The sequence below is a fragment of the Stenotrophomonas sp. TWI809 genome, assembly GCF_039673205.1.
Classification (GTDB): Bacteria; Pseudomonadota; Gammaproteobacteria; order Xanthomonadales; family Xanthomonadaceae; genus Stenotrophomonas.
The window spans coordinates 1-230,686 of record NZ_JBDJLE010000005.1; the positions used below are offsets into that span (position 1 = coordinate 1).

The window sequence follows — 230,686 nt, forward strand, 5'->3', positions numbered from 1 at the left end:
ACCCCCGCGCGTTTGCCCCGGCGGGGGGCGGGCATCGGGGGGCCGCTCGGCCCCGGGGCCGCCGCCCCGCCCCCGCCACTACACCGCGAGCAGTTCCCCGGCACCGGCATCCAGCAGGCCACGCGCCACGCGCTGGCCCAGCGTCTCCGGATCACTGGCCGGGCCCCGCGCTTCCGCGCGCACGATGCGGCCATCGGCGACCCCGCCGACCAGGCCCTGCAGGAACAGGTTCTCGCCTTCCCATTGCGCGAACCCGGCCACCGGCACGTGGCAACTTCCGTGCAGTGCACGGTTCATGGCGCGCTCGGCTTCCACGCAGGCACGTGTGTCGGCATCGTCCAGCGCTGCGAACAGGCCCATCACCGCCGCGTCCTCACCGTTGCATTCCACCGTCACCGCGCCCTGTGCCGGGGCCGGCAACCAGTCCGGTGCCGCCAGGCGCGCCACGATGCGGTGGCCCAGGCCGAGCCGCTCCAGCCCCGCCACGGCCAGCACGATCGCGTCGTAGCCGCCGTTGTCCAGCTTGGCCAGGCGCGTGTTGACGTTGCCGCGCAGGTCCTGCAGCTCCAGGTCCGGGCGCAGCGCGCGCAGCTGGGCCTGGCGGCGCAGCGACGAGGTGCCTACCCGCGCGCCGATCGGCAGCGCGTCCAGCGAGGCGTACAGATTGGAGATGAAACCATCGGCCGCGTCATGACGGGTCAGCATCGCCGGCAGCGCGAACGGCGCGTCCAGCTCCATCGGCACGTCCTTGAGCGAGTGCACGGCACAGTCCGCTTCGCCACGCAGCATGGCCAGTTCCAGTTCCTTCAGGAACAGGCCCTTGCCGCCGATCGCGGCGAGCGAACGATCCAGCACCTCGTCGCCGCGCGTGCTCATCGGGACCAGCACCACGTCCAGACCGGGATGCGCCTGGCGCAGGCGGTCGGCAACATATTCGCTCTGCCACAGGGCAAGCGGGCTCTTTCGGGTGGCGATGCGCAGGGTCTTCATGGCGCCATTATCGACGCACAGGGGCGTATCGACCAACGGTCGGGCGCACCCGCACTTAGAGGTACTTGAGATCCTGCTTGAGGCTGGCCACGCAACGGCGGCTGACTTCCAGCGGCCCGTGGCCATGCCGCAATACCGCCTGGACCTGGCCTGCGCCATTTCGTCGCAGCTCGACCAGTTCGTGCCGGGCAACCAGGCAATTGCGGTGGATGCGCACGAAGCGGTTGCCGAATTCCTCTTCCAGCGACTTCAGCGACTCTTCCAGCAGGTCTTCGCCGCGGGCGTGGTGCACCACGACGTATTTTTCTTCGGCCTGCAGGTAGTGGATGTCCTCGACCGGGATCAGCCGCAGGCTGCCGCGCAGGCGCGCGCACAGCAGGGTACGCGCCTGCTGGCTGGCGGCGGTCGCCGGGCCACTGCGGCCGGCGAGGAAGGTGCGCGCACGCTCCAGCGCGGCCGCCAGGCGCTCGGGGCGCACCGGTTTCATCAGGTAGTCGATGGCGGCCGCCTCGAACGCGGACAGCGCATGCGCGTCGTATGCGGTGCAGAACACCACCGCCGGGCGTGGCTCGAAGGTGGCCAGATGGCGCGCGGCTTCCAGCCCGTCCAGGCCGGGCATGGCGATGTCGAGCAGGACCAGGTCCGGTTGCAGCTCGGCGCAGGCGTGCAGCGCCTGTTCGCCGTTCTCGGCCTCGGCCACCACCTCGATGCCGGCCTGGTCAGCGAGCAGGGAGCGCAGGCGCTCGCGGGCCAGCGGTTCGTCGTCGGCGATCACCACCTTCAAGACAGTTTCCTCACTGGACCGGGACCGTGATTTCGCAAGCATAGTAGCCGTCGGCCCACGCCCCCGTCATCCGGGCGGCCGGGCCGAAGCGCCAGGCCAGGCGATGGGCAATGTTGCGTTGTGCATGCCCGGCCCCCTGCAGGAGCGGCAGCCCGCGCGTGGCCGGATCCGGCGCCGGGTTGCGCACGCGGATGCGCAGATTCGTGCCGTCACTGGACAGTGCAAGCACGATCGTGCCGCCCGCGGGCACCCGCGAGATGCCATGAAGTACGGCATTTTCGACCAGCGGCTGCAGTACCAGCCGCGGCATCGGCAACGACCAAGGCAGCGGCTCGTCGCGCAGCCAGATCACTTTCAGGCGTTCGCCCAGCCGTAGCGATTCGATCGAGAGATAGCGCTCGGCCAGTTCGCACTCGGCCTGCAGGGTGGAATCGCCATCGCCGGCACCGAGCGCGGCGCGGAAAAGATCGGACAGATCCAGCACCGCGCGCTCGGCCACCTCCGGATCACGCCGCAGCAGGCTGGCGATCAGGTTCATGCTGTTGAACAGGAAGTGCGGCCGGATCCGCGCCTGCAATGCATCGGCCTGGGCCCGTGCGTTGGCCAGCATCTGCGCGCTGCCGCGGTCGCTGACGTAGAAGTAGCGCAGCGCCAGGGCAGTGATCAGCGCGGTGATCGCCGCACTGCCCAACGTGAACCGCCAGAAGCCGACCGCCTGGGCAAAGCTGCTGCCGCCGAGCACGCCGTACAGCGCATGCACGATCGCCGCGCACGCACCGGCGATCAGCCCGGTCATCAGCACCACCAGCACCATGCCCGGCACTTCGGGCAGGCGCGAGAGCACCGCGCGCACGCTGCACAGGCTGACCGTCACTGCCAGCGCCAGCCACAACGCGAAGCCGCTGGCGGACAGGAAGTCCGGCAGCGTCCAGTGGCGACTGCCATCGGGGGCCAGCGCCACTACGACAACCACCAGCTCGGCCAACCCCAGCATTGCCGCCAGGCGCGGCAGGCGGCACAGCTCGGGCAACCAGGACTGCTGGCGCGGGTCGCTCATGGCGTCAGGCGGCGAAGCGCGCCTCGAGCCAGTCGCCCAGCGCCTGCAGCTCCTCGGCGCAGACCTGGTGGGCCATCGTGTAGGTGTGCCACTGCACCGGCAGGCCGAGCGCGCTCAGCGTCTGCGCGGTGTGCTCGGCGATCGCTACCGGGATCACCGGATCCTGGGTGCCATGGGCCATGAACACCGGCACGCTGATGGCATCGGCCACGCGCGCGGCAGCCGCCTTGGCCGGATCCGGCAGATAGGTCGACAGTGCGATCAGCCCGGCCAGCGGACGGGTGCGACGCAGCAGCGCGCTGAGGATCACCGCCCCGCCCTGCGAGAAGCCGGCCAGCAGGATCCGTTCGGCCGGAATGCCGCGGGCGACCTCGCGCTCGATCAGCAGTTCCAGTTCCACGATCGAGGCGTCCACCCCGGCGCTGTCCGCGCGCGAACGGAAATCCATGCTGACGATGTCATACCAGGCGCGCATCGGCACGCCGTTGTTGATCGTGATCGGCTGCACCGGCGCATGCGGGAACACGAAGCGGATCGCCGGCCAGTGCGGGCGCACCAGTTCGGGCACGATCGGGGCGAAGTCATGGCCATCGGCACCCAGGCCATGCAGCCACAGCACCGACCACTGCGGGTCGGCGCCGGTTTCGTTTTCCACGGTATCCAGCATCAGGCGGCTCCAGTACGTTCAAGCCGCATTATGACCGCGGCCCACCGCAATGGGGGCGATGCCTGGATGGCCGTGATCAGCCGGCGGGATGTGCCTCGGCCGCAGCACGGCGCAGCTCGGCCGCGCGCACCAGCACCTTCGGCGGGGCCGATTCTTCCGGGATTTCCATCAGGCCCAACCGGTGCATCCAGACGCCAGCGGTGCGCGAGGAGGTGAAGCCCACCACCGGAATCGCCAGCACCATGCCGATCACCACCGGTGCCATCCATGCGGCCAGCGAGGGCGAGACCGCATAGGCCAGCGCGCCCATGAACAGGCCGAACACACTCAGCCCGCCGTAGCCACGCGTCAGCGCCAACCAGGACACGCCGCCATCGTCGCGCTGCTGCGCGTCCCAGCCCGAGTCCTTGCCGGCCAGCACTTCGGCCACACCGCGCGACTGCACGTACATCACCACCGGCGCCATCAGCGCGGCGAGGATGGTTTCCAGCAGCATCGAGATGAACGCGCGGATCGTGCCACCGCAGCCACGGCGTTCAACCGGCTCCAGCAGCATCGCCAGATAGCCGAGCACCTTGGGCGAAAGCAGCACCACCATGGTGATGGCGAACATGCGGATCACCTGGGTCTCGTCCTGGTGGCGCCAGTACACGCCGGGCGAGAGATGCAGCACTTCATTGAGGTCGATGCCGCCCTGGAACAGCGGGATCGCAATGCCGATCAACATCAGCATCGCCCACATCGGCGCGGTGAAGTAGTGCCCGATGCCGACCAGCATGTGCATGCGGCTGACCCAATGCAGGCCCTTGGAACCGACCACCTTGGCGTGCTGCAGGTTGCCCTGGCACCAGCGGCGATCGCGCACCAGCAGGTCGGTCAGGGTGGGCGGGCCTTCCTCGTAGCTGCCCTTCAGGTACGGCACCATGTGGGTGGCCCAGCCACCGCGGCGCATCAGGGCGGCCTCGACGAAATCGTGGCTGAGCACATGCCCACCAAACGGCTCCTTGCCCGGCAGCGACGGCAGGCCGGCCTGCTCGGCGAAGGCCTGGGTGCGGATGATGGCGTTGTGGCCCCAGTAGTTGCTCTCCGCGCCATGCCACCAGGCCACGCCGCGGCCGATCACCGGGCCGTACACGCGGCCACCGAACTGCTGCATGCGGGCAAACAGCGTGCGCCCGCCGACCACCGCCGGCAGGGTCTGGATCAGCCCCACATCCGGGTTGTGCTCCATGCCGGCGACCAGGCGCACGATGGTGTCGCCCGTCATCAGGCTGTCGGCATCCAGGATCAGCATCTGCGGATAGGCGCCACCGAAACGGCGGACCCAGTCGGCGATGTTGCCGGCCTTGCGGCCACCGTTGTCGCCGCGGCGACGATAGAAGATGCGGTCATGGCCGCCCACCGCGTCGCACAGGGCGTGGAAGGCCGCTTCCTCGGCCTGGCCGATGTCATCGCGCCGGGTATCGCTGAGCACGTAGAAATCGAAATTCGCCAGCTGGCCGGTCTCGGCCACCGACTCGTAGATCGCCTGCAACCCGGCCAGCAACCGGCGCGGATCTTCGTTGTAGGTCGGCATCAGCAGCGCGGTGCGCGTATGCACGGTCGGCAGCGGCGCATCCGGGTCGATGCCGAGCTTGTAGCCCCGATCGAATACCGCGGTCAGGAAGCCGGCCACGGCCCCGGCGAAGGACAACGCGATCCAGGCGAACAGGCCCACGAACAGCACCAGCAGGCAGGCTTCCAGCACACTGATGCCATCAACGGCGAGCACCTTCCACATCATCCGGCTGGCGGCGATGGTCATGGCCGCGGTACCGCCCAGGATGTAGAAACGGCGCAGCCCGATCATCCGCGGCGAGGTGCGCTGGCGCGGAACCTGCAGCTGCCCTTCGCGCAGGGACTGCTCGGGCATCGGCAACGGCGACTCGGCCGGCAACGTCGCCCGGCCGGCGTCCAGCAGGGCGTTCAGGGTCTGGGTACTCATGCGCGGTGTCCCTGTGCAGGGCGTGCCAGGCCGGGGGTGCCAAGTGTGGAAAGGGGCATCCTGAGCCCGGCGTACACGATGGCACGCATTCGTCCTGTCGGCGCAGGCCGGAGACCGGCACGCAGCGTATGTCTGTGACTACCGGAACCCACGAACTCTCCAAACCGCTTGAGACGAAAAATGCGGCTCAGTCTATGGCGCGAAATGTAAGGTGCGCGCGAAGGGCGGACCGGGGATTTCTCCGCATTCAGCTTTTGGATCGAGACAAGTGGAGGCCCTCTCGCGGCCAAGGGCGCGCAGGCCCTGTGCCATGGGCTTCTGCCCATTCATCTTGCGGGCGGCGGCGATCAGCCCCCTGCCGCAACGCGACCGGTCCCCATGGCCTCGGCAGGAGGAAGCGCCGCCAGTGGTGCGCAGTTTTTCGCCCTGGAGGGGGCGGGCCGGCAGCGTTGACGGGGTGCGGCAGCGGCTCAGGCGACGGTAGCGGCGATGGCCAGGTCGGTGTCTACCGGCAGGCGCGACAGCGCGCGGGCGCTCACCTGCGAAAACTGCAGCTGGGCAAGCAGGTGTTGTGCCTGGGTGGCAACCGGGCACGGGGTGATCTGCGGCCCTGCTTGCGGGCGATCGGGGGTCATCACATCAATGGACATGGTCTGGCATCTCGTTGACTTCTCATTACCCGCGGGGCTTCCGGCCGCGCGGATTGCGCACCCTATCGGAAAACCGGGACGAATGTGTGACGGTGCGCGCAGTCCCTGATAGGGGGCGTGCAAAGCGTCGAAAAATTGGCGCTAATCAAGAGCTTGCGGCTATCATGTAATCGTTTTCAACATACGATTCGGATATGGATTCCAACACTGCTTCCCCCTACAGCCCCAAGTGGCAGTTCCGCTTCAACTTCTTCGAACAGCACGGCGCCCCCAATTCGCCGACCTTCAAGGCCGCGTACAAGACGCTGCCGTTCGGCCAGAAGATCAAGGTCAACTTCAACTTGTTCGCCCTGTTCTTCAGCTGGATCTACCTGCTGATCCTGGGCATGTGGCGCAAGGCGCTGACGATCCTGGGCATCACCCTGGTGCTGATGGTCGTCGTGGCCTTCCTGCCGGACGTGGTCGGCCGTGCGATCGGTGTGGCCTGGTCGGTGCTGATCGCGCTGACCACCAACTATTCGTACTACCTTGAAAAGGTAAAGGGCGATACCAGCTGGAACCCCTTCGCCGGCATGCGCTGGTAAGCAGCGCGCAGGCGTGGATGAAGAGCCCGGTCATTGACCGGGCTTTTTTGTGGAGCGTCGGCCGCGGTGTTGAGACACCCATCGATCTGCTGAACGAACCGGAGGCGCGCGGCCATCGGGAGGGCTGAGTCGATCCCGTTGGGCTCACGCCAGGTGTAGATCACCCTGGTACAGACCCCACGCCGCCCAGCCGGCAACGACGATCACGCCCGCCACGATCACCTGCTCCGCCCGGGTGAATATCCGCTGCCCATGCTGGTGCTTGGCGGCCGCGAACATGGCGATGCCCGGTGCGTACAGCAACACCGACAGCAGCACCTGTGACAGACCACCGGCATAGACCAGCCACAGCGCGTATACCGTGGCCAGACCGGCCACCAGCAGATCGCGGACCCGCAGCCCGGGTTGCCCGCCATAGGTTTCCCCGCGTAGCGCCAGCAATGCACCGTAACCGGCCGAGAACAGATAGGGCACCAGGCTCATCGATGCGCCCAGCAGCACCAGGCTGGTATAGGTGCCGGCACTGAACAGGGTGATGATCAGAAACAACTGGATCAGCCCGTTGGTGAGCCACAGCGCGTTGGCGGGAACCTGTCGTGCGTTCTCGCGCCCGAGGAAGGCCGGCATCGTGCCATCCCCCGCCGCCGCATACAGCACTTCGGCGCACAGCAGCACCCATGCCAGCAATGCCCCCAGCACCGAGACGATCATGCCGATGATGATCAACGTGGCGCCCCAGGGCCCGACGATGGCCTCCAGCACGAAGGCCATCGAGGGATTGCGCGCCTGTGCCAGCGCTTCCTGGCGCAGCACGCCCATCGACAGCAGGTTGACCAGCATCAGCAGCGCGAGCACGCACACAAACCCGATGATCGTCGCGCGCCCGACATCCGAACGCCTGGCCGCGCGCCGCGAGTAGATGCTGGCACCCTCGATGCCGATGAACACCCAGACCGTGATCAGCATCATGCCCCGCAGCTGCTCACCCAGGCTGCCCAGTTCGGCCGTGCCCCAGAACTCGCCGGTGAAAATATCGGCCTTGAAGCCCACGGCGGCGATGATCAGAAACACCACGATCGGCACGATCTTGGCGACGGTGACGACCGCATTCACCAAGGCGGCCTGGCGGATGCCACGCAGGATCATTGCGTGCATCGCCCACAGCAGCACGGAGGCGCATGCCACCGCCTGCCAGGTATTGCCCTCGCCGAAGGCCGGCACGAAATAGCCCAGGCCGCTGAAGATCAGCACGAAGTAGCTGACGTTGCCGAGCAGCGAGCAGACCCAGTAGCCCCACGCCGCGGAAAAGCCGATGTAATCGCCGAACCCGGCGCGCGCGTACGCGTAGATACCGGTATCCAGCTCGGGCTTGCGGTTGGCCAGATTCTGGAACACGAAGGCCAGCATCAACATGCCCAGGCCACTGATCATCCAGCCGATCAAGGCAACACCCGGGCCGGCGCTGCGCGCGATGTTCTGTGGCAGTGAGAAGATGCCGGCGCCGATCATCGATCCGACCACCAGGGCAGTCAACGCGGTCAGGCCGAGCCGGTCGGAACGAGAGGTCATGTGCTCACCATCGGCAAACAGAATAGCGCCGATTACCAATGTCCGGCGGTGAGCACCGGGTGAACCGGCCCTGCCGGCGCGCCGTTGGCACCGGCGCGCCGGTCCGGATCAGAAGGTCTGCCAGTCCTCGCCGACCACTGCTGCTGCGGGCACGCGCGCAGCGGTCCGCGCGGGCGTGGCACGACGCGCCGGTGTGCCCGCCGCCGCACTGGCCTGCAGGCGGAAGATCGCCACCGCCGTGCCCAGCTGCTGCGCCTGCTCTTCCATCGCACGCGCGGCCGCCGTCGCTTCCTCCACCAGCGCGGCATTCTGCTGGGTGGTCTCGTCCATCTGGGTGATGGTCTGGTTGACCTGTTCGATACCGGCGGACTGCTCCTTCGAAGCTGCCGAGATCTCGGCCATGATGTCGTTGACCCGGCGCACGCCGGTGACGATCTCTTCCATCGTGCGGCCGGCGGTCTGCACCAGGGCCGAGCCCGCGCTGACCTGAGTGACCGAGTCGTCGATCAAGGTCTTGATTTCCTTGGCCGCCCCGGCGGAGCGCTGCGCCAGTGCGCGGACTTCCGTGGCCACCACCGCGAAACCGCGGCCCTGTTCGCCGGCACGCGCGGCTTCCACCGCAGCGTTCAGCGCCAGGATGTTGGTCTGGAACGCGATGCCGTCGATCACCGAGATGATCTCGGCGATGCGCTTGGACGAGGCCTCGATGCCCGCCATGGTGGTCACCACCTGGCCGACCACCACACCGCCCTGCGAAGCCACCTCGGCAGCGCCGGCGGCGAGCTGGTTGGCCTGCACCGCGTGGTCGGCATTCTGGCGAACCGTGGAGGTGAGTTCTTCCATCGATGCGGCGGTCTCTTCCAGGCTGGCAGCCTGCTGCTCGGTGCGGCGCGACAGGTCGCTGTTGCCCGCGGCGATCTCGCCGGCGGCGAGGTTGATACTGCCGGTGGCCTGCTGGATCCGGCCGACGATGTCGGTCAACTGCGCCACCGTGGTATCGGCATCGTCACGCATCCGGGCGAACACGCCATGGAACTCACCACGCATGCGTGCGGTGAGATCACCCGCGGCGATGGCGCGCAGCAGCGCGGAAATCTGCTGCAGGTTGTCATCGCTGACCTGCATCATGGTGTTGAGGTTTTCCACCATCGCGCGGAAGTCGTGGTCGAAGCGCACCACATCGCCACGCTGGCTGAAATCACCCACCGCCGCCGCCCCGGCCAGATCCCCGATCTGGGTATTGATGGCACGCAGGTTGGCCTTGGTGGTATCCATTGCAGCCGTGAAAGCGGCCTGCTCGCCGGGCAGGCGGTCCATGTCCTGGCTCAGGTCACCGACCGCGTAGCGCTGCATCACCTCGACCAGACGGCGGGTGACTGCGATGTTGGCGCCCACCAGCTGGTTGGTGTCTTCCACCATCTTGCCGTACTCGCCGGGGAAGGTCTGCGCGTCCATGCGGTAACTCAGCTCGCCCGCCTCATGTCGCTGGGCCATCTCACCCTGCGCGGCCATCACTGCGCGCAGCTGGCTGCGCATGCGCTGCATCGATTCGAGCAGGCGGCCGACTTCGTCATTGCGCGCGGGCGGCAGCGGTGTATCCAGACGCCCCTCGGCCACGTCTGCGGACAGGCGGACGGCATCGGCCAACGGACGGATCGCCTGACGGCGCAGCAGCACGTACACGCTGCCGCTGAGCACCAGTGCCGCGCCCAGGCCAACGGCCAGGATGATCCACAGCAGCGCACGTGCCTGCGCGGTGATCAGCGCATGCGGCACGATCACACCCAGCGCGAAATGCTCTTCGCTGCCGCCGATGCGCAGCGGCACGTAGGTCTTCACGTTGCCTGCCGCATCCGGCTCGAAGGCATCAAAGGTCTTGTCTGCCTTGACCGCCGCCAGTACCTGCGTGGTCAGCGCATCCTGGCGACGCTTGCCGATCTCGTTGGCGTCCTTCGCGGCCAGGACGATGCCGCCGGGCGAGATCAGTTCCACATGGCCTTCGCCCATCGGGCGCAGCGCGGCGAGGTGCTTCTGCAATGCGGCCAGGGCGAAGTCCACCGTCACGACCCCGAGGAAGCTGCCGTCATCGATCACCGGGGTGGACAGCGTGGTCATCAGCACCTTCTGACCGCCGATCTCGTAGGTGTAGGGCTCGGCGACGGTCTGCCGCTTGAGCGCCTTCGGCTTGAGATACCAGTCGCCATCGCCGGGCACGTCATAGCCGGTCAGCGCATCCTGCATCGGCGCGCCGTCGTGCCAGGCCCAGTAGCTCATGAACCGGCCGGTATCATCGTGTGCCTCGGCGCCGACGAACTCGGCATCCTTGCCATCGAAGGCGTCGGGTTCCCACAACGTGCCGAAGCCCACCCATTCCGGGTGCACCTGCACCTGCTGGTGGATCACCGCAGACACCGTCGCCCGCGACAGCGTTCCCGCAGCGCGCTGCACCAGCAGGTTCTGCGCCAGCGCCTGGCTGGTGGCGAAAGCACTGGAGAGATCACCACTCACCCGCAGCGCTTCGGCCTGGGCCTCGCTCTGCATGGTGTGGCGGGAGGCATCCACCAGCGACGCGCTGGCTTCGCGATAGCTGATGGCAGCGGTGACACCGAAGCAGAGCATGGCGATCAACGCCGTACCCAGCATCAGTCGGTTGGCGATGCTGCCAGGGCGCTTGGAAGCAGTGGGGCGGGACACGGGCATGGGGGCGGTTCCGGAAAAAGGGCATACCGGCGGGCGCACGCATGCGCCGCCACGGAAACACGCAGTCCGTTGCGGGCCGGCACGCGCGCGGTGCAATCACGGCGCGGCCAGCGGGGATCGATGCCACTGCCCTGCCCTGTGCAGATATCGCCTGCCGGCACCGCGACGGCACCGGCCCAGAGAAGGGACTCAGCTGGATAACGGCGTCATGCCAGCGATATTGAGTGCCAAATCCTGACCGTGTTCAGTGAACGCCCGTGCTGCGGTCGCCGTGTCCCAGGCGCTCCACCAGTGTCTGGCTGGCCGCATTGAGTCCAATCACCTCCACCTGCGCCCCGCGTGCGCGCAGTTTGCCGGTCACCCGTTCCAGCGCGCCCACTGCGCTGAGGTCCCAGAAGTGCGCGCCGCTCAGATCGATGGTCACGCGCTCAGGCACATGCAGCAGGTCGAAGGCCGCCGCGAACTGCCCGGCCGAGGCGAAGAACACCTGCCCGCTGACCGTGTAGACCCGGGTGCCGTCGGCCGTCTCGGCCTCGGCGATGTCCAGCATCCGGCCCACCTTGCGGGCGAAGAACAGCGCCGACAGCAGCACCCCGGTCAGCACCCCCTTGGCCAGATCGTGCGTGGCCACGGTGACGACCACCGTGCCCAGCATCACCACCGAGGAGCTTTTCGGATGCAGCCGGAACTCGGCGAACGAGCGCCAGTGGAAGGTGCCGATGCTGACCATGATCATCACCGCGACCAGCGCGGCCATCGGAATCTGCCGGACCCACTCCGCGCCGTAGACCACCAGCAGCAGCAACAGCACGCCCGCCACCAGGCAGGACAACCGGCCACGGCCGCCGGAGGACACATTGATCACCGACTGCCCGATCATCGCGCAGCCGCCCATGCCGCCGAACAGCCCGGCGGTGATGTTGGCCAGGCCCTGTCCAGCGCACTCACGGTTGCGCTGGCTGGGGGTGTCGGTCATGTCTTCCACGATCTGCGCGGTCATCATCGACTCCAGCAGCCCCACCACCGCCAGCGTGGCCGAGACCGGCAGCAGGATGCGCAGGGTCTCCCAGGTGAGCGGCACATCGGGGAGCAGGAAGGTCGGCAGGCTGTCCGGCAGCGCGCCCATGTCGCCGACGGTGCGGATGTCCAGGCCCAGCCAGATCGACAGCCCGGTGAGCACCACGATCGCCACCAGCGGCGAAGGCACCGCCCGGGTCAGCAGCGGCAGCAGGTAGATGATCGCCAGACCGGCCGCGCACACGGCGTACACCGTCCATGGCATCCCGATCAGCTCGGGCAACTGCGCAAGGAAGATCAGGATGGCCAACGCGTTGACGAAGCCGGTGATCACCGAGCGCGAGACGAAGCGCATCAGGGCACCCAGCTTGAGCGCGCCGGCGACGATCTGCAGCAGCCCGGCCAGGATCGTCGCGGCCAGCATATACTGCAGGCCGTGGTCGCGGACCAGATCGACCATCACCAGCGCCATCGCGCCGGTGGCCGCGGAGATCATGCCCGGCCGGCCGCCGGCGATGGCGGTGACCACCGCGATGCAGAACGAAGCGTACAGACCGACCTTGGGGTCGACCCCGGCAATGATGGAAAACGCGATCGCTTCGGGAATCAGCGCGAGGGCGACCACGGCGCCGGACAGCAGATCACCGCGGATGTTGCCGAGCCATTGCTGGCGCAGCGGATAGGACACAAACATGGACAGACTCCACGCACCGGCGATGCGCACGGCGCGTTGTGTGATGAAGACAAAGCACTCCCTGAGCCAGCGCAAGGGCCGGCGCGTCGTCAACGCGGTATCAGGGTGGCGTCATCACAAGGGTCCTGCCGGGGCAGCGAAAGCGGCGCGCAGGATAGCGCAGTCCTCCGATGGCCTCAAACATGGCCAGCCAGTTCACCTCGCGCGTTGCCTGCCCAGCGCGACGGTGCCTGCCCGGTCACCCGCCGGAACGCCGCGGCGAATTTGCCGGGGTTGGCATAGCCCATCGCCAGGGCGACCTCGGTGACGCTGCGGCCGGCCAGCAGCATCGGCTTGGCCGCTTCCATCCGGCGCCAGGTGAGGTACGCGTAGGGCGTCATGCCGGTCGCCAGCCGGAAGCCACGACTGAAGCCACTGGCTTCCTGCCCGACTTCCTGCGCCATGCGGGCAACGCCCATGTCATCGCCGAGATGGGCATCGATCAGTTCCTGCACGCGCTTGACGTGCGCTGGCGACAACGCGCGTCGCGTCGGGGGCGACGCAACCGGAAGTCCCGCCAACCGCTTCAGCACCAGATCGACACCGTGCTCGAAGAACGCGGCTGAGCCTGCATGCGCTTCAGCGCAGTGCCATAGCGCCCCCATCACCGAGGCGATCACCGGGTCCCCATGCAGCGCCGATGCTGCGCGATGCAGCTGCTCCAAGCGCACGTCGTGCCCCTGCAGATGCCGCGCGTCGATGGCCAGGCCCAGCAGCGCCAGCGCTGGGCTGCGGAATTCGCCCGGGCAGTCCGGCAACACCAGATTGAACGCGCCTGGGCGCCAAGGCTGCGCGATGCGTCCGAGCGCCGTGCGCTGATACAGGGTGCCGCCGCCCGCCGTGAGCAGCCCGATGCGCAACGCACCGCCCTCACCCATCGTGCCCTGCGCCGCGGCGAACGTGTGGCGAAGCATCAGCACCGAGCCGTCGGCGCTGCCGACGCAGGCGTCCAGCGGACGGCCGGCTTCGGCCGCCACACGGGCGGCCACCGCTGTCGCTGGCGTGGCAGTGGCGCAGGTCATCAGGTGTCCAGTTCTGGATCCGCCCTGCCGGGAATGGAGCGGCAGCACCTCATTGTTACACAATAACATTCACGACTCCTCCCCATCACCGTGGTGCGCGCCACCACCCCCAGAGGCTCCTCGTGAAACACGCTGTACTTGCCGGCGCCGTGCTCGCCGCGCTTCAGTTGCTGCCCAGTGCGCCCGCCCAGGCCCAGTCCACCCCGGCCGCCAAGGCCACCGAACTGGACGGCATCGTAGTAACCGGCAGCAAACGCGCTACCCCGTACCTCAAGAGCGACATGTCGGTCACCGTGCTCAACCGCGAAGCCCTCAAAGAAGCGCACGTCACCGAGTTCCGCGACCTGGACAAGCTGGCCCCCAACGTGAAGTTCAACGTGATGGGTCAGCTCAGCGACATGTTCATCTCCATCCGCGGCATCGAGTCCAACCCGTTTCTGGTCAACCGGGCCTCGGTCTATATCGATGGCATTCCGTTCCGCGAGTTGAGCAACGCGGTGTTGAACCATGTGGAGTCGGTGGAGATCCTGCGCGGGCCACAGGGCACGCTGTACGGTGCCAACAGCGAATCCGGCCTGGTGCTGGTGCGCACGCGCGCACCGTCGGCCACCACCGAGGGCGAGGTCAATGTCGGCGTCACCTCGTTCGGCAACGGCCACGGCAGCAGCGTGGATGGTTTCCTCGGCGGCGCGCTGGGCAAGAGCGACCGGTTGTTCGGCTCGGTGGCGTTCATGGCCTCGGACGAAGACAGCCACCTCAAGAACCTCACGCCGTTCAATGGCGTAAAAGGCAAGGTCAAGGAGACCTATCTGCAGGGCAAACTGCGCTGGGAACCGACCGATACGCTGGCCATCAATGCGATCGCCTATCACCTGGGCACGCGTGCACCCGGGATGTTCGAGTACGAATATCTGCCGCTGGATGTCGGTCTGTATAACCGCACCTATGGCGATCTCTACAACGGCCGCCGTGGTACCGGTGACTTCACCTACATCAACGATGCGCCCAAGCGCACCACCAAGAATGAAACCGTCGCCGGCACCAGCGCGCAATGGCAATTGTCCGGCGGCACTCTGGATGCGGCCCTGTCCTACCGCCAAGAGGAGGACACCTCCGCCGGCTACGACTTCGACATGACCGCCACACCCGCGCTGGCCGGCCGCATCTACGACAAACAGCACAGCTGGAACGGCGAGCTGCGCTTCAGCTCCCCCAGCGATCAGGCCCTGACCTACATCGCCGGCATCTCCACCTACCGGCACCACAAGGACTCCATCCTGGGCACGCTGGTCGGCCCGCCGTTGCGCGGCCTGGGCAGCTATGACCTCGCTCCGCTGCAGGGCTCGGATGGCCAGGACTACAGCGTGTTCGGCACGGCCAGCTACACCCCACCCTCGCTGCCGAAACTGACCGCCAGCGTTGGCCTGCGCCATGAGCAGGCCAAGCGCTCCACCCGCCAGCGCGAAGGCACGCTCGATCTGGGCCCGGGCGGCCTGGTGTTCTATCGCGATGCCGAGCTCGCACACACCTTCACTGCCACGCTGCCACGCGTGTCACTGCGCTACGACGCCAGCGACACGCTCTCGTTCTACGCCGCATCCGCCAAGGGCTACATTCCGGGCGGCTTCAATCTGGCGGCCGCGCAGAGCGACGTCGTCAACGACAAAGTGCTGCGCTACGAATCGGAAATGATGTGGAGCCACGAGCTCGGCTTCAAGATGAACGTGCTCGGCGGGCGCGGGCATATCGGTGGCGCGGTGTTCCACATCACCTCGGACAACTGGCAGGAAATCCAGCTGGCCACCGATGCCAACGGCCGGCCGATCTCCTCCGACTACGTAGGCTCGGATGCGTCCATCCGCTCGCGTGGTGTGGAGCTGGAAGGCGCGCTGGAGGTGCTGCCAGGCCTGACGCTGACCGCCAACGTGGGCTACGTGGACGCCGAGTACCGCAAGCTGTTCGTCGGCGCCAATGAAAGCCTGGCCGGCAACGACGTCAAACTCACTCCGAAGTACACGGCGTATCTTGCCGCACGCTACCAGCACCGCTCCGGGCTGTTCGCGCGCGTGGAGTCATCGTTCAATGGCCGCATGGCGCTGGACGAACGCAATCGCGCCTACCAGCCGGCTGTGGCCATCCTCGGCGTGCAGCTCGGCTATGAAACCGGGCCGTGGAGCACGCGCGTGTACGTCGACAATCTGACCAACAAGCGGCGCATCAACGGGTTGATCTTCGACAACCTGGCGTTCGGCCGTGACGGCAACTACTACGGTCCCATCGACCGCCCGCGCATCGTCGGTGCGGAAGTCGGCTATCGGTTCTGAGGCAGCGTGGAGGGTGCTGCGGTGCCCTCCTACTCCTTGAGAACGTCCTGTGCCTCCACGATATCCACCCCCGAGACCTGCCCCAGCCAACCATCAAACCAGGGCTTGTGCGAAGCGCCGACGATGGACAGGACGCGGGAACCGGGGTGGTCACGCACAACCTCGAGAATGTTGGCGACCATGCGCAGATTGCGGATTTCCCAGCCCTGCACCCAGATCTGGGGGTAGTGCTGCGGTGACACGGCGGCCAGTGTCGGGCGCACGTTGGACTCGGCGAGCACCTGCAGCGCCGCGGGATCGTTGACGCTGCGATACAGCGAGAGCAGATCGTTGGACGCGATGAAGGCCGCTTCGCGTTCCGTCATGGCATCGAACGTGGGGCCATACCCACTCCACGCCTGCTGGAGCGCCGCGCTGAACGCCTTGCGGTCGGCGATCTGGTGATTGTCACCGGTATGGTCGTCGACGGCGTACACGCGCTGCAGACCGAGCCGCGCGGCCAGGACCGCAGCGATCTGGTAGCTCTCGTTCTTGCGCGTTTGAATCTGCTTGAGCAGCTCGACGAGGCTGCCGTCCAGGCCGTCGCCCGCGCGTCGCTCGGCCACGGGCAGCTGCAGCCACTGCACGTAGGCAGACGCCCGTTCGCCAGCGGCAAGGAACAGGGCGGCCAGTTGGCGACGCTGCGCGGCGGTGGGGGCAGCCGGCCAGGCCGCCAACGTCCTGTTGACCTGTACGATCGCCGCCGGCACCTCCAATCCCGTGGCCGTCTTCGCGGTGTCCGTGCTGGCGCAGTAGTCATCGCCGTAGACCGCCGCATGGCGCTTGGCCAGATCGCACTGCTCGCCGCTGATGGCTTCGATGGTGATGTAGCCGGGCTTGAAGGCCGCCAGCCTGTCCAGCAGCGGATCCAGCGCCTTGGGATCGAAGGCCTCGTGCTCGCTGAGGTGCACGCTGCCCAGCACGAGGACCTCGGTGCGTGGGCCGACCATGTCCTTGTCCAGCGCCGCAAGGTCCACAGCCGCGTACGTAACCGCGGGGAGCAGCGTTACCAGGCAGCCGCACAGCATTGAGTAGCGTCGCTTCATCATCCATGGCCTGAGAGGTGGTTGACGGATGTTTTAGCAAGGCGCCGGCACCGCGACACCTGCCGAATGACACGGGGACCAAAGGCGCCGTGCGGGAGTTCGTTCCGGCTTATGGGCGCCAGCACCCAGTTCCCGATGCCGCCTACTGACAAGATAGTAGGATTGAAGCAACCAACGGAAGGTCTTACGCATGGGCAGTTTCAGTATCTACCATTGGATCATCATCGTCGGCTTGATGCTCATCCCGGTCGCTATCGCAGCGGTGATCGCCATCGTCGTCCTCAGCCTGCGAAAGAAGCCACCCAACCGCTGACGAGCGCCCCCTGCCGGGTCAGAATGGCCGGCTCCCCGCGTGTTGCGGGTGTCTCAAGGGATCCGGCATGGCGACAAGGAACACCAAGGTCGAGTGGCTCAAGGGGATGATGCTGCTCATCTTCTTTGCCATGCTGTTCGGTATCCCCAACAGCTCACCCTGGTTTGGGCTGGTGTTCGTGTACCTGCTGGCCGCCGGGCTGTTCATCGTGGGCAGCATGCTGTGGATTGCCTTGCGCAGCCGTCGCGCAGCGCTGGCCTTGAGCCGCACGCCCCCCAAGCGCGCCCTTCACACCCGCGAGGTGAAGGCGCTGGAGTGGTTCGGCCAACCCGAGCGGATCGTCTGGCGCATGCCGCGCGGCAACGTGATCGACCTGATCAAGGCGGCACGGGCCGCAGGCAGCCGTCCGGTGGTGCGCACACTGTGCGGGCCGTATCGGGAGATGGTCCGCGCCCGACATCACGAGCGGCATGCGTTCATCGGCGAGATGGAGGTACTCATGCTGCCGGGGGCGGATCGCTCCCTGCGCGAGAACAACGAGGCCGACGTGTTGCTGTGCGGAACGTTCGCGGTGGTGCTTGCGTTGAATGGTTCGTGGCGGATCGACCAGGCGCCATCGCTGTTGCGATGACGCGCGTGCGCATCGCGTTGTCGTTCAATCAGTAGCGCGGCTTGATCGGCTCACTGGAATCCAGGTACCCGGCAGCGAGAGCCTTCTCGCAGGCGATATAGCCTGCGTTGACCACGCGCCCCTGCGCGTTGAAGGCCACATAGTAGGGCGAGCTGTTGCCGCGGTTGCGCAGGAGATAGTTGTAACAGACGCCGTTGATGCCGGGGAGCACCATTGCGTCCAGCGGCCGTCCCGCGGCGCTCAGGACCGACTCGCGGCTCGCCCCCTGCTGCAGCGAACTCATCACGACCGGATTGCCGCGGTCATATTGAAGAACGCTGGGCATGCATGCGGACAGACTCGCGCAGACACCACACGCCAGCAGGATCGCCTGGGTCATGGGGGCGGCGCTCACTGCCGGCGCGCACGTGCTGCCGCCGCGTTGGCATCGCGGAGGCGCTGGTTGCGCGCCTGCTTGTCATAGTCATCCTTTGCCTGCATCACGCCACCGGCCGCCTGGATCCAGCTGCTGGTTGTGCAACCGGACACAAGCAATGTCACGGCAAGGGCTGCGGGGATAATGAGAAACTTCATGAATCAACCTCTCTGAAAGCCATCGACACAAGGCCGATGGAAAACTGCGCTTCACTATCGCCACGCGCACAGGAAGCGATGCGAAAAACCACATCGCGAAATCGGCAAAGCCATTACTGGCGCCGCAAACCGGGGCGGAACGATAGTTGACACACACTTAACAATAACGAAATGTCCTGTGCTTCTATTTTTGTATATTCCTATTCCATGCGATTTCATATGCAGTGCGGGACGTCGCGGCAGAAGTTTCCGGTGAAACCTTCAATGCCGCACTGCCCACGGGCTCATGGCTGTTGGCATCCGATCCTGGCCGCAGCATGCTGAGAGCAGCAGATGCCTTATGAATCTACGCTCAGCCGACGCTGGGTTTTCAGGGGACCGGATACACGATGAAACGCAAGGTAGTTGTAGTGGCGTCTGTCATGGTTGTCGCGTTGTCAGGAACCGCTGGACTATCGCTTATCCGGCAAAATTCCACGCCCTTGCCAAACACTGCTGACGAAGTATCTAAAGCCTCTGACCCGGCTGCGCGATCAGATCAGGAAGCATCCGGAACGCCGGGCCTGATGGACCAGGCGACCAGGCCTTCGGCGAAGGCAGGCGACGAGCATCCTGCCGATGCCAGTGCCACGACGACATACGAACTGGTTGAAACAAATCTGCGTTGTCAGATTGATCGCGAGGCCTCCGCCACCACGGGCCACGTCAGGAGTACGACCGACGAGCTCTGCAAGGATCTTTGGCTTGAGCCGCTGAGTCGTGAAGAGGTGTTCACCGCGATCACCCATGCCGCCGAGCATGGAAACATCCGCGCCCAGCTCGATTACGCGCTATACGCTTCGAGGATTTTTGAAGACGAACATAACTCGCTGGATCCGGATCTGATCCGTGACTACAAGCAGAACACCGTCAGATTCCTCGAGTCCGCGGGAGCGGCCGGCGAATCAAACGCATATGTGCGTTTGAGCGACATCTACAAGAACGGCACATTGGCCTCGAAAGACCCGGTCATGGCCTATGCATACGCGGAAGCATACTTCCGCACAGGTTCAAGTCGCTATGGCGCCTCGTTCTTGAACAATGCCGCAGCTGGTCTGGACGGCACCCAATTGCGCCGCGGCAAGCAACTCGCAAATCACCTTCTCGACAAAAGAAGTGCGTCGCCGTGACTATGGAAGAAGCTGCCGCACCTGCGAATCGGCAGTACGGTTGATGCCAGGTGCCTGATTCGATGGTGGGCCCAGAAGGATTCGAACCTTCAACCAAAGGATTATGAGGCCTCTACAGAGCTTCCACGACCTTCCAAGAGTGGCACCGTTTTAAGCTAAGTGGTTGATTTTCTCAGGCTATGCGACCACCTGCGCCCATCATCGTCCACCTCTTTCCACGGACAAACGGTCACCGAGCGGTCACCAATGGGCGCAATGAAGGGAATGCTAACAGCGAAGGGGCTCGCCGCTCTGCCGGCGGGCGAATGGGCCTCCGATCCGGCCCCGCGTGGAGCGGGCTGCCTGGATGTTCGCAAGCTGGCAGGTGGGCAGCTGCGGTTCTACTACCGATACACCAAGGCCAACGGCCAGCGAGACCGCCTGCTGATCGGCACCGGCCTGGCACTGACCGCGGCACGCGAATCAGCGGCGGCGTTGTCCCGCCGATATCAAGCCGGCGAACGGGATCTGCGCGACGCGATCGCGGCCGAGGCAGCTGCAGCGGAACGAGCGAAGGCTAACGCGTTGGCCGAATCGACGCGCCGCTCCGGAGCAACCTTGGGCGCACTGATGATGGCTTACGCCCAGAGCCTGGAGGATGGCGGCAAGGTCTCCGCCGCAGCAACTCGCGCTGCCATTAGGCGCCACATCGAAGAACCGTGGCCGACCCTGTGGGCGCGCCCAGCTTCCGAGCTCGAGTTGGATGATCTGCTCCCAATCCTGTCCCGCATGGTGCGCGGTAAGAAGCTGCGCGAGGGCGGCAAGATCCGTTCGTACCTGCGCGCAGCCTATGCGGCGGCGATCGCGGCAAAGCAGGATGCCGCCGCCCCTGACGCACTGCGCGCGCTCAACGTGTCCAGGAATCCTGCGCGCGACCTTGCGACCCTGGACAGCGGGCAGCCGCGCGACCGGGTGCTTTCGGTGGCGGAGCTTCGCGCGTACTGGCGCAGGATCGAGGCCATACCCGGACGGCAGGGCGCGCTGCTGCGCTTCCACCTGCTGACCGGTGGCCAGCGCATCGCACAGCTGATCCGGTTGCAGTGGTCAGATCACGCTCACGACGCCGACACCGGCACCGGCTCCGTACGCCTGCTCGACATTAAAGGTCGGCGCCGGCTTCCCCGAGTGCACCTGGTGCCCTTGCTCCCAAGGATGGCAATCGATCTCGCAACCTTGCGCGGCGATGGCGACGGGCCAAACCTCTTCTCGCTCACCGCGGGGAAGACGCCCGCCACCTATGACGAGTTGCGAGGAATCATGGATCCGGTCGTGGCAAACATGGTGACCGCAGGTGAGCTGGCATCGCCGTGCACGCCGGGCGACCTGCGCCGCACGGTAGAGACACGGCTCGCCGCGCTGGGAATGTCCGAAGAAGTCCGCGGCCACCTCCAATCCCACGGCCTGAGCGGCGTCCAGAAGAGGCATTACAACTTCTTCGAGTACGCCGCAGAGAAGCGCGCTGCTGTGGAGGCGTTGTTCGAACTGCTCACCGGTGAAGGTGCAACGGTGTTTCCGATGCGAAACGGCCTGGGCCGTTAGAACGGGAGGTCATCCGGTACATCCAACCCCGCCAACCGGTGGGCAGCACGCTGATGCCCGCTGGCCCTCGCTCGAAGTCGTTGCGCGCTCTGCCGACGGCGGGCACGGGCACGCCAGCTGCCTGTCACGTCTCGTTCGAGGTCTATCGCCTGCTGCAGCTGAGCCGCAGCCATAGCCTCCAGTGAGGTCCGATCATTCTGCCAATTTGCCATAGCTACAGGATGCGGAACCGCCGTCGCGCAACCGGCGACTGGCCTCGCGCCCGGCGGGCCAACAACTGGATGCGTTCAGGAATAGGTTGGCTACTATTCACAACCGGCAAATAGTAATTTTACTAATGCCGTCTCATCCCCTGCGACGACCCTCACCGAAAGTGGCCCCTGCCACGCTGTGGGGTCCTACGACTCGAACCGAGAGGGCCTTAGAGGAGGGACGCGCGATGCCACTCCACGCGAGTACCTCCTGCACGTAGTGGCCGCATCCGTGCTCCGAAGTGCGCCAGGTGCATATCGGCACGTCGCAACAGGGCGGAGCGCTGTAGACTGACAGGAAATCATTTTTGACTGACACATCACTGCATACGCTTGACATGCTATGACGAAATCAGTACATATTCAGCAATCAGAGCCCGTAGACATGATCGCCAAATTAGCCAACGACGTAGCCGAATTCTCAGAGGCGGCCATGCAAGCCGACTACACCAAACTTCGACGAGTCGGGCAACGGCTAGCGTCCGCAATAACGGACGAGCACCCCGAAGCAGCAAGGCGAGTGCGTCTTGCAATAAGCAAAAAAGGGGTGCCTCTACAGGCAGCAGGATTCAAGGAAGTCTTACCCATTGACGGCAAGTCACGGCTGCCGCTCGTCGAAGAGCAGACGTGGCCGGCAGTGCCATGCCTGCTGCCTGAAACTGCGAGAGAGGTATTTCAGTCATTCATCGATGACGCCATCCACCATGATCTACTCGCAAAAAAAGGAATTGCATCAAAGTTGTCGATGCTGTTGAGCGGGCCGCCTGGAACGGGCAAGACACTACTTGCGGGCCACATAGCTGCGCGGCTGGGAAAGAGACTTTACGTTGTTCGTCTCGACTCTCTAATTTCCTCAATGCTGGGAGACACCGCCAAGAACGTACGTGCGGTCTTTGACTTTGTCGCCGGCAAGGATGCGGTGCTCTTTCTAGACGAGCTTGATGCAATCGCAAAGGTCCGTGATGATAGGAACGAACTGGGTGAACTGAAGCGCGTGGTAAATACGGTGATTCAAGGGATTGATTCACTTGAAGATAGAACAATAGTGCTTGCCGCAACCAATCACCCTCAAATGCTGGACTCAGCCATCTGGAGACGGTTTTCCTATCACGTGCACCTTGGAAAGCCTGAATACGAGCTTCGCCAAGCCCTTTGGCAGTACTTCCTAGGGGACGACGAAGCACTGGAAGAAGACTCCAAGGTACTTGCAGTGCTTTCATCAAGCTTGACAGGAGCGGACATTCAGCGACTCGCTCTCGCAGCACGGCGAAGGGCAGCAATCCGGGGAGCAGACTTAGACTTCTTGGATCTCGCATGTCAAATCTGTAATCAAAGCGATTCAGAAGCGTTATCGGCTAGCAAAGAAACTGACCTGAGGCGCTATGTCGCCCGGACGCTGGTGCAGGAACATGGCGCAGCGCAATCCGAGGCGGCCCGTTTCCTACGTATTTCTAGACAATCCGTGTCGGCCTACCTGAAGGGATAATCAAGTGCCACAAGACGCTCGCCCAGTATTGAATCCCGTACTCAACCTTAAGCGCGACCCGAGGCGAGCGAGCGTCACGGGCCGTGAGGCGCCCGAGGCCGCCGTAGTCGTTGAACGCCTGGAGGGCCAGCGGGAAGTGCTGGGCTCGCAGTTGAGGGCTATCGCCGGTCGGGTGCAGGGCACGCATGCCGACCGCCGCTTGGTGGCAATTAGCATGTTTGACGACTCATATGCGCCTTCTTGGGAACCCGACTCCCTATTCCACCCAAACTTCGGAACACCTTTAGTCGCACCCCATAGACGAGGTTACGTAGCAGAGCTGGATAGCGCCGCAGCCGAGTCACTTAGTGAGAAGGTATCGACTAGCCAGCGACGTGATGTCCGCATTTCGGTATCGCGGATCAGCGCGATTGAGCCCATTCAAGCGGAAGATATTCTTGGAGGGCGCTCTCCTTCCCGAACTTGGGAGCTGGCAACCGAGGGGAGCGAGGGAAGGCTCTTTAGTGTCTGGCTGTCGCCTTTTTCTAGCGCTGACGCACGGGCCAGTGTGGCTTCGAGCCTCGAACAACTTGTCGTTGCGGAGCGGGTTAGCTCTGTCGCCGACCTTGTATCAATCACGCGTGAAACAGGCTCGGACTCGGATCAATTGCAACTCCAAGAGAGTGCGACGTCTAAAAGTATTGCGCGTGGAACTAGGGAATATCGACAGAACCCGTTCGTCAAACTCCATATTGCAATCAGGGACCAGGATGGCTTACACGCCCTACTGGCTTCCGGCGCTGTGTTCCGCATCGACCCGGTAAGGCCAGTGATTGCGACCCAGACGCGATCGGCACCCGATCCTGAGCGGCCAGTTCCGGACGAGCAATGGCATCCAATTGTTGGGGTAGTGGATGGAGGTCTATTTGCGAAAAGTTACGAGCCGATGGTCGCATGGCGTGCTCCATCGCTGGTCTCCGACGTCGCGGCCAATAGGGTGCATGGAAATACTGTCACCTCCCTAGTGGTCCACGGCAGTTCCTGGAACACGCATTTGAATCTTCCCGAGCTCGTATGTCGGGTGGGAATAGCGCAAGCCATCGCAAACGTTAGCCAAGGCGCCGCATCCCGAATTGAGTTTGAAAGCTATTTGAAGGCCACGATTGAGCGCCATTGTGGCGACACTAAAGTCTGGAACTTATCTTTCAACGAACCCACTGATGCCGACGCGCCAAATGAGATGAGTTCGCTTGGGCATGAAATACACAAGATCGCCAGAAAATATGGAATCCTCCCAATTGTCTCGGTAGGAAACAGCGACCACTGCTCGATGAACCGGACCTGCCCGCCGGCTGACTGTGAGGCAGCTCTGACGATTGGAGGCCGGGTTGCGAGCGGCAGTTCTCCCGGCGACCACTGCCCCGTTTGCCTGGGTGGGCCAGGGCCGGAGGGACTTAAAAAGCCAGAAATTTCATGGTTTTCCACGGTACGGGCGCTTGGCGGCACCGAGCAAACTGGCAGCAGCTTTGCTACAGCCCTTGTATCAAGTGTCGCAGCACATGCGTTCCACAATTTGAAAAATGCTTCCCCTGACTTGGTGAGGGCGCTTCTTCTGAACACTGCGGACCGCGGTGCCTACGACGAACGCTTGGGATGGGGCTCGCCATGTGTCGTGAACGAGGTTCCATGGAAGTGTCCTGACGGCAGCGTAACGTTGCTATGGAACGCCAAACTTCTCGCGCGACAATGGTACTACTGGGAAGACATTCCCATTCCGCCTGAGCTGATCGTGGATGGCAAACTCAAGGGCAAGGTCGCGCTCACTGCAATCCTCTCACCTCGAACGTCAGAATTGGGCTCTGCAAATTACTTTTCGAACCGCCTGCAAGTTGCCCTCCAGTACACGAAGACAGACGGCACGACTGGCAACCTTGCTGGGACGATGAAGGAGGCGACTGCACCCGAGGTTGAGGCTAGGAAGGAATACGCTAAATGGAATCCCGTCAGGCACCATGAGAGGTTGATCCGGCAAGGCATCGCTTTTTCAGGGAACACCTTGCGCGTGTGTGCTCGGATTTTCGACCGCGACCTCTATCAATTCCGCAACGCCGGACTACCAGATGAGCTCCAAAGCGATGTAGCCTTCGTACTGACTCTTACCGCATCGCAAGATGCTTCGGGATCGATTTATGACTCTCTTGCCTCCAGCTTGGGGAACTACGTTGAAAGCGCCGTCAACGACATCGACATCGAATTGGAGATGTGAAGCAGCGCGATATCTACTTATCTAAGTCGGCGCTGTGATGACCGAAGACAGTAGCGGCGTGTCCGCTGACATCCAGGACCGCATGCCGGTTTCGCTGAAGGTCGATCAGATCGATGACTGGATGGCTGCTCCCGGCGCGGGCGACGCCACGACAACGCTGCTGGGGAGCCAAGGACATGCCCACCACCGGAAGGTTTTATCTGCTTGACGTCACTGGACAAGACGATGGGGCCGGAAGGTTGCTCGAGTTGACCTGCGTGCAGTGCCGCTGTCTGGCATGCGACTGGTCCTTTACAGCAACCTCCGCGCGAGGCCTGATTCCGATTGCAGGCGGAACGGTTCTCGCCTGCCCGCACTGTGACAATCGCCAAGCCGTAAGCTTGGCAAGGTTCTCCGAATTCATAGCGCGAGTCGGCAGCAGCTCTCAGACTGCGGCCACGGATGCCGGTCACCGCAGCCGCTAGCAGGCGACCCGGTGGCGGTGCTGGCCAGCGAGCCGCCGGCAATTTTAGCTATCGCGTCTGCTGCGCGGTGAACACGCCGGGCAGCAACAGCGAGAAGCCACTGAAGTCGGTGGTCGGACAGCCCACACGGCGGCTTCATCCGCCGGCTCCTCGGTGGCGCTGAGGCAGTGCAGGCGCCCGTAATAGTGGCAACAGTCACCCAACCTGTGCTCCAGAAGCCAGATTAGGTGGATCAAAGGTCACCTCCAGCTTGTGCGGCAGCGGCGGGATAGTAAAGAGCCCGATGCAATGCACCGGGCTCATCGAATCAGCGCATTTCCAACTGCGCCACGCGTGCTATTGAATCTGAGAAAGAATGTAGACGTGACAGACATCATCGGCGCAAGTGATGCCGATCACTGGTCCCGTACCACCCCCGGGAGACGCCCCACTACCAACGACATTCATCGTCGCACCCAACCGTTCAAGGTGCCCGACCATCGCGTCAAGCGCTCCGCCCTGATAGCCAGTAGAGCCTCCAGTCCAAGTTGAGTGTTTAATATCCGATTTCTCTTCGGGTATTAGCTCCCCCCCGGCAGAACGAGCACTTCCTTTAACATAACGTCCACCCGGCTCAGATGCAGAGACGATGACCATGTAGTAGCTTCCGTCGGCGGCCATCAATTTAAACTGCATGCTCGCCTCACCCTTGAACCCAAAAAATGTGGTTACAAGTGCGTATAGCTCGGAAAAGTAAGACTTAACGGACCCAGTAACGACCTGATTAATGACTTCTTCCTTCGCCACCTGATCAACAATTTGAGCTTGAAGGTTCTTGTTCGTTACCACGTCATAAGCGGTATAGCCACCACCAGGAATACCATACTGCCCCATCGGCACCACGTAGACTGGATTCAGCGTAAACCCCGCCTCTACATTAAGCCGATGGGCGATATCCAACTCTCGAATCGCCTCCTCTGGCACCACTCCGGGCGTGATCCTAAGCCCCCCTAATGCAGATACAGACGCACCCGACCCGATACGCCGCGGCACCTCTGTCTCAGGCCCGGTCTGCTCCACAATCCATCGCTCGACAGAATTAGCGGCTAGATCATAGACCAAATGATCACCAGGACCGTAATTCTCGGCGGCTATCCGCTTATCGAATGGTCCAGAACACCCATCGCATGAAATCGGATCAGCATGGGCGGAACTAGCTCCAAACAGACTGCCTACGAATAACGCCGAGACAATCATCACTTTGAATATCTTCAACTCTAACTCCTGTCGGACTTGAATTTAACCGAAACTTCATCCAGCACCCAGCACCCAGCACCAGCAACAGCAACAGCAACAGCAACACTAACACTTAGTAGAAACTGGCGCGGCCTAACGCAACGACTACTCCCTCTTCTGCGACCTGTTAGACAATTTCACAATCCCGAAGATGATTGCACCGATCACCAGCGCCAAAACTATAAGCACAGGTAGAAATGTTGTAATACTCAGCATCTGCCAGCTCCTGTATTTTTCCTATTCCTAACCATACCCATCAAAGGCTAGCGAAATGTTAAGGCCTGTTGATCTGCGCCATTCAATTGAAAGACATTAGACTGTATCTTCTTCCGGCTCGACTTCTGCGGTGAAGCTGTAGATCCGACCGACCTCCATACCGGCCGCCGCCGCCGGCGACACCGACAACGTCATCTGCGGCACACCCGCATCGAGCGGAACGAAGCTCAGCGTAACGACGCCGCGCTGGTCTGCCGTTTTCATTTCCATCTGCAGCTTTGCACGAAATTTCATAGTTCTCTCCTGGTAGTGCGGCGACTGGGAACGCTGGTCGCCGCGTCAGCGGTTGAAGCAGAGCGGCATGGCCGCCTATGGCTCTTCGGTACTGACCACTGCGATGGTCTGGCTCACGATCTGCGGGATCGCCTGCGTGGTGATCGCGCCCTCGTAAATGAAGTTCTGGAAGGTAGATCCCGGCTCGGTAGCGGTGAAGGAACCGCTGCAGGCGAAGTAGTACTCCTGCTGCCACCCTCCGTTGGGCAATTCCCGGATACCAGCGTCACGATCGTGATAGGTGAGGTTGACCAATACGGCGGACGCGGGGAAAGCCTGCTGGGAAACCAACTCCAGACCAGCGCCCACGTTTCGACGCAGACGTAGAACGGTGCTGGAAGCGATTGCTGGCGGCGGCGGCTCGTTGCTCGAGGATCTTCCGTCATACCAGGTGGTGTAGGTCGGAGAGAACGTGCTGAACGATGCCACCACCACCCGCTGTTTACCGTGCGCCGCGAAAGGACCGACCTCGACGTACGGATTCGCAGCGGTGCTGCTGGTGCGATTGGCGTTCTTCCAGATACCTGCCGACAGCGAACCGCCCCAGTAGGCGTTGCCGTTGACATCCATCCACATCGTGGCATTCATCTTGTTGGCGGCGGCGGCACCCACGTTCGGCCCGAAGTAGTCCATCAGGTCACCGCCGCCAAAGCCGGTGCCGATGATCCGCTGCGAGTTCCCCTTCCATACGCGGATGTAGCCATCGCGCATCTCGATGCCTTCCGGCTGGTTCGGGCTGAGGATCTGGAGGACGTTGGCCAAGATCTTCATGTCGACGACTTTGCCGTCGTTCTTCGTGACCATCCCACCGGTCAAGCCGTCGGCCGTGACGTAGAGGCTATAGCCAGCCAGAGTCTCGCCTCCGCCCGCCGAGTACGGGGACGGGCCCGTCTGCCCCTCACGCATCTCTTCCAGCATCGGCTGGAAGATCCAGAAGTAGTTGCCCTCGTTGTTGCTGAGGCCCAGGCCCCTCAGGTAGTACCCGACCCGCGCATAGACGGCGCTGGCCGGCGCAACCATGGACGCGCTCAAGCGCTTCAGCCTTTCCAGCGTGATGGGCGGTCGGATGTTGGTGGCATCGGCCGGCCCGGAATACTGGTCGCCAACCGTGTTGCCGTTGGCATCCCTGAAGGAAATCAGGAGGGCCAAGCCCACCCGGTGGCAGTTGATGTATGCGGAAAAGCAGTAGCGCTTCCCAGCGACGACAGGCACGGGCTGTTCGTCACCGGCCCAGAACTGGGTGTTCAAGGCAAGATTCGAGGGCGCAAATCCACCGAAATGAGCCAAGCCAGGCGGAGCCCACTCCGGCCCTGCGACCAACCCCAGTTCGTTCCACGTGCCATTGCCAGAGTTCCACCATCCCCACCCACGACGCCCATCCTTGAACAAAGTGTTGGAGAGCAGGTTGCCGCCACCGGCCATCGTGTCTTTCACCATGGCCGTGAGCGTCTGCACCACCTGAGTGTCAGCTTTGCCCGCAACGCTGGCACCGACCTGGTTGACCTGCTGCCCGAGGGCAGTGATCTGGCCGCCCTGCTGGGTGACGGTCGTGGTCAGCGCGGATAGGCCGGTAGCGGCCGCATCGGCCGCCGTCTTGGCGCCGTACGCGTCAGTCACGTCCTGCCAGATGACGTTGTCCAGGAAAATTGCTGCGTTGGCTACGGCGTTGGCGCCTGGGATGCTGAAAAGCAGCTGTGCGGTGTTGGTATTGGCGGGGGCGGTCACATAGCCGCTGATCTTGGTCCACCCAACAAAGGTTGAAATGTTGACGCTACTGCCCGCCCACGTCCAGGAGTTCACCCCGGCGGAGCTGACAGTGCGCATCCCAAAGCGGAACTGTGTGGTGCCAGGAGAAGCTCCAGCGGCATCGAGCTTTGCGTACACCTCGATGTAGAACACACGGCCAGCAGTGGTGCGGATGATCGGACCGATATAGGCATCAGTGTTGCTTGCGTTCGCGGCGGCCGTACGCAGCAACCGCGCAGACCTGACACCCGTCTGCATATCGGCACCGCTTGCGAGACGCGACCCGCCGACGATCCCCGTTGCGATCACCTGGCCGTTTGCAAACCCCTCGAACCCAGCATCAATGACAATGTTAGGGCCGGCAGCCTGCGTAGCGGCAATCGCGGCATTCACGCTCGTGATGGCCTGCCCTTGAGCTGTGGTGGTTCCCTCCAGCGAAGTCACCTTGCCGCTGAGCGTCGTGGTGGCGACTGCATTCGCCTCCGCGGCGAGCTGGTCGGTTGTGTCGTACAGTTCGACGCTATCGACCCTCACCACCGCGTTGTTGGGGTAGTTGTAGACCCACAGGCGCACGGCCCCGATCGTGGCATCCACAGCGTCGAAGTCGACGTTATATGTGGCGAAGCCAGAAGTCAGCGTCAATTGCTTGTCGCTGTAGCCAACAGCGAGGGTTTCGCGATTTTGGCGCTGCAGACGCAGCATCAGGTTCATGGCACCGGACACGCCCATTGCGCGCACGATGGCTCGGTATCGCCTTGCCCCACGGTTGGGAATCCATTGTGCGTCCATCGCACCCAAGGCAGGGTTCGACGACGTGGTACGTGTCATCGTTACGCCAGGGCGGCTGGCCTAAGTCGGGTTCCCGCTGCAACTGCGGTAAGGTTCCTTACCGCAGTCGGACGAATGCGGTAAGTTTCGCGGCGAATGCGGTAATGTTGCTTAACGGCAATCATCTTAGAGCTCGGCACTCCAACGACTGCTTGTGGCCGATGACGGTCGCTCCAAGAATCGCGAACCCAAGCTGTCCCAGCGACCCGAGGAGCAATCGGGTGAGCGTCTCAGGGTGTCGTCCGGTGGCAGCGGAAATCGCCTCAAAGCACACTACAAGCGTTGGAGCGCTGCCTGACGCCAAGTCGGGACGGGCACCTTAGTAGAATTCGCAGAGGCAGAGCTTTACCACGACGAATCCTGTTCGCGGAAGCGTACTGGGCCGGTGATGGGGTCAGGCTCAACACAACGGACCCTGACCTATGCCCTCGGTGCCGCCATGAACTAGTATCTGCCACTAAATCAAATCCACCTTTACGCGGGGCATGGAATGCACATAACTAAGCTAGAGATCTCAAATTTCAGGTCGATATACAGCTTTGAAGGGGATCCGTCACAGTCCGCGATCATTTGCGGGCCGAATAGCTGTGGCAAGTCAAATATTTTACGTGCGCTGAAGTTTGCATTCCTGCCGTCCTTCAGCGCGGACAGGATGGCCTCAAACTTTTGTACTTCCACCGCTGGCCCAAACGCGACTATCTCGGTCACGATCTCTTTTGATCAACCTACCGCAGGAATTTCCGCCGCGCTTGCGATCCCGAACGGCACGCCGTTCACCTATCGGATCAAGGTTAAGAGAAATGGCACGGTGACGTGTCACATTAACGGGCAACTAGCCGACGTTGCGAGGCGCAAGCTGCTTCTTGATGAAGTCGTAATTGTGCACGTCCCGCCAATCCGGGATCTAGCAGCCGGAGGGCTAGACCCATTCCGGGCCACACTGGCCGCCAACATACGGAAGCTTCGCGGCACCAATTCGTTCGTCCAGCTAAGTCAGCGGGTCCGAGAACAAGTTACTCAGAGCGGTCGCCAGGTTCTTTCCGGCTCGCAAGCCACAGCCAGAAATTTGTTACGTATTGATGCGCTCTCAGTGGATGCTGATGCGATCGGAATGGAATCGATCTTGCCGATGGCTACTATCAACGTCAAGGTCGACGGCCGGGAGTTCAGTCTTGAGAAGCTTGGCACTGGGCACCAGAGCTCCGTGATTCTGAGCCTCTACAGGCAATTGGGGACAACTATAGGGAAGTTTGTTCTCTATCTCTTTGAAGAGCCTGATAACCATCTCCACCCCACGTCGCTGATGGCGATTGCTGATGAGCTGAAAGAATGTCTATCTCAGGAATCGCAAGCCTTCATCACGACGCATTCCCCTTACCTGATGAATCAGTTCTTGACCACAGACTGGTTGCCTCTCAAAGCTGACTCGTCTAGGCACACAGTCGCGCGATCGATCCAAATCAAGCGAGGTGATCGAGAGCTTCGGCTCGCCATGGGCAAGTTCGGTCTGCGGCCAGCTGAGTCACTACTATCGAAGCGGATTGTTGTTGTTGAAGGGCCAACGGATGTGACGCTGATCCGGGAATTGGTAGAGCTTCATTCGGGGCGATCACCAGACCATCATGATTTGTTGGTCGTTCCTGCAGGAGGAAAAGAGCAGGTTTCGGAGCTTTGTCTGCTGCTGGAAGAACTAGGTGCGACGTGGATAGGCGTGTTTGACTGGGATGCAACGGAGGACACCAGGAAGCCGTTGATGAAGAAGTACCTCTCTCCTGCGCAGGCGCAAGCCATTACTGATGCGTTAGCAACTATTGCTGGGCACGTCCAGGCAACAACCCAAAAGCAGACAAAGGCTCAGAAGCTCATTGCCGGTCTGCAGAATGAGGTTGCGCGAACCGCAACGCCGTTTGAACCTAGTTTTGATGACTCAATACTAGGAAAGCATCTCGCGCGAAGTGGCGTACTCAGTGGAACTGAGATTGCTACGCTCAAGCAACTTTTTTCGCGGAGCGTCATTCGCGCAGCTCGGCCGATACTTGCGAAGGCCAACCTTTGGCTCTGGTCTGGTGCCCCGGAAGACATACTGCTTTCTTCTGCTGAAGCGCAGACCTTAGTAGAGCAGAAGTTGATCCACCATAAGGTTCTGGCTGGGCCGGTTCAGTCTGCCAATCGAACCCCTACTCTTTCCAATGCCCTACATGGCTTGGCTCACCAGCCTGAGGTCCTGCAGGACGTGGTCAGAGAGTTGCATGCTGCGAATGCACTCAGAAGCGGGGGCTGGAGAGATTTGGTAAAGGCCCTGATTGCATAGTTTCTACGCCCGGCTCAACCCCCTACACCTGCCTCCAAGCTTCTGGATTTCCGCCTCTGGCCGAAAGGGGGAATCGGCTAGATTGGCCTATCAAATGATCCACTCAACTTGCCGCCGCCCTATGTCTCTGCTTCGAAGCGTCACGGGGCGGCATCAGTAAGTATTGGTGGTGTTGATAACCTACCACCACACTCAGTTGAACACCCTGCCGCTGAACTCCTTTCGCCCATCTTCCAGCGCTTGGCGAAGCGTTGCGGCAGCGATCCCATACACGCGCAGGTACTCGCCCTTTCGCATCTTCGCAGCCTTGGCCGCATCCTGTGCAGCGACCTTCCCTTCCGGCCACACCAGGTCGTTCACCGCGTCCTGTAGCACCAGCCTCATGCGCCATCGGTCGGCTGGGCTATCCATGCGAAGCGCAGCCTTGGCGCCGGCGCGTCGCTGCCACTGAATCTGCCGCATCACCCGCCTGGCCAAAGAGCGCCCCAGCGACGACAGAGACACGCCCTGCCCGCGCAGCGCCACCGCCAGCACCGCCTGCTTGGCCACTGAATCACGCATCATGCCGACGGCACCGGCGATGTCGGCGGCCGTCAGCGGTGGCATCGTTGACCTGCCATCCGAGGGCTCGCGGAAGCTACCACCGACCAACATGCGGGCGATCAGCTCGAGCGGATCTCGCTGCAGGGCGGGTTCCGACACCGGCATTCGGCCGCGCACCACTCGGGCCGCCGGCGGCGCTGCCAGCGCGTGGGGCTTGTGCGTCCATGCCCGGGCATGGCCGGCGCGGACCCGCAAGCGCAGGGTGAGCACCACGCGCTGGCCACTGCATTCCTGGAGCAGGCCAACGGTGGCTTCTACGAGGGCGGCGGGCGCGATGCGCGCGACCCGTTCAGCACGATCACCGCCACCGGCAGCCAGCAGCAGCTGGTAACCGCAGACCTGGCCCAGCTGTCGCCGGAGCACCAGGAAGGCGCGCTGCGTGTTGCCGCGTTCCTGGTGAAGTACTACGGCACCGGCGCCAACGTGCCGAGCCTGACCAACCCCGCCGACACCATCACCACGAAAGACCGGCTGGCGCTGGTCACGGTGGTGATCAAGGGCACGCCCTACGTCATCGTGGATATCGGCCTTCGCATGCTGAAGCCGCACGAGCTCTACCGCGCGCAGGGCTTCCCGGTGGGCTACATCATCGATCGCACTGCCAACGGCACGCCGCTGACCACCAGCGCGGCCGTACGCATGGTCGGCAACAGCGTCAGCCCGCCGCCGCTGCGCGCCCTGGCAGAGGCAAACCTGGACCAGGTGGCGCTGCCGCTGGCGGAGGTGGCCTGATGAACCCCATCACCCAAGCCAAGCACACAGCGCGCGTGTTGATCGGAGAGGCGCGTACTCGACGGCAGCTTGGACTCGGCCTGGCACTTGGAGACGTCCCATGAGCCCCGGCCCCAAAGCCGCATCCGTACGCGCCGCCCTGCGCGGCGCCGCCCCCGCGCACGTCACAGTGCGCGACATGATCCGCCGGTACTGCCGCGAGCACGGGAAGCAGTTGTCCTGCCTCGCGCCCGCATGGGACTGCAAAGTACTCAGCGTATGGCGCGTGTTCGGCCGCAGCCGGCCTCTGCTTCCGCGCCAAGTCGAGGGGGTGATCACCCTTCTGCAGCTGGATGAATTCGACGCCAACGATCTGCGCCTCCGCGCCGCGCGCGAGGCCGGCTGGAGTATCGACCCATCGATGCTGCTGCAGGGGGATGTTTGAGCAATCGCAGAAGCACGTGCAGATCCATCGAAATGCATAGGAAGGAGGAATAGCCTTGAAAAATGAGCACATCGCCACGGAGAGCCGATCTCCACTGGCCCACCAGCAGCGCACTGCGATCGCGGTTGCAGCAGCACTTGAAACCGCCCTCACCAGTGCGGAACAGTGCGCCGGCGGCGGATGGTCGCTGACTTTCACGTTCGTGGGAGAGCCGCAGCTGCAGGCCGCCCGCGATGCTTGGCGCGCTTACGCCGTCGCCACGATCGACACGCCGGCTCCGCTGGCGGAAACAGCGAGCCAGAGGCTGACGGCCCAGATCGGCCTGGCCCTATTCAACGACCCAACCCTGGATCTGATGCAGATCGCAAACCAGGTGAACACCGCCCGCGCGGCGTCACAAGCCGCGCTGCTGCCGATATTCCCATCTGAAGAAACGGAGGCTCGTCATGGGCGCAGCTGAAACTATCCCCGAAGTCCTGCTGAAGCTCGAGCAGGTTGAAGCCCAAACCGGGATGAAGAAGAGCTACATCTACCGCGAGATGGAAAAGGGGACGTTCCCACCCAAGCACAAGATCGGTGGCGGAACGCGCTGGTATCAGAGCGATGTTCAGCGGTGGATCCACGCACGCCGTCGCGCCCCTCTGTGGACCCCGGAGAACGCGGTGCAGGTGGCGGCCAACTGTGACGGCAGCGGAGCCTAAACGGTCACCGAGCGGTCACCGGACGGCGCAGGCTTGACGACGAGGGCACTGCGGTTGATCCTAAGTGCCTGATTCGATGGTGGGCCCAGAAGGATTCGAACCTTCAACCAAAGGATTATGAGTCCTCTGCTCTAACCGTTGAGCTATAGGCCCTTGCGGCCGCACAGTGTAGTGGAGGCCCGCAGGCGCTTTCCACTGCAATCCTCACATCAGCCGAAACGCTGCCCCATCGCCTGCACCCGACGCGCATTCTCCGCCGCCAGGTCACGCAGCACGCCCGAGCGCAGCAGCGCCGAACCGGCCACACGTTGCCAGTAGTCCACTGCCAGCGGCGCTGCCCAGTGCAGGTGTGCGAGCTGGCCGCTGCGCTCCGGCGCGATGGAGGCGAGCGGCGCAGCCGCACGCAGCACCCCTGTGCGCGAGGGTGCCAGTGACATCGGCAGCATGTCATACGCGGGCGCCAACGGCAGCGGGCCGCGATCGACCAGGTGGAAACCCAGATTGCCCTGATGCATGTCGCTGTTGCCGATGAGTCGGCCGAACGCATGCAGCCTTCCCATCGCGGCCTGCGCGTCGCGATCGACCCAGCCCTGCGTCAGCAGCGCGTCGGCAGCCGTCCCCCAGTCCACGGTCACGTCACCAGCGAAGGCCGAGGACAGCGCCAGCAGCGAGACGAAGCCACGCCGGCCGAGCACGTCGACAGTGCGGTCGAAGCGCTGCACTTCCAGGAACGTGTGCGTGTCGGTCTGGAGGATCTCGGACGCTGCTGCCGGCACGCCGGCGTCGCGCAGGCACTGCAGGGCGAGGTGCTCGCAGACCAGCAGGTCTGCCCAGCGTTCTGCGGCCTCGCCTGCGGTGGGCTGCGCGAACTTCACCAGCGCCGCATAGCGCCCTCCCTCATGCTCCACCGTGGCAGTGAACTTCGGTTGCTCGCCACCCGGCGACGATCCGACGTCTTCGCCTTCCAGTGCCGCCGCCGCGCGCTCGGGATAACGACGTGCGCGCTGCCCGGCCAGGACATGATCGCCAGGCGCATCGAGCGCGCGCAACGCCATCTGCACGGCATCGCCGCCCAGCAGGAGATCACCGATCTCGGTGCCGCCTGCACGCACCAGCGCCTGCAGGGTGTCACCCAATTGCCATCGATTGAGGTCGTCGGGGACGCCCAGGTCACGCCCGCGACGATGCGCGAACGTACGCCCGAGAAAACCCTGTGGCCGCAGGTCGTCCAGGTACCACGGCAGCCCCGGGAAGTGGCCGTCGACGGTCTCGTCTGGCGAACGGGTCAGATTGGGGCGTGCGGCGGTGGTCGCTACGTGGAAGGTCTCGCCCGTGAGTGCCACGACCGTGCCCAGTTCTTCAAGGGTGGCGTCCGGCCCCAGCCGGAACAGCGGCCACTCGCTGCCCGCGGCGGTCTGCTGGCGGACGGCATAAGCCGTGGTGCGGGTGCGGCCAAGTCGCACCACGCGGTCCCCGGCCTCGGCGACAAGACGACTCAAGGTTGTCCGGGTAACCCCCAGGCGATCGACGAGATCGGCAGCTGATACGACCTCGCCGGCAGGCAGGTTGTCGAACAGCGTCTGGAGCTGGACGGTACGGGGACGGGCCATGGCCTGAGTTTCGGGACGAGTTAAGTTACGAATCTATACGCCAATCTTCGGCGAACCGCAACCCAATTAAACATACAAGCCATTGATTTAAATAACATCACCCCGGAGAACACCGAGAAAAAATCCGTAATTAAGTTACGAAACACGCAACGAAATCACCAAATCAGCCTGGCGATCCCGACCCCTTCGAACACCCCTCCATCCGCTGCGCCGCCGCTAGGCTCGAGTACACCACGCGCCGCCACCCGCCCCAAAAAACAAACCCCGCTTGCGCGGGGTCTGTCGGGTTTCAACGCGGTGCGCCGGTATCGATCAATCGATATCCAGGAAACTGCGCAGCTGCTCGGACCGGCTCGGATGACGCAGCTTGCGCAGCGCCTTCGCTTCGATCTGGCGGATACGCTCGCGGGTGACGTCGAACTGCTTGCCCACTTCCTCGAGGGTGTGGTCGGTGTTCATGTCGATGCCGAAGCGCATGCGCAGCACCTTGGCTTCCCTCGGGGTGAGGCCGGCCAGCACGTCGCGCACGGTTTCAGACAAGTTGATGTTGGTGGTGTTCTCGATCGGGGACTCCACGTTGGTGTCCTCGATGAAGTCGCCCAGATGGGAATCCTCGTCGTCGCCGATCGGGGTTTCCATCGAGATCGGCTCCTTGGCGATCTTCATCACCTTGCGGATCTTGTCTTCCGGCATGTCCATTTCCTTGGCCAGCTCCTCCGGCGTAGCCTCGCGGCCATACTGCTGGAGCATCTGTCGGGAAATGCGGTTCAACTTGTTGATCGTTTCGATCATGTGCACCGGGATACGGATGGTGCGCGCCTGATCGGCGATCGAACGGGTGATGGCCTGGCGGATCCACCAGGTCGCATACGTGGAGAACTTGTAACCACGGCGGTATTCGAACTTGTCCACGGCCTTCATCAGGCCGATGTTGCCTTCCTGGATGAGGTCGAGGAACTGCAGGCCGCGGTTGGTGTACTTCTTGGCGATCGAGATGACCAGGCGCAGGTTGGCTTCGACCATTTCCTTCTTGGCCTTGCGTGCACGCGCTTCACCGTAGGCCATGGCGCGGCTGATTTCCTTCAGCTCGTCCAGTTCCAGCCAGGTGGTCTTCTCGATGTCGATCGTCGCCTGCTGTTCGGCGATGATCTGGTCCTTCACGTCACGCAGGGCCGAGGACCACTTCTGCTTGCGCTTCAGTGCGTCTTCCACCCACTCCAGGTTGGTCTGGTTGCCTTCCCACGAGCGGATGAAGTCCTTGCGCGGCATGCGCGCGGTCACGGTCGCCAGGTTCAGCACGCGGCGTTCGTGGGACTTGATCGAGGCCATGACGTCGCGCAGCTGCTTGACCAGCACATCGGTCAGCGGCAACGGCAGCTTCAGGGTCACGAACACGGCGGCCATGTCGTCGCGCAGCTTGGCCAGCGGCTTGCGGTCGCCCTTGGCAGCGGCCTTCTTGAACGCGGTGTACGCGTCGCTCAAGGCCTGCATGCGGCGTGCGACTTCTTCCGGATCCGGACCGGTCGGGCCGGCTTCTTCTTCAACGTCGTCGCCGTCGTCTTCGTCGTCGGCGTCGTCTTCTGCGTCGTCGCTGGTGTCTTCAGCCACGGCCGGGGCCGGGACTTCTTCGACCAGGTCGTTGAAGCCGACGATCACTTCGGCCAGGCGCTTCTTGCCTTCCTTGTGCGCGTCGTAGTCGGCCAGCAGCGATTCCACCGACACCGGGAAGGTGCCGAGTGCGGCCTGGACCTGGCCCAGGCCTTCTTCGATGCGCTTGGCGATGGCGATTTCGCCTTCGCGGGTCAGCAGCTCGACGGTACCCATTTCGCGCATGTACATGCGCACCGGGTCGGTGGTGCGACCACCTTCGGTGTCGAGCGCGCTCAGCGCGGCGGCAGCTTCTTCGGCCGCGGTGTCATCGACTTCGCGGTTGCCGGTGTTGCCATCGTTGAGCAACAGGGTTTCTGCATCGGGAGCAACTTCATGGACATCGATGCCCATGCCGTTGATCATGCCGATGATGTCTTCAATCTGCTCCGGATCGACGATGTCGTCGGGCAGGTGATCATTGACTTCGGCGTAGGTCAGGTAGCCCTGTTCCAGGCCCTTGCTGATCAGAAGCTTGATGTCGTTTTGCTGGGCAGGACGTTCGTTGGCCATGTAGTGCTCGCGCCACCGGCAGGGAGAGGAATAGGACCTAGCATTATACCAGCCTGGCGCCCCGCCGCCCGGGCGGTGGTCCCGGGGGTCAGGGTCTGAGCAGGAAGGTCACCGGACCATCGTTGACCAGGCTGACAACCATATGGGCACCAAACTGGCCGGTTTCCACCCCCGGGGCGTGTTTTTGTCTGCAGATCTCGACCAGTCGGTTGAATCCGCGTTCAGCCTCCGCCGGCGGCGCGGCGGTACTGAAGCCCGGCCGCATCCCGCTGGATGTGTCGGCCGCCAGGGTGAATTGGCTGACCAGCAGCAATCCGCCGCCGGTATCACGCAGCGACCGGTTCATTTTTCCGGCCTCATCGCCAAACACACGGTAACCAAGCAGGCGATCGGCCATCCGCCCGATCTGGGCCTCGGTGTCACCCGGCTCCATGCCCACCAGGGCCAGCAGACCGTGCCCGATCTGGCCGATCACGGCCCCCTCGACACGGACGCTGGCCTCGCTGACGCGCTGGATCAGAACAAGCATGGGCAGGGCTCCGCAACTGAAGGCGGACTACCTTAACGCGCCCGCGCGCCGACAGGCTGGCCGCCAGCGGCTAGACTTTGCAGTGATGAAACCGCACACCACTGCCCGCCTGGCCTACCGCGCCGCTGCCCTGTTCACCCGCCTGCCCTGGTCCTGGCTGCGTGCCTTCGCCTCCCTGCTGGCCTGGCTGTGGATACGTCTCAATGCCCGTGAGAGCCGCGTCACCCGTCGCAACCTCGAGCTGGCCTACCCCGAGATGGGCGAGGCCGAGCGCACCGTGCTCCACCGCGAGGTGCTGCGCTCGACCGCGCTGCAGGCCATCGAGACCCTGCGCCTGTGGACCCAGCCACGTGATCGCAACCTGGCCCGCCTGACCGAGCGCCACGGCGAGGCGCTGTACGACGCAGCCCTGGCCGCCGGCAAGGGCGTGATCGTGGCGGCCCCGCATTACGGCAACTGGGAGCTGCTCAACCAGTGGCTGGCCTCGCGCGGGCCGATCGCGATCGTCTACAAGGCGCCGGATGAGGAAGTGGGCGATGCCTTCCTGCAGCTGGTCCGCGGCGGCGACAACGTGCAGCAGGTGCGCGCCGAAGGCCCGGCCGTGCGCCAGTTGTTCAAGGTGCTCAAGGACGGCGGCGCCACCGGCATCCTGCCCGACCAGCAGCCCAAGGCCGGCGACGGCGTGTTCGCGCCGTTCTTCGGGGTGGAGGCGCTGACCATGACCCTGGTCAACCGGCTGGCCGAGCGCACCGGCGCGACCGTGCTGTACGGCTGGTGCGAGCGGATCGGCCCGGGCATGGAGTTCGCCCTGCATATTGAAGCCACCTCGCCTGCCGTGGCCGATCCCGACCCGCGCACCGCGGCCACCGCCCTCAATGCCGGCATCGAGCGCATTGCCCGGCGCGATCCGGCGCAGTATCAGTGGACCTACAAGCGCTATACGCTGCGCCCACCGCAGAGCGGCGAGGACGATCCCTATGCCACCGAGGACCATCCGCACTGACTGCGACGCAGCGTCGCGCCCTTGGTGCGATTGAATCGCCGCGATCCGTCCCCACTGTGGAAACCACGATGTCCCCCACGGCCCCTGACATGTCCCCTGCTTCTTCCCTGTTCGGCGACCCGGCCGCGATCCGCTGCGAGCGCGCGGTGGCCGAACTGCGTGCCGGCCGCCCGGTGGTGATCGACGATGGCCACGGCCAGCGCCTGGCGTTCATCGCACTGGACAGCAGCACCCGCACCAGCTTCAGCGCCTTTGCGGCGGCCGCGGAAGATCGCCACTACCTGTTCCTCACCGCCACCCGCGCCCGCGTGCTCGGGGTAAGTGCCGAACGTGGCGCGCGCGTGCCGCTGGCCGGCATCGACTTCGATGCCCTGCCCTCGCTCAGCTACCTGCGCGACCCGGGTGCGATGCCGCCGGGCTGGACCGGTGGCGAAGCGCTGGACGATGGCGCGGTGGAGATCGCCCGCCTCGGCCTGTTGTTGCCGGCGATGGTCGGCGTGCTGCTGACCGCCGATGACCGCCGCTTCGACGACTGCGCGCAGGTCTCGCTGTGCGACCTGAGCCAGGGGGCCGAACAGGCCGCGCATGCGTATGAACTGGTGGCCCGCTCGCCGGTGCCGCTGCGCGAGGTCGGGATGACCGAATTCGCGGTGTTCCGCGGCGGCGTGGCCCAGCGTGACCAGGTCGCGATCATCGTGGGCACCCCGGATCTGTCCGCCGTGGTGCCGGTGCGCGTGCATTCCTCCTGCCTGACCGGCGATCTGTTCGGCTCGCTCAAGTGCGACTGCGGCGACCAGCTGCGGCGCGGCCTGCGCAAGCTCAAAGAGCTTGGCGGCGGCGTGCTGCTGTACCTGGACCAGGAAGGCCGTGGTACCGGCATCGCCGCGAAGATGCGCGCCTACGGGTACCAGCACGACGGCCTGGACACGATCGACGCCGATGCCCAGCTCGGCTTCGGTGCCGATGAGCGCCGCTACGGCAGTGCCGTGGCGATGCTGCAGGGCCTGGGCGTGAGCCGCGTGCAGCTGCTCAGCAACAACCCGACCAAGGCCCAGCGCCTGCGCAATGCCGGCATCGACGTCGTCGACTGCGTGCCGGTCACCGGCGACATCACCGCCGAGAACGAGCAGTACCTGCGCACCAAGGCCGAACGCGCTGGCCATCTGCTCGATGTCGACGCGCTGATCCAGGCCGCGCAATAGCCCACGGCAACCTGCTACCGTCTGCGCCACGGGCGGTTGCACCTGTATGCATGCGCCCGGCCCGTTCCCCAGCCGAGCGCCTTGCCTTGTCCGATCTCCTCGACACTCCCGTGCCGCCGCCCCTGCCGCCGTTGCCGCCTGCCCCCGACTGGCAGGCGATGCCGCTGCGTTCGGCCTCGCTGGCCGCGTTCGGTGGTGCGATCGCTGGCGCACTGATGCTCGGCGGCGTGCTCGGCACGCTCTGGGTGGTCTTTGATCTGCCGGGCCGCTGGTGGGGTGCGGCCGGCATGGTCGTACTCGGCGCGTTGATCGGTGCGGCCCTCGCGTTCCGCCGCCAGCGCCGCACGTATTGGCGGCTGGATGCCCAAGGCCTCGGCCTGCGCCGCGACCTGCTCTGGCAGAACGAAACCCGTGTACCGACCTCGCGCGTGCAGCACCTGGATCTGCGCCGTGGGCCGATCGAACGCAGCGCCGGGTTGAGCACGCTGGTCGTGCATACCGCCGGCAGCCGCTTCAGTGCGGTCACGCTCAGTGGGCTGGACAGCGCCGATGCCGAGCGCCTGCGCGACACCCTGGCGCACCAGCTGGACCAGGACGACGACGCGCTGTGAGTACCCCGCCGCCGCTTGATGCCGCGCCGGAGCAGCGGCTGCATCCCTGGTCGTGGCTGTTCGTGCTGCTGATGCAGTTGCGCCAGGGCTTGGTACCACTGATCGCGCTGGTGGTGTTCGGCCAGCGTGGCGACCGCGATGAGCTGTGGCTGTCACTCGGCCCGGTGATCGCCGTGGTGGCGCTGGTCGCGTACTCGGTGCTGCAGTACCTCACCTATCGCTATCGGATCGGCGCATCGGCCATCACCGTGCGCAGCGGGGTGTTCGCGCGCAATCGGCGCGAGATTCCCTTCGCCCGCATCCACAACGTGGTCGTCCACCAGAACCCGTTGCACCGCTTGTTCGGCGTGGCCGAGCTGAAGCTGGAATCGGCCGGTGGCCATCGCCCCGAAGCGGAAATGCGGGTGCTCAAACTCGATCAGGCGCTCGCACTGGAGCGCCTGGTACGCCAGCGAGGCCAGGCAGTGCCGGCCACTGCCGAGGGCGAAGCCGCTGCGGCCGAACCGGCCGAGGATGTGCTGCTCGCCTTGAGCCCGGGCGAGGTGGTCCGTATCGGCCTGCTCTCCAACCGCGGCTGGGTCGTGGTAGTGGCAGTGCTGGGCGCGATGGTGCAGTTGTTCCCGCGTGGCAGCGTTTCCGATGTGATCGAAGCCGGCGGCCGCCAGGCCTTCGGGTATGCCAGCCACCTGCATCCCGGAATGTGGCTGTGGACCATGGCCGCGGTGGTCGCCGTGGTGGGCTTCTGGGTGATGCTGCGGGTGTTGTCGGTGGGACTCGCGCTGCTGCGCTATTACGGCTTCCGGCTCAGTGAGCACGAGCGCCGGCTGACCGTGGCCAGTGGGCTTCTAACCCGCATGCGCACCAGCGTGGCGCGGCGCCGGATCCAGGCGTGGACATTGCGCGAGAGCGCGCTGCAGCGCTGGTTCCAGCGCCGGCAACTGCGTATCGATATTGCTGCAGGCAACCCCGGCGAAGGCGAGCGCCGCGACCTGCGTGAGCTGGCGCCGCTGGCGACGCCGGCCGTCTGCGATGGGCTGGTCCAGCATCTGCTGCCACACCTGCAGTGGCCGCCGGCGCGCTGGCAGCCGGTGCAGAGGCGCGGCTGGTGGCGGCTGTGCCTGGGCGCGCTGTGCCTGGTTCCGCTGCTGACGGCGGCGGCGATCTGGTACGGCGGGCCGTGGGGGGCGCTGGTGCTGCTATGGCTGCCGTGGTCGGCGTTCCGCGCGTACCGGCAGATGGCGCGCATCGGCTATCACCTGGATGACGACTACGTCGCCGTGCGCGGTGGCTGGTGGCAGCGCTGGTGGCGCTTTGCCGAACTGGACAAGCTGCAGGCGCTGCGCCTGACCCGCTCGCCGCTGGACCGCCGGCTGGGCACCGCCAGCGTATGGCTGGATACCGCGGGTGCAGGCATGGGCACGCCGCTGGTGCTGCAGTACCTGCCGGAAGCGGAGGCGCGTGCGGTGTACGAGCAGTTGGGCCGTGCGTTGGCGAAGCGTCGCCTGCGCTGGTAGGAGCGCATCCACGCATGGCGTGGATCTACCTGGTGACGCTACCGCTTCGCTGGCCCCCAGTACCCGAGATCCTTGCGGATCTGCAGGCCACGCGTCCACGCACCGAACGGTTTGCGCTTGAGCGCGCCGAGTTCACCGGACAGGAAATCCTCGGTGGCAGCGATCACCCGCTCGGAGGAATACCCATCGCGGAACGGATGGATGGTGTCCGCGTACCGGCGGATCTCGGCCATCAGGGCGGGCGCTGGATCCAACGCCTGGGCCAGCATCGCCGGCAGCTGGGTGGCGTCGTCGAAATCGATCATGTGCGGCTGCGGGACCCGGTTGCGGAAGGTCACCACCGGTTTGTGCTGCACGATGAACTCCGAGACGATCGAGGAGGTATCCGAGACCAGCACATCGGCGGCGCGCTGCGCGGCCATCACCTGTTCCGGCTCGATGAAGCGCGCATGTGCACCGGCCAGCGCGCGGAAGCGCTCAAACAGCTCCGGGGCGCACTTGGGGTGCAGGGTCAGCAGCCAGTAGTGCTCGCCGCGGCCGATATCGGCCGCGATCTGCTCGTACAGATGCGGCGCGGCGCTCAGCCGCTCGGTGAAGGTCGAGCCGAACAGGATCACCGGGCGGCCCTGTGCCGGCACGCGCAATCCGGCACTCAAGCCACCGTCATCGCGGAACAGCGGATCGAGCTTGGGCCAGCCGGTCTCGGCCACGGCGAAGTGGCCCTCGCGCGCGGCCAGCTCGCGGAACGGGGTGGTCGTGGCCGGGCCCTGGGTGCAGTACAGATCGAACAGACCGCGCACCCGGAAGTGGCCGCGGGCACTGTCGCGCTTCTGCACGTTGAAGCCGTGGAAGACCTGCACCTTGGCCCCGGCGATGAACGGCGGCACCCAGTTGGCGGCGCTGAACACCGCGCGCGGGCGCAGTGTCAGCGCCTCGTTCAGGGCCACATTGGGCACGCCGGGCAGCGAGGCCCCGGCGGCGCCATCGGCGAACCAGGCCGATACCGATTGACCGGATGCGTGCAACGCCTGCGCCAGAGGGGCGAGAATGGGCAGCGCATAACGCTCCGTCGCAAACAGCAGGTACTCGGCCATCATGTCCTCCTCGACCGCTCCCACTGAACGGCCTCGCATTTCGGCCTGCATTATCGCGTTCAATGAAGCCGACCGCATCGGCGATTGCCTGGCCTCGCTGGCCTTCTGCGACGAGATCGTCGTCGTGGACTCGCAATCCACCGATGCCACCGTGGCGATCGCGACGGCCGCCGGGGCGCGGGTGCTGCAACGCCGGTTCGATGGCTTCCGCAGCCAGAAGGCGTTCTGCGTCGAGCAGGCCGCGCATGACTGGGTGCTGTGCCTAGACGCCGACGAGCGCATCAGCGACACCCTGCGCGAGGCGATCCTGTCCGCCCAGGCCAACGGCTTCGCCGGCCACCATGGCTACCGGTTCGCACGGCTCTCCGCGTACTTCGGCAAGTTCCTGAAGCATGGCAATGCCTACCCGGACCGGGTCCTGCGCCTGTTCGACCGCCGCCATGGCGGCTGGCGCGGCAAGCGTGAGATCCATGAGGCGGCCAGCGTCGATGGTGCGGTGGGTACCCTGCGCGGCGACCTGATCCATTACCCCTATCGCTCGCTGGAGCAGCAGCTGCTCAAGACCCAGCGCTACGCGCGGATGATGGCCGAGCACGAGTTCGCGCGCGGCAAGCGCGCCACCCTGCCCAAACTGATCCTGGCGCCGGCGTGGCGGTTCTGGCGCGGGCTGCTGCTGCGTGGCGGCTTCCGCGATGGCTGGCACGGCCTGGTCTACGCCTACGTACGCGCCAATTACGTGCGCCAGAAGACCATCATGCTGTGGATGCTGCAGAACGGGCAGCCGGTCACCGACCCGCCGCGGGATCAGCCCGGCGCCTGAGTCCCGGCCGACGCCAGCGCCAGGCGCCGCGTGTACCCCTGGACGATCGACAGCCCGGCCAGCAGGCCGACGATGGTGACGTAGAAGCTGGCCGTGATCTGATGCGCGAACATCGACTGGGTGATCCCGCACAGCACATAGGTCACCACCACCATGATCCCGGCGGCCGCCGGACCACGGAAGGTCTGCTCGCCGCTGCGCCGGTGCAGGCCGGTGAACACCCATAGCGGCACGCCGTAGATGGCCAGCAGCAACAGCAGGCCCGGCGCGCCCTGGGTCGCGGCCCACTCGGCCAGATCGTTGTGCGCGTGGCCCAGATGGCAACGCTGCTCACTCGGATCATCCCGGCACACCGGCAGGCGCTGCATGGCGCTGTCGAAATGGCCGATCCCCACGCCGGTCAGCGGGTGATCGAGGAAGGTTTCATAGGCCACCTGCAGCCGCTCCACGCGCGCGCCGGCGGAGGAGTCGCTGTCACCGCGCTCCATCCGCACCACGTCGTGCTTGAGCTCGGTCAGGCGGACCTGCTCGCGCAGGCTCGGGATGGTGAGGGTCAAGGTGCCGGCGATCGCCACCAGCGCCAACAGCACGCCCAGGCGCGCGCGGCCGGTGCGCCAGCGCAGGCTCATCGCCATCACCACCAGCAGTGCCAACAGCGCCAGCCAGACGCCGCGGCTGCCGCTGAGCACGATGGTCACGCAACCGGCGACCATGCCCACGATCACCCAGGTCCAGCGCTGGTGCGGCCGGCAGAACACCAGCAGCACCATCAGCACCAGCACGATGTCGGCCAGCACGATTGCGTTGGTGCTCAGATCAGCGCGTGGCGCGCCGCCGGCCACCTGCAGGATCGACAGCACCATGGTGCCGAGCAGGCCGGCCAGCGCCCCGCCCCACAGCCAGCGGATGTCCGGCCGCAGTGCACACACCCACAGGGCGATCCACGGGATCACCACGAACCGCGAGCGGTTGTCGATGTCGCGCAGGCCCTGCTCGAACAGATAGATCGAGAGCAGCGCAAAGGCAATCGCGGCCACCACCAGCCAGGTCAGGGCCTTCACCGGCTGCCCGGCCAGGCCACGCGCGCGCCACAGGTAATCCGGCGCCAGCAGCGTGCTCAGCAGCAACAGGATGCCGTAGGGCAACAGGTTCTGGGGCAGGGTCAGCACCAGCGCGGGCATGCAGAACAGGCCCACGGTGGCGATCCAATGGGCCACACCGGCACGCCCCTGCAGCGGCGGCAGGGAAACGGGCGTGGCCGGCTCGCATGCAGCGGAGAACGTCATTGCCAACCTCGATTGCCACACGCAGGCATGCACGCCCGTGATTGCACTGGACGCGACCGGCGCCCACGGACCTGCGGTATCCGCCCGAGGAGGCGGCCAGCATTACAGAATTCACTCATCGCCGTCGATCCGGTGCAGCGCGCGTTCGCGCGCCTGTTCTTCGGCACTGGCCACACACGGGCCGTGGATGTCGCCCGGCCTTACCAACCACCAACGGCGACGGTTGGCGACCCCGGCCAGTTCGGCGCTGGTGCGGTCCACGCAGGCCAGCAGCGCGTCCTCCTGGACCAGCAGCCAACGCTGCTGCGGCTGTGCGGCCTGCCAGGCGACTCCGTCGGCGAGTTGCCGGTCCCAACGCCGGTTGAACCCGAAGGTGGCGGCCTCACGGTCGGCCATCAGCAGGTTCTGTTCTTTCCAGGCGACCAGACCCAGTTCGGCCTCCGGGCCGATGCGTTGACCGACCTGCAGCATCAGGCCGCGGGCGGAACTGGAGTCATTGAACAGCGGGTAGCCGATCAGCCCGAACGCTACCCAGGCCATGGTCAGCGTCGCCACCACGGCCAGATGGAAGCGGCGCACGCCGGCGATGCACAGGGTGAGCACCGCCCAGCAGCCCAACGCGACCGCGACCCAGCCCAGGCCGGAGGTCACCGCGGTGTCGATGCCGCGATCCAGAATCAGTTTGCGCTCGAAGCCCGGCTGCCCCAGCAGCATCGAGATGCCGATGCCGAGCAGGCCGGCAGCCAGCAGCGCCACGAAGCCGCCCAGCAGCCACTGGAAGATGCGCTTGCGCAGCAGCCCCGGCAGCAGCGGTGCCAACGCCAGGCAGAACATGGGCAGCGCCGGCAGGATGTAGACGTCACGCTTGCCGTTGGGGATCGAGAAGAACAGCACGATCAACAACCACCACACCAGCGGCAGCAGGTAGCGCGCATCGCGGCGCTGCAGGCGTCGGCGCCAGGCGGGGATGGCCCAGGGAATCGCCAGGAAGGCCGGGATCCACATCGACGGCATCGTGCCCAGGAAATACCACCATGGCTGATGATGATCCCAGGATTGCGCGTAGCGCTTGGCGGTCTGCCGGAACAGGATGTCGTCCAGATAGGCGCGGTACTCGGCCGACCCACTGCCCAGTGCGGTCACCACCATCGGCACCAGCCACAGCGCGATCGCCAGCACGAAGGCCAGCGGCCCGACCCAGAACCGCCAGTCGCGGACATGCAGCTTGACCCGCGGCCAGCCCAGCACGGAGGCCACGGCGGCCGGCACGATCATCAGCAATGCGATGACGCCCACGCCCTTGGTGATTACCCCCAGCCCGGCGGCGAACCAGCCCAGCCACCACCAGCGCCACGCAGGGCCACTGAGCAGATGCCGGAGCAGGCCGTAGTTGGCCAGGGTGATGAAGACCACCACCAGCGGATCGATCTGGGCTTTCTTGGACTGGAAGGTGAAGTGCAGCGCGAACAGCAGCGCCCAGGCGGCGTACAGCCCTACCCGCCGCGTCCACAGGCGACGGCCCAGGTCATAGACGCAGGCCAGTGTGCCCAGCGCGGCCAGCAGCGAGGGCAGCAGGAAGGCCACCCGCCAGTCGCCGATCAGCGAGTACAGCGCGGCCTGCGACCACATCAGCATCGGCGGCTTGTCCGAGTACAACTCGGTGCCCCGATGCGGGAACAGCCAGTCCCCGCTCTCCACCATCTGCTTGGCGACCAGCGCGAACCGGGGCTCGTCGGAGGGCCACGGATCACGCATGCCCAGGCCGGCCCCCAGAACGAGCAGGGCCATCAGGGCAAGCAGCCAGAAATCTCGGGATGCGCGGTTTTTAAGCATGGGGCGGGATTCTAGCCGGGTTCGGTTCAACCCTTCTTTAGCAGACGCGCATAGAAGAAGCCGTCAGCACCGTCCTCACCGGGCAGGCGCTGGCGCCCGGCCCAGGAATCGTGGCCATACGCCTCTCCCAGCGGCAGGAAGCCCGCATCCCGGGTGCGCTGCAGGAAGGCTTCGACCTGGAACTGGTTTTCATCGCGCAGGATCGAGCATGTCGCATACAGCAGGGTTCCGCCCGGGGTAAGCATCGTCCAGCAGGCATCCAGCAGGCGCGCCTGCAAGGCCATCAGCGCCTCGATGTCGGTCGCGCGGCGATGCGCCAGCACATCCGGCTGGCGGCGGATGATGCCGGTGGCCGAACAGGGCGCATCCAGCAGGATGGTGTCGAACAGCTGCCCGTCCCACCAGCTGGCCGGATCGGTTGCATCGCCCGCCAGCACCTTCGCGTTCTGGCCCACGCCGGTGCGTGCGAACGTTTCGCTGATGCGCTTGAGCCGGCGCGCATCGATGTCCAACGCCAGCAGTTGCAGGGTCGGATCGCGCTCCAGCAGATGGGCAGCCTTGCCGCCCGGCGCGGCGCAGGCATCGAGCACCCGCGAACCCGGGCGCGGCGCCAGCGCATCGGCCACCTGCTGGGCAGACAGATCCTGCACCGACAGCGCGCCATCGGCGAACCCGGGCAGCGCGGAGACCGCGACCGGCACCGGCAGGCGGATCGCATCGGCACCCACGCGCGATGCTTCAGCCTCGATACCGGCTGCCGCCAACTGCTGCAGCATCGCCTCACGAGTGCTGTGCTGGCGGTTGACCCGCAGCCACAGCGGCGCGGCCTGCAGGCTCGCGGTGAACACCGCGTCGGCCTCGTCCGGCCAATCCTGTTCGATCTTCTCGGCCATCCACAGCGGGAAGGCATCGCGCGCCGGCAGCGGCGGAATGCCTTCGCGCTGGGCGCGGCGCAGCAGCGCATTGACCATGCCGGCCTGGCGATCACGGCCCATCGCACGCGCAGCGTCGACCGTGGCCGAGAGCGCGGCGTGCGCCGGCAGCTCCAGTGCGTCCAGCTGGGCGAAGCCGACCAGCAGCAGCGCGCGCAGTTCGTCTTCGCGCACGCCCAGCGGCCGCGGCATCCATTGCGCCAGTGCGGCGTCATACGCGGCACGGCGACGCAGCACGGCAAAGCACAGCGCCTCCAGCAGCGCGCGGTCGCGGCTGTCGTCCAGGGTCGGCAAGGCGGTGGCCAGTTCGGCCTTGAGCGAACGGCCGCGGCCGATCACCTGGGCCAGCACGCGCGCGGCCAGCACGCGGGTGGGCACGCCGGGGGCGGTATGGGCGGTGTAGGGGCCTGCAGGCTTGCCGGAACGCGCGTTAGTCATGTCAGGCACCCATGCCGAGATCGCGACGGGCATTGAGGTAGTCGGCGGCGGTGATCGCCTTGCCGCCCTCACGCTGCAGCACACGCAGGCGCAGCGCACCCTGGCCACAGGCGATGTCGATGCCGTCGCGCGAGGCGGCCAGCAGCGTGCCCGGGGCCTTGCCCTGGTTGTCATCCAGCGCGATCGCGCCATGGATGCGGACGCGTTCGCCGGCCAGCATCGCCTCGGCGATCGGCCACGGATTGAACGCACGTACGGTGCGTGCCAGCGCGTGGGCGTCCTGCGCCCAGTCCAGACGGGCTTCGGCCTTGTCCAGCTTGTGCGCATAGGTCACGCCGGCCTCGGGCTGCGGCTGCGCGATCGGCTTGATGCCGGCCCGCAGCAGGCCCAGGCCATCGGACAGCACCTGCTCACCCAAGGCGGCCAAACGATCGTGCAGCTGACCGCCGGTGTCGTTGGCGCCGATCGCGATGTGCTGCTTGAGCAGCACCGGGCCGGTATCCAGCCCGGCGTCCATCTGCATCAGGCAGACACCGGTTTCGGTATCGCCGGCCTGGATCGCACGCTGGATCGGCGCGGCACCGCGCCAACGCGGCAGCAGCGAGGCGTGCACGTTCCAGCAGCCGTGGGTTGGAATGGTCAGCACCGCCTTGGGCAGGATCAGCCCATAGGCCACCACCACCATCAGGTCCGGCGCCAGGTCGCGCAGCTGCTGCTGGGCTTCGGGGGTCTTGAGGCTCTCCGGCTGGAACACCGGGATGCCACGTGCGATCGCTTCCAGCTTGACCGTCGACGGGGCCAGGCCACGGCCACGGCCAGCGGGGCGATCGGGCTGCGTGTACACCGCGACCACTTCATGGTGGCGGGCTGCGGCACGCAGCGAGGACACGGCGAACGCCGGCGTACCGGCAAAGACAATCTTCATGGCGACCCCACTAACAGAACGTAAAACGGCGCCGATGTGCGGCGCCGCGCGACAGGACACGTCGCGCGGTCATCCCGCGCGGCGGTCGCTGCAATCACCTCAGGCAACGTGCTTGCGCTGCTTGGCCAGCTTCTTGCGCACCATCTCGCGCTTGAGCGGCGAGAGGTAATCAATGAACAGCTTGCCGTCCAGGTGGTCCATCTCGTGCTGCACGCAGACAGCGAGCACGCCGTCGGTGGTCAGTTCCTGGGCCACGCCGTGGCGATCCAGGTAACGCACGGTGATCTGGTTGGCGCGGGTGACGTCGGCAAAGATGCCCGGCACCGACAGGCAGCCTTCCTGATAGACCTGGCCGCCTTCGTTGGCGACGATCTCAGGATTGATGAACACCATCGGGGTGTCCTTCTCTTCACTGACGTCGATCACCATGAAGCGCTTGTGCACGTCCACCTGGCTGGCGGCCAGGCCGATGCCCGGAGCGTCGTACATGGTGTGGAACATGTCATCGATCAGGGTCTGGAACGCCGGCGTGGTCACGTCGGCAGCATCGATCAACGCAGCCTTGGTACGCAGGCGCGGATCGGGAAATTCGAGAATGGGCAGGAGGGCCATGGCAAATACCGGTAGGGGGCGCCGGTCGAAGCGGCGTACAGCGAGATTCTATCGCCAACGCTTGCCCCGCGCCCCGGTTTCTGGACTATAGTGCGCGAACCTGTTGGGGAATCAGGCACCACATCTATGTTTGAACGAACTCGTACGGTCGTCGCCGTGGCGATGCTGACCGTCGCTACCTATGCTACCGCCGTGGAAATGAATGGCGGGCACCCGGATACCTATGTCGTGCGCAAAGGGGACACGCTATGGGACATCTCGGCGCGTTTCCTGCAGAAGCCCTGGCTGTGGCCGGAGATCTGGCAGGCCAACCCGCAGGTCAAGAATCCGCACCTGATCTACCCGGGTGACGTGCTCAGCCTGGCCTATCTGGACCGCGTCGTGGCCCAGCCCGGCCCGCGCCAGGAGGCCCCGATCAACGGCGTCCCGCTGGAGCAGGTCGAGCCCTTCCTGAAGCAGCTGAGCGTGGTCGACGAGGTCAAGTCGCTGCCCTACGTGGTCAATCTGGAAGAAAACCGCCTGCGCGCCACCACCGGCCAGACTGCCTATGTGCGCGGCCTGGAGAACGCCCAGGTCGGCCAGCGCTACGCGGTGGTCCGCCCGACGGTGCAGTACGCCCTGCCCAAGCCGACCGAAGACCTCAATGCCCGCGGCGATACCACGCCCGGCAGCGGCAACCTCTGGAAGACGTTCATCGTGCCGAGCAAGCGGCACCAGACGCTGGGCTACGAACTGGCCCAGATCAACGTCGGCACGGTGAGCCGGGTACAGAGCGGCAGTGTCGAGGTGACCTCGCTGGTGCTGCAGGGCCAGGTGGACGGCCGTGAAGTCCGCGCCGGTGACCGCCTGGTTCCGGTCGAGGCCCGCCCGTACGACCTGCAGTTCGTGCCGCATGTGCCCGCGCCGCAGGCCGTCGATCTGGACGTGCGCGTGCTGGCCGTCGCCGACACCTTCACCTCCGGCGGCCCGCGCGATGTGATCGCGATCTCCGCCGGCAGTGCCAACGGGGTCGACAACGGCACCGTGTTCTCGCTGTGGCGCCAGGGCCGCCATGTGGCCCACCGCATGGATTACCCGAACTCGTCGCGGATGGACGATTCGCTGACCAGCGGTGCCGGCCGGGTCACCCTGCCGGACGAGTACGCCGCCCATGCGATGGTCTTCCGCACGTTCGAGAACGTCAGCTACGCGCTGGTGATGGAAGGCGTGAAGCCGGTCAGGGTCGGCTATTCGGCACTGCATCCGGATAAGCAGTAAGCGCGGCGGAGTCCTACCCTGCGATCCGACGGCGCCCTAGGGCGCCGTCGTCATTTCCGGGCCAGGGTATCGGGATGCCCATTCCCTGCCTTGCCGCCTCCACCGCCCTGCTCACCCTGGTCCTGGCCGGGGGCGCGCTGCCGCCTCGCCTGCGCCTGCTGCGCCAGTTCTCCGATGCGGCGGCCGCCCTGCGGGCCGGCCCGACCGCCTGGCGGGCCGCCGGCTGTACTCCAGCGCAACGCGCCCGGCTCGCGTTGCCGGACGAACGCTACCTGGCACAGGCCCTGGCATGGCTGGCCGAGGAGCACCATCACCTGCTCGGCGTGACCGATCCGGACTACCCGGCGCTGCTCAACCAGATCGAGGAACCGCCCGTGGCGTTGTTCGTGGACGGTGACCCGGCGCGGCTCTGGCACCCGGCGGTGGCGGTGGTCGGCAGCCGCTCGCCCACTGCCGGCGGCCGCGAGCACGCGCATGCCTTCGCCACCGCGCTGGCCGGCGAGGGCTGGTCGGTCATCAGCGGGCTGGCGGCCGGGGTCGATGCCCACGCCCATGACGGCGCATTGCAGGTGACCGGGGGCATGACCGTGGCCGTGGTCGCCACCGGCCTGGACCAGACCTATCCGCCCCGGCATGCCGCGCTGCATGAACGGATTGCCGCCACCGGCGCGGTGGTCAGCGAGTACGCCCCAGGCATGCCGGCAACCCAGGCGCACTTCCCCGCACGCAACCGGATCATCGCCGGGCTCAGCCTGGGCACCCTGGTGATCGAGGCCGCCGAGCGCTCCGGCGCCCTGATCACCGCGCGCTGCGCGGCCGAGGCGGGCCGCGAGGTGTTCGCCCTGCCCGGCTCGATCCGCAATCCCCGCGCCCGCGGCTGCCATCGGCTGATCCGGCAGGGCGCAGCGCTGGTGGAGACGCCGGCCGAGGTGACCGCCGGGTTGGCCGCGCTCGCCCAGACCCTGGCCGGGGCCTTGCGAACCCGCTTGGACGCCCCCACTGAACAGGCACGACCGGCGCCCGAGCGCGCCCCTTCCTACACCGACCCGGACTACCAGTGCTTGTGGAAAGCCCTGGATCATGACCCAACGGGTATGGATTCATTGATCCAGCGCAGCGGATTGACGGCGGCCCAGCTGTCGGCCATGCTGCTGGTCATGGAACTGGATGGAAAGGTAATGGCCGCCTATGGTCGCTACTGTCGAAAACCCTAGTTTCTTCACCTCCACAGCGTCGTTGACGCAGGCCGAGGGGCAATGAAAGAGAGCATTCTGGATGTCCTGCTGTACCTGTTCGAACACTATTTCAGCGAAGACGCGGACCTCATCCGCGACCGCGACTCCCTCCAGAACGGCCTGATCCAGGCCGGCTTCAGCCCCACCGAGATCAACAAAGCCTTTGACTGGCTGGACGCGCTCGCCGAGCAGCGCCCGGCCGTGGTGCTGGGCCGCGTCAATGGCCCGGTGCGCATTTTCCATGGGCCCGAGCTGGACAAGCTCGACGTGGAAGGCCGTGGCTTTTTGATGTTCCTGGAGCAGCACGGCATCCTCGATGCCAGCCAGCGTGAGCTGGTGCTCGACCGTGCGATGGCGCTGGACCAGGACGAACTGGACCTGGACGACCTCAAGTGGGTCGTGCTGATGGTGCTGTTCAACCAGCCCGGGGCCGAGGCCGCGTACGCCTGGATGGAAACCCAGATGTTCGTGGACGAGCCGGAACCGCTTCACTGACCTTACACTGAGCGCCTTGCGCATTCAGGAGCGGGCCGGTGGAGCAGTGGTTCTTTGCAGAAGGAAACAGTCAGCAGCGCGGTCCGCTGCCTGCTGACGAGTTGATCGCGCTCTACCATTCCAGCCGCATCGCACTGGATACGCTGGTCTGGCGCGACGGCATGGTCCAGTGGCAGCCGCTGGAAACCGTGGCGGCCGAGATCGGCCTGGACATCGCCCCCGCCGTCGAGGTGGTGGCAGAGCCGGTTCCCGGCCCCGCCGTGCCACCGGCGCTGCCCGCCGCGCCCGGCGTTCCCGTCACCCCCGTGTCCCCCGCCAACCCCGCCGCCGTTCCCCCACCCCGCAAGGGATTGAGCGGGTGCGCGATCGTGGGCATCGTTGCGGCCGTGATCGTGGTGCTGGTGCTGATCGTCGGCGCGGTCCTCGCCTCGTTTGCGCTGCCCGCCTATCGGGACTATGTGGCGCGGGCCAAAACCAGTGAAGCACTGGTGACGCTGGCCCCGGTCAAGCTCGCGGTGGCCGGGTTCCACAGCGCACATGGCCGCTGCCCGGTCAACGATGACGAGGGCTTCCAGCCGGCCGAAGCCTACGCCGACGGCGCGATCAACGCCGTGCGGATCGGCCGCTTCAACAATGGCCACTGCGGCGTGGAAGCCGAGCTCACCGTGCCCGGCAATGCCGCGCTGGACGGCAAGCTGTTGTGGCTGGACTACAACGGTGCCGGGCAGTGGGAATGCAGCGGCGAGCCCGACGATACCTACCTGCCGCTGGAATGCCGCGGCTGATAACGGACACATGTCCATGGATGCACCCAACAGGGGATTGAAGCAATGACTGAGTGGTATTTCGCCGATGGCCAGGAACGTCAGGGGCCGCTGAGCGCAGAGGAGATGCGCCAGCGCTTCCAGCGCGGTGACATCACCCTGGCCACGCTGGTGTGGCGCGAAGGGTTCGCGCAGTGGGCGCCACTGTCCGAGGCCGTCGATGAGCTGCAGCTGCAGCATCTCGCCGCGGCCGCCAGCAATCTCGGCAGCGGCATCGACCTGCGCGGGGATTACACCGCCATCGACAATGGCACCGCGCCACTGCCGGGCACCGGTGGCGGCACCTACTCGCCGTACACCGCGCCTGCCGCGGCCACCGGCTACGCCAACACGGCCGTGGTCCATGGCCAGGACGTGGTCTATGCCGGTTTCTGGAAGCGCTACGCCGCCTACTTCATCGATTACATCCTGCTCACCGTGGTCACCCTGCCGCTGAGCATGATCATCAACGTGATGGGCGCCGGCTCGGGCAACGAAGGCGTACAGGTCGCGCTGACGCTGGTGGTGATGCTGCTCAGCATGGTGATCAGCATTGGCTACTACGCCGGCTTCCACGCCTCGCGCGGTGGCGCCACGCTGGGCAAGATGGCCGTCGGCATCAAGGTCGTGCGCGGCAATGGCGAGCGGATCAGCTTCCTGCGGGCCTTCTGCCGCTACCTGGCAACCATCGTCAGCAGCCTGATCCTGATGATCGGCTTCATCATGGCCGCCTTCACCGAGCGCAAGCAGGCATTGCACGACATGATGTGCGACACCCTGGTGGTGGACAAGTGGGCCTTCACCGAGCACCCCGAGCTGCAGCAGCGCGGCCTGGGCACGGTCACCATCGTGATCCTGGTGATCGCCGCACTGGCCGTGGTCGCCCTGTTCGGCGTGATGATCGCGATGATCGGCGTGATCGCCTCGATGTCCTGATCCGAGCCATCCTCACACCGGGCCGCTTGACATGAGCGGGCCCGGCGTGATTCCACTAATAGGCAGAAAGCTGAACGCCCGGCCCACCCCCGGGCGTTCGGTTTATGTATATCGCCCGCGCCGCTTCACTAATGCGGCCATTTGCTCCACCCTAGCGGCCCTCCCCGGGGCCCTGCCCATAGAATCCTGACGCCATGCCCAAGCACCTGCTCATCGTCGAATCGCCCGCCAAGGCCAAGACGATCAACAAATACCTCGGCAAGGACTTCACTGTCCTGGCCTCGTATGGGCATGTGCGTGACCTGGTGCCCAAGGAAGGCGCGGTCGACCCCGACAACAACTTCGCGATGCGGTACGACCTCATCGAGAAGAACGAAAAGCACGTCGATGCCATCGTCAAGGCCGCCAAGGGCGCCGACGACATCTTCCTGGCGACCGATCCGGATCGCGAGGGTGAAGCGATCAGCTGGCACATCGCCGAGATCCTGAAGGAGCGCGGGCTGGTCAAGGACAAGCCGATGCAGCGCGTGGTCTTCACCGAGATCACCCCGCGCGCCATCAAGGAAGCGATGGGCCACCCGCGCGAAATCGCCGGTGACCTGGTCGATGCCCAGCAGGCGCGCCGCGCGCTGGATTACCTGGTCGGCTTCAACCTGTCCCCGGTGCTGTGGCGCAAGGTGCAGCGCGGCCTGTCCGCCGGCCGTGTGCAGAGCCCGGCACTGCGCATGATCGTCGAGCGCGAAGAAGAGATCGAAGCCTTCATCGCCCGCGAGTACTGGAGCATCGATGCGCTGTGCGCGCATCCCTCGCAGCACTTCAATGCGCGCCTGATCAAGCTGGACGGGCAGAAGTTCGAACAGTTCACCGTGACCGACGGCGATACCGCCGAGGCCGCGCGCCTGCGCATCCAGCAGGCCGCCCAGGGCGCCCTGCACGTCACCGACGTGGTCAGCAAGGAGCGCAAGCGCCGCCCGGCGCCGCCGTTCACCACCTCCACGCTGCAGCAGGAAGCCTCGCGCAAGCTCGGTTTCACCACGCGCAAGACCATGCAGGTCGCGCAGAAGCTGTATGAAGGCATGGCGATCGGTGAGGAAGAAGGCACTGTCGGCCTGATCTCGTACATGCGTACCGACTCGGTGAACCTCTCGCAGGACGCGCTGGCCGAAATCCGCGATGTGATCGCACGCGATTACGGCATCGGCTCGCTGCCGGACCAGCCCAACACCTACCAGACCAAATCCAAGAACGCCCAGGAAGCGCACGAAGCCGTGCGTCCGACCTCGGCGCTGCGCACCCCGGCCCAGGTGGCGCGCTTCCTCACCGATGACGAGCGCAAGCTGTACGAGCTGATCTGGAAGCGCGCCGTCGCCTGCCAGATGATCCCGGCCACGCTCAACACCGTCAGCGTGGACCTGTCGGCCGGCAGCGAGCATGTGTTCCGCGCCAGCGGCACCACCGTGGTCGTGCCCGGCTTCCTGGCCGTGTACGAGGAAGGCAAGGACAACAAGAGTGCCGACGACGACGATGAAGGCCGCAAGCTGCCGGCGATGAAGCCCGGCGACCGCGTGCCGCTCGATCGCATCCTGGCCGAACAGCACTTCACCCAGCCGCCGCCGCGCTTCACCGAAGCGGCGCTGGTCAAGGCGCTCGAGGAGTACGGCATCGGCCGCCCCTCGACCTATGCCTCGATCATCCAGACCCTGCTGTTCCGCAAGTACGTGGAGATGGAGGGCCGCAGCTTCCGCCCGTCCGACGTCGGCCGCGCGGTCTCCAAGTTCCTGTCCAGCCACTTCACCCAGTACGTGGATTACGACTTCACCGCCAAGCTCGAAGACGAGCTCGATGCGGTGTCGCGTGGCGAGGAGGACTGGATCCCGCTGATGGCGCGCTTCTGGGAACCGTTCCACAAGCTGGTCGGCGAAAAGAACGAATCGGTCGATCGCGCCGAGGCCAGTGGCGCGCGCGAGCTCGGCACCGACCCCAAGACCGGCAAGCCGGTCAGCGTGCGGCTGGGCCGCTTCGGGCCGTACGCGGCGATCGGCAGCACCGCCGAGGACGCCGAGGACAAGCCCAAGTTCGCCTCGCTGCGCCCCGGCCAGTCGATGCACACCATCTCCCTGGAAGACGCGCTGGAGCTGTTCCTGATGCCGCGTGCGCTCGGCCAGGACAAGGACGAGGACGTCAGCGTCGGCATCGGCCGGTTCGGTCCGTTCGCCAAGCGTGGCAGCACCTATGCCTCGCTGAAGAAAGAAGACGACCCGTACACCATCGACCTGGCCCGCGCCGTGTTCCTGATCGAAGAGAAGGAAGAGATCGCGCGCAACCGGATCATCAAGGAATTCGACGGCAGCGAGATCCAGGTCCTCAATGGTCGCTTCGGCCCGTACATCAGCGACGGCAAGATGAACGGCAAGATCCCGAAGGATCGCGAGCCCGCCTCGCTGACCTTGGCCGAAGTGCAGACGCTGATGGAAGAAACCGGCAAGCCGGTGCGCAAGGGCTTCGGCAAGAAGGCCGCCAAGAAGGTGGTGGCCAAGAAGGCACCGGCCAAGAAAGCCGCCGCTGGCGAAGCGACCAAGAAGACCGCCACCAAGAAGGCTGCGGTGAAGAAGGTTGCCAAGAAGGCCACGGCGAAGAAGGCCACCAAGAAGGTGGCCAAGAAAGCCGTGAAGAAGGCCGTCAAAAAGGCCTCCTGACCGCCCTGGTTGACCCCTCCCGCCACGGCGGGAGGATAATGCGGGCCATGCACCCGGGTCGCCTGTAATGAACGAACTCACTGTGGACACTGCCCTGCCTGCGCTGCGCGCCGGCGGGGTGATCGCCTATCCCACCGAAGCGGTCTGGGGGCTGGGCTGCGATCCCGCGCACGAAGCGGCGGTGATGAAGCTGCTGCAGCTCAAGCAGCGCCCGGTCGAGAAGGGGATGATCCTGGTTGCCGCCGATCCGGCCCAACTGGATGGCTGGGTGCGGATGGATGCCCTGCCGCTGGATCGCCAAGGCGCGGTCCTGGCCAGCTGGCCCGGTGCCAACACCTGGATCCTGCCCGCTGGCGAACGTGCGCCGCGCTGGATCACCGGCGAACACAGCGGCATCGCGGTGCGCATCAGCGCGCACCCCCTGGTCGCCGCGCTGTGCCGCGCCTGGGGCGGCCCACTGGTCTCCACCAGTGCCAATCTCGCCGGCGAGCCGCCAGCACGCACACGCGCCGAACTGGACCCGCGCCTGCTGGCGTTGCTGGATGGCCTGATCGATGGGCAGACCGGTGGCCTGGCGCAGCCCACGCCGATCCGCGATGCGCTCAGCGGCCAGGTATTGCGCAGCTGAGCCGCCTTTTGCGCGCGGGCGGGCAAAGCCGCACACTGGCCGCATGACCCTGCGCCCTGCTCTGTGGTTGTCCCTGCTCACGTTGCTGAGCCCTGCCGTGCCCGCCGCCGCGCAGAGCGACAACGTGCGCGTCTACCGCTGCGTGGGCAGCAACGGCGCCGTCTCGCTGCAGGACGTGCCATGCCGCGAGGGCCGGCAGGAAGTCCGCGACCTGCAGCGCCCACGCGACCCGGCCCCGCAGGTAGTGCGCAGCGACCGCGCGCCCGACCCGATGCCTGCCCCGCGCGCACCCGAGCGCGAGGTGCGCTACGTGCACGTGCAGCCGCCGCAGCCGATGTACGAGTGCACCACCAGCGAGGGCGACAGCTACGTCAGCGACAGCAACGAGGGCAATCCACGCTGGGTGCCGATCTGGACCGAGGCCTATCTGCCGTATCCACCTGGCCCGAGGCCGCCGTCGGGTGGCTATCGGCCGTCGCGTCCGCTGCCACCGATCGCACCGATGGGCAGCGGTTCGGTGAGCAGCAGTGGCGGTGCGGTCTCGGTGACCGGCACCGGCTCGCGGGTGGGCGGCAGCATCAGCATCGGCGGCGGCAGCTCGCACTGGCAGGGCGGTGGGTATCCGCATCCGGGGTTGGGCAACAGCGTGGTGGTACCGGCCGGCAACGTGCTGGTGCGCGACGAATGCCATGCGCTGCCCGCACAGGAAGTCTGCGCGCGGCTGAAAGACCGGCGCTGGGCGCTGATCCGCCGCTACAACAGTGCGCTGCAGAGCGAACGCGACGCGCTGACCCGCGAGCAGCGCGGGATCGATGCGCGCCTGGACCAGGACTGCGGGGGGGCATGACACGCTGCCTGCTGCTTCTGTTGCTTGTGAGCCTGCCCGCTGCGGCGGACGAGGCGGTGTTCTTCCGCTGCACCGATGCGGGCGGCCAGTTGACCATCCAGAGCGTCGCCTGCCCCGCTGGCAGCGAGCAGCGCATCCAGCGGATCAGCGCGCCGGTGCGTGGCCCGGCAGCCGTGGAGAATGCGCCGGCTGCGCCCACCCCTGACTACCGCATGCCGCCGTTGCCGCAGGACGGCGACGAAGACAGCGGCCTGCTCGACAGCGCAGCGCTGCGCCCGGCAGCCGCGGCGGAGGAGCCCGACGACGCCCGCCCACCCAAACCGCCGCTGCCGGAGATCTACCAGTGCGTTTCTGCCGATGGCGGCCGCTACCTGCACGAGCGCGAGCCGGCCCCGTCACGCTGCGAATCGCTGGCCCTTACCGGCCTGGGGGGCAGCCATGCGCCGAGCAATGCAGCCAGCTGCGAAGTGGTGCGCGATGCCTGCGAGCCGGTAGCGGAGCAACAGCGCTGCAGCAGCTGGCAGCAGCGCTTGCGCGATGCGCGCGGGCGCGAGCGCTTCGCTGCGCCGGAGAACCAGGCCGCGGCGACCGCCGAACGTACGCGGCTGGAAGCCGTGTTGGCCGAGAGCGATTGCCCCGTGCCATGACCGGGTTTAACCCCGCGTCGTGACTGGATTCACCGTGCGTCATGACCGCGTTCTGCCGCGCACCCTGTGACCGGCAGTGCCGGCCGCTGGCCGGCTCAGAACCCGTAGCGCAGGAACCCACCGTCCACCGCGATGCACTCGCCGGTGACATAGCTGGAGGCTGGCAGGCACAGGAAACCGACCGCCGCCGCCACCTCTTCGGGCTCGCCGATACGGCGCATCGGCGTGCGGTCGATCACCTGCTCGTAGTAGTCCGGATCGGACAACGGCCCGGAGGTCCGCCGGGTGCGGATGTACCACGGCGCCACGGCGTTGACGCGGATGCCGTCCTCTGCCCACTCCACCGCCAGATTGCGGGTCATCTGGTGCATCGCGGCCTTGGTCATGCCGTACACCGCGCCGCTGCGCACGTGGGTCAGGCCGGACACGCTGCCGACGTTGACGATCGCCGAGGCCGCGTGCCGCGCCAGCAGCGGGTGCGCGTAGCGCGACAGCTCGAACGCCGAAAACAGGTTGGTCTCGAAGATCCCGCGCCACTCGTCTTCGGTGTATTCGGTGGCCGGCTTGCTGATGTTGCCACCGGCGTTGTTGACCAGGATGTGCAGCCCATCGCTGTGGTCCTCCACCCAGTCCAGGATTTCGCGGCGGTCCTCGTCATCGGAGACGTCGGCAGCCAGCCCGTGGATCTCACGATCCGGGTAGGCATCAGCCAGTTCATCGCGGGCCATCTCCAGCGCATCCGCATCGCGGCCGACGATCAGCAGGTCCGCACCGAAGCCTAGCAGTTCGCGCGCGATCGCCAAGCCGATGCCGGCACTCGCGCCGGTGATCAATGCGGTCTGTCCATCCAGTCGCCAACGTTGCGCGCTCACGTGCTTCTCCTGCGGTGATCCATGGGATGCAGCACCCACGGTGCGGCCCGGATAGGATAACGCGCGATGGCCGGCCTACCGGACGCCATCACGCGCAAGGCGCGAGGCGGTGGGACACTGATGCTCCGCTACCGGCTCACCGAGGGAGGTTGCCATGACGATCCGTATTGCCCTGCCGCTGCTCGCGATGATCGCGCTGAGCGCCTGCAACCGGCCAGTGCCGCCGGCACCGGACACACCACCGGAACCGCAGGCCACTGAACTGCGCGATGCGATCCAGGCACCGATCGACCGCGCCAAGGCGGTCAGTGACACCCTGCAGCAGTCCGCCGATGCCCGCGCCGCCGAAGCCGACCGCGCCAGCGGTGACACGCCACCGCCCAGCCCCTGACACCCATCGGCCGGATGGCAGAACGCCCGGCACAGGCCGGGCGTTCGGGTGTCACACAGTACCGCTGAGGCCGCTTACAGACCGCAGAAGCAGTACACCAGCGTCTTGACCGGCGCGGCGTTGTTGCGCGGGTCGCGTGCGGCGTCCTCGACGAAGCGCAGCTGGGTGTCCAGCTCCGGCATCGAACGGGCCAGCATCAGACGGGCCATGCCCGACTCGCCCAGCATCCAGGCACCGGCATGGCTGCCGGCGAAGCCGCTGAGGAACTGCGCGAACGGCGTGGCCGCCTTCTCGATGTAACGCACGCGGAACTTGCCGGCCTCACCAAGCTTGGCGCGGCTGGCGGCATCCGCCACCGCGGCCTTCAGGCCACCGAAGTCATCGACCAGGCCACGTTCCTTGGCCTGCGCACCGCTCCACACACGACCGCGGGCGACTTCATCAACCGCTTCCACCGGCTTGTTGCGCGCGGCGGCGACCTTGCCGGTGAAATCGGCGTAGCCCTTGTTGATCACCGACTGGATGACCTGGCCCACGGCCGGGTCCATCGGGCGGGTGATGTCGAACGCACCGGCGAAGCGGGTGGTGCCCACGCCATCGGTATGCACGCCGATCTTGTCCAGCGAGCGGGCCACGTTCGGGATCATCCCGAAGATGCCGATCGAACCGGTGATCGTGGAGGGGTCAGCGTAGATGCGATCGGCATTCATGCTGATCCAGTAACCGCCCGAGGCGGCCAGATCGCCCATCGAGACCACCACCGGCTTGCCGGCTTCCTTCAGCGCGACCACTTCACGGCGGATCTGCTCGGAGGCGAACACTTCACCGCCCGGCGAGCTCACGCGCAGCACCACGGCCTTCACGTCCTTGTCGTCGCGCGCTTCGCGCAGCAGGGCCGAGGTCGACTCGCCACCGATGCGGCCGGCCGGCAGATCGCCACCGGAGATTTCACCGGACGCCACGATCACCGCCACCTGCGGACGCGAATCCACCGGCGAACGGCGGCCATCGAGCACGCTCAGGTAGGCATCCAGATTGACGTTGCGGTAGCCACCGTCCGCGTCGTCGTCGGCGATGCCGCGCTCGGTGAGCAGGGTGTCCACTTCCTCGCGCGTCTTCAGGCCGTCCACCAGCTTCTGCTGCAGGGCGAACTTGGCCAGGTCGCCACCAGCGGCGGCGATGCCTTCGGGCATGGTATCGATGCCGGCGGCCAGCTGGGCCGGGTCGAGCTTGCGTGCCTTGGCGATGTCGGCCAGGTAGCGCTGCCACACATCGTTCATCCAGAACAGGTCGGCTTCCTTGGCCTGCGGCGATGCGGCGTCCAGCACGTACGGCTCGGCGGCCGACTTGTACTCACCCACCTTGAACAGGTGCACGTCCACGCCCAGCTTGTCCTGCAGGCCGGTGCGGAAGTACTGGCGATAGCGGCCCAGGCCCTCGAGCACCACGCCGCCCATCGGGTCCAGGTAGACCTCATCGGCCTGCGAGGCCAGCAGGTACTGCGACTGGCTCATGTTCTCGCTGAAGGCCACGACCTGCTTGCCGGCGGCACGCAGTTCCTGCAGCGCTACGGTCACTTCGCGCATCGAGGCGAAGCCGCTCGGCTGCAGCTTGTCCAGCTCCAGCACCACACGCTCGATCTTCTTGTCGGTCTTGGCCGCCTCCAGCGCGCGGATCAGATCACGCAGCTGGATTTCTTCGGCGCCCTTGTCACCGACGGCCTTGCCCAGCGCGCGGCTGACCGGATCGGCGCTGAACTGCTCGACCAGCCGACCTTCCGGCGCGATGACCAGCGTGGTGCGGTCCTGCAGCGACGCCTTCGAGGTCGCGCTCTTGCCCATCGCGACGATGAACAGGATCAGGATCAGGAACAGCAGGCCGAAGAACACCAGGTTGAGGATGAGCCGGCGGGTAAAGTTCATCACATCCCACAGCCCGATGAAGAAGCTGGCGACGGGATTGCGACGCGCGGGTTGGTTCATGGGGGTAACTCCAGAGTGGCTTCTTGCCGTGGTGCCAGAATAGCCGTTGCCGGGCGCGCCGGCATCGGACACAAGTCAGGGGGTCGAGGGGAGGCCGGCACGGGCGCTGCTCACGCGCAGGCGCCAGGCCATGAGGATCGCGGCGGCGGTCAGGCCCAGGATCAGGCCCAGCCACATGCCCTGCGGGCCCATGCCCAAGCCCAGTCCCAGCCCGGCGCCGAGCGGCATGCCCAGGCCCCAGTACGAGAACATGGCGATGAACATCGGCACGCGGGTGTCCTTCAGGCCGCGCAACGCACCGGCCGAAAGCACCTGGATGCCATCCGGGAACTGGAACGCGGCTGCATACAGCAGCAGGGTCGAGGCCAGTGCAGCCACGCCCAGATCGTTCGTGTAGACGCCGACGATGGCGTCATGGCCAAGCAGCAGCACCAGCGCCGACAGCGTCTGGGTGCCCAGGATGATCAGCAGCCCGGCGATCGCCGCGCGGCGCACACCCAGCCCGTTGCCGCTGCCGACCGCATGGCCGACCCGCACCGTGGTGGCTTCGGCCACGCCCATCGGGATCATGAAGCACAGCTGCGCCACATTGATCGCGATCTGGTGCGAGGCCGCTTCGGTGGCGCCGAGGCGGCCGATCAGCAGCGCGGTGACGATGAACAGGCCGCCTTCCATCAGCACGGTGATGCCGATCGGCAGGCCGGTGCGCAGCAGCTCCCAGATCGCGCTCCAGCGCGGCGCGTCGAAGTGCGAGAACAACTGCAGGTGGGCGAAGCGCTTGGTCTTCCACAGGTAACCGGCAAAGCACAGCGCCTGCAGCCACATCATGATCGCCGAGGCCATGCCCAGGCCTTCGGCGCCCAGCTCGGGGAAGCCGAGCTTGCCGTAGCAGAGCACGTAGCCCAGCGGCGCCAGCACCAACAGGCCACCAAAGCCGAGCAGCATGGTCGGCAGCGTCCAGTGCATCCCTTCGCTGAGGTAGCGCATGCAGAAGTACAGCGTCAGCGCTGGGCCGCCCCAGCGCACCGCATGCAGGAACGCGGTCGCGCCGGGCACGATATCCGGCGCGATGCCGAACGCCGGCAGCAGCGGCGGCACCACCGTGAGGAAAGTGAACATGATCAGCCCCAGCCCCAGCGCCAGCCACAGCGCCTGGCGGAACAGCGGACCGATCTCGCGCTCGCGGCCCGCACCGTGCAGCTGCGACACCGAGGCGGTCAGCGAGATCAGGGTGCCGATCGGGATCAGCATCGGCAGCCACAGCAGCGCCGTGCCGATGGTGACGGCCGCGAGGGTGTGGGTGCCGTGGTGACCGGCGATCACGTTGTCGACGAAAGAGATCAGGCCGGTGGAGACATGGCCCAGAACCAACGGCAGCGCGAGCAGACCGGTGGCGCGCACTTCCCGGGAGAGGCGCGGCGTGGAGGAAGCGGTAGACATGGGAGTCACAGACGGCAACTACGGTCGCGCGCGGAGGGCACAGGCACCGGGTTGCGGCCCGCCATCTTACGCGCGCGGCCGGGGAAAAGCCGCGCTTTCAGGTAAACGGGCCGAAGCCGTCAGTGGCCCACGTTCTCGCGCAGCCAGCTGTCCCGTGCGGCCGGCGCCACGCCAAGGAATTCGGCGCGCACGCGGTCGCGGTCCTGCGGTGGAGTGCGCTGGGCGACCAGGGTCAGCTGGGTGAGCTGGGAGGGCGTGAGCTGGCGCAGCACCGCCAGCGCGGTGGGGCGCTGCTCGGCCGGCAGATACCCGAACAGGCCCTGCAGCTTGGTGAACTCATGCCCGAGCTGTGGGCCAAGCAGCCAGCCGTCGCGGAAGCGCTGGTCCTGTTCGGCGAAGCGCTGGCGAAGCGCCTGCTGCTGGGCCGGCGGCAGCGCCGCCACGCGCGCCGCCGCGGCGCGGACACGGGCACGCTCGCTTTCGGTCATGGCCTGCCAGGCGGCATAGCGGCTGCGCAGCTCGCGCAGCTGGGCCGGATCCAGCGCTGCGGGGGTGGTCGGGATCGCCGGTGCAGTGGCACTGGCCGGCGCCGGCACCGCGAGCGGCACCTCCACCCGGTTGGGGGCGGCGATGGCCGCACTGGAAAGCCCGAGGGCGATCAGCAGGAAGACAGGCTTACTCATCGGCGGCAGCCGTCTCCAGGCCGGCGGTAGCGGGTTCGGGGCGGCTCGGCTGGGCCTGGGATTCATCCACGGGCACGGGGCCACCCGCAGCAAACCATGCGTACAGATCGGCATCGCGGGCGGTCGGCAGATCCGGATCGGCCAGCATCGCCGCGTCCGTGGCCGCGTAGGGCGAGGCGGTCGGCGCCACGGTCGGCAGGTCGGCCGCCGGCAACGCTTCGACCGTGACCGGGCCGGCATCGGCGACGGCACCTTCGGGGGTATCGGCCATGGGCTCGCCACCCTGACGGGCGTGTTTCCACCACGCCGCGCCGCCGAGCAGCACGCCGGCAGTGACGGCCACGATCAGCACGCCCTTCCACGGGAAACGACGGCCGCGCTGGCGCTTGAGCGGACGGCGCTGGGTGGGGGCATCGGACTTGACCGGCGTGCGCCAGGAGGCGGTATCGGGTTGCTGGCTGGCCGGGGCCGCCACCGGTTGCTGCAGGCGCTGCAGCCGGCTGGCGGGCAGATCGCGGATACGCAGCTGGACCTGCTCGGCCAGCGCGCGCCAGCCGGCGGCATCCGGGTTGCCATGGGCATCGCGCGGGCAGGCATCGGCCAGTGCGTGCTGGTAGTCGGCCATCGGCAGATCCAGGATCTGCGCGGCCGCGGCTTCATCCAGCCCGCCACCGATCCGTAGCACAAACGCCAACCGTGCCGGCGGGGTCAGCCCGGCCAGGTGCTCCAAGGGGGCAGGCCAACGGCCTGCGGCCGGCTCGCGCAACGGCGCGCGGTGCACCAGCAGCGACCAGAACCGCTCCGGCCACTGGGCCATGGGCAGATCGCTGGCGATGCCGGCGAAGGCACGCATGACGGCGACCAGCGCCTGTTCGGCGACGGTCGGGTCGCCGCACTGCAGCTCGGCCACGACCAGGGCGCGGCGTTCAACGCCACGGAGAAACGCCGACAGCGCGCCGGCTGCGGTAGAAGAAACGGGGGCGGGCGCAGCCGTCATAGCAACTCCATCATTGTGTGGAAATGATAGCGATTGCGTCACTCCAGCGGCGCGCGGATGTTCATTTCCTGTGAGCGGCCACGCTCCGCAAAGCCTTCCGGCGCAAAAGGTTGTGCACAGCACCACGCAAAACCGGGGTAGAACCACACGTGAGCCCCACGTCAAGTCTGTTTCAACTTTGTTTCACAGCTATGTTGTTGTTTTTATTGCTTATTGTTGCTTGGCTATTTTTTGACCAACCTGAGCAGAACGTCGGAAGTTCCTGACGCAAGGCGGTCACATACGCAGTGGCACACAGACTTATCCACAGAAGATGTGGATAAGCCTGAATCTCCAATCAAGTCGGATATTTAGGTGGGATTTATGATTGGGCGCGCACCCGGTTGAGACGGTGAATGGGCGTGATCCGCTCCGCCCCTGCCCGCTACACTGGCCCGATGACCTCCTCGTCTTCGACCCTGCGCGTCGCCCTGCCGGTGCCGCTGCCGCACTTGTTCGACTATGCCCCGCCGCCCGGGCCAGCCCCGGACCCGGGGATGACCGGGCAGCGGGTCCGGGTGCCGTTCGGCTCGCGGGAGCTGATCGGCGTGGTGGCCGGGATCGGCCAGGTCGAGGACCCGGGCAGCCTGCGTGCCGCGATCGAGTGGATCGACACCACGCCGCTGGTGACCGGTGAGCTGTGGCGCTCGCTGCAGTGGCTGGCGCGCTACACCCATGCCCCGCTGGGCGAGGTGATCAGCACGGCCCTGCCCGGTCCGCTGCGGCGGGGTGAGGCCGTGCCGGACACCCATCAGTGGGGCTGGCAGCTGACGGCGGCCGGCCGCGACCCGCAGCCCAAGCTGCGCAGCGGTACCCGCCCGCAACGTCTGGCCGAGTGCCTGGCCGAGGGCGTGGTGAACGAAGACCGCCTGGATACCTTGATGGACGACTGGCGCAGCGCGGCCCGGTCGCTGGCCAAGCGCGAGCTGGTCGAACGGATCGCGCTGGCGCATTCACCGGCCATCGCCTCGCCGGCAAGCGGCCCCGCGCCCAACGCCGAACAGGCCGAGGCGATCGCCGCGATCACCGCCGCCGACGGTTTTGGTGCCTTCCTGCTCGATGGCGTGACCGGCAGCGGCAAGACCGAGGTCTACCTGCAGGCGATCGTCGCCTGCCTGGCACGCGGCAAGCAGGCGCTGGTGCTGGTGCCGGAGATCGGGCTGACCCCGCAGACGCTGTCGCGCTTCCGCAACCGCCTGGGCATTCCGGTGCATGTGCTGCACTCGGGCTTGAACGACAACGAGCGCGCCCGCGTGTGGGCCGCCGCCGCGCGGGGCGAAGCACAGGTCATCGTCGGCACGCGCTCGGCGGTGTTCACGCCACTGCCGCATGCGGGCCTGATCGTGATCGACGAAGAGCACGACGGCAGTTACAAACAGCAGGACGGCATCCGCTATCACGCGCGCGATTTCGCGCTGGTACGCGCCAAGGCACTGGACGTCGCCGTCGTGCTCGGCAGCGCCACGCCGTCGCTGGAATCGCTGCACAACGCGCATGCCGGCCGTTATACCCACCTGCGCCTGAAGCAGCGCGCCGGCGCCGCGCGCCCGCCGGTGGTGCGCGTGCTCGATGTGCGCAAACGACCGTTGCGCGATGGGCTCTCGCCGGAAGTACTGGCCGGCATCACCCAGCATCTGCAGGCCGGGCACCAGGTGCTGGTGTTCAAGAACCGCCGCGGTTATGCGCCCGTGCTGCTCTGCCATGACTGTGGCTGGACCGCGCCGTGCCAGCGCTGCGATGCGCCGATGACCGTGCATGCCGGTGGCCGGCGCCTGCAATGCCACCATTGTGGTGCGCGCCAGTCCGCGCCGCTGGCGTGCCCGGACTGCGGCAGCCTGGCGCTGCAGCCGCAGGGCATCGGTACCGAACGGCTGGAAGAACATCTGGTCGAGGCCTTCCCGGAGTTCCCGGTGATCCGCATCGACCGCGGCACCACCGGCAAGCGCGATGCGCTGGAAACCCAGCTGGCCTTGCTGGGCGATCGCGCGGGGATTCTGGTCGGCACGCAGATCCTGGCCAAGGGTCACGACCTGCCGAAGCTGACCCTGGTGGTAGTGGTCGGCATCGATGAAGGTCTGTTCTCGGCCGACTTCCGCGCCAGTGAAAAGCTCGCCCAGCAGCTGATCCAGGTCGCCGGCCGCGCCGGGCGTGCGGTGGATGCCGGCGAGGTCTGGCTGCAGACCCACCACCCGGGGCATCCCCTGCTGGAGACGCTGGTCAACGGCGGCTACCACGCCTTTGCCGATGCGGAGCTTCAGCAGCGCGAGGCGGCCGGTTTCCCGCCGTTCGCGCACCTGGCGCTGCTGCGTGCCGAAGCGCAGCAGGTGGAGCATGCCAACGCGATGCTCAGTGCGGTGCGCGCGTTGATTCCCGACGATGCCGCGGTGGAACGCTACGGCCCGATGCCGGCATCGATGCCCCGCCGCGCCGGCTACCAGCGCACCCAGCTGCTGCTGTCCTCACCCGCGCGACGCCCACTGCATGGCGTGCTGGACCAGGTGACGCCGCAGATCTCCGCGCTGCCGCAGGCACGCAGGGTGCGCTGGTCGCTGGATGTGGATCCGATGGATCTGTACTAGGCCGGCAGGTGCCGACCGTTTGTCGGCACGAGGTAGTGCCGGCCGCTGGCCGGCACCCCGATCAGGTCAACGCCGTCATGACCCCACGCTGGTACGCCGGCCGCTGCTTCAGCCGTTCGTACCAGGCGGCCAGATGCGGCAGGTCCGGCCGCTGGATCGGCATCTCGAACCAGGCATAGATGAAGGCGCCCAGCGGGATATCGCCCATCGCGAACTGCTCACCGGACAGATACGGCTGCCGCGACAAGGCCTCATCGGCCATGGCCAGCAACTCGCCCGAGCGCACCAGTGCGGCAGCGATGCGCGCCTCATCCCGATCAGCGGGCGCGGTCCGCAACGTGCCCCAGAACAGATCGCGGAACACGCCGGCGAAGGTCGAGGTGGTCCAGTCCATCCACTTCTCCGACTGCGCGCGCGCCACCACGTCCTCCGGGTACAGCGTGCCCAGCGCGTAGCGCGCGCAGAGATAGCGCACGATCGTGTTGGATTCCCACAGCGGCAGGCCCTGGTCCTCGATCACCGGCACCAGCCCGTTCGGATTCATCGCGCGGTACGCCGGCGACTGCGTGCCACCGAATGCACCGCCGACTTCGATCGACTCGTAGGGCGCACCGATCTCCTCGGCACACCACAGCACTTTGCGCACGTTGCTGGAATTGCGACGGCCCCAGATTTTCAGCATGATCGGACTCTCGTATCGGGCGATGCGCGGCACGGGGCGCGCGGTGCGGATACGATACGCCCAACGGCGGGCTGTTACTTCGTCGCCTTCGCCGCACTCTTCTTCGGCAGCGCGCGCACATACGTCGATTTGCCGTCCTTCTTCATCTCGAACAGGCCGGTCGCGGCCAGCAGATCGCTGAGTTTGCCGTACCCGTAATTGCGCGAATCGAAGGAGGCCTGGTTGCCGATCTGGCTGCCGACCGGGCCCAGGTGTGACCAGCCATCCTCGGCTTCGGCCGAGGTCACCGCGCGGCGCAGCATCTGCACCAGGCGGGTGTCGTTGCGCAGCTCCGGGCCGCTCTTGCGCGGGCGGGTTTCCTCGTTGTCCTGCTCCACTTCCTGATCGGCCGCATGCGGCTGACCCAGGGCTTCGATGTAGGTGAACTTCGAGCAGGCGTTGACGAACGGCTCGGGCGTTTTCTTTTCGCCGAAGCCGTACACCTTCACCCCGTCGGTCAGCAGGCGCATCACCAGCGGGGTGAAATCCGCGTCGCTGGAGACGATCGCAAAACCGTCCAGATTGCGGGCGTACAGCATGTCCATCGCGTCGATCACCATGGCCATGTCCGAGGCGTTCTTGCCGCGGCTGTAGGCGAACTGCTGGATCGGGCGGATCGCGTATTCGTGCAGCACCGATTCCCACCCTTTCAAGCGCGGACTCTTCCAGTTGCCGTAGGCGCGGCGGACATTGGCCACGCCATAGCGGGCGACTTCGGCCAGCACCGCATCGATCTTGGACGAGGGCGCGTTGTCGGCATCGATCAACAGGGCGATGCGCTTTTCCGGTTCGGACATCTCGGTCTCCTGGGCGGGATCGGATCGGCCATCGGGCAAGTGCGATGGCCCCTGAACCCAGTATCGGCCATCGACGTGAACATCGCGCTTCACGTGCGACCATGGGCCGCATCACGAGACGACCTGCGCCGCCCCCCGCCGGCGCCCGCCAAGGAGTGAAGCATGACCCGCGATCCCACGCCCCACCTGCTCATCATCGGTGGCGGTTTTGCCGGCCTCTGGGCTACCCGTGCCCTCACCTCGGCGCACGTGCGCATCACCCTGGTGGACCGTCGCAACCACCATCTGTTCCAGCCGCTGCTCTACCAGGTGGCCACCGCCGGCCTGTCCGCGCCGGATATCGCCGCACCGCTGCGCCACATCCTCGGCGACCAGCGCAACGTTGAAGTGCGGCTGGGCGAAGTGACCGACATCGACAAGGCGGCGCGCACCGCGACCCTGGCCGATGGCACGCAGATCGCCTACGACACCCTGATGCTGTGCACCGGTGCCACCCATGCGTATTTCGGCCACGACGAATGGGCGGCTGATGCGCCGGGCCTGAAGACGCTGGACGATGCCATCGCGCTGCGCCGCAAGCTGCTGCTCGCCTTCGAGCGCGCCGAGGCCGAACCCGATCCCGCGCGCAAAGCGGCCTGGCTGAGTTTCGCCGTGGTCGGCGGTGGCCCCACCGGCGTGGAACTGGCCGGTACCCTGGCCGAGATCGCACGGCATACGCTGCGCAATGAGTTCCGCCATATCGATCCTGCCTCGGCCAAGGTCCGCCTGGTCGAGGCCGGCCCGCGCGTGCTGTCGACCTTCCCCGAGGTGCTCTCGCTCAAGGCACGGCGGCAGCTGGAAAAGCTGGGCGTGGAAGTGCTCACCGGCACCCCCGTCAGCGACATCAATGCCGAAGGCTTCCAGCTCGGCGAGCGCTTCGTCGAGGCCCGCACCGTGGTCTGGGCCGCCGGTGTCGCCGCCTCACCGCTGGCGCGCACGCTGGACGTGCCACTGGATCGCGCCGGCCGCGTGCCGGTGCAGCCCGATCTCACCCTGGACGGCCACCCGGAGATCTTCGTCGCTGGTGACCTGGCCGCACTGACCCAGGCTGACGGCAAGCCGGTGCCCGGCGTCGCGCCGGCGGCCAAGCAGATGGGCAAGCACGTGGCCACCACGATCCAGGCGCGCCTGGCCGGCAGGCCCGCACCCGGGCCGTTCAAGTATCAGGACTTCGGCAACCTGGCGACCATCGGCCGCATGGCCGCCATCGTCCACCTCGGCCGGCTGCAGCTCTCCGGGGTGCTGGCCTGGTGGTTCTGGCTGGCCGCGCACGTGTTCTTCCTGATCGGCTTCCGCAACCGCGTGGTGGTGCTGTTGAACTGGGCGGTGGCGTACTGGAGCTACCAGCGCAGCGCCCGGATCATCTTCGGTGATGCACAGGACGATCGCCGGCCGAAACGACCGCCCACGCCCTGATCAGCCCTGCGACAGACATCCCCAGCCATCGACCTGGCCGCTGTAGGAGACCGCCTCGCTGGCGAGCAGACCTTCGAAGCCCGAGATGTTCTGGTGGGTCGGCAGCATCAGCGGATGCACCACCACCTGCCACGGGTAGTCGTCGTTGCCCTCGTACGCCGCGAAGGACACCTTCTGGTCGTTCTTGAGCAGGTGCACGGCGAAGGCGATCGCCACGTCCTGGGTCGGGAAGATCAGCGCGAAATCCACCTCGCGCGGAATCGACAGGTCGTCGCCATCCTGCAGCATGTTCCAGAGCACATCGCCATTCTCATCTTCCGGGTACAACGACAGATCGCGGGACATGGCACTCCAGGGCTTGGGCAAGCGGATCAACGAACGAGGGTCGATGGTATGCCGCCAACGAAGGCCCGAACAACCCGCACGCGGGGCTACGTGGGATCGGGCAGCGCCAGCCACGCCAGCTTGCGCTCGCGCGGTTGCCGCTTGAGCTGCCACTCGGCCTTCGACGCCGTCGCGCGGTCCGGGTAGGCGCGCATCGCCAGCACCTTCACCGGGGGGTTGGCCCGGGTGTACTTCGCCCCTTTGCCGGCGAGATGGGCCTGGAAGCGCGCGTCCACGTCGTTGCTGATGCCGGCGTAATAGCTGCCGTTGCGGCATTCAAGCAGGTACAGGTACCAGAGGGCGGGTTCAGCGGGCATACCGGGATTATCCCCCGGCACGGGCCCGGCGGCTGCTAGAATCCGCCCCGGATGCAGGAGAGAGGCGCCGCGCTGGCGCCCGCCGAAGGCGCAGGCTCCCATAATCGCTCAGGCCGGTGGCTGCACAGCCACCAACCATGCATCCGACACGCCGATCTGGAGAGAGGTCTTCAATGACCCGCCGAAGGGGCACGTGGCCTTGGCCACCGAACTCTCAGGCAAAAGGACAGCGGGAGCGGCAACAGAATCCCACCCCACGACAGTGCAGCGGCGCTGGCGTGATGCGTGTGCGTTTCCGTCCCCGCCTGACGTGCTTCCCGGAGCCACCCCCATGCTGCTCTCCCTGATCTACCTCATCGCCATCTCGGCCGAAGCCATGACCGGCGCGCTGTCGGCCGGCCGCCGCCGCATGGACCTGTTCGGCGTGGTCATCATCGCCTGCGTCACCGCGCTCGGTGGCGGCTCGCTGCGCGACATCGTGCTCGGCCATTACCCACTGGGCTGGGTGAAGCACCCGGAGTACCTGGGCTTCACCATCTGCGCGGCGCTGATCGCGACCTGGGTGGCGCGCTGGATGCACCACTTCCGGCGCACCTTCCTGGTCCTCGATGGCCTGGGCCTGATCGCGTTCACCCTGATCGGCTGCGCAGTCGCGCGCGAAGGCGGGCACACCGTGCCGATCATCCTGATCGCCGGCATGCTGACCGGTGCGTTCGGCGGCGTGCTGCGCGATGTGCTGTGCAACGAGGTGCCGCTGATCTTCCAGAAAGAACTGTATGCCGTGATCACCCTGCTCACCGGCGCGGCCTACCTGACCCTGCTGGAACTCGGTGTATCGCTCAACGCGGCCACGCTGTGGTGCCTGGGCGGTGGCTTCCTGTTCCGCCTGCTGGCCATCCACTTCAACTGGGAAATGCCGAAGTTCGTATACCGCGACGAGGTGCATTGAACGGAACGTTCAATGCACCGGTAGCACCCGACCGTTGGTCGGGTGGCCTGACACACGTTCAATGCACCGGTAGCACCCGACCGTTGGTCGGGTGGCCTGACATACGTTCAATGCACCGGTAGCACCCGACCGTTGGTCGGGTGGCGGCGTGTACCGACGGTATGCATGCGCCGCCCCGTGACCACCTTGGTCGGATGACGCAATGCACCCATCCGCCCGGGCCCTGCCCCGCCCCATGACCAAGGGCATGTGAGTGCAGGCATCCACACGCGGTACCATGACGCCCCCGCCCCTCCCGGGTCGGTATCCAGCCACGCTGCGGCATTCGACCAGCGGCCCCGCCAGACAACCCCACTTCGCCCCGCCTGCCCCCACGGGCCGGTAAACCATGGACGCGTTCGCCGTGTGGCGTGCGCGCAGGATGCCCCATGTCTGCCCCGCTCCCCTCGCGTTCCCGTCGTCTGTTCAAACCGCTGTTGGTCGTGGCCGTACTGGCCGCCGCCGTGATCGCCTGGCGGGTGTTGTCGCCCGCGCCGACCGCCGAGGCCGCGCCTGCGAGCACCGCCACCCCGGTGCGTGTGGCCACCGCGACGCGGGAAGATCTGGTGGTGCGCCTGAAAGCGCTCGGCACGGTGACCCCGTTGCATACGGTGAGCATCCGCAGCCGCGTGGATGGCGAACTGCTGCGGTTGGCATTCTCCGAGGGTCAGCACGTCACCGCCGGCGAGCTGCTGGCCGAGATCGATCCGCGCCCGTTCCAGGTGCAGCTGTCGCGTGCGCTGGGCACCCAGCAGCAGAACCTGGCCGAGCTGGACAATGCCGAAAGCCAACTCAAGCGCTTCGCCGAACTGCAGACCAAGCACTTCGTCTCCGCGCAGGACCTGAGTGATCAGCAGAGCAAGGTGCGCCAGCTGCAGGGCCGCCGCCAGACCGATCAGGCGGCGGTGGATGAAGCACGCCTGCAGCTGCAGTACACCCGCATCACCGCACCGGTGGCCGGGCGCATGGGCCTGCGCAACGTCGATGTCGGCAACCTGGTGCGCAGTGGCGATACCGAGCCGCTGGCCACGATCACCCAGACCACCCCGATCAGCGTGCTGTTCACCGTGCCCGAGCCGGACCTGCCGGCGGTGGTGGCTGCGGCACGCGCCAATCCGCAGTTGACCGTGGAAGCCTGGGACCGCGAGGAGCGCACCGCGCTCGGCGACGGCGTGCTCTCCAGCCTGGACAACCGCATCGATACCGCCACCGGCACGCTCAAATTGCGCGCGCAGTTCGCCAACGCCGATGAGTCGTTGTTCCCCAACCAGTTCGTCAACGTGCGCCTGCAGGTCAGCAGCAGCGATGCGGTGGTGATTCCCAACGCGGCCGTGCAGTTCGGCAGCAAGGGCAGCTACGTCTACGTGATCGCGGCCGATGACACCTCGTCGCTGCGCACCGTGGTGCTCGGCCCGGCCGATGGCGAGCGCGTCTCGGTGCGCGAAGGCCTCAAGCCTGGCGAGCGCGTGGTGGTGGAAGGCATCGACGGCCTGCGCGAAGGCGCCAAGGTCGAGGTGGTGGAGCAGGACCCGCCGCGGACCGGCGCATGAACCTCTCGCGCCCCTTCATCGAGCGCCCGGTCGCGACCACGCTGCTGATGGTGGCGCTGCTGCTGTCCGGCGTGATGGCCTACCGCCTGCTGCCGGTCGCGGCACTGCCGCAGGTCGATTACCCGATCATCCAGATCACCACGCTGTATCCCGGCGCCAGCCCGGATGTCACTACCAGTGCGGTCACCGCGCCGCTGGAACGGCAGCTGGGGCAGATCCCGGGGTTGAAGCAGATGTCCTCGACCAGCTCCGGCGGCGCGTCGGTGATCACCCTGCAGTTCTCGCTGGAGGTCGCGCTCGGCGTGGCCGAGCAGGAAGTGCAGGCCGCGATCAACGCCGCCGACAGCTTCCTGCCCGATGACCTGCCGGTGCCGCCGGTGTACCGCAAGGTCAACCCGGCCGATACCCCGATCCTGACCTTGGCGGTGACCTCGCAGGGGCTGTCGCTGCCGCAGGTGCACGACCTGGTCGATACGCGCATGGCGCAGCGGATCTCGCAGCTGCCCGGCGTCGGCCTGGTCAGCCTGGCCGGCGGGCAGCGCCCGGCAGTCCGCATCCAGGTCAATCCCTCCGCGCTGGCCGCCAACGGCCTGAGCATGGCCAGCATCCGCACCGCGATCGGCACGGCCAACGTCAACCTGCCCAAGGGCAGCTTCGACGGCCCGACCCGCGCGATCATGCTCGATGCCAACGACCAGATGCGCTCGGTGGCCGAGTACCGCGCCCTGATCCTGGCCTGGAAGGACGGCGCACCGCTGCGCCTGGGCGATGTCGCCACCATCGAAGATGGCGCCGAGAACCGCCAGCTGGCCGCGTGGTCGGGCACCACCCCGGCGGTGCTGATCAACATCCAGCGCCAGCCCGGCGCGAACGTCATCGCCGTGGTCGACCAGGTGCGTGCGCTGCTGCCGCAACTGCAATCCTCGCTGCCGGCCGGTGTGGATGTGGCCATCCTCAGCGATCGCACCGAATCGATCCGCGCGTCCATCCGCGGCGTGCAGCACGAGCTGCTGATCGCGATCGCACTGGTGGTGATGGTCACCTTCCTGTTCCTGCGCAACATCCCGGCCACGATCATTCCCAGCATCGCGGTCCCGCTGTCGCTGGTCGGCACGTTCGGGGTGATGCTGCTGGCCGGCTTCTCGCTCAACAATCTCACCCTGATGGCGCTGACCATCGCCACCGGCTTCGTGGTGGACGATGCGATCGTGATGCTGGAGAACATCGCCCGTCATCTGGAGCGCGGTGCCACGCCGATGCAGGCAGCGCTGAAGGGCGCCCGGCAGATCGGCTTCACCCTGATCTCGCTGACCCTGTCGCTGATCGCGGTGCTGATCCCGCTGCTGTTCATGGCCGACGTGGTCGGCAAGCTGTTCCACGAATTCGCGATCACCCTGGCGGTGGCGATCGGCATCTCACTGCTGGTCTCGCTGACGCTGACGCCGATGATGTGCGCGCGCCTGCTCAAGGCCGGTCATGCCACCCGCCGCGATGCGGATGGGCAGGAATCGGCGCAGCAGGGTGACCCGTTCGATCGCGTCGTGGCGGTCTACGATCGTCAGCTGCACTGGGTGCTGCAACGCCAGCCGCTGATGCTGGCCGCCACCGTCGCCACCCTCGTACTGACGGCACTGCTGTACGTGTGGGTGCCCAAAGGCTTCTTCCCGGTGCAGGATGCCGGGCTGATCCAGGGCATCAGCGAGGCGCCACAGTCGATCTCCTTCCAGGCGATGGCGCAGCGCCAGCAGGCGTTGTCGGCGGCGTTGCTGGAGGATGAGGACGTGGCCAGCCTGTCCTCGTTCATCGGCGTGGACGGCAACAACGCCACGCTCAACAGCGGGCGCCTGCTGATCGAATTGAAACCGCACGCACAGCGCGCTGCCGATGCGCAGGCGATCATCGCGCGGCTGCAGCAGCGCGTGGCGCATGTCCCGGGCATCAGGCTGTACCTGCAGCCGGTGCAGGAGCTGGGCATCGAAGACCGGATCAGCCGTACCCAGTACCAGTTCACCCTGACCAGCCCGGATATCGCGCAGCTGGAGACGTGGACGCCGCGCCTGCTCGAGCATCTGCAGCAGGCACCGGCACTGGCCGACGTCGCCAGCGATCTGCAGAACCAAGGGCTGCAGGCACACGTGGTGATCGACCGGGTCGCCGCCGCGCGCCTGGGGATCAGCGTGGAGACCATCGCCGATGCGCTGTACGACGCGTTCGGGCAGCGCCAGATCTCGACCATCTTCACCCAGGCCAACCAGTACCGCGTGGTGCTGGAAGCGCGCCCGGACGTGGCCTTCGGCCCGGATGCGATCGCACGCCTGCACGTCACCGGTCCGGACGGACGGCAGGTGCCGCTGGGCGGCATCGCACGGATCGAACAGCGCCCCGCGCAGCTGCTGATCAACCATGTCGGCCAGTTCCCGGCGGTGACGTTCTCGTTCAACCTCGCCCCGGAGGCATCGCTGGGCGAAGCGGTGGAGGCCATCGAAGGCGCCCGCGCCGCGATCGGCCTGCCGGCCAGCGTCGAACTGCGCCTGCAGGGGGCGGCCGATGCGTTCCGCGCCTCGCTGTCGAGCACGTTGTGGCTGGTGCTGGCGGCGGTGGTGGTGATGTACCTGGTGCTGGGCGTGCTCTATGAGAGCTTCATCCATCCGATCACCATCCTCTCCACCCTGCCCTCGGCCACCGTGGGTGCGTTGCTGGCGTTGCTGGTCAGCGGGCGCAGCCTGGACCTGATCGCGGTGATCGGCATCGTGCTGCTGATCGGGCTGGTCAAGAAGAACGCGATCATGATGATCGACTTCGCGCTGGAGGCCGAGCGCGAGCACGGCATGGCGCCGCGTCAGGCGATCCATCAGGCCGCATTGCTGCGCTTCCGCCCGATCCTGATGACCACGCTGGCCGCGCTGTTCGGCGCGATCCCGCTGATGTTCGCCAGTGGCTCGGGCGCGGAGCTGCGCCAGCCGCTGGGCCTGGTGATGGTGGGCGGGCTGATCGTCAGCCAGGTGCTGACCCTGTTCACCACGCCGGTGATCTACCTGTTCTTCGACCGCTTCCGCCAGCGCCCGGCGCCGGTGGCCGACGGGGCTGACGAGGCGCTGGCGTGAGTCCGCTGTCGCGGGCGATCGGCTGGTTCGTGCAGCATCCCGTCGCCACCGTGCTGCTGGCGGTGGCGGTGGTGCTGGCCGGCCTGCTCGGGCTGCGCCTGCTGCCGGTCGCGCCATTGCCGCAGGTTGATTACCCGGCGATCAACGTCAGTGCCAGCCTGCCGGGCGCGAGTCCGGAATCGATGGCGGCCAACGTCGCCACGCCGCTGGAACGAGCCCTGGGCACCATCCCGGGATTGACCGGGATCGACTCGGCCAGCACCCAGGGCTCGACCCAGGTCGAGCTCAAATTCGCGCTCGGCCGCAACGTGGACGATGCCGCGCGCGACGTGCAGGCGGCGATCAATGCCGCGCGCGCGCAGCTGCCCAGCGGCATGCCGGGCATGCCCCAGTACCGCAAGGTGAATCCCTCGCAGGCGCCGATCATGGCGCTGGCGCTGAGCTCGGACAGCCTCGCGCCGGGCCAGATCTACGACGTGGCCTCCACCGTGATCGCACAGAAGCTGGCGCAGATTCCCGGCGTCGGCGAGGTGCAGGTGGGCGGCAGCTCACTGCCGGCGGTGCGCGTCTCGCTCGATCCCAATGCCCTGAACCATCACCGCATCGCGCTGGACGACATCGCTGCGGCGATCCGCAACGCCAACGCGCTCAAGCCACTGGGCACGGTGGCCAGCCAGGCCCAGCAGTGGCAGCTGGAGGCCACGCTGCAGCTGCGCACCGCGGCTGAGTACCGCCGCCTGATCGTGGCGATGCGCGACGGCCGCCCGGTGTACCTGGAGGATGTGGCCGGGATCAGCGAAGGCGTGGAGGATCGCTATGCCAGCGGCTTCCACAACGAGCGCCCGGCGGTGCTGCTGATCGTCAGCCGCCAGCCGGACGCGAACATCATCGAGACCGTCGATGCCATCCAGGCGCAGATGGACACGCTGCAGGCACTGCTGCCGGCCGCCATCGACATGCAGGTGGTGATGGACCGCTCGCCGGTGATCCGCGCCACCCTGCGCGAGGCCGAGCTGACGCTGCTGCTGGCGATCGCGCTGGTGGTGCTGGTGGTGTTGGCCTTCCTCGGCCACTGGCGCGCGGCGCTGGTGCCGACCGTGGCGATTCCGGTCTCGCTGCTGGGCGCGCTGGCGATCATCGCCCTGCTCGGGTTCTCGCTCAACACGCTTTCGCTGATGGCGCTGATCGTGGCAGCGGTGCTGGTGGTCGACGATGCGATCGTGGTGCTGGAGAACATCGCCCGCCACCGCGAAGAAGGCGCTTCGCCGATGACCGCCGCGCTGCGGGGCGCGGGGGAAGTCGGTGCCACGCTGCTGTCGATGAACATCGCGCTGGCCGTGGTGTTCATCTCGATCCTGTTCCTGGATGACTTCGTCGAGAAGCTGTTCCGCGAGTTCTCGCTGACCCTGGTGGCGGCGATGGGCGTCTCGCTGCTGGTCTCGCTCAGCCTGACCCCGATGCTGTGCGCACGCCTGCTCGGGCAGCCGCGACCCGGCCCGGGCAATGGGCTGCAGCGCGCCGGTACCGCGCTGTTCGAACGCCTGCGCGGCGCCTATGTGGGCAGCCTGCAGACGATGCTGCGCTGGCTAGCGGTGCCGTTGCTGCTGTTCGCCGGCGTGATCGCGTTGAACGTGTGGCTGTTCCAGCAGGTGCCCAAGGGCATCGTGCCCAAGCAGGACACCGCCCAGCTGCGTGGCTTCGCGCGTGGCGACGACGGCCTCTCGTTCCAGGTCATGCAGCCCAAGATCGAGGCGTACCGCAAACTGCTGCTGGCCGACCCGGCGATCAGCGACATCATCGGGTACATCGGCGGGCGCAGCGGGGTCAACAACGCCTTCATCATGATCAAGATGACGCCACTGGCCGAGCGCAAGGTGTCCAGCCAGCAGGTGATCGACCGCCTGCGCAGCAACATGCCGAAGATTCCCGGCGGCGGCATGTTCCTGTGGGTGGACCAGGACATCAAGCTGGAAGGCAGCGGCGACAGTGGCCAATACGAGTTCCAGCTGCTGTCCGGCGAGCTGGAGCCCCTGCGGCAATGGGCCCCCAAGGTGGCCGACGCACTGCGCGCCCTGCCCGAGCTGGTGGACGTGGAATCCAAGGGTGACGAAGGCATGCGCCAGGTGGTGCTGGACATCGACCGCGACGCCGCCGCACGCTTGGGCGTGGACATGCGCATGATCGCCTCCGTGCTCAACAACGCCTTCAGCCAGCGCCAGGTCGCCACGCTGTACGACACCCTCAACCAGTACCGCGTGGTGATGGAACTGGACCCGCGCTATACCCAGGATCCCTCCACGCTGGAGCAGATCCACGTGATCGGCAAGGACGGCCAGCGCCTGCCACTGTCCTCGATTGCCAGCTGGTCCTACGGCATGGCACCGGACCGCATTTACCACAGCCAGCAGTTTGCCTCGGTCTGGATCGAGTTCGCCCTCGCACCCGGCGTCACCCTGGACCAGGCGGTGAAAGCCGTGGACCGCGCGATGGCCGGCATCATGCTGCCCACCCATGTGCAGGCCAGGCTGAGTGGCGAGGCCGGTGGCTTCGAGAAACTGCGTGAGCGTCAGCTGTGGCTGATCGTCGGCGCGATGCTGGCGGTGTACCTGGTGCTGGGCGTGCTGTACGAGAGCTTCGTGCAGCCGCTGGCGATCCTGTCCACCCTGCCCTCGGCCGGCGTGGGCGCACTGTTGGCGCTGATGGCGTTCGGCAACGAATTGAACCTGATTTCGCTGCTGGGATTGTTCCTGCTGGTAGGCGTGGTGATGAAGAACACCATCCTGATGATCGACTTCGCGCTGTCGGCCGAACGCGAGCGCGGGCTGTCGTCGTATGAGGCCATCTGCGAGGCGGCACGGCTGCGCTTCCGCCCGATCCTGATGACCAGTGTGGCTGCGTTGCTGGGTACGTTGCCGTTGATGCTGGCCACTGGCGAAGGCTGGGAGATGCGCCAGCCGTTGGGGATCGCGATTGTGGGTGGGTTGCTGGTGAGCCAGTGGTTGACGTTGTATACGACGCCGGCGATCTATCTGGCGTTGGCGAAGCTGCGGCGCACCCCGTGATCACCGGGCGCGCCGGGCACGGCCGGCATCCGCGGCGCCGTTATGTAACAGGCAACATCACCGTCATCGCATCCATGGGGGATTCAATGAACCCGTGCCTGAGATAGAACGCCTTCGCCATTTCATCCATGGCGTGGCACACCAACGCACGTGCACCGATCTCACGGCACACGTGGAGGGTGCGTTGCACGGCATCCTTAAGCAGCCCCGCACCGATACCCTGCCCGGTCCAATCCGCGTGTACCGCCAACCTGCCCAGTACGATGACCGGGATGGGATGGGGCATATTTCGCCGAATGCTGCCCGGCGCGACCCCGTGTGAAACCGCGCCGGCGGCGAGAGCGTAGTAACCCAACACGTTCTGTTGCGCATCACAGACCACAAAGCAGCGCGATGCCCCGGACACCTGGTTCCGGTGCGCCCGCTCCTGCAGCCAGCGGGTCAACGCCAAAGCGCTGCATCGAAAGTCGTCCACCCGATGCCCGCTGGCGAGCGCACACGGCACACCCAGCTGTACCACTCAGCGCTCCCAGGGTGCAGGCGTGTTCAGCAGCCGCCGGATGGCGGCATTGCTTTCCAGCGGTGCATCCAGCAGTGCGTTGAAGCGCTTCAGTTCTTGAGAAGTTAGCGAGAACTGGGTCTGATCTGCCAGCACCTCCCGCGCCTTGTCGCAGGCAGCGTCCAGGATGAACTCGGTGCGGCTTACGCCACTGATCTTGACCGCGCGGTCGATCAGCGCCTGTTTGTCGGCAGGTGCCCTGAAGTTGATGACTTTGCTGGGGAGAGCCATGGCGGGCGATCCAGGAGGTTGTATATACACTGTACACACACCTTGCGCTGCGCTCAACGTCGTGCTCCCCGTGGGTACCAGAGTGTTCACGCTACGTCGTTGATCCCCCGCGATACATAGGGAACGCCCGCATCAACGCGTAGGTAGACGTGCCACCTACGCCGTCACCGTGGTGTTGAAGCAGCGGCGACACGCCTCCGGTAGAGCCACCCATGGGGTGGCTCTACCGGGAAACGTCATGGCGCGATGGGCGAAGACGCACGGATCAATATGCGCCCGCCCATGCGACGCAGGTGGTTTCCTGCCCCGTCGTGGGCGCACCATCGGCTCACGCCGCTTCGCTGATCCGCACCGCCCGCCGCGCCCGCACCGCTTCAGCCAGACTTTCCAGCACGGCCAGCGAGCTGTCCCAGCCGATGCAGCCGTCAGTGATGCTCTGGCCGTAGGTCAGCGGCTGCCCGTCGACCAGGTCCTGGCGACCGGCCACGAGGTGGCTTTCCACCATGACGCCGACGATGCGCTCTTCGCCGTTGGCCAGCTGCGCGTTGATGTCGGCGATGACCTTGGGCTGGTTTTCCGGGTTCTTGCTGCTGTTGGCGTGGCTGGCATCGATCATGATGCGCGCGGCCAGGTGCGACTTGGCCAGGGTCTGGCTGGTCGCTTCCACATGGGTGGCGTCGTAGTTGGGCGTCTTGCCGCCGCGCAGGATGACGTGGCAATCCGGGTTGCCGGCGGTGGCGACGATGGCGGTGCCGCCTTCCTTGGTCACCGACAGGAAGTGATGCGGGTTGGAGGCCGCACCAATCGCATCGGCGGCGATCTTGATGTTGCCGTCGGTGCCGTTCTTGAACCCGACCGGGCACGACAGGCCCGAGGCGAGCTCGCGGTGTACCTGGCTTTCGGTGGTGCGTGCGCCGATCGCGCCCCAGGCCACCAGGTCGGCGATGTACTGCGGCGAGATCACGTCCAGGAATTCCACGCCGGCCGGCAGGCCGAGCTTGTTGATGTCGCGCAGCAGACCGCGCGCCACGCGCAGACCCTTGTTGATGTTGAAGCTGCCGTCCAGGTCCGGATCGTTGATCAGGCCCTTCCAGCCCACCGTGGTGCGTGGCTTCTCGAAGTACACGCGCATGACGATTTCCAGCTCGTCAGCAAAGGCGTCACGCAGCGGCTTGAGGCGCTGGGCGTACTCGATGGCGGCCACCGGATCGTGGATCGAGCACGGGCCGATCACTACCGCCAGGCGGTCATCGCGGCCGTGCAGGATCTCGTGCAGGGCCGCGCGCGAGGCGCTGACCGTGTCGGAGGCTTCATCGTCGCAGGGCAGCATGGCCAGCAGCTGGGCCGGCGGGGTCAACGGTTCGATCTTGCGGATGCGCAGGTCATCGGTGTGCGGGGGCATGGGGGAAAACTCCTTGGAAGTGGGGGTCCCCAGCGCGGCGGCAACAAAAAAGCCGCCAGGTGCGCTGGCGGCTTTCGGGAATGCGTCTGAAGGTTTCTTCAGGGTGAGCGCATGCCTTCCTCCGCCGGTGGCTTCGGAAAGTAATACCAAAAGTAGGCATTGGCGGGGCGTGCGTTCATTGGGGAGTATTGATAGCACAGCTTTTGTGCGGCGCAAAATGTTTCATTCGCAACTGGGCGGAGGGCGCTTGGGTAGTGGGTCGTTGGTCGGCAACCTCATGATTGCTGTACGAACGTATCGGGTCGAAATTCAGAGTCCAGACCGGACAGGGCTGCCTCCATCGGCGATCCTTTGTTCGTATGCGTCGCCGGGGTACCAGTAGGTAGAGCGCACCCCATCGTCCCCCGTTGCCTGATGCCGCTCCAGCAGTTCAGCATCCACCCAACTGCGCAAATGATCGCGATCTTCTCGGTACTGGAAGTTTGTACAGCGGACGTCGCCCTCCACATCGATTTCGTTCTGGATGGTGGCGATGAAGCGAGCCTCAAGATCTCCACAGACCTTCACGTGGTGTCCCGTCTCAAGGAAGGAGTCCACCTTGAAATGTCCGCCAATTGTCAACCCGCCATCATTGAGCGAGCATGCGTAGACGTGCTCGCATTCCACGTTATCGCGCACCACCACCCAGCCACCGCATATGAAATTCCTAGCCTTGAGGCTACCGAGGATAATGACGCCGGGCCATTCATCGGGCCAGTTCAGAACCAATGTTCCGTCTACGTCTAGATCGCCGTCGACTATCAGGCAATGGACGTCGTCATCGTTTCCCCAGTCCCCCTTTAGATGTGCACCGCATACGAGCTTTATCTTGCGCACGTCCTCCATGGCCTCGTGCGATGAAGGTGCAGCGAGCATTCGCTCCAGCAACGTATCGACGAACTCGGCGGATTCGGCGCCTCCCGAGCTCCGCAGCGAGTGCGAGTACAAGGCGCACGTGGCTGCGTAGTCTTCCAGCAGCGCCGCGCTCAACGGTGAATCCAGTTCCCCGGTCTCTTCAAGGACGGTCACCGCATCCTGCTCGATGACGCCACCGTGCCGGACCACAATCGCTCGGGCCTCTTCGATCGAAATCGACCTGGCAGAAATCCCATATTCGCTGTCGCTGGGAAACACTAGCATCGCCACCTCCCTGCATCTGAGATAACGATGATGATGGACGCAGCGCTTCGAGATCCATACAACTTCTTGAGAACTCGGGACCGACTCAGGCAGCCATCATGCGTCGTGGGCGCCTGATGTTGATTGAGGCCCAGAGCATTAAAGCGAGCGCAGGGCGCGCTTGCGGATGTAGCTGTTGGCCGGGTGGTCGGCATGCTGGTGCTGCCAGCGGCTGCACAGCGCGCGGACCCAGTCGGGCTGGCTCTTGCCGGCATCGTTCAACCAGTTCCCCACCGCGTCCTGGACGTAGCGCGCTTCATCGCAGCACAGTGCGTCCAGCAGGTCCTGTGCATGGTGGGGTTCCTGCTTGAACAAGGTGATATGTGCGGCCCATACCCCGCGCGGGCGCAGTGCCTCACAAGCGAAGCGGCGCACGTTCGGCGACGCGTCCTGGACCCAGGCCTGCAGGTGCACGAGCACCCGCAGCGGCTCGGCGGCGATGTGGGGGCGCACGGCCAGCCACGCCCACTCGCGTACGCCAAAGTGCGGATCGTCGGCCAACGCGCGCAGGGCATCCAGCTTGCGCTCCAAGGTCAGCGCCGGATCGCTGCCGATCAGGTAACAGGCCCAGCCGCGCACGGTGTCGCTGGCGTGCCGTGACCAGTGGGCATGATCGCCATGCCCATGCGCGCGCAGCAGCGTGGCAGCGCCCTGCATGCGCAGGGTGATGCCCAGCTTGGCGGCGTTGCGCATCGGGGCCAGTGCCGAGGCTGGCAAGGTCGGCGCAACATGGGCCATCAGCCGGGCAAAATCGACGGCAAGCACTTCAGCCAGATGGGCCGCTTCGGCCTCGCCCCGATCCAGCTGGCCGCGCCGCTCGCGGGTGATCGGCGTTTTCATGAGGTGCGCCCCGCATCGGTGCGCGACCACACGCGCTGCAGCAGCGTGCCCAGCACTTGGCGTTCGGTGGCGCTGATGTCGGCAAACAGCGAGGCGATCCACTGCGTCTGCTGGTCGAACAGGCGCGCCGACAGTGTCTGCCCCGCCCGGGTCAGGCGCACGTGGATGCGCCGCTTGTCATCGGGGTCGCTGTGGCGGCTCACCAGCTGCTCGCGCTCCAGCCCGTCCAGCAGGCCGGTCACGGTGGCGCGGGTAACGCCGGCGCGCTCGGCCAACTGGTGGGGCGACAAGGCCGTATCCGCACCGCGCAGCAGGAACAGGAGCACGAAACGCCCTTCGCTCAGGCCCAGCGGTGCCAGACGACTCGCGCAGTCCTGGTCGATCGCGCTGGCCAGCGAAAGCACCTGGAAACACAGCGCCAATTCCCCCGTATCCGGCTGGCCACGTCGCGCCAGTTCGGTCAGGAAAGCCTGGTGTTTGATTTCCAGCATGCAGGCGGATCCGGAATAGTACGGCGGCTAATTATATCGTCGTTGCGCTCGGAGAGAAAGGCTCCCGCCTACGTTGCTGCTACTGCGGGCAACTTCAGCCGTACGATCAACCCGCTGCCCGGCCTGTCCAGCAGCGAGAGCTGAACTCCGCGCTGGCGTACCGCGCCCTGGACCACCGCAAGCCCCAGACCGGTCCCGCCGGTGGCGCGGTTGCGCGGTTGCGCGGTTGCGCGAGCCTTCATGCCGCGCTGGAAAGGCTGCATGAGCGCGTCACCGTGCCATGGCAGAGGCCCGGCCAGGCCGCTGAGGAAGTCCACACCGCGCAGGCGCGCGGACTGGATGCATTCGTCCAGCGGGGCCGCCATGTCCAGCGTCTGCATCGACGTAGGCTCCAGTTCGCCACGCGCGTAGTCGAGTACCTGTTCGGTCATCGCGTTCATGCGTTCGATGTCGGCCACCATCCGCGCCGCCTGCGCAGGCGGTGCGAACTCGGCGCGAAGGCGCGGCCCGCGTGCGCAGATGGTGCGCGAGTAGGGGTTTACGCGGGAGCCGTCCCGCGGCAGGATGAAGCCATCACCACCGACGCAAGGACAAGCGGATGGACCGTTCTCAAGCTGAAGCCGTGGCGGATGCCATGCTGCAACCCGAACCCAAGCGCGATGCCGTGCGGGCACGGCATCTTGCCAGCGCCGCACAACTGAAGCGTCAGCGTAAGGCTGCAGGAGCGGGCCTGGTCGGCATGGCCGCCGGCGCTGTGGTGGCCAGCCAGTTTCCGATGGCCTTTTCGCAGGGCATGCTGATCGGCGCGTTGCTGACGTATTTGCCCACCAAGCTATGGCTGGACCGGCGTGCACGCAACGCCGAAGCCGCCATCCGCGGCGACGGGCACGCCCAGCCATAGCGCAGGGATTCCAGCCACCCCCTTTACCAGTGCATACGCGCCGGCAAAGGCCCGTCATGCGAAGGAAACAACGGCAGTACGTACTCGGCCAGTTCCTGCAGCACCTCGCCCGCCGGGCGCTGCGAGAACTGGATGCCCAGCGCAGCATGGTTCACGCCGGCACGCTGCCACTCGCCCAGCAGATCGATCAATCCGTTGCGGCCGGTTCTCAGCGTGTAGCCGCCATTGAGCGGCGTGCGGGGATGGTTCGGGTCCTCGACCAGATCCAGCCATTCGTTGGTGACATGCGGGCGGAAGCCACCGTCGGGGATGAGACGGCGCCATGCCTGGATCTTGTCGGCCAGGCGCTGCGGTCCGCCCGCGTGATGGGTTGCCTCGGGATAGGTCAGCCAGCCATCGGCATGCTGCCCGACCCAGTCCAGTGTCTGGCGCGAGGTGCCGGTCACCAGCAGGGGAATCGCCCCGGCCACCGGCTTGGGCAACAGCTCTACGCCCTGCAGCGCGCCCAGTGGCGAGTCGATATGCAAGGGACCGTGCTGCATCAGCTGCCTGACGTACAGCACCGAATCGGCGAAGCGCTGGCCGCGGTCGGCATGCTCCAGACCGTACGCGGGGAACTCGACCGGACGATCGCCGGAGGCGATGCCCAGCACCAGGCGCCCACCGGACAGCTGGTCGATGGTGGTGGCCGACTTGGCCAGATCGATCGGGTGGCGCAGCGAGAAGATCGCACTGCCCGTGGCCAGCGCCAGCCGCTTCGTGCGTGCCGCCAGGAAGGCCAGATAGGTAAACGGATCGAACACCTGCCCGGCATCGCCGAACAGCGGATCGAACAGCGGCACATCGCGCACCCAGGCCGCAGCGAAGCCGTCACGGTCGAGCTGGCTCACCAGATCCGCCTGCCCGGCCAGCACCTGCATGTCGCCTTGATAGAAGCGCAGGGGCAGGAACACACCCAGCGTCAGCGCCCCCTCGCGGAACATGCGCTGGTAACCGGCATGGCGGGCGAACGTCGGTGCGGATGCGCCGGTCAGTGGCGCCTGCATCGGGGTGATATCAGTCAACAGGGTCATCGTGGTCGTTCCTGTATCAGGGGCCGGTGGCCGGTTCGGGGAGCTGCACGCCGCGCTGCACCGCAGGCCGCTGTGACATGCGCAGGTGCCATGCACTCACGTGCGGGTAAGCGCTGAAATCGAAGCCGATGAGCCGGGCGATATGGGTCCAGCCATAGCCGGCGATATCGGCGATGGAGTACGCCTCGCCTGCCAGCCATGGACCGTCTGCGAGGCGGTGATCCAGCGTGGCGAAGAATTCGGCACTCAGGCGCCGGTAGCGTTCGATCGCAGGCGCATACCGCTCCTGGGCGAACATCTCGAAGTGCACGCGCTGCCCCAGGATCGGCCCGACGCTGGCCGAGTGGAACATCAACCAGGTGATGGCCTCCCAGCGCGCGCGTGGCGCGTCGGGCAACAGCCGTCCGCTCTGCTCGGCCAGATACAGCAGGATGGCGGCGGATTCGAACACGGTGATACCCGTCGCCTCGTCGACCAGCACCGGAATGCGGCCGTGCGGATGCCGTTGCAGGAAATCGGGATGGCGGTGCTCACCTTCGTCGATGCGCACGTGATGCAGTACGTAAGGGAGGCCGAGTTCTTCCAGCGCGATGGTGATCTTGAAGCCGTTGGGCGAGCTGTCGGTGTACAGGTGCAGCGAAACGGGGGACACAGCGGTCTCCTTGGCAGGCGGAACAGCGGGCGGGGTTCGCGTAGCAGGGCTGGATCAATGCAGCTGGACTAAACGACATCGATTCAACATGATCACGATGCTACGCAGGCCAACGCGCTCTGTAGAACGATTCTTCCTGCACTGCCAAGAGAGAAAATCTAAGGTCATGGGCGCCGTCCTTCACCTGCTCGCACTGCGCGCCTTCGTCGAAACCGGTCGTCATGGCAGCCTCAAGGCCGCTGCTGCGGTCATGGGGGTCACCCCGGGGGCGATCAGCCAGCAGCTCAAACTGCTGCAGGCGCGCACCGGCGTTGTGCTGTTCACCCGCACCCCTCACGGGGTCGCACTGACCCCGGCGGGCACACAGGTCCACCCTGCCCTGCTGCGCGCGTTCGATCAGATCCAGGACAGCATGGCTACGCTGGAGGCCATCCATGCCCGGCAGACGCTCACCCTCAGCACCGTGCCCAGCTTCGCCGCGTCCTGGCTGGTGCCGCGGCTGGGGCGTTTCACCGAACGCCACCCGGCGATCGAAGTCCGCGTGGAGGCGTCGTCGGCGCTGGCGGATCTGCGTCGCGACCGCATCGACATCGCCATCCGCCACGGTCTCGGCGAGTATCCCGGCCTGGTCTCACGCCCGCTCGCGTCGCCGGTACTGTTGCCGGTGGCCTGCCCGGCATTGCTTGCCGATGGCCCACCGATCCGGTCGACCGCGGACTGCCTGCAGTACCCGCTACTGCAGGACTCGGACCGCAGCGACTGGTCGCTGTGGTTCAGCGCGCTCGGCCTGCCGCCCGATCCACGCATCGAGCGTGGTCCGGCCTTCGATGATGACGTGCTGCTGATCCGCGCCGCGGAAGCGGGCCAGGGCATCGCACTGGTGCGTGACCTGTATGTGGAAGCCGAAGTGGCCAGCGGGCGGCTGGCGGTCGTGCTGGATCAGCCGTGGCCAACGCGGTTTGCGTACTACGCCGTCACCCTGCCCGGCGCCGAGGAGAATCCGGCCATCGCAGCATTCCTGCGCTGGCTGCAGGAGGAGGTCGAAGCGGCGACCAGCGCGCTGTGAGCCCGTGATACGCGCACAAAAAAACCCCGCCTTCCGGCGGGGTTTTTCGTACTGCGTTGGCGCATGGCGGGTACCGACCAACGGTCGGTACCTACCGGACCGATGTGTGCCGACCGTAGGCCGGCCTCTACATCAGAAGTCCATGCCGCCCATGCCACCCATACCGCCCATGCCGCCGCCAGCTGCGCCAGCGCCGTCATCCTTCTTCGGGGCTTCGGCAACCATCGCTTCGGTGGTGATCATCAGGCCAGCGATCGAGGCAGCGTTCTGCAGCGCCGAACGGGTCACCTTGGTCGGGTCCAGGATGCCGAATTCCAGCATGTCGCCGAATTCGCCGGTGGCGGCGTTGTAGCCGAAGCTGCCGGTGCCTTCCTTGACGCGGTTGACGATGACCGACGGCTCTTCGCCGGCATTGGCCACGATTTCGCGCAGCGGGGCTTCCATCGCGCGCAGGGCGATCTGGATGCCGTGGTTCTGGTCTTCGTTGGCACCCTTCAGGCCGCTCAGCGCGGTGACCGCACGGACCAGCGCAACGCCGCCGCCCGGGACCACGCCTTCTTCAACGGCTGCACGGGTCGCGTGCAGGGCGTCGTCGACGCGATCCTTCTTTTCCTTCATTTCGATTTCGGTCGAGGCACCGACCTTGATCACGGCAACGCCGCCGGCCAGCTTGGCCACGCGTTCCTGCAGCTTCTCGCGGTCGTAATCCGAGGAGGTGTCTTCGATCTGGGTCTTGATCTGGGTGACACGCGCTTCGATGTTGGCCTTCTCGCCGGCGCCATCGATGATCGTGGTGTTTTCCTTGGAGACCTGCACCTTCTTGGCGCGGCCCAGGTCCTTGATCGTCGCCTTTTCCAGCGACAGACCGATTTCCTCGGAGATCACGGTGCCGCCGGTCAGCACGGCCATGTCTTCCAGCATCGCCTTGCGACGGTCGCCGAAGCCCGGTGCCTTGACGGCCACGACCTTCACGATGCCACGGATGGTGTTGACCACCAGGGTGGCCAGCGCTTCGCCTTCGATGTCTTCGGCGATGATCAGCAGCGGCTTGCCGGCCTTGGCGACGCCTTCCAGCACGGGCAGCAGGTCGCGCACGTTGGAGATCTTCTTGTCGTGCAGCAGCACGTACGGATCATCCAGGTCAGCGGTCTGCGACTGCTGGTTGTTGATGAAGTACGGGGACAGGTAGCCACGATCGAACTGCATGCCTTCGACGACGTCCAGCTCGTTGTCCAGGCCCGAGCCTTCTTCAACGGTGATGACGCCTTCCTTGGTCACGCGGCGCATCGCTTCGGCGATGATGTTGCCGATCGACTCGTCCGAGTTGGCCGAGATCGTGCCGACCTGGGCAATCGCCTTGTCGTCAGCGGTCGGCTTGGAGATGTTCTTCAGCTCGGCGACGGCGGCGATCACGGCCTTGTCGATACCGCGCTTGAGGTCCATCGGGTTCATGCCGGCAGCGACGGCCTTGGCGCCTTCGCGGATCAGGGCCTGGGCCAGCACGGTGGCGGTGGTGGTGCCGTCGCCGGCGTCATCGTTGGTGCGCGAAGCGACTTCCTTCACCATCTGCGCGCCCATGTTCTCGAACTTGTCAGCCAGTTCGATTTCCTTAGCGACGGAGACGCCGTCCTTGGTGATGGTCGGCGCGCCGAAGCTCTTTTCGAGCACGACGTTGCGGCCCTTCGGGCCCAGGGTGGCCTTGACGGCATTGGCGAGAACGTTGACGCCGCGAACCATGCGGGCGCGGGCGTCTTCACCGAAACGAATATCTTTGGCAGCCATTGCGATTACCTTTTTATGTAGAGCCGGGCCATGCCCGGCTGCTTGAACGGGAGGAAGTGCGGAAGCGCCGGCACGGGGCCGGCCGCATCACTCAGCCGACGATGGCGAGGATGTCGTCTTCGCGCAGGACCTTGAACTCGACGCCTTCGGACTTGTAGCTGCTGCCGGCGTACTGGCCGTAGATGACCTTGTCACCGACCTTCAGCGACGGCGCGCGCACGCTGCCGTTGTCCAGGGGCTTGCCCGGGCCGACGGCCACGACTTCACCCTTGGTCGACTTTTCCTTGGCGGAATCCGGAATCACGATGCCGCCGGACGAGATTTCGTCGGCTTCGATCGGCTTGACTACGACGCGGTCATGAAGCGGCTTGATGCTCATGTGAGACCCTTTTAAGTTGTTGATTGGTCTAGGAAAGTCTGGCGATGTTAGCACTCGCACAGGGCGACTGCCAGCCACGCTCACGAAAAAACCCGACGGTGCGGGACAGAGCAGAGATGGTGCTGGCCCCATCCCTTTCAAGGGCAGGCGACCGGTTTTTTTTGTCGATCCGGGCCCACGCGTGAATGTTTGACGCAGTTCTCAATGCGAAAGGTCGAATCCGACAGACCAATCGATGTGTCATCTGGATTGCGTAGATTCGAGCGGCACTGACCAATCACAAGGAGCCGTAGATGAGGTTGCTGACGCCGCTGTCCCTGGCCTGCCTGCTGATGCTGGCCACCAGCCCGGCCCGGGCCGATGTATTCATCAATGAACTGCATTACGACGACAGCACCCCGGCCGGAGACGTCGGCGAGGCGATCGAAGTGGTCGCCACCGCCGGTGAAGACCTGTCCGGCTACCGGCTCTATCTCTACAACGGCAGCAACCCTTCAGCCGCCGCGGTCTACGCCAGCGACGCGGTCCCGGCCGGCACCGCCAGCTGCGGCAGCGCCCGGCTGGCCACGGTCAGCTACCCGACCAACGGGATCCAGAACGGTCCCAACGACGGCATCGCCCTGGTCGATCCCAGTGGCAAGGTGGTCCAGTTCCTCAGCTACGAGGGCACCATCACCGCCGCCGGGGGTCCTGCGGCGGGCCTGACCAGCCAGAACCTCCCGGTCAGCGAGACCAACAGCACCGCCCCGGGCACCTCCCTGCAGCTGACCGGCACCGGCAGCCAGTACGCGCATTTCACCTGGGCCGAATCGGCCCCACAGAGCTTCGGCGCCTGCAACCACGGCCAGACCTTCAGCGGCGGCGGCCCGACCGGCCCGAATACCGCGCCCTCGGTCACCGCCACCACCCCCGAGCAGGGCGCCAGCACCTTCCCGGCCGCCGCCGACCTGAGCGTCACCTTCAGTGAGCCGGTCACCCTCGCCAGCGGCGCCTTCGCGCTGAGCTGCGGCCAGTCCGGCACGGTCCTCCTGAGCCACCCGACCACCGGTACCCGCTTCACCCTGGCCACCAACACCGCGCTGGTGGCCGGTGAAGCCTGCCGCTTCGATATCCGCGCCACCCGCGTGAAGGATGCCCAAGGCGCCCGCCCGGCCGCCGATACCCGCATCGCCTTTACCGTGGCCACCGCCACCACGCCCGATCCGGGCAACCCCGGCACGCCCGGCGAGTACTACGCCCGGGTCAACACCTCCACCCCCAGCCAGTTGCGCTGCTCGCTGCACGAGACCATCAAGGGGCACACCGCCTACCCCTACAGCGGCTCGGGCACCAGCACCTGGACCATCCTGGAAATCGCCGACGAAGATCCCAACAACAGCGGCAAGATCCTCGATGCCTACCGCAACCGCAGCTACACCAAGGTCAGCGGGCGCGCAGGCACCGGCAGCGGGCTGACCTACAACCGCGAGCACACCTGGCCCAACTCGCTGGGCTTTGCCAGCACCACCGGCGACAAGGGCCTGCCGTACGCGCCGTATACCGACACCCACATGCTGTACCTGACCGATGCGCAGTGGAATGCGGACCGCGGCAACAAGCCGTTTGCCAAATGCGACAGCAACTGCGGTGAACGCGCGACCGAGGCCAACAATGGTTTCGGCGGCGGCAGCGGCGGCTACCCGGGCACCTCCAACTGGGTGCGCACGCCGGATGGCAATGGCGGCTCGTTCGAAGTGTGGGGCCACCGCAAGGGCGATATGGCGCGTGCGGTGATGTACATGGCGATCCGTTATGAAGGCGGTAAAGATGCCAAAACCGGGCAGTCCGAGCCGGACCTCGAGTTGACCGACGACCGCAGCAAGATCGTCAAAACGTCGGCCTCGCCGGCTTACATGGGCCTGCTCTCGACCCTGATCGACTGGCACCTGTCCGACCCGCCGGACGCGGCAGAACGCGCTCGCAACGAGGTGATCTTCAGTTTCCAGGGCAACCGCAATCCGTTCATCGACCACCCGGAGTGGGCCACCCCGACGCTGTTCACCTCGGCCAAGCCGACCACCTGCCAGCTGGCCAACTGAGCCCGGCCGACCGGCGCCCCCTCGCGGCGCCGGTCGGACCATTGACCTCTGGCGGTCCTATACTCGGCGGTCATGTCGATTGCCGATCCCGTCTTCCTGCTGTTCACCACCTGCCCCGACGTGGCCTGCGCCACGCGGCTGGCACACGCGCTGGTGGACGAACGCCTGGCAGCCTGCGTGACGCGCCTGGACGGGGCGCATTCGACCTACCGCTGGCAGGGCGAGGTCACCGAGGACCACGAGGTCCAGTTGCTGATCAAGACCACCGGCAGCCGCCTGGACGCCGCGATCGCGCGCGTGCAGGCCCTGCATCCGTATGAACTCCCTGAGTGCATCGCGGTCGAAACCCGCGCCGGCCTACCGGCGTACCTGGATTGGATTCGGGCGCAGACCCGTGAGGAAAGTGATTGATGACGCTGTTTCGTCGTGTTGCCGCGCTGTGCGCGTTGCTCGTGGTCTCCCTGCCGGTCTGGGCGGTCAGCGAAAAGGACCTGCTCCCGGTCGATGAAGCCTTCGGGCTGACTGCGCAGGCGCGTGACCGCGATCGCGTGGAGATCAGCTGGAAGATCGCCCCGGGCTATTACCTGTATCGCCACCGCACCACGGTCAAGGCCGATGCCGGTTTCGACGCCGAGGCGTTGCAGCTGCCAGCCGGCAAGAAGCATCACGACGATTTCTTCGGCGAGGTGGAGACCTACCGCGAACGCCTGACCGGCGTGCTGCCGGGCAAGGCTGCCGACGGCACCGACACCGTGACGCTGGAAGTGCGTTACCAGGGCTGCGCCGATGCCGGCGTGTGCTACCCGCCGCAGAAGCGCACGCTGCAGGTGAAGCTGCCGGCCGGTGGCAGCGGCGCTGCCACCGCCCCGACCGCCGCCAGCGCTGCCGCGTCCCCGTTCAACACCCCGTTGGCCGGCAACACCGGCAGTGGTCTGCGCCTGCCCGGCACCAGCAACACCCAGGCGCTGCCGCTGCCGTCCGAGCGCGCCTTCGGCTTCGATGCGATCGTCGGCGATGGCAACACCGTGCTGCTGCGTTTCACCCCGGCACCCGGTTACTACCTGTATCGCGACCGCACTTCGCTGGCACTGGAAGGCGCGCCGGGCATCCGCGCGGACAAGCCGACGTGGCCGGCCGCCAAGTCGCATCGCGATGAGCATTTCGGCGATGTGGCGGTGTATTTCGACCAGATCGACGTGCCGCTGCCACTGCGCCGCAGCACGGCCAACGCCACCGATGCCACGCTGGTGATCACCTTCCAGGGCTGCCAGACCGATGGCATCTGCTACCCGCCGATGACGCGCCGGGTGAAGTTGGCGCTGCCGGCCGGCACGATCAATGCCAAGGCCGATGAGGTCGCGCAGAAGACCGAGGTCATCGCGCCCCTGCCCAATCGCGATAAACGGGCACAGGCCCGCGGTGATGCCGGCACCGGCAGCCAGCCGATGCTGATCCGCCCGAACGAACCCGCGCTGGCCGTGCCGGGCGACACCGCCGCCACCCCGGATGCCAGCGCCGACAACGCGCAGCGCACCCCGCCGCCGGTCGCCCCGGCCGCCGCACCGGGCAACCTGCTGGTGCTGCTGCTGTTCGCCTTGGCCGGTGGCCTGATCCTCAATCTGATGCCCTGCGTGCTGCCGATCCTGTCGCTGAAGGTGCTGGGCGTGGCGCAGAGCGGCGAGAGCCGTCAGCGCGCGCGCAGCCATGCGCTCTGGTACACCGCCGGCGTGCTGGTCGCCTTCGCCGCCATCGGTGCACTGGTGATCGCGCTGCGTGCGGCGGGCCAGGCCGCGGGCTGGGGCTTCCAGCTGCAGCACCCGTGGTTCATCGCCGCGTTGGTGTATCTGATGTTCGCCGTTGGCCTGAGCCTGTCGGGTGTCTTCACCCTGGGCGGCAGCATGGGCGGTGTCGGCCAGTCGCTGGCCTCGCGCAGCGGCCCGGTCGGCGATTTCTTCACCGGCGTGCTCGCCTGCGTAGTGGCCAGCCCGTGCGTGGCCCCGTTCATGGGCCCGGCCCTGGCCTACGCCTTCGCTGCCCCCGGCCTGCAGGCGATGCTGGTATTCCTGGCGCTCGGCCTGGGCCTGGCCCTGCCGTTCCTGCTGATCGGTTTCGTGCCCTCGCTGGCCCGCCGCCTGCCGCGCCCCGGCGCGTGGATGGAAACGCTCAAGCTGGTGCTGGCCTTCCCGATGTACGGCACCGCGATCTGGCTGCTGTGGGTACTGGGCAAGCAGCGCGGCGTGGACGCGATGGCGCTGGTGCTGGGTGGCTTGGTGATCCTGTCGCTGGCGCTGTGGTGGTTCGAGCGCAGCCGCTGGCGCAGTCAGCGTGTGGGCGGCCTGTTGGCCCTGCTGTTGGTCCTCGGCGCGCTGTACCCGATCTGGGGCGTGACCCGCATGGCGCCGCCGGCCAAAGCCGCGCAGGCGGCCAGCGACAACGTGGTGGAGTACTCGCCGCAGATGCTGGACCGGCTGCGCCAGGACAACCGCGTCGTGTTCGTCAACATGACGGCCGACTGGTGCGTGACCTGCAAGGCCAACGAGCGCGCCGTGCTGGGCACCAACGCGTTCCAGGACACCCTGCGCCGGACCAACGCGGTGTACATGCGCGGCGACTACACCAATGTCGACCCGCAGATCACCGCGTTCCTGGATGAGCACAAGGCCGTCGGTGTGCCGCTGTATGTGGTCTATGGCCCGGGCGCACCGCCGACCGTGCTGCCGACGGTACTGACCCAGGCGCTGGTGGAAGAAGCGCTGCTGCGGACCGCGCGATGAGCCTGCGGCCACCACGCCGGACGGTCGTGGTGGTCGTGATCGCGGCCGTGCTCGGGATCGGCGCCGGCGTCTGGTTCGCCGGGCATGACGAGCGCCCGGCCAAGGCCCCGCCACCGCCCCGGCCGGTGGTGGTCGCCGCCCAACCGGGTGATCCGATGCCGGCGATCACCCTGCCGGACCTCCAAGGGGAACCGCAGGACCTGGCCAGCTTCCACGGGCGTCCGCTGCTGATCAACGTCTGGGCCAGCTGGTGCGGCCCGTGCGTGGAGGAAATGCCCGCGCTGACCGCCTTTGCCGATGCCCAGGGCGCGACCGGCGTGCAGGTGCTCGGGCTGGCGCTGGATACGCCCGAGGGCGTGCGCGATTTCCTGACCCGCATCCCGGTCGCCTACCCGATCGTGCTCGATACCCCCGGCCCAGCCGACGCCAGCGTGCGGCTGGGCAATGCACAGGGCCTGCTGCCGTATTCAGTGCTGGTCGATGCGCAGGGGCGCATCGTGAAACAGAAGCTGGGGCCGTTTGCGGCCGGTGAGATCGAGGCCTGGGCACGGCACTGACGCCCGGGGGATCGGTAACGGTTTGATCGGGATGCCGCGCTGGCCCGCGTTGGGCTATTGACCGCCCCTGCCCTGCACCCAACAATGACGAGATCGATTCTCATCTACAGCCGGGCCTGCTTCGCCTTGCCGCCGGAACCGCCCGCATGTTGAAGACCGTTGTTTTCCAGCTGCACTGGCTGTTGGGCATCACTGCCGGCACCGTGCTGGCGGTGATGGGCCTGAGCGGGGCCACGCTGGCCTTTGAAGACGAGATCATGCGCGCGGCCAATCCTGCGCTTGCGCAGGTCGTGCAACGCCATGCGGCCGGCGAGCAGCCGCTGGCGCTCACCGCGCTGTTGCCGCGGTTGCAGCAGGACATGCCACAGCCGTTGCAGCGGCTGCGCGTGGATGCCACCGGGCAGCGCCTGTCGGTGGCGCGTTTCGACGGCGGCCAGGCGAACTGGCGCTACTTCGATCCGTACACGGGTACCGTGCTGACCGAGCTGAAGGGGCTGGATTTCTTCGCCTTCGTCGAAGACCTGCACCGCCACCTGGTCAGTGGCGAACGCGGCAGCCTGATCACCGGCAGCTGCGCGATCGCGCTGGTGTTCTTCTGTCTGTCCGGTCTGTATCTGCGCTGGCCGCGACGCTGGTGGCACTGGCGCACCTGGCTGGCGGTGGAGTGGTCGCGCAACGGGCGCAGTTTCCTGTGGAGCCTGCACTCGGTGGTCGGCACCTGGGTCCTGCTGGTCTACCTGATGATCGCGCTGACCGGGCTGTGGTGGTCGTTCGACTGGTACCGCAAGGGCGCCACCACGCTGCTCGGCGGGGCAGACGCAGAGCAAAGCGAGCGGCGCGCCAGCCGCGGCCCGCTGGATCTGGGCAAGGTGCAGGCGACGCTGTACGGCCTGGAGGGTGTGCGCCGCGGCTACATCGATCTGCGCTTCCCGGCCACACCGGGCCGCCCGCTGACCAGCCGCGTGCAGGGCGGCGATGCCGCCCATGACCGCGCGCAGGATATCGTCCAGCTGGATCCGGCCACCGGTGCCCTGCTCGCCTACGCGCCGTACCGCGCCAGGAATGCCGGCGGCAAGATCATCGTCAGTGTGTTCGCGTTGCACTCGGGCAGCTTCTTCGGGCTGCCGGGGCGGGTCATCGTGATGCTGTCCAGCCTGGGCATGCTGGTGTTCTTCGTCACCGGCTGGATGCTGTATCTGGACCGCCGCCGCAAGAAGCGCGAGGTGCGTGCCTCACGGCTGCCTCTCGCGGCGGCCGTCGGCACCGGGCAGCCGTGGCTGGTGGCGTTTGCCAGCCAGAGTGGTTTTGCCGAACAGCTGGCCTGGCGCACGGCGGCCCAGTTGCAGGCGGCTGGCCTGCCGGTGCACGTCCGGCCGCTCGCGCAAGTGGATGCGGCGTTGCTCGCGGACACGGACAAGGCCTTGTTCGTCATCAGTACGTTCGGCGATGGCGAAGCGCCGGATGCGGCGCGTGCGTTCGAGCGACGGGTAGTGGCGCAGTCCACCTCGCTGCAGGGCCTGGCGTACGCCGTGCTCGGGCTCGGCGACCGCGAATACCCACGCTTCTGCGGTTTCTCGCGACAGGTGGACAGCTGGCTGGTGGCGCAGGGTGCGCAACGACTGTTCGCCAGCATCGAGGTGGACCGCACCGATGCCGTGCCGCTGGCGAACTGGCAGCAGCAGCTGGGTGTGCTGACCGGGGTGGAGGATCACACCCCGCTGCCGGCACCGGTTGAACTGCACCCCTGGGCGTTGGATGCGCGCGCGCAGCTCAATCCGGGCAGCGCCGCCGGGGCGATCTGGCAGGTGTCCCTGCGGCCGCCGGCGCACGCGCACTGGCAGGCCGGCGACATCCTGGAGATGGCGCCGCGCCACGCGCGTGCGCATGTGCTGTCGGTGCTGGCTCGCAGCGGTCTGGATCCGCAGGCGCCGGTGACGGTCGATGGACGCATCACGGCATTGGTCGAGGCCGCTGCCGCGCGTGTGCTGCCTGAGACAGCGGAGGCAGTGGACGCCGCTGCAGCACCCGATGCTGCCCGCTGGCTGGCACGACTGCCTGCGCTGCCGCATCGCGAATACTCGATCGCCTCGGTGCCCGGCGATGGTGCCGTGCAGTTGGTGATCCGCCTGACCGATCTGCCCGACGGCCGCCACGGACTGGGCTCGGGCTGGTTGTGCGTGCATGCCAGGGAGGCAGACAACATTCATGCCCGCGTGCGTCGCAACACCGGCTTCCATCGCCATCCCGAGCACGCCCCGATGCTGCTGATCGGCAACGGCACCGGCATCGCGGGTCTGCGCAGCCTGCTGCGTGAAGCCGACGCGCAGGGCGATCGCGGGCATTGGCTGGTGTTCGGCGAGCGCACCCGCGCGCACGATTTCCTGTACCGCGAGGAGATCGAGGCGTGGCGGGCGCAGGGTCACCTCAGCCGTGTGGACCTGGCGTTCTCGCGCGATCCGGACGGCGGCGGCTATGTGCAGGACCGCCTGCGCGCCGCACCGGAGGCACTGCGGGCGTGGGTGGACCTGGGCGGCAGCCTCTACGTATGCGGCTCGTTGCACGGCATGGCCGAAGGCGTCGATGCCGTGCTGCGCGAGGTGCTCGGCAACGATGCCGTGGATGCCCTGCTCGACGACGGACGCTACCGCCGCGACGTGTACTGAGGTGCACGGCGCCGCTCAGGGAAACCAGCGGCGCAGATAGCGCGCGGTGGCGCCCTGCCTGGCGCGACTGACCTGGGCCGGCGTGCCTTCGGCGACGATCCTGCCGCCCTCCTCGCCCGCGCCCGGCCCCACATCGATCACCCAGTCCGCGTCGGCGACGACACGCAGGTCGTGCTCGACCACCACCACCGTGTTGCCGGCGTCGACCAGGCCGTGCAGCTGCGTCATCAGCTTGTCCACATCGGCCGGATGCAGGCCGGTGGTCGGCTCGTCCAGCACATACAGGCTGTTGCCGTGCTGGCTGCGCTGCAGCTCGGTGGCCAGCTTGATCCGCTGCGCCTCCCCACCGGACAATTCCGTGGCCGGCTGGCCCAGACGCAGATAGCCCAGTCCGATATCCCGCAGCAGTTGCAGCGGCCGCTGCACGGGCGGCTCGTCGGCGAAGAACGCCAACGCCTCCTCCACCGTCATCGCCAGCACCTGCGCGATGTTGCGGCCGTTCCATTGCACCTCCAGGGTCTTGGCGTTGTAGCGCTGACCATGGCAGGTCGAGCACGGCGCATAGACGCTGGGCATGAACAACAACTCGACGTGGACGAAGCCCTCGCCCTCGCAGGTTTCGCAGCGGCCTGCCGCGACGTTGAAGGAGAAGCGGCCGACGGTGTAGCGGCGCGCCTTGGCCGCGCGCGTGCCGGCGAACAGACGGCGCACATGATCGAACAGCCCCGTATACGTGGCCAGGTTGGAGCGCGGCGTGCGCCCGATCGGCTTCTGGTCGACGTTGACCAGGCGCTTGATCGCCTTGGCCCCGTTCAACCGGCCACGGGTCCGTTCGATGCGGCTGGGCTGCGGCAGCTCGCTGTCGAGCTCTTCGATCACCGGCTCCTGCCCCAGGTGCTCGCCGACCAGCTCGACCAGCGCCTGGCTGACCAGACTCGACTTGCCCGAGCCGGAGACACCGGTCACCGCCGTGAACGCCCCAAGCGGAAAACGTGTATCCACGCCATGCAGGTTGTTGCGGTGAACGCCCTGCAGGCCCAGCCAGCCGGACGGCGCGCGCGGCGTGCGGCGCGGGCCGGCACCGCTCTGGAACAGATACGGCGCGGTGACCGAGGCCTTGATCGTGCGCAGGCCCTCGGGTGGTCCGCTGTAGAGCACCTGGCCACCGTGCTGACCGGCACCCGGGCCGACATCCACCAGCCAGTCCGCGCGGCGCAGCATCTCCAGATCATGCTCCACCACGAACAGCGTGTTGCCGCCAGCCTTGAGCTGGGCCAGTGCGTCGTACAGGGCCTCGCCATCGGCGGGATGCAGGCCGGCGGTGGGCTCATCGAGCACGTACACGACGCCGAACAGGCTCGAGCGGATCTGTGTCGCCAGGCGCAGGCGCTGCAGTTCGCCCGGCGACAGCGTCGGGGTCGCGCGGTCCATCGACAGATAGCCCAGCCCCAGCGACTGCAGCGTGCCGATCCGTTCGACCAGATCGTGCGCGATGCGCTGGGCCGCGATGCGTTTCTCCTCCGACAGATCCGGCGTGCGGCGCACATCGCTGCCACCCGCATGCGCGTTGCCACCGGCGGCCACCCGCTTGGCCGTGGCCTGGCGACCGGCGTTACGGCTGCGTGTGGCGGTTGCGGCCGCTACCTCGAAATGCCCCTGCGCCGCCGGACGCAACGCCTGCGCCATGGCACTGAGCGGCAGCCGCGACAACGTGCCGATATCCATGCCGGCGAACGTCACCGACAGCGCTTCGCGCTTCAACCGGCGGCCATCGCAGACCGGACACTCGGCGCCGATCATGTAGCGCGCCACCCGCTTCTTCATCATCGCGCTCTGCGTGGTGGCAAAGGTATGCAGCACATAGCGGCGGGCACCGCTGAAGGTGCCCATGTAGCTCGGCTCCTCCTTGCGCCGCAGCGCGGCACGGGTTTCGGCCGGGGTGAAGCCGGCGTAGACCGGTACCACCGGTTGTTCGTCGGTGAACAGGATCCACTCGCGCTGCTTCTTGGGCAGATCCCGCCAGGGGATATCCACGTCGTAGCCCAGCGTGACCAGGATGTCGCGCTGGTTCTGCCCGTGCCATGCCGGCGGCCACGCAGCGATGGCGCGCTCACGGATGCTCAGCGACGGATCGGGCACCATCGATTGTTCAGTCACCTCATACACGTAGCCCAGGCCGTGGCAGTTCGGGCAGGCGCCCTGCGGCGTGTTCGGCGAGAAGTCTTCGGCGTACAGCATGGGTTGCTTGGCCGGATAGGTACCGGCGCGCGAGTACAACATCCGAAGCAGACTCGACAGCGTGGTCACGCTGCCGACGCTGGAGCGCACGCTGGCGGTGCCGCGCTGCTGCTGCAGGGCCACGGCCGGTGGCAGCCCTTCGATCGCATCCACATCCGGCACGCCGACCTGGTCGATCAGCCGCCGCGCATAGGGCGACAACGACTCCAGGTAGCGCCGCTGTGCTTCGGCATACAGCGTACCGAACGCCAGCGAGGATTTGCCCGAGCCGGAGATGCCGGAGAACACCACCAGCGCATCGCGCGGGATGTCGACATCCACGTTCTTGAGGTTGTGTTCGCGTGCGCCCCGGACGCGCACGAAGGTATCCGGGGCAGTAGAGGGCGACGGCCGGCGCGTGGAGGTCTTCATGGATGAACAATAGCGAACCACAGCGCCGGCTCACTGCCGGTGAAGACCCGTGAGTGCGGTGTTGACGCCGGCCTCAAGCCGTCGCCCGCACGCGCGCGCACGGCGGTGCAGTCATGACGAAGGCATCCACCGCCTCGCCCAGCAGGGAGGCCTGGCGATCCAGCGCGCGCGCCGAGGCCGAGGCCTCCTCCACCAGCGCCGCATTCTGCTGGGTGCTGCCATCCATCTGCAGCAACGTCTGGCTCACCTGCTCGATGCCCGCGGTCTGCTGCTGCGACGCGGCCGAAATGCTGGCCATGATCGATGTCACCCGCTGCACGCTGCCGACGATCTCGCCCATGGTCGCGCCTGCGCTGTCGACCTGCCGGGTACCCGCATCAACGCGCTCGACCGAGGCTTCGATCAGCTGCTTGATCTGGCGCGCGGCGTCGGCACTGCGTTGTGCCAGCAAACGCACTTCGCTGGCTACCACCGCGAAGCTGCGCCCCTGCTCGCCTGCCCGCGCCGCTTCCACGGCGGCGTTCAGGGCCAGGATGTTGGTCTGGAACGCGATTCCGTCGATCACCCCGGTGATCTCCCCGATCCGCCGCGAGGACAGGGCGATATCGGCCATGGTGGTCACCACCTGCGCCACCGATTCGCCGCCGCGGGCCGCAACCTCGGCCGCACGTATCGCCAGCTGGTTGGCCTGCTGCGCCGAATCCGCGTTCTGCCGCACCGTGGCCGCGAGCTCCTCCATCGAGGAAGCGGTTTCTTCCAGATGCGCCGCCTGGCGCTCGGTGCGATCGGAGAGGTCGTGGTTGCCGGCGACGATCTCGCCGGCGGCATGGTTGATCGCCACCGAGGCCTGCTGGATGCGCGCGACGATGTCGGTCAGCTGCATCACCGTGGCATTGGCATCGTCACGCAGGCGCGCGAACACACCGTGGAAATCGCCCTGCATGCGTACGCGCAGATCGCCCTGCGACAACGCCGAGAGCAGCCCCTGCAATCCGGACAGGTTGCTCTGGAAGGTATCGAGCAGGTGGTTGATGCTCAGCGCCAGCGTCTTTACGAAGCCCTGCTTGTCCTCGACCGCGATCCGCCCATGCAGTTCGCCCCGCGCGGCCGCATCGACCAGCGCGGCCACCTCGTTCTCCACGGTGGTTTCCAGCGCGCGGCTGCGCCACTCCACCGCCGCCCCCAGCAGCTGGTCGTGCTCCACGATCGGGGTGATCACCAGCTGGTAGCGGACGCCTGCGTGCTCGATGTCCCGGCTGGCACGCTGGCCGCGCTGCAGCCTCGGCAACAGGCTGGCGAAGGCCGGATGCAGGGCGGCCGCCGGTTGGCCGCTCCAGTCCGCGTGCGTGAGCTGCAGTTCGGTGAGCAGCGCCTGGTTGAGGAAGCCGATCCGCCCCTCGCCGTCGAGCACCATCACGCCGGTCTGCGCACTGTCCAACGCCTGGCGGGCGCGGGTGTTGTCGCGCGCGACGGCGCGCTCGGCCTCGATCCGCTCGCGCAGCCGTTGCTGCATGTGGCGCAGGCGCGCGGCCAGCTGGCCGATCTCATCGTGCGGATTGTGGATGGTCAGCACGGTGTCGAGCCGGTCATCGGCGATGTCCTCGGCAAAGCGCAGCGTGTCGCGGATCGGTTGACGGACCGCGCGCAGCACCAGCAGCAAGGTGGCGATCAGCACCACCGCCACCAGCAGCAGGGTAAACGCGAATACGACCCCCATGGTGCTGGCCCGCGCGGCCTGTCGCTCGCGTGCCGCGGCCAAGGCCCGCGTCTGCGCCTGTTGCAGCGCCTGCAGCCCGGGCCCGATCTGGGCCGCGGTCTCGGCCAGTGACTGCGCCTCCACATCCAGCCCGATGCGGGCGGCGGTGTAGGCCAGCAGCGCCCCTTGATACGCCTCCATCTGCCTTCGCAGCGCTTCCTGCGTTTCTGCATCCAGGCGCGCCTGCGCCAGGGACAGATCGAACGGCAGCTTCTGTTCGCTGGCACGATCGGTGTGCGCCGCATCACCGGTGAGCAGCAGCAGGCTTTCCTCGCGCCGCATCTTCTGCAGCTGGGCGATCACCACCGGGCGCGCGCTGGCCTCGACGCTGGCCTCCAGCGTGGCAGCCGCCGCCTCCAACTGCGCACGCAGGCCAGCATCGCCGCGCCCCATCTCATCCACCCGGGCATTCAATGCGCTGATGCCCTCGGCGAAGTCACCCGCGCGGGAAGCCAGCTCGCGCAGCGCCCCGGCGCTTCCGGCATCGTGGGGATCGCGCTGCAGCTGGCCCAGGGTCGCCTGCAGGCGCTGCTGCGCGGCCTGCAACGCCTCGCGATCGCTGTCATCGAAGGTGCTGGCATACCGTGTCTGCAGGCGCCGCGCATCGGCGATCTCGGTCGCCAGCGTGGCCGCCAGTGCGGCCTCCTGCTGGTGCGCGGCGAAGGTTTCGGCTGCACGCTCGGTATCATGGCGCGTCCAGCCGTAGACGACGGCGACCGCAAACAGGCCCAGACCGCAGATCAGCAGGCTGGCCCTGAGTTTCTGTGCCACGCTGAGGCGGCCGAGCGCGGCCAGCCGGGTCGGCTGGGCGAGACGGAAGCGGAACCGATCGCCCAGACGGGCGACGAACAACGACAGGCGACGGGGGACGACCGACATCACGCACTCCAGGCGGAAGGACGCACCGGTATCGGCGGGACCGCGCTGAACTTGAGGGCCGATCTCACTGAGCGCCCCTGGCGTCGCCAGTGGCTCCCGTTGTAAGGGCGCCAGACGACGACGTGATGACGGTCAGGCGACGAGCGCCGGGCGGCTCGGGGTATCCCTCGCCGGGCGGTGGCATGCGTCGTCTTGAACGGGCGGGTTGCAGCAACACCGGGATCACACCCGCTGAACGTGCGACAGTGAAGGAAGGGACAGCGCCTTCACGGCGATTGCGCTGAACTAGCGCTGGGATCGCGGCCGGGGCCGCTGCAGGATCCGGTGCGCGCCACCGCACCTTGGGCCGATCACGACGCACCAACGCCATACCGCACGGAGAGAGACCGCCATGAATGCCGCCTTCAAGATCTTTCTGCTCGCCGGTGCACTGCTGTACGGCCTGCCGGGGCTGGTGTGGTGGGTGAACCATCGGCGCGCCAAGCGGGCGCGGCTGGCCCAGGGCGTGGTCAGCGTCGAGGCCCGCGCGCCATGAGCGGCGGCACCGGGACGAGCGCGGCAACGCACCTGACCGACGAACAGCGGCAGATCCTGCGCGACATCAACGCCACGCGTCCGGTCAGCGATGAAGCCGCCAACTGCGCGGTCAAGGCCGGCTACGCGGCCCAGGCGGAAGACGGCGACATCGATTTGACCCAGGCTGGCCGCCAGCGGGTGGATTCCAGCACGCTGTAACACGCCGGGGCCATGTGCGTTCTGCCGTGCCCACAGGTCATCGTTCCGAATGACACTTGAAGGACGCCCCGGCCCATGCGAAACCTGGCGCCCGCTCTGGTCCGATTGAAGCAGGCACCCCCGATGACACACTGCCCCACCGCTTTCGCCGCCCTGCTCGTGGCTGCCGGCATGCTCGCGCCCCTGTCAGCGTCCGCTGGCGAGGAGGCCGTGGAGGCAGCCACCCTCACGCGCACCATCACCGCGTTGGATGACCAGGTCTTCGACGCGTACAACCGCTGCGACCTGGAGACCTTTGCCCGCTACTTTTCGCCGACCGTCGAGTTCTATCACGACAGCGGCGGGGCCAGCTTCGATCGCGACACGGTGGTCTCCAACACGCGCAAGTACATTTGCCACAAGGTCCGCCGCGAACGGGTTCCAGGGACGCTCAAGGTCTACCCGATCAAGAACTTCGGCGCGATCGAGGAAGGCGAGCACCGCTTCTGCGAGGTGGCGACCGGTCACTGCGAAGGCAGTGCGAAGTTCGTGATGGTCTGGCAGCACAAGGACGGGCAATGGCAGATGACCCGGGTGCTGAGCTACGGCCATCGCGCGTTGACCGAGGCTGAAAAGGCGGCGCTGCAGACGACGGAAACCAGATAGCGCCGGGGAGGATTCGGGCCACCCTGTCACGGTGCGCGCGAAGGCATGCCGGTGTCCCGCTGCGTCCATTCCATCCGGCGGCCAGCAAGGCACACCACCCCTGCCGCGACCGCGAAGCCACCGGTGAGCCAGAGATTGGCGGTCAGACCGAGCCGATCCAGTGCTTGGCCGCCCACCCACGCCCCGGATGCGATCCCGACATTGAAGGCACCGACATAGAGTGCGGAGGCGATTTCCATCGCCCTGGGCACGGCCTTCATCATCCACGTCATCAAGCCCACCGATACCCCGCCGTAGGCCAGCCCCCACGCCAGCAGCGCGACGGCACCGCCCAGGCGCGACTCCCCGAGGGTCAGGAACAGCGAGGGCGCCAGCACCAGACCCGCCGCGATCAGCGACACCGTCAGCCTGGTACGTCGTGCTGCCGCGATGCCGGCAAGGAAGTTGCCGGCCATGCCCGCGGCGCCGTAGCCGAACAACAACAGCCCCACCCAGCGCGCGTCGAATCCCGAGACCGACATCAGCAGCGGCCGAACGAACGTAAAGGCGATGAAGTGCCCGGCGACCAGCAGGAAGGTCAGCATCAACCCAAGCTGCAGCCCGCGGTTGCCCAGTTGCTGACCAAACTGGCGCACGCTGGTCGTGCCGGACGGCGGCAGCCCGGGCATCACGGCCAGGTGCAGGGCAAGGACGGCGGCCCCCAGCAGTGCCATGCTGCCGAACGCCCAACGCCATCCCAGCAGCTCCCCGATCAGCGCGCCAAGCGGAACGCCCAGCACGGAAGCAGCCGCCACGCCGCCAAAGATGAGCGATGTGGCCAGGCCTACCGATCGCGTTGCCACCAGCCGCACCGCCAGCCCGCCGGCAATGGCCCAGATGCCGCCCATGCACAGCCCGACCAGCACGCGGGCCGCCAGCATCCAGCCCAGCGTGGGGGCGAAAGCCGTACCCAGGTTGGCGATCACCAGCAGACCCAGCAGCCCGCACAGCAGCGAGCGTCGATCCACGCTGCCGGTGCTGATCACCACCAGCGGTGCGAAAAGCGCTGCCAGCAGTGCGGGCAACGAGATCATCAGGCCCGCAGTGCCGGTGGCGGTGTCCAACGCTTCGGCGATCGGGGTCAGCAGGCCGACCGGCAGCATCTCCGTGGTGACGACCGAGAAGGTGGCCAGACTGACCGCGGTGACCGCCCACCACGGGTGGCGCGGTGTGGATTGCGCCTGCATCAGCAGATCCCCAGGTGGCGTGGCTCACGCGGACGCAACACGCCGTGCGCGAACGCCGCCGCCAGCAGCACCGCTCCTCCCGCACACAAGGCAACCAGGTACCCGGCGCGTGGCCCGTGTGCATCCACCCCGTAGCCGGCGATCGCCGCGCCCAGCGCCACGCCCACGTTCAGCGCCGCCAGCAGCCAGGTCATGCCCTCGGTGAGCTGGCGCGGCGGGACCTGTTGCTCGATCAACGACATCGCCACGATCATCGTCGGGGCGAAGAACACACCCGCCGCGAAGACCGTCACGGCGAGTGCGGCGATGCTTCCCACCAGCAGCAGCGGCAATGTGGTCAATGCGGTCGCGATCCCGCCCAGCAGCAACAGGCGGCGCAGTGGCGTCTGCAGCTTGAGCGCACCGAACAGTACCCCGGCCAGGCAGGAGCCGGCGGCATACGCACACAGCACGACGCTGGCGGCGGCGGGCTGCCCCACGTGCGCGGCGAAGGCGACGCTGACGATATCGACGGTGCCCACGATCACGCCCATCGCGACCATCAACACGGCCAGCCACCGCACGCCCGGCAGACGGATGACGGACGCAGCAGGTGTGGCATGGGGTAGTACGGCCTCGATCGGGGGCTCGGTTCGGCGCTGCGCGATCAACGCAAGCGCGCCGATCGGCAGCAGCACGGTAGCGGCGAGGACACCCGCCTGCGGAAACAGCGAGACCGCCAGGCCGATCGATAACGGCGGCCCGACGATGAAGGTGACCTCATCGAACACGGTTTCCAGCGCGTACGCGGTCTGCAGGCGCGACTGTCCGCGATAGATCGCGGTCCAGCGCGCGCGCACCATGGCCGACATGCTGGGCATCGCCCCGGCCAGCAGTGCCCCGAGGAACAGCACGGCCGCCGGCGCTTCCCACCACGAGGCCGCCAGCAGCATCAGCAGGCCGATCACGCTGACGCCGGTGGCCATCGGCACGACACGGCGCTGTCCATGCCGGTCCACCAGACGGGATACCTGCGGCGACAGCAACGCATAGGTCAGCACGAACGTCGCGGCTACCGCGCCGGCCAATGCATAGCTGCCGCGCACCTGGGCCAGCAGCGTGATGAGGCCGATGCCGGTCATCGGCAAGGGCAGCCGCGCCAGCAGCCCCGCCAGCGCAAACCCGGTGGTACCGGGCGCAGCGAACAACTCTCGATAGGGACGGGTCACAGCGCGTTTCACTGGTTTTCCACCTTTTACATACACAACGTATGTTTAAAATCCTATATACATACGCTCCGGATGTAAACAGCGGTCCGCCCCGCAAGCAAGGAGATATCGATGGCCCGTCGCACCCGCGCCGACATGGAGCAGACCCGCGCCACGCTGCTGGCGACGGCCCGCGTGGTCTTCAGCGAGCGTGGCTACGCCGAGACCTCGATGGACGACCTCACCGCGCAGGCCGGGCTCACCCGTGGCGCGCTGTATCACCACTTCGGTGACAAGCAGGGCCTGCTCGCGGCCGTCGTCGATGAGATCGACGCTGAGATGGACGACCGCCTCAAGGCGATCTCCGACGCCGCCGAGGATCCCTGGACGGGCTTTCGTCTTCGCTGCATGGGGTATCTGGAGATGGCCCTGGAGCCGACCATCCAGCGCATCGTCCTGCGCGATGCGCGGGCGGTGCTCGGCGGCGCCTCGCCGGAATCGCAGCGCCACTGCATCGATTCCATGCAGCGCCTGCTCGCGCACCTGATCGATCAGGGCGTGGTCGCCGAGGCCCATCCGCAGGCCTTGGCCTCGCTGGTGTACGGCAGCCTGGCCGAGGCCGCGTTCTGGATCGCCGATGGCGATGATGGCGATGCGCGGCTGGCACAGAGCGTGACGGCGCTCGACCTGCTGCTGCGTGGGCTGCGGGTCACCACACCGCACTGACCGCTCATCCGGTCAGGCCGCCATTGGATCCGGTCCCTGACCGCAGGTCATATATCGCTCCCTGTGGCCGCGAGGCCGACGCGTTCTTCAAGGGCGCGTCCGGCACCGACGCTTCACTCGGTCGCGCAAGGAAGGCGATCAGCGCGAACAGCGACCAACCCAGCACGTGCAGGAGCCAGAACCTGAGGGTCACCGCATCGATGCGCTGGAGGGGAGCCGTACGCCACCCGATCCGGCTGGCACGTCCCGCTCAGCGCCGACGTGACGTCGCGCGCGGCTGCAGCGCGTCCAGGGCGCCGGCATTGCGGCGCGCCCAGTCGTAGATCAGTTCGATCGGTTCGACCAGTTGCCGCCCCAGTGGGGTCAATGTGTACTCCACCGAGGGCGGCACGGTGGGGTACTCGGTGCGCAGCACGATCCCCGCATGCTCCATGTCACGCAGCGTCTGGATCAGCATCTTCTTGGAGACGGCCGGCAGGCTGCGGTGCAGCGCGTTGCTGCGGGCAATGCCGTCATGGCGCACGGCCAGGGTGTGCAGCACCATCGAGGTCCACTTGGTGCTGAACAGCTCCAACACCCGCCGGGGGGCGCAATCCTCTCGCCAATGCGCTTCGGGAGTACCCGTTTTCATGTGTGGTTACCGTTTGGTGCCTTCTTTCGAGGCGTACCTCGATATCCTAAGGTGTGCGCCTATAAAGCAATGAAAGAGGCGACATCGTGAAGCAGAAAGCGTTGGTGGTCGGTGCAACGGGCATCGTGGGCAGTGCACTGATACAACGGCTGCTGCAGGAGGGCTGGGACGTCCACGGCCTGGCCCGTCGGCCCGATTCGCTGCCCGCCGGCGCCCACGGCGTCTGCGCCGACCTGCGCGATGCGCAGGCCACGCGCGCCGCGCTGTCCGGACTGGCCCCCACGCACGTGTTCATCACCACCTGGTCCCGGCAGGCCAACGAGGCCGAGAACATCCGGGTCAACAGCGCGATGGTGCGCCATCTGCTGGATGCACTGCAGCCAGCCGGCAGCGTGCAGCATGTGGCACTGGTCACGGGCCTGAAGCATTACCTGGGACCGTTCGAGGCGTACGCGCAGGGCAACCTGCCGCAGACGCCCTTCCGTGAAGAACAACCGCGCCTGCCCGTGGACAACTTCTACTACGCACAGGAAGACGAGCTGTTTGCCGCCGCCGCCCGCGATGGCTTCCACTGGAGCGTGCATCGCCCGCATACCGTGATCGGCGCAGCGGTGGGCAATGCCATGAACATGGGCACCACGCTGGCCGTGCATGCCACCCTGTGCCGCCACACCGGGCGCCCGTTCCAGTTCCCCGGCTCCCTCGCGCAGTGGGACGGGCTGACCGACATGACCGATGCCGGACAGCTGGCACGGCACCTGTTGTGGGCGACGCAGACCCCGGCCGCCGCCAACCAGGCCTTCAACGTGGTCAATGGCGATGTGTTCCGCTGGCGCTGGATGTGGGGCCGGATCGCCGCGTGGTTCGATATCGAGGCCGTGCCGTTCAGTGGTCAGGTCCGTCCGCTCGCCGAGCAGATGGCCGATGATGCCGCGCTGTGGTCGTCGCTGGCCGCCACCCACGGCCTGGCCGAGTCTGACATTCACCAGCTGATCTCGCCCTGGCACACCGATGCCGATCTCGGGCGCCCGCTGGAAGTGGTGACGGACATGTCCAAGAGCCGCCGGATGGGGTTCCTGGATTACCAGCCCAGTGACGATGCGTTCTTCGCGCTGTTCACGCGGCTGCGGGCGGCGCGGTTGATTCCCTGAGGCGCTGCCGCGCAGCGCTGGGAGGGTTCCACAGCGACACCCCGCAGCGATACGCTAGGGCGGCCGCCCCCCGCTGATCGCAGGTACCGCTTGAGCTCTTCACCTACCACGGGTTCCCACGGCGAACGGGATACCGAGCGCGTCAAACTGGCGCTGGCCGCCGGCGCAATCATCGGCACCTGGTTCTGGGATGTCGCCCGCGACAGTCTGACCATCGACGATGCCCTCGCCGAGGTGCATGGCCTGGACCTCGCACTCGCGCGCAGTGAACTGCGTCTGGAGCAGGTGGTGTCCGCCGTTCACCCCGAGGACCGCCCGGGTCTGGCGGAGGCGATCGCCGACGCCGTGCGCCGTGGCGGTCGCTATGCCCACCAGTACCGCACCCGCGGCGCGGACGGTGCCTATCGCTGGATCGAGGCCATCGGCCGGGTCGATCTGGATGCCAGCGGAAACGCGGTCGGGTTTCCCGGCGTGCTGATCGACATCGATGACCGCAGGCGGGTGGAGGCCGAGCGTGACCAGGCGCAGACCCTGCTGCGTTCGTTCGTGGAGGCCGCGCCGGGTGTGGTGTACGCCAAGGACCGCCAGGGCCGGATCCTGATCGGCAACCGTGGCACCACCGATCTGATCGGTCTGCCACCCGAGGTGTATGTGGGGCGCACCGATGCCGAACTGCTCAGCGACCCGGCCCAGGCCGCCACGGTGATGGCCACCGACGAGCGGGTCATGGCCAGCGGCCAGACCGAGCAGCTCGAAGAAGACGTGAGCTTTGCCGATGGCCGGCGCGCCTGCTGGCTGTCCACCAAATCGCCGTTGCGTGATGCCGACGGAACCGTGGTGGGCTTGGTCGGCACCTCGCTGGACATCACCGACCGCAAGGCGGCCGAAGCCCGTCATGCTGAAGTGGAGGAGCGCTATCGGCTGGCCGCGCAGGCCACCAACGATGCGATCTGGGACTGGCGCATCTCCGATGGTCACGTGATCTGGAACGAGGCACTGACCACGCTGTTCGGCCATGCGCTGAGCGAAACCAGCGCGCAGTGGTGGCTGGACCATATCCACCCCGACGACCGGGCGCGCGTCGATGCGGATATCCATGCCGTGATCGAGGGCGACGGTACCGCGTGGAACAACGAATACCGGTTCCGCCGCGCCGATGGCAGTTTCGCCTCCGTGCTCGACCGCGGCACCGTCCTGCGTGGTGCGGTGGGCGAGCCGCTGCGGATGATCGGCGCGATGCTGGATCTGACCGTGCGTGAAGCCGCCGAGGCCGCCCTGGCCAAAAGCGAGGAGCGCCTGCGGTTTGCCACCGAGGCAGGCGACATGGGCTTCTGGGATGTCGACCTGGTGGCGGACGCCTTGATCTGGCCGCCCCGGACCAAGGCGATGTTCGGCATCTCCGCCGATGTTCCGGTGTCGCTGCGTGATTTCAACGAAGGCATCCACCCCGACGACCGTGCAGCGACCCTCGCCGCCTTTGCCGCCGCGGCTGATCCGGCCCAGCGCGCGCTCTATGACGTGGAGTACCGCACGGTCGGCAAGGAAGACGGGATCGTGCGCTGGGTCGCGGCCAAGGGCCGGGGTCACTTCGAGGGCGACCGCTGCGTGCGCGTGGTGGGGGTGGTGATCGAGATCACCGCGCGCAAGATCGCCGACGCCCGCTTGAAGGAATTGAACGAGCAGCTGGAAAGCCGCGTGCTCGAAGAGGTCGCCGAACGCACCCGCGTGGAAGATGCGCTTCGGCAGAGTCAGAAGATGGAGGCCGTCGGCCAGCTCACCGGCGGTATCGCCCACGACTTCAACAACATGCTGGCGACCGTGATCGGCCCGCTGGATCTGCTGGCGATGCGGCTCGGCGACAACGACCCGCGCACCAAGCGCTACATCGACATGGCCATCGATGGCGCCACCCGGGCGGCACAGCTCACCCAGCGGTTGCTGGCGTTCTCGCGCCAGCAGCCATTGCAGCCGGTGCCACTGGATGTGAACCAGCTGGTGGCGGGCATGTCCGACCTGCTGGTGCATTCGCTGGGCAGCAGCATCCGCCTGCAGACCGTACTGGCCGCCGAGCTGTGGCGGACGTTCGCCGATGCCAATCAGCTGGAGAACGTGATTCTCAACCTGGCCGTCAATGCGCGCGATGCGCTGCCTGGCGGTGGGCGCCTCACGGTGGAAACCGCCAACGGCGAGATCACCGCGGGCGCTGGCTCCGCCCAGGCGGAGGTTCCCGATGGCGAATACGTTCTGATCACCGTGGCCGACAACGGCAGCGGCATGCCGCCGGAGGTGGTCGCCAAGGCATTCGATCCTTTCTTCACCACGAAAAAGGTGGGACAAGGCACTGGGCTTGGCCTGTCGCAGGTGTATGGCTTCGTCAAACAGTCGGCCGGTCACGTGAAGATCCGCTCTGCCGTCGGGCAGGGAACAACGGTGACCCTGTATCTGCCGCGCCTCATGGCCGACATCGCCGCCACGCCTTCGCCGACAACCAGCGGTACCGCTCCGCTGAGTGGGGGCCGCGAGCGGGTGCTGATCGTGGAAGACGAGCCCGGCGTCCGCCAGTTCTCCATCGATGCGTTGAGCGAGCTGGGCTACCCGGTGCTCGCCGCCGAAGGGGCCGCCACCGCGCTTGCCCTGCTCGACAGCCATCCCGATATCGCGCTGCTGTTCACCGATGTGGTGATGCCCGAGGTCAACGGGCGACAGCTGGCCGATGAGGCCCTGAAGCGGCGCCCGGATCTGAAAGTGCTGTTCACCACCGGCTACAGCCGCAATGCGCTGGAGCACGACGGCGTACTGGACCCCAGCGTCCACCTGATCGGCAAACCGTTCACGCTGGAGGAGTTGGCCCTGCGGGTGCGCGCGGTGCTTGCCGAGGTGCGCTGACGCGGGGACTCCGGGAATCGAATCCCGGCGTCCTGGAACGTAGTGCGCGCCCTTGATCCGACTGGGATCAGGCAGCCTGCTGGCGTCACCCCACACGCTGCGCAGGTGAAGCTGACGCTGGACTACCCTGGTTGGGATGGCGAGGATTACCTTGCCCTGCTGAACATCGATGGCAAGTGGATGATCGTGAGCAAATCATGGAGCGGCCAACGCAAGTCGCCGGCGTCATGAGTCTTCATCCTTCACGCTCACGTACAGCGTAGGCACGGCCTTCATGAAATCCCCCAGTCGTCCCATCTGGATCTGCAGATCATCGGGGAGGACGTCGGCCGCAGCGTCGAGCAGTGCCTGGCAGTGCTGCTCGAACGGTGCGACCACGCGACGGCGTGGCTCGAGCATGAAGGAGTAACAGGCCTGGCTCGACCACGGCGGGGGCGCCAGCGCGTAGTGCGAGCTGCCCAAGGCAAACAGCGGCGCGTGGCTCTCGCCTGGCAGCGACAGCGTGATGTCGTTGGCGTTCACCTCGGCCCGGGTGTGGGTGCGCTGGATCGCCCACGCATCGAGTGTGTTGCGGCCCGGCACCGGGCCTACGGTGCCATCCACGGCGCCGGCCAGAAGGGACAGCGCGGCATCCACGCTCACACCGTAGTGGTCCAGCATGTGAGGCTCCAGCGCCATCCACAGCTGTATCGCGCCGGCCACCGGACCATACGCGTGCAGGATGTCTGCAGGTGCCAACGCCGGCAGCAGCGCGGACTGCACCAGCTGCGCGAGTTCCTCCACGCTGCGTGTGGCGCTGCTGACGGTCACGAACAGGTACGGTGCCATCCCCGCCCGCCCCGGCTCCAGCAGCGGCACGGCCGGCTCCCCCTCGACCGCATTGCCACGCGCGCACGAGGGCAACACTGCGGCGCCCGCAAGCGCGGCCAACAGCAGGCGCCGCCGCGCCAGAAATTGAGTGTCATCCATGTGCAGAGAATACACGGGGGTAAAAGCGACCCGCTTGACGGGCCGCGTATTTTCTCAATACTGCGCCAATGCTCAGCCAACACTTTCTCTTCTTCTTCGCGATGCTGGGCGCCTTCAATGGCATCGTCGCGGCGTCGGTATTGTGGTGGCGCGCCAAGGGCGAGCCCACGCAGCGTTGGCTGTCGCTGCTGATCCTGATGGTGGGTGTGCGAACGGGAAAATCCGTGGCCTTCCACTTCTGGCCGGATATTCCGCTGGTCGTTCTCCAGCTCGGGCTGACCGCCTGTTTCCTGATCGGCCCCTGCCTCTACTTTCTGGTGCGCTCCAGCCAACGGGAGACTGCCGGGACGGACACGAACGGCCGGTGGCACCTCGCCGCGCTGCTGGTGCTTGCCGTGGCAGTGAATGTCCTGCTGCCGTACACCCGCAATATCGAGCTGTGGCGGTACGTCATCACGCCGGGCATCAACTATGCCTGGCTGGGCTATCTGCTGCTCACCACCGTGCAGGTGTATCGCCACCGCGCCCGGCTGCTGGCCTCGCCGTCCGCCCCGCTGCTGCTCGGCGCGCTGGCGGGCATCTGGATCATCTGGATCGCGTACTACACGGCCGGATACACGTCCTATATCGTCGGCGCGCTGTCCTTCACGTTCGTTCTCGCGGTAAGCGTTCTGGTCGGGCTCCGCCTGCGCGCGGGGCGGGCAACGATCGAGCCCTATCAGGACCGTCGGATTGCCGCGTCCGACGCCGCCGTTGAACTACAGGCCCTGGCCGAGCTGATGGCGCGCGAGCGGTTGCATCTGGACCCTGCCCTGACCCTGCCCCGCCTCGCCCGTCGCCTTGGCATGCCCCAGACCCGGCTGTCGCAGCTGCTCAACGACAACAACCAGACCTCGTTCAAGCAGTACCTCACCCAGCTGCGGGTGATCGAAGCCAAGGCGATCCTGCAACAGCAGCCTCCCAAACCGCTGGATATCGTGGCGCAGGAAGCGGGCTTCCAGTCCATGTCGACCTTCTACAGCGCGTTCAAGAAGTGCGAGGGCGTCACCCCGGCGGCCTACCGCACGGCCGCCACGCACTCCTAGAATCGATTTCCGCACTCCGGGAAGACGCTGCAATACATTGATTTGAAAGCGATTGGATAGGGTGCTGGCTCCTTCCTGCGAGTCAGCGCCATGCAGACGTTACGTACCATCGCCACCTTCGTATTGCTCCTGCTCAGCGTCTGGCTGGGCGGTACCTGCACCAGCGACGCTGCGCCGCGGACCACCGTTCCCGCGGCCATGGGGCAGCCCGCCAGCGGCCACCAGGACCGCATCCTGTTCATCATCGCCAGCGCCAAGGTGCATGGAACTTCCATGCTCCCGGCCAGCGTCAGCTTTGGCGAGGTGGTACATGCCTGGGATGTTTTCCATGCCGCCGGCTACGCGGTGGACTTCGTGTCACCCGACGGCGGCGGCGTACCGATTCTGGATGACTACGTCAGCGACGACGTGGCGCACCGTCTGGACGATGCCCGGATCATGCGCGGGCTGCGCGGCACCGTCACCCCGGCACAGATCGATCCCACGCAGTACCGCGCGGTGTACTACGTGGGCGGCAGCAATGCCATGTACGGGGTCGCCGAGAACGTGGCGCTGCAACGCATTGCCATGCAGGTCTACGAGGGCAACGGCGGGGTGATCTCGGCGGTCTGCCACGGAACGGCCGGCATCGTGAATCTCCAGCTTGCCGGCGGCCAGTACCTGGTCTCGGGCAAGCGCATCAGCGGCTACCCCGAAGAGCACGAACGCCAGGATGCGCCCTACTTCCACCAGTTCCCGTTCCTGATCCGCCAGACCGTCGTGTCCCGCGGCGGTGCCTTCCGGACGGTGGAAAGCGATGACCCGCATGTCGAAGTCGATGGCCGGCTGGTGACCGGGCAGAACTATGCCTCTGCCACGCCGGTGGCGCAGGCCGTGGTCGAGGCGCTTCGCGTCCACACCGTGCAGGCGTCCAACCAGGCAGCCGCTCAACCCTGATCTCCCACACACCACACCCCTGAGGAAACACCATGAAAGTATCGATTCGATCCGTTGGCCTTGCCGCCAGCCTGTTCCTGCTGCTCCCCACCTCGGCCATGGCGCAGAGCACCGATCGTGAGGCGGTGGACAAGGTCATGCAGACCTTCATGCGCGCCTACATCACTGCCGACAACACGTTGGCCAAGGACGTCTTCCGGGCAGACGGCGTGATGATCGGCTACTCCGAAGCCCGTGGCAGCGCGCTGCAGATGCGGACCGGGGAGCAGTTCGCAGAAGGCTTCAACGGCACGCCGGCGGCCAACGAGGCCCAGCGCAAGCGCCGCTATGAAATCGTGGACATGGCCACCAATCTGGCCGCCGTCCGCGTGATGCTGGATTACCCCGGCTGGGACGGCGTGGACTACGTGGTCCTGCTCAAGACCGATGGCCAGTGGAAGATCATGAGCAAGTCCTGGACCGGCCAGATCAAGCCCTGAGCCGGACCTGGCGGACGTGAAACCATCGCGTCCGGGTGCAGCCCGGACGCGATGGCCGCCCCGCACCCTGCGCCGGTGTCAGTCGGCGCTCAGGTTGCTCCTGAAGAACCGCGTCAGTGTCTCGAACGGAATCAGGTCGGCGCGATCATAAAGATCCACGTGTCCAGCACCGGGAACGATATGCAGCGCTTTGGGCTGCCCGGCCAGCGCGTAGGCCTTCTGGCTGAACTCCAGCGAGTGGGCCTCGCTGCCGGCGATGAACAGCATCGGGCGTGGCGAGATCGTCTCGATGTCATTGAACGGATAGAAGTTCACGAAGCGGACTTCGCTGGTCAGCATGCGGTTCTGCGTGGTCTCCAGCGTGCGGCCCTTGGGAATGGCGATGCCACGCGGGGTACGGTAGAACGCCCAGAACTCGCGGGTCACGGGATCGGCATCGGCGGGCAGCTGGATGGGAAGATAGTCGAGGAAGATTCCCTTGCCGGTGGTGAACTCGGTGTAGCGCTGCTCGGCCGCCTTGGCCAACATCGCCTTGCGCTGTTCCAGCGACACCGACTGGCCCAGACCGTTGCGCGTCACGTCGCCCATGTCATACATGCTGACCGTGGCAATGGCCCGCAGCCGCGGATCCATCTTGGCCGCGCTGATGGCGAAACTGCCGCTGCCACAGATGCCGAGCACACCGATACGCGTGCGGTCGATGAAGTCGCGGGTCCCCAGGTAGTCCACCGCGGCACTGAAAGCTTCGCTGTACATCTCGGGCGCGACCAGATTGCGCGGCTCGCCTTCGCTCTCTCCCCAGAAGGGCAGATCGATCGCCAGGGTCACGAAGCCCTGCTCGGCCAGCTTCTGCGCATACAGCATGGAGCTCTGCTCTTTGACCGCCCCCATCGGGTGGCCGACGATCACCGCGGCCGACGCGGTGGCGTTCGATGTCGCCTTGGGCCGGACGAGATTCCCCACCACCTCCATGTGGTACTGGTTCTTGAAGGTCACCCGTTCAACGGTGACCGTGTCACTTTTGTAGAAATTGTCTGCACCGGTAGGCATCGTGGCTCCCAGGGTCGTGAAGGAACTGGCGGCCAGCGCCAGCAGCAGGGCAAGTCGTTTCATGAGAGGTACTCAGTGAGAAATGCAGGGCGTTGGTAGGCCGGACCCACGGTAGCCCTCCGCAACCACCGTGATTAGCCGGGGGAATGTGGAAGGCGTGCTGAGCTCTGCTCACAATTCGTGGTGTTACTGTGGGCATCGCGCCCGACTCCTGATGCGGAATCAGCAATGGCTGTCCTGAAAACCAACGATCTGCAGGCGTTTCTGGCCGTCGCCAGGGAGCAGAGCTTCACCAGGGCCGCGGCACGGCTCGGGGTCTCTGCATCGGCGCTGAGCCACACCCTGAAACAGCTCGAGGCGCGCCTGGGGGTCCGGCTGCTGGCACGGACCACGCGCAATGTCGCGCCCACCGAAGCGGGCGAGCGGCTGATGCGCTCGATCGGCCCGCATTTCGACGCCATCGGCGAGAGCGTGGATGCGCTCGGCGATCTCCGTGACCGCCCCGCCGGCACCCTTCGCATCACCTGCAGCGACGATGCCATCGAGATGGTGATCCGGCCCAGGCTGGCGACCTTCCTGGCCGCGTACCCGGACATCACGCTGGAGTTCTACGTGGACTACGGATTCACCAACGTGGTCGAGGAACGCTTCGACGCGGGCATCCGCCTGGGCGAGGCGCTGAGCAACGACATGATCGCCGTCCGCATTGGTCCGGACTGGCGGCTGGTGGTAGTGGGCTCGCCTGCGTACTTCCAGCGCCATCCCAAACCCCGTACGCCGTACGAGATCACGGGGTTGCCCTGCGTCAACATCCGTCACCGGCCCGCAGGCAGCATCTATGCATGGGAGTTCGAAAAGGACGGCAAGGAATTCAGCGTCAAGGGAGAGGGGCAGCTGGTGTTCAACAGCATGTTCCATGTCATCAATGCCGCCGTGGATGGCATTGGACTGGCGTATGTGACCGAGGATCTTGCCGCACCCTACCTCGCCAGCGGCCAGCTGGTGCAGGTGCTGGACGAGTGGTGTCCGCTGTTTTCCGGCTACCACCTCTACTACCCCAACCGCCGGCAGGGATCGCCTGCGTTTGCCGCCCTCATCAACGCGCTGCGCCATCCCGCACTATGACGTGCGGGTGCGCGCGGTAAGTGCCGCCAGCAGCGAACCGGCAAGCAGCACCGCCGCGCTGACGATGAAGGTCGCGCGGTAGCCACTGCCGTCGAAAAGCAACCCGCCCACCGTGGAACCCAGCGCGATGGAGAGCTGCACGACCGCCACCATCAGCCCGCCACCGGCCTCGGCATCATCGGGCATGGACCGGGCCAGCCATGCCCACCAGGCGACCGGTGCAGCCGTCGCCACCAGGCCCCAGGCAGCGAGAAGCACGAAGGCCATGCGGCTGGAGTGACCGAAGACGGTAAGCCCCAGCGCGATGACGGCCATGACCAGCGGGATGATCATCAGCGGCAGGTAGACGCTCTTCCGGATGCATCCCCCGATGAGCACGGTGCCGATGAAGCCGGCCACCCCCAGCGCGAGCAGCAGCATCGACAGCATGCCCACGCTCACATGCGTCACCGTTTCAAGGAACGGGCGCAGGTAGGTGAACAGCATGAACTGACCGCTGAAGAACACCCCGACGGCGGCCATCCCGCGCAGCACGAGCGGGCGCCGGAGAACAGCGAAGATGCTGCCGGTCGCCTGGCGAGGCGCCGGCTTCAGGGCAGGAAGACTGATCCATTGCCACACCAGTGCGATCACGGCGATCGGCAACAGGCACAGAAAGGCGCCGCGCCAGCCGATGATGCCGCCGAGGTAGCTGCCCAGCGGGGCTGCCACGACCGTCGCCAGCGCATTGCCGCCATTGAAGACGGCGAGCGCCTTGGGCACGCTCGCGGCCGGTACCACCCGTATCGCGATCGCGGCCGACATCGACCAGAAGCCGCCGATGACCACACCGATCAGCGCGCGCCCGATCATGTAGACCGGATAGCTGGGGGCGAGGCTGACGATGACACCGGAGATGCCCATCAGCACGGTGAGCAGCAGAAGCAGTGTCTTGCGGTCGAGATCACCTGCGATGCGGGCGATGAACAGGCTGGTGATGACGGCGAAGGCACCGGAGATGGCAATCCCATAGCCGGCCCACCCTTCGGTAACGCCGAGCGAGGTGGCGATGGGCGTCAACAGACTGACCGGCATGAATTCCGAGGCGACCAGGCAGAACACGCACAGGGTCATGGCGAAGATGCCGGCCCAGTGCGCCGGCGCGGCGGCAGCGTGATGCGCGTCGCTCTGCGCGGGGAGGGAGGTGGCGACAGGGGGCATGGGGAGCACTCTCTGGAACAGGAATGGCGTTGCCGCCCTGCACAGTGCGCAGGGACGAGACAGGGACGTGGCGTTGGGCAGCGCGGACGACGCGCGACAGAGCCCGGACGTGTTTTCAGTGGGCGCCATGGTGGCCCACGCCGCGGGGACTGATAAGCAGCCCCCGGGTTCATGGACTACTGAGGTTTTCTCAGCAGTGCGTCATCACCACCCCATCGAAGCGCTTCGACCAGCAGCGCGAACGCCGGCGAGTTCTGGCGGCGGCTTGGGTAGTAGAGATGGAAACCGGGAAAGGGCGGGCACCAATCCTGCATCGCCCGCATCAGCCGCTTGTCCGCCAATGCATCGGCCACGATCAGGTCCGGCACGCAGGCCAGGCCGCGGCCCTCCAGTGCCGCCTGGACGATCAGGCGCACACTGCTCAACGTCAGCCGCCCCTCCACCTGCACGTTCACGCTGCGGCCGTCCTTTTCGAACTCCCACGCATACAGCCCACCCTGGGTCAGCAGTCGCATGTTGATGCAGTCATGCACGGTCAGGTCCTGGGGCGTACGCGGCACCCCGCACCGCTTGAAGTAATCCGGGGCACCGACAACGGCCATCCTGAGCGGCGGCGTGACCGGGACCGCGATCATGCCCTTGGCCACCTGCTCGCCCAGGCGTATGCCCGCATCGAACCCCTCCGCGACGATGTCGGCCAGATTGGACTGGTCGGTGATCTCCACCCGGATGTCCGCGTAGGTATCCAGCAGAGGCTGCAGCTTGGGCCAGACCACCTGTTCGCTGGCCGGATCGCTGCTGTTGATGCGCAAGGTGCCACTGGGCCGATCGCGCAGTTCACTCAGGTCGTCGATAGCGCTGTCGATGCTGGCGAAGTGCGGCCCGATCTGCGCCAGCAGCCGTTCACCGGCTTCGGTCGGTGTCACGCTGCGCGTGGTGCGGGTCAGCAAGCGGATCCCCAGCCGCTGCTCCAGCACCCGCACGGTATAGCTCAGCGCAGCCTGCGACACCCCCATCCGCGCGGCGGCGCGGGTGAAGCTGCGCTCCTGGGCCACCGCCATGAGGGCGCGCAGGTCGTTGTAGTGTTCGCGCCGCATGGCCGCCCCATTGATAAACCGCTTTTATAACTCTATTCGTGGCCTGCAGGTTTATCCACATAAAACGGTGCGGCACCATGGGTGCGCCCCACCTTGGGCCATCCCAGCAGGAGCGCGCGATGACCACCCCGCCTTTCCCCACGCTCGCTGTCGCTGCCCGATCGCATCATCGGATGCACGGCCGACACAGCCACCGCCCCACCGTGCGAGCCGCCGCTGCGGCCCGCCCACACCACGGATATCCACATGAACACCCAGTCGGCTCTCTCCGCACGCCAACAGGCCATCCTGCCAATCGCCGCTTTCACGGCGGCCGGCGATCTTCACCGCCTCGAACCGGCCCTGCGCGCCGCGCTGGATGCCGGGCTGACAATCAATGAGATCAAGGAAATCCTGGGTCAGCTCTACGCCTATGCAGGCTTTCCGCGCGCGTTGAATGCACTGGGCACCTTCATGACGGTGGTGGAGGACCGCAAGGCACAGGGCGTCCACGATGCACAGGGCAAGGCACCGGCCACGCTGCCCGCGCCGGACCAGATGCTGGCCGTAGGCACCGCCAACCAGACCCGGTTGTCGGGTCAACCCGTCGCAGGCCCGTTGTTCGCGTTCTCGCCTCAAATCGACCGCTACCTCAAGGAACATCTGTTCGGCGCGATTTTTGCGCGCGACAACCTCGACTGGGGTGATCGCGAGCTCGCCACCGTGGCCGCGCTGTCGGCCATGACAGGGACCGAGTCGCAGGTGCAGGCGCACATGCGCATCAGCCGGAACGTGGCGCTCAGCGAGGCGCAGCTGCAACATGCCGTGGCGGTGCTGCGCGACGTGGTCAGTGCCGAGGCCGCCGATCGCGCGGACCAGGCGCGGCGCGGCACGCTCGCCCACTGAACCCTGCGCAGGAGGAGACCATGACCGGCTGGATAGCATTGATGCTGACGTCCCTGATACTGGGAAGCACCGACGTCGCCGCACAGCCCATCGTGCGCATGTTCGAGCTGCACACCGACCCGGGCCGACAGGAAGCGTTCGACGCGGCCGGCCGGCGCAACATGGACGCCTCCCTGCAGACCGAGCCCGGTGTTCTGGCGATGCACGCCGTCACCGATCGCCAGCGGCCGGGCGTGGCGTACGTCTTCGAAATCTACGCGGATGCGGACGCCTTGAAGACGCATCTTGCGTCCGCGCACTACGCCGATTTTCTACGCGCCACGCAGCCGCTCATCGCCGACAAGACGTTGACGGAAACAACGCCCGTGTTCCTTGCCGAAAAGTCGGCCCCTCTTTCGGTCATGCAGCGCGGCGACACGCCGGAGGTCCGGATCGTCGATGTGACGGTCAAACCCGCGGATATACCGGCATTCACCCGGATCGTCACGGCGGAGATGCGCGAGTCCATGCGGATCGAACCGGGCGTCCTGGCGATGTATGCCGTTACACGGCAGGAGCATCCGGAGCAGTGGATCTTCTTTGAGATCTACGCCGATGCCGCTGCCTATGACACGCACCGGCAAACGCCCCACTTCAAGGACTATCTGCAGCGGACCGCGGAGATGCTGGTGGACAAGGGGCACAGCGAGGTAAGCACCATCGCGTTGAAAAGCCGTGGCGGGGTGTCGTTCGATGCGACCCACGTGCCCTGAGAGGAGGACTTGGATGTCCTGCCATGCGATGAACAGGTGCCACAGGCTGCAACCGCCGTGCCGCCGACGCCAAGCGGCCAACATCCATCTGCCACAACGGTCCCGCACAATTTTCAAACAACCGCTTGAAACACGCGTAACTTCGTCGAACTGGACACGATCCACCAGTTCCGCCAGACTCCGCCCTTTCCTGTTGTTCGGCACCCATGGCGAAACTGCTGGTCCTGCATGGCCCCAACCTCAACCTGCTCGGCACGCGCGAGCCGGGGGTCTATGGGCACACCACGCTGGCGCAGATCGACCAGGCCCTGCTGGCCCAGGCGCAGGCCGCCGGCCATGCCCTGGAGAGCCTGCAGTCCAATGCCGAGCACGTGCTGGTCGATCGGGTGCAGGCCGCCCGCGATGACGGCACCGCCTTCATCCTGATCAATCCGGCCGCGTTCACTCACACGTCCGTGGCCCTGCGCGATGCGCTGGCCGCGGTGGACCTGCCCTTCATCGAGATCCACCTGTCCAATCCGCACGCGCGCGAGCCCTTCCGCCAGCACAGCTATTTCAGCGACAAGGCGGTCGGGGTGATCTGTGGGTTCGGGGCGGACAGCTATCGCTATGCGATGGATGCAGCGCTGACCCGGTTGGCGGCTGCTTCGGCGTGATGACCCTGCCGCGTGTCCTGGCCAGCGTCGCGCTGTGGGGCTGCCTGTGTGGCGCCGCCAGTGCCGCTGATCGCAGCGCGGAAGGCATCGACTGCGCGCAGCCGAGCGGCACCATGGAATCGGATCTGTGCGCCTCGGATGGGGCCAGCGAGGCCGATACCGAATTGAACGCGGTGTACGCCCAGGCGCGCCAGCAGTTGCGCCGCCAGGCGGCCGAAGGCGCCTGCACGCACTGCGCCGATGCCGAAAAGCAGCTGATCCTGGCCCAGCGCGCGTGGATGCAGCTGCGCGACCACGATTGCGACGCGGTCTACGCCTTCAACGCCGATGGCACCTCGCGCAATGGCGCGCAGATGCACTGCCTGACCACCCTCGCGCGCGACCGTACGCGGCAGCTGCGCGATTTCTACGAATTGCTTTGACCCGAGCGCGCCGCGCTTCCCACCACTGACACCACGAGCCAAAGAGGCCCCTATGGATCTCCGCAAAATCAAGAAACTGATCGACCTGCTGGAAGAGTCGAACCTCGCCGAAATCGAAATCAAGGAAGGCGAAGAGTCCGTGCGTCTGTCGCGCGCGCCCGTCTCCGGCTACGGCATGGTCCAGGCCCAGCCGCAGATGATGATGGCCCCCGCACCGGCCCAGGCCGCTGCCCCGGCGATGCCGATGCAGTCGCCGACCGAAGCCTCCACCGGTGGCACCGCCAAGGCCGGCAACGCCCTGCCGGATGGCCACGTGCTGCGCGCGCCGATGGTCGGCACCTTCTATTCGTCGTCCTCGCCGGACAAGCCGGCCTTCGTGTCGGTCGGCCAGGCCGTCAAGGCCGGTGAAACGCTGGCGATCATCGAAGCGATGAAGATGTTCAACCCGATCGAAGCCGATGTTTCCGGCACCATCGTCGCCATCCTGGGCGAAAACGGCCAGCCGGTCGAATTCGACCAGCCGCTGTTCGTGATCGGCTAAGGATTAGTCCATGCTCGACAAAGTCGTTATTGCCAACCGAGGGGAGATCGCGCTGCGCATCCTGCGCGCGTGCCATACCCTGGGCATCCGCACGGTGGCTGTGCATTCCACGGTCGACCGCAACCTCAAGCACGTGGCCATGGCCGACGAGTCGGTCTGCATCGGTCCGGCACCGTCCTCGGAGAGCTACCTCAACATCCCGGCCCTGATCGCCGCGGCGGAAGTCACCGACGCCCAGGCCATCCACCCGGGCTACGGCTTCCTGTCGGAGAACGCCGACTTCGCCGAGCGCGTGGAAGAGTCCGGTTTCATCTTCATCGGCCCCAAGGCCGACACCATCCGCCTGATGGGCGACAAGGTGGAAGCGATCCGCGCGATGAAGGCCGCCGGCGTGCCGTGCGTGCCCGGCTCGGGCGGCCCGCTGACCGACGACATCGTGGCCAACACCAAGATCGCCCGTGAGATCGGCTACCCGGTCATCATCAAGGCCTCCGGTGGCGGTGGCGGCCGTGGCATGCGCGTGGTGCATGCCGAAGCCTCGTTGAAGGCGGCGATCGAGACCACCAAGTCCGAAGCCAAGGCCGCTTTCAGCAACGATCAGGTCTACATGGAGAAGTTCCTGGAGAATCCGCGTCACGTGGAAATCCAGGTGCTTGCCGATGGCCAGGGCAATGCCATCCACCTCGGTGAACGCGACTGCTCCATGCAGCGCCGCCACCAGAAAGTGGTGGAAGAAGCGCCGGCACCGGGCATCACCGCCGAGCTGCGCGATGAGATCGGCAAGGTGTGCGTGGAAGCCTGCATCCGCATCGGCTACCGCGGCGCGGGTACCTTCGAGTTCCTGTTCGAAGACGGCCGCTTCTACTTCATCGAAATGAACACCCGCGTGCAGGTGGAACATCCGGTGACGGAGATGGTGACCGGCATCGACCTGGTCTGCGAGCAGCTGCGCATCGCCGCCGGCCAGAAGCTGACCATCAAGCAGAGCGACGTGGTGCTGACCGGCCACGCGATCGAGTGCCGCATCAACGCCGAAGACGCTGAAACCTTCGTGCCGAGCCCGGGCCAGATCACCGCGTTCCATCCGCCGGGTGGCCCCGGTGTGCGTGTGGATACCCACATCTACAGTGGTTACCGCGTGCCGCCGAACTATGACTCGATGATCGGCAAGCTGATCGTGCACGGCCCGGATCGCGAGACCGCGATCGCGCGCATGCGCGTGGCACTGAGCGAGCTGGTCGTGGACGGCATCAAGACCAACGTCGCGCTGCAGCAGCGCATCATGCGCGACAAGGGCTTCCAGGCCGGTGGGCAGAACATCCACTACCTGGAAAAGCGCCTGGCCGAACGCAAGAACAAGTCGATCGCGTTGACCTGATCGGTTGATTCACGCGTCACGTTGGACAGCAGAAAGGCGGGGATCTCCCCGCCTTTTTGTTTGCGCGAACCGGGCTGCCGGAGGGCACAAACCCGGTAGAGCCAACCCATGGTTGGCTGACGTGCTTACGGCTTGGCGGTATCAGCCGCGGTGACCTGCGAATGCTTCACCGGCTCCACGCCCAGCGAGGAGGTCGGATCCACGATCACCATCGTCTCGGTGGACCCGTCCGGCCACACCACCTGGAAGGTACTGCCGGTGGGCAGCGAAGCGAACGGCATGCCACTCTGCGCGCGATACACCGCAGCGACCTGACTGGCACCGGCACGACGCACTTCGGCATCGGCCTTGACCGAGGTCAACTGCACTTTGGACAGGCTTCGGTAACGATCGTCATAGGTGTCGATCATCACCAGACCCACTGCCCCGGCCGAGTAAGCGACAAACAACGCCACCCAGAACCAGAATTTCGCACCGTGCAGGATTCGACGGTAATTCATCGCCCATTCCTCTGCTTGACCAGCTCTTCAACCAACACGTTCATTTTCCCCGCACCTTGCCGCGATACCGCGGCGTCATACACAAAAGTGGCAAAGTCCTGCCCACCGTCCTGCGAACAGATCCCTCCGTTCGCGCAGAAATTATTCATCAGCACACTGTCGGGCCCGCACGCCATGCCCAACTCGCAGGCCGCCAGCCGCCAGGCGAGTTCGCTGAACTGATCGCCGGCCACCATGCCGCTCATCGCACTGTCGCCGCTGGCGCGCTGGCCCATGCCCGGCGCCAGTGCCATGAAGGCTTCCGGATCCCGCGACTCCATCACCCGCTCGACCAGCCCGCGACGATAGGCCGGAGCGGTTTCCAGTGGATGACCTTCGGCGAACAGCGAGGCCTCGGCCGCCAGGTTGCCGGCCTTGGCGGCCTGCAGGCGCTGGGTCAGGATCAAGGACCGGCCCAGATTGTCGCTGCTGACGAAGCCGGCGCAGCGGCGCGAAACACGCTCGCGCGCGGTCACCATCGACACGGACGCTTTCATGCCCAGCCCGGTCAACACGTCGTTGTCGAGCTGGTAGCCCCCCGGGTCCATGGCGTAGGTGGCGCAGTAGTCGTACACACGGCTGACCATCCACCCGGCCTCCGCATTGCCGTTGGCGGCCTGCAGCTGCAGGCGCTGCGCATACGCAAACAGATCGGTATCGCCTTCGATATCGGCGCGAAGGTCCAACGGCAGGCCGGAGGCCACGGCCGTGCCGCGCTCGCTGCCCAGCAGGCGCCGGGCGAGCTGCCGCGCTTCGGCCGGGACCGCGCTCGGCGCGCTGGCCGCCGTCGGTTCATCGCCCGGCGAGGCCACGTGCTCGGCATGCAGCACCCGATCGCCCGCGCGATAGCCCACCACCCCGAGCAACGCCAGGGCTGGCACGACCAGCAACCAGGTTTTGAGGGTGGGCACGAGCGCCATGGGCGGGACGTCAGAGGCTGTCAGCGATAGACAGCAGAAATGTAAGTTTAGCAAGCAGCCGCAACGCTGTCTGAACCGGTCGTCCGGCCGATCTTACCGGCCGGCGAGACGACCTCCCCACGGTACGCCGGGACCCGCGGGCCGCACTGGTCTAACATGCACGGTTTTCCGCCGGTCCCTGCCCCCATGCCCTTCCTGGAACTCACCCTGCACTGCACCGAAGCCACCCAGCCGCGCTATGAGAATGCGCTGGACGACGTGGGCGCGCTGGCGGTGACCCTGCTCGATGCCGATGCCGACACCAGCAACGAGCGCGCGATCCTGGAACCGGGCGTGGGCGAGACCCCGCTGTGGAACGATCTGGTGCTGACCGCGCTGTTCCCGGGCGATACCAATGCGCTGGCCCTGCTGGCCGCGCTGGATGCCTTCGATCCCGGCCTGGACTGGGCCAATGCCAGCTTCCGCGCCGTGGCCGACGAAGACTGGGAACGCGCCTGGATCGACCAGTTCCAGCCAATGGCCTTCGGTGACCGCACCTGGATCGTGCCGTGGAACCATGAACTTCCAGAAGCCGCGCAGGCCGAGGATGCCGCCGTGGTCCGCCTGGATCCGGGCCTGGCGTTCGGTTCGGGCACCCACCCGACCACGGCCCTGTGCCTGCGTTGGCTGGACGGCCTGGCCGCCGAGGGTGCGCTGGCCGGCAACACCGTGCTCGATTTCGGCTGCGGCTCGGGCATCCTCGCCCTGGCGGCGCTGAAGCTGGGGGCCGCGCGCGCGGTCGGCGTGGACAACGACCCGCAGGCGGTGCTCGCCACCGGTGACAACGCCGAGCGCAATGGGCTGCAGGACCGTGTGCAGGTCTACCTGCCGGACGACGAGCCGCAGGCGACGTATCCGGTCGTGGTGGCGAACATCCTCGCCTCGGCGCTTGATGCACTGGCCGATGTGCTGGCCGCGCGTGTCGCGCCGGGCGGCCGCATCGCGCTGTCGGGCATCCTGCATGGGCAGGAAGGCGAACTGCTGGAGCGCTATGCCCCGGCCTTCGAACAGCTGGCGGTGGCGCAGGACGGTGACTGGATGCGCATCACCGGCGTCCGCCGTGCTTGAATAGCCCGTCTCCTGCCCGGTCCCGTGCCCATGTCCGAGCCTCCGATGCCGCCGCGCCGCCCGATCGCCACGTTCCTGCGTCCGTCGCCGGAGGCGCCGGCCGATCCGGCCGATCCGGCTGACCGCCCGGCCGCGCCGTCTGACGCAGCACCTGCGCCGTCGGCCATGCCTGTGGACGATCGCATCGCACCGCTGGCGGTCGAACAGGTGATCGAAGCACAGCCGGTGCACGCGCCGGAACCCTCCGTCTCGGAATGGGAACGCTCACCCGCGTCCGAGCGGCACCGTGTCGCCGACGATGCGCTGGCGGCCGCGCCACTCGTTGAGACGGCAGCCCCATCGGATGACGTGCGCACCTTCAACGAGGACGCGCGCAGCACGGCCACGGCGGCCCTGCCGCCAGCCGATGCCATCACCACACCGAGCTTCCTCCGCCTGCCCGGTGCGCGCCTGCGAACGCCGGGCTGGCAGTGGGGCATGGTCGCCGGGCTGGCCGCCCTGCTGCTGGTGCAGATCGCCGTGGCCGACCGCGCCCGGCTTGCCGCCGATGCCGGCACCCGCCCGTGGATCGCCGGGCTGTGCGGTGTGCTGGGCTGTTCATTGCCAGCCTGGCGCGAGCCGGCGGCCTTCAGCATGCTCAGCCGCGATGTGCGCCCGGTGCCGGGCCAGGCCGGCGCGCTGCAGGTTCAGGCCAGCATCCGCAACGACGCGCGCTGGGCCCAGGCCTGGCCGTCGCTGCGGCTGTCGCTGTCTGATGCCGATGGCCGCGTGATCGGCACCAATGTGTTCGCGCCGGCCGACTATCTGGACCGCGCCACGGACCCGGCCGCGACGCTGGAACCGGGGCAAAGCGCGCAGATCGCCTTCCGCGTGCGCGAGCCTGCGGCGTCTACCGTCGCATTCACCTTTGAGTTCCTCTGAGGCGTCGCCGGGGCCGCCGCAGCGTGGCAGGCGGCCGACGCACGCGCTAGACTGACCCCATCACCCTTCCGCCGTGGGCTGTTGTCCGCCCCGGCTCTTGCACCGGGAAACTCCTTGAACGCTGTCCTTTCTCGTCCTGACAACAGTCGTGGCGCGCCAAAGCCACCCCTGCGCGAACACGTGGCCCAGTCGGTCAGGCGCTACCTGCGGGACCTGGATGGCTGCGATGCGGACGATGTCTACGAGATCGTATTGCGCGAGATGGAAATCCCGCTGTTCGTGGAGGTGCTCAACCACTGCGAAGGCAACCAGAGCCGCGCCGCGGCGATGCTGGGCATCCACCGCGCCACCCTGCGCAAGAAGCTGAAGGAATACGGCATCACCACCTGATGCCGGTGGGCAGGCGCTTAGTGCCTGGCGGAAAGCAGGCCGGATCGAGCAGCGCTCGGTGCCGGCCTTCGTCGTTTCTGGGGCCATGCCAGCGCCACTGGCCTACAATATGCCCCCGCTCCGCTTCGATCTCCTGCCCCCATGAGTTCCGATCTGCTGCCCGTGCGCCGGGCCCTGCTGTCTGTTTCCGACAAAACCGGTCTGATCGACCTGGCCCGCGCCCTGGCGGCGCGCAACGTGGAGCTGCTGTCCACCGGCGGCACCGCCAAGGCGATCCGCGAGGCGGGCCTGGCCGTCAAGGACGTCGCCGACGTCACCGGCTTCCCGGAAATGATGGACGGCCGGGTCAAGACCCTGCACCCGATGGTGCACGGCGGCCTGCTCGGCCGCGCCGGGCTGGATGACGCGGTGATGGCCGAACACGGCATCGGCGCGATCGACCTGCTGGTGCTGAACCTGTATCCGTTCGAGTCGGTCACCGCCAAGGCGGACTGCGCGCTTGAAGACGCCGTGGAGAACATCGACATCGGTGGCCCGGCGATGCTGCGTTCGGCGGCCAAGAACTTCGCCCGCGTCGCCGTGGCGACCGACCCGTCGCAGTACGCCGAGCTGCTGGCCGAACTGGACGCCAACGACGGCAAGCTCTCGGCCGCCAAGCGCTTCGCCTTCTCGGTGGCCGCGTTCAACCGCGTGGCCCAGTACGACGCGGCGATCAGCAACTACCTTTCTGCGGTGACCACCACCGACACCGCCGTGCCGGTGCGTGCGGAGTTCCCGGCGCAGATGAATTCGAACTTCGTGAAGGTGATGGATCTGCGCTACGGCGAGAACCCGCACCAGAGCGGCGCGTTCTATCGCGACCTGTACCCGGTGCCGGGCACGCTGGCCACGTTCCAGCAGCTGCAGGGCAAGGAACTGAGCTACAACAACCTGGCCGATGCCGATGCGGCGTGGGAATGCGTGCGTCAGTTCGACGTGCCGGCCTGCGTGATCGTCAAGCACGCCAACCCGTGCGGCGTGGCCGTGGGTGCCGGCAACGGCGATGCCTACGAGCTGGCCTACGCGACCGACCCGACCAGCGCCTTCGGCGGCATCATCGCCTTCAACCAGCCGCTGGACCTGGCCACCACGCAGGTGATCCTGGACCGTCAGTTCGTTGAAGTGCTGATCGCCCCGGACTACGCGCCGGCGGCACTGGAGTACGCGACCAAGAAGGCCAACGTGCGCGTGCTGCGCATTCCGCACGGACAGGGCCGCAACAACTACGACACCAAGCGGATCGGCTCGGGCCTGCTGATGCAGAGCGCCGACAACCGCGGCATGAGCCGCGACGAACTGACCGTGGTGAGCAAGCTGGCGCCGACCGACAAGCAGTTCGCCGATCTGCTGTTCGCCTGGAAGGTCGCCAAGTTCGTCAAATCCAACGCCATCGTGTACGCCAAGGACAACCGCACCATCGGTGTCGGCGCCGGCCAGATGAGCCGCGTCTACTCGGCGCGCATCGCGGGCATCAAGGCCGCCGATGCGAACCTGGTGGTGGAAGGCTCGGTGATGGCCTCCGATGCGTTCTTCCCGTTCCGCGATGGCATCGATGCCGCCGCTGCGGCCGGCATCAAGGCGGTGATCCAGCCGGGTGGCTCGATGCGCGACAACGAAGTGATCGCCGCGGCCGACGAACATGGCCTGGCGATGGTCTTCACCGGCGTGCGTCACTTCCGCCACTGATGGTGGCATCGACACGGATGTCGTCCTCGCTCCGCAATCGCCTCGCAGCGGTGGTCATGGCCACTGCTGCGGGGGTGCTGGGCTGCACGCCTGCCAGTGAACCGGGGGCGTCTTCCGAATCGGGCAAACCACACCGCGTGCTCGACACCACGGCGCAGCCGGAAGACACCGTCCGGGTCCGGGGCGATCACACCCAGCGCCTGCTGGCCTTCCTTCGCACGCGCTATGGCGACAAGGCCGTCCTGGATGCGCCGTGGAAGGATGCGTGGGAGGACACCGAGGTCGAGGCACTACGCCCGGTCACCCGCAGCGTGTGCGCGCGTGACACGGTCACGGCCGACGGTCATGAGCAGACCCTGCTGGCGGTGTGCCAGACCCTGGACGACGCAGCCACGGTCGAGCCGGGCCGGGTCGATCTGTATGTGCTGCGCGTGGGCACGGACGACGAAGAGGCCAACCGCGGCGGCATGTTCGCCCCACTGCCTGCCAAGGATCCGCTACTGGTGATGGCCCAGCGCCTGCAGGGCCCATACGGGCGCCACGGCGCACCCGGTACGGTCCAGATCGCGCAGCTTGGCCCGCAGCGCCATGCCTTCCAGATCACCCACGAAGAACACCGGCGCGGCCATCGGCGCGTCTGGCGCAGTTACATCGCCGAACACAATCATCGTCTGCGCGATGTCGCCCGGTACCGCGATCACCTCGACAATCTTGCCCTGCACCGCTGTGACGGCCATCCGGCCGACTGCGGCGAGGGCGTGTTCTCGGTCGACTTCAGCACGACGGTGGGCGACAGCAACGCCGTGGATGGCTACTGGCCGCTGACGGTGCGTGCCAGCGGCCACGACTGCACGGGCCCGGCGACCGCGTTCTACCACCTCATCTTTGATGCCCGGCAGCGCGCGTACCCGGTGCCGGACGACCTCCAGCGCGACGGCTGCGCCGACAGCTGAGGCCGTGGGTTGCCACGGCCACCGTCCGCCCCAATGCACCCGCCGCCCGCACCGCGTAAAATCACGTTCCTGCCCTCTTACGCGAGAACTGCATTGAAGATCTTGGTCATCGGCGCTGGCGGCCGCGAACACGCCCTGGCCTGGAAGCTGGCCCAGTCCGCGAAGGTCCGTGAGGTCATCGTCGCCCCCGGCAATGCAGGCACCGCCACCGAGCCCAAGTGCCGCAACGTGGACGTCAAGGTCACCGATCTGGACGGTCTGTTGGCGCTGGTCGGCACCGAAGGCATCAGCCTGACCGTGGTCGGCCCGGAAGTGCCGCTGGTGGCTGGTGTGGTCGATCGCTTCCGCGCCGCCGGGCACCGCATCTTCGGGCCCACCGCCGCCGCCGCGCAGTTGGAAGGCAGCAAGGCGTACGCGAAGGATTTCCTGGCCCGCCACGGGATCCCGACCGCGTTCTATGCCGTGCATACCGACATCGAACCGGCGCTGGCCTACCTGCGTGAGAAAGGCGCACCGATCGTGGTCAAGGCCGATGGTCTGGCCGCCGGCAAGGGCGTGATCGTGGCGATGACCCTGGCCGAGGCCGAGGACGCGGTGCGCGACATGCTCTCCGGCAATGCCTTCGGCGATGCTGGCGCACGCGTGGTGATCGAAGAATTCCTGGACGGCGAAGAAGCCAGCTTCATCTCGATGGTGGACGGTAAGACGGCGCTGCCGATGGCGACCTCGCAGGACCACAAGCGCGTGGGCGACGGTGACACCGGCCCGAACACCGGCGGCATGGGCGCGTACTCGCCGGCCCCGGTGGTGACCGATGAAGTGCATGCGCGCGTGATGCGCGAGGTGGTCAACCCGACCGTGCAGGGCATGATCGCCGACGGCATTCCGTTCACCGGCTTCCTCTATGCCGGCCTGATGATCGATGCCAGCGGCGCGCCGAAGGTGATCGAGTTCAACGTGCGCTTTGGCGACCCGGAAACCCAGCCGGTGATGCTGCGCCTGCAGTCGGACCTGGTGGATCTGGTCGAAGCGGCGATCGACGAGCGCCTGGACACCGTGGAGGCGCAGTGGGATCCGCGCCCGTCGCTGGGTGTGGTGATGGCGGCCTCGCCCTATCCGGAGACCCCGATCACCGGTGACGTGATCCACGGCCTGGACGCTGTGGCGGCGACGGCCAAGGTATTCCATGCCGGCACCACGCTGGACGCGCAGGGCCAGGTGCTCAGCGCCGGCGGCCGTGTGCTGTGCGTGGCTGCACTGGGCGGCACGGTGGGCGAGGCACAGCGCAACGCCTACGCCGGCGTCGGTGCCATCCACTGGGCCCATGAGTTCCACCGTAGCGATATCGGCTGGCGGGCGATTGCGCGCGAGCAGGGCTGACCTGGCACGGTCGGGGCCACGACCGATCGAAGCACTGCCCTGAACGCCAGAAAGCAAAAAGGCCCGGCATCAGCCGGGCCTTTTTGCGTAACCACGCCAGTCACTGCATCACGCAGTAAACAGCGCCTTCATCTTCTTCAGCGCGTTCGCCTCGACCTGGCGGATGCGTTCGGCCGACACGCCGTACTCATCGGCCAGCTCCTGCAGCGTCACCTTGCTGTCCGCGTCCAACCAGCGACGGCGGATGATGTCGCGCGAACGCGCATCCAGTTCGGCCATGCCTTCGCGCAGCAGCTGCAGCTGATTGTCTTCGCTGTCCATCCGCTCGTACGCCATCGAAGGATCTTCTTCGTTGGCGCGCAGGTAGGCAGCCGGCGACGGCGGCGCATGATCGTCATCGTCATCGCTGGAGAGATCGAAACCGATATCGCGACCCGACAGGCGCGACTCCATCTCGAGCACTTCACGCTCGGACACGTTCAGGTCCTTGGCCACCGCGCTGACTTCGGCCGCGTTCATCCAGCCCAGGCGGGTCTTGGACTTGCGCAGGTTGAAGAACAGCTTGCGCTGCGCCTTGGTCGTGGCGACCTTGACGATGCGCCAGTTCTTGAGGATGAACTCGTGCATTTCCGCACGGATCCAGTGCACCGCGAACGACACCAGGCGAACGCCCATGTCCGGGTCGAAGCGCTTCACCGCCTTCATCAGGCCGATGTTGCCTTCCTGGATCAGGTCGCCCAGCGCCAGGCCATAGCCGTTGTAGCCACGGGCGACGTGCACCACGAAGCGCAGGTGGGAATGGACCAGCTCGCGCGCGGCGTCCAGATCCAGCTCGTCGCGGAAGCGGCGGGCCAGATCCTGCTCGTCATCGACCGACAGCACCGGGATCTGGTGCACGGCACCGATGTAGGCGTCCAGCGAACCGAGCGCACTGGGAATCGGGAGATTGTTTGCCACAAGGGCAGTAGAGGTGTTCTGGCTCATAGCACTCATCTTAGCAGTCCCGGAATTGGACTGCTAAAGGGGAAAGAAGTTCCAGCGTTCTGTTCATGGGACGCTGGCACCGAAGACACCTATAACGTACCGCGAAATGATGACAGTGGCGAGAGGCTGGAAACAAACCATCAAACCCCATGAAATCAACAGGATAGACGGATGAATTGGGCGCTGGCGCGTGTTTTCTGGCTGAACAGGCTGCCGGATGCGCCCATTCAGCCCGGAAAGGTTGTCGGCAGTTCAGCCAGGCATGGCCTGGCTCTACCCCCTGCGCCACCGCTACGCGTGGCAGGCCCAAACCCACCGACGCCTGGTAATAGCCCGCCATGTTCAACCCGCAAGCGGCAGGTGGCGCACTCCATCATCGCGATGCTGGCCGTCCAGATGACGACCGCCAGTGATTACGCCGCCGGCTCCAGCGCGGCACGCGGCGGCAGCGACCAGTCGATGCGCGCGTTGCCGCGGCGCTGCAGGTAGTCATTGGCCATCGAAAAATGACGGCAGCCCAGGAAGCCGCGATGCGCCGACAGCGGCGAAGGGTGCGGTGCCTTGAGCACGCGGTGCCGGCCGGTATCGATGACCTTGCCCTTCTGCTGGGCGTAACTGCCCCACAACAGGAACACCAGGCCCTCGCGCTCGCGGTTGAGCGTGTCCACCACATGGTCGGTGAAGCCCTCCCAGCCACGCCGCTGGTGAGAGCCGGCGTTGCCCGCCTCCACCGTCAACACCGCATTGAGCAGCAGCACCCCACGGTGCGCCCACGGCAGCAGGCAGCCGTGGTCCGGGCGCGGGATGCCCAGATCGGCTTCGATCTCTTTGTAGATGTTCAGCAGCGATGGCGGCACCGGTACGCCCGGCATGACCGAGAAACTCAGGCCGTGGGCCTGGCCATGCCCGTGATACGGATCCTGGCCGAGGATGACCACCTTGACCTGGTCGAAGGGCGTGGCGTCGAACGCGGCGAAGATCTGCGGGCCAGGGGGAAACACCTGGGCACCGGCCGCCTTGCGCTGGCGCAGGAACGCGGAGAGTTCGCGCATGTCCGGGCGCAGCAGGTAATCACCGATACGCGTCTTCCAGCTCGGTTCGAGCTGGATGCTGGGCACTACATCGTCATTCATCGCACTACAGGCTTTTCGTTGAGGCGGGACAGGCGCAGCTGGAACAGCACCTTGGTGATGAGCAGGCGCTCTTCGATCGGCTTCTGGACCAGATCGTTGGCACCGGCCTGGAGCAGGCCGGACTGGTTGTGCGGGTTGCCGTCGCCGGTCATGACCAGCACCGGCAGGCGGCGCTTGCCGTAGCCGAAGTCCACGCGCACGCGCTGCACCACATCACGGCCACTGAGCTCGCCCTTGAGCGTGACATCGGTGAGCACCAGATCGATGCGGTGGCTGCTGCGGCCGAGCGACTCGGCGGTGAGCAGCGCGAAGGCATCTTCGGCAGTGAGCACGTGCAGCACGTTCAGGCCCTGCCGTTCTAGCATGCGCTTGGTCGCCTCGGCGACGACGCGGCTGTCTTCGACATACAGGATCGTGGCGCCCGGAATGGTCTCTGGCTGCACATAGCCACGGATGAAGGTGGCCAGGGCTTCGTGACCGAGCGCCTTGTCGAAATAATCGGTGACGTACTCGGTGAAGCGGCGCTGTTCCAGATGCTGCTGCGCGTCGCCGGAGACCACGATGACCGGCACGTAGGCCTGGCCCGCCGCGTCGCGCACGATGCGCGCCAGGTCCAGCCCGTCGCCATCGCTCAGGGTGAGCGAGGTGGTGACCAGACTGACCGGCCCGGCATCCAGCGCCGCACGCGCCTCGGCGATGCTCGCACAGCCCACCACCTCCACGGCCGGCAGTTCGCGCTGCAGCACATCGGCAATCAACTTGCGGACCAGCCTGGAGCCGTCGACGACCATCACGCGCGGGGCGTCGTCGGCGAGGTGCTTGAGGGCTTGCGGACGCATGCGGGCCTCAGGTTTCGGTCGGACGGGTCTGGCGCAGGAAATGCCCCGTCACCAGCCAGGCGCCCAGCCAGCCCAGCACCACGGTGCCGAGCAGCACGAACGAGGAATGCAGCAGGTCCAGACCATGCAGCACGAAGGGGCTGCCATAACTCTGCGAGAGCGCCGCCAGCGGCGGACGCAGCGCCAGCCCGGCCGCACCGATCAGCGCGAGGGCGACCGCGCCGGCGCCCAGGCCGTACCACGCGCCCAGATACAGGAACGGGCGGCGGATGAAGCCATCGCTGGCGCCGAGCAGCTGCAGCACGCCGATCTCATCGCGGCGCGCCTGGATGTCCAGGCGTACGGTGTTACCGACCACCAGTGCGGCACCGAGGCCGAGCAGCACCGACAGCACCTGCACCAGGCGCGTACCAAAGCCCAGCCAGCCATCCAGGCGTTTGCGCCACAACGCATCGTGCTGGACCAGATCGGCCTGCGGCAGGCCTTCCAGCGACTGCGCCAGGCGCGCATCGTCGGCGCCCTCGCCCGGGGTCACGATCAGCAGGGTCGGCAGCGGATTGTCATGCAGTGCATCGATGGCCTCACCGAGCCCGGCGCTCTCGCGCAGCTCGGCCAGGCCCTGCTCCGGGGTCTGCACGGTGACGTTGGCCACGTCGGCGCGACCGCGCAGGGCCTCGGCCACCTGGCGGGCCGCATCGGCACCGGCGTCGGTCTTCAGAAAGAGGTTGATGTCGCGCGACTGCTGCACGCTGCCGGCGAAGTGCTTGAGGTTGTCCAGCGCGATCGACAGGCCCAGCGGCAGGGCCAGCGCGAGCGCCATGACCATCACCGTGAGCAGCGTCGCCCACGGCTTGCGCCACGCACGGCCGAGGCTGAAGACCACGCTGTGGCCGTGATGGTGCAGCCACACGCCCAAGCGCGAGGGCGCGGCGGTTTCCTTGGTCACCGGAGTATTCATTCGGCCAGGTCCTGCGGCGAGATGTCATCGACCAGGCGGCCGTGATCCAGGATCAGCACGCGCTTGCGCATGCGTCGCAGCAGGGCCAGATCGTGGCTGACCACCAGCACGCTGGTGCCGCGATCGGGCAACTCGGCAAACAACGCCATGATTTCCGCCGCCAACGTGGGATCGAGATTGCCGGTGGGCTCATCGGCGACCAGCAGCGTGGGCTCGCCGACAATCGCACGGGCGATACCGACGCGCTGCTGTTCACCGGCCGACAGCTGCGAGGGCAGGGCTTTTTCGCGATGGCCCAGGCCCATGCGTTCGAGTACCGAGCGCACGCGCTTGCCGATCTCGTTGCGGCGGGTGCCGCGCAGGATCAACGGCAGGGCGACGTTCTCGGCGATGCTGCGGTCCATCAGCAGCCGATGGTCCTGGTACACCGCACCGACCTCGCGCCGATGCCGCGGAATACTTCCGCCGCGCACCTTCAGCAGGTTGCGCTCATTGAAGATCACCGCGCCGCGGCTGGGCCGCTCGTCGAGATGGATCAACTTGAGCAGGGTGCTCTTGCCCGCACCGGAATGGCCGGTGACGAACAGCATTTCCCCGGGGGCGACATCGAAGCTGACGTCCACCAGTGCCTGGTGGCCGCCCGCATATTGTTTGCTGACATTGTCAAAACGCAGGACGCTCATCCCCTGATTATGCAGGACGAGGGTGGCGGCGTGGAGGTCGGGCGTCAGACGGTAGGTGCCGACCGTTGGTCGGGGGAAGCGCCATCGCATTCGCGCTGTCGCCCCACGGTTCGCTGCGCAAACCGTGGGCCCCTCTCATCAGCACCCGATCCCCCGTCGCTTCGCGACCGCCCCCTTACCAAGGGGGCTATACCCCCCAGGCATCGCGGGTCGCGCGTCCGGTCTTACGAACCGGACAGCATCCGGCGGATCTTGCGGCCCAGGCGGGTCAGGAACGAGGCGCCCGGATCGGCGGCGGGCGTGCCGCGCATCGGCTTGGCGGTCACCTGCACCGGGGTCACCGGGCCGGTGGCTGCCGCGCCCTCGGCACCTTCGACCGGACGGCCGTGGCGACGACGACGACGCTTGCGCGGCGCGCGCTCACCTTCCACCGCCGGGCTGCCATCGGCAGACGGCGCGGCGGTCGGGGCCAGCTGCGGCTTGAGCTCGGCCTCGACGGCAGCGACCGGCTGCTCGCCTTCCACGCGCGGCTTGCGCTCGCGACGCGGCTTGCCATCGGCACTGCGCTCGCCCGGTGCGCGGCGCTCGCCACGGCCACCGGCCGGCTTGCCGCCACGGCTGCTGCCACCGCCACGACGCTGCTCTTCGGCGGCACGCGCTTCGCGTGCTTCGCGGAAGATCTGGCCGACGCTTTCGTTCTCGTCGCCCTCGGCATCACCCTCGCCTTCCGGCGACGGTGCACGCGGCGCGCGCGGGATCGGGGTCAGGATTTCGCTGGTGACCGGCTCGACCGGGATCTTCTGCTCGATGTAGGCCTCGATATCCGGCAGGCCCATCGCGTAGCGCTCGCAGGCGAAGCTGATCGCATCGCCTTCTTCGCCCAGGCGCGCGGTACGGCCGATACGGTGCACGTAGTCTTCCGCATCGAACGGCAGATCGTAGTTGTAGACGTACTTGATGCCGTCGATGTGCAGGCCGCGGGCGGCGACATCGGTGGCCACCAGGATTTCCAGCTGGCCCTTCTGGAAGCGGTTGAGCAGGCTCTCACGCTTCTTCTGCGGCACATCGCCGGACAGCACGCCGACGCGGTAGCCGGCCTTTTCCAGCGAACGCGCCACGCGCTCGACGAACACCTTGGTGTTGACGAACACCATGGTGCGGGCACCTTCGCTGCGCGAGAGCAGGCCCAGCAGCAGCGGGATCTTTTCTTCGTCGGCCGGGAAATAGATGCGCTGGCGCACGCGGGCGGCGGTGATAGATTCGCTCTCCACCACCAGCTTCTGCGGCTCGTTCATGTGCTCATAGGCCAGCTCCAGCACGCGATGGCTGAGCGTGGCGCTGAACAGCAGCGTCTGGCGCGTGCTGCGCTCGGGCATGCGGCGCAGCAGGAAGCGGATGTCCTTGATGAAGCCCAGGTCGAACATGCGGTCGGCTTCGTCGAGCACGCAGATCTCGCAGGCGTGCAGCGAAACCACCTTGTGCTGCTTGACGTAGTCGATCAGGCGGCCGGGGGTGGCGATGATCACGTCCACGCCCTGCTGCAGGATTTCGCGCTGCTTGTCGTAATCCACACCGCCGTAGACCAGCGCAAAGCGCAGGCCGAGGTCGGAGCCGAACTTCACAGCATCCTTGTGGATCTGGATCGCCAGTTCGCGGGTCGGGGCCAGGATCAGCGCGCGCGGGTCTTCCGGCTTGCGGTCGGCCAGCGCCGGGCGGGTCAGCAGGCGGTTCACCACGGCGACCAGGAAGGCCAGGGTCTTGCCGGTGCCGGTCTGGGCCTGGCCGGCGACGTCGCCGCCGGGCAGCGCGACCGGCAGGGTCAGCGCCTGGATGGGCGTGCAACGGGTGAATCCGGCTCCTTCAAGGCCGGCCTGCAGGGCCGGATGCAGCTCGAAGGAGGAGAAGGTCAAATCGGTCAGCGGTTTGTCGCTCATGAGTCCGTCTTGGTAAGGCCAGCCGGCAGAGGTGCGGGTGGCTTGCATCATCTTGGGGGGCACCGTCGCAAACGGCCCCTGCGCCGGGATTGGCGGGGCCGGACTCGGGTCCAGGGCGCCGCGCAATGCCCCAGTTTAGCGCAATGTCGGCGGCAAACCGGGATCCCCCGTCGCTAGACCCCGTGAGAATGCCCGTCCAGCGCGCCATTACAGCGCGTTGGCACGGCTGGCGTGCGCTCTGCACCTCGTATTCACCCGCCCTGCCGCCGGTTGAACGGCGCGGCGGGCGGGGCTGGAACCGTCGTGCTGGCCCCCGCATATCAACCGGGATCGTCGCGATAACGCAGGTGGGCGATCACGGGACGCTTCTTTCCAACCAGCGTCTGTCCGGTCACGGCGATAGCGGTACACTGCGCCCCGTGAGCGTCCAGGCATCCGCCGAACGCACCGCTGGCCGCCCGCGGCCACGAGGCACCAGACGAGGGTGACGCCCGGTTGGCGTTGCCCAAATTCAACTTCCTCCGGCCCTGCCGGGTGCATTACCAGACGAGAAACCAAGATGAGCGACAAGGTTGTACATGTCGGCGACGCCGACTTTGATAGCGCAGTGCTGAATTCCAAGGAACCGGTGCTGGTCGATTTCTGGGCCGAATGGTGTGGTCCCTGCAAGATGATCGCCCCGGCGCTGGATGAACTGGCCGACGCCTACAACGGCCGCGCCAAGATCGCCAAGGTCAACGTGGACCAGAACCGCGCCCTGGCCGCCAAGTACCACGTGCGCTCGATCCCGATGCTGCTGGTGTTCAAGGACGGCGAAGTCCAGGCCCAGCAGATCGGTGCCGTCGGCAAGGCCCAGCTGGCCGGCATGCTCGACAAGGCCCTGGCCTGATCGCAGCGGGCAGCCGGCACCGTCCGGCTGCCACGCGGGCCCGTCGCCCGCATGAATGACCCTGCCCCACCCGGCTTGCGCGCCGCCGCGAGCCGGTGTTAGTGTCGGCATATCCGGCCGCATTCGCGCGCCGCATCTTCTGGACGCAGTTTCCTTCCAGATCCTTTCCCAACGTTCGCCGCCCTGCCGGGCGCTCGCACCTTCTAGCGAGGAATCCAGCACTTGTCCGATATCACTACTTCCGAACCCGGGAGCGCCGACGCGCCCGCCGAGAAGCGCGTGCGCAAGCCGCGCGTCGCCAAGGCCGCCGCCAACACCGCTGCCGACGCCGGTTCCCCCCCCTCACAACCCGCTCTGCCTCTGGCTGCCGCGTCTGACGCGCCGGCGCCGGCTGCTGCTCCTTCGGCAGCCCCGCAGGCATCGGCGCCGGCAGCTTCTGCCGGTGGCGACGCATCGCCCTCGCAGGGCGGTGGTCAGCAGGACACCGGCGACGGTGGCCAGCGCAACCAGAATGGCCGGCACCAGAACCCGCAGGGCGGGCAGAACCCGTACCAGCAGGGCCAGGGCCAGAACCAAGGCCAAGGCCAAGGCCAGGGTCAGGGCAACCGCCGCGACCGTTTCCGCAATCGCCGTGACCGCAACCGCGGTGGCGATCGCTACAACGACGACGGCATGCCCCAGGACAACGGCGAACAGCAGCCGTTCGTGCGCAGCCAGCAGGCCAACGTGCCCGAAGGCTTCCCGGTCTATTCGCTGAGTGACCTCAAGCGCATGCCGGCACAGAAGCTGCTGGAAATCGCCGAACAGCTGCAGATCTCCGAAGGCGTGGCCCGTGCCCGCAAGCAGGACGTGATCTTCGCCCTGCTCAAGGTGCTGACCCGTCATGGCGACGGCGTTGCCGCCGACGGCGTGCTGGAAATCCTGCCGGACGGCTTCGGCTTCCTGCGCGCGGCCGAAGCCAGCTACCTGGCCGGCCCGGACGATACCTACATTTCGCCCAGCCAGATCCGCCGCTTCAACCTGCGCACCGGCGACCACCTGTCCGGCCGCATCCGCTTCCCGAAGGACGGCGAGCGCTACTTCGCGCTGTCGATCGTGGACACCATCAACGGTGAGCCGCTGGAAGCGTCCAAGAACAAGGTGCTGTTCGAGAACCTGACCCCGCTGTTCCCGCGCAAGCGCTTCACCCTGGAACGCGGCAACGGTTCGTCCGAAGACATCACCGGCCGCATCCTCGATCTGATGGCACCGCAGGGCAAGGGTCAGCGTTCGCTGATCGTCTCCCAGCCCAAGGCCGGCAAGACGATGATGATGCAGCAGGTGGCCACGGCGATCACCACCAATCATCCGGACGTGCACCTGATCGTGCTGCTGATCGATGAGCGCCCGGAAGAAGTGACGGAAATGCAGCGCACCGTGCGCGGCGAAGTCATCAGCTCCACCTTCGACGAACCGGCTGCGCGCCACGTGCAGGTCGCCGAAATGGTAATCGAGCGGGCCAAGCGCCTGGTCGAGCACAAGAAGGACGTGGTGATCCTGCTCGACTCGATCACCCGCCTGGCGCGTGCCTACAACAACGTGGTGCCCAGCTCCGGCAAGGTGCTCACCGGTGGTGTGGACGCCAACGCCCTGCACCGTCCGAAGCGCTTCTTCGGCGCGGCGCGTAACGTGGAGGAAGGCGGCAGCCTGACCATCATCGCTACCGCGCTGGTCGATACCGGCAGCAAGATGGACGAGGTGATCTACGAAGAGTTCAAGGGCACCGGCAACAGCGAAGTGCACCTGAGCCGTCGCATCTCCGAAAAGCGCGTGTTCCCGGCGATCGACATCAACCGCTCGGGTACCCGCCGCGAAGATCTGCTGATCGAACCGGAACTGCTGCAGAAGATCTGGATCCTGCGCAAGCTGCTGCATCCGATGGATGAAATGGCCGCAATGGAATTCCTGCTCGACAAGATGAAGAACACCAAGTCCAACGACGAGTTCTTCGGTTCGATGAAGCGCTGATCGGCGCAGCATCCGGACAGAAAGAGGCCCCGCATTGCGGGGTCTTTTTCGTTGAGAGGGTGCCCGGGTAGTGCCGGCCGCTGGCCGGCTCCACGCATCCTCCGCCGAACGCCGGCCGGGCAGAGCCCGGCTCTACGGGCAGCGCACCACGCCCGGCGCCTTGTCTGCATTCACCGACACGCGCACCTGGGTAAACGCCGCCGCAAACGGCGTGTCGGCGCTCACCACGAACGGCGCTTCCACCGCGCCCAGGTCCACGCCGCGTTTGGCAAAGCACGCCAGCGGCACGGTCACGGTCTGCTTCTGGCCCGGTGCCAGCGTGGTCAGCAGCGGCGCGATATCCACGCCGCCGTCGCAGCCGGTGCCGCACTGCATGCTCACCGTCACCGGCGATGTCGGGCGCTGCACCAGCTGCAGGTCGAACTGCAGCGCGCCGTGGTTGCGCGCCAGCGCGCCCAGGTTGCGCCGCGAGGTGCTGCGCGCGATCAACTGCGCCGGTGCCAGCCACGTGACTTCCTTCGCGTCCTGCTGGGTGTTGACCTGCACGGTGCGCACCTGCACCACTGGCGCGGCGGCCGGCCAGCGCAGCGTGGCGTTGAGGTCGTTGCCCAGCGGCTGGGTCGCGCCGCCGGCCGCCACATGCAGCGCGAACGGTGGCGTGTCAGCCCGGTTGAAGATCGGCAGGGTGGTCACCTCGCCGCAGTTGTCCGGATTGGCTTCGGGAAGACGCGTCAGCGTGCCGGGCGAGCTGTAGGCCAGGCCGTGACCCAGCGCGAACAGCGGCGGACGCTTCGGGTCCGGCCGGTCGATCGGTGCCGGGCAGGGAACGCCCGGCCACGGGAAGCTCAGGCGCCCGCGGAAATCATGCACGGGCTTGCCATCCTTGCCGGCCACCAGCACATCGGTGATGCCCTTGCCCTCGGTGCCCGGCAGCCACGCCGCCACGAAGGCCTGCGATTGGTTGAGCAGGTCGTTGGTGTACATCGGGCGCCCGGAGAAGTACACGGTCACCACCGGCTTGCCACTGGCCTGGGCCGCGCGCAGCACCGCCAGATCCTGCGGATAGGCGCGGCTGTGGCTGACCGAATCAGAGGCCAGGATGTCGCCGTTGGTCTCGGCGTACGGCGTCTCGCCAATCACCGCCACCACCACATCGAACCGGGTGGGATCCAGCGCGGTGGCATCAGCGCTGTAGGCAACGTTCTGTGTGCCCAGCTCGGCACGCAACGCCCCCAGCACCGAATCAGCGTGGGGGAAATCGGCATTGCGGTTCTCGGTGCCCTGCCAGGTCAGCGACCAGCCGCCGGACTGATCGGACAGGTTGTCGGCACTCTTGCCGACCACCATGACGCGTGCATCGCGGCGCAGCGGCAGAACCTTCGCATCGTTCTTGAGCAGCACCAGCGACTCGCGCACCGCCTGGCGCGCCAGCTCACGGTGCTGCACGGCAGCGACATCACCGGCGTAGCGGCTGTCCGACGGCTTGTGATCGAAAAGGCCTGCACGCAGCTTCACGCGCAGGATGCGGGTGACCGCATCATCGATGCGCGCCATCGGGATCTCCCCGCGCTCCACCTGGGCCATGGTGTTGGCGATGAAGGCCTTCCAGTCGTCGGGCACCATCACCATGTCGATGCCGGCGTTGATCGCCTGCGCGCAGCTGTCGTTGCGGCAGCCCGGCACCTGGGCGATGCCGTTCCAGTCGGACACGACGAAACCGTCGAAGCCCATCTTCTCTTTCAGCGCACCGGTCAGCAAGGCTCTGTTGCCGTGCATCTTGCCGTAGTCGACCCCGCCACTGCGGTCGTTCCAGCTGTTGAACGACGCCATCACCGTCTGCACGCCTTCGCCGAGCGCGCCGTAGTAGCCCTGCCCGTGCACGTTGATCATCGTGGCCTTGTCGACCAGCGCCTCACCCTGGTCGCGGCCGTTGTCGGTCGCGCCATCGCCGATGTAGTGCTTGGCCGTGGCGACCACGTTGCCGTCATCGCCGAAACGTCCCTGCGCGCCCTTGACGTAGGCCTGTGCTAAGGCGCGGATCACATGTGGATCGGAGGAATAGCTTTCGTAGGTACGGCCCCAGCGCGGATCGTGCGCCACCGCCAGGGTCGGCGCGAACACCCAGTCGATGCCGGTCGCGCGCACCGCGTGTGCGGTGGCCTGGCCGATCCGCTCGATCAGGGCGGCGTCGCCCGCCGCGCCCAGGCCGATGTTGTGCGGGAACAGCGTGGCGCCGTAGACGTTGTTGTGACCGTGCACCGCATCGGTGCCCCAGATCACCGGGATCGGCGTGCGTGCATCGGTGGCCAGCGAGGCCGCGCGATAGGCATCGGCCAGCTGCAGCCACTGCGCCACCGTGGCGTGCTTGTCCATGCCCGGCCAGGAGCCGCCACCATTGAGAACCGAGCCGATGTAGTACTGGCGGACCTCATCGGGCGTGATCATCTTGATCTCGGGCTGGGTCATCTGGCCCACCTTCTGCGCCAGCGTCATCTCCGCCACGATTTCCCGCACCCGCGCCTCAAGCGCGGCATCCGGCGCGATCGCGCTGGCCACGTGGGGCCAGTCCTGCAGGCGTTCACCGGTGGCCGGTGCGGCACCGGCCGTCGAGGCCAGCGCGGCCAGCAGGCAGGTGGCGAGAATCGTCTTGTTGGAGCTGGTCACTGGACATCTTCCTCTGATGAAATACGCGCGAACGGGACGGGCGCGACCGCAGCCGGGCACCGCTCGCGCTGCGATGTCGATGGCCGGCGGGGTAGCGATACTGCGTCGGTCAGCGCCCCTGTCTGACAGCGCTGTCATATAAGCCCATGGCAACGCTGTCAACCGCGGTCGGGCAGGGTTGCGGCCGAAGTCCCGCTGCAGCAGGGATCGCCGGCGCAGCGTGTGTCCGCCCCTCCCGTGAACTGCTGCATCGCGGCATGGAAAAACACGAACCCGCCACGCACGTCGCCGGCATGGCAACATCCGCCTGCATCGGCAACATCAATGTGACACACCCGCACTACCATCGGCAGCTGCCCGCCCGCCCCTCCAAGAGGAACCCCCGCACCATGCGTAGTCGTATCGAGGATGTCGCCGCCGTTGCGGGTGTATCGATCAAGACGGTGTCCCGCGTGCTCAACAACGAGCCCAACGTGCGCGTGGAAACCCGCGATCGCGTACTGGCCGCGGTGGCCCGCCTCGGCTACAAACCCAATCTCTCGGCGCGCAGCCTGGCCGGTCAGCGCTCGTATGCGCTGGCGCTGGTCTACAACAACCCCTCGCGCAATTACCTGATGGAAATCCAGAACGGGATGCTGGAGGCGTGCCACGCCAACCACTACAACCTGATCCTGGGCCCGGTCGGCACGGCGCGCCGCACCTTGCCCGATCTGGCCGCGCTGTTCGAGAATTCGCGCCCCGACGGGGTGGTGCTGATCCCGCCACTGACCGACGACGCAGTGGTGCTGGCCTATCTGGAAGAACACGAAATTCCGTATGCGTCCATTGCGCCGCGGCACCCCGAAGGCTGCATCGGCGTGCGCATGGACGAGACCACGGCGGTGGTCGAACTGATCGGCCACCTGGTCGCGCAGGGCCACCGCCGCATCGGCCACATCAAGGGCCCGCGCGCGCATGGCGCCTGCCAGTGGCGCCACGCCGGCTATCGCCAGGCGCTGCGCCAGTACGGGATCGAGTACGACCCGGCGCTGGTGGTCAACGGCCAGTTCTCGTTCGAATCCGGCATCGACGCGGCCAACGCCCTGTTGGATCTGGCAGAGCCACCCACGGCGATCTTCGCCGCCAACGACGACATGGCCGCCGCAGTGTTCCGCGTCGCCGGCCAACGCGGCCTGCGCATCCCCCGGGACCTGTCGGTCTGCGGCTTCGATGACACCCCGATCGCCGGGCATATCTACCCGGCGCTGACCACGGTGCGGCAGCCGACCGCCGCCATGGGGCGGCTGGCCACCGAGCAGTTGATCGATCACATCCGCTCGCCGGACGCCGGCACCATGATCACCGTCGATCACGCGGTGCTGGTGCGCGAATCCACGCACCCACCGCGTCGCCGCTGATCGCCTGCCTCAGCCGCTGTGGCGCGAACCGCGCCACGCGTAGAACGCAATGAACAGGTAGCACAGCATCGGCAGCAGGAAGGACACCTGCAGCCCATGATGGTCGGCCAGCCAACCCATCGCCAGCGGGATCACCGCCCCACCGACGATCGCCATCACCAGCAGGCTCGATGCCTGGCCGGTCAGCGTACCGAGGCGGGCAATCGCCAAGGCGAAGATGGTCGGGAACATGATCGAATTGAACAGGCCGATGCTGACCACACTCCACTTGGCCAGGTTGCCGCTGCCCAGCATCGTCACCGCCAGCAGGGCCATGACGATCAACGCGAAGACCCCCAGCATGCGGCGCGGATCCAGACGGGTCAGCAATGCCGCACCGAGCAGACGCCCGACCAGCGCGCCGCCCCAGTACAAGGACACGTAGCGCGTGGCTTCCTGCTCGGTCAGCCCCTCACCGATACCCGGCATCGAAAGGAAGTTGACCAGCACGCTGCCGATCGAGACTTCCGCACCCACATAGAAGAAGATCGCCAGCACGCCATAGCGCAGGTGGCGGTGGCGCAGCGCATCGCGCAGGCGGCCCCTGCCGGTGGCAGCCTCGCCTTCCACGCCGGGAATGGTCGGCAGGCGGAACATCCAGATCGCCACCGCCAGCACGAACAGCGCCACTGCCAGGCCGAAGTACGGCACCTGCACCGATTGCGCTTCAGCAGCGCGATACGCGAGCGCTTCAGCGTGCGGCAGCAGCGCCAGCTCATCGGCCGTGCGCGGCGCGGCCGAGAGGATCAGCAGGCCACCGAACAGCGGCGCGATGGTGGTGCCCAGCGCATTCATCGATTGCGCCAACGTCAGCCGGCTGGAACTGGTCTGTTCCGGCCCGAGCAGCGCAACGTAGGGATTGGCGGCCACCTGCAGCACGGTGATGCCGGTGGCCAGCACGAACAGCGCGCCGAGGAACAGGCCGTACACATGCGCCTGCGCGGCCGGCCAGAACAGCAACGCGCCCACACCGGCAATGGCCAGCCCGGCCACGATGCCGCGCTTGTAACCCACCGCCGCGACCAGGCGCCCGGCGGGGAGCGACATCAGGAAGTACGCACCGAAGAAGGTGAACTGGACCAGCATCGCCTGCACCCAGGTCAGGGCGAACGCCGCCTTGAGGTGCGGGATCAGGATGTCGTTGAGGCAGGTGAGGAAGCCCCACATGAAGAAGATGGCGGTGACCACGGCCAGTGCAACGCCATTGCTTTGCACATGTTGTCCGCGGACGGCAGCGGGAGTGTCCATTGCATGTCCTTCCAGATTGGGAGCGCCGGCCAGTCGGCGGCCAGACATGGAACCTGCTTGGACCGCGATTGTCCAGCGCTGTCAGCAATCGGATCCGAGGGTCGGCCGATGCTGCAGTGCACGCGCCCGAATGCCTTCGCGCAGTTTCGTTCTGCACTGCACAACAGAACAGCATCGCCATTCCGGCGGCCCACGTCCCCGCAGAATCGAGCTACAACGCCCGTGCTGCAGTGTTTCCGCCGCGCACGCAGCCGTCCCGACTGCAACGCACGACACAGCTCGGTGTCGGCCGCAAGCGCATCGCCACGTGCGTTTGTTGACAACGCTGTCAACCATGGCTCCAATCCGGGCCGTGCGCACTGGACCCCGCGCCGACACAACGCAGAACCGCCACGATCGAATTCCCTGGGGAGGGATCATCATGAAGACGTACAAGGCCGTACCCCGCAAGGCGATGCTCACCTCCGCACTTCTCGCTGTCCTGGCCGGCCCGGCCTGGGCGCAGGATCCTGCGGCCCGAGAGAACACCACGACGGCCCCCGATGGCGTCGATCCCACCACGCTGGATGCGGTGCAGGTCACCGGCATCCGTGGCAGCCTCACCTCGTCGATGAACCTCAAGCGCGACAGCCAGGGGGTGGTCGACGGCATCATTGCCGAGGACATCGGCAAGTTCCCGGATACCAACCTGGCCGAATCGCTGCAGCGCATCAGCGGCGTGTCGATCGACCGCACCTCCAGCGGCGAGGGCTCCAAAGTCACCGTGCGCGGCATCGGCCCGGACTACAACCTGGTGCTCCTGAACGGCCGGCAGATGCCGGCGTCCAACCTCGGCAACGGCGGTGCTGGCCTGAACGGTTCGCGATCGTTCGACTTTGCGAATATCGCCTCCGAATCGATTTCGGCCGTCGAGGTCTACAAGACCACCCGCGCCGACAATCCGACGGGCGGCATCGGCGCCACCATCAACATAAAGACGCTGCGTCCATTGGAGGCGGCGCCGGTCGTCAGCCTGGGCCTGAAGGCGGTGCACGACACCTCCAACGACAACGTGCCGCGCACGCTGCAAGGGTCCAACATCACCGGTGAGCTATCGGGCATCTTCAGCCAGACCTACGCCGACGGACGCTTCGGTGTTGCACTCAGTGCCAGCCATCAGGAACGCGACTCGGGCTTCAACCAGGCGACCGTGGCCGAAGGCTGGGCGACCCTTCGTGGCAGCGACACCACCGACTGGCGGGCGTTGCCACAACCAGGCACGGGCTATGCCGACCGGATCACCAACCGCCCGGGCGCCGATGATATCTATGGCCGCCCGCAGAACTCGGCCTACAACGTCAATGCGGTGCAGCGGCAGCGCACCAACGGGCAGGCCACGTTCCAGTGGAAGCCGCTGGACAACGTGACCACCACGCTGGACTACACCTATGTGGAAAACAAGGTCCAGCAGCAGCGCAGCGAACTGTCGGTGTGGTTCAACTATGGCCCTGGCGACAGCACCTGGACCAACGGCCCGGTTGCCGCGCCTATCGTCTACAGCGAAGACGTGGTCAACGGCGACGTGGCCATGGGCGGCATGAAGCTGGCGACCAAGAACAACATGGAAGCGGTGGGCTTCAACGTCGAGTGGGAGGTCAACGACGCGCTGGACCTGTCCTTCGACTACAACCGCGCCAGTGCCGAATCGCAGCCCGATGGCCCCTACGGCTCGGCGGGCGTGCTGGGCGTCGCCGCTTACGTGCGTGGCAAGACCACGGTGGATTACAGCGGCGACCTCCCCATCATCAACATCGCACTGCCTCCTGGCGGCATCCAGGCGTCGGATGCCCTGGTGACCGGCTCGGTCTTCCAGAACAGCTACAACAAGTCTGAAGTGGAGCAGCTGCAGGCCAAGGGCGTGTTCCGCTTTGCCGACTACTCCGCGCTGGATTTCGGCGTGGGCCACACCAAGGTGGACAATCGCTCGGCCGCGGCCATCATGCAGCGAGACAGCTGGGGTGGCGTCGGTACGCCTGCGGACTACGATGACAGCATCTGGTACGCCGATGACATGGGCAAGTACTTCAAGGCGTTCTCCGGCCACAACGATCCGCGCCTGACGGGCCAGTTCCTGGTCTTCGATTTCGACCGCCTGCGCGATCGTGCCGCCCAGGTGGCCAATGGCGTGGAGCCGGCCTGCCCCACCTGCTATGTCGCCCCGACGGAATACTCCGAGGACATCCGTACCACGGAAACGTCCAAGAGCGCTTACCTGCAATACCGCACTACCTTTGACTGGAACATGCCGCTGCATATCGCCGCGGGTGTGCGCTACGAACAAACCGAGGTGGAATCGCAGGCGCTGGTGCGCGTACCGACCTCCATCAGCTGGAATTCGCTCAACGAATTCAACATCACCTACGCCGAGGAAGGCGCCTTCGTGGGTGGCAAGGGCAAGTACGACTACATCCTGCCCAATCTCGACCTGAAGCTGGACCTGAGCGAATCGTTGGCGCTGCGCGGCAGCTACAGCCGCAGCCTCGGCCGTCCGGGCTGGACGCAGATCGAAAGCGGGCAGCGTCTGGACAACATCGTGCGCACCCAGGGCGGCACCGGCTCGCGTGGCAACCCGGCACTGGAGCCGTTGCTCTCGGACAACGTCGATCTCTCGCTGGAGTGGTACTACGGAGAGGCCAGCTACGCCTCGGTCGGCTTCTTCCGCAAGAACATCAAGAACTTCATCAGCAATACGATCGCGCGTGAGGATGCAGGCAGTCTGCACACCCCGGTGGGCGGCGCCTACTGGAACGAGGCACTGGCATCGGGCTGCGTGGCTACCGATACGGTGTGCCTCCGCAACTACATCTTCACCAACCATGCCGGCGACCCGGGCGTGACCTCCACCGGTGTCAACTCCGCCGGTCAGCTGACCGGCAGCATCGTCGGCCAGCCGGGTGATCCGATCGCCGGGTTTGATGTCACCCTGCCGGCCAACCAGCGTTCGGACCACCTCCAGGGTTGGGAAGTGGCCGTGCAGCACCTGTTCGGCCAGTCCGGCTTTGGCGTGGCGGCGAACTACACCAAGGTGAAATCCGGCCTGACCTTCGACAACCTCAGCCTGGGCGACCAGTATCCGATGATCGGCCTCAGCGATTCTGCCAACGCGGTGCTGTTCTACGACAAGAACGCCTGGCAGGTCCGTGCGGCCTACAACTGGCGCGACAAGTTCCTCAACGGCATCGGCGGCCAGGGGCCCAACCCGAACTACACCGAAGCCTACGGCCAGCTCGATCTCAACATCAGCTACGCGGTCAGCGACCAGCTGACGCTGAGTGTGGAGGCGATCAACCTGACCGACGAGACCATGCGCACCTACGCGCGCCATTCCAACATGCTGCGCTACGCCACCCAGACCGGGCCGCGTTACATGTTCGGCGTTCGCTACAAGTTCTGAGTCGGCTGTACCGACCCGCAGCACCGGAAGGCCGCGCTCACCCCGCGGCCTTTCGCTTCCGCCACCCCCGCGCTACCGTGGGCGCCACCCGCCTCTGCCATCAGGACGCCGATGTCTGCCATGCCCGGCCCGATCGAGGAACTGCATGATCTGGATCCGGCGCAGCTGCACGCGCAGTTGCCCGGCTGGACGACACCGAAAGTGATCCGCGGGCTGGTGGCGCAGTGGCCGCTGGTCAGCGCGGCGACGCAGTCCGCACAGGCGGCGGTCGCCCATCTCAAACAGTTCGACCACGGCACGATGCCGGTCACCGCCACCACGGCGCCGCCGGAGGCCAAGGGGCGTGTGTTCTACAACGCCGACATGAGCGGCTTCAATTTCCGCCGCGAGCAGATTCCGTTGAAGGTCGTGCTCGACACCCTGCTCAAGTACGCCACCGCGCCGACGCCACCCTCGATCTACGTCGCCTCGACCACGCTGGACAGTTTCCTGCCCGGCTTCCGCCGGGCCAATGCACTTGCGCTCGGCGTGGACGATCCGCTGGCCAGTATCTGGATCGGCAACCGCTCGCGTATCGCCGCGCACCAGGACGTGCCGGACAACCTGGCCTGCGTGGCCGCCGGCCGCCGCCGGGTCACCCTGTTCCCGCCGGCGCAGGTGGGCAATCTGTATATCGGGCCACTGGACTTCACGCCGGCCGGGCAGGCCGTCAGCCTGGTCGACTTCGCCGCACCGGACCTGGCACGCTTCCCGCGCTTCAGCGAGGCGCTGGCCCACGCACAGGTGGCCGAACTCGGCCCCGGCGATGCGGTGTTCATCCCCTCGTTGTGGTGGCACCACATGGAGGGGCTGGAGGCGTTCAATGTACTGGTCAATTACTGGTGGCGGCCGGTGCCGGCGTGGCGGGATGCGCCGATGAACGCACTGATGCTATCGCTGCTGGCCATCCGCGATCTGCCACCGGCACAGCGTGCGCATTGGCAGGCGATGTTCCAGCACTATGTCTTCGAGGCCGATGACCACACCGCCGCGCATATTCCCGAAGCGGTGCGCGGCGTGCTCGGGCCGCTCGACCAGGCCGGCGCCGATCATCTGCGCGGCGTGCTGCGCAAGCGCCTGGAGCGCTGAACGGGCCACCACGGCGGCGCCGACTTCACCCACGTGGGGGTGTAATCCGCAATAATCGCCGCCCAACGAGTTGTTGACCGCCCGGGGGCGGGGTCGTGCGCTCCTGACTGTTTCGCTGCTGCCGTTCCATCCGCATGTTCCGGTTGGTGCTGCACCCTGCCGCCCGTGAACCGCATGCGTCCGTTGTCCACCCGTCTGAACCTGGGCAAGTTGATCCTTGCCCTGGCCCTGCTCAGCGCGCTCATCGCGCTGGCCAATACCCTGCATGCCAGCTACCGCGTGCAGCGCGAGCAGCTGATCGGCAATACGCTGGAAGCCAACCGTGTGTATGCCAGCAAGCTGGCGGAGTCGACCCAGAACTTCGTTCTGTCAGCGCAGCAGCAGGTGGCCTACAGCGCCACCCTGCTCGGCCAGCGTGTGCATGATCGCAGCGAACTGGAAGCAGAAGCCGCACGCCTGCAGCTGCAGACCAACAGCTTCAACTCGGTGCTGATCGTGGATGCCGGCGGTACCGTGCTGGCGACCTCCCCACAGAGCCTGGCCCTGCAGGGCGTGCTGCTCAAGAGCGCCGGCAACCGCGATGCCCTGGAGCGCCGGGTCCCCTTCATCAGCGACCCCTACCAGGCCGCGACCGGGCGCCTGCTGGTGGCGATTTCACATCCGATCTTCTCCGCGCAGGGGAGGTACCAGGGCTATGTCAGCGGCACGATCTACCTGCGCCAGCGCAGCATCCTGCAATCGCTGCTGGGCAAGCACTATTACCGCGATGGGTCCTACCTGTACGTCGTCGACCGCAACGGTCGCATCCTGTACCACATCGAACAGGACCGGGTCGGCCAGTTCGCGCTGGAGAACCCGGCCGTGCAGGCGGTGACCCGAGGCCACTCCGGCGCGCAGCAGGTACGCAACAGTCACGGCGTGCAGATGCTGGCCGGGTACGCGCCGGTGCCGAGCGTTGGCTGGGGCGTGGTGGCCCAGCGGCCGACCACCGCCACGCTGGCCTCACTGTCCAAGCTGATGTCGGCGGTGATCTGGAATGCGATTCCGCTGGGCATCCTGTCGCTGCTGATCACCTGGTGGTTCGCGCGGCGCATCTCGCTGCCGCTATGGCAGCTGGCGCGCAACGTGCAGAACCGCGACACCGGCATCGCGATCCGCCACGTCACCGGTATCCGGGCCTGGTACTACGAGGTCGCCCAGCTCAAAGCCGCCCTGCTGTACAGCTTCAACCTGCTGCAGGACCGCATCGGCAAGCTCAACCGCGCCAGCATGACCGATCCCCTTACCGGCCTGCAGAACCGGCGCGGCCTGCAGCAGGGGCTGGAAGACTGGCAGGCACGCGGCCAGCCGTTCGGGATCATCGCGCTGGACATCGACCGCTTCAAAAGCATCAACGACCGCTTCGGTCATGCGGTCGGCGACGCCGTGATCCTGCGCATCGCGCAATTGATGCGCGATGGCTCACGCGACACCGATCTGCTCTGCCGCAACGGCGGCGAGGAGTTCCTGATCCTGTTGCCGGGCATCGATGCCCTCCATGCCGCGCAGGTGGCCGAGCGCCTGCGCATCCAGGTGGCCGCCGAAGTGTTCGAGCAGGTCGGCACGGTCACCGTGTCGCTGGGCGTGGCCCACTACCCGACCTATCACGATGATCCGCAGCAGGCGCTGCGGCTGGCCGACAAGGCCCTGTACATGGCCAAGGAACAGGGCCGCAACCGCACCGTGGTGTACCCGCAGCCTGAAGGCACGGGCACCAGTTGACACCGGGGTCGCGGGCGCAATGCGCCGCGGCCCCTGTCAGGCTCAGCTGCCCAGCGGGGTGCGCAGGCGCGGCGCGTTGGGGTCGCCGGCCAACGTAGCCGAGCCGTCGGTCAGCAGATCCGGCGAGAAGCCGGCGCTCTCCGGGCGTGTGGACCACGGGATGGCGTTGCGTGGTCCTGGAATGTAAGCGCGCCACTGCGCCAGGTCGTCAGGCATGGCGGTGTTGATCGCGAAACTGACCGGCACGCGGTAGGTGCGGAACGGCGCCTCCAGGCTGGCGTCCTCCGCGCTCAGCGGAAAACGCCACTTGCGCGCGGCGTCCAGCGATGCCCTGCTCAGGCGACTGCGGATGAGATCCATCTGGGCTGCCGTCCCCGTGCTTCTCAGATTCACCTGCTCGGCAACCTGGTCGACCACACGCCCTTCCCGGTCAACCTTCAGGGCGAGGTACACGGTGCCCTGCCCACCCACGCGGAACACGTCGGCGGGGTAGCGCGGGGGTGGCGTACGCACCCTGGATTTGATTTCCCGTCCCGAGGCATCCTTCCGGGCGCCATCGAAATGTGCACTGATCAGCCGCACGTTGAAGGTATCGTTCGCACCCGGCTGGGCGACGACACGTACGGTCATCCGCGCATCCATCGGTACCGGGGCGCCGTCACGCACATTCGGCTCGAATTCCCAGTTCTTCACGGTGTCACGCACCAGCGTGGCCACTGCCTCCGGAAGCAGGTCCTGCTTGTCGATCTCCAGCGCAGTGATGCGGCCGTCGTCGCCAATGGCGAGGGTGCCCTCGACCCGCATCCCCATTTCCACCGGCACATCGGCCGACGGCTTGGCCGCGTGCGCTGGCGCTGCTGCCAGCACCAGTGCCACGGCGATTGCCTTGATGATGTCCATCGCGTTGTTTCTCCTTGTGCCATTCATCGTCATCGGTACCGACAGCCTACCCACTGGGGCCGGCATGCAGGGTCAGCCACCCAGCGGCGTCAACAGGGTCGGCCCCTTGCCGGCGGCATCGGCCATGAACACCCCGCCGGACGGCAGCATATCGGCCTTGCCATCGGCCGCCATGTCCATGTCCCTGCGCCACGGCGCCTGCTGGCGCGGGCCGGGAATATAGGCATCCCAGCGACCGTAGCGCTCGGCGTCGTCTCCGAAGGAGAAGCGTACCGGCACCCGGATGGTCCAGCTGGCTTCATTCCTGTACTCGCCGGTGGTCGGAATCCTGAACGTCCATTTGCGCGCAGCACCCATCGCTACCCGCGACAGCTTGTCACGCATCTTCCGCATGTTCGCCTCATTTGCGATCACACGCAGGTTGACCTGCTCGGTCGCCACGTCCAGGGCGTTGCCATCGCGCCCGACCTGGATCAGCAGGATCACGTCACCGCGTCCCCCTGCATTGAACACGTCCTCCGGATACGCCGGCCGCGACATCTTCCTGCCGGTCACGCTGCTGGTATCGGTTGGGTCGTACGTGTCGAAACTCGCCGCCAGCAGGGTGACCTGGCCCGTGCCATCCGGGTTGTTCTTTGCCCCCAGGCGGATGCTGGCCGGCGCACGCGCCTTGACGGCGCGGCCCTGGCGCCGCACCGGCTCGAAGCGCCAGGTGTGCACCGCACGTTCGACGAACCGGACGATTCCCTCGTCCACCTGGTCCGGCTTGTCGAGACGGAACGCTTCGACCTGGCCTTCGGTACCGATATCGATCTCGCCGGTAAGCACCATGCTGGCTTCGGCCTGCTCGCGCACCTCGCGCTTGGTCTGTGCGTCCGCATCGGGGACCACGACCATGCCCACGCCGCTGAAGGCCAATGCCAGGGCAAGAATAGGGGAACAACGCATCGCACTATCTCCTTGTGGATACCTGACAGCGTAGCGCAGCGGCGTTCCTGTGGACAATCAAGCCAGCCGCAGCGCGCCGGCATACGGCGGCGTGTCCGGAAAATCACCGCTGGCAAAACCTGCCTGCAGCTGTTGCCACCACACGGGATCCAACAGATGGCCGAAATGCTCGCGCACGGCCGCCAGCTCGGGCGCCGGCAGCCCCATGAACATCCAGAACCGCTCCGGAAACACGTCACGCGGGCCGATGTCGAACCAGGGTTCATCAGCCAGCGCTTCCTCCTCATTGCGCGGCGTCGGCCATGCACGGAAGTTGCACTCGGTGACCAGGCACAGCTCGTCGTAGTCGTAGAACACCGCGCGCCCGTGGCGGGACACACCAAAGTTCTTCGGCAACATATCGCCAGGAAAAATGTTGTTGCGCGCCATGTCGGTGATCGCCTGCGCGTAATCAAGCGCGGCGACGCGACGTGCCTCGGCGGTCTGCTCACGCAGGTACAGGTTGAGCGGACGGAAACGCCGCTGCACGTAGCACAGCGCGATCACCAGTTCGTCGCCGTCCTCGCGCACACTGCTGGCGCACTGGGTCAGCAGCTCCTCGCGCAGGGCCGAAGAGAAGCGCGCCCGCGGGAACCGCAGGTGCCGATAGGGCTGCGCATCGAGCAGCCGACCCACGCGATCCAGGTTGAACACCAGGGCGTACTTCTCCTCGACCTGGTGCCGGGTCATGGTCTTGGGCCAGGCGAAACGGTCCCGGATCAGCTTGAACACCAGCGGATAGCTGGGCAGGGTGAACACCGCCATGACCATGCCGGGCGTGCCGTCGGCATGCACCAGCTGCTCGCCCGGCTGTTCCTGGAAGTGACGGAAAAAGGTGCGATAGCGTTCGGTCTTGCCCTGCTTGGCACGCCCGAGCACGGTGTAGATCTCATCGACCGGCTTGCCCGGCAGCAGGCTGCGCAGGAACACCACCGCATCGCCTACCGTGGCCAGATCGGCCTGGAAATAGCTGCGCGAGACGCCGAACAGATGCGCGACATCACGGCGCCGGGTCAACACCGCATCCACGCGCAGGCCGCGCTCGTCATGGACCAGCGCGATCACGCAGGGCGAGAAGCGATGCTCACCGAATACGCGCCCCACCAGATAGGCGCGACGCTCGCGATAGAACACGGTGTCGAGCAGTTCAATGCTGCGCACCGGGTAGTCGCCCCAGTGCGCCAGATCGTCCTGCAGGCGCACCGCGATCGCAGCGGCGCAGCGCAGCTGGTGCGCGTACGGCACATCGAAGCGATAGTCTCCCAGTACGCGCATGAAGGCATCGGCCGGGCGCGTGGGCGACAAGGTGTAGCTGTGCCGCGCGACCGGATGGGTAATGGCATCGGAGGGCTCCACGTCCATCGCCATGAACTCGATCGCCCCGTCCACACCGCGGGTGGCGAACAGCCGGCGCGCCAGCGTGTTGTAGAACGTCTTGTACAGCTCGGCGTCGATCAGCCCCGCCAGCAACGCCGCATAGGCCGTGCGCACCTGCAGCCACAGCGCGCGCTCGCCGATGCGCTCACCGACTGCACGGCGCAATTCATCCACGGTCTCGGCGATACACCGGTCGTACAGCCCGATGCGCTCCACGGCGTCCTGCCGTGCACCGGCCCAGTCGCGCCGTTCGAAGCGCAGCCGCGCACGCCGCGAGATCGCCGCGAAGCGCGCGTGGTAATCCTCGAACCCATCGCGGATCAACCGCGCAAGCGCCTCCGCTGACGCAGTCATGCGGTGCCACCGATGAGGCATGGAACGTTCTGGCAGGAACAGCGACCGTGCATGCATCCACTTCCACAGGACCTGCTGCCACCATACGGCAGCGACTGGGCGCTTGCCCAGCGGGCGCCCACAAAAAAACCCGCGCCGAAGCGCGGGTTCTTCATCGATCACCGCTGGGGCGGGACCGCTTCGTTACAGCGCAGACAGCGCGCTGTTGAAGGTGGTGCTCGGACGCATCGCGGCGCTGGCCTTGGCCACGTCCGGACGGTAGTAACCGCCGATATCGACCGGCTTGCCCTGCACCGCGGCCAGCTCGCCGACGATGGCCTGCTCGTTGTCGGCCAGGGCCTTGGCCAGCGGAGCGAAACGGGCCTTCAGCGCGGCATCGTCGTCCTGCGCGGCCAGGGCCTGGGCCCAGTACAGCGCGATGTAGAAGTGGCTGCCGCGGTTGTCGATGCCACCGAGCTTGCGTGACGGCGACTTGTCGTTGTCCAGGAACTGGCCGTTGGCCTGGTCCAGCGTCTTGGCCAGCACGGTCGCACCGGCGTTGTCGTAACGGTTGCCCAGGTGCTCCAGCGAGGCCGCCAGCGCGAGGAACTCGCCCAGCGAATCCCAGCGCAGGTAGTCCTCTTCCACGAACTGCTGCACGTGCTTGGGCGCCGAACCACCGGCACCGGTCTCGAACAGGCCGCCACCGGCCATCAGCGGCACGATGGAGAGCATCTTGGCGCTGGTGCCCAGCTCCATGATCGGGAACAGGTCGGTCAGGTAGTCGCGCAGCACGTTGCCGGTCACCGAGATGGTGTCCTCACCCTTGCGGATGCGGTCCAGCGAGAAGGCGGTCGCTTCCACCGGGGCCAGGATGCGGATGTCCAGGCCGTTGGTGTCGTGGTCCTTCAGGTAGGTCTCGACCTTGGCGATCACCTGCGCATCGTGCGCGCGGGCTGCATCGAGCCAGAACACCGCCGGGGTGCCGCTCAGGCGGGCGCGGTTCACGGCCAGCTTCACCCAATCCTGGATCGGGGCGTCCTTGGTCTGGCACATGCGCCAGATGTCGCCGGTCTGCACGGCGTGCTCGAACACCACGGCGCCTGCCTCATCGGAGACGCGCACGGTGCCGTCGGCCGGGATCTGGAAGGTCTTGTCGTGCGAGCCGTATTCCTCGGCCTTCTGTGCCATCAGGCCGACGTTCGGCACCGAGCCCATGGTGGCCGGGTCGAACGCACCGTGGGTGCGGCAGTCGTCGATCACGGCCTGGTACACACCGGCATAGCAACGGTCGGGGATGACGGCCTTGGTGTCCTGCAGCTTGCCATCGGCATTCCACATGCCGCCGGAGTCGCGGATCATCGCCGGCATCGAGGCATCGACGATCACGTCGCTCGGCACGTGCAGGTTGGTGATGCCCTTGTCCGAATTGACCATGGCCAGGCCCGGGCGCTTGCCGTACTCGGCGGCCAGGTCGGCCTTGATCGCTTCCTGGGTCGCTTCGGGCAGCTGCGGCAGGCGCGCGAACAGATCGCCGATACCGTTGTTCGGATCGAACCCGGCCTGCTTGAGCACCTCGGCATGCTTGGCCAGCACGTCCTTGTAGAACTCTTCGACGACCACACCGAACATGATCGGGTCGGAGACCTTCATCATGGTGGCCTTCAGGTGCAGCGAGAACAGCACGCCCTTGGCCTTCGCATCGGCGATCTGCGCCTGCACGAACGAGGCCAGCGCATTGCGGCTCATCACGGCGGCGTCGACGATCTCACCGGCCTTGACTGCGGTCTTTTCCTTGAGCACGACGCTGCTGCCGTCGGCCTTGAACAGTTCGATCTTCAGGCTGCCGGCAGTGGCCAGCGTCGCCGACTTTTCGCTGCCGTAGAAGTCACCGCCATCCATGTGCGCGACATGCGACTTGCAGTCCTTGGACCACTTGCCCATGCGATGCGGGTGCTTGCGGGCGTAGTTCTTGACCGACAGCGGCGCGCGGCGATCGGAGTTGCCTTCGCGCAGCACCGGGTTCACCGCGCTGCCCTTGACCTTGTCGTAGCGCGCCTTGATGTCGCGCGAGACGTCGTCGGTCGGCACGTCCGGGTAGTTCGGCAGTGCGAAGCCCTGGTCCTGCAGTTCCTTGATCGCGGCCTTCAGCTGCGGCACCGAGGCGCTGATGTTGGGCAGCTTGATGATGTTCGCGTCCGGGGTGGTCGCCAGCTGGCCCAGTTCGGCCAGGTGATCGGCTTCTTTCTGGTCGTCTTTCAGGTAATCCGGGAACAGGGCCAGGATGCGGCCGGACAGCGAAATGTCGCGGGTTTCCACGGCAATGCCGGCGGTGGCGGTGTAGGCCTCGACGATCGGCAGCAGCGACTGCGTGGCCAGGAACGGGGCTTCATCGGTGAGCGTGTAGAGAATCTTGGGCGTGTTCGACATGGGGGATCAGGGCTCTCTTGCAGATCTCGTGAATGATGGCCGACGGCAATGCCGGGCCGCGTGCAACCGTGTCGCGTGCAGGGCCTCGCACAGCCTGGCCCGCACTTTCCCCGGGGACCGCGCCAACCAACGGCGCGCACGGCGGGAAACCCCTGCATTGTCGCGTTTTCAGCCCCCCGGAGCAAAGCCATCCCATACGCAAACGTACTGGAACGCTGTGGTCCGGCAAACGCCCATAAAAAAGACGCAGCCTCGCGGCTGCGTCCATCGTGAGCCTGTTGCCGGGAGAGAGTCGGCGTCTGGGCTTACTTGACCTCAAACTCCTGCGGCGATCCAGCCGCCTTACCATCTACCATGACTTCCGCGCGGTACTTGCCCGCCGGCCAGCCATTGGCATTCTTGAAGGAAATATTGGTGGTCTCGGCACCGGTGGTATTCACCACCTGGTTCTGCTCACCGGCCACCTGGCCGTTCTGGAAGGTCAGCTTGGCCGCCACGTTGGCGTTGTTCGCGCTGCCATCGGTGCGGATCGACACGATGATGTCGTCCTTCGGCGCGAACAGCGCGACGGAAGTAACGGTCTTGTCGGCTGCGGCGGTCTTGCCAACGGTAACGGCCGAAACGTTCACCCCTGCTGCAGCGGTCATCGGCTGCGGCGCGGCTTCCGTCATCGGGGCCGGGGCGGCAGGCGTCATCGCAGCGGGCTGCGCGTTGTTGTCAGCAGTGTCTTCTTTCTTCTTGCAGCCGGCCAGGGCCACGGTGGCCAGAAGCGCGGCGAGAACGGCAGTACTGATGGACGACTTCTTCATGTGAGGTTGCTCCCTTGTAGATGGTGGGCAGTACAGCGGATCAGGCTTTGGGCGGCAGTTTCAGGGTCTGGCCCGGTTGGATCTTGTCCGGGTCGTCCAGTACATCGCGGTTGGCCTCGAAGATGCGCTTCCACGCATTGGCATCACCCAGTTCCTGCTTGGCGATCTTGGAGAGCGAATCGCCCTTCTGCACCGTGTAGGTGCCCCCGACCTTTTCCGCAGTGGTATCCACCGAGGAGGTCACGCCCGAGAAATCGACCTGATCGACTTTCTGCGCGGTGGTATCAACGCTGGCGCTGACACCGGAAAAGTCGACTTTCTTATCGGTACTCATCCATACACTCCCGTCTTGATTGACGACATGGGAGGCACGGTGTCACAGCCCTTGTTAATGGGGCATGGCGTGGGTGTGAAGACGTGCGGAACGGCTACCGGCGGCCACGTTGCCCGGGGGTAGAGCCACCCCATGGGTGGCTGCGCGTGGTGCCGGGTTCCAGGGCAGCGACCCGTGGGGTCGCTCTACTGGCGCAGGTCGCGGACGGTGCGGGCCGGCAGTTCGATGCCCGGGCTGGCCCGCCACGGGTTGATGTCCAGCCCGCCGCGGCGGGTGTAGCGCGCTTCCACTTCCAGCCACTGCGGCTGGCAGCGTTGGGTGATCTCGCTGAAGATCCGCTCCACGCACTGCTCGTGGAACTCGGCGTGTTCGCGGTAGCTGACCAGGTATTTCAGCAGGCCGTCGCGGTCGATCTTCGGGCCGTGGTAACGCACGCTGACGCTGGCCCAGTCCGGCTGGCCGGTGACCGGGCAGTTGGACTTGAGCAGGGCCGAACTCAACGTTTCGGTGACCACCTCATCGGCATCGGCGAACAGGAACTCCGGGGCCGGCGGGCCGTAGCGCTCAATGGTCACCTCGCGCTCGTCCAGCGACTCGCCCTCGGGCTCTTCCACCAGCGGCGGCACCCCGAGCACCACCGTCACCACCGCCCCGGCACACGCCGACAGATCGCGGGTGATGCACAGGCGCGCGGCCGCGTCATCATCGAAACGCGTGCTGTTGAGCGAGTTGAGATACAGCTTGAACGACTTGGATTCGATCAGGTTCGGCGAGGTGCACGGCACGCTGACCGTGGCCACGGCCACACGCGGCTTGCCGCGACCGTCCAGCCAGCTCAATTCATAGGCCTGCCAGCGGTCATGGCCGACAAACGGCAGCGCCGCCTCGTCCAGGCCGATCTCCTCGCGGGCGCCACGGCGCGGGATGGGGAAGAGCAGGCCGGGATCGTACTGCGACGGGTAAGCAACCTCGCGACCGAGGCTGGAGTCCTGGGGGGTATTCATGCCGCCATTTTACGCCGGTAGGCGCGCGGCGTCCGGCGCTGAAAACAAAAGGCCCCGGCCAGCGGCCGGGACCTACCGTCTACCAGCCGTCGTCTGACGTCAGCCTGCGCCAGGCGCCGCAGCCGGCGTCCCGTTGAGGTAATCCAGGCTCACCTGCAGCAACGCGCGCAGGCCCACATCCAGCGCCTTCTCATCGAGCAGGAACTTCGGCGAGTGGTTGGCCGGCGCGGTCGCCGGATCGATCCCCTCGCTGGTGGAGCCCACGAAGAAGAACATGCCCGGCACCTGCTGGGCGTACAGCGAGAAGTCCTCGGCCCCCATCTGCAGCGGCGGCTCGTACACATTGCCCTCGCCGACCACGGCCTGCAGGCTCGGCAGCATCCGCGCGGTCAGTGCCGGATCGTTGACCGTGGCCGGGTTGCCCTCGGACTCATAGATCTCGGTTTCGGCCTTGGCCCCGTGCGCGGCCGCGGTGTGCTCGGCCACGTTGCGCAGGTCGGCGAAGATCTGCTGGCGCATGCCCTCGTCGAAGGTGCGGATGGTGCCGACCATCTCCACTTCATCGGGAATGATGTTGTAGCGGATGCCGCCCTTGATCGCGCCGAAGGTCACCACCGCCGGCTGCTTGGAGAGGTTGGCACGGCGGCTGACGATGGTCTGCGCGGTGCCGACCAGGTCGGCGGTGGCCACGATCGGGTCCACCCCGTTCCACGGCGCCGAGCCATGGGTCTGGCGGCCGATCACCTTGATCCCGAAACGATCCGACGCCGCCATCAGCGGGCCGCCACGCACCGCGATCTGGCCGGCCGGCACGCTGGAGAACACATGCAGGCCGAACACGGCTTCGGGCTTGAAGTCCTTGAACAGCCCTTCCTTGAGCATCAGCGCCGCACCGCCCTCTTCCGGCGGCGGCGCACCCTCTTCGGCGGGCTGGAAGATCAGCATGACCTCGCCGGGCAGGTTCGCGCGCATCTTCACCAGCGCATCGGCCACGCCCAGCAGGGTGGCGGTGTGGGCGTCGTGGCCGCAGGCGTGCATCACCCCGACCGTCTCGCCGCGGTAGGTGCTGGTGGCCTTGGAGGCGAACGGCAGGCCGGTCTGTTCGGTCACCGGCAGCGCGTCCATGTCCGCGCGCAAGGCGATCCGGGGGCCGGGCTTGCCGCCCTTGATGATGGCCACCACGCCGTGGTGGGCGATGCCGGTCTGCGGCTTCAGGCCCATCGCGCGCAGGCGTTCGGCCACCTTGGCCGAGGTGCGTTCTTCGCGGTTGGACAGCTCCGGGTGCTGGTGGAAGTCGCGGCGCCAGTCGATCACCTGGGCCTTGAGGCGGGTCGCGGCGGCGGCCACTTCCGGGCGTTCGGCGGGGGCGGCGGCCGCCAGGCCGGGGGCGGCGAGCAGCAGGGCGGACATCAACAGCGACAGACGGGGCATTGAAGGTCTCCACGGGTCAGAACGGCGGTCGAACCTGAATGTAGGGCATCGGGGCCGGACGCGCTGTAACTTTCTGCCCCGGCAAACGTTCATGGAGGGAACCTCACCCGTCACATCCGGTCTGATCGCCCGTCCCATCCGTCATGCATGAAAGGCCACGGGCGACGAGTATGCTTTGCGCCTAGCCAACCGGCCCCCCCGCCCTCCGCCAGCCCCCTCAGGAGTTATTGAATGTCGCGTTTCTGGAAGATCGTGCTGCTGGTGGTCGCAGTGCTGGTGGTTGCCGTGGTCGGAATGCGCCTGATGGGCGGCAAGAAGGGGGATGCAGGCGGTCCGGCAGCCGAAGGGCGCCAGGGCGGTGATCCGGCCAATGCCGGCCCGGTGCCGGTCACGGTGATCGATGCAGTCCGCCAGGACGTGCCGGTGTATGCCAGCGCGCTTGGCACGGTCGCGGCGATGAATACCGTTACCGTCAGCCCGCAGGTCGGTGGCCAGCTGATCAGCCTGAACTTCAAGGAGGGCCAGGAAGTGAAAAAGGGCGACCTGCTCGCGCAGATCGATCCGCGCACCCTGCAGGCCAGTTACGACGAAGCTGCGGCCGCCAAGCGCCAGAACCAGGCCCAGCTCGCCACCGCCCGCTCCAACTACCAGCGCTCCAATTCGGCCGAATATCGCCAGTACGTGGCCAAGACCGACCTGGATACCCAGCGCAACCAGGTGGCCCAGTTCGAAAGTGCCGTGGCCGCCAACGAGGCCAGCATGCGCGCCGCCCAGGTGCAGCTGCAGTACACCCGCGTGACCGCCCCGATCTCCGGCATCGCCGGTATCCGCGCGGTCGACGCCGGCAACATTGTCAGCGCCGGCACGGCGTTGGTGACGCTGACCCAGATTCATCCGATCCATGTCGTGTTCAACCTGCCCGAGCGCCAGCTGCCGGCCGTGCGCCAGGCCCAGGCCGCCGGCCCGGTAGACATCGCCGCACTGGACCGCAACGACGCGCACGTCCTTACCGACGGCGGAAAGCTGGATGTGGTGGACAACCAGATCAGCAGCGACAGCGGCACCTTCCGCGCGCGCGCCCTGTTCGACAACGAAGACAACTCGCTGTGGCCGGGCCAGTTCGTCAATGTCCGCATGCAGCTGCGCACCATCGCCGGCGGCGTGGTGATCCCGACCCAGGCCGTGATGCGCGGGCCGGACGGCGAATACGTCTACATCGTCAAGCCGGACAGCACCGTGGCCATGCAGACGGTGAAGAGCGGCGTGGAAGTCGGCGACAGCCAGGTGCAGATCACCGAGGGCCTGAAAGGCGGCGAGCGTGTCGTGAGCGAAGGCCAGTTCCGGCTCAAGCCGGGTGCGAAGGTGACCGCGCTCAAGCCGGGCGAAACCCCGGCCGCACCGACCGAAGCCGAACTCAAGGCCGCCCAGCAGCAGGGTGGCGGTGGACGCCGCGGTGGCGGTCCGCGCTGATCGCGCCCGCCCTACGTTCCTGACGCCGGCCTACGCGCCGGCGTTCGCCTGATCCAACGCAGCACGACGCACCAGCAAGGACCCGCCCGTGGGCTTTTCGACGATTTTCATCCGCCGCCCGATCGCCACCTCGCTGCTGATGGCGGGCCTGCTGCTGCTCGGCATCCTCGGCTACCGCCAGCTGCCGGTGTCGGCGCTGCCCGAGATCGATGCGCCCAGCCTGGTGGTGACCACCCAGTATCCCGGTGCCAATGCGGTCACTATGGCCTCGCTGGTGACCACGCCGCTGGAGCGCCAGTTCGGGCAGATTTCCGGGCTGGAGATCATGACCTCCGATTCGTCGGCAGGGCTGTCCACGATCATCCTGCAGTTCTCGATGGACCGCGACATCGACATCGCCGCACAGGATGTGCAGGCCGCGATCCGCCAGGCCACCCTGCCCTCCTCGCTGCCCTACCAGCCGGTCTACAACCGGGTGAACCCGGCCGACGCGGCGATCGTCACCCTCAAGCTCACCTCCGACACGCGCCCGCTGCGCGACGTCAACAATTACGCCGACTCCATCCTCGCCCAGCGCCTGTCGCAGGTGCAGGGCGTGGGCCTGGTCTCCATCGCCGGCAACGTGCGCCCGGCCGTGCGCATCCAGGTCAACCCGGCGCAGCTGTCCAACATGGGCTTGACCCTGGAAGAGCTGCGCAGTTCGCTCACCCAGGCCAACGTCAACGCGCCCAAGGGCTCGCTCAACGGCAAGACCCAGTCCTACTCGATCGGCACCAACGACCAGCTGACCAGTGCCGCCGAGTATCGCGACACCATCATCAGCTACAAGAACGGCCGCCCGGTGCGCCTGTCGGACGTGGCCAACGTGATCGACGGCGTGGAGAACGACCAGCTGGCCGCGTGGGCCGATGGCAAGCCGGCGGTGCTGCTGGAAGTGCGGCGCCAGCCGGGCGCGAACATCGTGCAGACCGTCGAGCGCATCCGCGCGTTGCTGCCGCAGCTGCAGAACGTGTTGCCGGCCGACGTGCATCTGGACATCTTCAACGACCGCACCGAGACCATCCGCGCCTCGGTGCATGAAGTGCAGTTCACCCTGATCCTGACCATCGGCCTGGTGGTCGCGGTGATCTTCGTGTTCCTGCGCCGCCTGTGGGCGACCATCATTCCCTCGGTGGCGGTGCCGCTGTCGCTGGCCGGCACCTTCGGTGTGATGGCGTTCGCCGGGATGTCGCTGGACAACCTCTCGCTGATGGCGCTGGTGGTGGCCACCGGCTTCGTGGTCGACGATGCGATCGTGATGATCGAGAACATCGTGCGTTACATCGAACAGGGCAAGAGCGGGCCGGAAGCGGCCGAGATCGGCGCGCAGCAGATCGGCTTCACCGTGCTCTCGCTGACGATTTCGCTGGTGGCGGTGTTCCTGCCGCTGCTGCTGATGCCCGGCGTCACCGGCCGCCTGTTCCACGAATTCGCCTGGGTGCTGAGCATCGCGGTGACGCTGTCGATGCTGATCTCGCTGACGCTCACCCCGATGATGTGCGCCTACCTGCTCAAGCCCGATGCGCTGCCCGAGGGCGAAGACGCGCATGAGCGCGCCGCCGCAGCGGGCAAGACCACCGTGTGGTCGCGTACCGTGGGCCTGTATGAGCGCAGCCTGGACTGGGTGCTGGATCACCAGCCGCTGACCCTGGCCGTCGCCGCCGGCGCACTGGTGCTGACCGTGGTGCTGTACATCGTGATCCCCAAGGGCCTGCTGCCCGAGCAGGACACCGGCCTGATCACCGGTGTGGTGCAGGCCGACCAGAACATCGCCTTCCCGCAGATGGAGCAGCGCACCAAGGCCGTGGCCGAAGCGCTGCGCAGCGATCCGGCAGTGACCGGTGTCTCGGCCTTCATCGGCGCCGGGACCATGAACCCGACGCTCAACCAGGGCCAGCTGTCGATCGTGCTCAAGGAGCGCGGCGACCGCGATGGGCTCGACAAGATCCTGCCGCGCCTGCAGAAGGCCGTGGCCGGCATTCCCGGCGTGGCGCTGTACCTCAAGCCGGTGCAGGACGTCACCCTGGACACCCGCGTGGCCGCGACCGAGTACCAGTACTCGCTGTCGGACGTGGACAGCGCGCAGGTCGCGCTGCAGGCCACGCGCCTGACCGAGGCGCTGCGCCAGCGCCCGGAGCTGGCCGACGTGGACAACAACCTGTCCAACCAGGGCCGCGCGCTCGAGCTGACCATCGACCGCGACAAGGCCAGCGTGCTCGGCGTGCCGATGCAGACCATCGACGACACCCTGTACGACGCCTTTGGCCAGCGCCAGATCTCGACCATCTTCACCGAGCTCAACCAGTACCGCGTAGTGCTGGAAGTGGCCCCGGAGTTCCGCACCAGCACCGCGCTGATGAACCAGCTGGCGGTAGCCTCCAATGGCGCGGGCGCGCTGACCGGCAGCAATGCCACCAACTTCGGCCAGGTCACCTCGTCCAACTCGTCCACCGCCACCGGTATCGGCGCGCAGAACACCGGCATTCCGGTCGGCGCCGGCAACATCATTCCGCTGGCGGCGCTGGCCGAGGGCAAGGTCACCAGCACCCCGCTGGTGGTCAGCCACCAGCAGCAGCTGCCGGCGGTCACGGTGTCGTTCAACATCGCGCCGGGCTATTCCTTGTCCGATGCGGTCAAGGCGATTGAAGAGACCAAGGCCGGCCTGGACATGCCCTCGCAGGTGCATGCGCAGTTCATCGGCAAGGCCGCCGAGTTCACCGGCAGCCAGACCGATGTGGTGTGGCTGCTGCTGGCCTCGCTGGTGCTGATCTACATCGTGCTGGGCGTGCTGTATGAGAGTTACATCCATCCCTTCACCATCATCTCCACCCTGCCCCCGGCCGGCGTCGGCGCCCTGCTGGCGCTGATGGTGTGCGGGCTGCCGTTGTCGGTGGACGGCATCGTCGGCATCGTGCTGCTGATCGGCATCGTGAAGAAAAACGGCATCATGATGGTCGACTTCGCGATCGAAGCCCGGCGCACCGGCGCCAACGCGCACGAGGCGATCCGTCGTGCCTGCCTGCTGCGCTTCCGCCCGATCATGATGACCACCGCTGCCGCGATGCTGGGTGCATTGCCGCTGGCGCTGGGCACCGGCATCGGCTCGGAACTGCGCCGCCCGCTGGGTATCGCCATCGTCGGCGGCCTGCTGCTTTCCCAGCTGGTGACGCTGTACACCACGCCGGTGATCTACCTGTACATGGAGCGCTTCTCCGAGCGCCTGCGCCAGCGCCGCGAACAGCGTGCGCTGCGTCATGGCCATGGCCCGGTGCAGGAGCCGCAGGCGTGATGATGAGCACCGCAGGCCGTTGCGGAGGCGTTCGATGAACATCTCCGGTCCGTTCATCCGCCGCCCGATCGGCACTGCCCTGCTGGCCATTGGCCTGTTCGTGGTCGGCGTGATCTGCTACCTGCAGCTGGGCGTGTCGGCACTGCCGAACATCCAGATCCCGGTGATCTTCGTGCACGCCAACCAGGCCGGCGCGGATGCCACGACCATGGCCTCCACGGTGACCGCGCCGCTGGAACGCCACCTCGGCCAGCTGCCGGGCATCGACCGCATGCGTTCGTCCAGCTCCGAGGGAAGTTCGCTGGTCTTCATGATCTTCCAGAGCGACCGCGACATCGATTCGGCCGCACTGGACGTGCAGACCGCGATCAACTCGGCCCAGGCCGACCTGCCCGCCGGGCTGGGCACGCCGATGTTCCAGAAGGCGAACCCGAACGATGACCCGGTCATCGCGATCGCGCTGACCTCGGAAACGCAGTCGGCCGACGACCTCTACAACGTCGCCGACTCGCTGCTGGCCCAGCGCCTGCGCCAGATCACCGGCGTGTCCTCGGTGGATATTGCCGGTGCTTCGACGCCGGCCGTGCGCGTGGACGTCAACCTGCGCCTGATGAACGCCCTCGGTCTGACCGCCGATGACCTGCGCAATGCCGTGCGCGCCGCCAACGTGACCTCGCCGACCGGCTTCCTCACCGATGGCAACACCACCACCGCGATCATCGCCAACGACTCGGTGGCGCGCGCGGCCGACTTCGCCCAGCTCGTCATCAAGACCGCCGACAACGGCCGCGTGATCCGCCTGCAGGACATCGCCAACGTCTACGACGGGCAGCAGGATGCCTACCAGGCCGCGTGGTTCAACCACAAACCGGCGGTGGTGATGTACGTGTTCACCCGCGCCGGCGCCAACATCGTGGAAACCGTGGACCGGGTAAAGGCGCAGATTCCCACCCTGCGCGACTACCTGGAACCGGGCACCACGCTCACCCCCTATTTCGACCGCACCCCGACCATCCGCTCCTCGCTGCATGAAGTGCAGATCACCCTGCTGATCGCGCTGGCGATGGTGGTGCTGACCATGGCGCTGTTCCTGCGCCGGCTCGCCCCGACCCTGATCGCGGCGGTGACCGTGCCGCTGTCGCTGGCCGGTGCGGCGCTGGTGATGTACGTGCTGGGCTTCACCTTGAACAACCTGAGCCTGCTGGCGCTGGTGATCGCGATCGGCTTCGTGGTCGACGATGCGATCGTGGTGATCGAGAACATCATGCGCCACCTCGACGAGGGCATGACGCGCATGCAGGCGGCCCTCACCGGTGCGCGCGAGATCGGCTTCACCATCGTCTCGATCACCGCCTCGCTGGTGGCGGTGTTCATCCCGCTGCTGTTCGCCAAGGGCATGATGGGCGCGTTCTTCCGCGAGTTCACCGTCACCCTGGTGGCGGCGATCGTGGTGTCGATGATCATCTCGCTGACCCTCACCCCGGCGCTGTGCAGCCGCTTCCTGAGCGCGCATGCCGACGCCGGTGCACCCAGCCGCTTCGGCCGCCTGCTCGACGCCGGCCACGACCGCATGCTGCGGATCTACGTGACGCTGCTCGACTTCTCGCTGCGTCATGCACTGCTGCTGTCGCTGACCCCGCTGCTGCTGATCGGCGCGACGGTGTTCCTGTTCGGTGCGGTGAAGAAGGGCGCGTTCCCGCCCCAGGACACCGGCCTGATCTGGGGCCGCGCGAACTCCAGCGCCACGGTCTCCTTCGACGACATGGTCAACCGCCAGCGGCGCATCACCGACATGCTGATGGCCGACCCGGCGGTGAAGACCGTGGGCGTGCGCCTGGGCAGTGGCCGGCAGGGCTCCAGCGCGCAGTTCAACGTTGAACTGAAATCACGCAAGGACGGCCGCCGCGAAACCACCGCGCAGGCCCTGGCGCGCCTGAGCGCCAAGGCCGACCGCTATCCCGACCTGCAGCTGCGCCTGCGCGCGATCCAGGATCTGCCCAGCAATGACGGCGGGGGGGCCAGCCAGGGCGCGCAGTACCGCGTCTCGCTGCAGGGCAACGACCTGGCCCAGCTGCAGGAGTGGCTGCCCAAACTGCAGGCCGCGCTGAAGAAGAACCCGAAGCTGGCCGACGTCGGCACCGACGTGGACAGCGCCGGCCTGCGCCAGAACATCGTGATCGACCGCGCCAAGGCCGCGCGCCTGGGGGTGTCGGTCGGTGCCATCGACGGCGCGCTGTACGGCGCCTTCGGCCAGCGCCAGATCTCCACGATCTACTCGGACATCAACCAGTACAGCGTGGTGGTCAACGCCCTGCCCGAGCAGACCGCGACACCGGGTGCGCTGGACCAGATCTACGTGCGGGCCGGCAATGGCGAGATGGTGCCGATCACGGCGGTCGCCGAGCAGGCGCCGGGGTTGGCGCCCTCGCAGATCACCCACGAAAACCAGTACACGACGATGGACCTGAGCTACAACCTCGCCCCCGGCACCAGCATGGGCGAGGCCAAGGCCATCATCGACAGCACGGTCAATGGCATGCGCATGCCCGGCGACATCCGCCTGGCCGAGGACGCCGGGTTCGGGTTCGATTCGGACCCGATGGCGATGCTGATCCTGGTGATGGCGGCGATCATCACCGTCTACCTGGTGCTGGGCATGCTGTATGAAAGCCTGATCCACCCGGTCACCATCCTGTCCACGCTGCCGGCGGCGGGCGTGGGCGCGCTGCTGGCGCTGTATGGCACCAACACCGAGCTGTCGGTGATCTCGATGATCGCGCTGGTGCTGCTGATCGGCATCGTCAAGAAGAACGCGATCATGATGATCGACTTCGCGGTGGTAGCGCAGCGCGAGCATGGGAAGACACCGCTGGAAGCCGCACGCGAAGCCAGCATCGTGCGTTTCCGTCCGATCATGATGACCAGCATGGTGGCGATCCTGGCCGCGGTGCCCCTGGCGATCGGGCTGGGCGAAGGTTCCGAACTGCGCCGCCCGCTGGGCATCGCGATGATCGGCGGCCTGCTGTTCTCGCAGAGCCTGACCCTGCTCAGCACCCCGGCGCTGTACGTGATCTTCTCGTGCCTGCGCGAGCGCTGGGCGGCCCGGCGGGCCCGCCGTCGTGAAAAGCGTGCGTTGAAGCGCGCCGCGGCCGCACGGTGACGGCGGCACGGCTGCACTGAACGTGGTTCATGCAGCCAGGTGCCGACCGTGGGTCGGCACGCCGCCGGATTGACGCTTCCGGCCCAAAAGAGAACAATTCGCATCAGCCACGGTCCTGCACTGCCCCCCCGCGATGCCCCGCTGCCGCTGACGCGGCACGCCTGACGACTCAGCCACCCCCTCTTTTCCGCCTTCTTCTGATCGCGGACGGTGTGCTGCCGCCCGCGGAGGACCCCCACAACATGCGCCAGTCTGTGTCTTCGCTCCCGGCCGTGGTGCCGGGCCGCCGTGCCCTGCGCCCGGCCCTGCTCGCCCTTTCCCTGGCCGCGGCCTGCACCGCCCACGCCCAGTCCGCCCCGGATGGCGGCGTCCGGGCGCGCTCGGCCACCGACCTGGATGCGATCAAAGTCATCGCCGAACGCACCCATACCGACACCGGCGCGCTGGGCGACCGTGCCGTGCGCGATACCCCCTTCGCGATCTCGGTGGTGGGCCGCGAGGACATCGAGAAGCGCCAGGTGGTCTCGCTTGGCGAGGCCTTCCTCACCGATCCGTCCGTGGTCACCCAGGTCAGCGCCTACGCCAGCGGCTGGAGCTCGCCGATCCGCAACCGCGGTATCGACCTCAGCTACGACAGCTACCGCGTCAACGGCCTGCAGGTTTCTTCGTGGGGCACCGAGTGGCCGCTGGAAGTGATGGAGCAGGTGGAACTGCTGAAGGGTCCCGGTGGCTTCATGTATGGCTTCGGCCAGCCCGGCGGCATCGTCAACTACGTGACCAGGAAGCCGACCGAGGTCACCACGCTGTCGGCGCAGCTCGGCTGGCGCGAGGCGGGTATCGTCAGCGGCCAGGTCGATGTGGGCGGGCGCTTCGGCAACGAAGACATGTTCGGCTACCGCTTCAATGCGTACCAGGAGAAGGGCGAGACCTTCAACGGCGGCGAGGTGAACCGCAAGGTCGGCGCGCTGTCGCTGGATGCACGCCTGAGCGATCGCCTCACCTGGACCTTCGACGGCGTGTTCCAGTCACGCGATCTCAGCAACGAATCCCCGCAGTACTACTTCATCGGCCTGACCGAGCTGCCGCGCCCGCTGGCCGGCGACATCGACAACAGCATCGACGGCAGCTACTACGACACCCGCTCCAGCCTGCTCTCCACCGCGTTGAACTGGCAGATCAACAGCGACTGGAAGGCCAGCCTGAGCTATGGCGTGACCACCTCCTGGAACGACGTCAACAAGATCTTCGCCTACATCGATGACGTCAGCGGCGACTACGACATCAACACCTACGAGCTCGGCGGCAAGAGCGAGTGGAAGCTGGCCCAGGCCATCGTGCAGGGTCGCTTCCAGACCGGCCCGCTGTCGCACCAGGTCGTTGCCGGCGTCTCCCACCAGACCGGCCTGGGCTGGGACCGTCCGTACGAATGGAACACCCTCGGCCGCGGCAACATCTATCAGCGTCCGACGCTGCGCCATGATGCGGTCGGCTCGCGCGTGCTCAGCCGCGGCAGCGAGACCGTGCAGCAGGCGGTGTTCGTGAGCGACACCGTCAGCTTCGCCGATGGCTGGTCGCTGCTGGCCGGCGCGCGCTACAACGACTTCGAAAACAAGGGTGCGTACCACACCTATCCGGTCACCCCGACCTACGCCCTGATGTACAAGCCCGCCGATGCCGTGACGCTGTATGCCAGCTACGTCGAATCGCTGGAAGCCGGCAGCCGCGTGGGCAGCGATTACATCAATGCCGGCGACGTGCTCGACCCCACCATCAGCACGCAGTACGAGATGGGCGCCAAGATCGAGTACCCGCGCTGGAGCGCCAATGCTGCCGCCTTCCGATTGGAGCGTGGCGCGAACATCGACCTGATTACGTCCGCCGGCAAGCTGCTGGTGCAGGACGGCATCACCCTTTACGAAGGCGTGGAAGTCAGTGGCGATGTGCGCCTGACCGATGCCTTCACCCTCGGTGGCGGCGTGACCTGGCTGGACCCGACCTACGACAAACTCTCCCCGGGCAGCGCCAGCCAGGAAGGCAACCGCACCGCCGGCGCCGCCCGCTGGCAGGGCGTGCTGCACGCCGACTACAGCATCCCGCAGATCGAGGGCCTGAGCGTGTACGCACTGGCCCGCTACTACGGTGACGTCTACTACGACGCCGACAACACGCTCAAGCTGCCCGACTACACCCTGGTCAACGCGGGCGTCGGCTACCGCATGCAGGCTGCCGGCCACCCCGTCACCTGGCGCGCCGGCGTGGAGAACCTGGCCAACAAGAAGTACTGGTCCAACGCGGGCGTCGGCCTGCCGCGCACCTTCGCGGTAAGCGTGCGGTTCGATATGTAAGCCGGATGCATGCGGGTCGTGCCGGCCGCTGGCCGGCTCCTCGGCATTGTCGGGAGCCGGCCAGCGGCCGGCACTGCGCGCGCCATTCCAACCCCCGTAATGGTGCCCCCTTCACCCCGCTCCGGCAATAATGGCCGCCTGCCTTCCGCCGAGTCGCCATGCCTTCGTTCGAAACCCGCGTCAGCCGCCTGTGGGCGCATGAGAAGGCCAGCTATGGCCTGCGGGTGTTCATCGCGTTGTCCGCGGCGATGGGGCTGTGCTGGTATCTCGACCAGCTGCCTGCGCTGCCGGGCGTATTCCTGGGCATCATCGCCAGCGCGATCGCCGAGACCGACGACAACTGGTGGGGCCGGATCAAATCGGTCGCCCTGTCACTGCTGTGCTTCGTGGCTGCCGCCGCCGCGGTCGTGGTGCTGTTCCCGCATCCGTGGTGGTTCATCACCGCGCTGGCCGCAGCGACGTTCGGGCTGACCCTGCTCGGCGCGCTCGGCGAGCGCTATGCCTCCATCGCGCAGGCCACGGTGACGCTGGCCATCTACACCATGATCGGGCTGGAGCAGCACGGCGCGGCCGATCTGTCCCAGGCGATCAACGCGGTCAGCCATCTGCTGGCCGGTGCGGTCTGGTACGCGCTGCTCTCGATCCTGTGGACCGCCCTGTTCGCCAACCGGCCCGTGCGCGAGCGGGTCGCGCGCCTGTACCTGGAACTGGGCCGCTACCTGCAGCTCAAGGCCGATCTGTTCGAACCGGTGCGCGATGCCGACGTGCAGAAGCGCCAGCTGGCCCTGGCCGAGCAGAACCGGCGCGTGGTCGAAGCGCTGAACGTCGCCAAGACCGCGATCCTGGCCCGGTTTGGCCGCTCCGGTCGCCCCGGCGTGCAGTCCGGCCTGTACCTGCGCCTGTACTACATGGCGCAGGACTTCCATGAGCGTGCCAGCTCCTCGCACTACCCCTACGGCGCACTCACCGAGGCGTTCTTCCACAGCGACGTGCTGTACCGCTGCCAGCGCCTGCTCGCGCTGCAGGGTGAGGCCTGCGCCAACCTCGGCCAGGCGATCCGCCTGCGCCAGCCGTTCCAGTACGGCGAGCGCACCAAGCAGGCCACGGCCGACCTGACCGATTCGATCACCTGGCTGCGTGCCCAGCACAACCCGCAGTGGCAGCGCCTGCTGGCCTCGCTGGAACTGCTCGGCCACAACCTGCAGAGCATCGAGCGGCGCCTGTCCGAGGCCGAGAAGTCCGAGTCCACCCTGGACAACGTCGATACCCGCCTGCGCGATACCAACCCGCATACCCTGCGCGAGATGGGTGTGCGCATCCGCCAGCAGCTCACCCCCGGCTCGGTGCTGTTCCGGCACGGCCTGCGCATGGCGCTGGCGCTGATCGTCGGGTTCGCCGCGATCCGGCTGTTCAACGCACAGAACGGCTCGTGGGTGCTGCTCACCATCGTGTTCGTGTGCCGCCCGCACTTCGGCGCGACCCGCCAGCGGCTGGCACAACGGATCGCCGGCACGCTGATCGGCCTGGTGCTGACCTGGGCGCTGATGCAGCTGTTCCAGGACCTGCGCATCGAACTGCTGATCGCGCTGCTTTCGGCGCTGCTGTTCTTCTTCACCCGCAGCGATCGCTACCTGGTGGCCTCGGCGGCGATCACGGTGATGGCACTGACCTGCTTCAACCTGATCGGCGATGGCTTCCTGCTGATCTGGCCGCGCCTGGTGGATACCCTGCTGGGCTGCGCGATCGCCGCGGCGGCCGCCTTCCTGATCCTGCCCGACTGGCAGGGCCGGCGCCTGAACCTGGTGATGGCCCGTGTGCTCGACAACTGCGCCAAGTACCTGCACGCCGTACTGGGCCAGTACGGCAGCGGGATGCAGGACGATCTGGCCTATCGCATCGCACGCCGGGACATGCACAACGCCGATGCGGCGCTGTCCACGGCACTGTCGAACATGCTGCGCGAGCCCGGCCACGTGCGCCGCAACCTGGATGCCGGCTTCCGCTTCCTGGCGCTGTCCAACACCCTGCTCGGCCATCTCTCCGCACTGGGCGCCCACCGCACCCAGCTGGACAGCTACGGCCAGGATCCACTGGCGCTGTCCGGTGGGGAACGCGTCGAACAGGCGATGCAGCAGATCGCCACTGCGCTGCAGCGGCGCGAGCCGGTGGCTGAAGACGCCAACGAGGGCGATCGGGCCCTGGCCGAGCAGCTGGAGCAGATCCCGGACGACATGCCCCCCAAGCTGCAGCTGATCCGCACCCAGATGGGGCTGATGCTGCGCCTGCTGCCCAAGCTGCGGGGCGCCGCCAATGAGGCCGCGCGCACGCTGCGGTAGGTATCGACCGTTGGTCGATACGGATGTTGAAGGGCTCACGACCTATTGAACGTTCTCACGACCAACGGTCGTGAGCTACCCAAGACGGGGCTGCCTGCACCGTTCCGCGGCGCTGCCATGCTGCGCCAACAGGGAGAATGCTAGGCTGCGCCGGTTCGCAAGGAGTCTCCATGTCCGGCCATAGTCAGTTCGCTCTGCTCAGGCAACGCCGTTTCCTGCCGTTTTTCATCGTCCAGTCGCTGGGCGCGTTCAACGACAACGTCTACCGCCAGGCGATCATCGCGCTGCTGTTCTTCCTCGGCACGCCGATCGAAGAGCGCTCGCTGTATACCAACCTGGCGCCGGCGATCTTCATCCTGCCGTACTTCCTGTTCTCGGCACTGGCCGGCCAGATCGCGGAGAAGCTGGAGAAATCCCGGCTGATCGTGATCACCACGACCATGGAAATCGCGATCATGTCGCTGGCCGCACTCGGTTTCCTGACCGAGAGCATGCCCGTGCTGCTGGTGGCACTGTTCTGCACCGGCATGCAGTCCACGCTGTTCGGGCCGGTGAAGTACTCGGTGCTGCCCTCGATCCTCAAGCCCGAGGAACTGACCGGCGGCAACGGCCTGGTCGAGATGGGCACCTCGCTGTCGATCCTGACCGGCATGATCGCCGGCGGCCTGATCTTCGCCCTGTCCGGGAGCCATGGGCCGATCGTGGCGGCCACCGCGGTGATCGTGCTCGCCGTCGCGGGCAATCTGACCGCACGGATGATCCCCAAGGTCGATGCGGGCGCGCCGGACCTGAAGATCAACTGGAACCCGCTGCCCGAGTCGCTCGCGGTGCTGCGCATGGCCAAGAAGCAGAAAGCCGTGCGCAACGCGATCCTGGGCGTGTCCTGGTTCTGGTTCGTCGGCACCATGCTCACCTCGCAGCTGCCGACCTATGCCGAGGTCAACCTCGGTGGTGGCTCCCTGCTCTACATCTTCGCGCTGGCCCTGTTCTCACTTGGCACCGGCACCGGTTCGCTGCTGTGCGAGAAGCTGTCCGGGCGCACCGTGGAAATCGGGCTGGTGCCGCTGGGGGCGTTCGGCATGACCGCCTTCATGCTCGACCTGTACTTCGCCCGCGTCGGCGAAGCTGCCGTGGCCGGGCTGTCGATCTGGCAGTTCGTGCAGGCGCCGGGCAGCGCGCGCATCATCATCGATCTGATCGGCATCGGCCTGTTCACCGGCTTCTTCGTGGTGCCGTTGTTCGCGCTGATCCAGAGCCGCACGGCCAAGTCGGAAATGTCACGCGTGTTCGCTGCGCTCAACATCCAGAACTCCGGCTTCATCGTGCTCGCTGCGGGTCTTGGCCTGCTGACCCAGCGCGTGCTGGACTGGACCATCCCGCAGCTGTTCCTGGCGCTGGCGATCGCCAACGCCGTGGTGTCGATCTACATCTTCACGATCGTGCCTGAATTCCTGATGCGCTTCCTCAGCTGGGTGATGGTGCGTGCGCTGTACCGGCTGCGCCCGCACGGGATCGAAACCCACGTGCCGGACGAGGGCGCGGCGCTGATCGTGTGCAACCACGTCAGCTACATGGACGCGCTGATCCTGTCGGCGACGATCCCGCGGCCGGTGCGCTTCGTCATGTACTACAAGATCTTCAACATCCCGGTGATGCGCTGGATCTTCCGCACCGCCAAGGCGATCCCGATCGCCGGCGCACGCGAAGATCCCGCGCTGATGCAGGCCGCCTTCGATGAGGTGGACAAGGCGCTGGCCGAGGGCGAGCTGGTCTGCATCTTCCCCGAGGGCGCGTTGACCCGCGATGGGCAGATGGGCGCGTTCAAATCGGGCGTGGAGAAGATCCTGGAGCGTCGCCCGGTACCGGTGGTGCCGATGGCGCTGCGTGGGATGTGGTCGAGCATGTGGAGCCGCCGCGACACGCGGTTGGGCCGCATGCGCGTGCCCCGCCGCTTCCGTGCGCATGTCGAGGTGGTTGCGTCCGCGCCGATCCCTGGCGATGCCGCGACCGCCCCGATGCTGGAAACGCAGGTCAGGCAGCTTCGGGGCGATCAGGCGTGAGCCCCGCCCTGCCTGCATGTAACCGTATACATGGACGCAGGTACATCGGTTAGATTACCGCCCGGGGCACCTCGCCCGCGCTGATACACCCACCCAAGCAAATGGAGCTTCGCTGATGAATGCCACCGCCCCCCTGCCGCCCGCCCCGGGCAGCGTTCCGAATCACCTGATCTGGTCGATCGTCGTCACCATCCTGGCGTTCTTCGTGTGCTGCCTGTCGTGCCTGAGCTTCCCGGGCATCGTCACCGGTGTGGTCGCGATCGTGTTCGCCAGCAAGGTCAACGGCCTGCTCAACCAGGGCGACCTGGAAGGCGCGCGTCGTGCTTCCAAGAACGCCAAGATCTGGGCATGGGTCACCACCGGCTTCCTGATCGCCGGCGTGGTGCTGTTCGTGATCTCGCTGGCCTTCATGGGCGTGGACGGTTACATGGAGCAGATGCAGCAGTTCCAGCAGCAGATCGAAAGCAACAGCTGATGATCGCGCTGCACGGCAAGCGCTGGTTGCTGGCGTTGTTGCCACCGGCCGCACTGGCGGCCGGTGCGGGAGTCTGGGTGCTGCGGCACTACGACCCCAACAGCGCCAGCAGTCCGTTCCCGCCGTGCAGCTTTCTGGCGGTCACCGGGTATTACTGCATCGGCTGCGGGCTGACGCGTGCACTGCACGCGCTGGCCCACGGCGATGTGGCCACCGCGTTTTCGATGAATCCCCTGGCCATGCTGATGCTGGCCATCGCCCCGCTGGTGCTCGGCTGGGCATTGGGCTGGCGGCCACGCGCGCTGCAGCCGTTGATCACGCTGCTGATGAAGCCCGCTTTCTGGCTGATCCTGCTGCCCGCGTACTGGATCGCACGCAACCTGCCGTGGGTGCCGTTTACCTGGTTGGCACCGGGCTGACCCGGACGGCTAGGTGACCCAGCCGGCGATCACCAGCAGCGCCAGCACCGCCATCCACAGCAGCAGCATGCGCCACACCAGGCTCATCGCATCGCGCAGCTCCGGCAGGCGACGCCACACCGGCACCATCCCCGCATCACTGTAATCGTGCGCGTCCTCACGCAGCTCGGCGCTCACGCTTGCCCGCGCGACCGCACCGAGAAAGTGTGTCGAGGCCGACCACTGATTCCCGTGCGCTTCGCGCCAGGCCTTGAACGCGGTATCGAAGTTGCCGACCAGCGCCATCGACAGCGACATCAGCTGCGCCACCGGCCACTCCAGCCAGGACAGCACCACGCGCGCCCCGGCGACCGCTTCCACGCTGGCCAGCGAGCGCATCGGGCCAACCCCCAGCAAGGCGAGCAGGCGATACAGCAGCGCGCCGACCGGGCCCAGCAGCAGGAACCAGAACAGCACCGCGAACCAGCGCCGCAGCGCGTTGAGCACGGTGGCTTCGACCAGCGAGGGGACGTCTTCCTGCAGGCTGCCACCGGCGGACTGCAGCTGCGCGATCGCCAGGTGGCGGGCGTGGGCGTCATCGGCGTCGATCACCGCCTCGACATCGCGGTCCAGATCGCGCGGGCCCCAGCACATCGCCAGCACCAGCACGCCCAGCAGCAGCGACGGCAGGCCGTAGACGCGGTCATCGAACAGCCACTGGAGCAGGCCCAGCACTGCCACGAACGGCAGCACCGCCAGCCAGGCGCCCTTGCGGCCGCGCCAGACCCCGTCTTCGGCGGCGTGCCGGTCCAGCCACTGCAGCCAGCGCCGGTACAGGCCGAAACGCCGCAGCGCGACGGCCACGCCCGGCGCGACATGGCCCAGGGCCAAGGCAACCAGCACGGCGACCAGGGTGGTGAACATGTAAGCCTCCGGCTCGGGACGTGGAACGCGCCGCTACTATGCCTTGCGGCCCGGCAATTCCCCGGGCCGTTGGTAATGTACCGCGCCGCGTGTTCAGCCTGCGGCAACGGCAGGCGACGGTCAGGCGATCTGCTGGCGGTACCAGTGCTCGATCAGGCTGCGCGAGATCGAGATCGGCGGCGACAGGCGGATGCCTTCGCCGTTATCCTCGACATCCCGGGCCAGGGCTGCGCCCACTTCCTCGGCGGTAAACCAGCGCGCATCTTCCAGCTCGCCGTTCACGGTAGGCACGTCGTCTTCGGCCGTGGCGGCGAAGCCCAGCATCAGTGCGCCGGGGAACGGCCATGGCTGGGTGCCCAGGTAGCGGCACTCGCGCACGCGCACCCGGCTCTCCTCGAAGACCTCACGGACCACGGTCTGCTCCAGGGACTCACCCGGCTCGACGAAGCCGGCCAACACCGAATAACGGCGCGGGGCCCAGTTCGCCTGGCGGCCGAGCAGCAGCCGGCCCTGATTCTCCACGGCCACGATCACCGCCGGATCGACCCGGGGGTAGTGTTCGGTGGCGCACTGGCCACACCGGCCCACGAAGCCACCGCGGCTGAAGGTCACCGCGCCGCCGCACACCCCGCAGAAGCGGGTGCGCGACTGCCAGTAGGACATGCCCCGGGCGTAACAGAAGGCGGTGGAATCGGCGATGGACCAGGTCGCGGCGGACTGGCGCAGGTCGACCCGCTGCGGCGCCGTCACCGACAGCCCGGCGGCCTCCATCGAGAACCACGCCTGCTCGCCGCGCAGGCCGAGGAAGATCGCGGTGCCCGGGCCACCGCCCAGATCCGCGCCGGTCAGCGGCAGCGGCTGACCATCGTGGCCGGCCAGCGCCGTGCCGTCCTGGTCGAGCACCAATACACGCGCGTCCGGCCACAGGCGCAACAACGCATCGGCGTCATCGCGCAGGGTATCGGCGCGCTCCAGCGGCTCGCTGACGAAGGCGAAACCGGAAAGCTGCGAAGAGAATTTGGACATCGCAAGAGCCTGCCCACATTCGGCGGGACTGGCAAGCGGCAACCGACCGTCAGGCCGGTTGCGCGCACATCACATGCTGAAACTGCTGCCGCAGCCGCAGGTGGTCTTGGCGTTCGGATTTCGGATCACGAACTGCGCGCCGGTCAGGCTTTCGGTGTAATCCACCTCGGCGCCCATCAGGTACTGCAAGCTCAGCGGATCGACCAGCAGGGTGACGCCGGCGGTATCCACCGCCAGGTCGTCCTCGGCGCGGTTCTCGTCGAACTCGAAGCCGTACTGGAAGCCGGAACAACCGCCGCCTTCGATGTAGACGCGCAGGGCGAGGGCAGCGTTGCCCTCATCCTGGATCAGCTCCTTGACCTTGGCCGCAGCGGCCTCGGTGAAGTTCAGCGGACGGTCCAGGGACTGGTAGTTCGGCGCGGCGGCGGGAGCGCCGGGCAGGGAAACAAGCGTGCTCATGCCCCCAGCATGGGGGTGCATGAGCACGGTTTCAAGTTGTCACGCGGGCGCGATTCAGGCCATCGCCTCGGCCAGCTTCTTGCGGGCCGCGGTGTCCTTGCCCTTGCCCTGGTCCGCATCCCCGGACGGCGGCGGCAGGGCCATCTGCGCCGAGCTATGGATCAGGCGGCCGGTCAGCTGGGCGCCGGCGTGCATTTCCACCACCTGGTAATGGATGTTGCCCGTCACCCGGGCGCTGGGGGTCAGTTCGACCCGCTCGGTGGCGTGCACATCCCCGTCCAGGCGGCCGCTGATGACCACCACCTGGGCACGGATCTCGCCCTCGATGGCGCCATGCTCGGCCACCGTCAGGGTGGCGTTGCTGGCGCCGTCCTGGGCGATCACCTTGCCCAGGATGGTGCCTTCCACGTACAGGCCACCGCTGAATTCCACGTCCCCGCGGATCACCACCTGCGCGCCGATCAGCGCGTCCACGACCAGATGTCCGTCGCGGTTGGATTTGTTGCTGCCAAACATGGGCTTACTCCCCTTCTTTTGCCGATGCCGCCGGTGCTCCGGCCTGCTTCCAATCGAATACCTGGGTGGCGCCCCCCGCGCCCGATCCCAGCGTGACCCGCACACGTTGCGGGGTGAAGCCTGGTGGCAGCATCACGCTGCCGGTGAGCTGCTGGAAGTACCGGAAGGAATAGTCCTGGCCCGGCACCTTGGTGCGCTGGTGCAGCTCGTCCCAGCTGACCGAGGTCAGCTTGCCGTCCTTGACGCCTTCCACCGTGAAGCGCATCTGCCCCTGGCTGATCGCCCCGCGGTTCAGGTTCTGGGTCAGCACCACGGCGTACTGCCAGGTGCCGCCCGTCTCCGGCGAGAACTCCACCGAATGGGTGTTCAGGCCCTTGCGCTGGCTGGTCGCTCCGACCAGGCGCTCATAGAAGGCCACGTCGGCGCGCAGGCCGGCGATTTCTTCGTCGCGCTCGCCCAGCGAGGTCTGGACTTCGTTGTTGGCGGCGCGGCTGATGCGGTCGGACGCCTGCAGGGTGGCCTGGCGTTGCTGCAGTTCGATGAGCTGCTGCTGGAGGCGCTCATTGCGGGTCTCGGCGGCCTTGAGCTGGGTGCCGACGTCACCGCCGGGCGAGCCCAGCCAGGCGCCAAGCAGCACGGCGAGGATCAGCGACAGCAGCCAGGCCCCGCCCAGCACCAGCAGGCGCTTGCGGTCCTGCACGGGCGGCGCGCCCGGCCGGCGGATCTGGATGCGGGAAGGTGTGGGTTTATTCATGGCAGTCCTGGGCGACCGCGCCTGCCGGCGCTGTCGCAACGGCCCCTGTCTGGAACGACGGGCTAGTGTAAGTCAGGGGAAAGACCTTGTCCGCGCAGGGCCGGGATCGGGGCAGTGGCGTTCATGGACGTCATCCCCGATAGTGTGCGCCTGTGCACATTCTGCAGCCGGAGCGCGTGCCATGACCGAAGCCCACCTGTTCGTGATCGGCATCCTGCTGGCCTGGCTGGCCGGCATCCGCGTGTACCTGACCGTGTTCGGCGTCGGCCTGGCCGGCCTGCTCGGCTGGGTCGACCTGCCGCCCGCGCTGCAGGCCACGGAGTCCTGGTGGGTGCTGGGCACCTCGGCCGCGCTGGCCATCGCCGAATTCTTCGCCGACAAGATCCCCGGGGTCGACTCGGTCTGGGATCTGGTCCAGACCCTGGCCCGGGTCCCGGCCGGTGCGTTCCTGGCCGCCGCCACGCTCTCGCCCAGCGGTGAGCTCAGCGGCACCGCACTGGTGGCCGGTGCCGGCGTCGCGCTGGCCAGCCACGGGCTCAAATCCGGTACCCGCGCCCTGCTCAACACCTCACCCGAACCGGCCAGCAACTGGATCGCCTCCGCCGCCGAAGACACCGTGGTGGTCGGCGGGCTCGCGCTCGCGCTGGCGCACCCCTGGCTGGCGCTGATCCTGGTGGTGGCGTGCAGCCTGATCGGCGCGTTGATCGTGTGGATGATCTGGCGGACGCTGTGGAAGGGCATGCGTTGGTTGATGCGGCAGGCCGACAGTGGCCAGACGCAGGTCAAACCGGGAACCCTGCCACGGTGAGGCGTGCCCTGCCTTCGGGTGTTCATCGCATAATTGCGGCGCAGACTGGGAGTACTGATGGCCGTTCACGACAACGTTGTTGCACCCGCCCGCGCCGTGCGCGCTGAAACGCCGCCGGCCGACCACTGGCAGCGCTGGCAAAGCCAGGCCTCACCCGCGCCCGTGGTGCACAGCAATGTCGTGGCGCTGACGCCGGCGCCGGCCAGCCCGCCGCCCCTGCTCCCCCCGATGCACACCGAGACCGGCAGCCTGCCGCCGCCCGGCATCGACTCGCCGTACCGCGTGCTGATCGTCGAAGACGACCGCTCGCAGGCCCTGTTCGCGCAGAGCGTGCTGCACGGCGCCGGCATGGAGGCGCTGGTGCACAGCGATGCCGAGGGGGTGCAGCAGGCCATCGCCGAGCATCGCCCCGACCTGATCCTGATGGACCTGCATCTGCCGGGGCTGGATGGGATGCGGCTGACCGCCCTGATCCGCCAGCAACCCGGCCAGCAGCTGCTGCCCATCGTGTTCCTCAGTGGCGACCCGGATCCGGAGCGCCAGTTCGAAGTGCTCGACAGCGGCGCCGATGATTTCCTCAGCAAGCCGATCCGCCCGCGCCACCTGATCGCCGCCGTCTCCAACCGGATCCGCCGCGCCCGTGCGCAGGCCGCCTCACAGGCGGGCAACGGCAGCGCACCGGCGATGAACAACCCCGAGACCGGCCTGCCGACCCGCCATCATGTGATGCAGCAGCTCGGCGCCTCGCTGGCGCACCGCGACCACGGCGGCCTGTTCTTCATCGAGATCGCCAGCGCGCTGGGGCTGCGCGAGCGCTACGGCTATGCCGCGTTCGAACGGCTGATGACCCAGGCGGGCCAACGGCTGGCCGATGCCGCCCAGCCCTACCTGCTGGCACGTCTGAACGACAACAGTTTCCTGGTGCTGGCCCGCGGGGCCGACGAGGCCACGCTGGATGCAATGGCGCATACCCTGCGCGAGCAGTTGTCCACGCGCGCGTTCGTGATCCGCGATGACGAATCCGTGCACCTGCGCGGCGTGGTCGGTCATGCGCAGCTCTCGCCGGGCTTCTCCGATGCGGGCAGCGCACTGGAAGCAGTCGAACGCACCACCTTGCAGGCCCGCCTGCTGACCGCGGGCGTGGCCGCGTACGTGCGCCGCGAAGATGTGGCCGCGCAGGAACACCTGGCGTTGCTTGACGGGCAGCTGGAACTGGCCTACCAGCCGATCGTCGCCGTGGCCGGTGGCAACACCGCGCAATACCAGATGCTGCTGCGGCTGCGCCAGGCCGATGGCAGCGTGCTGGCCGCCGGCCAGGTGATTCCGGCCGCCGAAGCAGCCGGGCGCATTGCCGATCTGGACCAGCAGGTGCTCGACCATGCGCTTGGGCTGCTGGATCTGTATCGCCACGCCGCGCAGCCGCTGCACCTGTTCGTCTCGCAGTCGCTGCGCACGCTGGCCCGCGATGCCTTCGGTGACTGGCTGCTGGAATCGCTGGCGAGCCGGCAGATCGACGGCAGCGCATTGGTCATCGACGTACGCCTGCCCGATGCCTTGATCCACACCGTCACCCTGCAGCAGTTCTGCACGCGCATGCATGCAGCCGGCGTGCGTTTCTGCCTGAGCCAGTTCGAGCCGGGCGATGAAGCCAATGCCTTGATGGCGCAGCTGCCGTTGGCCTATGTGCGCATGGCCGCGCGCTTCTCCAACAGCCACACCAACCAGCAGACGCGCGACGAACTGCGCGCGGCGATCGACCGGGCGCACCGCGCCGGGCTGCGCATCATCGGCCAGCAGATTGAAGACCCGCAGGCAGCGGCCGCGATGTGGATCGGCGGAGTGGATTTCATCCAGGGCAACATGGTCCAGTCCGCCGGCAGCGAACTGAACTTCGACTTCCAGAACTCGGTGCTCTGAGCATGGGACGCCACGGACGGCCAGCTCCCTCCTCCACCCCGGCCCCGCTGTGGATCAGCGCTGCGGCGGCCGCCCTGTGTGCCACTGCCGCGGTGATGGCGCGCATCGGTGCCAATGGGCCGTGGATCGACATTGCCGCCGGCACCGGCGTGGTGGCACTGATCGCCGGCATCCAGGCGGTACGCCGCTGGCGTGACGCGCAGGACCAGCTGGAGCGGCTGCAGCGGCGTAGTGAGGCGCTGGTGCTCGAGCGCGATCAGCTGCAGCAGCGCCGGCAGCAGCAGAACCAGCTTGAACAGGAACTGCTCAGCGCCAAGCAGGCCGCCGAAGCCGCGGCGCTGGCCAAGGGTGAGTTCCTGGCCACCATGAGCCACGAGATCCGAACGCCGCTCAACGGCATCCTGCCGATGCTCGATCTGATCGCGCGCGGCCAGCTCGGCAGTGACCAGCGCCAGATGCTGCAGACCGCGGCGACCAGCTCACAGCAGCTGCTGAGGATCGTCGACGACATCCTCGATTACTCCCGGCTCGAGGCCAAGGGCCTGAACCTGGAGATCACCACGTTCAACCTGCGCGAGCTGCTCGAAGGGCTGGTGCAGTTGATGCAGCGCGCCGCCGATCCGAAAGGCCTGCAGCTCTCGCTCGAACTCGACCCGGCGGTACGCCTGTCCGTCCGTGGCGACCCGGTGCGCCTGCGCCAGGTGCTGAGCAACCTGCTGGTCAATGCGATCAAGTTCACCGAGCGTGGCCAGATCCGGCTGCGCGTGCAGCGCCAGGGCGAGACCAACGCGCAGCACCAGCTGCGGTTCGAGATCGCCGACAGCGGGATCGGCATCGACGACGCCCTGCAGGCGCGCCTGTTCCAGTCCTTCAGCCAGGCCGATGCGTCCACCACGCGCCTGTACGGCGGCACCGGGCTGGGCCTGGCCATCTGCAAGCGCATCATCGACCTGATGCAGGGCCGGATCGGCGTGCACTCCACCGTGGGGCGCGGCGCTACGTTCTGGTTCGAGATTCCCCTGCTCAAGGTGATCGGCGATCTGCCAGCGGTCGGCAACACGCGGCGTGCCTTGCTGATCACCCGCGATGCGGTGCTCGCCCAGCGTATCGAGCGGGTGACCCAGCACCATGATCTGCGCCTGCACACGGTGGAGACCAGCGCCGAAGCGATCGACGCCCTGCGCGCGCCACAGCGCCCCGGTATCGACCCGGCCCTGACCTGGGTGATCGCCGACACCGACGGCCTGCGCCATGGCACCCAGGCACTGCAGAAGGCGGTGGCCGGGAACGAACGGCATCCCACTGCGCAGCTGCTGTGGCTGTACGGCGATGAGGCGCCCGCGCCCGAGTCGCTTGGCCCGGGACCCGCCCTGTCGCGGCAGGGCGCTGACAGTGAACTGCACGCGCTGCTGCGCCCGGTGGTGCCCAGTGCACGCCCGGCTGCGCTGCTGGCCGAGGTGGAATACGCAGGCTCGCCCACGGCACTGCCGCAGTTCCCGCTGCGCGTGCTGCTGGTGGAAGACAACAGCGTCAACCTGCTGGTCGCGCAGCGGCTGCTGCAGGTGCTGGGCTGCGAGGTGGAGACCGCCACCCAGGGCGAGCAGGCCCTGGAGGCACTGCAGGCCCGGCCGTTCGATGTGGTGCTGATGGATTGCCAGATGCCGGTGCTGGATGGCTACGACGCGACCCGCCGCTGGCGCGCGCACGAGGCCACACGAGGCGCGGCGCGGCTGCCGATCGTGGCGATGACCGCCAATGCGATGGCCGGCGACCGCGAGCGCTGCCTGCAGGCCGGCATGGACGATTACCTGTCCAAACCGATCCACCGCGAAACACTCCAGGCCGTGCTGGCACGCTGGGGAAGCGTGCTGGCCGACGACCCGGCGTTGCTGCCGACCCGGCCCTTTGCAGCCACCGCAGCGGTGCCCGCACGCGACCAGACACCCGCCGCGGTGCTCGACCAGGACGTGCTCGATGAATTGCTTGAAGTGATCGGCGCGGACACCGCGCGGGTCATCGGCGTGTTCCTGGATGACACGCCACCGCTGATCCGCCAGCTGCAGGACGCCTCGGTCGCAGCGGACCTGGACCAGCTGCGCGCGTTGGCCCACAGCCTCAAATCCGCCAGTGCGAATGTGGGCGCGATGGCCCTGTCGGCAGCGGCCTGGCGGATCGAGCACGATGCCCGCGCCGGCACGCTGGAGCGCCCCGCCGTGGCGGTGGCGCTGTTGATCGCCGAGTTCGCGCGTGCACGGATCGCGCTGGGCGGCTATCACGCCCGCCTGCGCGCCCCGTTGCAGGGCTGACTCAGTCTTCGATCTTGGTCAGCAGGTAGTTCGGTTCGCCGATGCGCTCGATCAGATCCAGCTGGGTTTCCAGCCAGTCGATATGCTCTTCCTCGGACTCGAGGATTTTCACGAACAGCTGGCGGCTGACGTAGTCACCGATCGAATCGGCATAGGCCACCGCTTCGCGCAGGGTCACCACGCCGTCGCGTTCCAGGCTGAGGTCGCACTGCAGGATCTCGGCCGGGTTCTCGCCGATGCGCAGCTTGCCCAGTGCCTGGAAGTTCGGCAGGCCTTCGAGGAAGAGGATGCGGTCGGACAGGATGTCCGCGTGCTTCATCTCTTCGATCGATTCCTTGTACTCGTGATCGGCGAGCTCCTTCAGGCCCCAGTTCTTCAGCATCTTGGCGTGCAGGAAGTACTGGTTGATCGCGGTCAGCTCGTTGTAGAGGACCTTGTTGAGGAATTCGATGACTTTGGCGTCGCCCTTCATGAGCGTGCTCCTGCTGCGTGGAATCGCGGGCACTGTAGCGCGTCGCGCGCAGGCATGAAGGAACGCGAATCGTGCTCAGTTGCGGCCCGCAACCGGGCCGGCCGATCTCAGGCGGCTTGCAGGCCCAATACCGGCAGCGGCAGGTCGTGGGTAGCGCTGAACTTGGCCAGCAGGTCCGCCGCCATGTCCAGGCAGGAGCCGCAGGTCGCGCCGCAGCCGGTGCGCATCGTCAGCTCGGACACGCTCACGACACCGCTCTGCGCGGCTTCGCGGATCTGATGGTCGGTAACCCCGTTGCAGATGCAGACGTACACGTGCGGACTCGGCAGGCAGGCCCGGATCGGCCTGCTGCTATTCCAATCGAAATGCGAATGGTTGTCAATTTCGAACCTGAATCATTCTCGATACGGGTCAGAGCCGCCAGCAGCGCTCAGACGGCGCCCGGCTCGCCCTTGGCCTTGCTGCGCGGCCAGTAGCCACCACCCCGCTTGGGCGTGGTGCGCTTGCGCGGCCGATCGTGACCGGCGGCATTGCCAGGCATCCAGGCTTCCTGCGCGGACTTGGGCATGGTTTCCACCCCCGGCCCGGCCACCCCCCGTGCCAGCGGCGCCAGATGGCGCAGCGCACGCGCATAGACGCCCCGCTTGAACATCACCACATGTTCGACCGGGTACCAGAAATCGACCCAACGCCACTGGTCGAACTCGGGGCTGTCGGTATGGTCCAGGGTGACGTGGGATTCGTCCCCGGCCAGCCGGAGCAGGAACCACACCTGCTTCTGGCCGATACAGACCTGCCGTTCATTGCGGCGGATGGCCCGTGCCGGCAGCCGATAGCGAAGCCAACCCGGCGTCGCCCCGAGCACTTCAACGTGCTCCGGCAACAACCCGGTTTCTTCCTGCAACTCGCGATACATGGCTTCGACAGGCGTCTCGTCGGTGTTCATGCCGCCCTGCGGGAACTGCCAGCCATCCCGGCGCACACGTCGTGCCCAGAAAACCTGCCCATCCTGCCGCATCAGCACAATACCGACGTTCGGTCGATAGCCGTCCGGATCGATCACGATGCGGACTCCTAGAAAAATCTACTGATCGGGACTGTGCCACGCCCGCTGCCCACTCACAAGCGCGGTGAAAAAGTGTTGACAGATTCCGAATACATCTCCAGAATTACCGGCTCCCTGAGGCTATGTAGCTCAGCCGGTTAGAGCACAGCACTCATAATGCTGGGGTCGGTGGTTCGAGTCCACCCATAGCCACCAAGTTCGCTTGGTTTTTCAGGGAAAAAGTGCAATAATTGCACGCACATTTTGCCCCGTCGCCAAGCGGTAAGGCACCTGACTCTGACTCAGGCATTCGGTGGTTCGAATCCATCCGGGGCAGCCAAACAAAACAAAAGGCCTGATCGAAAGATCAGGCCTTTTGTTTTGTTTGGGCGGCTGACTGGGCGCATGGCGCCCAGTGCCCCAACCTTGCGGAGCAAGGTTGGGGCCAGCCTTCTTTGCCTCCACATCCCCGCGCCTGACGGCGCGCCCCCTTGCACTCCAAGGGGGCTGTTTCACCAGAAAGAGGGTGGACGGCCGACACCCTGCCCATGCCGGGCCACGAAAGCAGCCGACCAGCGGTCGACACTACCGCCACCGCCGCCCCTATGAAACAGCGGCGAGCGCAGCAGTGCCGCCGGAAGCGTCGCCATCCCTCGCTGCATCCACCTGACGACCAAGCGATCTGCGGGGACGAAACCCACCCCCGGAAACGACAAAAGCCCGGCCGAAGCCGGGCTTTTGCGTACCCCCCAGCGGGATCCCGAAGGATCCCACGCCAGGCGCGATGGATCAGCGCTTGGAGAACTGGGTGGCGCGACGTGCCTTGTGCAGGCCGACCTTCTTACGCTCGACTTCACGGGCGTCACGGGTCATGAAGCCAGCCTTGCGCAGCTCGGACTTCAGGGTTTCGTCGTACTCGACCAGCGCACGGGCGATGCCCAGACGGATCGCACCGGCCTGACCGGTGGTACCACCGCCAGCGGCGGTGACCATGATGTCGAAGCTTTCGGTGTTCTTGGTCAGTTCCAGCGGCTGACGCACGATCATGCGTGCAGTCTCACGGCCAAAGAACTCGTCCAGCGGACGGCCATTGACGGTGATGTTGCCGGCGCCCTTGCGCAGGAACACGCGGGCGGTGGAGGACTTGCGGCGGCCGGTGCCGTAGTTTTGCGTGATAGCCATGATTAGATATCCAGAACCTGAGGCTGCTGAGCGGCGTGCGGGTGCTCGGAACCCGAGTACACCTTGAGCTTGCGGTACATGGCGCGGCCCAGCGGGCCCTTCGGCAGCATGCCCTTGACGGCGGTCTCGATGACACGCTCCGGGTGGCGCTCAAGCGCCTGGGCCAGAGTTTCGGTCTTCAGGTTGCCGATGTAGCCAGTGAAACGGTGATACAGCTTGTCCTGCAGCTTGTTGCCGGTGACGGCAATCTTTTCTGCATTGATGACAACCAGGTAATCACCGGTATCAACGTGAGGGGTGTAAACCGGCTTGTGCTTGCCGCGCAGACGGCGGGCCAGCTCGGTGGACAGACGGCCCAGCGTCTTGCCGGATGCGTCGACGAGATACCAGTCGCGCTGGACGGTCTCGGACTTTGCAGTGAAAGTGCTCATGAAAGAACTCTAGTAGGTCGGGCTCATTACGGCGCAGTACGGCCGGAACTCTGCCACGCGTTGTGAAGAGGCGGGAGTGTACTGGCCATCCCCGCCACATGCAAGTTGACCCTGATCCCGGCTTGGCACACCGGCCCCGGGGGGCGAGAATCGACAGTCCCCCGCCGCGACACTTCCTGCCATGACCGCGCTCCGCCAGATCACGCCGCTCGACCACCTGCTGACCGAAGCCCAGCGGGCGCTGGATACCGTGTTCGGCAATCCGCCGGCCAGCCGCCCCTACCCCGCCGAGGACACCCCGGACGTGCAGATGGCCGCGCCCGAGCGCCGCCACGCCGCCGGTCTCATGCGCATCAACCATGTCGGTGAGGTCTGCGCCCAGGGCCTGTACTTCGGCCAGGCCGCAGTCGCCCGTGAGCCGGAAACCCGCGCCCACCTGCTCGACGCCGCCCAGGAAGAAACCGACCACCTGGCCTGGTGTGCCCAGCGCCTGCGCGAACTGGACAGCCGTCCCAGCCTGTTCAATCCGATCTGGTATGCCGGCAGCTACACCATCGGCACCCTGGCGGGCCTGCGCGGGGATGGCTGGAACCTGGGCTTCGTGGTCGAAACCGAACGCCAGGTGGAAGCGCATCTGGACGAACACCTGGATACCCTGCCCCCGGCCGACCTGCGCAGCCGCGAGGTGATCAAGGTGATGAAGATCGACGAAGCCCGCCACGCCGACCATGCCGAGCATGCCGGCGCGCGCAGGCTGCCCGCCCCGATCCCGTCGGTGATGGCGCTGGCCTCCAAGGTCATGAAGACCATCGCGTACCGCCTTTAAGCCTCCACCGCGCCGCGTGCATCGGGTGAAAAGCCCCCCTGAGTCAGGGGGGCGCCGCGAAGCGGCGGGGGTATGGGTGTTCAGTGAGCCGGGGGCCCACGGTTCGCACAGCGAACCGTGGGAGCGCCAGCGCGAATGCGAGGGCGTTACCCCGAGACCAGCTTCAGGCCGATCACCCCGGCCACGATCAACGCGATGCAGGCCAGCCGCGACGGCGAGGCGCTGTCGCCGAACAGGAAGATGCCCAGCATCGCCACGCCCAATGCGCCGATCCCGGTCCAGATCGCGTACGCCGTGCCGACCGGAATGGATTTCATCGCCTGGCTCATCAGGTACAGGCTGACCAGGGCGGCCGCGACGGTGGCCAGCGTCGGAAGGGGCTTGCTGAAGCCTTCGGAGTACTTCATTCCGATGGCGAAGCCGATTTCGAACAGACCGGCGACGAGAAGATAGATCCAGGGCATGGGGGATTCCTTGGGTTAACAAAAGCAAAACGGCCCGGTGTTTTCACACCGGACCGTCGTCGGTAGCTACCGTGGAACCGGGTTTTGCGCAAACACCGGTTCCACAGGGCGGGCCGTCCCGCCTGAACGAGGTTGCCCGGGCCAGGCCCGGACAACATCGCGAAGTGCCTTACTCGGCCAGATTGCGCCCATGGAACAGCTCTTCGATCTCACGACGCAGCAGCGCCTCGATCTTCATGCGTTCCTTGAACGAGAGGTTCTTGGCCTTCTCTTCGAACAGGTACTGGTCCAGATCGAAATCCTTCAGGTGCATCTTCGTGTGGAAGATATTTTCCTGATAGACATTGACGTCGAACATCTCGTAACGCGACTTGATGTTCTTGGCCAGGAAGTTCTGGATCGAGTTGATCTTGTGATCGATGTAGTGCTTCTTGCCCTTCACGTCACGAGTGAAGCCACGCACGCGGTAATCCATGATCACGATGTCCGATTCCAGACTCTCGATCAGGTAGTTCAGCGCTTTCAACGGGGAAATCACGCCACAGGTGGCCACATCGATGTCCGCGCGGAACGTGGCGATGCCCTCCTGCGGATGGGTTTCCGGGTAGGTATGGACGGTGATGTGGCTCTTGTCCATGTGCGCGACCACAGCGTCGGAGATCAGCTCCTTGCCGGCCTGCTTCTTGTCGATCACCGGCTCTTCCGAGATCAGGATCGTCACCGAGGCACCCTGGGGGTCGTAGTCCTGGCGGGCCACGTTCAGGATGTTCGCGCCGATGATCTCGGCAACGTCGGTCAGGATCTGAGTCAGCCTATCGGCGTTGTACTCTTCATCAATATATTCGATGTAACGCTGACGCTCCTCTTCGGTGCGGGCGTAACAGACGTCATAGATGTTGAAGCTCAACGCCTTGGTGAGGTTGTTGAAACCCTGCAACCTCAGGCGAGGCAACGGCTTGACCACGGCGGTCGATCCTGTGTGTGGTGGGAAAGAAGTAATTATGGGGCAAAGTGATCGGGGGCGAAACTTGCATTGAAACGAGTACCTGTGCTCGGTTTGCCCTTAACAATTCGGATCGTTAAGCTCCCGGCACATAGCCGTGAATTCTTCATGAGCAATCGGAGCGCCTCAACGTGTCAACTGTGCGCCTTGCCACAAGTCCATTGGCCCTGGATATCGCAACAATCGATCGCTTCCTGGCCCACAGCCACCGCCGCCGTTACCCCGCCCGTACCGACGTGTTCCGACCTGGCGATCCGGCCGGCACGCTCTACTACGTGATCAGTGGATCAGTCTCAATAATGGCTGAGGAAGATGACGATCGTGAGCTGGTGCTGGGCTACTTCGGCTCGGGAGAGTTCGTCGGTGAGATGGGGCTGTTCGTCGAATCGGACCGGCGCGAGGTGATCCTCCGCACCCGCACCCCGTGCGAACTGGCCGAGATCAGCTACGAGCGCCTCCATCAGCTGTTCCTGGGCCCGCTCTCGGCCGATGCGCCGCGCCTGCTCTACTCGATCGGCCAGCAGCTCTCCAAGCGCCTGCTCGATACCAGCAGGAAGGCCAGCCGCCTGGCGTTCCTGGATGTGACCGACCGCATCGTGCGGACCCTGCACGATCTGTCCCGCGAGCCGGAGGCGATGAGCCACCCGCAGGGCACCCAGCTGCGCGTCTCGCGCCAGGAACTGGCCCGTCTGGTCGGCTGCTCGCGTGAAATGGCCGGCCGCGTGCTGAAGAAGCTGCAGACCGACGGGCAACTGCATGCCCGCGGCAAGACCGTGGTCCTGTACGGCACCCGCTGACCCCGCGCGGTAGAGCCGACCGTTGGTCGGCTATCCGGCCGGCTATCCGGCCAGCTATCCGGTCAGCTATCCGTTCGGCTATCCGGCACGCGATTGGACACGCCACCCGGCCTCCCCCGGGCCCTGACTACCCCGGGTCGCCGGCCAGCGGTCGGCACTACCTGCCCATTTGCCGCTAGGCTGTTCGCATGGAACTTGGCAGTGAATTCTATTGGTTCATCCTGATCGGCCTCGGCGCACAGCTGGTCGACGGCGCGCTGGGCATGGCGTTCGGGCTGGTGTCTTCCTCGGTCCTGCTCAGCATGGGCCTGCCGCCCGCCGCGGTCAGCGCCAGCATCCATACCGCGGAGGTGTTCACCACCGGGGCGTCCGGGGTCTCGCACCTGGTCGCGGGCAATGTGGACCGTCGGCTGTTCCTGCGCCTGGCCCTGCCTGGCGCCGTCGGTGGGGTGGTCGGCGCCTACGTGCTGACCCAGCTGCCCGGCGACGTGATCCGCCCCTTCATCTATATGTATCTGCTGGTGCTGGCGATCTTCATCCTGCTGCGCGCGGCCGGCCGGATGCTGCCGGCCCAGGAAGTGAAGCGCGTCCCGCTGCTGGGCTTCGTCGCCGGCCTGCTGGATGCCAGTGGCGGTGGCGGCTGGGGCCCGGTGGCGACGTCCACCCTGCTCGCACGCGGTGGCAAGGCCCGCACCACCATCGGGACGGTCAATGCCGCCGAGTTCGTGGTGACCCTGGCGGTGTCGATCACCTTCCTGCTGACCATGGGCGTTCAGTACCTGAACATCGTGGCCGGCCTGTTGATCGGCGGCATGATGGCCGCGCCGGTGGCCGCGATTCTGGTCAAAAAGGTCAAGGAACGCTGGGTGCTGGTGGCCGTCGGCGTGCTGGTGCTGGGCATCAGCCTGTTCCAGATCGGCCATGCCATCGTGCAGTGGCGCGCAGGCTGAGCCGGACGCGACACCGTTTCAGGGATTTTCAGCGGTGAATCAGACCGGATCGCCGGCCCGATCCACGCAGCCCCAGTTGAGCACGGGGGTGCCCGGCGGCAGCACCTGGCGGAAATAGTCCACCCGGGACGCCTTCGGATTGACCACCACCGGCGCCGCCGCGGCCAGCAGCAGCGGCAGGTCGGCGCTGCTGTCGGAGTAGGCGACGTCGATCTCGCCGTAGCCGCGCTCGCGCAGCATCCGCATCTTTTCTTCGTTGTGGCAGTGGCGGGTGGCGATGACCGCGCCCAAGAACGGCCCGACCTCACTGCCGATCACCGGCACGCCCTGGTGCGCCACGAAGGCCAGGATCGCGCGGGCCAGTTCCGGCGGTGCACCGGTAGCGACCACGACGCGGTCGCCAGCGGCGCGGTGACGCGCGAACACCTCCAGCGCCACGGGCAGCAGGCGGCGGCGGATATCGGCTTCGTGCTTGAGGACGTAGCGATCGATCACCTTGTTGAACTCGCGCGCCCGGTGCAGGCCAAACGTGGCGATCCACACATAGCCGGAGATGCCGCGGCGGCGGGTGGGCAGGAATGCCACCAGCGGGCCGAGCAGCGGCGTGGCAATCAGGGCGGCCAGCAGCCGCAGCGGGTTGCGCTTGATCAGCCAGGCGAACAGATGGCTGCCGGAATCGCCGTCATACAGGGTGTGATCGAAATCGAAGACCACCAGCGGGGCGTCGTCGCGCGGCGTTGGGTAGATCGCTGTCATGCGCTGAAGAATAGCTGACGCAGGCCCTCGCCGGGCTCTTCCACGCGCATGAAGGCCTCACCGACCAGGAACGCGTTGACCCCGGCCTGGCGCATCACGGTGACATCGGCCGTGCCGAGGATGCCGCTTTCGGTGACCAGCAGGCGGTCGCGCGGCACGGCCTGGCGCATGTCCAGCGTGGTCTGCAGCGACACCTCGAAGGTACGCAGGTTGCGGTTGTTGATGCCGATCAGCGGCACCGGCACCTGGATGGCGCGCTCGAGCTCGTCGATGTCGTGCACTTCCACCAGCACGTCCATGCCCAGCTGCATGGCCAGGTCGGACAGCTCGGCCAGCTGGCGGTCGTCCAGGGCGGCCACGATCAGCAGGATGCAGTCCGCGCCGAGCACACGCGCTTCATACACCTGGTAGGCATCGATCACGAAGTCCTTGCGCAGCACCGGCAGCGTGCAGGCGTCGCGGGCCTGTTGCAGGTAGGCATCACTGCCCTGGAAGAAATCCACGTCGGTCAGCACCGACAGGCAGCTGGCCCCGCCGAATTCGTAGCTCACCGCGATATCAGCCGGATGGAAGTCCGGGCGGATAACGCCCTTGGAGGGGCTGGCCTTCTTGATTTCGGCGATCACGGCCGGGTTGCCCGCGGTGATCGAGGCGCGCAGCGCATCCGCGAAGCCACGCACGGGCGGAGCCTGCTCCACGCGCGCGATCAGTGCGTCAAGCGGCACCTGGGCCCGGCGTGCGGCGACTTCTTCGGCCTTGCGGGCCAGGATGGTATCGAGGATGTCGCTCATGTCATTGGGGTCCTGGAGGCCGGCCATTATCGACCAGCCCCGCTGAATTCGGAAAACGCGGGCTCAGACGGCCCCGCGGATGCGGCGGGTGGCGGCGACGTACTGCTCCATCCGCGAGCGCGCACTGCCATCGGCCAGCACCGCACGGGCACGGGCCAGACCATCGGCGATGCTGTCGGCGACACCGGCCACGTACAGCGCGGCGCCGGCATTGAGCGCCACGATGTCGAGCGCCGGGCCGGGCTGGTTGTCGAGCACGCCACGCAGCATCGCGATGGATTCTTCCGGACCGCCGACCTTGAGGTTGCGGCTGGCCGACATCGCGATACCGAAATCTTCCGGATGGATCTCGTACTCGCGCACCTTGCCGTCGCGCAGTTCGCCCACCAGTGTCCCGGCGCCGAGCGAGATCTCATCCATGTTGTCGCGGCCCCACACCACCAGCGCGCGCTCGGCCCCGAGTTCGCGCAGCACGCGCGCCTGGATGCCGACCAGATCCGAATGGAACACGCCCATCAACACGTTGGTCGCACCGACCGGATTGGTCAGCGGGCCGAGGATGTTGAAGATCGTCCGCACGCCCATCTCGCGTCGCACCGGTGCGACGACCTTCATCGCCGGGTGGTGCATCGGCGCGAACATGAAGCCGATGCCGGTCTCGGTGATCGCGCGCGCGACCTCCTCCGGCTGCAGATCGATGATCGCGCCCAGCGCCTCGACTGCATCGGCACTGCCGGACTTGGAGGAAACACTGCGGTTGCCATGCTTGGCCACCTTGGCCCCGGCCGCAGACACCACGAACATCGCGCAGGTGGAAATGTTGAAGGTGTGCGAACCATCCCCACCGGTGCCGACGATATCCACCAGATGCGTCTTGTCCTCCACCGGTACCGCGAGGGCGAGCTCGCGCATCACGGTGGCGGCACCGGCGATTTCGCCGATGGTTTCCTTCTTGACCCGCAGGCCGGTCAGGATCGCGGCGGTCATCACCGGCGACACGTCACCGCGCATGATCTGCCGCATCAGGTCGACCATTTCGTCGAAGAAGATCTCGCGGTGCTCGATGGTGCGCTGCAGGGCTTCCTGGGGGGAGAAGGTCATGCGGGGTCCTTTGTGGTGCAGGTGCGGCGCGCTCAGCGCTGCAGGAAATTCTTCAGCAGGGCGTGGCCATGCTCGGTGAGGATCGACTCGGGGTGGAACTGCACGCCCTCGACCGGATGTTCGCGATGGCGCAGGCCCATGATCTCTTCGATCGAGCCGTCCTCGTTCTCGGTCCAGGCGGTCATTTCCAGGCAGGCCGGCAGCGTGGTCTTGTCGACCACCAGCGAGTGGTAGCGCGTGGCCTGGTAGCGGTCCGGCAGGCCGGCGAACACGCCCTTGCCTTCATGCCGGATCGGCGAGGTCTTGCCGTGCATGATGTTGGTGGCGCGGATGACGTCACCGCCATACACCTGGCCGATGCTCTGGTGGCCCAGGCACACGCCCAGGATCGGCGTGGTCGGGCCGAGCCGGCGGATCAGCTCCAGCGACACGCCCGCTTCGTTCGGCGTGCACGGGCCGGGCGAAATCACGATGCGCTCGGGCGCGAGCGCGGCGATTTCATCGACGCTCAACGCGTCGTTGCGCACCACCTTGACCTCGGCGCCCAGCGTCTGCAGGTACTGCACGAGGTTGTAGGTGAAGCTGTCGTAGTTGTCGAGCATCAACAACATGGTCAGGGTCCGTCTTGAATGGGGAAGTGGCGTGCACGCAACCGTGCACGTGTCAGGCCGTTCGGCAGCAGTGCGTTACAGGCCCTTGGCCGCCTGCGCGACCGCACGGAACAGCGCGCGGCCCTTGTTCATCGTCTCGTCCCATTCCTTGCCGGGGTCGGAGTCGTACACGATGCCGGCGCCGGCCTGCACGTGCAGGCGACCGTCCTTGATCACCGCGGTGCGGATCGCGATCGCGGTATCGGCATCGCCATGCCAGCCGATGTAGCCGATGCTGCCGGCGTAGACGTTGCGCTTGATCGGCTCCAGCTCGCGGATCACTTCCAGCGCGCGGATCTTCGGCGCGCCGCTGACGGTGCCGGCCGGGAACGTCGCACGCAGCACGTCGGCATAGCTCAGGCCCGGCTGCAGCTGCCCGGTGACCTCGCTGACGATGTGCATGACATGGCTGTAGCGCTCGATCACGAACTGCTCGCCCACTTCCACCGTGCCGGCCTTGGACACGCGGCCGGCATCATTGCGGCCGAGATCGATCAGCATCAGATGCTCGGCACGTTCCTTGGGATCGGCCAGCAGTTCCACTTCCAGTGCGTTGTCTTCCTCCACCGTCGCGCCGCGCGGGCGGGTGCCGGCGATCGGACGCACGGTGACTTCCCCGTCCTGCAGCCGCACCAGGATTTCCGGCGAGGAGCCGACCACCTGCACGTCGCCGGTATCGAGGAAATACATGTACGGCGAGGGATTGAGCGCACGCAGCGCGCGGTACACATCCACCGGGCGCGCCTTGAACGGCACGCTCAGGCGCTGGCTCAGCACCACCTGGAAGATGTCGCCGGCGCGGATGTATTCCTTGGATTTGTCGACCGCGGCAATGAAGCCTTCGCGGGTGAAGCCGGAGACGAAATCGTTCTCGTCCAGCACGTCGCGCGTGATCGGCGCGGGGTAGCCGGCGCCGGGGGCGCGCAATGTGGCGACCAGCGCATCCAGCTTGGCCTGGGCGTGGTCCCACGCCCCGGGCTGACCCGGGTCGGCGTGCACGATCAGGTACAGGCGGCCCTTGAGATTGTCGAATACCGCCAGTTCTTCGGAGTGCAGCAGCAGAATGTCCGGCGTGCCCAACTCATCGCGGCCACGCGGCGGGGCCAGGCGCGGTTCGATATAACCGATGCACTCAAAGCCAAACCAGCCGACCAGGCCGCCGGTGAAACCCGGCAGACCGGCCAGTTTCGGCACCGAGTGGGCGCTGCGCAGCGCCTCGACCTCGGTGAACGGGTCGGCGACCTCGCGGGTTTCCACCACGGTGCCGGACTCGCTGATGGTCAGGGTATGGCCGTGGAAGGCATATACCCGGCGTGCCGGCAGGCCGATGATGGAATAGCGCCCGAAGCGTTCGCCGCCCTCGACCGATTCAAACAGATAGGTATGCGGGCCGTCGGCGAGCTTCAGATAGACCGACAGCGGCGTGTCCAGGTCGGACAGCACTTCACGGACGACGGGGATGCGGGTGTGGCCTTCAGCGGCCTGCTGCTGGAACTGCTCGAGCGTAATCAAGACGACTTTCCTTCCGGGAAACGGCGGTGGCGGGACGGACGACGGCAACAGGCCACCATCGCCACCAACGGCGAGCGGAAGAAAGGGTATGCGGGGTCGTCAGAATGGACACCCGGCGACTGTACCGCAGCCCGGCGCGGGGGGGAACCCCGTCCCGCGCCGCAGGCAGGCACGCCAGCCCCCGACGCGGCGCCCGCACTGGCGCCTCCAGCGTCAGTACAGGGGCATCGGCCGCTCGGCGGCCAACATACCGTTCAGGGTATCCAGCATCCTGACGAGGTCCACCTGCCGATGCAGACGGGTCTTCTCGAAAATGCTCTGCAGGCGGGTCCGCGCGCTTCCGACACCGATGCCGCAGATCGTGGCGGCGGCCGACAGCTCGCCTTGGTGATGCAGCGCCACGGCCAGGGTGGCTTCGGCCGGGGTCAGGCCGAAAAGCTCGCGCAGGGTGGTGGACAGCCCGGCAGACGAACGGCGCACGAGCGTGTTGACCGTCATGACAAAGCGGGCGGTACCGGTGCCGGGGATGTACTTTCCGTAAGGCCTGAGCGACGCGAAGCCTGCCAGTAGCCCATCGACATCATGCAGGGCGACGATATCCTCCCCGGGGTCCTGCGCCGGACCGCCCCGCAGCGCCAGGCGCCGGACCAGGGCATTCCAGCCTGCACGCGAGGCCGGATGTACCGGCTCCAATGCCGCCTTGCGGCGCACACGCAGGACACGACCCAGCAGCATCTCCTCCCCCCCGGCATTCACCGACACCGGCCGCAGGTTCTCATCGAGAAGCAACAGGGCCAACGTCCCTGCCTGGCGCCACGCGTCCTGCAGTGACTGGCGCAACTCGAAGGCGTTGACGAAGTGCGGTGCCAACGCTTCGCAGAGTGCCACCTCACGTGCATCGAAATCGCCCCGCCGCTCGGTTCCCACGAAGGTCAACATGGTGACCTGATCCGGCTTGCGCGAGGCACATAGCGCCACCGAGCGCAGCGTGTCGATCTGGCGCAGGAAATCCAGGTAATACCGCGTTCCGCGCATCTCCTCCAGCGTGGCCACCCGGTCGCTGACGATGACACTGCCAGCCCGCATCGTAGGCGCGGCCCGGTTGAACCAGAGGTTGTCCACCGAATACAGCGTGTCTTCGTTGAAGCGCTCCACCGTACGCGGGTCCGCCATCGCACCGGCCGCAACCAGCGCCACGTGACGCCCACCCTGCACGTCCCGCAGGGTCACGCTGCCCGAGTGGCAACCAACCGCGCGCCCGAGCCGTTCAACGAATGACTGCATCCGCTCGGGATCGGTGACCCCGGCGTACAGCTCCTCCATAAGCTCCGCTTTCACAACCACCTCCTGTGTTGTTCGTCAAGTCATGTTCACGACCTGCGTCGCTGCGCCTCTGGACGCAGATTTGCCGCCATCCCATCACCACGTCAAGGACGCCATGGCCCTCTCCGCACTGCAATCACTTTCCACCGCACTCACCCTGTCCCTGCTGCTTGTCGCCTGCAACGGCAAAGACGATGCAGCACCCCCGAGCGCCGATAACGACAGCAACACCCCTGCGGCCGAGGGTCAGGCAAGCGCAGATAAAACGGCACGCACCCCGCTTCCCCAAGCCGACCTGGCCAAGCCGCTGACTGAGTATCGCAAGTTGGATAGCGGCCAACAGGTGATGTTTCTTTATGCCGCCACGTCCAAGCTGCCGACGGATTTCGACACGATGGCCAGCCTCGCCTCGCAGGAATACCGCGGCACGGCCGATACCTTCCGCCGCAAGGACCTGATGGTGGCGCTTCGCCCGCAGCTCGAACAGGGCATCGCAGACGCGGGCCGCTCGCCGTATTTCTGGAGCGAACTGGAGGATGCCGACCTGCAGGCCTATGACTTCGAGCGGAAGGGCTTCCCGGTCGGCGAATTCAACGGCGGCAAGTATCGCTACTTCATGGACATTCCGGAGTACACCTACACCTGGGGCAACTCTGCGCAGGTTCAGCTCGCCCCGGTCGCTGACGAAGCGGTTGCCCGCGAGCTTGAAGGGCTTCGTAGCCGATGGAACAGCAAACCCCGGCTGCGGACCTACTTCTTCGTCCAGTCTGTGGATCTGAACCAGCGACGCCTCAATGCGTACGTCACGCACGTCCAGCTTCTGGACCGCAGCGGACGCGTCCTGGCGTCCTACTCGCCCGATCCGGCGGTGGCAGCGCAGCCAGCGGAAGAGGATCCGTGCGTTTCGCCGGAGGACTGCGCACGGCGTGCTTTGGGCAGCTGATCGTTTCGGAATCCACAGGGGAATCATCCATGAATCAACTCAATGAAAGCGACGTCCAGAACGCGCTGCAGCAGCGCCTCGTGCGCGAGGAAGCCGGGCGTCGCGCAACCGAAGGCCTGATGCGCACGGCCAGGACGCTGCGATGGATCGGCTGGGTCTGCGCTCTGGTGCCGATCATCGGCATCGTCGGGGTGGTGCTGTTCCTGCTCAGCACGATCCTGTGTTTCGCCTATGCGCAAAGCAAGGGGAACCCCGATGGCATCAAGCAGTTGTTGATCACCTTGGCCAGCCTGTTCGCTGCGGGCATCGTCTGGGTGCTGGTCAATCTCACCGTGCTCGGCCTGTTTGGCGCAGCCATGTCCATGCATTGAGGATCTGCACATGAACGGAATCACCTTGAAGCAGTCGCTGCTGTCGGCCGCTGCCGCGGCAGCATTGCTGGCCGGTCAGGCCGTGCCTGCCCACGCACAATCCGCCGACGCGCTCCGTCGTGAGAACGCACAGCTGCGTGCCCAGCTGGAAGCGTTGAACCAACGCTGCGGCGTGCCGGCGCCCGACGACACCGGCGCACTGGAGCGATTTGGCGATATCGAAGCGCGTCTGGATTCGATCCGGGCGGGTGAGCGGGGACGCGGCACCATGCAGGTCACGGTAACCATGACGTTGCGCAACGTGTCATCGCAGCCAATGGTATTGAACTACGAACACGGCAGCTTCAACGCGACCGACAGCAATGGCTATGGCTATCGCCTTTTTGGCGGCCAGGGCAAGCACAACGTAAAAGGCATCCCTATCGCCTCCGGCAACCAGGTCGACCCAAGCTTCACCTTGTTGCCGGGTCGATCAAGCCCGGTGACGTTCATCGCGCAGAGAGTCATGAGCGAAGGGCAGACGGTGGGTAACCGCTTTGACATCAGCTCCTCCTTCGGCCAGTACCAGGACCTGGGCCAGGGACGACTGCGACGGATGCAGACATTCCCCGTTTCCTTCAAGGATCGCTCAGTCACGTCGGGCGGCATCGCGACGGGTCTCGGCGGGCGCACCGATCAGACGGTTGAGAACGCGGCCGGCAGGTTGTTGGATCGCCTGTTGAAGTGAGCCGGGCCCGGCAGGCGCCACCACGCGCCAGCCGTATGCAGAACGGCCGCTGCGACTCAGGCTCTGGACAGCAGCGGGCTGTCCAGCGCCACATGCAGGTTCACCCGCCCCGGCACGCAGTCGATGCGGAAGTGCCGGGCCTGGACCGGCTCGCCATCCAGATTGAGCGTCAGCGGCACCTCGGCCTCGATCTCCACCCACGGCGCCTGCACACGTTCGGCCACCTGCTCCAGCGCGCCGCGCTTGCCGCCCTTGACCAACGCGGCAAAGGTCGAGGCGACCTCCCCGCTCAGCTCGGGGATCACCGTGATATCGAGCAGACCGTCATCAATCAGAGCCTCCGGGCACAGTACCTGCCCGCCGCCGGCCTGGCGGCCGTTGCCGATGCCCAGCGCGATGAAACCACCGGCCCACTCGAACCCCGGCGCCCGGACCCGCGCCTGGATCGGATCGATCCGGCCCAGCCGCGATACCCCGGTGACCAGGTAGGCCAGGCCGCCGAGCACTTTCTTCAAGCCCTCATCGGTCTCCACCGTGACCTCGGTGCCGAAGCCGCCACTGGCCACGTTCGCGCACCACCACACTTTGCCATCGGCATCGATGCGCAGCAGATCGACCGGGCGTGTGGACGCCTGCGCGATCAGCTCCAGCGCCGCCAGCGGTTCATTGGGAATCTCCGCCGCGGTGGCGAAATCGTTGGCCGTGCCCAGCGGCAGCAGCCCCAGCGAGGGCAATGCATCGGCGGCCTCTTCCCGGTGCGCCAGTGTCTCGGCCACCTCACTGAGGGTGCCATCACCGCCGGCCGCAATGATTGTATCGACCCCATGCGCGATCGCCTCGGCCACATAGCGCTCGGCGTCGCCCGATTCCCAGGTCACCCGTACCTCCAGCTGCACGCCGCGCTCACGCAGCGCCGCGACCGCCTCGCGCACATCCTCATTGCCGGTGGCCTTGCCGTTGAGGATCAAACGCCAATGGGGACGGCTCATGCGGTACTTCCAGGGAGTGGGGAAGCGAAGGCTAGCAGCGGACGGCGTGGCCGCCGGTGAACGTCATCAAAGCGTCACCGATCCCCCGGAGAATGGAAGGCCATAGCAAGGAAGATGGATGGAGGCAGGATCAGCCTCCCGCTATTCCCAGGGCCGCATCAGCAATGGTGCGGTCTTTTTTTTGACCCGCCAGAAGCGCAGCCGACCAACGGTCGGCACTACCGGGCTGGGTTGGCTGCGGCAGCCGACCAACGGTCGGCTCTACGGGTGCTCAGCCTTCGGCGAAGGTCCGCAACGCCTCGCCTTCCATCCGGTACACCGTCCACTCGCTTTGCGGCTTCGCACCGGCGGCCTGGTAGAACTGGATCGCCGGTGCATTCCAGTCCAGCACAGACCACTCGAACCGGCCGCAGCCTTCGGCCACCGCGATCCGTGCGATGTGCTGCAGCAGCGCCTTGCCGGCACCGCTGCCGCGGCGCTCCGGGCTGACGTACAGATCTTCCAGGTAGATCCCGTTGCGGCCCAGCCACGTCGAGTAGTTGTAGAAATACACCGCATACCCGATCGCCACGCCATCGGCTTCGCAGATCAGCGCATGCGCCTTCGCCGCCGGTCCGAACAGGCTCGCGCGGATGCCCGCTTCGTCGGTCTGCACCGACGACTCGGCCTTCTCGTAGATCGCCAACTCGCGGATGAAACGCAGGATCAGCGCCGCATCCTCGGCGGTGGCCACGCGGATGGTCACGGCAGCCACCGGTTCCATGGCTCAGCCCCGCGCCGCGGCGACGTTGCCGCGCATCTGCGCGATGATGTCCTGGTAGCTGGTCTTCGCATTGAAGATCGCCGAGCCGGCCACGAAGGCATCGGCACCGGCGGCGGCGATCGCCCCGATGTTGTCGGCCTTCACCCCACCGTCGATCTCCAGGCGGATGTCCTTGCCACTGGCATCGATCTTCTTGCGGATCGCGCGCACCTTGTCCAGCGCCGACGGAATGAACGCCTGGCCGCCGAAACCCGGATTGACCGACATCACCAGCACCAGGTCCAGGTCATCGAGCACCCAGTCCAGGATGTCCACCGGCGTGGCCGGATTGAGCACCACGCCCGGCTTGCAGCCCAGCGAACGGATCAGCTGGATCGTGCGGTGCACGTGGCGGCTCGCCTCCGGATGGAAGCTGATGTAGGTCGCGCCGGCCTCGGCGAAATCCGGAATGATCCGGTCCACCGGCTCCACCATCAGATGCACGTCGATCGGTGCGGTCACACCGTGCTTGCGCAGCGCCTGGCAGACCAGCGGGCCGATGGTCAGATTCGGCACGTAATGGTTGTCCATCACATCGAAATGCACCCAGTCGGCGCCGGCCGCGAGCACGTTGTCCACTTCCTCACCCAGGCGGGCGAAATCGGCGGACAGGATGGAGGGGGCAATGATGCAGTTGGACATGGCCGGGGCCTTCGGGAGGTGGAAAGGGGGCGCCGCGCGGACTCAGCGCTTGCGCAGGGTCTTGATGCGGTCGTAGGCGGCATTGAGCTGGCGCGACTTGCGCTCGGCCTGCTGGCGCAGCTCCGGCGCCGCGCCGACCACCTTGTCCGGGTGGTACTGGGACATCAGCCGGCGGTAGGCCAGGTCGATCTCGGCATCGGTCGCCTCGGAGGTCAGCCCCAGCTCGCGGTAGGGGTTTTCCCTGTTCAGCCGGAACCAGTCGGCATCGAAGGCATGCCCCAGCAACAGCCCGACCACGGCACCGAACAGCGGATTGGGCCTGAACAACAAGGCGCCGGCGATGAATCCGAGCAGTTTTCCGTACCAGCGCATGGTGGTCTGGGCAGCCAAGGCGACAAAGGATCCTCATTTTACGTCACAGCGGGCCCAACCCGCTTTACACTAGGCCGCCCGCTGTCTGTGCGGGCCCTCCGGGTCCCCTGGACAGCTGTCATGACGAAGCCTCAGGAGTGCCCGTGCCGACCACGTTGTTGCAATCCGATCTCCCCGGCCTGCCCTTGCGCCATCGCGGCAAGGTGCGTGATGTTTTCGACATTCCGCGCGACCGGCTCCCCGCCGGCACTCCGCCGGGGGACTACCTGCTGATGGTCGCAACCGACCGTCTGTCAGCCTTCGACGTGGTGCTCCCCGATCCGATCCCCGGCAAGGGCGAGATGCTCTGCCAGGTCTCCAACTTCTGGTTCGCCAAGACCGCGCACCTGATGCCCAACCACCTGACCGGCATCGATGTCGCCAGTGTGCTGCCCGAGGGTGTCGATCCGGCCCTGTACGCCAAGCGCGCCGTGGTCACCCGCAAGCTCAAGCCGGTTCCGGTCGAGGCGATCGCCCGCGGCTACCTGATCGGCAGCGGCTGGAAGGACTACCAGCGCACCGGCAAGATCAGCGGCATCGAGCTGCCCGACGGCCTGCGCCAGGCCGAACAGCTGCCCGAACCGATCTTCACCCCCTCGACCAAGGCCGCCGTCGGCGACCACGACGAGAACATCGATTTCGATGCGATGGTGAAGGCGGTCGGTGCGGACCTGGCCGAGCGCGTGCGCGACGCCACCCTGCGCATCTATGCCTTCGCCGCCGATTACGCCCGCGAGCGCGGCATCATTCTGGCCGACACCAAGTTCGAGTTCGGTACCGATGCCGATGGCCGTCTGTACATCATGGACGAGATGCTGACCCCGGATTCCTCGCGCTACTGGCCGGCTGACGAGTACGAGGTGGGCACCAGCCCGCCGAGCTACGACAAGCAGTTCGTCCGCGATTACCTGGAAACGCTGGACTGGGGCAAGACCGCCCCGGGCCCGAGCATCCCGGCCGAGATCATCGAGCGCACCCGGGCCAAGTACGCCGAGGCGCTGCAGCGCCTGGCCGGTATCTCGGTCGACTGATTCGCCTGCGCCCCCGGCCGTGATGGCCGGGGGTCCCGGCCGTAGAGTCGACCGCTGGTCGACTGCCGCGGACGTTGGTGGCCTATCGCGTGCAGCACGAGGGGTATCGTCTGGGTGAGAGCAAGCCGACCAACGGTCGGCTCTACGGGCGGTATGCTCTGCAGATCCTGGGAGGGAACATGGCCACCACCACCGTCGCACGCCCGATCGACCGCTATTTCGCCAGTTATTCCGACGATCACCGCAATGCGCTGAACCAGCGCATCCACGTCGTGGCCGTCCCGGCGATCGCGTGGTCGGTGATTGCCCTGCTGTGGTGCCTGCCGCCGCTGATCACCTGGTTCCAGAACGGGATCTGGGCCGGCCTGGCGATGTTCGCCGCCTGGTGCTTCTATAACCGCCTCTCGCGCACGCTGGGCTACGGCATGCTGGCGTTCTTCTTCGTCAGCGGCTGCGTCTGCCGGCTGCTGGAAGCCGAGATCGGCCTGGTCAACCTGTTCTGGCTGGCCCTGGGGGTCTTCGCCGTGGCCTGGGTCGCGCAGTTCATCGGCCACAAGCATGAAGGCCGCAAGCCGAGCTTCCTGACCGATCTGGTCTACCTGCTGATCGGCCCGCTGTGGGTCCTGGCCAAGCTCTACCGCCGGATGGACTGGCGCTACTGACCGGTTTTTCCTGAACGAGCGAGGACGCTCACCGGCACTCCACGCCGGACCGTCCAGCATCGTCCGCAGTGGCCTTTCGAGCGACGGTCACCGTTCATCTTCGTGCACGCCCACGCGGTCCCGCAGCCCCTGTGACGACTGGTTCCCGAGCCGATTCGACGGGCGCCGGGAGGCCACACTCGGCAAAGTCGCCAGCGGGTCTCCATACGGCGGCCGACGCGCCCGAATGGGGCCACGCGCCGCCCTGAAAAAATGAATCAGCGCACGTTACATGCAATTGAGGGCGTATTCGGGTGTATCGGCAGCAATTGCCTGCCTGTTAGACTGAACGACCTGCTCGTGAATCCCGCATTCCCTGCATGAATCCTAGTCTGCTCCTGCTGCTCGCCCTGCCCTTCCTGATGGCAGTGGCCGTCGCTTCATTCCGCCGCACCTCCCGCTCCACGGCCGCCTGGGTAGCCGCGGCCGCTCCGCTGGGAGGACTGGCGCTGTTGGCGACGATGACCCCGGCCATCATGGACGGCGGGATCGTCCGCAGTTATGGGGAGTGGATACCGCAGATCGGCCTGGCCTTCTCACTGCGCCTGGATGGCCTGGCCTGGATGTTCGCCGGCATGGTGCTGGCGATCGGTGCACTGGTGGTGATGTACGCCCACTACTACCTCAGTGCCCGCGACAGCGCCCACCGCTTCTACTGCTACCTGCTGCTGTTCATGGGCGCCATGCTGGGCATGGTGCTCTCGGGCAACCTGTTGCTGTTGATGGTGTTCTGGGAAATGACCAGCATCAGCTCGTTCCTGCTGATCGGCTTCTGGTCGCATCGCCAGGATGCCCGCGAGGGGGCCCGGATGGCCTTGGTGGTCACCGGCGGCGGCGGTCTGGCCCTGCTCGGCGGCGTGCTGCTGATCGGTCGCATCGTGGGCAGCTTCGAACTGGATGCCGTACTCGCCGCGGGCGATCTGATCCGCGCCAGTTCGCTGTACCCGTATGCCCTGTTCCTGGTCCTGGCCGGCATCTTCACCAAGAGCGCCCAGTTCCCGTTCCACTTCTGGCTGCCGCACGCGATGGCCGCGCCGACCCCGGTCTCGGCCTACCTGCATTCGGCGACGATGGTCAAAGCCGGCGTGTTCCTGCTGGCCCGGTTGCACCCGGCGCTGGCCGGCACCGATCTGTTCTTCTATACGGTCAGCGGCATCGGGGCGATCACGCTGCTGATCGGCGCCTGGAACGCGATCTTCCAGCATGACCTCAAAGGCCTGCTGGCCTATTCGACGATCTCCCATCTGGGCCTGATCACCATGCTGTTCGGCCTGTCCACACCGATGGCGGTGGTGGCCGGCGTGTTCCACATCCTCAACCACGCCACCTTCAAGGCGTCGCTGTTCATGGCTGCGGGCATCATCGACCACGAGACCGGCACCCGTGACATGCGCAAGCTGGGCGGCCTGCGGCGGTTGATGCCGATCACCAGCGCGCTGGCGATCATCGCCTCGCTGGCGATGGCCGGTATTCCGCTGCTCAACGGCTTCCTGTCCAAGGAAATGCTGTTCGCCGAAGCGCTGACCGCGGGCGGTCCGGAAACCATGCGCGTGGTGATGTCGATCGCCGCACTGCTGGCCGGCGTGTTCGGCGTGGCCTACAGCCTGCGCTTCGTGCACGACACCTTCTTCGGCAAAGGCCCGCATGATCTGGACCGCGTCCCGCATGAGCCGCCGCGCTTCATGAAGGTGCCCGTCGAGATCCTGGTCGTGGTCTGCGTGGCCGTCGGCGTCGCCCCGGCGATCACCATCGCCCCGGTGCTGCACGCGGCCGCCTCCTCGATCCTCGGCGCGGCGATGCCGGCCTACAGCCTCTCGGTCTGGCATGGCTTCAACACCCCGTTGATGATGAGCATCGCCGGCGTCATTGGCGGTATCGCGCTGTACTTCGGGCTGCGCCGCCTGATCAACCTGCATGCGGTGGTCAGCCGCAGCATCGGCCGCAACCTGTTCCACAAGCAGCTGGACCTGGTGTTCGGCTTCGCCCACCGGCTCACCCAGGGCCTGGCCAACGGCAGCCTGCAGCGCATGCTGATGGCGCTGGTGGTGGTGGCGATCATCGTCGCCGCCGCACCGTTCGTGGCCAATCCGGCGTCGCCCAACTGGCCCTCGCCGCAGCCGATCCCACTGCTGGGCTGGGCGCTGTGGCTGGTGATGATGGCCTGCGCGCTGGGCGCACTGTTCGTCTACCGGCAGCGCCTGCTGGCGGTGCTGGTGGTCGGCGGTGTCGGCCTGATGGTCTCGCTGACCTTCGTGTTCCTCTCCGCGCCCGATCTGGCCCTGACCCAGCTGCTGGTGGAGATGGTCACCCTGGTGCTGATGCTGCTGGGCATGAACTACCTGCCGATCCAGTCGCCCCCGGAGAAGTCGGTCTGGCGCAAGCGGCGCGATGCGGTGATCGCGATCGTCGCCGGCGGCGGCCTGGCCGCGATGGCCTACACCGCCATGACGTTGCCGCCGAACACCATGGCCGGCGAGCTGCTGGCGCGTGCGCTGCCGGAGGCGTATGGGCAGAACGTGGTCAACGTGATCCTGGTCGACTTCCGTGGCTTTGATACCTTCGGTGAGATCACCGTGTTCGGCATCGCCGCGCTGGTGGTGCACGCCATGCTGCGCCGCTCGCGGATGGCGCCGGAACAGATCATGCCCGGCCCGCCGATCAAGCTGCCGGTGCCGGCCGATCTGGCCCAGATCATGTTCCCGCTCACCCTGACCGTCTCGATCTTCCTGTTCCTGCGCGGCCACAACGCGCCCGGCGGCGGCTTCATCGCCGGCCTGGTGCTGGCCGTGCCGCTGCTGATCCAGTACGTCATCCAGGGCACCACCTCGGTGGAATCGCGCTTCGGCTTCGATTACATCCGCTGCATCGGTGCCGGTCTGCTGATCGCCATCCTCAGTGGCTGCGCGTCGATGCTGTTCGGCGTGCCGTTCCTGACCAGCGGCCATCTGGACCTGCACATTCCGCTGATCGGCGAGGTACCGCTGGCCAGTGCGATCGGCTTCGATACCGGCGTGTACCTGGTGGTGTTCGGCGGCGTGATGCTGATGCTCTCGATGATGGGCACGATCAAGCCCTCGCGCACCCGCAATGCCCGTAAAGGCGAAATCGATCCCAACCGCCGTTCGGCAAAAACCGGGGAGATGCACTGATGGAACTGGCTCTGGCAAGCGCCATCGGCGTACTGAGCGCGATCGGCATCTACCTGTTGCTGCGCGCGCGCAGCTTCGATGTGATCCTCGGCATGACCTTCCTGTCGTATGCGACCAACCTGCTGATCTTTGCCGGCGGTCGGCTGGTGCAGGGCAAGGCACCGGTGCTGCGTGAGGGCATCGACAGCGACCTGGGCAACTACACCGATCCGCTGCCGCAGGCGCTGGTGTTGACCGCCATCGTGATCGCCTTCGCGATGACGGCAGTCAGCATCGTGCTGGCGATGCGCAGCCGCAGCGACAACCACAGCGACCACGTGGACGCGCACGAAGAAGAAGAGCTGCCTGCCGATACCGCGCCGGGCCGGGAGGGCGGCGCATGAATCATGCGGTGATCCTGCCCATCCTGATTCCACTGTTCGGCGCGGCCTGCTCGCTGTTCGTCGAGCATCGCCGCTACGGGCCGAAGGTGCAGCGCACGGTGGCGTGGACCACGCTGACCGCGCTCGCCGCGGCCGTCGCGCTGCTGTTCGCGCAGACCGCTGACGGCAGCATCGCGGTGTACCTGCTGGGTGACTGGCCCTCGCGCCTGGGCATCGCGCTGGTGGCCGACCGCCTCTCGGCATGGATGCTGGTGACCACGCTGCTGCTGGCCATCCCCTGCCTGCTGCACGCCTGCTCGGGCTGGGACCGGCGCGCGCCGCACTTCCATGCGTTGTTCCAGTTCCAGCTGGTCGGCCTCAACGGCGCGTTCCTGACCGGCGATATCTTCAATCTGTTCGTGTTCTTCGAGGTGATGCTGATCGCCTCCTATGGCCTGCTGCTCAGCGGCGGGCGCGGCCTGCGCATGCGCATCGGCCTGCACTACGTGGTGTTCAACGTCACCGCCTCGACCCTGTTCCTGATCGCACTCGGCCTGCTGTACGCCTCGCTGGGCTCGCTCAACATGGCCGAACTGTCCCAGCGCATCGCTGAAGTGCCGGCCTCGCACCTGACCCTGGTCAAAGCGACCATGGGGCTGTTGCTGCTGGTGTTCTGCAGCAAGGCCGCGCTGATGCCGCTGTATCTGTGGCTGCCCGAAGCGTATGCGCGTGCGCCGGCGGCGGTGGCGGCGCTGTTCGCGATCATGACCAAGGTCGGCCTGTACGCGGTGTTGCGGGTCAGCACGCTGTGGTTCGGCGAGGGTGCCGGACCGATGGCCGGCTACGGCAGCCAGTGGCTGCTCTGGGCCGGTGTGGCCACCCTCGTGCTGGGCGGCCTGGGCGTGCTCGCTGCGGCACGCCTGCGCGTGCTGATCTCCTACCTGGTGGTGGTCTCGGCGGCGACGCTGTTCATCGCCTTCTCGGTGCGTACGCCCGAAGTGCTCTCGGCCGGCCTCTACTACCTGCCGCACAGCACCTTCGTGGCCGCCGCGCTGTTCCTCATTGCCGATCTGATCCGCCGCCGCCGCGGCGGTGCCAGCGATCGCAAGGAAGTCATCGCGCCGATGCCGGGCAAGGAAACGCCTGCGGTGCTGTTCCTGATCGGTGCGGTGTCGGTCGCGGGCCTGCCGCCGCTGTCCGGCTTCCTGGCCAAGGCTGCGCTGCTGGCCGGGATGCCCGCGCAGTACACCTGGGCGGTGTGGGCCGCCGTGCTGGGCAGCAGCCTGATGGTCATCGTCGGCCTGACCCGCGGCGGCATCCGCCTGTTCTGGCGCGTGCCGGTGGTCGAAGAAGGCGCACCCAAGCCGCGCAAGGCACCGACGCGCACCGTGGAATTGTTCGCCGCCGCGCTGCTGCTCAGCTATGGCATCGCGATGAGCGTGTTCGCCGGCCCGCTGATGCAGCACACCGATGCGATGGCCACCCAGCTGCTGCAGCCCCAGGACTACGTGGGTGAACTGCGCGCCACAACGCCGGAGATCCGCCAGCCATGACCGGCAAGCCTTCCCTGTACAAGCGCATCCTGCCCTCGCCCTCGCTGAGCGTGATGGTGGTGGCGTTCTGGCTGTTGATGTCCGACAGCTTCACCCTGGGCCAGTTCGTGCTCGGCATGATCCTGGGCGTGGTGGTGCCGCTGTTCGCCGCCCGGCTGGACCGCGAGTTCGCGCGGATCGGCTCGCTCAAGCCCCTCCCCAAGCTGTTGTTCGTGACCCTGTGGGACATCCTGATCTCCAACATCCGGGTCGCGATCCAGGTGCTGGGGCCGGAGCGCCGCATCCACCCCGGCTTCATCTGGCTGCCGCTGGATATCGCCAACATCCACGGCATCGCCGCGTTGACCAGCATGATCACGTTGACCCCGGGCACGGTGTCGGCGGCCTTGTCCGATGACCGCAGGTATCTGCTGGTGCACGTGCTGCATCTGGATGATCCGGATGCGCTGATCCGGCAGATCAAATCCCGCTACGAAGCCCCGCTGATGGAGATCTTCCCATGACCGGATACATGTTCATCCAGACCACGATGGTGGTGTGCATGCACGTGGTCGGCCTGGCCATGCTGCTGGCCACCTGGCGCCTGCTGCGCGGCCCCACCGTGCCCGATCGCATCCTTGCGCTGGACACCTTGTCGGTGACGGCCATCGCTGAACTCATGTTGTTCGGCATGTACCTCAACTCGGCGGTGTACTTCGAAGCGGCGCTGATCATCGCCATGCTCGGCTTCGGCAGCACGGTGGTGCTGAGCAAGTTCGTGCTGCGCCGGGACATCGTCGAATGATCACCTTCATCCAGATCGTGCTGTCGATCCTGCTGCTGTTCGGCTGCTTCTTCATCCTGGTCGGCGCGCTCGGCCTGGTGAAGCTCTCGACCTTCTTCAAGCGCCTGCACGCCCCGACCAAGGCCAGCACGCTGGGCGTGGGCTGCGTGCTGGTCGGCTCGGTCTGTTACCACATCTTCCTCGGCGAAGACCCGCAGCCGCGCGAACTGCTGATCACCGTGTTCCTGTTCATCACCGCACCGATCAGTGCGCACATGATGGCCAAGGCCGCGTTGTCGCTGCTGATGGAAACCCGGCCGGACCTGCCGGGCCACAAGACCGCCAAGGAAGAACAGCTGCCACCGCCGGAGCCGCGCCACGCAGACGACGGCGATGACGCAAAGGCGCCCATTTCAAGGGACAGCCGGTAGAGCCGACCGTTGGTCGGCTGCATGCATCGTGGCAGACGGCAGCCGACCAACGGTCGGCTCTACGCATTTCGACGGTCAGCCGCCCCAGACCAGCGCCAGCTCCAGCGCGATCCAGCCGACGAAGGCCACCACCAGCACCGCGCCCTCACGCCGGCTGATCGTCAGATCACCGCGCAGCATCGGGTAGAGCACCAGCACGAAGGCGATCGCCGCCGGCAGCTCCAGTTTCACGAACGATTCGGGCAGCGCCAGCGGACGCAATGCGGCCATGCCGCCGACCACCACCAGCAGGTTGAACAGGCTCGAGCCGATCACATGGCCCAGCACCATGTCGCCCTGGCCACGCCGGGCGGCGGCAATGGCCGCCGCCACTTCGGGCAACGCGGTGCCGATCGCCACCGGCAGCAGGCCGACCAGCAACGGTGACCAGCCCAGCCCGGCGCCAAACACCGGCGCGGCCTGCACGATCCAGCGCGCGCCGAAATACAGGCACACCGCCGCGAACAGCAGCCGCAGGAGGTTGAGGAACAGTCCCGTGCGGGTCATGGCGTAGCCGGCGATGCCCTCACGCACCGGCTCGACTTCCAGCCGCGCGCGGCGCAGCAGGAACACCAGCAGGCCGACAAAGGCGAGCAGCAGCACGGCCCCTTCCCAGCGTGCGATCACGCCATCCAGGCCGAACAGGATCAGCAGCGCACTGGCGGCGGCCAGGCAGACCAGCAACGGTGACAGCAGGCGCGCACGGACCAGCAGCGGCGCAGCAAGCGCCGCCAGGCCCAGGGTCAGGCCGACGTTGACGATGTTGCTGCCCACCGCGTTGCCGAGCGCGAGTTCTTCCGCGCCGACCACGAAGGCACGGGCGTTGACCACCAGCTCCGGCAGCGAGGTGCCGAAGGCCACCAGCAGCAGCCCGGCCACGAACGGCGACGCGCCGAAGCGCTGGGCCAGACCCGAGGCGGCCCGGACGATGGCGTCGCCGCCCAGTGCCAACAGCACCAGGCCCAGCACGAACCAAACAGTGGCAGCAATCATCTGGTGCTCCCCGGTGACAGATGTGGGCCGATTCTAGGGCCAGCCCACGCCAAACAGTGAAGGCCCGCCCCGGCCCTGTGGCCGGCGCGGTGCCGATGGCTCAGGAGCAGCCTTCCACGTAATCGACCTGCGGGGTCTTGCCGACCCGCCATGCGGTCACATTGCCATCGCCGTTGATCTCGAAGTTGACCAGCGCGCCGCCCTCGGTCGCCGGGCGCACGCGCAGGTTGTGGCCGTGCTCGTCGTACTTGTGTGGGGTCAGGTCGCCGCGATCCGGGTACAGCGTCTGCAGCTGGCCGAGCGACATGCCGACCTTGCCGCCACCGGGGGCGACGATGCGGTCGTTGCGCACGTCGTACCGGACCAGACGCTTGCCTTCGATCATGAAGATCACGTCCTCGGCCTGCGCGCCTTCCGGCCGCAGCGCATGGCAGTAGTCGTCAGCGACGTCGCCCTGCAGGGGTGTCTTCCAGGCCGCCCGGACCTCGTCCAAGGTGCTGCCCAGCGCCAACGGGCCGTAGCCATCCAGGCGTGCCGGACCCTGCGTCACCGTGCCCGGGGCCGCCGTGGCAGGCGCTGCCGGCGCGGTGTCCGCCGCCGGTGCAGGCACGGCCGCCTCGGCATCGGCCGACGGCGTCTCCGGCGTGCGCTCGCACGCGGCCAAGGCCAGCACCATCCCCACTGCCATCACGCTTCCCAGCTGTCTCATGCCTGCATCCTCCCGGTGAATGGGCGCAGCCTAGCGCGAGCGCCGTGTGGGCGGCATGCACAGTGTCGCTGTCATCCGCGTTTCACCTGCCGCGTTCAGGCTCGGCCTGCACCGCATCGACCCCGCCCCCATGCAACCGCAGAAGACCGACCTCGCCCGCACCGCTTTGCAGGCCCACCGCGCGCCCTTGGACATGCGCCAGCGCCGGCTGTTGATCCTGTGCGACGGCCAGCGCGACCTGGTCCAGCTCGGCCAGCTGGTGGGCCCGGAAACCCCGGCGATGGTGATCCAGCTGATCCAGCGCGGGTATCTGGTGTCGAGTGGGGTCGCGGAGGTCGCCGTTGTCGCACCCGCCGCACCCGCACCTGCGGTGACACCGACCGCGGTGCCGGTGCCCGTGACCGAACGCCGCCGCTCGCTGGTGGCCGCCCGCATTTATCTGCTGGACATCCTGGAACTGCAGCGTCATCCGCAGGCGGCAGCGCTGTTCCACACCCTGCAGCAATCGCGCAGCGACGAGACGGTCATGGCCGCGCTGCAGGCCGCACTGGATGCGCTGCCGGGCCTGACCTCCACCGGCTACGCCGAGCGGGTGCGGCAGCGGTTGCTGGAGGTGCTGCCGAAGGAGCATGCCGAGCGCTTCCAGATCGCGCTGGTTTGAGCCTGCGTCAGCCCGAGAAATTCGCCTTCAATCCCTGCCAGCAGTGCTGGTACCCGCGCTGGCGGTGCGTCGCGTCCATCGCCTGGGCGGTGGGGCGGATCACGCCGCGGGTTTCGAACATGAAGGCCATGGTGTCCTTGATCACGTCCGGCCTGCTCAGGTCGGCGGCGGAGGCCTTCTCGAAGGTCGCCGCATCCGGGCCGTGGCCGCTCATGCAGTTGTGCAGCGAGGCACCGCCGGGCACGAAACCTTCGGCCTTCGCATCGTAGGCGCCGTGGATCAGGCCCATGAATTCGCTGGCGATGTTGCGGTGGAACCATGGCGGGCGGAACGTGTTCTGCGCGACCAGCCAGCGCGGCGGGAAGATCGCGAAGTCCATGTTGCTGGTCCCCGGCGTGTCGCTGGGCGAATGCAGCACGAGGAAGATCGAGGGATCGGGATGATCGTGGCTGATCGAGCCGATCGTGTTGAAGCGGCGCAGATCGTAGCGGTAAGGCGCGTAGTTGCCGTGCCAGGCGACCACGTCCAGCGGCGAATGATCGATATCCGCACGCCACAGCTGGCCCTCGAATTTGGCAATCAGTTCGAACGCGCCGTCGATATTCTCGAACGCTGCATGGGGCGTTTCGAAGTCGCGCGGATTGGCCAGGCCATTGGACCCGATCGGGCCCAGGTCGGGCAGCTTCAGCAGCGCGCCGAAGTTCTCGCAGACGTAGCCACGTGAGTCGCCGTCAGGCAGTTCGACACGGAAGCGCACACCGCGCGGGATCACCGCGATCTGCTGCGGCTCGATCTCGATCACGCCCATTTCGGTGAGCAGGCGCAGGCGGCCCAGCTGCGGGACGATCAGCAGCTCGCCATCAGCGTTGTAGAAATAGCGGCCCTGCATGTCGCGGTTGGCGGCGTACAGGTGGATGCCCACGCCAGCGTGGGCGTCGGGCGAGCCGTTGCCGCCCATGGTGTACAGCCCCTCGATGAAATCGGTGGGCGTGCTGGGCAGCGGCAACGGATCCCAGCGCAACTGGTTGGGCGAGACCGGGCCCTGCGCGACGTCGCCGTGCAGGTGCGGCTGGATAAAGGGGGTGAATTCGCCGTGGGTCACCGCGGGGCGGATGCGGTACACCCAGCTGCGGCGATTGCTGCCGCGCGGCGCGGTGAACGCGGTGCCGGACAGCTGTTCGGCATACAGACCATGCGCGACACGCTGCGGGGAGTTCTGCCCCACCGGCAGTGCACCCGGCACCGCCTCGGTGGCGAACTCATTGCCGAAACCGCTCTGGTAGCCGCGCGATGACATCGGGTTGTTCATGGTCCTGCTCCGCCGGAGGCGTGGATGGCAAGGGAATACAGCCGGTGGCACCCGCGCGGGCGCGGATGCCACCGTTGAAGCGTAACGCGGGTGGCGGCCGAGTGCCTTACAGCACGCCGCGCTTCATCTGGTCGCGCTCGATGCTTTCGAACAGCGCGGTGAAGTTGCCTTCGCCGAAGCCTTCGTTGCCCTTGCGCTGGATGATCTCGAAGAAGATCGGGCCGATGCAGTTGGTGGTGAAGATCTGCAGCAGTTTGCGCTGTTTGGTCTCCGGGTCGGCATCGATCAGGATCTTGTTCTTCGCCAGCCGGGCCACGTCTTCACCGTGGTTGGGCACGCGCATGTCGATCACATCGAAATACGTGTCCGGCGTGTCCAGGAACTCCACGCCCTGGGCGCGCATCGCTTCCACGGTGTCGTAGATGTTCTCGGTGAAGCAGGCGATGTGCTGGATGCCCTCGCCCTTGTAGGCGTCGAGGTATTCGTTGATCTGGCTCTTCGGATCGGAGGATTCGTTGAGCGGGATGCGCACGATGCCGTCCGGGGCGGTCATCGCCTTGGACACCAGGCCGGTCTTGAGGCCCTTGATGTCGAAGTAGCGGATCTCGCGGAAGTTGAACAGGCGCTCGTAGTAATCCGACCACTGCTGCATGTTGCCGAAATACAGATTGTGGGTCAGGTGATCGATGAAGGTCAGCCCGAAGCCCTTCGGGCGCGGGTCCACGCCGTCGATCGGCGCGTAATCGGTATCGAACATGCTGCCGTTGGCGCCGTAACGGTCCACCAGGTACAGCATGCAGTCGCCGATGCCCTTGATGATCGGGGCGGCGACGGCGCGGGTGTCAGGCTTGAAGTCGATCGGTTCGGCACCGTTGCCCAGGGCCATCTGGTAGACCTCATCGCCCGGCTTCTTGAAGCGGATGGCGAAACCGCAGGCGCACGGACCGTGCTTCTCGGCGAAGTCCGAGGCGAACGAGTCCGGCTCTTCATTGACCAGGAAGTTCACGTCGCCCTGGCGATAGACCGTGATCGCACGCTGCTTGTGGCGCAGCACCGCGGTGAAGCCCATCTTGCGGAAATAGTCGTGCAGTTCCGCGCCACGGCCGGCCGGGGCGGCGAACTCGACGAACTCGAAACCATCGATGCCCATCGGGTTTTCGAAGGTGGTGACCTGCATGCCCGGATCGGGTGCGAAGGACGCGGTGCTCGTTTGGCTGGTCATGCTGTGGCTCCAAAGCAATCCGCATCGGAAAAAACCAGGTGCGGTAGGAAGGCAGACCCGCGAGAATGCGGAGTCCGGAACGTAGGTTATAGTTTCACATGAAACCACCATCAAGGTGCACCGCAGCATGAGCCCGCCCGATCCCAGCAGTCACAGCATCCGCGCATCGCACGCCCTGCTCGATCTGGAGCAGTTCCTGCCCTACCGGCTGAGCGTTCTGTCCAACCGCGTCAGCGGCAACATCGCCAAGCTGTACGGGGACCGTTATGGCCTGGCGATCCCCGAGTGGCGGGTGATCACGGTCCTGGCGCTGTACCCGGGCTCGTCGGCCAGCGAGGTGTCCGATCGCACCGCGATGGACAAGGTCGCGGTCAGCCGCGCCGTGGCCAGACTGCTCGAACGGGGCTTCATCAAGCGTGAAACCCATGGCGATGACCGCCGCCGCTCGGTGCTGGCGCTGTCGGCCGCCGGATTCGAGGTGTACGAGACCATCGCGCCGCTGGTGATCGACATCACCCGCAAGCTGATGTCCGTGCTCAGCGAGGACGAAGAACAGATGCTGGAGACGCTGATCCTGCGCCTGGCCGGGGAAGGCCTGCAGCGGATGGACGAGTAGGCAACGACCGTTGGTCGTTGCCGCTCAGCTCAGGTGCTTGCGCCGCGCATGTACCCACGGTGCGGCCAGCGCGCCGATGGCACCGCCGGCAAATCCCAGCGAGGCGGCCACGGCGGCCGCTTCGATCGCACCCGGCAGGGCCAGCGCGGCGACCACCAGCAGCAGCGATGGCAGGCCGATGAAGGTCGCCATGAAGTAGCGCCAGCGCGGTGACCACGTGCCGACCTGGAGCAGACTGACCGGCATCCAGGTTTCGCCGGAGGCGTCCTGGGCAACCTTCGCGGCCACCTTGCCCAGGTCCGCTTCGACCGGCCCCTTGCCGCCACGCGCGGCAGCCAGCATCGCGGCCACCTCTTCAACCGCCGGGAAGCTGGTCGGCCAGGTCTGCGGGGCGTTGACTCCGTAGGCAGTCAGCAGCGGCAGGCTGATCCAGGGCGCCAGCAACGGACGCACCTTGCGACGGTCCAGCACACACCAGATCTGCGTCACGCCGTGCGCGGTCACGCTGTACAGCGCCAGCTGCGCCGCCGCCGGATACGGCAGCAGGTGCACGCGCGCGGCCATGCTGTCGTAGCCCATCTCACGCAGGAAGCCCGGGCGGGTACGTCCCTCGTGCGCCCAGGCCAGGCCGAGCGCGCCGACCAGATACACCTCGGCCGGATCCTTCGTGCCGGCGGTGGCGCGGTCATCGCTGGCCAGGAAGAACGCCAGCGATTTGGGTTCGGCGACGTCGTGCTGGTCCCAGCGCCCGGCGTCGCCCAGCACATGCTTGAGCGGCAGGCGCGCCGGGGCGGTTTCGTCCTTGCTGGCGTTCTGCAGGAACGGCACCACACTCAGCACGAAGCCCTGCAGGTCCACGCCGCGCAGGCCGCTGCCCTGCCACTCGGCCGGGATCAGGCCGGGCAGGCTGCCCTGGCGTGCCAGCGTGTCCAGCTGCGCCTTCTGCTCCACCAGTTTCTGCACGGCCGCCTTGAGCAGTACGTTGTCGGGCACGGAGACCATCGGCAGGCGGTAGCGGATCACGCCGGGCGCCGGGGGCTGGCCGTCGCCATCGAGCGCATCCGGCGCGGTGTGGTCATCCAGCAGCACGTCGACCGGCGGCAGGCTCACGCCGGCCGGCGCATCAAGGGAAACATCGGTGGTGCTGTCGCTGGTGCCCGGCTGCATGCGTCGATTCCGTCGGTTGTCCGCCACGAACAGCGCGGCATGAGGTCCTTGGGGGTAGCGGCCGGGTGGCGCGGAAATTGAGCGCAAAAAAAAGCCGCGGAATCCGCGGCTTTTTCGATCACGACGCCTTGGGTGGCGCCCATTGCTTCATGAAGGCGAAGAAGCGGCCACGGTCGTAGCCCTTCTTCTGCCCCTTGTCCGCTTCCAGCTCACCGGTGAACTGCGAATGCAGCAGCGTGCCGTCGGCATCGAGCACGAACAGGTGCGGGTAGCCCTTCACTGCCGGGAACTGCGACAGGAACGCCGCGTTCTCGTTCTCTTCGCTGTAGTTGACCTTCATCCATACGTAGTTCGCATCGCGGAAGCGGCGGATCTCCGCATCCCCTTCGATGAAACCGTCCATCAGATGGCACCACGGGCACCACTCGCCGCCCACATCCACGATGATCCGCTTGCCGCCGCGCTGGGCCTCGACCTTGGCCGTGGCCAGATCGGCGACCGGATCGCGGGCCGGATCGAACTGGGCATTGAGCGCCGCGATCGCGGCGATGTCCGCCGCGGCCGGGGTGTTGCCCGAGGCCACCGGTTCGCCGGGATCGGCGACCGGGGCCTTCTGCTCGGAGGTATCCAGCGGCTGCGCAGGCGCCGCGGTAGGCGCCGACGACGGCGAACAGGCGGCCAGCAGGCCGGCCACGATCATCGACATTGCCACGGCTTTCATGCGCATCGCCTTCCTCACTTGACGCCGTGCATCAGCTTGTTGATCAGCGGTGCGACCAGGAACAGGACCACGCCGGAGATGATCAACGCCCAGAAGCCGAACGTGTAGCCCTTCAGCGCCGATTCCACGGTCATGCCGCCTTCGCCGCTGACCACGCCGGCGAAGATGCCCGACATGTTGTTGCCGATGCCGGTGGACAGGAACCAGCCGCCCATGCCGAAGCCGACCAGGCGCACCGGGGCCAGCTTGGTCACCATCGACAGGCCGATCGGCGACAGGCACAGCTCACCGACGGACTGGATCACGTAGACCATGAACAGCGTCCAGAACGGAATCTTGCCGTCCACGACCATGCTCGACAGGGCCACCATCAGCAGCGCGAAGGCCGCACCGTTGAACAGCAGGCCCAGGCCGAACTTGCGCGGGATCGACGGGTTGGCGCGGCCCAGCTTGATCCAGATCCAGGCAATGATCGGGGCCAGCGTGATGATCGCCACCGAGTTGACCGACTGGAACCAGGCGGTCGGGAATTCCCAGCCGCCCAGGTTGCGGTTGACGATGTTGTCGGCCAGGAAGGTGAACGAGCTGCCGGCCTGTTCGAAGAACATCCAGAACATCACGTTGAAGGTGAAGATGATCAGCATCGCGATCACGCGGTCGCGCTGGACCTTGCCTTCGCGGATGCCTTCGACCAGCAGCAGGATCGCCAGCGCGATGAACATCGCGCCCAGGATCCAGGCCAGCGCGGTGGCGCCGGTGGAGAGCAGGAAGAACGCGATCGGGATCGCCACGATCGCACCGATGAACACCATCACGATGCGGCCATAGCCCTCTGCACCGGCCGGCGGGGCGCCGATGCCCTTGAGGCCGGCACGGCCAACGTAGAACCAGGCCAGGCTGATCAGCATGCCGATGCCCGAGGCGATGAAGACCATCTTGTAGGACGGCATCGCCTGGGTGCCGAACACGCGCTCGGCCAGGTACTGGGTCAGCACCGGGGCGATCATCGCGCCGATGTTGATGCCCATGTAGAAGATGGTGAAGCCCGAATCGCGGCGCTCATCCTTCAGGCCGTACAGCTTGCCGACCATGGTGGAGATGTTGGGCTTGAACAGGCCGTTGCCGATGATGATCGTGGCCAGGCCCAGTTCGAAGATTTCCTTGTTGGGCATGGCGACCATGAACAGGCCGGCGGCCATGATCACCGCGCCGGTCAGGATGGAACGCTGGTAGCCCAGCACCCGATCGGCGACGTAGCCACCGAAGATGGCGGCGGCGTACACCAGCGCCAGATAGGCACCGTAGGTCCGGCTGGCGGCAGCCTGGCCGGCCGAATCACCGTCGAAGAACTGCGCGACGATGTACAGCACCAGGGCCCAACGGATGCCGTAGAACGCAAAGCGTTCCCAGAATTCGGTCATGAACAGCATCCACAACGGGCGCGGATGGCCCAGCGTGGTCTTGAACTCCGGCAGCGCCGGATCGGGAACGGATTTCGCGGCGGCGTCTACGCTCATGCGGGATTCCTGGGTTCGGTGGAAGACATGCACGTCCGATGTGCGAAAGCAGCGCGGGAGAATCCCAGACCAACCACGTTCACGTCAAATACACGCTGATGTGGACCGCTGGCAGCATGGTCGCTGAACTTGCATCTGCAACTTCCGGGCAAAACCCGGCAGCGCAGCAACGGCGGGGCCTGCCGCACCGTACGGCGGATGGGGCAGGTAAATATGAATAGGCTTATTGGGGTCGATGCCGGATCAGGCGTCCGGCGGCATCGGGTCGTCGTTGCGGATCGTCGTGCGCACCTGGAACAGCTCCGGGAAGAAGGTCAGTTCCAGCGCCTGGCGCAGGAAGCCGACCCCGCTGGAGCCGCCGGTACCGCGCTTGAAGCCGATCACCCGCATCACGGTGCGCATGTGGCGGAACCGCCACAGCTGGAAGGCCGTCTCCAGATCGACCAGGTCCTCGCACAGCGCGTATTCGCGCCAGAAGCGGTCGGTGTTCTGGTAGATCCGCTCGAACACCGGGTGCAGGGCATCGTCGGCCACGTGCGGCTGCTGCCAATCGCGCCCCTGATAGCCGGCCGGGACCGGATGGCCGAAGCGGGCCAGGTAGCGCAGGAACTCCTCGTACAGGCTGGGGGCATCAAGCACTTCCTGCAGCTGGGCCTGGCCGGCCGGGTCGTGCGAGAACACCTGCAGCATCTGCGCGTTCTTGTTGCCCAGCAGGAACTCGATGTAGCGGTACTGCAGCGACTGGAAGCCCGAGGACGGGCCCAGCACATCGCGGAAGCCCATGTATTCGGAGGGGGTCAGCGTCTCCAGCACCGACCACTGCTCGGTGAGCTGGCGCAGCACCTGCTTGCTGCGCGCCAGCACCTTGCGGCACTGCCAGACCTCGTCGCGCTGCAGGAACCCGATCGCCGCGCGCAGCTCGTGCGCCAGCAGCTTCAGCCACAGCTCCGAAGTCTGGTGCTGGATGATGAACAGCATTTCGTCATGGTGCGGCGGGTTGGACAGCGGCTGTTGGGCCGACAGCAGCTGATCCAGGCGCAGGTAGCCGCCGTAGGTCAGCCGCCCCTCCAGATCGGTGTGGATACCAGCTTCGAGATCGCGTTGGTTCTTGTCGACGGACATGGCAGGGACCGCTTGAGGGGCAGAAAGGGTAGCGCAGTGGCCGGGGGGCCGCGCATCCGGCCGTCCGCGGCTCAGCGCGCCACCAGATCGGCCGAGCCCACGATCCTGACGCCAGGCGTCGGCACCAACACCGCCTCGACCAGCGCGGCGGCGATGGTCTCGGCCGGATTGATCCGCCAGGCGCGCGGCAGGACCGGGCCGAGCACACCCAGCACCACGCTGGCCAGATGCTCGCCGGTGCGCCGCTCGGCACGCTCGCCCCCGATCAGCCCGGGGCGGACCAGGGTCAGGGAGGGGTAGCCCAATCCCCGCAGGTCCTGCTCCAGCCGGCCTTTGACCTGGTTGTAGAAGATCCGCGAGCCCGCATCGGCGCCCATCGCAGAGTTCAACGCGAAGGCATGTGCGCCGCGGGCGCGTGCCCGCTGTGCCACGGCCAGCGGGAAATCATGGTCGACCCGCGCGAACGCTTCCTTGCTGCCGGCCTGTTTGATCGTGGTACCGAGCGCGCAGATCACGGCATCCACCGCCCACCAGTCGGCCTCGACCGGCAGCTGCGCGAAGTCCACCACCGGATTGAGCAGCGCCGCATCCGTGGTGTCCAGCGGGCGGCGGGTCGGAGCGACCACCGCATCGCAGCGCGGGTCGTCCAGCAGTTGCCGCAGCACATGACCACCGACCAGCCCGGTCGCCCCCACCAGCATCACCTTCATCGCACTCTCCTGCCGTCGCCGTGCTTACCATCCTGCCATGCATGACCGGTTCAAGGCCGGGCGCGCTGCGCCGATACTGTTCCCACCTCTCCACCGCTCCGGCCTCCGGCCGTGCCCTGCAAGGATCTGCCGCATGACGGACCCGCACGACGCTCCCCCCAGCCCCGGCACCGCCGTCGGGCGGCTGTTGTCGCGGCGGCAGAGCGTGGGCACGGGGGTGGAGGCCGCCAGCGAGCCGGCGCCCGGCCCCAAGGGGGGCAGCAGCGCGATGCTGCAACGGTTGTTCGCCGGCATCGATGCGCCCGAGCCGCTGCTGGCTGCGTTCGCCAATGGCATGTCCACCCTGCCCGGCGAGCTGGGCGACATGGGCCTGCGCCTGCAGTCGGCGCAGCGCAGCGCGGATTGGGTCAGCTATGGCCGCGCGATGCGCCAGCTGATCGACAAGTACATCCGCACCATCGAACAGGAAACCCCGGATGGCCAGCCCGACAGCCTGCGCCTGCGCGAGCTGCTGCGGCATACCGTCGGGGTGACCGTGGCCAGCCTGCTGCAGAACATGCCGGAACTGCGCGAGGAGCCGGTGCAGCTGGCCGGTGAACTGCGCCACTGGCATCCCGGCCAGCCGCTGCAGCCGATCGAACAACGGCTGCGCGAGCTCTCGCACCAGATCGGCGTGCGCAGCGATGGCTGGCAGGAACAGCAGGAGCTGCTGCTGAGTCTGTTCGATCTGCTGTTGGACAACATCAGCGAACTGCTGGATGACAGCAGCTGGCTGCATGGCCAGGTCCACGCGGTGCGTTCGCTGATCGGCGGCCCGCTGGATCGCGATTCGGTCGAACAGGCGCGCGCCAACCTGCGCGAGGTGATCTACAAGCAGGGGCTGCTCAAGCAGGGCATCGTCGAATCCAAGGCGGCGATGAAGAACGTCATGGGGGGCTTCATCGAGCGCCTGGACGGCATGGCGGTGAGCACGGGCGAATACCACGACCGGATCAGCAGCTACGCGCTGGCCCTGAAGGAAGCGCGCAGCATCGCCGACCTCAACCAGCTGCTGCAGGACGTGCTGCAGGACACCGGCCGCGTGCAGGATCAGGCCCTGCAGGCGCGCGATCACCTGGGCAATGCACGCCGTGAAGTGGAACAGGCCGAACAGCGCATCGCCGAGCTGGAACAGGAGCTGCGCGAGGTCGCCGGGTTGATCCGCACCGATCCGCTGACCGGTGCGCTCAACCGCCGCGGTCTGGACGAGCTGCTGGAGCGCGAACTGGCGCGTGCCGCCCGCCACGGCCATCCGCTGGCGCTGGCCCTGCTGGATCTGGACGATTTCCATCAGACCAATACCCTGCATGGCCACGCCGGTGGCGATGCGGTGCTTCGCCACCTGGTAACCGTCTGCCAGCTGCACCTGCGCAGCAGCGATGCCATCGCCCGGCTCGGCGGCGATGAGTTCGTGCTGATGCTGCCGGAAACACCTGCGGCGGACAGCATGTCCACCCTGCTGCGGCTGCAGCGCTCGTTGGCACAGCGGCCGCTGCCGCTGGACGAACAGCGCGTGCCGGTGCATTTCAGCGCCGGGCTGGCGCAATGGCAGCCCGGCGAGCCGGCCGAGGCGCTGCTGCGGCGCGCCGATGCGTCGCTGTATGCGGCCAAGCGGGTCGGCAAGAACCGCGTACTGGCGGCCGAGCCACCGCGCTGAGCCCGCGCCTGTGATATTCCGCGCACCGGCGCGAATCATCCGGGTATGGACATGACACTGCCCGCTAGCGACATCGATCTGCGCCCGCGCTTCGCCGCGCTGTTGGAACAGCACCGCGGCATCGTGCTGAAGGTGGCGCGCGGCTATTGCCGCCACCCGGAGGATCGGCTCGATCTGGTCCAGGAGATCAGCGTGCAGGCGTGGGCGGCATTCGAGGATTTCGACCCGGCGCGGGCGCGCTTCTCCACCTGGCTATACCGGCTTGCGCTCAACGTGGCGATCTCGCAATGGCGTCGCCAGCAGCATCGCCAGCGCCACCACACGCCGCTGGACGACGCGCTGCCTGCCGCCGACGACCGTGCACCGCCCGAGCAACGCCATGCCCTGCACCAGCTGGAGGTCGCCATCCATGCGCTGCCGCCACTGGACCGTGCCCTGATGCTGCTGCACCTGGACGATCACGACCACCGGCAGATCGCCGAGGTACTGGGCATCAGCGTCGCCAACGTCTCCACCCGCCTGCACCGCCTGCGCCAGCAACTGCGCACGCGCCTGAACCCCACCGACCGAGGCCCGCGCCATGCAACCGGATGAACTCAAGCAGCTGTGGAACAGCGTCGGCAAGCCCACCGATGCGCAGGAGGGCTTCGCGCTGGAGGCGTGGCGCAGCCATCGGCACCGCAGCGTCCAACGCCAGCTGGGCCTGTTCAGCCTGTGGCAGGGGCTGCAGCTGGTGGTCTGGCTGGCCGTGGCGGTGTACTGCGGCAGCCAGTGGTGGCAGCACCCTCCGCTGGCGGTGATGCTCAGTGCGTTGGCGCTGCATGCCTATTGCATCGCGGTGATCATCGCCAGCATCACCCGCCTGCATCGCCGCCG

Annotated in this window: 204 protein-coding genes, 3 tRNA genes, 1 pseudogene and 2 riboswitches (1 of these 210 cut by a window edge); of the genes and pseudogenes, 103 read left to right on the plus strand and 105 right to left on the minus strand. The window is 66.6% G+C overall.

The genetic code is table 11. The annotated features are described in order from the left end of the window. Positions 1-78 precede the first annotated feature (78 nt). The 6 genes from hemC to ABE472_RS05385 all read right to left on the minus strand — a co-directional run bounded on the left by hemC (position 79) and on the right by ABE472_RS05385 (position 6,132). Positions 79-990 (minus strand): hydroxymethylbilane synthase, encoded by a 912-nt coding sequence (gene hemC / locus ABE472_RS05360; RefSeq protein ID WP_346462917.1) that lies wholly within the window; start codon positions 988-990, stop codon positions 79-81. Positions 991-1,045: 55 nt separating this feature from the next. Then, the gene (locus tag ABE472_RS05365) at positions 1,046-1,774 is read right to left on the minus strand and encodes a LytTR family DNA-binding domain-containing protein (RefSeq protein WP_313219529.1); all 729 of its coding nucleotides are present in this window, start codon (positions 1,772-1,774) and stop codon (positions 1,046-1,048) included. Positions 1,775-1,784: 10 nt separating this feature from the next. After that, a complete protein-coding gene (locus ABE472_RS05370; RefSeq protein ID WP_313219528.1) occupies positions 1,785-2,831 on the minus strand; it encodes a histidine kinase in 1,047 nt (348 codons plus the stop codon). A gap of 4 nt (positions 2,832-2,835) precedes the next feature. Further along, a complete protein-coding gene (locus ABE472_RS05375) occupies positions 2,836-3,501 on the minus strand; it encodes a dienelactone hydrolase family protein (protein WP_282257418.1) in 666 nt (221 codons plus the stop codon). Between the two features lie 73 nt (positions 3,502-3,574). Further along, positions 3,575-5,482: a glucans biosynthesis glucosyltransferase MdoH gene (gene mdoH / locus ABE472_RS05380; protein WP_313209087.1), complete on the minus strand. Its 1,908-nt coding sequence runs from the start codon at positions 5,480-5,482 to the stop codon at positions 3,575-3,577. Positions 5,483-5,952: 470 nt separating this feature from the next. After that, positions 5,953-6,132 (minus strand): hypothetical protein, encoded by a 180-nt coding sequence (locus tag ABE472_RS05385; protein ID WP_313209086.1) that lies wholly within the window; start codon positions 6,130-6,132, stop codon positions 5,953-5,955. A 194-nt stretch (positions 6,133-6,326) separates the two neighbouring features. On the opposite strand from ABE472_RS05385, the gene ABE472_RS05390 reads away from it, so the two are divergent. Beyond that, complete coding sequence (locus ABE472_RS05390) at positions 6,327-6,716, plus strand: DUF2628 domain-containing protein (RefSeq protein ID WP_313209085.1); 390 nt, start codon at positions 6,327-6,329, stop codon at positions 6,714-6,716. A 144-nt stretch (positions 6,717-6,860) separates the two neighbouring features. Here ABE472_RS05390 and arcD read toward each other — a convergent pair whose 3' ends face one another. The 4 genes from arcD to ABE472_RS05410 all read right to left on the minus strand — a co-directional run bounded on the left by arcD (position 6,861) and on the right by ABE472_RS05410 (position 13,757). Further along, a complete protein-coding gene (gene arcD, locus ABE472_RS05395; protein WP_346465805.1) occupies positions 6,861-8,285 on the minus strand; it encodes an arginine-ornithine antiporter in 1,425 nt (474 codons plus the stop codon). A gap of 108 nt (positions 8,286-8,393) precedes the next feature. After that, positions 8,394-10,985, minus strand: a complete 2,592-nt coding sequence (locus ABE472_RS05400; protein WP_346465807.1) for a methyl-accepting chemotaxis protein — start codon at positions 10,983-10,985, stop codon at positions 8,394-8,396. A 244-nt stretch (positions 10,986-11,229) separates the two neighbouring features. Continuing rightward, positions 11,230-12,696: a SulP family inorganic anion transporter gene (locus ABE472_RS05405; protein WP_346465809.1), complete on the minus strand. Its 1,467-nt coding sequence runs from the start codon at positions 12,694-12,696 to the stop codon at positions 11,230-11,232. A gap of 176 nt (positions 12,697-12,872) precedes the next feature. Continuing rightward, positions 12,873-13,757: an AraC family transcriptional regulator gene (locus ABE472_RS05410; protein WP_313219524.1), complete on the minus strand. Its 885-nt coding sequence runs from the start codon at positions 13,755-13,757 to the stop codon at positions 12,873-12,875. Between the two features lie 122 nt (positions 13,758-13,879). Between ABE472_RS05410 and ABE472_RS05415 the strand changes: the two genes are divergently transcribed. Further along, positions 13,880-16,081: a TonB-dependent receptor gene (locus ABE472_RS05415; RefSeq protein ID WP_346465812.1), complete on the plus strand. Its 2,202-nt coding sequence runs from the start codon at positions 13,880-13,882 to the stop codon at positions 16,079-16,081. Positions 16,082-16,110: 29 nt separating this feature from the next. On the opposite strand, the gene ABE472_RS05420 is transcribed toward ABE472_RS05415, so the two are convergent. Next, on the minus strand, positions 16,111-17,148 hold the full coding sequence (locus ABE472_RS05420; protein ID WP_346465902.1) for a DUF5694 domain-containing protein: 1,038 nt from the start codon (positions 17,146-17,148) through the stop codon (positions 16,111-16,113). Positions 17,149-17,356: 208 nt separating this feature from the next. Here ABE472_RS05420 and ABE472_RS05425 point away from each other — a divergent pair, with 208 nt between their 5' ends. Beyond that, complete coding sequence (locus ABE472_RS05425) at positions 17,357-17,479, plus strand: hypothetical protein (RefSeq protein ID WP_302476396.1); 123 nt, start codon at positions 17,357-17,359, stop codon at positions 17,477-17,479. A gap of 106 nt (positions 17,480-17,585) precedes the next feature. After that, positions 17,586-18,110, plus strand: a complete 525-nt coding sequence (locus ABE472_RS05430; protein WP_346465813.1) for a hypothetical protein — start codon at positions 17,586-17,588, stop codon at positions 18,108-18,110. Positions 18,111-18,138: 28 nt separating this feature from the next. On the opposite strand, the gene ABE472_RS05435 is transcribed toward ABE472_RS05430, so the two are convergent. Further along, complete coding sequence (locus ABE472_RS05435) at positions 18,139-18,489, minus strand: hypothetical protein (RefSeq protein WP_346465815.1); 351 nt, start codon at positions 18,487-18,489, stop codon at positions 18,139-18,141. Between the two features lie 11 nt (positions 18,490-18,500). Then, a complete protein-coding gene (locus ABE472_RS05440; protein ID WP_346465817.1) occupies positions 18,501-18,683 on the minus strand; it encodes a hypothetical protein in 183 nt (60 codons plus the stop codon). Between the two features lie 389 nt (positions 18,684-19,072). Here ABE472_RS05440 and ABE472_RS05445 point away from each other — a divergent pair, with 389 nt between their 5' ends. The 5 genes from ABE472_RS05445 (at position 19,073) to ABE472_RS05465 (ending at position 25,620) form a co-directional block, all read left to right on the plus strand. Continuing rightward, the gene (locus tag ABE472_RS05445) at positions 19,073-19,852 is read left to right on the plus strand and encodes a hypothetical protein (protein ID WP_313209077.1); all 780 of its coding nucleotides are present in this window, start codon (positions 19,073-19,075) and stop codon (positions 19,850-19,852) included. Positions 19,853-20,107: 255 nt separating this feature from the next. Next, positions 20,108-21,430, plus strand: a complete 1,323-nt coding sequence (locus ABE472_RS05450) for a hypothetical protein (RefSeq protein ID WP_346465819.1) — start codon at positions 20,108-20,110, stop codon at positions 21,428-21,430. 636 nt (positions 21,431-22,066) lie between these two features. Then, the gene (locus tag ABE472_RS05455) at positions 22,067-23,167 is read left to right on the plus strand and encodes an ATP-binding protein (RefSeq protein WP_313209075.1); all 1,101 of its coding nucleotides are present in this window, start codon (positions 22,067-22,069) and stop codon (positions 23,165-23,167) included. A gap of 547 nt (positions 23,168-23,714) precedes the next feature. After that, entirely contained in the window at positions 23,715-25,412 is a 1,698-nt protein-coding gene (locus ABE472_RS05460) for a S8 family peptidase (RefSeq protein WP_313209074.1), read from the plus strand. 37 nt (positions 25,413-25,449) lie between these two features. Then, complete coding sequence (locus ABE472_RS05465; protein WP_313209073.1) at positions 25,450-25,620, plus strand: hypothetical protein; 171 nt, start codon at positions 25,450-25,452, stop codon at positions 25,618-25,620. 592 nt (positions 25,621-26,212) lie between these two features. On the opposite strand, the gene ABE472_RS05470 is transcribed toward ABE472_RS05465, so the two are convergent. From ABE472_RS05470 to ABE472_RS05480, 3 genes are all read right to left on the minus strand, one after another. Next, complete coding sequence (locus tag ABE472_RS05470) at positions 26,213-27,130, minus strand: hypothetical protein (RefSeq protein WP_313209072.1); 918 nt, start codon at positions 27,128-27,130, stop codon at positions 26,213-26,215. Positions 27,131-27,463: 333 nt separating this feature from the next. After that, positions 27,464-27,661, minus strand: coding sequence for a hypothetical protein (locus ABE472_RS05475; protein WP_313209071.1), 198 nt, complete (start codon positions 27,659-27,661; stop codon positions 27,464-27,466). Between the two features lie 75 nt (positions 27,662-27,736). After that, entirely contained in the window at positions 27,737-30,157 is a 2,421-nt protein-coding gene (locus ABE472_RS05480) for a hypothetical protein (protein ID WP_346465823.1), read from the minus strand. A 607-nt stretch (positions 30,158-30,764) separates the two neighbouring features. Here ABE472_RS05480 and ABE472_RS05485 point away from each other — a divergent pair. Beyond that, positions 30,765-32,585, plus strand: coding sequence for an AAA family ATPase (locus ABE472_RS05485; protein ID WP_346465825.1), 1,821 nt, complete (start codon positions 30,765-30,767; stop codon positions 32,583-32,585). Positions 32,586-32,777: 192 nt separating this feature from the next. Here the strand turns inward: ABE472_RS05485 and ABE472_RS05490 are convergent, their stop codons facing one another. Then, on the minus strand, positions 32,778-33,293 hold the full coding sequence (locus ABE472_RS05490; RefSeq protein ID WP_313209068.1) for a hypothetical protein: 516 nt from the start codon (positions 33,291-33,293) through the stop codon (positions 32,778-32,780). Positions 33,294-33,362: 69 nt separating this feature from the next. On the opposite strand from ABE472_RS05490, the gene ABE472_RS05495 reads away from it, so the two are divergent. The 4 genes from ABE472_RS05495 to ABE472_RS05510 all read left to right on the plus strand — a co-directional run bounded on the left by ABE472_RS05495 (position 33,363) and on the right by ABE472_RS05510 (position 35,045). Beyond that, positions 33,363-33,920, plus strand: coding sequence for a DNA cytosine methyltransferase (locus ABE472_RS05495; RefSeq protein ID WP_346465827.1), 558 nt, complete (start codon positions 33,363-33,365; stop codon positions 33,918-33,920). 100 nt (positions 33,921-34,020) lie between these two features. Beyond that, positions 34,021-34,344 (plus strand): hypothetical protein, encoded by a 324-nt coding sequence (locus ABE472_RS05500; protein ID WP_259462134.1) that lies wholly within the window; start codon positions 34,021-34,023, stop codon positions 34,342-34,344. A 55-nt stretch (positions 34,345-34,399) separates the two neighbouring features. Then, positions 34,400-34,804, plus strand: a complete 405-nt coding sequence (locus ABE472_RS05505) for a hypothetical protein (RefSeq protein ID WP_313209066.1) — start codon at positions 34,400-34,402, stop codon at positions 34,802-34,804. Continuing rightward, a complete protein-coding gene (locus tag ABE472_RS05510) occupies positions 34,791-35,045 on the plus strand; it encodes an AlpA family phage regulatory protein (protein ID WP_121040248.1) in 255 nt (84 codons plus the stop codon). The genes ABE472_RS05505 and ABE472_RS05510 overlap by 14 nt, the downstream gene beginning before the upstream one ends. A 77-nt stretch (positions 35,046-35,122) precedes the next feature. Here the strand turns inward: ABE472_RS05510 and ABE472_RS05515 are convergent. The 4 genes from ABE472_RS05515 to dtd all read right to left on the minus strand — a co-directional run bounded on the left by ABE472_RS05515 (position 35,123) and on the right by dtd (position 39,344). Continuing rightward, positions 35,123-35,198, minus strand: a tRNA-Ile gene (locus ABE472_RS05515). Between the two features lie 56 nt (positions 35,199-35,254). Next, entirely contained in the window at positions 35,255-36,655 is a 1,401-nt protein-coding gene (gene yjjJ, locus ABE472_RS05520) for a type II toxin-antitoxin system HipA family toxin YjjJ (protein ID WP_346465830.1), read from the minus strand. Positions 36,656-36,967: 312 nt separating this feature from the next. Next, complete coding sequence (gene rpoD, locus ABE472_RS05525) at positions 36,968-38,815, minus strand: RNA polymerase sigma factor RpoD (protein WP_137190476.1); 1,848 nt, start codon at positions 38,813-38,815, stop codon at positions 36,968-36,970. Between the two features lie 88 nt (positions 38,816-38,903). Beyond that, the gene (gene dtd, locus ABE472_RS05530) at positions 38,904-39,344 is read right to left on the minus strand and encodes a D-aminoacyl-tRNA deacylase (protein WP_313219505.1); all 441 of its coding nucleotides are present in this window, start codon (positions 39,342-39,344) and stop codon (positions 38,904-38,906) included. 85 nt (positions 39,345-39,429) lie between these two features. On the opposite strand from dtd, the gene ABE472_RS05535 reads away from it, so the two are divergent. The 4 genes from ABE472_RS05535 (at position 39,430) to ABE472_RS05550 (ending at position 43,674) form a co-directional block, all read left to right on the plus strand. Beyond that, positions 39,430-40,347, plus strand: coding sequence for a lauroyl acyltransferase (locus ABE472_RS05535; protein WP_313219504.1), 918 nt, complete (start codon positions 39,430-39,432; stop codon positions 40,345-40,347). A gap of 68 nt (positions 40,348-40,415) precedes the next feature. Then, on the plus strand, positions 40,416-41,549 hold the full coding sequence (gene ribA / locus ABE472_RS05540; protein ID WP_313209062.1) for a GTP cyclohydrolase II RibA: 1,134 nt from the start codon (positions 40,416-40,418) through the stop codon (positions 41,547-41,549). A gap of 158 nt (positions 41,550-41,707) precedes the next feature. Further along, complete coding sequence (locus ABE472_RS05545; RefSeq protein ID WP_313209113.1) at positions 41,708-42,160, plus strand: PH domain-containing protein; 453 nt, start codon at positions 41,708-41,710, stop codon at positions 42,158-42,160. Continuing rightward, positions 42,157-43,674, plus strand: coding sequence for a PH domain-containing protein (locus ABE472_RS05550; RefSeq protein WP_346465833.1), 1,518 nt, complete (start codon positions 42,157-42,159; stop codon positions 43,672-43,674). Before ABE472_RS05545 ends, ABE472_RS05550 begins: the two co-directional genes overlap by 4 nt. Positions 43,675-43,712: 38 nt before the next feature. Here ABE472_RS05550 and ABE472_RS05555 read toward each other — a convergent pair whose 3' ends face one another. Then, positions 43,713-44,771: a CDP-glycerol glycerophosphotransferase family protein gene (locus tag ABE472_RS05555; protein WP_346465903.1), complete on the minus strand. Its 1,059-nt coding sequence runs from the start codon at positions 44,769-44,771 to the stop codon at positions 43,713-43,715. Here ABE472_RS05555 and ABE472_RS05560 point away from each other — a divergent pair. Then, positions 44,770-45,588 carry a glycosyltransferase family 2 protein gene (locus ABE472_RS05560; RefSeq protein ID WP_313209060.1) on the plus strand — a complete coding sequence of 273 codons (819 nt, stop codon included), beginning with the start codon at positions 44,770-44,772 and terminating at the stop codon, positions 45,586-45,588. The two genes, ABE472_RS05555 and ABE472_RS05560, sit on opposite strands and share 2 nt — an antisense overlap. Here the strand turns inward: ABE472_RS05560 and ABE472_RS05565 are convergent. The 5 genes from ABE472_RS05565 to def form a co-directional block, all read right to left on the minus strand. Next, the gene (locus ABE472_RS05565) at positions 45,573-46,874 is read right to left on the minus strand and encodes an O-antigen ligase (protein WP_346465835.1); all 1,302 of its coding nucleotides are present in this window, start codon (positions 46,872-46,874) and stop codon (positions 45,573-45,575) included. The two genes, ABE472_RS05560 and ABE472_RS05565, sit on opposite strands and share 16 nt — an antisense overlap. A 111-nt stretch (positions 46,875-46,985) precedes the next feature. Further along, positions 46,986-48,707: a glycosyltransferase family 39 protein gene (locus tag ABE472_RS05570; RefSeq protein WP_346465837.1), complete on the minus strand. Its 1,722-nt coding sequence runs from the start codon at positions 48,705-48,707 to the stop codon at positions 46,986-46,988. 26 nt (positions 48,708-48,733) lie between these two features. Then, positions 48,734-50,077, minus strand: a complete 1,344-nt coding sequence (gene rsmB / locus ABE472_RS05575; RefSeq protein WP_313209057.1) for a 16S rRNA (cytosine(967)-C(5))-methyltransferase RsmB — start codon at positions 50,075-50,077, stop codon at positions 48,734-48,736. 1 nt (position 50,078) lies between these two features. After that, entirely contained in the window at positions 50,079-51,002 is a 924-nt protein-coding gene (gene fmt / locus ABE472_RS05580; protein WP_346465839.1) for a methionyl-tRNA formyltransferase, read from the minus strand. 99 nt (positions 51,003-51,101) lie between these two features. Further along, positions 51,102-51,614 (minus strand): peptide deformylase, encoded by a 513-nt coding sequence (def, locus tag ABE472_RS05585; protein ID WP_121040274.1) that lies wholly within the window; start codon positions 51,612-51,614, stop codon positions 51,102-51,104. 126 nt (positions 51,615-51,740) lie between these two features. Here def and ABE472_RS05590 point away from each other — a divergent pair, with 126 nt between their 5' ends. From ABE472_RS05590 to ABE472_RS05630, 9 genes are all read left to right on the plus strand, one after another. After that, on the plus strand, positions 51,741-52,871 hold the full coding sequence (locus tag ABE472_RS05590; protein WP_313209054.1) for a LysM peptidoglycan-binding domain-containing protein: 1,131 nt from the start codon (positions 51,741-51,743) through the stop codon (positions 52,869-52,871). Positions 52,872-52,945: 74 nt separating this feature from the next. Beyond that, positions 52,946-54,085 carry a DNA-processing protein DprA gene (gene dprA / locus ABE472_RS05595; RefSeq protein ID WP_346462934.1) on the plus strand — a complete coding sequence of 380 codons (1,140 nt, stop codon included), beginning with the start codon at positions 52,946-52,948 and terminating at the stop codon, positions 54,083-54,085. 42 nt (positions 54,086-54,127) lie between these two features. After that, positions 54,128-54,601, plus strand: a complete 474-nt coding sequence (locus tag ABE472_RS05600; protein ID WP_088433666.1) for a DUF494 family protein — start codon at positions 54,128-54,130, stop codon at positions 54,599-54,601. 38 nt (positions 54,602-54,639) lie between these two features. After that, entirely contained in the window at positions 54,640-55,386 is a 747-nt protein-coding gene (locus ABE472_RS05605; protein ID WP_346465842.1) for a pilin, read from the plus strand. A gap of 45 nt (positions 55,387-55,431) precedes the next feature. Then, positions 55,432-56,340 carry an RDD family protein gene (locus ABE472_RS05610; protein WP_313209051.1) on the plus strand — a complete coding sequence of 303 codons (909 nt, stop codon included), beginning with the start codon at positions 55,432-55,434 and terminating at the stop codon, positions 56,338-56,340. Between the two features lie 194 nt (positions 56,341-56,534). Continuing rightward, positions 56,535-59,036: a DNA topoisomerase I gene (locus tag ABE472_RS05615; protein WP_346465843.1), complete on the plus strand. Its 2,502-nt coding sequence runs from the start codon at positions 56,535-56,537 to the stop codon at positions 59,034-59,036. Positions 59,037-59,103: 67 nt separating this feature from the next. After that, entirely contained in the window at positions 59,104-59,664 is a 561-nt protein-coding gene (locus tag ABE472_RS05620; RefSeq protein ID WP_346462937.1) for a Sua5/YciO/YrdC/YwlC family protein, read from the plus strand. A 43-nt stretch (positions 59,665-59,707) separates the two neighbouring features. Next, complete coding sequence (locus tag ABE472_RS05625) at positions 59,708-60,511, plus strand: DUF4124 domain-containing protein (RefSeq protein ID WP_346465844.1); 804 nt, start codon at positions 59,708-59,710, stop codon at positions 60,509-60,511. Then, positions 60,508-61,158: a DUF4124 domain-containing protein gene (locus ABE472_RS05630; RefSeq protein ID WP_313209047.1), complete on the plus strand. Its 651-nt coding sequence runs from the start codon at positions 60,508-60,510 to the stop codon at positions 61,156-61,158. Before ABE472_RS05625 ends, ABE472_RS05630 begins: the two co-directional genes overlap by 4 nt. A 95-nt stretch (positions 61,159-61,253) precedes the next feature. Here the strand turns inward: ABE472_RS05630 and ABE472_RS05635 are convergent, their stop codons facing one another. After that, positions 61,254-62,030, minus strand: coding sequence for an SDR family oxidoreductase (locus ABE472_RS05635; protein WP_046274143.1), 777 nt, complete (start codon positions 62,028-62,030; stop codon positions 61,254-61,256). Positions 62,031-62,184: 154 nt separating this feature from the next. On the opposite strand from ABE472_RS05635, the gene ABE472_RS05640 reads away from it, so the two are divergent. Next, on the plus strand, positions 62,185-62,421 hold the full coding sequence (locus tag ABE472_RS05640) for a hypothetical protein (protein ID WP_313219494.1): 237 nt from the start codon (positions 62,185-62,187) through the stop codon (positions 62,419-62,421). 74 nt (positions 62,422-62,495) lie between these two features. Here the strand turns inward: ABE472_RS05640 and sppA are convergent, their stop codons facing one another. The 4 genes from sppA to ABE472_RS05660 form a co-directional block, all read right to left on the minus strand. Then, positions 62,496-64,403 (minus strand): signal peptide peptidase SppA, encoded by a 1,908-nt coding sequence (gene sppA / locus ABE472_RS05645; protein WP_313219493.1) that lies wholly within the window; start codon positions 64,401-64,403, stop codon positions 62,496-62,498. 75 nt (positions 64,404-64,478) lie between these two features. Further along, complete coding sequence (locus ABE472_RS05650; RefSeq protein WP_313219492.1) at positions 64,479-65,843, minus strand: MATE family efflux transporter; 1,365 nt, start codon at positions 65,841-65,843, stop codon at positions 64,479-64,481. A 119-nt stretch (positions 65,844-65,962) separates the two neighbouring features. Continuing rightward, on the minus strand, positions 65,963-66,526 hold the full coding sequence (locus ABE472_RS05655; RefSeq protein ID WP_313209043.1) for a DUF3106 domain-containing protein: 564 nt from the start codon (positions 66,524-66,526) through the stop codon (positions 65,963-65,965). After that, entirely contained in the window at positions 66,519-67,523 is a 1,005-nt protein-coding gene (locus ABE472_RS05660) for a hypothetical protein (RefSeq protein WP_313209042.1), read from the minus strand. Before ABE472_RS05660 ends, ABE472_RS05655 begins: the two co-directional genes overlap by 8 nt. 437 nt (positions 67,524-67,960) lie before the next feature. On the opposite strand from ABE472_RS05660, the gene ABE472_RS05665 reads away from it, so the two are divergent. Then, complete coding sequence (locus tag ABE472_RS05665) at positions 67,961-70,141, plus strand: primosomal protein N' (RefSeq protein WP_346465845.1); 2,181 nt, start codon at positions 67,961-67,963, stop codon at positions 70,139-70,141. Positions 70,142-70,202: 61 nt separating this feature from the next. Here ABE472_RS05665 and ABE472_RS05670 read toward each other — a convergent pair whose 3' ends face one another. Continuing rightward, positions 70,203-70,823 (minus strand): glutathione S-transferase, encoded by a 621-nt coding sequence (locus ABE472_RS05670; protein WP_070472123.1) that lies wholly within the window; start codon positions 70,821-70,823, stop codon positions 70,203-70,205. A 74-nt stretch (positions 70,824-70,897) separates the two neighbouring features. Continuing rightward, the gene (locus tag ABE472_RS05675) at positions 70,898-71,659 is read right to left on the minus strand and encodes an NYN domain-containing protein (RefSeq protein ID WP_102788585.1); all 762 of its coding nucleotides are present in this window, start codon (positions 71,657-71,659) and stop codon (positions 70,898-70,900) included. Positions 71,660-71,821: 162 nt separating this feature from the next. Here ABE472_RS05675 and ABE472_RS05680 point away from each other — a divergent pair, with 162 nt between their 5' ends. Continuing rightward, positions 71,822-73,114 carry an NAD(P)/FAD-dependent oxidoreductase gene (locus ABE472_RS05680; RefSeq protein ID WP_346465846.1) on the plus strand — a complete coding sequence of 431 codons (1,293 nt, stop codon included), beginning with the start codon at positions 71,822-71,824 and terminating at the stop codon, positions 73,112-73,114. Here ABE472_RS05680 and ABE472_RS05685 read toward each other — a convergent pair whose 3' ends face one another. After that, positions 73,115-73,459 carry a ribonuclease E inhibitor RraB gene (locus ABE472_RS05685; RefSeq protein WP_313209039.1) on the minus strand — a complete coding sequence of 115 codons (345 nt, stop codon included), beginning with the start codon at positions 73,457-73,459 and terminating at the stop codon, positions 73,115-73,117. It abuts the gene before it with no gap. Between the two features lie 86 nt (positions 73,460-73,545). Continuing rightward, positions 73,546-73,815 carry a GIY-YIG nuclease family protein gene (locus ABE472_RS05690; protein WP_313209038.1) on the minus strand — a complete coding sequence of 90 codons (270 nt, stop codon included), beginning with the start codon at positions 73,813-73,815 and terminating at the stop codon, positions 73,546-73,548. 44 nt (positions 73,816-73,859) lie between these two features. Next, positions 73,860-73,953, plus strand: a riboswitch (glycine riboswitch). Positions 73,954-73,961: 8 nt separating this feature from the next. Then, a riboswitch (glycine riboswitch) is annotated at positions 73,962-74,053 on the plus strand. A 93-nt stretch (positions 74,054-74,146) separates the two neighbouring features. Between ABE472_RS05690 and ABE472_RS05695 the strand changes: the two genes are divergently transcribed. From ABE472_RS05695 to ABE472_RS05710, 4 genes are all read left to right on the plus strand, one after another. Beyond that, positions 74,147-74,764: a trimeric intracellular cation channel family protein gene (locus ABE472_RS05695; RefSeq protein WP_313209037.1), complete on the plus strand. Its 618-nt coding sequence runs from the start codon at positions 74,147-74,149 to the stop codon at positions 74,762-74,764. A 428-nt stretch (positions 74,765-75,192) separates the two neighbouring features. Continuing rightward, the gene (locus ABE472_RS05700; RefSeq protein WP_313209036.1) at positions 75,193-76,353 is read left to right on the plus strand and encodes an MdtA/MuxA family multidrug efflux RND transporter periplasmic adaptor subunit; all 1,161 of its coding nucleotides are present in this window, start codon (positions 75,193-75,195) and stop codon (positions 76,351-76,353) included. Beyond that, on the plus strand, positions 76,350-79,457 hold the full coding sequence (locus tag ABE472_RS05705; RefSeq protein WP_346465848.1) for an MdtB/MuxB family multidrug efflux RND transporter permease subunit: 3,108 nt from the start codon (positions 76,350-76,352) through the stop codon (positions 79,455-79,457). The genes ABE472_RS05700 and ABE472_RS05705 overlap by 4 nt, the downstream gene beginning before the upstream one ends. Next, entirely contained in the window at positions 79,454-82,519 is a 3,066-nt protein-coding gene (locus ABE472_RS05710; RefSeq protein WP_346465849.1) for an efflux RND transporter permease subunit, read from the plus strand. The genes ABE472_RS05705 and ABE472_RS05710 overlap by 4 nt, the downstream gene beginning before the upstream one ends. A 40-nt stretch (positions 82,520-82,559) precedes the next feature. Here ABE472_RS05710 and ABE472_RS05715 read toward each other — a convergent pair whose 3' ends face one another. The 7 genes and pseudogenes from ABE472_RS05715 to ABE472_RS05745 form a co-directional block, all read right to left on the minus strand. Beyond that, the gene (locus tag ABE472_RS05715) at positions 82,560-82,964 is read right to left on the minus strand and encodes a GNAT family N-acetyltransferase (protein WP_346462943.1); all 405 of its coding nucleotides are present in this window, start codon (positions 82,962-82,964) and stop codon (positions 82,560-82,562) included. A gap of 75 nt (positions 82,965-83,039) precedes the next feature. Further along, a complete protein-coding gene (locus ABE472_RS05720; RefSeq protein ID WP_320488882.1) occupies positions 83,040-83,309 on the minus strand; it encodes a DUF1778 domain-containing protein in 270 nt (89 codons plus the stop codon). Positions 83,310-83,637: 328 nt separating this feature from the next. Continuing rightward, entirely contained in the window at positions 83,638-84,711 is a 1,074-nt protein-coding gene (gene aroG, locus ABE472_RS05725) for a 3-deoxy-7-phosphoheptulonate synthase AroG (RefSeq protein ID WP_320488880.1), read from the minus strand. Between the two features lie 309 nt (positions 84,712-85,020). Beyond that, a complete protein-coding gene (locus tag ABE472_RS05730; protein WP_346465850.1) occupies positions 85,021-85,890 on the minus strand; it encodes a hypothetical protein in 870 nt (289 codons plus the stop codon). A gap of 138 nt (positions 85,891-86,028) precedes the next feature. Then, a complete protein-coding gene (locus ABE472_RS05735) occupies positions 86,029-86,769 on the minus strand; it encodes a DNA alkylation repair protein (protein WP_346465851.1) in 741 nt (246 codons plus the stop codon). After that, positions 86,766-87,260, minus strand: a complete 495-nt coding sequence (locus ABE472_RS05740; protein ID WP_346465852.1) for a MarR family transcriptional regulator — start codon at positions 87,258-87,260, stop codon at positions 86,766-86,768. The genes ABE472_RS05735 and ABE472_RS05740 overlap by 4 nt, the downstream gene beginning before the upstream one ends. A gap of 68 nt (positions 87,261-87,328) precedes the next feature. After that, positions 87,329-87,769: pseudogene (locus ABE472_RS05745) on the minus strand (two-component sensor histidine kinase); the annotation flags it as partial. Between the two features lie 125 nt (positions 87,770-87,894). On the opposite strand from ABE472_RS05745, the gene ABE472_RS05750 reads away from it, so the two are divergent. Beyond that, positions 87,895-88,161, plus strand: a complete 267-nt coding sequence (locus ABE472_RS05750; RefSeq protein ID WP_346465853.1) for a hypothetical protein — start codon at positions 87,895-87,897, stop codon at positions 88,159-88,161. Positions 88,162-88,184: 23 nt separating this feature from the next. On the opposite strand, the gene ABE472_RS05755 is transcribed toward ABE472_RS05750, so the two are convergent. Both ABE472_RS05755 and ABE472_RS05760 read right to left on the minus strand, forming a co-directional pair. Beyond that, positions 88,185-89,234 (minus strand): LLM class oxidoreductase, encoded by a 1,050-nt coding sequence (locus ABE472_RS05755; protein ID WP_346465854.1) that lies wholly within the window; start codon positions 89,232-89,234, stop codon positions 88,185-88,187. 16 nt (positions 89,235-89,250) lie between these two features. Beyond that, positions 89,251-89,886, minus strand: a complete 636-nt coding sequence (locus ABE472_RS05760) for a glutathione S-transferase family protein (RefSeq protein ID WP_346465855.1) — start codon at positions 89,884-89,886, stop codon at positions 89,251-89,253. A gap of 166 nt (positions 89,887-90,052) precedes the next feature. Here ABE472_RS05760 and ABE472_RS05765 point away from each other — a divergent pair, with 166 nt between their 5' ends. Continuing rightward, positions 90,053-90,952 (plus strand): LysR substrate-binding domain-containing protein, encoded by a 900-nt coding sequence (locus ABE472_RS05765; protein WP_346465856.1) that lies wholly within the window; start codon positions 90,053-90,055, stop codon positions 90,950-90,952. A 132-nt stretch (positions 90,953-91,084) separates the two neighbouring features. Here ABE472_RS05765 and groL read toward each other — a convergent pair whose 3' ends face one another. Next, on the minus strand, positions 91,085-92,734 hold the full coding sequence (groL, locus tag ABE472_RS05770; protein WP_346465857.1) for a chaperonin GroEL: 1,650 nt from the start codon (positions 92,732-92,734) through the stop codon (positions 91,085-91,087). 91 nt (positions 92,735-92,825) lie between these two features. Then, positions 92,826-93,113 (minus strand): co-chaperone GroES, encoded by a 288-nt coding sequence (locus ABE472_RS05775; RefSeq protein ID WP_019183551.1) that lies wholly within the window; start codon positions 93,111-93,113, stop codon positions 92,826-92,828. A gap of 293 nt (positions 93,114-93,406) precedes the next feature. Here ABE472_RS05775 and ABE472_RS05780 point away from each other — a divergent pair, with 293 nt between their 5' ends. From ABE472_RS05780 to ABE472_RS05800, 5 genes are all read left to right on the plus strand, one after another. Continuing rightward, positions 93,407-95,191: an endonuclease gene (locus ABE472_RS05780; protein WP_346465858.1), complete on the plus strand. Its 1,785-nt coding sequence runs from the start codon at positions 93,407-93,409 to the stop codon at positions 95,189-95,191. A gap of 72 nt (positions 95,192-95,263) precedes the next feature. Then, positions 95,264-95,602, plus strand: coding sequence for a divalent-cation tolerance protein CutA (gene cutA, locus ABE472_RS05785; RefSeq protein ID WP_019183549.1), 339 nt, complete (start codon positions 95,264-95,266; stop codon positions 95,600-95,602). Further along, entirely contained in the window at positions 95,602-97,965 is a 2,364-nt protein-coding gene (locus ABE472_RS05790) for a protein-disulfide reductase DsbD (RefSeq protein WP_346465859.1), read from the plus strand. Before cutA ends, ABE472_RS05790 begins: the two co-directional genes overlap by 1 nt. Then, positions 97,962-98,522, plus strand: a complete 561-nt coding sequence (locus tag ABE472_RS05795) for a TlpA disulfide reductase family protein (RefSeq protein ID WP_313219476.1) — start codon at positions 97,962-97,964, stop codon at positions 98,520-98,522. Before ABE472_RS05790 ends, ABE472_RS05795 begins: the two co-directional genes overlap by 4 nt. 146 nt (positions 98,523-98,668) lie before the next feature. Continuing rightward, positions 98,669-101,185, plus strand: coding sequence for a sulfite reductase flavoprotein subunit alpha (locus tag ABE472_RS05800; protein ID WP_346465860.1), 2,517 nt, complete (start codon positions 98,669-98,671; stop codon positions 101,183-101,185). Positions 101,186-101,200: 15 nt separating this feature from the next. On the opposite strand, the gene ABE472_RS05805 is transcribed toward ABE472_RS05800, so the two are convergent. Together ABE472_RS05805 and ABE472_RS05810 are read right to left on the minus strand one after the other, a co-directional pair. Beyond that, a complete protein-coding gene (locus ABE472_RS05805) occupies positions 101,201-103,834 on the minus strand; it encodes an excinuclease ABC subunit UvrA (protein ID WP_346465861.1) in 2,634 nt (877 codons plus the stop codon). A gap of 73 nt (positions 103,835-103,907) precedes the next feature. Beyond that, positions 103,908-106,469, minus strand: a complete 2,562-nt coding sequence (locus tag ABE472_RS05810; protein WP_346465862.1) for a methyl-accepting chemotaxis protein — start codon at positions 106,467-106,469, stop codon at positions 103,908-103,910. Positions 106,470-106,860: 391 nt separating this feature from the next. On the opposite strand from ABE472_RS05810, the gene ABE472_RS05815 reads away from it, so the two are divergent. The 3 genes from ABE472_RS05815 to ABE472_RS05825 all read left to right on the plus strand — a co-directional run bounded on the left by ABE472_RS05815 (position 106,861) and on the right by ABE472_RS05825 (position 107,849). Then, positions 106,861-107,004: a hypothetical protein gene (locus ABE472_RS05815; RefSeq protein ID WP_179459899.1), complete on the plus strand. Its 144-nt coding sequence runs from the start codon at positions 106,861-106,863 to the stop codon at positions 107,002-107,004. Beyond that, complete coding sequence (locus tag ABE472_RS05820) at positions 107,001-107,204, plus strand: hypothetical protein (protein ID WP_346465863.1); 204 nt, start codon at positions 107,001-107,003, stop codon at positions 107,202-107,204. Before ABE472_RS05815 ends, ABE472_RS05820 begins: the two co-directional genes overlap by 4 nt. Positions 107,205-107,279: 75 nt before the next feature. Then, the gene (locus ABE472_RS05825; protein WP_346462956.1) at positions 107,280-107,849 is read left to right on the plus strand and encodes a nuclear transport factor 2 family protein; all 570 of its coding nucleotides are present in this window, start codon (positions 107,280-107,282) and stop codon (positions 107,847-107,849) included. A 26-nt stretch (positions 107,850-107,875) separates the two neighbouring features. Here ABE472_RS05825 and ABE472_RS05830 read toward each other — a convergent pair whose 3' ends face one another. Together ABE472_RS05830 and ABE472_RS05835 are read right to left on the minus strand one after the other, a co-directional pair. After that, entirely contained in the window at positions 107,876-109,075 is a 1,200-nt protein-coding gene (locus tag ABE472_RS05830) for an MFS transporter (protein ID WP_346462957.1), read from the minus strand. Next, positions 109,075-110,283 carry an MFS transporter gene (locus ABE472_RS05835; RefSeq protein WP_346462994.1) on the minus strand — a complete coding sequence of 403 codons (1,209 nt, stop codon included), beginning with the start codon at positions 110,281-110,283 and terminating at the stop codon, positions 109,075-109,077. Before ABE472_RS05835 ends, ABE472_RS05830 begins: the two co-directional genes overlap by 1 nt. Before the next feature lie 111 nt (positions 110,284-110,394). Between ABE472_RS05835 and ABE472_RS05840 the strand changes: the two genes are divergently transcribed. Further along, entirely contained in the window at positions 110,395-110,988 is a 594-nt protein-coding gene (locus ABE472_RS05840) for a helix-turn-helix domain-containing protein (protein WP_346465864.1), read from the plus strand. Between the two features lie 250 nt (positions 110,989-111,238). Here ABE472_RS05840 and ABE472_RS05845 read toward each other — a convergent pair whose 3' ends face one another. Further along, positions 111,239-111,619, minus strand: a complete 381-nt coding sequence (locus ABE472_RS05845; RefSeq protein WP_313212937.1) for a helix-turn-helix domain-containing protein — start codon at positions 111,617-111,619, stop codon at positions 111,239-111,241. Positions 111,620-111,702: 83 nt separating this feature from the next. Between ABE472_RS05845 and ABE472_RS05850 the strand changes: the two genes are divergently transcribed. From ABE472_RS05850 to ABE472_RS05860, 3 genes are all read left to right on the plus strand, one after another. After that, complete coding sequence (locus tag ABE472_RS05850; protein ID WP_346465904.1) at positions 111,703-112,770, plus strand: SDR family oxidoreductase; 1,068 nt, start codon at positions 111,703-111,705, stop codon at positions 112,768-112,770. Between the two features lie 90 nt (positions 112,771-112,860). Further along, entirely contained in the window at positions 112,861-115,656 is a 2,796-nt protein-coding gene (locus ABE472_RS05855) for a PAS domain-containing protein (RefSeq protein ID WP_346465865.1), read from the plus strand. 42 nt (positions 115,657-115,698) lie between these two features. Beyond that, positions 115,699-115,887, plus strand: a complete 189-nt coding sequence (locus ABE472_RS05860; protein WP_313212940.1) for a nuclear transport factor 2 family protein — start codon at positions 115,699-115,701, stop codon at positions 115,885-115,887. Here ABE472_RS05860 and ABE472_RS05865 read toward each other — a convergent pair. After that, a complete protein-coding gene (locus ABE472_RS05865) occupies positions 115,882-116,625 on the minus strand; it encodes a hypothetical protein (RefSeq protein ID WP_346465866.1) in 744 nt (247 codons plus the stop codon). The genes ABE472_RS05860 and ABE472_RS05865 overlap by 6 nt on opposite strands. 68 nt (positions 116,626-116,693) lie before the next feature. On the opposite strand from ABE472_RS05865, the gene ABE472_RS05870 reads away from it, so the two are divergent. The 3 genes from ABE472_RS05870 (at position 116,694) to ABE472_RS05880 (ending at position 119,125) form a co-directional block, all read left to right on the plus strand. Then, complete coding sequence (locus ABE472_RS05870; RefSeq protein ID WP_346465867.1) at positions 116,694-117,710, plus strand: helix-turn-helix domain-containing protein; 1,017 nt, start codon at positions 116,694-116,696, stop codon at positions 117,708-117,710. Positions 117,711-117,800: 90 nt separating this feature from the next. Then, positions 117,801-118,646 (plus strand): type 1 glutamine amidotransferase domain-containing protein, encoded by an 846-nt coding sequence (locus ABE472_RS05875; RefSeq protein ID WP_346465868.1) that lies wholly within the window; start codon positions 117,801-117,803, stop codon positions 118,644-118,646. A 32-nt stretch (positions 118,647-118,678) separates the two neighbouring features. Next, the gene (locus ABE472_RS05880) at positions 118,679-119,125 is read left to right on the plus strand and encodes a nuclear transport factor 2 family protein (RefSeq protein WP_121040371.1); all 447 of its coding nucleotides are present in this window, start codon (positions 118,679-118,681) and stop codon (positions 119,123-119,125) included. 78 nt (positions 119,126-119,203) lie between these two features. Here the strand turns inward: ABE472_RS05880 and ABE472_RS05885 are convergent, their stop codons facing one another. Further along, positions 119,204-120,238 (minus strand): alpha/beta hydrolase, encoded by a 1,035-nt coding sequence (locus ABE472_RS05885; protein WP_346465869.1) that lies wholly within the window; start codon positions 120,236-120,238, stop codon positions 119,204-119,206. Between the two features lie 165 nt (positions 120,239-120,403). Here ABE472_RS05885 and ABE472_RS05890 point away from each other — a divergent pair, with 165 nt between their 5' ends. Further along, positions 120,404-121,300, plus strand: a complete 897-nt coding sequence (locus tag ABE472_RS05890; RefSeq protein WP_313219769.1) for a LysR family transcriptional regulator — start codon at positions 120,404-120,406, stop codon at positions 121,298-121,300. Here ABE472_RS05890 and ABE472_RS05895 read toward each other — a convergent pair. Both ABE472_RS05895 and ABE472_RS05900 read right to left on the minus strand, forming a co-directional pair. After that, entirely contained in the window at positions 121,295-122,629 is a 1,335-nt protein-coding gene (locus ABE472_RS05895) for an MFS transporter (RefSeq protein ID WP_346462966.1), read from the minus strand. The genes ABE472_RS05890 and ABE472_RS05895 overlap by 6 nt on opposite strands. Before the next feature lie 47 nt (positions 122,630-122,676). Then, complete coding sequence (locus ABE472_RS05900) at positions 122,677-123,597, minus strand: LysR family transcriptional regulator (RefSeq protein WP_313211309.1); 921 nt, start codon at positions 123,595-123,597, stop codon at positions 122,677-122,679. A gap of 246 nt (positions 123,598-123,843) precedes the next feature. Between ABE472_RS05900 and ABE472_RS05905 the strand changes: the two genes are divergently transcribed. From ABE472_RS05905 to accC, 6 genes are all read left to right on the plus strand, one after another. Continuing rightward, positions 123,844-124,482, plus strand: coding sequence for a carboxymuconolactone decarboxylase family protein (locus ABE472_RS05905; RefSeq protein WP_346462967.1), 639 nt, complete (start codon positions 123,844-123,846; stop codon positions 124,480-124,482). A gap of 20 nt (positions 124,483-124,502) precedes the next feature. Further along, positions 124,503-125,234, plus strand: coding sequence for an antibiotic biosynthesis monooxygenase (locus ABE472_RS05910; protein ID WP_346462968.1), 732 nt, complete (start codon positions 124,503-124,505; stop codon positions 125,232-125,234). A 206-nt stretch (positions 125,235-125,440) separates the two neighbouring features. Further along, the gene (gene aroQ / locus ABE472_RS05915; RefSeq protein WP_019183533.1) at positions 125,441-125,890 is read left to right on the plus strand and encodes a type II 3-dehydroquinate dehydratase; all 450 of its coding nucleotides are present in this window, start codon (positions 125,441-125,443) and stop codon (positions 125,888-125,890) included. Then, positions 125,890-126,312, plus strand: a complete 423-nt coding sequence (locus tag ABE472_RS05920; protein WP_346462970.1) for a lysozyme inhibitor LprI family protein — start codon at positions 125,890-125,892, stop codon at positions 126,310-126,312. The genes aroQ and ABE472_RS05920 overlap by 1 nt, the downstream gene beginning before the upstream one ends. Positions 126,313-126,364: 52 nt before the next feature. Beyond that, positions 126,365-126,853, plus strand: a complete 489-nt coding sequence (accB, locus tag ABE472_RS05925) for an acetyl-CoA carboxylase biotin carboxyl carrier protein (RefSeq protein ID WP_121040377.1) — start codon at positions 126,365-126,367, stop codon at positions 126,851-126,853. 10 nt (positions 126,854-126,863) lie between these two features. Next, a complete protein-coding gene (accC, locus tag ABE472_RS05930) occupies positions 126,864-128,231 on the plus strand; it encodes an acetyl-CoA carboxylase biotin carboxylase subunit (RefSeq protein ID WP_313211321.1) in 1,368 nt (455 codons plus the stop codon). A gap of 125 nt (positions 128,232-128,356) precedes the next feature. Here accC and ABE472_RS05935 read toward each other — a convergent pair whose 3' ends face one another. Beyond that, positions 128,357-128,731 carry a hypothetical protein gene (locus ABE472_RS05935; protein ID WP_313211322.1) on the minus strand — a complete coding sequence of 125 codons (375 nt, stop codon included), beginning with the start codon at positions 128,729-128,731 and terminating at the stop codon, positions 128,357-128,359. Then, positions 128,728-129,690 (minus strand): hypothetical protein, encoded by a 963-nt coding sequence (locus ABE472_RS05940; RefSeq protein ID WP_313219459.1) that lies wholly within the window; start codon positions 129,688-129,690, stop codon positions 128,728-128,730. The genes ABE472_RS05935 and ABE472_RS05940 overlap by 4 nt, the downstream gene beginning before the upstream one ends. Before the next feature lie 186 nt (positions 129,691-129,876). Between ABE472_RS05940 and prmA the strand changes: the two genes are divergently transcribed. From prmA to purD, 6 genes are all read left to right on the plus strand, one after another. After that, positions 129,877-130,797, plus strand: coding sequence for a 50S ribosomal protein L11 methyltransferase (gene prmA, locus ABE472_RS05945; RefSeq protein ID WP_313219458.1), 921 nt, complete (start codon positions 129,877-129,879; stop codon positions 130,795-130,797). A 30-nt stretch (positions 130,798-130,827) separates the two neighbouring features. Continuing rightward, a complete protein-coding gene (locus tag ABE472_RS05950; RefSeq protein WP_346465870.1) occupies positions 130,828-131,718 on the plus strand; it encodes a DUF3426 domain-containing protein in 891 nt (296 codons plus the stop codon). Between the two features lie 114 nt (positions 131,719-131,832). After that, positions 131,833-132,108, plus strand: a complete 276-nt coding sequence (gene fis / locus ABE472_RS05955; RefSeq protein WP_123730002.1) for a DNA-binding transcriptional regulator Fis — start codon at positions 131,833-131,835, stop codon at positions 132,106-132,108. Between the two features lie 141 nt (positions 132,109-132,249). After that, positions 132,250-133,833 carry a bifunctional phosphoribosylaminoimidazolecarboxamide formyltransferase/IMP cyclohydrolase gene (gene purH / locus ABE472_RS05960; RefSeq protein WP_313211326.1) on the plus strand — a complete coding sequence of 528 codons (1,584 nt, stop codon included), beginning with the start codon at positions 132,250-132,252 and terminating at the stop codon, positions 133,831-133,833. Positions 133,834-133,850: 17 nt separating this feature from the next. Then, a complete protein-coding gene (locus ABE472_RS05965; RefSeq protein ID WP_346465871.1) occupies positions 133,851-134,786 on the plus strand; it encodes a hypothetical protein in 936 nt (311 codons plus the stop codon). A gap of 93 nt (positions 134,787-134,879) precedes the next feature. Then, complete coding sequence (gene purD, locus ABE472_RS05970; protein ID WP_346465872.1) at positions 134,880-136,166, plus strand: phosphoribosylamine--glycine ligase; 1,287 nt, start codon at positions 134,880-134,882, stop codon at positions 136,164-136,166. A gap of 108 nt (positions 136,167-136,274) precedes the next feature. On the opposite strand, the gene rpoH is transcribed toward purD, so the two are convergent. The 6 genes from rpoH to rhlB all read right to left on the minus strand — a co-directional run bounded on the left by rpoH (position 136,275) and on the right by rhlB (position 142,697). Next, complete coding sequence (gene rpoH / locus ABE472_RS05975; RefSeq protein ID WP_019183519.1) at positions 136,275-137,150, minus strand: RNA polymerase sigma factor RpoH; 876 nt, start codon at positions 137,148-137,150, stop codon at positions 136,275-136,277. A gap of 413 nt (positions 137,151-137,563) precedes the next feature. Further along, the gene (gene ung / locus ABE472_RS05980; protein WP_284128706.1) at positions 137,564-138,283 is read right to left on the minus strand and encodes a uracil-DNA glycosylase; all 720 of its coding nucleotides are present in this window, start codon (positions 138,281-138,283) and stop codon (positions 137,564-137,566) included. Continuing rightward, the gene (locus ABE472_RS05985; RefSeq protein ID WP_313211329.1) at positions 138,280-139,122 is read right to left on the minus strand and encodes a response regulator; all 843 of its coding nucleotides are present in this window, start codon (positions 139,120-139,122) and stop codon (positions 138,280-138,282) included. Before ABE472_RS05985 ends, ung begins: the two co-directional genes overlap by 4 nt. A 7-nt stretch (positions 139,123-139,129) precedes the next feature. Next, on the minus strand, positions 139,130-140,080 hold the full coding sequence (gene ftsX, locus ABE472_RS05990) for a permease-like cell division protein FtsX (protein ID WP_346465873.1): 951 nt from the start codon (positions 140,078-140,080) through the stop codon (positions 139,130-139,132). Beyond that, a complete protein-coding gene (gene ftsE, locus ABE472_RS05995; protein ID WP_121040406.1) occupies positions 140,077-140,763 on the minus strand; it encodes a cell division ATP-binding protein FtsE in 687 nt (228 codons plus the stop codon). Before ftsE ends, ftsX begins: the two co-directional genes overlap by 4 nt. 224 nt (positions 140,764-140,987) lie before the next feature. Continuing rightward, entirely contained in the window at positions 140,988-142,697 is a 1,710-nt protein-coding gene (gene rhlB, locus ABE472_RS06000; RefSeq protein WP_346465874.1) for an ATP-dependent RNA helicase RhlB, read from the minus strand. A gap of 559 nt (positions 142,698-143,256) precedes the next feature. On the opposite strand from rhlB, the gene trxA reads away from it, so the two are divergent. Then, the gene (gene trxA / locus ABE472_RS06005) at positions 143,257-143,586 is read left to right on the plus strand and encodes a thioredoxin TrxA (protein WP_019183509.1); all 330 of its coding nucleotides are present in this window, start codon (positions 143,257-143,259) and stop codon (positions 143,584-143,586) included. A gap of 222 nt (positions 143,587-143,808) precedes the next feature. Beyond that, positions 143,809-145,593, plus strand: coding sequence for a transcription termination factor Rho (gene rho / locus ABE472_RS06010; RefSeq protein WP_346465875.1), 1,785 nt, complete (start codon positions 143,809-143,811; stop codon positions 145,591-145,593). Between the two features lie 132 nt (positions 145,594-145,725). Here rho and ABE472_RS06015 read toward each other — a convergent pair whose 3' ends face one another. Beyond that, positions 145,726-148,257 (minus strand): glycoside hydrolase family 3 N-terminal domain-containing protein, encoded by a 2,532-nt coding sequence (locus tag ABE472_RS06015; RefSeq protein ID WP_346465876.1) that lies wholly within the window; start codon positions 148,255-148,257, stop codon positions 145,726-145,728. A 389-nt stretch (positions 148,258-148,646) separates the two neighbouring features. Between ABE472_RS06015 and ABE472_RS06020 the strand changes: the two genes are divergently transcribed. Continuing rightward, a complete protein-coding gene (locus tag ABE472_RS06020) occupies positions 148,647-149,654 on the plus strand; it encodes a LacI family DNA-binding transcriptional regulator (RefSeq protein ID WP_313219451.1) in 1,008 nt (335 codons plus the stop codon). 9 nt (positions 149,655-149,663) lie between these two features. Here ABE472_RS06020 and ABE472_RS06025 read toward each other — a convergent pair whose 3' ends face one another. Further along, on the minus strand, positions 149,664-150,941 hold the full coding sequence (locus ABE472_RS06025; RefSeq protein WP_313211335.1) for a sugar MFS transporter: 1,278 nt from the start codon (positions 150,939-150,941) through the stop codon (positions 149,664-149,666). 421 nt (positions 150,942-151,362) lie between these two features. Here ABE472_RS06025 and ABE472_RS06030 point away from each other — a divergent pair, with 421 nt between their 5' ends. The 3 genes from ABE472_RS06030 to ABE472_RS06040 all read left to right on the plus strand — a co-directional run bounded on the left by ABE472_RS06030 (position 151,363) and on the right by ABE472_RS06040 (position 157,263). Next, positions 151,363-154,374, plus strand: a complete 3,012-nt coding sequence (locus ABE472_RS06030) for a TonB-dependent receptor (RefSeq protein ID WP_313211336.1) — start codon at positions 151,363-151,365, stop codon at positions 154,372-154,374. A 111-nt stretch (positions 154,375-154,485) separates the two neighbouring features. Beyond that, positions 154,486-155,502 (plus strand): cupin-like domain-containing protein, encoded by a 1,017-nt coding sequence (locus ABE472_RS06035; protein ID WP_346465877.1) that lies wholly within the window; start codon positions 154,486-154,488, stop codon positions 155,500-155,502. A 174-nt stretch (positions 155,503-155,676) separates the two neighbouring features. Next, entirely contained in the window at positions 155,677-157,263 is a 1,587-nt protein-coding gene (locus ABE472_RS06040; RefSeq protein WP_346465905.1) for a sensor domain-containing diguanylate cyclase, read from the plus strand. A 42-nt stretch (positions 157,264-157,305) separates the two neighbouring features. Here ABE472_RS06040 and ABE472_RS06045 read toward each other — a convergent pair whose 3' ends face one another. The 8 genes from ABE472_RS06045 to ABE472_RS06080 form a co-directional block, all read right to left on the minus strand. Next, a complete protein-coding gene (locus ABE472_RS06045; protein WP_313219447.1) occupies positions 157,306-158,163 on the minus strand; it encodes a protein tonB in 858 nt (285 codons plus the stop codon). Positions 158,164-158,235: 72 nt separating this feature from the next. Further along, on the minus strand, positions 158,236-159,111 hold the full coding sequence (locus ABE472_RS06050) for an energy transducer TonB (RefSeq protein ID WP_313211340.1): 876 nt from the start codon (positions 159,109-159,111) through the stop codon (positions 158,236-158,238). A 57-nt stretch (positions 159,112-159,168) separates the two neighbouring features. Further along, positions 159,169-160,881 (minus strand): bifunctional isocitrate dehydrogenase kinase/phosphatase, encoded by a 1,713-nt coding sequence (gene aceK / locus ABE472_RS06055; RefSeq protein WP_346465878.1) that lies wholly within the window; start codon positions 160,879-160,881, stop codon positions 159,169-159,171. 183 nt (positions 160,882-161,064) lie between these two features. Beyond that, on the minus strand, positions 161,065-163,290 hold the full coding sequence (locus ABE472_RS06060; RefSeq protein WP_346465879.1) for an NADP-dependent isocitrate dehydrogenase: 2,226 nt from the start codon (positions 163,288-163,290) through the stop codon (positions 161,065-161,067). Positions 163,291-163,595: 305 nt separating this feature from the next. Next, positions 163,596-164,099 carry a hypothetical protein gene (locus tag ABE472_RS06065; protein ID WP_121040564.1) on the minus strand — a complete coding sequence of 168 codons (504 nt, stop codon included), beginning with the start codon at positions 164,097-164,099 and terminating at the stop codon, positions 163,596-163,598. A 40-nt stretch (positions 164,100-164,139) separates the two neighbouring features. Then, positions 164,140-164,433, minus strand: coding sequence for a LysM peptidoglycan-binding domain-containing protein (locus tag ABE472_RS06070; protein WP_121040566.1), 294 nt, complete (start codon positions 164,431-164,433; stop codon positions 164,140-164,142). Positions 164,434-164,618: 185 nt separating this feature from the next. Beyond that, positions 164,619-165,437, minus strand: coding sequence for an NADPH-dependent 7-cyano-7-deazaguanine reductase QueF (gene queF, locus ABE472_RS06075; protein ID WP_346465880.1), 819 nt, complete (start codon positions 165,435-165,437; stop codon positions 164,619-164,621). A 99-nt stretch (positions 165,438-165,536) separates the two neighbouring features. After that, positions 165,537-166,868 (minus strand): M20 family metallopeptidase, encoded by a 1,332-nt coding sequence (locus tag ABE472_RS06080; protein WP_176987984.1) that lies wholly within the window; start codon positions 166,866-166,868, stop codon positions 165,537-165,539. 231 nt (positions 166,869-167,099) lie between these two features. Here ABE472_RS06080 and ABE472_RS06085 point away from each other — a divergent pair, with 231 nt between their 5' ends. From ABE472_RS06085 to ABE472_RS06120, 8 genes are all read left to right on the plus strand, one after another. Further along, a complete protein-coding gene (locus ABE472_RS06085; protein ID WP_121040573.1) occupies positions 167,100-168,338 on the plus strand; it encodes an efflux RND transporter periplasmic adaptor subunit in 1,239 nt (412 codons plus the stop codon). 88 nt (positions 168,339-168,426) lie between these two features. Beyond that, on the plus strand, positions 168,427-171,666 hold the full coding sequence (locus ABE472_RS06090; protein WP_346465881.1) for an efflux RND transporter permease subunit: 3,240 nt from the start codon (positions 168,427-168,429) through the stop codon (positions 171,664-171,666). A gap of 34 nt (positions 171,667-171,700) precedes the next feature. Beyond that, the gene (locus ABE472_RS06095) at positions 171,701-174,826 is read left to right on the plus strand and encodes an efflux RND transporter permease subunit (protein ID WP_346465882.1); all 3,126 of its coding nucleotides are present in this window, start codon (positions 171,701-171,703) and stop codon (positions 174,824-174,826) included. 242 nt (positions 174,827-175,068) lie between these two features. Then, positions 175,069-177,171 carry a TonB-dependent receptor gene (locus ABE472_RS06100; RefSeq protein ID WP_346465883.1) on the plus strand — a complete coding sequence of 701 codons (2,103 nt, stop codon included), beginning with the start codon at positions 175,069-175,071 and terminating at the stop codon, positions 177,169-177,171. Positions 177,172-177,329: 158 nt separating this feature from the next. Next, the gene (yccS, locus tag ABE472_RS06105; RefSeq protein ID WP_346465884.1) at positions 177,330-179,507 is read left to right on the plus strand and encodes a YccS family putative transporter; all 2,178 of its coding nucleotides are present in this window, start codon (positions 177,330-177,332) and stop codon (positions 179,505-179,507) included. A gap of 170 nt (positions 179,508-179,677) precedes the next feature. Next, positions 179,678-181,567 (plus strand): MFS transporter, encoded by a 1,890-nt coding sequence (locus tag ABE472_RS06110; RefSeq protein WP_346465885.1) that lies wholly within the window; start codon positions 179,678-179,680, stop codon positions 181,565-181,567. A gap of 115 nt (positions 181,568-181,682) precedes the next feature. Then, positions 181,683-182,042, plus strand: a complete 360-nt coding sequence (locus ABE472_RS06115) for a CD225/dispanin family protein (RefSeq protein WP_176987977.1) — start codon at positions 181,683-181,685, stop codon at positions 182,040-182,042. Then, positions 182,042-182,461, plus strand: coding sequence for a DUF2752 domain-containing protein (locus ABE472_RS06120; protein WP_313211072.1), 420 nt, complete (start codon positions 182,042-182,044; stop codon positions 182,459-182,461). The genes ABE472_RS06115 and ABE472_RS06120 overlap by 1 nt, the downstream gene beginning before the upstream one ends. Positions 182,462-182,470: 9 nt before the next feature. Here the strand turns inward: ABE472_RS06120 and ampE are convergent, their stop codons facing one another. The 5 genes from ampE to ABE472_RS06145 form a co-directional block, all read right to left on the minus strand. Further along, complete coding sequence (gene ampE / locus ABE472_RS06125; protein ID WP_346465886.1) at positions 182,471-183,364, minus strand: regulatory signaling modulator protein AmpE; 894 nt, start codon at positions 183,362-183,364, stop codon at positions 182,471-182,473. A 120-nt stretch (positions 183,365-183,484) separates the two neighbouring features. Continuing rightward, a complete protein-coding gene (gene nudC / locus ABE472_RS06130; RefSeq protein WP_346465887.1) occupies positions 183,485-184,390 on the minus strand; it encodes an NAD(+) diphosphatase in 906 nt (301 codons plus the stop codon). A gap of 69 nt (positions 184,391-184,459) precedes the next feature. Beyond that, positions 184,460-184,849, minus strand: a complete 390-nt coding sequence (gene erpA, locus ABE472_RS06135; protein WP_019185327.1) for an iron-sulfur cluster insertion protein ErpA — start codon at positions 184,847-184,849, stop codon at positions 184,460-184,462. Between the two features lie 54 nt (positions 184,850-184,903). Further along, positions 184,904-185,365 carry a polymer-forming cytoskeletal protein gene (locus ABE472_RS06140; RefSeq protein ID WP_313211070.1) on the minus strand — a complete coding sequence of 154 codons (462 nt, stop codon included), beginning with the start codon at positions 185,363-185,365 and terminating at the stop codon, positions 184,904-184,906. A gap of 4 nt (positions 185,366-185,369) precedes the next feature. Next, on the minus strand, positions 185,370-186,119 hold the full coding sequence (locus ABE472_RS06145; RefSeq protein WP_121040594.1) for a DUF6776 family protein: 750 nt from the start codon (positions 186,117-186,119) through the stop codon (positions 185,370-185,372). Positions 186,120-186,300: 181 nt separating this feature from the next. Between ABE472_RS06145 and ABE472_RS06150 the strand changes: the two genes are divergently transcribed. From ABE472_RS06150 to ABE472_RS06160, 3 genes are read left to right on the plus strand one after another with little or no spacing between them, the layout of a single operon-like run. Next, positions 186,301-186,927 carry a DUF4126 domain-containing protein gene (locus ABE472_RS06150; protein WP_088433585.1) on the plus strand — a complete coding sequence of 209 codons (627 nt, stop codon included), beginning with the start codon at positions 186,301-186,303 and terminating at the stop codon, positions 186,925-186,927. A gap of 57 nt (positions 186,928-186,984) precedes the next feature. Continuing rightward, positions 186,985-188,844, plus strand: coding sequence for an EAL domain-containing protein (locus ABE472_RS06155; protein WP_313219440.1), 1,860 nt, complete (start codon positions 186,985-186,987; stop codon positions 188,842-188,844). A 2-nt stretch (positions 188,845-188,846) separates the two neighbouring features. Then, positions 188,847-191,150, plus strand: a complete 2,304-nt coding sequence (locus ABE472_RS06160; protein WP_313211068.1) for an ATP-binding protein — start codon at positions 188,847-188,849, stop codon at positions 191,148-191,150. 1 nt (position 191,151) lies between these two features. Here the strand turns inward: ABE472_RS06160 and bfr are convergent, their stop codons facing one another. The 3 genes from bfr to ABE472_RS06175 form a co-directional block, all read right to left on the minus strand. After that, a complete protein-coding gene (bfr, locus tag ABE472_RS06165) occupies positions 191,152-191,622 on the minus strand; it encodes a bacterioferritin (protein WP_019185321.1) in 471 nt (156 codons plus the stop codon). Between the two features lie 107 nt (positions 191,623-191,729). Beyond that, positions 191,730-191,936, minus strand: a complete 207-nt coding sequence (locus ABE472_RS06170) for a (2Fe-2S)-binding protein (RefSeq protein ID WP_088433582.1) — start codon at positions 191,934-191,936, stop codon at positions 191,730-191,732. Positions 191,937-192,052: 116 nt separating this feature from the next. Further along, positions 192,053-192,685 (minus strand): RNA pyrophosphohydrolase, encoded by a 633-nt coding sequence (locus tag ABE472_RS06175; RefSeq protein WP_313211067.1) that lies wholly within the window; start codon positions 192,683-192,685, stop codon positions 192,053-192,055. A gap of 121 nt (positions 192,686-192,806) precedes the next feature. Between ABE472_RS06175 and ABE472_RS06180 the strand changes: the two genes are divergently transcribed. After that, positions 192,807-192,883 (plus strand) — tRNA-Met (locus ABE472_RS06180). A gap of 49 nt (positions 192,884-192,932) precedes the next feature. Beyond that, positions 192,933-193,007: transfer RNA gene (locus tag ABE472_RS06185), tRNA-Gln, on the plus strand. A 449-nt stretch (positions 193,008-193,456) separates the two neighbouring features. Here ABE472_RS06185 and rpsI read toward each other — a convergent pair. Continuing rightward, entirely contained in the window at positions 193,457-193,849 is a 393-nt protein-coding gene (rpsI, locus tag ABE472_RS06190; protein WP_017354549.1) for a 30S ribosomal protein S9, read from the minus strand. A gap of 2 nt (positions 193,850-193,851) precedes the next feature. Next, positions 193,852-194,280: a 50S ribosomal protein L13 gene (gene rplM, locus ABE472_RS06195; protein ID WP_017354548.1), complete on the minus strand. Its 429-nt coding sequence runs from the start codon at positions 194,278-194,280 to the stop codon at positions 193,852-193,854. A gap of 181 nt (positions 194,281-194,461) precedes the next feature. On the opposite strand from rplM, the gene coq7 reads away from it, so the two are divergent. Next, positions 194,462-195,106: a 2-polyprenyl-3-methyl-6-methoxy-1,4-benzoquinone monooxygenase gene (gene coq7, locus ABE472_RS06200; protein WP_313211066.1), complete on the plus strand. Its 645-nt coding sequence runs from the start codon at positions 194,462-194,464 to the stop codon at positions 195,104-195,106. 146 nt (positions 195,107-195,252) lie between these two features. On the opposite strand, the gene sugE is transcribed toward coq7, so the two are convergent. Both sugE and speD read right to left on the minus strand, forming a co-directional pair. Next, positions 195,253-195,570, minus strand: coding sequence for a quaternary ammonium compound efflux SMR transporter SugE (sugE, locus tag ABE472_RS06205; protein ID WP_070472306.1), 318 nt, complete (start codon positions 195,568-195,570; stop codon positions 195,253-195,255). 169 nt (positions 195,571-195,739) lie between these two features. Then, positions 195,740-196,534, minus strand: coding sequence for an adenosylmethionine decarboxylase (gene speD / locus ABE472_RS06210; RefSeq protein WP_019185315.1), 795 nt, complete (start codon positions 196,532-196,534; stop codon positions 195,740-195,742). 170 nt (positions 196,535-196,704) lie between these two features. On the opposite strand from speD, the gene crp reads away from it, so the two are divergent. Beyond that, positions 196,705-197,370 carry a cAMP-activated global transcriptional regulator CRP gene (crp, locus tag ABE472_RS06215; protein WP_088433580.1) on the plus strand — a complete coding sequence of 222 codons (666 nt, stop codon included), beginning with the start codon at positions 196,705-196,707 and terminating at the stop codon, positions 197,368-197,370. A 188-nt stretch (positions 197,371-197,558) separates the two neighbouring features. Continuing rightward, on the plus strand, positions 197,559-198,320 hold the full coding sequence (locus tag ABE472_RS06220; protein WP_313219437.1) for a sulfite exporter TauE/SafE family protein: 762 nt from the start codon (positions 197,559-197,561) through the stop codon (positions 198,318-198,320). A gap of 39 nt (positions 198,321-198,359) precedes the next feature. Here the strand turns inward: ABE472_RS06220 and ABE472_RS06225 are convergent, their stop codons facing one another. The 6 genes from ABE472_RS06225 to ABE472_RS06250 all read right to left on the minus strand — a co-directional run bounded on the left by ABE472_RS06225 (position 198,360) and on the right by ABE472_RS06250 (position 204,468). Next, positions 198,360-199,076: a haloacid dehalogenase-like hydrolase gene (locus tag ABE472_RS06225; RefSeq protein WP_259258839.1), complete on the minus strand. Its 717-nt coding sequence runs from the start codon at positions 199,074-199,076 to the stop codon at positions 198,360-198,362. Next, a complete protein-coding gene (gene trpC, locus ABE472_RS06230; RefSeq protein WP_346465888.1) occupies positions 199,073-199,867 on the minus strand; it encodes an indole-3-glycerol phosphate synthase TrpC in 795 nt (264 codons plus the stop codon). The genes ABE472_RS06225 and trpC overlap by 4 nt, the downstream gene beginning before the upstream one ends. A gap of 63 nt (positions 199,868-199,930) precedes the next feature. After that, the gene (trpD, locus tag ABE472_RS06235) at positions 199,931-200,968 is read right to left on the minus strand and encodes an anthranilate phosphoribosyltransferase (RefSeq protein ID WP_313219435.1); all 1,038 of its coding nucleotides are present in this window, start codon (positions 200,966-200,968) and stop codon (positions 199,931-199,933) included. A 32-nt stretch (positions 200,969-201,000) separates the two neighbouring features. Beyond that, complete coding sequence (locus ABE472_RS06240) at positions 201,001-201,579, minus strand: aminodeoxychorismate/anthranilate synthase component II (protein WP_070472319.1); 579 nt, start codon at positions 201,577-201,579, stop codon at positions 201,001-201,003. Between the two features lie 75 nt (positions 201,580-201,654). After that, positions 201,655-203,130, minus strand: coding sequence for an anthranilate synthase component I (gene trpE, locus ABE472_RS06245; protein WP_313211061.1), 1,476 nt, complete (start codon positions 203,128-203,130; stop codon positions 201,655-201,657). A 213-nt stretch (positions 203,131-203,343) separates the two neighbouring features. Next, a complete protein-coding gene (locus ABE472_RS06250; RefSeq protein ID WP_313211060.1) occupies positions 203,344-204,468 on the minus strand; it encodes a hypothetical protein in 1,125 nt (374 codons plus the stop codon). 28 nt (positions 204,469-204,496) lie between these two features. On the opposite strand from ABE472_RS06250, the gene ABE472_RS06255 reads away from it, so the two are divergent. The 3 genes from ABE472_RS06255 to ABE472_RS06265 are packed head-to-tail and all read left to right on the plus strand — an operon-like array spanning position 204,497 to position 206,494. Next, positions 204,497-205,396 carry a DUF4852 domain-containing protein gene (locus tag ABE472_RS06255; protein WP_346465889.1) on the plus strand — a complete coding sequence of 300 codons (900 nt, stop codon included), beginning with the start codon at positions 204,497-204,499 and terminating at the stop codon, positions 205,394-205,396. 29 nt (positions 205,397-205,425) lie between these two features. Next, on the plus strand, positions 205,426-205,767 hold the full coding sequence (locus tag ABE472_RS06260; RefSeq protein ID WP_346464434.1) for a hypothetical protein: 342 nt from the start codon (positions 205,426-205,428) through the stop codon (positions 205,765-205,767). Positions 205,768-205,777: 10 nt separating this feature from the next. Then, positions 205,778-206,494, plus strand: coding sequence for a hypothetical protein (locus tag ABE472_RS06265; protein WP_313211057.1), 717 nt, complete (start codon positions 205,778-205,780; stop codon positions 206,492-206,494). Between the two features lie 56 nt (positions 206,495-206,550). On the opposite strand, the gene yegS is transcribed toward ABE472_RS06265, so the two are convergent. The 4 genes from yegS to ABE472_RS06285 all read right to left on the minus strand — a co-directional run bounded on the left by yegS (position 206,551) and on the right by ABE472_RS06285 (position 209,299). Further along, positions 206,551-207,483 (minus strand): lipid kinase YegS, encoded by a 933-nt coding sequence (gene yegS, locus ABE472_RS06270; protein ID WP_346465890.1) that lies wholly within the window; start codon positions 207,481-207,483, stop codon positions 206,551-206,553. 271 nt (positions 207,484-207,754) lie between these two features. After that, positions 207,755-208,237 (minus strand): GNAT family N-acetyltransferase, encoded by a 483-nt coding sequence (locus ABE472_RS06275; RefSeq protein WP_313211079.1) that lies wholly within the window; start codon positions 208,235-208,237, stop codon positions 207,755-207,757. Positions 208,238-208,249: 12 nt separating this feature from the next. Then, positions 208,250-208,927, minus strand: coding sequence for a ribulose-phosphate 3-epimerase (rpe, locus tag ABE472_RS06280; RefSeq protein ID WP_070426117.1), 678 nt, complete (start codon positions 208,925-208,927; stop codon positions 208,250-208,252). Positions 208,928-208,969: 42 nt separating this feature from the next. Continuing rightward, positions 208,970-209,299 carry a DnaJ domain-containing protein gene (locus ABE472_RS06285; RefSeq protein WP_123730837.1) on the minus strand — a complete coding sequence of 110 codons (330 nt, stop codon included), beginning with the start codon at positions 209,297-209,299 and terminating at the stop codon, positions 208,970-208,972. A gap of 143 nt (positions 209,300-209,442) precedes the next feature. Here ABE472_RS06285 and ABE472_RS06290 point away from each other — a divergent pair, with 143 nt between their 5' ends. From ABE472_RS06290 to ABE472_RS06325, 8 genes are all read left to right on the plus strand, one after another. Then, positions 209,443-210,369, plus strand: a complete 927-nt coding sequence (locus ABE472_RS06290; protein ID WP_019185298.1) for a phosphoribosylaminoimidazolesuccinocarboxamide synthase — start codon at positions 209,443-209,445, stop codon at positions 210,367-210,369. 179 nt (positions 210,370-210,548) lie between these two features. Further along, positions 210,549-211,031, plus strand: coding sequence for an Mpo1-like protein (locus ABE472_RS06295; RefSeq protein WP_121040632.1), 483 nt, complete (start codon positions 210,549-210,551; stop codon positions 211,029-211,031). Between the two features lie 359 nt (positions 211,032-211,390). Beyond that, entirely contained in the window at positions 211,391-214,219 is a 2,829-nt protein-coding gene (locus ABE472_RS06300) for a monovalent cation/H+ antiporter subunit A (RefSeq protein ID WP_313211055.1), read from the plus strand. Next, positions 214,219-214,602, plus strand: coding sequence for a Na+/H+ antiporter subunit C (locus ABE472_RS06305; RefSeq protein ID WP_019185295.1), 384 nt, complete (start codon positions 214,219-214,221; stop codon positions 214,600-214,602). Before ABE472_RS06300 ends, ABE472_RS06305 begins: the two co-directional genes overlap by 1 nt. After that, positions 214,599-216,134 carry a monovalent cation/H+ antiporter subunit D gene (locus tag ABE472_RS06310; RefSeq protein WP_123729955.1) on the plus strand — a complete coding sequence of 512 codons (1,536 nt, stop codon included), beginning with the start codon at positions 214,599-214,601 and terminating at the stop codon, positions 216,132-216,134. The genes ABE472_RS06305 and ABE472_RS06310 overlap by 4 nt, the downstream gene beginning before the upstream one ends. Next, positions 216,131-216,637, plus strand: a complete 507-nt coding sequence (locus ABE472_RS06315; RefSeq protein WP_313211054.1) for a Na+/H+ antiporter subunit E — start codon at positions 216,131-216,133, stop codon at positions 216,635-216,637. The genes ABE472_RS06310 and ABE472_RS06315 overlap by 4 nt, the downstream gene beginning before the upstream one ends. Then, on the plus strand, positions 216,634-216,918 hold the full coding sequence (locus ABE472_RS06320; RefSeq protein WP_070472350.1) for a K+/H+ antiporter subunit F: 285 nt from the start codon (positions 216,634-216,636) through the stop codon (positions 216,916-216,918). Before ABE472_RS06315 ends, ABE472_RS06320 begins: the two co-directional genes overlap by 4 nt. Continuing rightward, a complete protein-coding gene (locus tag ABE472_RS06325) occupies positions 216,915-217,328 on the plus strand; it encodes a Na+/H+ antiporter subunit G (protein WP_346465891.1) in 414 nt (137 codons plus the stop codon). Before ABE472_RS06320 ends, ABE472_RS06325 begins: the two co-directional genes overlap by 4 nt. A 75-nt stretch (positions 217,329-217,403) precedes the next feature. Here the strand turns inward: ABE472_RS06325 and ABE472_RS06330 are convergent, their stop codons facing one another. Continuing rightward, positions 217,404-218,360, minus strand: a complete 957-nt coding sequence (locus ABE472_RS06330; protein WP_346464443.1) for a sodium:calcium antiporter — start codon at positions 218,358-218,360, stop codon at positions 217,404-217,406. 100 nt (positions 218,361-218,460) lie between these two features. After that, positions 218,461-219,069 (minus strand): hypothetical protein, encoded by a 609-nt coding sequence (locus ABE472_RS06335; protein ID WP_346465892.1) that lies wholly within the window; start codon positions 219,067-219,069, stop codon positions 218,461-218,463. 130 nt (positions 219,070-219,199) lie between these two features. Here ABE472_RS06335 and ABE472_RS06340 point away from each other — a divergent pair, with 130 nt between their 5' ends. Beyond that, a complete protein-coding gene (locus ABE472_RS06340) occupies positions 219,200-219,730 on the plus strand; it encodes a hypothetical protein (protein WP_346465893.1) in 531 nt (176 codons plus the stop codon). A 7-nt stretch (positions 219,731-219,737) separates the two neighbouring features. On the opposite strand, the gene hmgA is transcribed toward ABE472_RS06340, so the two are convergent. Then, positions 219,738-221,039 (minus strand): homogentisate 1,2-dioxygenase, encoded by a 1,302-nt coding sequence (hmgA, locus tag ABE472_RS06345; protein WP_346465894.1) that lies wholly within the window; start codon positions 221,037-221,039, stop codon positions 219,738-219,740. Between the two features lie 106 nt (positions 221,040-221,145). Continuing rightward, complete coding sequence (gene hppD, locus ABE472_RS06350; RefSeq protein ID WP_313211049.1) at positions 221,146-222,261, minus strand: 4-hydroxyphenylpyruvate dioxygenase; 1,116 nt, start codon at positions 222,259-222,261, stop codon at positions 221,146-221,148. Between the two features lie 127 nt (positions 222,262-222,388). Here hppD and ABE472_RS06355 point away from each other — a divergent pair, with 127 nt between their 5' ends. Then, on the plus strand, positions 222,389-222,877 hold the full coding sequence (locus ABE472_RS06355; protein ID WP_088433561.1) for a MarR family winged helix-turn-helix transcriptional regulator: 489 nt from the start codon (positions 222,389-222,391) through the stop codon (positions 222,875-222,877). Positions 222,878-222,901: 24 nt separating this feature from the next. On the opposite strand, the gene ABE472_RS06360 is transcribed toward ABE472_RS06355, so the two are convergent. From ABE472_RS06360 to ABE472_RS06380, 5 genes are all read right to left on the minus strand, one after another. Then, a complete protein-coding gene (locus tag ABE472_RS06360) occupies positions 222,902-224,044 on the minus strand; it encodes a hypothetical protein (protein ID WP_346465895.1) in 1,143 nt (380 codons plus the stop codon). 118 nt (positions 224,045-224,162) lie between these two features. Further along, on the minus strand, positions 224,163-224,771 hold the full coding sequence (locus tag ABE472_RS06365) for a thioredoxin family protein (RefSeq protein ID WP_313219417.1): 609 nt from the start codon (positions 224,769-224,771) through the stop codon (positions 224,163-224,165). An 8-nt stretch (positions 224,772-224,779) separates the two neighbouring features. Then, positions 224,780-226,282 (minus strand): peptide MFS transporter, encoded by a 1,503-nt coding sequence (locus ABE472_RS06370; RefSeq protein WP_121040656.1) that lies wholly within the window; start codon positions 226,280-226,282, stop codon positions 224,780-224,782. Positions 226,283-226,525: 243 nt separating this feature from the next. Beyond that, a complete protein-coding gene (locus ABE472_RS06375; RefSeq protein WP_088433557.1) occupies positions 226,526-227,404 on the minus strand; it encodes a tryptophan 2,3-dioxygenase family protein in 879 nt (292 codons plus the stop codon). 71 nt (positions 227,405-227,475) lie between these two features. Next, a complete protein-coding gene (locus ABE472_RS06380) occupies positions 227,476-228,114 on the minus strand; it encodes an NAD-dependent dehydratase (RefSeq protein WP_346465896.1) in 639 nt (212 codons plus the stop codon). A 133-nt stretch (positions 228,115-228,247) separates the two neighbouring features. Here ABE472_RS06380 and ABE472_RS06385 point away from each other — a divergent pair, with 133 nt between their 5' ends. The 3 genes in view from ABE472_RS06385 to ABE472_RS06395 are tightly spaced (at most 45 nt apart) and all read left to right on the plus strand, a layout consistent with a single transcriptional unit that may run on beyond the window. Then, positions 228,248-229,810 carry a diguanylate cyclase gene (locus tag ABE472_RS06385; RefSeq protein WP_346465897.1) on the plus strand — a complete coding sequence of 521 codons (1,563 nt, stop codon included), beginning with the start codon at positions 228,248-228,250 and terminating at the stop codon, positions 229,808-229,810. 45 nt (positions 229,811-229,855) lie between these two features. Continuing rightward, positions 229,856-230,404, plus strand: coding sequence for a sigma-70 family RNA polymerase sigma factor (locus ABE472_RS06390; protein ID WP_313211044.1), 549 nt, complete (start codon positions 229,856-229,858; stop codon positions 230,402-230,404). After that, positions 230,391-230,686 carry the start of a hypothetical protein gene (locus tag ABE472_RS06395; protein WP_346464461.1) on the plus strand. It continues 364 nt past the right edge of the window, so the window shows 296 of its 660 coding nt (coding positions 1-296); it begins with the start codon at positions 230,391-230,393; its stop codon lies off the right edge, out of view. The genes ABE472_RS06390 and ABE472_RS06395 overlap by 14 nt, the downstream gene beginning before the upstream one ends.

Coding starts and splice junctions, on each gene's coding strand:
- ABE472_RS05950 (WP_346465870.1), top strand. CDS start 130,828: ATGTCCGAGCCTCCGATGCCGCCGCGCCGCCCGATCGCCACGTTCCTG.
- ABE472_RS06325 (WP_346465891.1), top strand. CDS start 216,915: ATGATCACCTTCATCCAGATCGTGCTGTCGATCCTGCTGCTGTTCGGC.
- mdoH (WP_313209087.1), bottom strand. CDS start 5,482: ATGAGTACCCAGACCCTGAACGCCCTGCTGGACGCCGGCCGGGCGACG.
- ABE472_RS05555 (WP_346465903.1), bottom strand. CDS start 44,771: ATGATGGCCGAGTACCTGCTGTTTGCGACGGAGCGTTATGCGCTGCCC.
- ABE472_RS05780 (WP_346465858.1), top strand. CDS start 93,407: ATGAGGTTGCTGACGCCGCTGTCCCTGGCCTGCCTGCTGATGCTGGCC.
- ABE472_RS05590 (WP_313209054.1), top strand. CDS start 51,741: ATGTTTGAACGAACTCGTACGGTCGTCGCCGTGGCGATGCTGACCGTC.
- nudC (WP_346465887.1), bottom strand. CDS start 184,390: ATGTCCAAATTCTCTTCGCAGCTTTCCGGTTTCGCCTTCGTCAGCGAG.
- ABE472_RS05810 (WP_346465862.1), bottom strand. CDS start 106,469: ATGTCGGTCGTCCCCCGTCGCCTGTCGTTGTTCGTCGCCCGTCTGGGC.
- ABE472_RS05940 (WP_313219459.1), bottom strand. CDS start 129,690: ATGGCGCTCGTGCCCACCCTCAAAACCTGGTTGCTGGTCGTGCCAGCC.
- ABE472_RS05845 (WP_313212937.1), bottom strand. CDS start 111,619: ATGAAAACGGGTACTCCCGAAGCGCATTGGCGAGAGGATTGCGCCCCC.
- ABE472_RS05430 (WP_346465813.1), top strand. CDS start 17,586: ATGATGCTGCTCATCTTCTTTGCCATGCTGTTCGGTATCCCCAACAGC.
- purH (WP_313211326.1), top strand. CDS start 132,250: ATGAGTTCCGATCTGCTGCCCGTGCGCCGGGCCCTGCTGTCTGTTTCC.
- ABE472_RS05620 (WP_346462937.1), top strand. CDS start 59,104: ATGAACGAACTCACTGTGGACACTGCCCTGCCTGCGCTGCGCGCCGGC.
- ABE472_RS05640 (WP_313219494.1), top strand. CDS start 62,185: ATGACGATCCGTATTGCCCTGCCGCTGCTCGCGATGATCGCGCTGAGC.
- ABE472_RS06025 (WP_313211335.1), bottom strand. CDS start 150,941: ATGGACACTCCCGCTGCCGTCCGCGGACAACATGTGCAAAGCAATGGC.
- ABE472_RS05800 (WP_346465860.1), top strand. CDS start 98,669: ATGTTGAAGACCGTTGTTTTCCAGCTGCACTGGCTGTTGGGCATCACT.
- ABE472_RS05390 (WP_313209085.1), top strand. CDS start 6,327: ATGGATTCCAACACTGCTTCCCCCTACAGCCCCAAGTGGCAGTTCCGC.
- ABE472_RS05370 (WP_313219528.1), bottom strand. CDS start 2,831: ATGAGCGACCCGCGCCAGCAGTCCTGGTTGCCCGAGCTGTGCCGCCTG.
- ABE472_RS05795 (WP_313219476.1), top strand. CDS start 97,962: ATGAGCCTGCGGCCACCACGCCGGACGGTCGTGGTGGTCGTGATCGCG.
- ABE472_RS06225 (WP_259258839.1), bottom strand. CDS start 199,076: ATGACAGCGATCTACCCAACGCCGCGCGACGACGCCCCGCTGGTGGTC.
- ABE472_RS06370 (WP_121040656.1), bottom strand. CDS start 226,282: ATGAGCGTAGACGCCGCCGCGAAATCCGTTCCCGATCCGGCGCTGCCG.
- ABE472_RS05905 (WP_346462967.1), top strand. CDS start 123,844: ATGAACACCCAGTCGGCTCTCTCCGCACGCCAACAGGCCATCCTGCCA.
- ABE472_RS05560 (WP_313209060.1), top strand. CDS start 44,770: ATGTCCTCCTCGACCGCTCCCACTGAACGGCCTCGCATTTCGGCCTGC.
- ABE472_RS05510 (WP_121040248.1), top strand. CDS start 34,791: ATGGGCGCAGCTGAAACTATCCCCGAAGTCCTGCTGAAGCTCGAGCAG.
- prmA (WP_313219458.1), top strand. CDS start 129,877: ATGCCCTTCCTGGAACTCACCCTGCACTGCACCGAAGCCACCCAGCCG.
- ABE472_RS05910 (WP_346462968.1), top strand. CDS start 124,503: ATGACCGGCTGGATAGCATTGATGCTGACGTCCCTGATACTGGGAAGC.
- ABE472_RS06115 (WP_176987977.1), top strand. CDS start 181,683: ATGAATGCCACCGCCCCCCTGCCGCCCGCCCCGGGCAGCGTTCCGAAT.
- ABE472_RS05485 (WP_346465825.1), top strand. CDS start 30,765: ATGCACATAACTAAGCTAGAGATCTCAAATTTCAGGTCGATATACAGC.
- ABE472_RS05385 (WP_313209086.1), bottom strand. CDS start 6,132: ATGTCCATTGATGTGATGACCCCCGATCGCCCGCAAGCAGGGCCGCAG.
- ABE472_RS06035 (WP_346465877.1), top strand. CDS start 154,486: ATGTCTGCCATGCCCGGCCCGATCGAGGAACTGCATGATCTGGATCCG.
- ABE472_RS05500 (WP_259462134.1), top strand. CDS start 34,021: ATGAGCCCCGGCCCCAAAGCCGCATCCGTACGCGCCGCCCTGCGCGGC.
- ABE472_RS06295 (WP_121040632.1), top strand. CDS start 210,549: ATGGCCACCACCACCGTCGCACGCCCGATCGACCGCTATTTCGCCAGT.
- ABE472_RS05440 (WP_346465817.1), bottom strand. CDS start 18,683: ATGAAGTTTCTCATTATCCCCGCAGCCCTTGCCGTGACATTGCTTGTG.
- aroQ (WP_019183533.1), top strand. CDS start 125,441: ATGGCGAAACTGCTGGTCCTGCATGGCCCCAACCTCAACCTGCTCGGC.
- ABE472_RS06085 (WP_121040573.1), top strand. CDS start 167,100: ATGTCGCGTTTCTGGAAGATCGTGCTGCTGGTGGTCGCAGTGCTGGTG.
- ampE (WP_346465886.1), bottom strand. CDS start 183,364: ATGTTCACCACCCTGGTCGCCGTGCTGGTTGCCTTGGCCCTGGGCCAT.
- ABE472_RS05625 (WP_346465844.1), top strand. CDS start 59,708: ATGACCCTGCGCCCTGCTCTGTGGTTGTCCCTGCTCACGTTGCTGAGC.
- ABE472_RS05535 (WP_313219504.1), top strand. CDS start 39,430: ATGAAACCGCACACCACTGCCCGCCTGGCCTACCGCGCCGCTGCCCTG.
- hmgA (WP_346465894.1), bottom strand. CDS start 221,039: ATGAACAACCCGATGTCATCGCGCGGCTACCAGAGCGGTTTCGGCAAT.
- ABE472_RS05790 (WP_346465859.1), top strand. CDS start 95,602: ATGACGCTGTTTCGTCGTGTTGCCGCGCTGTGCGCGTTGCTCGTGGTC.
- ABE472_RS06040 (WP_346465905.1), top strand. CDS start 155,677: ATGCGTCCGTTGTCCACCCGTCTGAACCTGGGCAAGTTGATCCTTGCC.
- yegS (WP_346465890.1), bottom strand. CDS start 207,483: ATGAGCCGTCCCCATTGGCGTTTGATCCTCAACGGCAAGGCCACCGGC.
- ABE472_RS06335 (WP_346465892.1), bottom strand. CDS start 219,069: ATGAGACAGCTGGGAAGCGTGATGGCAGTGGGGATGGTGCTGGCCTTG.
- ABE472_RS05880 (WP_121040371.1), top strand. CDS start 118,679: ATGAAAGTATCGATTCGATCCGTTGGCCTTGCCGCCAGCCTGTTCCTG.
- trxA (WP_019183509.1), top strand. CDS start 143,257: ATGAGCGACAAGGTTGTACATGTCGGCGACGCCGACTTTGATAGCGCA.
- ABE472_RS05830 (WP_346462957.1), bottom strand. CDS start 109,075: ATGCAGGCGCAATCCACACCGCGCCACCCGTGGTGGGCGGTCACCGCG.
- ABE472_RS05775 (WP_019183551.1), bottom strand. CDS start 93,113: ATGAGCATCAAGCCGCTTCATGACCGCGTCGTAGTCAAGCCGATCGAA.
- ABE472_RS06360 (WP_346465895.1), bottom strand. CDS start 224,044: ATGCAGCCGGGCACCAGCGACAGCACCACCGATGTTTCCCTTGATGCG.
- ABE472_RS05405 (WP_346465809.1), bottom strand. CDS start 12,696: ATGTTTGTGTCCTATCCGCTGCGCCAGCAATGGCTCGGCAACATCCGC.
- fmt (WP_346465839.1), bottom strand. CDS start 51,002: ATGAAGATTGTCTTTGCCGGTACGCCGGCGTTCGCCGTGTCCTCGCTG.
- def (WP_121040274.1), bottom strand. CDS start 51,614: ATGGCCCTCCTGCCCATTCTCGAATTTCCCGATCCGCGCCTGCGTACC.
- aceK (WP_346465878.1), bottom strand. CDS start 160,881: ATGACTGCGTCAGCGGAGGCGCTTGCGCGGTTGATCCGCGATGGGTTC.
- ABE472_RS05685 (WP_313209039.1), bottom strand. CDS start 73,459: ATGTCCCGCGATCTGTCGTTGTACCCGGAAGATGAGAATGGCGATGTG.
- trpD (WP_313219435.1), bottom strand. CDS start 200,968: ATGACCTTCTCCCCCCAGGAAGCCCTGCAGCGCACCATCGAGCACCGC.
- ABE472_RS05630 (WP_313209047.1), top strand. CDS start 60,508: ATGACACGCTGCCTGCTGCTTCTGTTGCTTGTGAGCCTGCCCGCTGCG.
- arcD (WP_346465805.1), bottom strand. CDS start 8,285: ATGACCTCTCGTTCCGACCGGCTCGGCCTGACCGCGTTGACTGCCCTG.
- ABE472_RS05450 (WP_346465819.1), top strand. CDS start 20,108: ATGAAGGGAATGCTAACAGCGAAGGGGCTCGCCGCTCTGCCGGCGGGC.
- ABE472_RS06145 (WP_121040594.1), bottom strand. CDS start 186,119: ATGAATAAACCCACACCTTCCCGCATCCAGATCCGCCGGCCGGGCGCG.
- ABE472_RS06220 (WP_313219437.1), top strand. CDS start 197,559: ATGGAACTTGGCAGTGAATTCTATTGGTTCATCCTGATCGGCCTCGGC.
- dprA (WP_346462934.1), top strand. CDS start 52,946: ATGCCCATTCCCTGCCTTGCCGCCTCCACCGCCCTGCTCACCCTGGTC.
- ABE472_RS06060 (WP_346465879.1), bottom strand. CDS start 163,290: ATGTCGAACACGCCCAAGATTCTCTACACGCTCACCGATGAAGCCCCG.
- ABE472_RS05600 (WP_088433666.1), top strand. CDS start 54,128: ATGAAAGAGAGCATTCTGGATGTCCTGCTGTACCTGTTCGAACACTAT.
- ABE472_RS05410 (WP_313219524.1), bottom strand. CDS start 13,757: ATGACCTGCGCCACTGCCACGCCAGCGACAGCGGTGGCCGCCCGTGTG.
- erpA (WP_019185327.1), bottom strand. CDS start 184,849: ATGAGCACGCTTGTTTCCCTGCCCGGCGCTCCCGCCGCCGCGCCGAAC.
- ABE472_RS05805 (WP_346465861.1), bottom strand. CDS start 103,834: ATGAAGACCTCCACGCGCCGGCCGTCGCCCTCTACTGCCCCGGATACC.
- ABE472_RS05865 (WP_346465866.1), bottom strand. CDS start 116,625: ATGGATGACACTCAATTTCTGGCGCGGCGGCGCCTGCTGTTGGCCGCG.
- ABE472_RS05765 (WP_346465856.1), top strand. CDS start 90,053: ATGGGCGCCGTCCTTCACCTGCTCGCACTGCGCGCCTTCGTCGAAACC.
- ABE472_RS05420 (WP_346465902.1), bottom strand. CDS start 17,148: ATGCTGTGCGGCTGCCTGGTAACGCTGCTCCCCGCGGTTACGTACGCG.
- rsmB (WP_313209057.1), bottom strand. CDS start 50,077: ATGACTAACGCGCGTTCCGGCAAGCCTGCAGGCCCCTACACCGCCCAT.
- accC (WP_313211321.1), top strand. CDS start 126,864: ATGCTCGACAAAGTCGTTATTGCCAACCGAGGGGAGATCGCGCTGCGC.
- ABE472_RS05825 (WP_346462956.1), top strand. CDS start 107,280: ATGCGAAACCTGGCGCCCGCTCTGGTCCGATTGAAGCAGGCACCCCCG.
- accB (WP_121040377.1), top strand. CDS start 126,365: ATGGATCTCCGCAAAATCAAGAAACTGATCGACCTGCTGGAAGAGTCG.
- ABE472_RS06330 (WP_346464443.1), bottom strand. CDS start 218,360: ATGATTGCTGCCACTGTTTGGTTCGTGCTGGGCCTGGTGCTGTTGGCA.
- ABE472_RS06155 (WP_313219440.1), top strand. CDS start 186,985: ATGGCCGTTCACGACAACGTTGTTGCACCCGCCCGCGCCGTGCGCGCT.
- ABE472_RS06050 (WP_313211340.1), bottom strand. CDS start 159,111: ATGCGTTGTTCCCCTATTCTTGCCCTGGCATTGGCCTTCAGCGGCGTG.
- ABE472_RS06385 (WP_346465897.1), top strand. CDS start 228,248: ATGACGGACCCGCACGACGCTCCCCCCAGCCCCGGCACCGCCGTCGGG.
- sugE (WP_070472306.1), bottom strand. CDS start 195,570: ATGCCCTGGATCTATCTTCTCGTCGCCGGTCTGTTCGAAATCGGCTTC.
- yccS (WP_346465884.1), top strand. CDS start 177,330: ATGCCTTCGTTCGAAACCCGCGTCAGCCGCCTGTGGGCGCATGAGAAG.
- ABE472_RS05650 (WP_313219492.1), bottom strand. CDS start 65,843: ATGTCTACCGCTTCCTCCACGCCGCGCCTCTCCCGGGAAGTGCGCGCC.
- ABE472_RS06100 (WP_346465883.1), top strand. CDS start 175,069: ATGCGCCAGTCTGTGTCTTCGCTCCCGGCCGTGGTGCCGGGCCGCCGT.
- ABE472_RS06300 (WP_313211055.1), top strand. CDS start 211,391: ATGAATCCTAGTCTGCTCCTGCTGCTCGCCCTGCCCTTCCTGATGGCA.
- ABE472_RS05455 (WP_313209075.1), top strand. CDS start 22,067: ATGATCGCCAAATTAGCCAACGACGTAGCCGAATTCTCAGAGGCGGCC.
- ABE472_RS06020 (WP_313219451.1), top strand. CDS start 148,647: ATGCGTAGTCGTATCGAGGATGTCGCCGCCGTTGCGGGTGTATCGATC.
- ABE472_RS05655 (WP_313209043.1), bottom strand. CDS start 66,526: ATGAGTAAGCCTGTCTTCCTGCTGATCGCCCTCGGGCTTTCCAGTGCG.
- ABE472_RS05755 (WP_346465854.1), bottom strand. CDS start 89,234: ATGACCCTGTTGACTGATATCACCCCGATGCAGGCGCCACTGACCGGC.
- ABE472_RS05610 (WP_313209051.1), top strand. CDS start 55,432: ATGACTGAGTGGTATTTCGCCGATGGCCAGGAACGTCAGGGGCCGCTG.
- ABE472_RS06320 (WP_070472350.1), top strand. CDS start 216,634: ATGACCGGATACATGTTCATCCAGACCACGATGGTGGTGTGCATGCAC.
- rhlB (WP_346465874.1), bottom strand. CDS start 142,697: ATGAGCGACAAACCGCTGACCGATTTGACCTTCTCCTCCTTCGAGCTG.
- ABE472_RS05965 (WP_346465871.1), top strand. CDS start 133,851: ATGTCGTCCTCGCTCCGCAATCGCCTCGCAGCGGTGGTCATGGCCACT.
- ABE472_RS05545 (WP_313209113.1), top strand. CDS start 41,708: ATGCCGCTGCGTTCGGCCTCGCTGGCCGCGTTCGGTGGTGCGATCGCT.
- ABE472_RS05495 (WP_346465827.1), top strand. CDS start 33,363: ATGGCCGGCGCGGACCCGCAAGCGCAGGGTGAGCACCACGCGCTGGCC.
- dtd (WP_313219505.1), bottom strand. CDS start 39,344: ATGCTTGTTCTGATCCAGCGCGTCAGCGAGGCCAGCGTCCGTGTCGAG.
- ftsX (WP_346465873.1), bottom strand. CDS start 140,080: ATGAATACTCCGGTGACCAAGGAAACCGCCGCGCCCTCGCGCTTGGGC.
- ABE472_RS05565 (WP_346465835.1), bottom strand. CDS start 46,874: ATGACGTTCTCCGCTGCATGCGAGCCGGCCACGCCCGTTTCCCTGCCG.
- ABE472_RS05750 (WP_346465853.1), top strand. CDS start 87,895: ATGCTGCAACCCGAACCCAAGCGCGATGCCGTGCGGGCACGGCATCTT.
- ABE472_RS05445 (WP_313209077.1), top strand. CDS start 19,073: ATGAAACGCAAGGTAGTTGTAGTGGCGTCTGTCATGGTTGTCGCGTTG.
- ABE472_RS05695 (WP_313209037.1), top strand. CDS start 74,147: ATGCTGCTCTCCCTGATCTACCTCATCGCCATCTCGGCCGAAGCCATG.
- ABE472_RS05870 (WP_346465867.1), top strand. CDS start 116,694: ATGCTCAGCCAACACTTTCTCTTCTTCTTCGCGATGCTGGGCGCCTTC.
- hppD (WP_313211049.1), bottom strand. CDS start 222,261: ATGACCAGCCAAACGAGCACCGCGTCCTTCGCACCCGATCCGGGCATG.
- ABE472_RS05680 (WP_346465846.1), top strand. CDS start 71,822: ATGACCCGCGATCCCACGCCCCACCTGCTCATCATCGGTGGCGGTTTT.
- ABE472_RS05570 (WP_346465837.1), bottom strand. CDS start 48,707: ATGCTTAAAAACCGCGCATCCCGAGATTTCTGGCTGCTTGCCCTGATG.
- ABE472_RS06340 (WP_346465893.1), top strand. CDS start 219,200: ATGCAACCGCAGAAGACCGACCTCGCCCGCACCGCTTTGCAGGCCCAC.
- ABE472_RS05920 (WP_346462970.1), top strand. CDS start 125,890: ATGACCCTGCCGCGTGTCCTGGCCAGCGTCGCGCTGTGGGGCTGCCTG.
- ABE472_RS05735 (WP_346465851.1), bottom strand. CDS start 86,769: ATGAAAACGCCGATCACCCGCGAGCGGCGCGGCCAGCTGGATCGGGGC.
- coq7 (WP_313211066.1), top strand. CDS start 194,462: ATGACCGCGCTCCGCCAGATCACGCCGCTCGACCACCTGCTGACCGAA.
- trpC (WP_346465888.1), bottom strand. CDS start 199,867: ATGAGCGACATCCTCGATACCATCCTGGCCCGCAAGGCCGAAGAAGTC.
- ribA (WP_313209062.1), top strand. CDS start 40,416: ATGTCCCCCACGGCCCCTGACATGTCCCCTGCTTCTTCCCTGTTCGGC.
- ABE472_RS05490 (WP_313209068.1), bottom strand. CDS start 33,293: ATGCCGGTGTCGGAACCCGCCCTGCAGCGAGATCCGCTCGAGCTGATC.
- cutA (WP_019183549.1), top strand. CDS start 95,264: ATGTCGATTGCCGATCCCGTCTTCCTGCTGTTCACCACCTGCCCCGAC.
- ABE472_RS06065 (WP_121040564.1), bottom strand. CDS start 164,099: ATGAAGAAGTCGTCCATCAGTACTGCCGTTCTCGCCGCGCTTCTGGCC.
- ABE472_RS05665 (WP_346465845.1), top strand. CDS start 67,961: ATGACCTCCTCGTCTTCGACCCTGCGCGTCGCCCTGCCGGTGCCGCTG.
- ABE472_RS05400 (WP_346465807.1), bottom strand. CDS start 10,985: ATGCCCGTGTCCCGCCCCACTGCTTCCAAGCGCCCTGGCAGCATCGCC.
- ABE472_RS06375 (WP_088433557.1), bottom strand. CDS start 227,404: ATGTCCGTCGACAAGAACCAACGCGATCTCGAAGCTGGTATCCACACC.
- rpoD (WP_137190476.1), bottom strand. CDS start 38,815: ATGGCCAACGAACGTCCTGCCCAGCAAAACGACATCAAGCTTCTGATC.
- yjjJ (WP_346465830.1), bottom strand. CDS start 36,655: ATGGCCCGTCCCCGTACCGTCCAGCTCCAGACGCTGTTCGACAACCTG.
- ABE472_RS05900 (WP_313211309.1), bottom strand. CDS start 123,597: ATGCGGCGCGAACACTACAACGACCTGCGCGCCCTCATGGCGGTGGCC.
- ABE472_RS05425 (WP_302476396.1), top strand. CDS start 17,357: ATGGGCAGTTTCAGTATCTACCATTGGATCATCATCGTCGGCTTGATG.
- ABE472_RS06095 (WP_346465882.1), top strand. CDS start 171,701: ATGAACATCTCCGGTCCGTTCATCCGCCGCCCGATCGGCACTGCCCTG.
- ABE472_RS06255 (WP_346465889.1), top strand. CDS start 204,497: ATGTTCACGACCTGCGTCGCTGCGCCTCTGGACGCAGATTTGCCGCCA.
- ABE472_RS06305 (WP_019185295.1), top strand. CDS start 214,219: ATGGAACTGGCTCTGGCAAGCGCCATCGGCGTACTGAGCGCGATCGGC.
- ABE472_RS06045 (WP_313219447.1), bottom strand. CDS start 158,163: ATGGACATCATCAAGGCAATCGCCGTGGCACTGGTGCTGGCAGCAGCG.
- ABE472_RS06030 (WP_313211336.1), top strand. CDS start 151,363: ATGAAGACGTACAAGGCCGTACCCCGCAAGGCGATGCTCACCTCCGCA.
- ABE472_RS06070 (WP_121040566.1), bottom strand. CDS start 164,433: ATGAGTACCGATAAGAAAGTCGACTTTTCCGGTGTCAGCGCCAGCGTT.
- ABE472_RS06150 (WP_088433585.1), top strand. CDS start 186,301: ATGACCGAAGCCCACCTGTTCGTGATCGGCATCCTGCTGGCCTGGCTG.
- ABE472_RS05740 (WP_346465852.1), bottom strand. CDS start 87,260: ATGCTGGAAATCAAACACCAGGCTTTCCTGACCGAACTGGCGCGACGT.
- ABE472_RS06265 (WP_313211057.1), top strand. CDS start 205,778: ATGAACGGAATCACCTTGAAGCAGTCGCTGCTGTCGGCCGCTGCCGCG.
- groL (WP_346465857.1), bottom strand. CDS start 92,734: ATGGCTGCCAAAGATATTCGTTTCGGTGAAGACGCCCGCGCCCGCATG.
- ABE472_RS05935 (WP_313211322.1), bottom strand. CDS start 128,731: ATGAATTACCGTCGAATCCTGCACGGTGCGAAATTCTGGTTCTGGGTG.
- ABE472_RS05480 (WP_346465823.1), bottom strand. CDS start 30,157: ATGAACCTGATGCTGCGTCTGCAGCGCCAAAATCGCGAAACCCTCGCT.
- aroG (WP_320488880.1), bottom strand. CDS start 84,711: ATGCCCCCGCACACCGATGACCTGCGCATCCGCAAGATCGAACCGTTG.
- hemC (WP_346462917.1), bottom strand. CDS start 990: ATGAAGACCCTGCGCATCGCCACCCGAAAGAGCCCGCTTGCCCTGTGG.
- ABE472_RS05705 (WP_346465848.1), top strand. CDS start 76,350: ATGAACCTCTCGCGCCCCTTCATCGAGCGCCCGGTCGCGACCACGCTG.
- ABE472_RS05465 (WP_313209073.1), top strand. CDS start 25,450: ATGACCGAAGACAGTAGCGGCGTGTCCGCTGACATCCAGGACCGCATG.
- ABE472_RS05815 (WP_179459899.1), top strand. CDS start 106,861: ATGAATGCCGCCTTCAAGATCTTTCTGCTCGCCGGTGCACTGCTGTAC.
- bfr (WP_019185321.1), bottom strand. CDS start 191,622: ATGAAGGGCGACGCCAAAGTCATCGAATTCCTCAACAAGGTCCTCTAC.
- ABE472_RS06160 (WP_313211068.1), top strand. CDS start 188,847: ATGGGACGCCACGGACGGCCAGCTCCCTCCTCCACCCCGGCCCCGCTG.
- rpoH (WP_019183519.1), bottom strand. CDS start 137,150: ATGAGCCAGAACACCTCTACTGCCCTTGTGGCAAACAATCTCCCGATT.
- ABE472_RS06110 (WP_346465885.1), top strand. CDS start 179,678: ATGTCCGGCCATAGTCAGTTCGCTCTGCTCAGGCAACGCCGTTTCCTG.
- ABE472_RS05840 (WP_346465864.1), top strand. CDS start 110,395: ATGGCCCGTCGCACCCGCGCCGACATGGAGCAGACCCGCGCCACGCTG.
- rpsI (WP_017354549.1), bottom strand. CDS start 193,849: ATGGCTATCACGCAAAACTACGGCACCGGCCGCCGCAAGTCCTCCACC.
- queF (WP_346465880.1), bottom strand. CDS start 165,437: ATGAATACCCCCCAGGACTCCAGCCTCGGTCGCGAGGTTGCTTACCCG.
- rplM (WP_017354548.1), bottom strand. CDS start 194,280: ATGAGCACTTTCACTGCAAAGTCCGAGACCGTCCAGCGCGACTGGTAT.
- ABE472_RS05660 (WP_313209042.1), bottom strand. CDS start 67,523: ATGACGGCTGCGCCCGCCCCCGTTTCTTCTACCGCAGCCGGCGCGCTG.
- ABE472_RS06080 (WP_176987984.1), bottom strand. CDS start 166,868: ATGCCCCGTCTGTCGCTGTTGATGTCCGCCCTGCTGCTCGCCGCCCCC.
- ABE472_RS05730 (WP_346465850.1), bottom strand. CDS start 85,890: ATGCTAGTGTTTCCCAGCGACAGCGAATATGGGATTTCTGCCAGGTCG.
- ABE472_RS05985 (WP_313211329.1), bottom strand. CDS start 139,122: ATGCGTCCGCAAGCCCTCAAGCACCTCGCCGACGACGCCCCGCGCGTG.
- ABE472_RS06240 (WP_070472319.1), bottom strand. CDS start 201,579: ATGTTGTTGATGCTCGACAACTACGACAGCTTCACCTACAACCTCGTG.
- rpe (WP_070426117.1), bottom strand. CDS start 208,927: ATGTCCAACTGCATCATTGCCCCCTCCATCCTGTCCGCCGATTTCGCC.
- ABE472_RS06260 (WP_346464434.1), top strand. CDS start 205,426: ATGAATCAACTCAATGAAAGCGACGTCCAGAACGCGCTGCAGCAGCGC.
- ABE472_RS05435 (WP_346465815.1), bottom strand. CDS start 18,489: ATGACCCAGGCGATCCTGCTGGCGTGTGGTGTCTGCGCGAGTCTGTCC.
- ABE472_RS06390 (WP_313211044.1), top strand. CDS start 229,856: ATGGACATGACACTGCCCGCTAGCGACATCGATCTGCGCCCGCGCTTC.
- ABE472_RS06310 (WP_123729955.1), top strand. CDS start 214,599: ATGAATCATGCGGTGATCCTGCCCATCCTGATTCCACTGTTCGGCGCG.
- ABE472_RS06315 (WP_313211054.1), top strand. CDS start 216,131: ATGACCGGCAAGCCTTCCCTGTACAAGCGCATCCTGCCCTCGCCCTCG.
- ABE472_RS05700 (WP_313209036.1), top strand. CDS start 75,193: ATGTCTGCCCCGCTCCCCTCGCGTTCCCGTCGTCTGTTCAAACCGCTG.
- ABE472_RS06380 (WP_346465896.1), bottom strand. CDS start 228,114: ATGAAGGTGATGCTGGTGGGGGCGACCGGGCTGGTCGGTGGTCATGTG.
- ung (WP_284128706.1), bottom strand. CDS start 138,283: ATGAATGACGATGTAGTGCCCAGCATCCAGCTCGAACCGAGCTGGAAG.
- ABE472_RS05670 (WP_070472123.1), bottom strand. CDS start 70,823: ATGCTGAAAATCTGGGGCCGTCGCAATTCCAGCAACGTGCGCAAAGTG.
- ABE472_RS05875 (WP_346465868.1), top strand. CDS start 117,801: ATGCAGACGTTACGTACCATCGCCACCTTCGTATTGCTCCTGCTCAGC.
- ABE472_RS05720 (WP_320488882.1), bottom strand. CDS start 83,309: ATGGCTCTCCCCAGCAAAGTCATCAACTTCAGGGCACCTGCCGACAAA.
- ABE472_RS06140 (WP_313211070.1), bottom strand. CDS start 185,365: ATGTTTGGCAGCAACAAATCCAACCGCGACGGACATCTGGTCGTGGAC.
- ABE472_RS06365 (WP_313219417.1), bottom strand. CDS start 224,771: ATGCGCATGAAAGCCGTGGCAATGTCGATGATCGTGGCCGGCCTGCTG.
- ABE472_RS05615 (WP_346465843.1), top strand. CDS start 56,535: ATGCCCAAGCACCTGCTCATCGTCGAATCGCCCGCCAAGGCCAAGACG.
- ABE472_RS05890 (WP_313219769.1), top strand. CDS start 120,404: ATGGCTGTCCTGAAAACCAACGATCTGCAGGCGTTTCTGGCCGTCGCC.
- ABE472_RS05675 (WP_102788585.1), bottom strand. CDS start 71,659: ATGTCCGAACCGGAAAAGCGCATCGCCCTGTTGATCGATGCCGACAAC.
- ABE472_RS05885 (WP_346465869.1), bottom strand. CDS start 120,238: ATGAAACGACTTGCCCTGCTGCTGGCGCTGGCCGCCAGTTCCTTCACG.
- ABE472_RS05895 (WP_346462966.1), bottom strand. CDS start 122,629: ATGGCGCCCACTGAAAACACGTCCGGGCTCTGTCGCGCGTCGTCCGCG.
- ABE472_RS05475 (WP_313209071.1), bottom strand. CDS start 27,661: ATGAAATTTCGTGCAAAGCTGCAGATGGAAATGAAAACGGCAGACCAG.
- ABE472_RS06120 (WP_313211072.1), top strand. CDS start 182,042: ATGATCGCGCTGCACGGCAAGCGCTGGTTGCTGGCGTTGTTGCCACCG.
- ABE472_RS05820 (WP_346465863.1), top strand. CDS start 107,001: ATGAGCGGCGGCACCGGGACGAGCGCGGCAACGCACCTGACCGACGAA.
- sppA (WP_313219493.1), bottom strand. CDS start 64,403: ATGAACCAACCCGCGCGTCGCAATCCCGTCGCCAGCTTCTTCATCGGG.
- ABE472_RS06355 (WP_088433561.1), top strand. CDS start 222,389: ATGAGCCCGCCCGATCCCAGCAGTCACAGCATCCGCGCATCGCACGCC.
- ABE472_RS05690 (WP_313209038.1), bottom strand. CDS start 73,815: ATGCCCGCTGAACCCGCCCTCTGGTACCTGTACCTGCTTGAATGCCGC.
- ABE472_RS06285 (WP_123730837.1), bottom strand. CDS start 209,299: ATGCGCTGGTACGGAAAACTGCTCGGATTCATCGCCGGCGCCTTGTTG.
- ftsE (WP_121040406.1), bottom strand. CDS start 140,763: ATGAGCGTCCTGCGTTTTGACAATGTCAGCAAACAATATGCGGGCGGC.